Source organism: Pseudomonas sp. PME37.24/006 (genome assembly GCF_055556635.1).
On the sequence record NZ_JBVHNL010000002.1, the window covers coordinates 959,828 to 1,137,013 of the forward strand.

153 protein-coding genes, 1 tRNA gene, 5 pseudogenes and 1 riboswitch (1 of these 160 running past the window's edge) are annotated in these 177,186 nt (G+C 61.3%); of the genes and pseudogenes, 76 read left to right on the plus strand and 83 right to left on the minus strand.

What is annotated here, in order from left to right; translation table 11 throughout:
* The 3 genes from ACZ3GY_RS10025 to ACZ3GY_RS10035 all read left to right on the plus strand — a co-directional run.
* On the plus strand, positions 1 to 1,130 hold the 3' portion of the coding sequence (locus tag ACZ3GY_RS10025; RefSeq protein WP_465909887.1) for a VRR-NUC domain-containing protein. The gene continues 511 nt to the left of window position 1, outside the view; 1,130 of the gene's 1,641 nt are visible here — the last part of the coding sequence; its start codon lies off the left edge, out of view; its stop codon occupies positions 1,128 to 1,130.
* Complete coding sequence (locus ACZ3GY_RS10030) at positions 1,127 to 3,490, plus strand: ATP-dependent DNA helicase (RefSeq protein ID WP_465909888.1); 2,364 nt, start codon at positions 1,127 to 1,129, stop codon at positions 3,488 to 3,490. The genes ACZ3GY_RS10025 and ACZ3GY_RS10030 overlap by 4 nt, the downstream gene beginning before the upstream one ends.
* 163 nt (positions 3,491 to 3,653) lie before the next feature.
* On the plus strand, positions 3,654 to 4,169 hold the full coding sequence (locus tag ACZ3GY_RS10035; RefSeq protein ID WP_465909889.1) for a hypothetical protein: 516 nt from the start codon (positions 3,654 to 3,656) through the stop codon (positions 4,167 to 4,169).
* Here ACZ3GY_RS10035 and ACZ3GY_RS10040 read toward each other — a convergent pair whose 3' ends face one another.
* The gene (locus tag ACZ3GY_RS10040; protein ID WP_465909890.1) at positions 4,170 to 5,300 is read right to left on the minus strand and encodes a M14 family metallopeptidase; all 1,131 of its coding nucleotides are present in this window, start codon (positions 5,298 to 5,300) and stop codon (positions 4,170 to 4,172) included.
* A gap of 139 nt (positions 5,301 to 5,439) precedes the next feature.
* Between ACZ3GY_RS10040 and ACZ3GY_RS10045 the strand changes: the two genes are divergently transcribed.
* Complete coding sequence (locus ACZ3GY_RS10045; protein WP_465909892.1) at positions 5,440 to 5,838, plus strand: hypothetical protein; 399 nt, start codon at positions 5,440 to 5,442, stop codon at positions 5,836 to 5,838.
* 228 nt (positions 5,839 to 6,066) lie between these two features.
* Here the strand turns inward: ACZ3GY_RS10045 and ahpF are convergent, their stop codons facing one another.
* On the minus strand, positions 6,067 to 7,620 hold the full coding sequence (ahpF, locus tag ACZ3GY_RS10050; protein ID WP_465909893.1) for an alkyl hydroperoxide reductase subunit F: 1,554 nt from the start codon (positions 7,618 to 7,620) through the stop codon (positions 6,067 to 6,069).
* 128 nt (positions 7,621 to 7,748) lie between these two features.
* Positions 7,749 to 8,312: an alkyl hydroperoxide reductase subunit C gene (ahpC, locus tag ACZ3GY_RS10055; RefSeq protein ID WP_070885309.1), complete on the minus strand. Its 564-nt coding sequence runs from the start codon at positions 8,310 to 8,312 to the stop codon at positions 7,749 to 7,751.
* A gap of 182 nt (positions 8,313 to 8,494) precedes the next feature.
* On the opposite strand from ahpC, the gene ACZ3GY_RS10060 reads away from it, so the two are divergent.
* Positions 8,495 to 9,295, plus strand: coding sequence for a substrate-binding periplasmic protein (locus ACZ3GY_RS10060; protein WP_465909894.1), 801 nt, complete (start codon positions 8,495 to 8,497; stop codon positions 9,293 to 9,295).
* A gap of 89 nt (positions 9,296 to 9,384) precedes the next feature.
* Complete coding sequence (locus tag ACZ3GY_RS10065; RefSeq protein ID WP_463564372.1) at positions 9,385 to 10,581, plus strand: MFS transporter; 1,197 nt, start codon at positions 9,385 to 9,387, stop codon at positions 10,579 to 10,581.
* Here ACZ3GY_RS10065 and ACZ3GY_RS10070 read toward each other — a convergent pair.
* The 3 genes from ACZ3GY_RS10070 to ACZ3GY_RS10080 form a co-directional block, all read right to left on the minus strand.
* Positions 10,578 to 11,876, minus strand: a complete 1,299-nt coding sequence (locus ACZ3GY_RS10070) for an FAD-dependent oxidoreductase (RefSeq protein WP_465909895.1) — start codon at positions 11,874 to 11,876, stop codon at positions 10,578 to 10,580. The genes ACZ3GY_RS10065 and ACZ3GY_RS10070 overlap by 4 nt on opposite strands.
* A gap of 35 nt (positions 11,877 to 11,911) precedes the next feature.
* Complete coding sequence (locus ACZ3GY_RS10075) at positions 11,912 to 12,340, minus strand: 3-isopropylmalate dehydratase (RefSeq protein ID WP_465909896.1); 429 nt, start codon at positions 12,338 to 12,340, stop codon at positions 11,912 to 11,914.
* A gap of 106 nt (positions 12,341 to 12,446) precedes the next feature.
* Positions 12,447 to 13,247 (minus strand): AraC family ligand binding domain-containing protein, encoded by an 801-nt coding sequence (locus ACZ3GY_RS10080; RefSeq protein WP_465909897.1) that lies wholly within the window; start codon positions 13,245 to 13,247, stop codon positions 12,447 to 12,449.
* A 99-nt stretch (positions 13,248 to 13,346) separates the two neighbouring features.
* On the opposite strand from ACZ3GY_RS10080, the gene ACZ3GY_RS10085 reads away from it, so the two are divergent.
* Complete coding sequence (locus ACZ3GY_RS10085) at positions 13,347 to 14,276, plus strand: DMT family transporter (protein ID WP_465909898.1); 930 nt, start codon at positions 13,347 to 13,349, stop codon at positions 14,274 to 14,276.
* A gap of 147 nt (positions 14,277 to 14,423) precedes the next feature.
* On the opposite strand, the gene ACZ3GY_RS10090 is transcribed toward ACZ3GY_RS10085, so the two are convergent.
* Together ACZ3GY_RS10090 and ACZ3GY_RS10095 are read right to left on the minus strand one after the other, a co-directional pair.
* Complete coding sequence (locus ACZ3GY_RS10090; protein ID WP_465909900.1) at positions 14,424 to 14,864, minus strand: HIT family protein; 441 nt, start codon at positions 14,862 to 14,864, stop codon at positions 14,424 to 14,426.
* 73 nt (positions 14,865 to 14,937) lie between these two features.
* Positions 14,938 to 16,221: an MFS transporter gene (locus ACZ3GY_RS10095; RefSeq protein ID WP_465909901.1), complete on the minus strand. Its 1,284-nt coding sequence runs from the start codon at positions 16,219 to 16,221 to the stop codon at positions 14,938 to 14,940.
* Between the two features lie 243 nt (positions 16,222 to 16,464).
* Between ACZ3GY_RS10095 and ACZ3GY_RS10100 the strand changes: the two genes are divergently transcribed.
* The 11 genes and pseudogenes from ACZ3GY_RS10100 (at position 16,465) to ACZ3GY_RS10150 (ending at position 27,606) form a co-directional block, all read left to right on the plus strand.
* Entirely contained in the window at positions 16,465 to 17,262 is a 798-nt protein-coding gene (locus tag ACZ3GY_RS10100; RefSeq protein WP_463564366.1) for an undecaprenyl-diphosphate phosphatase, read from the plus strand.
* A 100-nt stretch (positions 17,263 to 17,362) separates the two neighbouring features.
* Positions 17,363 to 18,235 carry a tetratricopeptide repeat protein gene (locus ACZ3GY_RS10105; protein WP_465909902.1) on the plus strand — a complete coding sequence of 291 codons (873 nt, stop codon included), beginning with the start codon at positions 17,363 to 17,365 and terminating at the stop codon, positions 18,233 to 18,235.
* A gap of 187 nt (positions 18,236 to 18,422) precedes the next feature.
* Positions 18,423 to 19,430, plus strand: a complete 1,008-nt coding sequence (locus tag ACZ3GY_RS10110) for an AraC family transcriptional regulator (protein WP_465909903.1) — start codon at positions 18,423 to 18,425, stop codon at positions 19,428 to 19,430.
* Between the two features lie 128 nt (positions 19,431 to 19,558).
* Positions 19,559 to 20,587 (plus strand): histone deacetylase family protein, encoded by a 1,029-nt coding sequence (locus ACZ3GY_RS10115; protein WP_465909904.1) that lies wholly within the window; start codon positions 19,559 to 19,561, stop codon positions 20,585 to 20,587.
* Positions 20,588 to 20,628: 41 nt separating this feature from the next.
* The gene (locus tag ACZ3GY_RS10120; RefSeq protein ID WP_465909905.1) at positions 20,629 to 21,729 is read left to right on the plus strand and encodes a polyamine ABC transporter substrate-binding protein; all 1,101 of its coding nucleotides are present in this window, start codon (positions 20,629 to 20,631) and stop codon (positions 21,727 to 21,729) included.
* 307 nt (positions 21,730 to 22,036) lie between these two features.
* Positions 22,037 to 22,942 (plus strand): metal ABC transporter substrate-binding protein, encoded by a 906-nt coding sequence (locus ACZ3GY_RS10125; RefSeq protein WP_465909906.1) that lies wholly within the window; start codon positions 22,037 to 22,039, stop codon positions 22,940 to 22,942.
* Positions 22,942 to 23,826 carry a manganese/iron ABC transporter ATP-binding protein gene (locus ACZ3GY_RS10130; RefSeq protein ID WP_465909907.1) on the plus strand — a complete coding sequence of 295 codons (885 nt, stop codon included), beginning with the start codon at positions 22,942 to 22,944 and terminating at the stop codon, positions 23,824 to 23,826. The genes ACZ3GY_RS10125 and ACZ3GY_RS10130 overlap by 1 nt, the downstream gene beginning before the upstream one ends.
* A gap of 6 nt (positions 23,827 to 23,832) precedes the next feature.
* Positions 23,833 to 24,687 (plus strand): metal ABC transporter permease, encoded by an 855-nt coding sequence (locus ACZ3GY_RS10135; protein ID WP_463564359.1) that lies wholly within the window; start codon positions 23,833 to 23,835, stop codon positions 24,685 to 24,687.
* A 2-nt stretch (positions 24,688 to 24,689) separates the two neighbouring features.
* Positions 24,690 to 25,520 carry a metal ABC transporter permease gene (locus ACZ3GY_RS10140; protein WP_465909908.1) on the plus strand — a complete coding sequence of 277 codons (831 nt, stop codon included), beginning with the start codon at positions 24,690 to 24,692 and terminating at the stop codon, positions 25,518 to 25,520.
* A 220-nt stretch (positions 25,521 to 25,740) separates the two neighbouring features.
* A pseudogene (locus ACZ3GY_RS10145) lies at positions 25,741 to 26,748 on the plus strand (cache domain-containing protein); the annotation flags it as partial.
* A 90-nt stretch (positions 26,749 to 26,838) separates the two neighbouring features.
* Positions 26,839 to 27,606: a methyl-accepting chemotaxis protein gene (locus ACZ3GY_RS10150; RefSeq protein ID WP_442964004.1), complete on the plus strand. Its 768-nt coding sequence runs from the start codon at positions 26,839 to 26,841 to the stop codon at positions 27,604 to 27,606.
* 72 nt (positions 27,607 to 27,678) lie between these two features.
* Here ACZ3GY_RS10150 and ACZ3GY_RS10155 read toward each other — a convergent pair whose 3' ends face one another.
* Positions 27,679 to 28,077 carry a DUF1090 domain-containing protein gene (locus ACZ3GY_RS10155; protein WP_465909909.1) on the minus strand — a complete coding sequence of 133 codons (399 nt, stop codon included), beginning with the start codon at positions 28,075 to 28,077 and terminating at the stop codon, positions 27,679 to 27,681.
* A gap of 202 nt (positions 28,078 to 28,279) precedes the next feature.
* Here ACZ3GY_RS10155 and ACZ3GY_RS10160 point away from each other — a divergent pair, with 202 nt between their 5' ends.
* Positions 28,280 to 29,386, plus strand: a complete 1,107-nt coding sequence (locus ACZ3GY_RS10160; RefSeq protein WP_465909910.1) for a Gfo/Idh/MocA family protein — start codon at positions 28,280 to 28,282, stop codon at positions 29,384 to 29,386.
* 67 nt (positions 29,387 to 29,453) lie between these two features.
* Here ACZ3GY_RS10160 and fabV read toward each other — a convergent pair whose 3' ends face one another.
* Positions 29,454 to 30,662, minus strand: a complete 1,209-nt coding sequence (gene fabV / locus ACZ3GY_RS10165) for an enoyl-ACP reductase FabV (RefSeq protein ID WP_465909912.1) — start codon at positions 30,660 to 30,662, stop codon at positions 29,454 to 29,456.
* 400 nt (positions 30,663 to 31,062) lie between these two features.
* Here fabV and ACZ3GY_RS10170 point away from each other — a divergent pair, with 400 nt between their 5' ends.
* The 4 genes from ACZ3GY_RS10170 (at position 31,063) to ACZ3GY_RS10185 (ending at position 37,518) form a co-directional block, all read left to right on the plus strand.
* On the plus strand, positions 31,063 to 32,508 hold the full coding sequence (locus ACZ3GY_RS10170; protein ID WP_463564354.1) for a SulP family inorganic anion transporter: 1,446 nt from the start codon (positions 31,063 to 31,065) through the stop codon (positions 32,506 to 32,508).
* Positions 32,509 to 32,563: 55 nt separating this feature from the next.
* Positions 32,564 to 32,911, plus strand: coding sequence for a hypothetical protein (locus ACZ3GY_RS10175; protein WP_465909913.1), 348 nt, complete (start codon positions 32,564 to 32,566; stop codon positions 32,909 to 32,911).
* A gap of 313 nt (positions 32,912 to 33,224) precedes the next feature.
* Positions 33,225 to 36,425 (plus strand): putative sodium/potassium/calcium exchanger, encoded by a 3,201-nt coding sequence (locus ACZ3GY_RS10180; RefSeq protein ID WP_465909914.1) that lies wholly within the window; start codon positions 33,225 to 33,227, stop codon positions 36,423 to 36,425.
* Positions 36,426 to 36,789: 364 nt separating this feature from the next.
* Positions 36,790 to 37,518, plus strand: coding sequence for a lysozyme inhibitor LprI family protein (locus tag ACZ3GY_RS10185; RefSeq protein ID WP_465909915.1), 729 nt, complete (start codon positions 36,790 to 36,792; stop codon positions 37,516 to 37,518).
* A 93-nt stretch (positions 37,519 to 37,611) separates the two neighbouring features.
* On the opposite strand, the gene ACZ3GY_RS10190 is transcribed toward ACZ3GY_RS10185, so the two are convergent.
* Entirely contained in the window at positions 37,612 to 37,992 is a 381-nt protein-coding gene (locus tag ACZ3GY_RS10190; protein ID WP_465909916.1) for a winged helix-turn-helix transcriptional regulator, read from the minus strand.
* Positions 37,993 to 38,077: 85 nt separating this feature from the next.
* Between ACZ3GY_RS10190 and ACZ3GY_RS10195 the strand changes: the two genes are divergently transcribed.
* The 3 genes from ACZ3GY_RS10195 (at position 38,078) to ACZ3GY_RS10205 (ending at position 41,565) form a co-directional block, all read left to right on the plus strand.
* Positions 38,078 to 39,139 (plus strand): SDR family oxidoreductase, encoded by a 1,062-nt coding sequence (locus ACZ3GY_RS10195; protein ID WP_465909917.1) that lies wholly within the window; start codon positions 38,078 to 38,080, stop codon positions 39,137 to 39,139.
* 206 nt (positions 39,140 to 39,345) lie between these two features.
* Entirely contained in the window at positions 39,346 to 39,804 is a 459-nt protein-coding gene (locus ACZ3GY_RS10200; protein WP_465909918.1) for a GNAT family N-acetyltransferase, read from the plus strand.
* A 294-nt stretch (positions 39,805 to 40,098) separates the two neighbouring features.
* Entirely contained in the window at positions 40,099 to 41,565 is a 1,467-nt protein-coding gene (locus ACZ3GY_RS10205; RefSeq protein WP_465909920.1) for an alanine/glycine:cation symporter family protein, read from the plus strand.
* A gap of 130 nt (positions 41,566 to 41,695) precedes the next feature.
* On the opposite strand, the gene ACZ3GY_RS10210 is transcribed toward ACZ3GY_RS10205, so the two are convergent.
* Together ACZ3GY_RS10210 and ACZ3GY_RS10215 are read right to left on the minus strand one after the other, a co-directional pair.
* The gene (locus ACZ3GY_RS10210) at positions 41,696 to 42,328 is read right to left on the minus strand and encodes a LysE family translocator (protein WP_465909921.1); all 633 of its coding nucleotides are present in this window, start codon (positions 42,326 to 42,328) and stop codon (positions 41,696 to 41,698) included.
* Positions 42,329 to 42,417: 89 nt separating this feature from the next.
* A complete protein-coding gene (locus ACZ3GY_RS10215; protein ID WP_465909922.1) occupies positions 42,418 to 44,250 on the minus strand; it encodes a sensor domain-containing phosphodiesterase in 1,833 nt (610 codons plus the stop codon).
* A gap of 284 nt (positions 44,251 to 44,534) precedes the next feature.
* Here ACZ3GY_RS10215 and ACZ3GY_RS10220 point away from each other — a divergent pair, with 284 nt between their 5' ends.
* A complete protein-coding gene (locus ACZ3GY_RS10220) occupies positions 44,535 to 45,314 on the plus strand; it encodes a substrate-binding periplasmic protein (RefSeq protein ID WP_465909923.1) in 780 nt (259 codons plus the stop codon).
* A gap of 115 nt (positions 45,315 to 45,429) precedes the next feature.
* Here the strand turns inward: ACZ3GY_RS10220 and ACZ3GY_RS10225 are convergent, their stop codons facing one another.
* The gene (locus tag ACZ3GY_RS10225; RefSeq protein ID WP_465909924.1) at positions 45,430 to 45,699 is read right to left on the minus strand and encodes a DUF1652 domain-containing protein; all 270 of its coding nucleotides are present in this window, start codon (positions 45,697 to 45,699) and stop codon (positions 45,430 to 45,432) included.
* A 408-nt stretch (positions 45,700 to 46,107) separates the two neighbouring features.
* Here ACZ3GY_RS10225 and ACZ3GY_RS10230 point away from each other — a divergent pair.
* The 4 genes and pseudogenes from ACZ3GY_RS10230 to ACZ3GY_RS10245 all read left to right on the plus strand — a co-directional run.
* Positions 46,108 to 46,266: pseudogene (locus ACZ3GY_RS10230) on the plus strand (con-10 family general stress protein); the annotation flags it as partial.
* 211 nt (positions 46,267 to 46,477) lie between these two features.
* Positions 46,478 to 46,699, plus strand: coding sequence for a hypothetical protein (locus tag ACZ3GY_RS10235; RefSeq protein WP_465909925.1), 222 nt, complete (start codon positions 46,478 to 46,480; stop codon positions 46,697 to 46,699).
* 274 nt (positions 46,700 to 46,973) lie between these two features.
* Positions 46,974 to 47,375, plus strand: coding sequence for a DoxX family protein (locus tag ACZ3GY_RS10240; RefSeq protein ID WP_465909926.1), 402 nt, complete (start codon positions 46,974 to 46,976; stop codon positions 47,373 to 47,375).
* 422 nt (positions 47,376 to 47,797) lie between these two features.
* Positions 47,798 to 48,184, plus strand: coding sequence for an NUDIX hydrolase (locus ACZ3GY_RS10245; RefSeq protein WP_465909927.1), 387 nt, complete (start codon positions 47,798 to 47,800; stop codon positions 48,182 to 48,184).
* 66 nt (positions 48,185 to 48,250) lie between these two features.
* Here the strand turns inward: ACZ3GY_RS10245 and ACZ3GY_RS10250 are convergent, their stop codons facing one another.
* On the minus strand, positions 48,251 to 50,713 hold the full coding sequence (locus ACZ3GY_RS10250; RefSeq protein WP_465909929.1) for a PAS domain-containing protein: 2,463 nt from the start codon (positions 50,711 to 50,713) through the stop codon (positions 48,251 to 48,253).
* 128 nt (positions 50,714 to 50,841) lie between these two features.
* A complete protein-coding gene (locus tag ACZ3GY_RS10255; RefSeq protein ID WP_465909930.1) occupies positions 50,842 to 51,732 on the minus strand; it encodes a LysR family transcriptional regulator in 891 nt (296 codons plus the stop codon).
* 109 nt (positions 51,733 to 51,841) lie between these two features.
* On the opposite strand from ACZ3GY_RS10255, the gene ACZ3GY_RS10260 reads away from it, so the two are divergent.
* Positions 51,842 to 52,762 (plus strand): NAD(P)-dependent oxidoreductase, encoded by a 921-nt coding sequence (locus tag ACZ3GY_RS10260; protein ID WP_465909931.1) that lies wholly within the window; start codon positions 51,842 to 51,844, stop codon positions 52,760 to 52,762.
* A gap of 24 nt (positions 52,763 to 52,786) precedes the next feature.
* Positions 52,787 to 53,572: a 2-keto-4-pentenoate hydratase gene (locus ACZ3GY_RS10265; RefSeq protein ID WP_465909932.1), complete on the plus strand. Its 786-nt coding sequence runs from the start codon at positions 52,787 to 52,789 to the stop codon at positions 53,570 to 53,572.
* Positions 53,573 to 53,609: 37 nt separating this feature from the next.
* Here ACZ3GY_RS10265 and ACZ3GY_RS10270 read toward each other — a convergent pair whose 3' ends face one another.
* The 6 genes from ACZ3GY_RS10270 to ACZ3GY_RS10295 are packed head-to-tail and all read right to left on the minus strand — an operon-like array spanning position 53,610 to position 59,037.
* Positions 53,610 to 55,553, minus strand: a complete 1,944-nt coding sequence (locus ACZ3GY_RS10270) for a PAS domain-containing hybrid sensor histidine kinase/response regulator (protein ID WP_465909933.1) — start codon at positions 55,551 to 55,553, stop codon at positions 53,610 to 53,612.
* The gene (locus ACZ3GY_RS10275; RefSeq protein ID WP_463564332.1) at positions 55,543 to 56,418 is read right to left on the minus strand and encodes a sensor histidine kinase; all 876 of its coding nucleotides are present in this window, start codon (positions 56,416 to 56,418) and stop codon (positions 55,543 to 55,545) included. The genes ACZ3GY_RS10270 and ACZ3GY_RS10275 overlap by 11 nt, the downstream gene beginning before the upstream one ends.
* Positions 56,411 to 57,421 carry an ATP-binding protein gene (locus tag ACZ3GY_RS10280; RefSeq protein ID WP_465910029.1) on the minus strand — a complete coding sequence of 337 codons (1,011 nt, stop codon included), beginning with the start codon at positions 57,419 to 57,421 and terminating at the stop codon, positions 56,411 to 56,413. The genes ACZ3GY_RS10275 and ACZ3GY_RS10280 overlap by 8 nt, the downstream gene beginning before the upstream one ends.
* Entirely contained in the window at positions 57,418 to 57,822 is a 405-nt protein-coding gene (locus ACZ3GY_RS10285) for an anti-sigma regulatory factor (RefSeq protein WP_225831196.1), read from the minus strand. The genes ACZ3GY_RS10280 and ACZ3GY_RS10285 overlap by 4 nt, the downstream gene beginning before the upstream one ends.
* A complete protein-coding gene (locus tag ACZ3GY_RS10290) occupies positions 57,819 to 58,181 on the minus strand; it encodes an STAS domain-containing protein (protein ID WP_225831194.1) in 363 nt (120 codons plus the stop codon). Before ACZ3GY_RS10290 ends, ACZ3GY_RS10285 begins: the two co-directional genes overlap by 4 nt.
* A 4-nt stretch (positions 58,182 to 58,185) precedes the next feature.
* The gene (locus ACZ3GY_RS10295; protein ID WP_465909935.1) at positions 58,186 to 59,037 is read right to left on the minus strand and encodes an STAS domain-containing protein; all 852 of its coding nucleotides are present in this window, start codon (positions 59,035 to 59,037) and stop codon (positions 58,186 to 58,188) included.
* Positions 59,038 to 59,367: 330 nt separating this feature from the next.
* Here ACZ3GY_RS10295 and ACZ3GY_RS10300 point away from each other — a divergent pair.
* Both ACZ3GY_RS10300 and ACZ3GY_RS10305 read left to right on the plus strand, forming a co-directional pair.
* Positions 59,368 to 60,156: pseudogene (locus tag ACZ3GY_RS10300) on the plus strand (MCP four helix bundle domain-containing protein); the annotation flags it as partial.
* Between the two features lie 57 nt (positions 60,157 to 60,213).
* Positions 60,214 to 61,014, plus strand: coding sequence for a methyl-accepting chemotaxis protein (locus tag ACZ3GY_RS10305; protein ID WP_463571758.1), 801 nt, complete (start codon positions 60,214 to 60,216; stop codon positions 61,012 to 61,014).
* A gap of 233 nt (positions 61,015 to 61,247) precedes the next feature.
* Here the strand turns inward: ACZ3GY_RS10305 and ACZ3GY_RS10310 are convergent, their stop codons facing one another.
* The 5 genes and pseudogenes from ACZ3GY_RS10310 to ACZ3GY_RS10330 all read right to left on the minus strand — a co-directional run bounded on the left by ACZ3GY_RS10310 (position 61,248) and on the right by ACZ3GY_RS10330 (position 67,027).
* Positions 61,248 to 61,760, minus strand: coding sequence for a RipA family octameric membrane protein (locus ACZ3GY_RS10310; RefSeq protein WP_463566277.1), 513 nt, complete (start codon positions 61,758 to 61,760; stop codon positions 61,248 to 61,250).
* A gap of 321 nt (positions 61,761 to 62,081) precedes the next feature.
* Positions 62,082 to 63,104 carry a FecCD family ABC transporter permease gene (locus tag ACZ3GY_RS10315; protein ID WP_465909936.1) on the minus strand — a complete coding sequence of 341 codons (1,023 nt, stop codon included), beginning with the start codon at positions 63,102 to 63,104 and terminating at the stop codon, positions 62,082 to 62,084.
* The gene (locus tag ACZ3GY_RS10320; RefSeq protein WP_465909937.1) at positions 63,104 to 64,066 is read right to left on the minus strand and encodes an ABC transporter substrate-binding protein; all 963 of its coding nucleotides are present in this window, start codon (positions 64,064 to 64,066) and stop codon (positions 63,104 to 63,106) included. Before ACZ3GY_RS10320 ends, ACZ3GY_RS10315 begins: the two co-directional genes overlap by 1 nt.
* Positions 64,063 to 64,845 carry an ABC transporter ATP-binding protein gene (locus ACZ3GY_RS10325; protein WP_465909938.1) on the minus strand — a complete coding sequence of 261 codons (783 nt, stop codon included), beginning with the start codon at positions 64,843 to 64,845 and terminating at the stop codon, positions 64,063 to 64,065. Before ACZ3GY_RS10325 ends, ACZ3GY_RS10320 begins: the two co-directional genes overlap by 4 nt.
* 50 nt (positions 64,846 to 64,895) lie before the next feature.
* Positions 64,896 to 67,027, minus strand: a pseudogene (locus tag ACZ3GY_RS10330) (TonB-dependent receptor).
* Between the two features lie 120 nt (positions 67,028 to 67,147).
* A riboswitch (cobalamin riboswitch) is annotated at positions 67,148 to 67,352 on the minus strand.
* Between the two features lie 115 nt (positions 67,353 to 67,467).
* Between ACZ3GY_RS10330 and ACZ3GY_RS10335 the strand changes: the two are divergent.
* Positions 67,468 to 68,511 (plus strand): LacI family DNA-binding transcriptional regulator, encoded by a 1,044-nt coding sequence (locus tag ACZ3GY_RS10335; RefSeq protein ID WP_465909939.1) that lies wholly within the window; start codon positions 67,468 to 67,470, stop codon positions 68,509 to 68,511.
* A 37-nt stretch (positions 68,512 to 68,548) separates the two neighbouring features.
* Here ACZ3GY_RS10335 and otnI read toward each other — a convergent pair whose 3' ends face one another.
* Genes otnI through ACZ3GY_RS10360 form a run of 5 tightly spaced genes read right to left on the minus strand, consistent with a single transcriptional unit; the run spans position 68,549 to position 72,891 of the window.
* Entirely contained in the window at positions 68,549 to 69,325 is a 777-nt protein-coding gene (gene otnI / locus ACZ3GY_RS10340; protein WP_465909940.1) for a 2-oxo-tetronate isomerase, read from the minus strand.
* 5 nt (positions 69,326 to 69,330) lie between these two features.
* A complete protein-coding gene (gene otnC, locus ACZ3GY_RS10345) occupies positions 69,331 to 69,972 on the minus strand; it encodes a 3-oxo-tetronate 4-phosphate decarboxylase (RefSeq protein WP_070881757.1) in 642 nt (213 codons plus the stop codon).
* On the minus strand, positions 69,969 to 71,240 hold the full coding sequence (otnK, locus tag ACZ3GY_RS10350; RefSeq protein WP_465909941.1) for a 3-oxo-tetronate kinase: 1,272 nt from the start codon (positions 71,238 to 71,240) through the stop codon (positions 69,969 to 69,971). The genes otnC and otnK overlap by 4 nt, the downstream gene beginning before the upstream one ends.
* A gap of 2 nt (positions 71,241 to 71,242) precedes the next feature.
* A complete protein-coding gene (gene ltnD / locus ACZ3GY_RS10355; protein WP_465909942.1) occupies positions 71,243 to 72,151 on the minus strand; it encodes an L-threonate dehydrogenase in 909 nt (302 codons plus the stop codon).
* A gap of 23 nt (positions 72,152 to 72,174) precedes the next feature.
* Positions 72,175 to 72,891, minus strand: a complete 717-nt coding sequence (locus ACZ3GY_RS10360; RefSeq protein ID WP_463564322.1) for a FadR/GntR family transcriptional regulator — start codon at positions 72,889 to 72,891, stop codon at positions 72,175 to 72,177.
* A gap of 185 nt (positions 72,892 to 73,076) precedes the next feature.
* Here ACZ3GY_RS10360 and denD point away from each other — a divergent pair, with 185 nt between their 5' ends.
* The 4 genes from denD (at position 73,077) to ACZ3GY_RS10380 (ending at position 79,025) form a co-directional block, all read left to right on the plus strand.
* Positions 73,077 to 74,033: a D-erythronate dehydrogenase gene (gene denD / locus ACZ3GY_RS10365; RefSeq protein ID WP_465909943.1), complete on the plus strand. Its 957-nt coding sequence runs from the start codon at positions 73,077 to 73,079 to the stop codon at positions 74,031 to 74,033.
* A 59-nt stretch (positions 74,034 to 74,092) separates the two neighbouring features.
* Complete coding sequence (locus tag ACZ3GY_RS10370) at positions 74,093 to 75,499, plus strand: GntP family permease (RefSeq protein WP_070881622.1); 1,407 nt, start codon at positions 74,093 to 74,095, stop codon at positions 75,497 to 75,499.
* A 198-nt stretch (positions 75,500 to 75,697) separates the two neighbouring features.
* A complete protein-coding gene (locus ACZ3GY_RS10375) occupies positions 75,698 to 76,858 on the plus strand; it encodes an L-talarate/galactarate dehydratase (RefSeq protein ID WP_463564320.1) in 1,161 nt (386 codons plus the stop codon).
* Between the two features lie 367 nt (positions 76,859 to 77,225).
* A complete protein-coding gene (locus ACZ3GY_RS10380) occupies positions 77,226 to 79,025 on the plus strand; it encodes a methyl-accepting chemotaxis protein (protein ID WP_463564319.1) in 1,800 nt (599 codons plus the stop codon).
* A 353-nt stretch (positions 79,026 to 79,378) separates the two neighbouring features.
* Here ACZ3GY_RS10380 and ACZ3GY_RS10385 read toward each other — a convergent pair whose 3' ends face one another.
* A complete protein-coding gene (locus ACZ3GY_RS10385) occupies positions 79,379 to 79,948 on the minus strand; it encodes a TetR/AcrR family transcriptional regulator (RefSeq protein WP_465909944.1) in 570 nt (189 codons plus the stop codon).
* A 154-nt stretch (positions 79,949 to 80,102) separates the two neighbouring features.
* Between ACZ3GY_RS10385 and ACZ3GY_RS10390 the strand changes: the two genes are divergently transcribed.
* From ACZ3GY_RS10390 to ACZ3GY_RS10400, 3 genes are all read left to right on the plus strand, one after another.
* Positions 80,103 to 81,182: an alkene reductase gene (locus ACZ3GY_RS10390; RefSeq protein ID WP_465909945.1), complete on the plus strand. Its 1,080-nt coding sequence runs from the start codon at positions 80,103 to 80,105 to the stop codon at positions 81,180 to 81,182.
* A gap of 72 nt (positions 81,183 to 81,254) precedes the next feature.
* On the plus strand, positions 81,255 to 82,046 hold the full coding sequence (locus ACZ3GY_RS10395; protein WP_465909946.1) for an SDR family NAD(P)-dependent oxidoreductase: 792 nt from the start codon (positions 81,255 to 81,257) through the stop codon (positions 82,044 to 82,046).
* An 80-nt stretch (positions 82,047 to 82,126) separates the two neighbouring features.
* Positions 82,127 to 83,128: an NADP-dependent oxidoreductase gene (locus ACZ3GY_RS10400; RefSeq protein WP_465909947.1), complete on the plus strand. Its 1,002-nt coding sequence runs from the start codon at positions 82,127 to 82,129 to the stop codon at positions 83,126 to 83,128.
* Between the two features lie 110 nt (positions 83,129 to 83,238).
* Here ACZ3GY_RS10400 and ACZ3GY_RS10405 read toward each other — a convergent pair whose 3' ends face one another.
* A complete protein-coding gene (locus tag ACZ3GY_RS10405) occupies positions 83,239 to 84,162 on the minus strand; it encodes an SDR family oxidoreductase (protein WP_465909948.1) in 924 nt (307 codons plus the stop codon).
* A 182-nt stretch (positions 84,163 to 84,344) separates the two neighbouring features.
* Between ACZ3GY_RS10405 and ACZ3GY_RS10410 the strand changes: the two genes are divergently transcribed.
* The 3 genes from ACZ3GY_RS10410 (at position 84,345) to ACZ3GY_RS10420 (ending at position 86,819) form a co-directional block, all read left to right on the plus strand.
* Positions 84,345 to 84,494 (plus strand): hypothetical protein, encoded by a 150-nt coding sequence (locus ACZ3GY_RS10410; protein ID WP_465909949.1) that lies wholly within the window; start codon positions 84,345 to 84,347, stop codon positions 84,492 to 84,494.
* Positions 84,495 to 85,143: 649 nt separating this feature from the next.
* Positions 85,144 to 85,707, plus strand: a complete 564-nt coding sequence (locus ACZ3GY_RS10415) for a type 1 glutamine amidotransferase domain-containing protein (protein ID WP_465909950.1) — start codon at positions 85,144 to 85,146, stop codon at positions 85,705 to 85,707.
* A 341-nt stretch (positions 85,708 to 86,048) separates the two neighbouring features.
* A complete protein-coding gene (locus ACZ3GY_RS10420; RefSeq protein ID WP_465909951.1) occupies positions 86,049 to 86,819 on the plus strand; it encodes an SDR family NAD(P)-dependent oxidoreductase in 771 nt (256 codons plus the stop codon).
* Positions 86,820 to 87,242: 423 nt separating this feature from the next.
* On the opposite strand, the gene ACZ3GY_RS10425 is transcribed toward ACZ3GY_RS10420, so the two are convergent.
* Positions 87,243 to 88,136: an AraC family transcriptional regulator gene (locus ACZ3GY_RS10425; protein ID WP_465909952.1), complete on the minus strand. Its 894-nt coding sequence runs from the start codon at positions 88,134 to 88,136 to the stop codon at positions 87,243 to 87,245.
* 138 nt (positions 88,137 to 88,274) lie between these two features.
* On the opposite strand from ACZ3GY_RS10425, the gene ACZ3GY_RS10430 reads away from it, so the two are divergent.
* From ACZ3GY_RS10430 to ACZ3GY_RS10440, 3 genes are read left to right on the plus strand one after another with little or no spacing between them, the layout of a single operon-like run.
* Positions 88,275 to 89,018, plus strand: coding sequence for an SDR family NAD(P)-dependent oxidoreductase (locus tag ACZ3GY_RS10430; protein ID WP_465909953.1), 744 nt, complete (start codon positions 88,275 to 88,277; stop codon positions 89,016 to 89,018).
* A 36-nt stretch (positions 89,019 to 89,054) separates the two neighbouring features.
* Positions 89,055 to 89,456 (plus strand): VOC family protein, encoded by a 402-nt coding sequence (locus ACZ3GY_RS10435; RefSeq protein ID WP_465909954.1) that lies wholly within the window; start codon positions 89,055 to 89,057, stop codon positions 89,454 to 89,456.
* The gene (locus ACZ3GY_RS10440; protein WP_465909955.1) at positions 89,453 to 90,430 is read left to right on the plus strand and encodes a saccharopine dehydrogenase family protein; all 978 of its coding nucleotides are present in this window, start codon (positions 89,453 to 89,455) and stop codon (positions 90,428 to 90,430) included. The genes ACZ3GY_RS10435 and ACZ3GY_RS10440 overlap by 4 nt, the downstream gene beginning before the upstream one ends.
* Before the next feature lie 33 nt (positions 90,431 to 90,463).
* On the opposite strand, the gene ACZ3GY_RS10445 is transcribed toward ACZ3GY_RS10440, so the two are convergent.
* Positions 90,464 to 91,054, minus strand: coding sequence for a TetR/AcrR family transcriptional regulator (locus ACZ3GY_RS10445; protein WP_465909956.1), 591 nt, complete (start codon positions 91,052 to 91,054; stop codon positions 90,464 to 90,466).
* Between the two features lie 166 nt (positions 91,055 to 91,220).
* Between ACZ3GY_RS10445 and ACZ3GY_RS10450 the strand changes: the two genes are divergently transcribed.
* The 3 genes from ACZ3GY_RS10450 (at position 91,221) to ACZ3GY_RS10460 (ending at position 93,339) form a co-directional block, all read left to right on the plus strand.
* A complete protein-coding gene (locus ACZ3GY_RS10450; protein WP_465909957.1) occupies positions 91,221 to 91,961 on the plus strand; it encodes an SDR family NAD(P)-dependent oxidoreductase in 741 nt (246 codons plus the stop codon).
* Positions 91,962 to 92,007: 46 nt separating this feature from the next.
* Positions 92,008 to 92,484 (plus strand): nuclear transport factor 2 family protein, encoded by a 477-nt coding sequence (locus ACZ3GY_RS10455; protein WP_465909958.1) that lies wholly within the window; start codon positions 92,008 to 92,010, stop codon positions 92,482 to 92,484.
* Positions 92,485 to 92,610: 126 nt separating this feature from the next.
* Positions 92,611 to 93,339, plus strand: coding sequence for an SDR family oxidoreductase (locus ACZ3GY_RS10460; protein WP_465909959.1), 729 nt, complete (start codon positions 92,611 to 92,613; stop codon positions 93,337 to 93,339).
* Positions 93,340 to 93,530: 191 nt separating this feature from the next.
* Here the strand turns inward: ACZ3GY_RS10460 and ACZ3GY_RS10465 are convergent, their stop codons facing one another.
* The 5 genes from ACZ3GY_RS10465 to ACZ3GY_RS10485 form a co-directional block, all read right to left on the minus strand.
* Complete coding sequence (locus tag ACZ3GY_RS10465) at positions 93,531 to 94,013, minus strand: GNAT family N-acetyltransferase (RefSeq protein ID WP_465909960.1); 483 nt, start codon at positions 94,011 to 94,013, stop codon at positions 93,531 to 93,533.
* Positions 94,014 to 94,236: 223 nt separating this feature from the next.
* A complete protein-coding gene (locus ACZ3GY_RS10470; protein WP_463564313.1) occupies positions 94,237 to 95,226 on the minus strand; it encodes an aldo/keto reductase in 990 nt (329 codons plus the stop codon).
* 95 nt (positions 95,227 to 95,321) lie between these two features.
* Complete coding sequence (locus ACZ3GY_RS10475) at positions 95,322 to 96,218, minus strand: LysR substrate-binding domain-containing protein (protein ID WP_465909961.1); 897 nt, start codon at positions 96,216 to 96,218, stop codon at positions 95,322 to 95,324.
* 203 nt (positions 96,219 to 96,421) lie between these two features.
* Complete coding sequence (locus ACZ3GY_RS10480) at positions 96,422 to 96,811, minus strand: tautomerase family protein (RefSeq protein ID WP_465909963.1); 390 nt, start codon at positions 96,809 to 96,811, stop codon at positions 96,422 to 96,424.
* A 92-nt stretch (positions 96,812 to 96,903) separates the two neighbouring features.
* On the minus strand, positions 96,904 to 97,962 hold the full coding sequence (locus ACZ3GY_RS10485) for an NAD(P)H-dependent flavin oxidoreductase (RefSeq protein ID WP_465909964.1): 1,059 nt from the start codon (positions 97,960 to 97,962) through the stop codon (positions 96,904 to 96,906).
* A 98-nt stretch (positions 97,963 to 98,060) separates the two neighbouring features.
* Here ACZ3GY_RS10485 and ACZ3GY_RS10490 point away from each other — a divergent pair, with 98 nt between their 5' ends.
* The 4 genes from ACZ3GY_RS10490 to ACZ3GY_RS10505 all read left to right on the plus strand — a co-directional run bounded on the left by ACZ3GY_RS10490 (position 98,061) and on the right by ACZ3GY_RS10505 (position 102,412).
* Positions 98,061 to 98,933, plus strand: coding sequence for a LysR substrate-binding domain-containing protein (locus ACZ3GY_RS10490; RefSeq protein ID WP_465909965.1), 873 nt, complete (start codon positions 98,061 to 98,063; stop codon positions 98,931 to 98,933).
* On the plus strand, positions 98,930 to 100,069 hold the full coding sequence (locus ACZ3GY_RS10495) for a YbfB/YjiJ family MFS transporter (RefSeq protein WP_465909966.1): 1,140 nt from the start codon (positions 98,930 to 98,932) through the stop codon (positions 100,067 to 100,069). The genes ACZ3GY_RS10490 and ACZ3GY_RS10495 overlap by 4 nt, the downstream gene beginning before the upstream one ends.
* Before the next feature lie 30 nt (positions 100,070 to 100,099).
* On the plus strand, positions 100,100 to 100,576 hold the full coding sequence (locus ACZ3GY_RS10500; protein ID WP_463564307.1) for a nuclear transport factor 2 family protein: 477 nt from the start codon (positions 100,100 to 100,102) through the stop codon (positions 100,574 to 100,576).
* A gap of 363 nt (positions 100,577 to 100,939) precedes the next feature.
* Positions 100,940 to 102,412, plus strand: a complete 1,473-nt coding sequence (locus ACZ3GY_RS10505) for an inorganic phosphate transporter (RefSeq protein WP_463564303.1) — start codon at positions 100,940 to 100,942, stop codon at positions 102,410 to 102,412.
* Positions 102,413 to 102,482: 70 nt separating this feature from the next.
* Here ACZ3GY_RS10505 and ACZ3GY_RS10510 read toward each other — a convergent pair whose 3' ends face one another.
* The 5 genes from ACZ3GY_RS10510 to ACZ3GY_RS10530 all read right to left on the minus strand — a co-directional run bounded on the left by ACZ3GY_RS10510 (position 102,483) and on the right by ACZ3GY_RS10530 (position 109,915).
* A complete protein-coding gene (locus ACZ3GY_RS10510; RefSeq protein ID WP_465909967.1) occupies positions 102,483 to 103,178 on the minus strand; it encodes a tRNA (adenine(22)-N(1))-methyltransferase in 696 nt (231 codons plus the stop codon).
* Positions 103,179 to 103,402: 224 nt separating this feature from the next.
* Positions 103,403 to 106,651, minus strand: a complete 3,249-nt coding sequence (locus tag ACZ3GY_RS10515; RefSeq protein WP_465909968.1) for an efflux RND transporter permease subunit — start codon at positions 106,649 to 106,651, stop codon at positions 103,403 to 103,405.
* On the minus strand, positions 106,648 to 107,841 hold the full coding sequence (locus ACZ3GY_RS10520) for an efflux RND transporter periplasmic adaptor subunit (RefSeq protein WP_465909969.1): 1,194 nt from the start codon (positions 107,839 to 107,841) through the stop codon (positions 106,648 to 106,650). The genes ACZ3GY_RS10515 and ACZ3GY_RS10520 overlap by 4 nt, the downstream gene beginning before the upstream one ends.
* Positions 107,842 to 107,855: 14 nt before the next feature.
* Positions 107,856 to 109,310: an efflux transporter outer membrane subunit gene (locus tag ACZ3GY_RS10525; RefSeq protein ID WP_465909970.1), complete on the minus strand. Its 1,455-nt coding sequence runs from the start codon at positions 109,308 to 109,310 to the stop codon at positions 107,856 to 107,858.
* Positions 109,310 to 109,915 (minus strand): TetR family transcriptional regulator, encoded by a 606-nt coding sequence (locus tag ACZ3GY_RS10530; protein ID WP_465909971.1) that lies wholly within the window; start codon positions 109,913 to 109,915, stop codon positions 109,310 to 109,312. The genes ACZ3GY_RS10525 and ACZ3GY_RS10530 overlap by 1 nt, the downstream gene beginning before the upstream one ends.
* Positions 109,916 to 110,340: 425 nt before the next feature.
* On the opposite strand from ACZ3GY_RS10530, the gene ACZ3GY_RS10535 reads away from it, so the two are divergent.
* From ACZ3GY_RS10535 to ACZ3GY_RS10545, 3 genes are all read left to right on the plus strand, one after another.
* Positions 110,341 to 118,980 (plus strand): glycoside hydrolase family 94 protein, encoded by an 8,640-nt coding sequence (locus tag ACZ3GY_RS10535; RefSeq protein ID WP_465909972.1) that lies wholly within the window; start codon positions 110,341 to 110,343, stop codon positions 118,978 to 118,980.
* A 5-nt stretch (positions 118,981 to 118,985) separates the two neighbouring features.
* Entirely contained in the window at positions 118,986 to 119,201 is a 216-nt protein-coding gene (locus ACZ3GY_RS10540) for a CsbD family protein (RefSeq protein ID WP_463564297.1), read from the plus strand.
* Between the two features lie 201 nt (positions 119,202 to 119,402).
* Entirely contained in the window at positions 119,403 to 120,125 is a 723-nt protein-coding gene (locus ACZ3GY_RS10545; protein ID WP_225831087.1) for a Crp/Fnr family transcriptional regulator, read from the plus strand.
* Positions 120,126 to 120,130: 5 nt separating this feature from the next.
* Here ACZ3GY_RS10545 and ACZ3GY_RS10550 read toward each other — a convergent pair whose 3' ends face one another.
* Positions 120,131 to 122,218: a putative bifunctional diguanylate cyclase/phosphodiesterase gene (locus ACZ3GY_RS10550; RefSeq protein WP_465909973.1), complete on the minus strand. Its 2,088-nt coding sequence runs from the start codon at positions 122,216 to 122,218 to the stop codon at positions 120,131 to 120,133.
* A gap of 298 nt (positions 122,219 to 122,516) precedes the next feature.
* The gene (locus ACZ3GY_RS10555) at positions 122,517 to 122,780 is read right to left on the minus strand and encodes a hypothetical protein (protein ID WP_465909974.1); all 264 of its coding nucleotides are present in this window, start codon (positions 122,778 to 122,780) and stop codon (positions 122,517 to 122,519) included.
* Positions 122,781 to 122,896: 116 nt separating this feature from the next.
* Between ACZ3GY_RS10555 and ACZ3GY_RS10560 the strand changes: the two are divergent.
* Positions 122,897 to 123,137, plus strand: a pseudogene (locus ACZ3GY_RS10560) (nuclear transport factor 2 family protein); the annotation flags it as partial.
* An 80-nt stretch (positions 123,138 to 123,217) separates the two neighbouring features.
* On the opposite strand, the gene ACZ3GY_RS10565 reads toward ACZ3GY_RS10560, so the two are convergent.
* The 3 genes from ACZ3GY_RS10565 to ACZ3GY_RS10575 all read right to left on the minus strand — a co-directional run bounded on the left by ACZ3GY_RS10565 (position 123,218) and on the right by ACZ3GY_RS10575 (position 124,729).
* Positions 123,218 to 123,649 (minus strand): bleomycin resistance protein, encoded by a 432-nt coding sequence (locus tag ACZ3GY_RS10565; RefSeq protein WP_463564293.1) that lies wholly within the window; start codon positions 123,647 to 123,649, stop codon positions 123,218 to 123,220.
* A gap of 94 nt (positions 123,650 to 123,743) precedes the next feature.
* Positions 123,744 to 123,819, minus strand: a tRNA-Thr gene (locus tag ACZ3GY_RS10570).
* A gap of 70 nt (positions 123,820 to 123,889) precedes the next feature.
* Positions 123,890 to 124,729: a CvfB family protein gene (locus tag ACZ3GY_RS10575; RefSeq protein ID WP_465909975.1), complete on the minus strand. Its 840-nt coding sequence runs from the start codon at positions 124,727 to 124,729 to the stop codon at positions 123,890 to 123,892.
* A 167-nt stretch (positions 124,730 to 124,896) separates the two neighbouring features.
* Here ACZ3GY_RS10575 and ACZ3GY_RS10580 point away from each other — a divergent pair, with 167 nt between their 5' ends.
* The gene (locus tag ACZ3GY_RS10580) at positions 124,897 to 125,088 is read left to right on the plus strand and encodes a PFL_1563 family small protein (RefSeq protein ID WP_225831056.1); all 192 of its coding nucleotides are present in this window, start codon (positions 124,897 to 124,899) and stop codon (positions 125,086 to 125,088) included.
* A 272-nt stretch (positions 125,089 to 125,360) separates the two neighbouring features.
* The gene (locus tag ACZ3GY_RS10585; RefSeq protein ID WP_465909976.1) at positions 125,361 to 127,577 is read left to right on the plus strand and encodes an LTA synthase family protein; all 2,217 of its coding nucleotides are present in this window, start codon (positions 125,361 to 125,363) and stop codon (positions 127,575 to 127,577) included.
* Between the two features lie 16 nt (positions 127,578 to 127,593).
* Here the strand turns inward: ACZ3GY_RS10585 and ACZ3GY_RS10590 are convergent, their stop codons facing one another.
* Together ACZ3GY_RS10590 and ACZ3GY_RS10595 are read right to left on the minus strand one after the other, a co-directional pair.
* Entirely contained in the window at positions 127,594 to 128,319 is a 726-nt protein-coding gene (locus tag ACZ3GY_RS10590; protein WP_465909977.1) for a substrate-binding periplasmic protein, read from the minus strand.
* A 116-nt stretch (positions 128,320 to 128,435) separates the two neighbouring features.
* Positions 128,436 to 128,843, minus strand: coding sequence for a PTS sugar transporter subunit IIB (locus ACZ3GY_RS10595; protein WP_463564289.1), 408 nt, complete (start codon positions 128,841 to 128,843; stop codon positions 128,436 to 128,438).
* Between the two features lie 184 nt (positions 128,844 to 129,027).
* On the opposite strand from ACZ3GY_RS10595, the gene ACZ3GY_RS10600 reads away from it, so the two are divergent.
* A complete protein-coding gene (locus ACZ3GY_RS10600; protein WP_465909978.1) occupies positions 129,028 to 130,803 on the plus strand; it encodes a S8/S53 family peptidase in 1,776 nt (591 codons plus the stop codon).
* Positions 130,804 to 130,886: 83 nt separating this feature from the next.
* Positions 130,887 to 131,177: a hypothetical protein gene (locus tag ACZ3GY_RS10605; RefSeq protein ID WP_463564287.1), complete on the plus strand. Its 291-nt coding sequence runs from the start codon at positions 130,887 to 130,889 to the stop codon at positions 131,175 to 131,177.
* Between the two features lie 51 nt (positions 131,178 to 131,228).
* On the opposite strand, the gene ACZ3GY_RS10610 is transcribed toward ACZ3GY_RS10605, so the two are convergent.
* The 4 genes from ACZ3GY_RS10610 to ACZ3GY_RS10625 form a co-directional block, all read right to left on the minus strand.
* The gene (locus tag ACZ3GY_RS10610; protein ID WP_465909979.1) at positions 131,229 to 132,581 is read right to left on the minus strand and encodes a DEAD/DEAH box helicase; all 1,353 of its coding nucleotides are present in this window, start codon (positions 132,579 to 132,581) and stop codon (positions 131,229 to 131,231) included.
* Positions 132,582 to 132,677: 96 nt separating this feature from the next.
* Positions 132,678 to 133,580, minus strand: a complete 903-nt coding sequence (rarD, locus tag ACZ3GY_RS10615; RefSeq protein WP_465909980.1) for an EamA family transporter RarD — start codon at positions 133,578 to 133,580, stop codon at positions 132,678 to 132,680.
* Between the two features lie 239 nt (positions 133,581 to 133,819).
* The gene (locus tag ACZ3GY_RS10620) at positions 133,820 to 134,419 is read right to left on the minus strand and encodes an FMN-dependent NADH-azoreductase (protein ID WP_465909981.1); all 600 of its coding nucleotides are present in this window, start codon (positions 134,417 to 134,419) and stop codon (positions 133,820 to 133,822) included.
* Between the two features lie 147 nt (positions 134,420 to 134,566).
* Positions 134,567 to 134,881: a 3-phosphoglycerate kinase gene (locus ACZ3GY_RS10625; RefSeq protein WP_463564284.1), complete on the minus strand. Its 315-nt coding sequence runs from the start codon at positions 134,879 to 134,881 to the stop codon at positions 134,567 to 134,569.
* A 76-nt stretch (positions 134,882 to 134,957) separates the two neighbouring features.
* Here ACZ3GY_RS10625 and ACZ3GY_RS10630 point away from each other — a divergent pair, with 76 nt between their 5' ends.
* From ACZ3GY_RS10630 to ACZ3GY_RS10645, 4 genes are all read left to right on the plus strand, one after another.
* Positions 134,958 to 135,881, plus strand: coding sequence for a PA3225 family LysR-type transcriptional regulator (locus ACZ3GY_RS10630; protein WP_465909982.1), 924 nt, complete (start codon positions 134,958 to 134,960; stop codon positions 135,879 to 135,881).
* Between the two features lie 131 nt (positions 135,882 to 136,012).
* Positions 136,013 to 136,567, plus strand: a complete 555-nt coding sequence (locus ACZ3GY_RS10635; protein ID WP_463564282.1) for a peptidylprolyl isomerase — start codon at positions 136,013 to 136,015, stop codon at positions 136,565 to 136,567.
* Positions 136,568 to 136,723: 156 nt separating this feature from the next.
* The gene (locus ACZ3GY_RS10640; RefSeq protein ID WP_465909983.1) at positions 136,724 to 138,559 is read left to right on the plus strand and encodes an ABC transporter ATP-binding protein; all 1,836 of its coding nucleotides are present in this window, start codon (positions 136,724 to 136,726) and stop codon (positions 138,557 to 138,559) included.
* A 196-nt stretch (positions 138,560 to 138,755) separates the two neighbouring features.
* Entirely contained in the window at positions 138,756 to 139,019 is a 264-nt protein-coding gene (locus ACZ3GY_RS10645; protein WP_463564280.1) for a DUF2790 domain-containing protein, read from the plus strand.
* Between the two features lie 58 nt (positions 139,020 to 139,077).
* Here ACZ3GY_RS10645 and ACZ3GY_RS10650 read toward each other — a convergent pair whose 3' ends face one another.
* The 9 genes from ACZ3GY_RS10650 to ACZ3GY_RS10690 all read right to left on the minus strand — a co-directional run bounded on the left by ACZ3GY_RS10650 (position 139,078) and on the right by ACZ3GY_RS10690 (position 146,500).
* Positions 139,078 to 140,202 carry a GNAT family N-acetyltransferase gene (locus ACZ3GY_RS10650; protein WP_465909984.1) on the minus strand — a complete coding sequence of 375 codons (1,125 nt, stop codon included), beginning with the start codon at positions 140,200 to 140,202 and terminating at the stop codon, positions 139,078 to 139,080.
* A 109-nt stretch (positions 140,203 to 140,311) separates the two neighbouring features.
* Entirely contained in the window at positions 140,312 to 141,610 is a 1,299-nt protein-coding gene (locus ACZ3GY_RS10655) for an OprO/OprP family phosphate-selective porin (protein WP_225831028.1), read from the minus strand.
* A 162-nt stretch (positions 141,611 to 141,772) separates the two neighbouring features.
* Positions 141,773 to 142,369, minus strand: a complete 597-nt coding sequence (locus tag ACZ3GY_RS10660; RefSeq protein ID WP_465909985.1) for an HvfX family Cu-binding RiPP maturation protein — start codon at positions 142,367 to 142,369, stop codon at positions 141,773 to 141,775.
* Between the two features lie 53 nt (positions 142,370 to 142,422).
* Positions 142,423 to 143,121, minus strand: coding sequence for an HvfC family RiPP maturation protein (locus ACZ3GY_RS10665; RefSeq protein WP_465909986.1), 699 nt, complete (start codon positions 143,119 to 143,121; stop codon positions 142,423 to 142,425).
* A complete protein-coding gene (locus ACZ3GY_RS10670; RefSeq protein WP_465909987.1) occupies positions 143,118 to 143,960 on the minus strand; it encodes an HvfB family MNIO-type RiPP peptide maturase in 843 nt (280 codons plus the stop codon). The genes ACZ3GY_RS10665 and ACZ3GY_RS10670 overlap by 4 nt, the downstream gene beginning before the upstream one ends.
* A gap of 20 nt (positions 143,961 to 143,980) precedes the next feature.
* Complete coding sequence (locus ACZ3GY_RS10675; protein WP_465909988.1) at positions 143,981 to 144,304, minus strand: HvfA family oxazolone/thioamide-modified RiPP metallophore; 324 nt, start codon at positions 144,302 to 144,304, stop codon at positions 143,981 to 143,983.
* A 208-nt stretch (positions 144,305 to 144,512) separates the two neighbouring features.
* On the minus strand, positions 144,513 to 144,746 hold the full coding sequence (locus ACZ3GY_RS10680; RefSeq protein WP_465909989.1) for an anti-sigma factor family protein: 234 nt from the start codon (positions 144,744 to 144,746) through the stop codon (positions 144,513 to 144,515).
* Positions 144,740 to 145,348 (minus strand): RNA polymerase sigma factor, encoded by a 609-nt coding sequence (locus ACZ3GY_RS10685; protein ID WP_463564273.1) that lies wholly within the window; start codon positions 145,346 to 145,348, stop codon positions 144,740 to 144,742. Before ACZ3GY_RS10685 ends, ACZ3GY_RS10680 begins: the two co-directional genes overlap by 7 nt.
* Positions 145,349 to 145,375: 27 nt before the next feature.
* Positions 145,376 to 146,500 carry a beta-ketoacyl-ACP synthase III gene (locus tag ACZ3GY_RS10690; RefSeq protein WP_463564272.1) on the minus strand — a complete coding sequence of 375 codons (1,125 nt, stop codon included), beginning with the start codon at positions 146,498 to 146,500 and terminating at the stop codon, positions 145,376 to 145,378.
* Between the two features lie 258 nt (positions 146,501 to 146,758).
* On the opposite strand from ACZ3GY_RS10690, the gene ACZ3GY_RS10695 reads away from it, so the two are divergent.
* Complete coding sequence (locus ACZ3GY_RS10695; protein ID WP_463564271.1) at positions 146,759 to 148,366, plus strand: FMN-binding glutamate synthase family protein; 1,608 nt, start codon at positions 146,759 to 146,761, stop codon at positions 148,364 to 148,366.
* 37 nt (positions 148,367 to 148,403) lie between these two features.
* Here the strand turns inward: ACZ3GY_RS10695 and ACZ3GY_RS10700 are convergent, their stop codons facing one another.
* On the minus strand, positions 148,404 to 149,369 hold the full coding sequence (locus ACZ3GY_RS10700; RefSeq protein ID WP_465909991.1) for an NAD(P)H-quinone oxidoreductase: 966 nt from the start codon (positions 149,367 to 149,369) through the stop codon (positions 148,404 to 148,406).
* Positions 149,370 to 149,497: 128 nt separating this feature from the next.
* Between ACZ3GY_RS10700 and ACZ3GY_RS10705 the strand changes: the two genes are divergently transcribed.
* A complete protein-coding gene (locus ACZ3GY_RS10705) occupies positions 149,498 to 151,588 on the plus strand; it encodes a carboxy terminal-processing peptidase (RefSeq protein ID WP_463566218.1) in 2,091 nt (696 codons plus the stop codon).
* 237 nt (positions 151,589 to 151,825) lie between these two features.
* A complete protein-coding gene (locus tag ACZ3GY_RS10710; protein ID WP_465909992.1) occupies positions 151,826 to 153,610 on the plus strand; it encodes a bifunctional diguanylate cyclase/phosphodiesterase in 1,785 nt (594 codons plus the stop codon).
* Here ACZ3GY_RS10710 and ACZ3GY_RS10715 read toward each other — a convergent pair.
* The 3 genes from ACZ3GY_RS10715 to ACZ3GY_RS10725 all read right to left on the minus strand — a co-directional run bounded on the left by ACZ3GY_RS10715 (position 153,592) and on the right by ACZ3GY_RS10725 (position 154,972).
* On the minus strand, positions 153,592 to 153,957 hold the full coding sequence (locus ACZ3GY_RS10715) for a hypothetical protein (protein ID WP_463564268.1): 366 nt from the start codon (positions 153,955 to 153,957) through the stop codon (positions 153,592 to 153,594). The two genes, ACZ3GY_RS10710 and ACZ3GY_RS10715, sit on opposite strands and share 19 nt — an antisense overlap.
* Complete coding sequence (locus ACZ3GY_RS10720; protein ID WP_463564267.1) at positions 153,954 to 154,277, minus strand: helix-turn-helix domain-containing protein; 324 nt, start codon at positions 154,275 to 154,277, stop codon at positions 153,954 to 153,956. The genes ACZ3GY_RS10715 and ACZ3GY_RS10720 overlap by 4 nt, the downstream gene beginning before the upstream one ends.
* A gap of 134 nt (positions 154,278 to 154,411) precedes the next feature.
* On the minus strand, positions 154,412 to 154,972 hold the full coding sequence (locus ACZ3GY_RS10725) for a TetR/AcrR family transcriptional regulator (RefSeq protein WP_463564266.1): 561 nt from the start codon (positions 154,970 to 154,972) through the stop codon (positions 154,412 to 154,414).
* A 187-nt stretch (positions 154,973 to 155,159) separates the two neighbouring features.
* Between ACZ3GY_RS10725 and ACZ3GY_RS10730 the strand changes: the two genes are divergently transcribed.
* From ACZ3GY_RS10730 to ACZ3GY_RS10740, 3 genes are read left to right on the plus strand one after another with little or no spacing between them, the layout of a single operon-like run.
* Positions 155,160 to 156,326: an efflux RND transporter periplasmic adaptor subunit gene (locus tag ACZ3GY_RS10730; RefSeq protein WP_465909993.1), complete on the plus strand. Its 1,167-nt coding sequence runs from the start codon at positions 155,160 to 155,162 to the stop codon at positions 156,324 to 156,326.
* 14 nt (positions 156,327 to 156,340) lie between these two features.
* A complete protein-coding gene (locus ACZ3GY_RS10735; protein ID WP_463566217.1) occupies positions 156,341 to 159,475 on the plus strand; it encodes a multidrug efflux RND transporter permease subunit in 3,135 nt (1,044 codons plus the stop codon).
* A gap of 4 nt (positions 159,476 to 159,479) precedes the next feature.
* On the plus strand, positions 159,480 to 160,922 hold the full coding sequence (locus ACZ3GY_RS10740; protein WP_465909994.1) for an efflux transporter outer membrane subunit: 1,443 nt from the start codon (positions 159,480 to 159,482) through the stop codon (positions 160,920 to 160,922).
* A 42-nt stretch (positions 160,923 to 160,964) separates the two neighbouring features.
* Here ACZ3GY_RS10740 and ACZ3GY_RS10745 read toward each other — a convergent pair whose 3' ends face one another.
* The 7 genes from ACZ3GY_RS10745 to ACZ3GY_RS10775 all read right to left on the minus strand — a co-directional run bounded on the left by ACZ3GY_RS10745 (position 160,965) and on the right by ACZ3GY_RS10775 (position 167,463).
* On the minus strand, positions 160,965 to 162,347 hold the full coding sequence (locus ACZ3GY_RS10745; RefSeq protein WP_465909995.1) for a tripartite tricarboxylate transporter permease: 1,383 nt from the start codon (positions 162,345 to 162,347) through the stop codon (positions 160,965 to 160,967).
* Positions 162,347 to 162,883 carry a hypothetical protein gene (locus tag ACZ3GY_RS10750; RefSeq protein ID WP_465909996.1) on the minus strand — a complete coding sequence of 179 codons (537 nt, stop codon included), beginning with the start codon at positions 162,881 to 162,883 and terminating at the stop codon, positions 162,347 to 162,349. The genes ACZ3GY_RS10745 and ACZ3GY_RS10750 overlap by 1 nt, the downstream gene beginning before the upstream one ends.
* Positions 162,884 to 163,000: 117 nt before the next feature.
* Positions 163,001 to 163,411 (minus strand): hotdog family protein, encoded by a 411-nt coding sequence (locus tag ACZ3GY_RS10755; protein WP_465909997.1) that lies wholly within the window; start codon positions 163,409 to 163,411, stop codon positions 163,001 to 163,003.
* Between the two features lie 2 nt (positions 163,412 to 163,413).
* On the minus strand, positions 163,414 to 163,872 hold the full coding sequence (locus tag ACZ3GY_RS10760) for an FAS1-like dehydratase domain-containing protein (protein WP_465909998.1): 459 nt from the start codon (positions 163,870 to 163,872) through the stop codon (positions 163,414 to 163,416).
* Positions 163,872 to 165,110, minus strand: a complete 1,239-nt coding sequence (locus ACZ3GY_RS10765) for a CaiB/BaiF CoA transferase family protein (RefSeq protein ID WP_465909999.1) — start codon at positions 165,108 to 165,110, stop codon at positions 163,872 to 163,874. Before ACZ3GY_RS10765 ends, ACZ3GY_RS10760 begins: the two co-directional genes overlap by 1 nt.
* 167 nt (positions 165,111 to 165,277) lie before the next feature.
* The gene (locus ACZ3GY_RS10770) at positions 165,278 to 166,180 is read right to left on the minus strand and encodes a hydroxymethylglutaryl-CoA lyase (RefSeq protein ID WP_465910000.1); all 903 of its coding nucleotides are present in this window, start codon (positions 166,178 to 166,180) and stop codon (positions 165,278 to 165,280) included.
* A complete protein-coding gene (locus tag ACZ3GY_RS10775; RefSeq protein ID WP_463564257.1) occupies positions 166,177 to 167,463 on the minus strand; it encodes a hydroxymethylglutaryl-CoA reductase, degradative in 1,287 nt (428 codons plus the stop codon). The genes ACZ3GY_RS10770 and ACZ3GY_RS10775 overlap by 4 nt, the downstream gene beginning before the upstream one ends.
* Positions 167,464 to 167,581: 118 nt before the next feature.
* On the opposite strand from ACZ3GY_RS10775, the gene ACZ3GY_RS10780 reads away from it, so the two are divergent.
* Positions 167,582 to 168,952: an aminotransferase-like domain-containing protein gene (locus ACZ3GY_RS10780; RefSeq protein WP_465910001.1), complete on the plus strand. Its 1,371-nt coding sequence runs from the start codon at positions 167,582 to 167,584 to the stop codon at positions 168,950 to 168,952.
* A 43-nt stretch (positions 168,953 to 168,995) separates the two neighbouring features.
* Here ACZ3GY_RS10780 and ACZ3GY_RS10785 read toward each other — a convergent pair whose 3' ends face one another.
* Both ACZ3GY_RS10785 and ACZ3GY_RS10790 read right to left on the minus strand, forming a co-directional pair.
* Positions 168,996 to 170,621: a methyl-accepting chemotaxis protein gene (locus ACZ3GY_RS10785; protein WP_465910002.1), complete on the minus strand. Its 1,626-nt coding sequence runs from the start codon at positions 170,619 to 170,621 to the stop codon at positions 168,996 to 168,998.
* 96 nt (positions 170,622 to 170,717) lie between these two features.
* Positions 170,718 to 171,509 (minus strand): EAL domain-containing protein, encoded by a 792-nt coding sequence (locus ACZ3GY_RS10790; protein ID WP_465910003.1) that lies wholly within the window; start codon positions 171,507 to 171,509, stop codon positions 170,718 to 170,720.
* Between the two features lie 439 nt (positions 171,510 to 171,948).
* Between ACZ3GY_RS10790 and ACZ3GY_RS10795 the strand changes: the two genes are divergently transcribed.
* Positions 171,949 to 172,950, plus strand: coding sequence for an AraC family transcriptional regulator (locus ACZ3GY_RS10795; protein ID WP_465910004.1), 1,002 nt, complete (start codon positions 171,949 to 171,951; stop codon positions 172,948 to 172,950).
* Between the two features lie 194 nt (positions 172,951 to 173,144).
* On the opposite strand, the gene glpT is transcribed toward ACZ3GY_RS10795, so the two are convergent.
* The 4 genes from glpT to ACZ3GY_RS10815 all read right to left on the minus strand — a co-directional run bounded on the left by glpT (position 173,145) and on the right by ACZ3GY_RS10815 (position 176,800).
* A complete protein-coding gene (gene glpT, locus ACZ3GY_RS10800) occupies positions 173,145 to 174,491 on the minus strand; it encodes a glycerol-3-phosphate transporter (RefSeq protein ID WP_179538665.1) in 1,347 nt (448 codons plus the stop codon).
* Between the two features lie 274 nt (positions 174,492 to 174,765).
* Positions 174,766 to 175,167, minus strand: coding sequence for an ExbD/TolR family protein (locus tag ACZ3GY_RS10805; RefSeq protein WP_075929518.1), 402 nt, complete (start codon positions 175,165 to 175,167; stop codon positions 174,766 to 174,768).
* 1 nt (position 175,168) lies between these two features.
* Positions 175,169 to 175,894 (minus strand): MotA/TolQ/ExbB proton channel family protein, encoded by a 726-nt coding sequence (locus ACZ3GY_RS10810; RefSeq protein WP_463564252.1) that lies wholly within the window; start codon positions 175,892 to 175,894, stop codon positions 175,169 to 175,171.
* A gap of 87 nt (positions 175,895 to 175,981) precedes the next feature.
* A complete protein-coding gene (locus ACZ3GY_RS10815; protein WP_465910005.1) occupies positions 175,982 to 176,800 on the minus strand; it encodes an energy transducer TonB in 819 nt (272 codons plus the stop codon).
* Positions 176,801 to 177,186 lie beyond the last annotated feature (386 nt).

The window sequence follows — 177,186 nt, forward strand, 5'->3', positions numbered from 1 at the left end:
ATCTGCATCAGGAGTGGTCGGAGTTCGTGCTCGCTGACCTGGGTATCTTGCGCTACGAAAGCGTCGACTTCCCGCCTGACTCACGAGCGCTGCGCTGTCGCGAGGATGTCGACGATTACCTGCATCTGCAGCGCTGTCGTGAAGTATTCGAGGCCGGAAATGCGAGTACCGAGTTACTCGAACGCATCGACACTCGCCACTACGAAAATCCCTACATTGCCGAACGGCGCGCCAAGTTGCTGTTTCGCATCGGTCAGCACCTGGAGCGTTGCGCCGAGTTCGAACTGGCCTTGCAGGTATACGCCAGCAGCGGTTATGGCGCAGCACGACAGCGGCAGATTCGCGTACTGGAACGCACCTTGCGCTACACGGAGGCCTTCGAGTTGGCCAGCTTGGCCATCACCACACCGAACAGCGACGGCGAACTGCAATTGGCCGAACGGGCACTGGTGCGCCTGACCCGGCAGCTGGGTCTGCCTGCGCAGAAACGCACCAAAGCGCCCACACCTGCTCGTCTTGATCTGCAACTGCCCAAGCTGCCGTTGTTAGCAGTGGAACAACTCGTGCAGATGCACCTGCAGCGTAGCGAAGCACCCGTGCATTACGTCGAGAACACACTGATTTGCAGCCTGTTCGGCCTACTTTGCTGGCCGGCGATCTTCTCAGCACTGCCTGGTGCGTTCTTCCACCCGTTCCAGCACGGCCCGGCAGACCTGCTCAGAGCCGACTTCTACCCGCGCCGTCGTGCGCTGTTCGCGGCCTGTCTGGCGCAACTGGACGATGACAGGTACCGCCAGATCATTCGCCAGACTTACCGCGAAAAATTCGGTATCCAGTCACCCTTCGTGCATTGGGGTGTGCTCAGCGAAACGCTGCTGGAGCAGGCGCTGGACTGCCTGCCGGCGGCGCATCTGCACGCCTGGTTTCGCCGCTTGCTCGGTGATATCCAGGCCAATCGCGCCGGCATGCCCGACCTGATCCAGTTCTGGCCCGAGGAAAAACGCTACCGCATGATCGAGGTCAAAGGCCCGGGTGATCGGCTGCAGGATAACCAGCGCCGCTGGCTGGCATTTTGTGCCGAGCACGACATGCCGGTGGACGTCTGCTACGTGCAATGGGCCGAAGCATGAGCTACCGCGTGGCGGTGCGCGCGCTCTGCGAGTTCACCGCCAAATGCGGCGACCTCGACCTGCGTTTCACGCCCTCGCCCACAGCTCAGGAAGGCATGGCTGGGCATGCCACGGTGGTCAGCCGGCGTGGCGCGCACTACGAGGCGGAAGTGCCCCTGGCCGGGGAGTTCCAGTCGCTGCAGGTGCGCGGCCGCGCTGACGGTTTCGATCCACACCTCAACCTGCTGGAAGAAATAAAGACCCACCGCGGTGAGATCAGCCGTATACCGGACAACCACCGGCAACTGCACTGGGCCCAGGCACGGGTCTACGGCTGGCTGCTCTGCCAGAGTCGCGGCTTGGCCGAGGTCGAACTCGCGGTGGTGTACTTCAACGTCCTCACCCAGAAGGAAAGTGTGCTGCGCGAAACCTGTACGGCAGCGGAGCTGCAGGCGTTCTTCGAGACGCTATGCAGCCGCTTCATCACCTGGGCCGAGCAGGAACAGGCTCACCGCCTGATGCGTGACACAGCCTTGAGCGAACTGTGCTTTCCCCACGTCGAGTTTCGCCTTGGCCAGCGACAACTGGCCGAGGCCGTATACCGTGCCGCCCGCGATGGCCACTGCCTGATGGCCCAGGCCACCACGGGCATCGGCAAAACTCTCGGCACGCTGTTCCCGCAATTGAAGGCGTTTCCCGAGAAGGGCATTGATCGGCTGTTCTTTCTCACCGCCAAGACGCCGGGACGCCGATTGGCCCTGCATGCCTTGCAAACGCTGCGCGGCGAAGCGCTGCCACTGCGCGTGCTTGAACACGTTGCCAGAGACAAAGCCTGCGAGCATCCGGACAAAGCCTGTCACGGCGAATCCTGCCCACTGGCTCGCGGCTTCTACGACCGCCTGCCCGCCGCCCGCCAGGCCGCTGTCGACTGCACCTGGCTGGATCAGGCTGCGGTGCGCGATATCGCCCTCCAGCATCAGGTCTGCCCCTACTACCTGAGCCAGGAGCTGACCCGCTGGGCTGATGTAGTGGTCTGTGACTACAACTATTACTTCGACATGAGCGCCCTGCTCTACAGCCTGACCCTGATCAACGAATGGCGCGTAACAGTGCTGGTCGACGAAGCCCACAACCTGATCGAACGGGCTCGAAGCATGTACAGCGCTGAACTCGACCAGGCACGCTTCGAAGCCATGCACAGCAATGCGCCCAAGGGCTTGGGTAGCGTACTGACGCGCATCAGCCGACACTGGAAGCAGTTGCACAAGGAACAGCACGAGGACTACCAGACCTATCCGCAACCACCAGACTTGCTGCTCATGTCCCTGCAGAAAGCGGTCAGTGCCATTACCGATCACCTGACCGATCAGCCCACCGGAAACGACGGCGAACTGCTGCAGTTCTATCTCGATGCCATGGCCTTCTGCCGCCTGGCGGAAGCCTTTGGCCCGCACTCGTTGTTCGACATCAGTCGCCAACCACCTTTGCGCGGACGCAGCCATTCGACTCTGTGCCTGCGCAATATCGTACCGGCGCCCTTTCTTACCCCGCGGTTCGAGAACAGCCACAGCACTACGCTGTTTTCCGCCACCCTGAGCCCGGCTGACTACTACGCCGACCTGCTCGGTTTGCCACACGCCACGCCCTGGCTGGACGTCGAATCACCATTCCAGGCCACGCAGTTGCAGGTGCATGCGGTGAGCAATCTGTCGACCCGTTACCAACACCGCGAGCACTCGATAACACCCATCGTTGCCCTGATGGCAAAGCAGTTCGCTGAACGCCCGGGCAATTACCTGGCGTTCTTCAGCAGCTATGCCTACCTGCAACAAGTGCTGGAACGCTTCGAGCACGATCACCCGCAGATCGAGCGCTGGGTACAAGCTCGACAAATGGACGAAAGCCAGCGTCAGCAGTTTCTCGAACGTTTCGAGCCGGGTGGCAGAGGTATTGGCTTCGCGGTGCTGGGCGGGATTTTCGGCGAAGGCATCGACCTGCCGGGCGACCGCCTGATTGGCGCCTTTATCGCCACCCTGGGCCTGCCACAGATCAACCCGATCAACGAGCAGATCAAGCAGCGCATGGCGGAAATGTTCACCAACGGTTACGACTACACCTACCTGTTTCCTGGTCTGCAAAAGGTGGTGCAAGCCGCTGGCCGGGTCATCCGAACCCCGCAGGACAGTGGCGTGGTGCACTTGATGGACGACCGCTTCACCCTGCCCGAAGTACGCGCCCTGCTACCAGGCTGGTGGCAAGTACAACGCAGCCGTGTGCCCCACATACCAACCGTGCAAGTCAGCCGGCAGCCACTCGCGCGCATAGTCACGCCGATATTACCGACAGTGCAACAGCAAGGCCTGTTCGACCTGCCGAACTGAGGACATTACGACAGGCGGCAGCGACTTGCCGTGAGCGGCAAAGGTCTGCCCAAAGCGCCCCAGCATGAAAAATAAATCCTTTCATAATCAAATAATTGGCAGCAACCAATTGGCTGGCACAGGCCTTGCTAATTCTGAAGGCCTAAAGCCAAGGAGGTCTGCCATGAGCATCATCGGTTCGCTCACCCACTACGGAACGCCCAGCCCCCTGCAACGCAGCCGTGTCGAAGCGTTGGATTTCAAACAAAACAGCGAAGCGTCGCTCGCCAAGCAAGAGAAAGCGCAGGAAGCCAATGCAGCGCCCAAGGGATTCAAGAGCAATCAGGCGGACTCCAGCCAGCAGGCCTACAACGAAGCCTTCGCGCGGATGATGGTCAACCTGTACAGCACCGCTGAGGATTCGCAGCAGACGTCCGGCAGCACGCCAGGCGTCAACTCGGACACGAAGCCAGCCGCCGACAGTGCCCTTGCTCAGTTCATGGCCTACATGGACATGTCGCCTGCCGAGAAGATGCGCGACAAGATCCTCAAGGAAATCGGCATGACCGAGGAGGAGCTCGAGAGCCTGCCACCTGAGCAGCGCGCCGCGGCCGAGAAGGAGATCGCCGAAAAGATGCAGACCCTGCAGCAATTGCAGGCCGCGCAGGATGAGGAAGACACCCTGCACGAGCATGCCTGATCAGCGCAGCCGATCGACCATCTCTGCTACCACGTCGAGCATCTCGCCGGCCAGCTTCATCGAGCGCTCGCCGTCCCAGCCAGTCAGCGGGTTTGGCGTGTCGTCGTGATCCTTGAAAGGCATCTCCAGGGTAAATGACAGGCAGTCGAACTCCAGCCCTACTGAATTGCAGGCCAAAGCGGTATTGGCCTGCCCCGGTGCGCTGCGTGGGTAACCGAAGCGTGTCTGAAACTCTGCGCCACGCTCGACCAGACGGCTGCGGAACTCATCTTCCAGTGCCTCCAGCCGTGGCGAGAATCCGGGATTGCCTTCGCAGCCGGCGGTGAACACATGAGGGATTTCTTCGTCCCCGTGGATATCGAGAAACAGATCCACGCCCACCTCACGCATGGCCTGCTGCACGAAGAACACCTCCGGGCTGCGCTCGACGCTGGCCGACTGCCAGGCGCGATTGAGATCCTGGCCCGCGGCGTTGGTGCGTAGATGGCCACGGAAGGCGCCGTCCGGGTTCATGTTTGGCACCAGGTAGAGATCGGCCTGCTGCAGCAGCGCTTCGAGAATTACGTCGCTGCTGTCCTGCAGACGGCGAACGATGCCCTCCATGAACCACTCGGCCATGTGCTCACCCGGATGCTGCTGGGCGATGATCCACACCTTTCGGCTCGCTTGCGGATGGCGGTGCACACGCAGCAGCTCGATATCCCGTCCCTCGATGCTGCGCCCGCTGCCATGCAGCTCGACACCCGGCAAGGCCAGCGCCTGAGCGATCAGGTCACTGTGCCGCTCGCGGCTGTAGGGCTCGAAGTAGGCGAACCAGATCTGCGCCTGCTCGGGCTCCAGGCCGAAATGCAGGGCGCCATCCTCGAAGCGGCTTGGCACACGGAACCAGGTGCGCTGATCGTAAGAGGCCACTGCGTTGTAGCCCGTCCAGGCATGGCTATAGGCCGACTGCCCGGCGTTGGTGATGCTGAAATCGTGGCGCGCACCAGGTGTCAGGCCCTCGACCTGGAAATGAAACCACTGGAAATGGTGGCTATTGAGATCCTTGCGCATGGCCAGCAGCACGTTGTGCGGGTCGCTGGCGTCCTGTACGAGGATGTTGCCGCTGTCGAAATCCGAGCTGATCTTCATGATTGTTCTCAATGCTGCTTCACGGTCGTACCAGCATCGCAGTTTCCGGGCTCGGGGGAAATCGCACGCGGGTGATTGCAGGCCACCGTGGCGCAGCTCACACTGCACACCTAGATTTTTTCTGATAGTCGGAGCCACCGTGTCCCTAATCGATGATCAACAACGCCAGCGCGTGCTGGATGCCGCCGAGTCACAGGACTGCACGGTCTATCGCCCGGATGAAGACGATACCGACGCTGAAGAACGGGACATGGGTGATGCCAAAGTCCTGTTCACCGGCCCGTTCGAGCCGCCTCAGGAATGGGATGCTGCCGAGCGTGACGATTATTTCGATGGCAGCGATCCGGCGTTGTTCTTCACCGCACTGGTCGCCTGCGAAGCCAAGCCTGGCTCCAAGGCCTTCTTCACCCCACAGGCCGGTGATTACCTGGCGATCATGTCCAGTGCTGGCAAGGTAGAGATGTACTTCGTCTGCGAGCGCCTGGACGATGAACAGGGCCCCAGCTTCGTGCTGATTCGCGATGAAGAAACCGACTGAGTGACTCAACCCGGCGATAGCGAGATGCAGCGCCCAGCCGAATCGCCCGCAAGCGGGCTCCTACAGATGTAGCGACTGCCATTGCTCTCCCCGTAGGAGCCGGCTTGCCGGCGATCAATTGGTTCGGGGAGATATCTGTCGATCCTGGCTGGTTGCCACACTTTCTGAAAAACAGAAATGAAAAAGGCGGGCCATCAGGCCCGCCTTTCGTGCTTCTGGCTTAGCGCATCAGCTGCGGATCAGATGATCGAAGGCGCTCAGCGACGCTTTCGAGCCCTCACCCATGGCGATGACGATCTGCTTGTACGGCACGGTGGTCACGTCACCCGCGGCGAAGATGCCGGGCATCGAGGTTTCACCGCGAGCATCGACGATGATTTCGCCACGATCCGACAGCTCCACCGAGCCCTTCAGCCACTCTGAGTTCGGCAGCAAACCGATCTGCACGAAGATACCCTCCAGTGCTAGCGGGACGAACTCATCGGAGTTGCGATCCTTGTAGACCAGACCGGTGACCTTCTGGCCATCGCCTTTCACTTCGCTGGTCAGGGCGCTGGTGATCACCTTGACGTTGGGCAGGCTGTAGAGCTTCTTCTGCAGTACGGCGTCAGCGCGCAGCTTGCTGTCATATTCCAGCAGCGTAACCTCTGAAACGATACCGGCCAGGTCGATGGCCGCTTCCACACCGGAGTTGCCGCCGCCGACCACTGCCACACGCTTGCCCTTGAACAGCGGGCCGTCGCAATGCGGGCAGTAGGCAACGCCCTTGTTGCGGTATTCCTTCTCGCCCGGCACGTTCATCTCTCTCCAGCGTGCGCCGGTGGACAGAATCACGGTCTTGGCTTTCAGGCTCGCACCGCTCTCGAACTTCACTTCGTGCAGGCCGCCAGCGCTGGAAGCTGGAATCAGTGCGCTGGCACGTTGCAGGTTCATGATGTCGACGTCGTACTGCTTGACGTGCTCTTCCAGGGCGCGGGCCAGTTTCGGGCCTTCGGTTTCCTGCACCGAGATGAAGTTCTCGATGGCCATGGTGTCCAGCACCTGACCGCCGAAACGCTCGGCTGCGACGCCGGTACGGATGCCTTTACGGGCAGCGTAGATGGCTGCCGCAGCACCGGCCGGGCCACCACCGATGACCAGTACGTCGAAGGCTTCCTTGCCGTTCAGCTTGGCCGCATCACGGGCAGAAGCGCCGGTGTCGATCTTGGCGAGGATTTGCTCGGCGTCCATACGGCCCTGGCCGAACAGTTCGCCGTTCAGGTAGATGCTCGGTACCGACATGATCTGACGGGACTCGACTTCATCCTGGAACAGCGCGCCGTCGATGGCCACGTGACGGATGTTCGGGTTGAGCACGGCCATCAAGTTCAGCGCCTGGACGACGTCCGGACAATTCTGGCAGGACAGCGAGAAGTACGACTCGAAGTTGAATTCACCTTCAAGGCTGGCGATCTGCTCGATCACTTCAGCCGCCAGCTTCGAGGGGTGGCCACCGACTTGCAGCAGCGCCAGCACCAGCGAAGTAAACTCGTGGCCCATCGGCAGGCCGGCAAAACGCAGGCTGATGTTGCCGTTCGGGCGATTCAGGGCGAACGACGGCACACGGGCGTCGGTGCCATCGGTTTTCAGGGTGATCTTGTCGGTCAGGCTGACGATATCGTCGAGCAGACCTTTGAGCTCCTGAGATTTGTCGCTGTCATCGAGGGACGCGACGATCTCGAACGGCTGGATGACCTTTTCCAGGTAGGCCTTCAACTGGGTTTTAAGCGTGGCGTCCAACATAAACGTGTCCTCAATGACGAAATTCGGGCAATAAAACGCCCGGACGGGTTACGCCCGGGCGCCGAGCCGTCAGGGATGGGTTACATCCCCGCGGCTGACCATCTGGAAGCGAGGCTTCCGGGTCGTTTTTAGATCTTGCCGACCAGGTCCAGGGAAGGAGCCAGAGTCTGTGCACCTTCTTTCCACTTGGCTGGGCAGACTTCACCCGGGTGAGCGGCAGTGTACTGAGCAGCTTGCAGCTTGCGCAGGGTCTCGGCCACGTCACGAGCGATCTCGTTGGAGTGGATTTCGACGGTCTTGATCTGGCCTTCCGGGTTGATCACGAAGGTACCGCGCAGTGCCAGACCTTCTTCGGCGATGTGCACGCCGAAAGCGTTGGTCAGCTGGTGAGTCGGGTCACCGATCAGCGGGAAACGAGCCTTGCCAACGGCAGGGGAAGTTTCGTGCCATACCTTGTGGGAGAAGTGGGTGTCGGTGGTGACGATGTAAACCTCGGCACCAGCTTTCTGGAAGGCTTCGTAGTTGTTGGCGGCGTCTTCGATCTCGGTCGGGCAGTTGAAGGTGAAAGCTGCCGGCATGAAGATCAGTACCGACCACTTGCCCTTCAGGCTTTGTTCGGTGACTTCGATGAATTTGCCATTGTGAAATGCATTGACCTTGAACGGCTGAACTTGAGTGTTAATCAAAGACATCAGTAACTCCTTAGGAGGGTTGAAAAATTTACAGGAGGGATAGTAGCCCCATATGGATCAAAGAGCCCATTGATTGAAACCATCAATCCAATAAGCTCAGTCAATCGACCCATATAAAAAGCCTTTTAAAACAATAATCTGAAGTTTTCGTATACCGCAACCGATGATGGAGTCTTATCAGCATGAACCAGCAGCGTACCGGCTCCAGACGGCCTACGCTTTACGACAACGCTCAATCCTGCCTGGTTCGTGCCATGTCTCCTCGCCTGTGTGCCGCAGTGCTCGCCTTGCTCAGTTTCTGCTGCATCGCGGAGGAACGCCCGATACGCTTCTCGATCACCGAAAGCGGCGTCATGCCACTGGTCGACATCCGCGACGGCAAAGCCGTCGCGGGCATTCTCTACGACCTGCACATGCGCCTGGCAGAAAAGCTCGGCCGTCGCGCTGAAATGCTGGTGTTGCCGCGCCTACGCGTACAGCGCGCCCTCTTGCACAAAGAGGTCGACGTGCGCTGCTACGTTAATCCGGCGTGGCTGAGTGAAGCTTATCCCGAGTACGTGTGGAGCATCCCCTTTATGGTGCAGCGTGATCTGCTGATAGGTCGCAGCCCTCAGCCGGTCACCCCGGAAAAACTGCCCAAACAATCCATAGGTACGGTGTTGGGTTTCTATTACCCGACCCTGCATCCGCTATTCATGAGCGGCAAGTTGCTGCGCGACGATGGCCGCACCCAGGGCCTGGTTCTGACCAAGCTCGCTGCCGGACGTTACGATTATGCGATCAGCAACGAGCTCGCCCTACAGTGGTACAACCGCCACAACGACGAAACCCAAAAACTCTACGAGGTACACGAACTGGCCAGTGACCTGGCAGCCTGCCTGGTTCGCGACGAACCTGATGTACCCACCATGCAGTTGCTGCGCGCTATGGTGCAGATGAAACAGGACGGCGAATTCGATGCCATCCTCAAGCGCTACCGCTGAACGAAGCCGCGCAATAAAGCGGTTCTCTCGACGGCCCGTTGCGTGAATAATGCCCCGCCTGATTCGCCGCACGTTATCGAGGTAAACACATGAGTGGCCCAGCCCACGACGCCACGCGCCTGAGCGCGGGGGCGATCCTTTTGATCGAACTAGCCCTGGCACTTGGCGGTTTCGCCATCGGCACCAGTGAATTTTCGATCATGGGTTTGATGCCCAACGTCGCCGAGGATCTGGGCGTCAGCGAGCCGCAGGTCGGTCACGTGATCAGCAGTTACGCGCTTGGCGTGGTGGTCGGTGCGCCGATCCTGGCACTGCTCGGCGCACGCCTGCTGCGCAAGACGCTGCTGCTGTTGCTGATGGGTGTATTCGCCGTCGGCAACCTGGCCAGCGCCCTGGCGCCCGACTACTCCTCGCTGCTGATATTCCGCTTCTTCGCCGGCCTGCCTCACGGTGCCTATTTCGGCGTCGCCATGCTGGTTGCTGCCTCGATGGCGCCACCGCACAAGCGCGCCAAGGCGGTGAGTCGAGTACTGATGGGGCTGAGCGTGGCCATTCTGGTCGGCAACCCGCTGGCCACCTGGCTAGGCCAGAGCGTCAGTTGGCGCTACGCCTTCGCGCTGGTCAGCGTGATTGCGCTACTGACCGTGGCGATGGTTGCGATATTCCTGCCGGTCGATCGTAACGAAGTACGCAGCAGCCCGATCAACGAGCTGCGCGCCTTCAACCGCGCGCCGATCTGGCTGGCACTGGGCATCGGTTCGATCGGCTTCGCCGGGATGTTCTGCGTGTTCAGCTACATGGCTCCGACACTGCTGGAAGTCACCCAGGTCAGCCCTGGCATGATCCCGGTGGCCATGGCGATATTTGGTGTCGGCTGCATCCTCGGCAACATGGCGGGCGGCTGGCTGTTCGACCGCCTGCAGTTCAAGTCGGTGGCCTGGATTCTGCTGTGGAGCGCGCTGGTGCTGCTATTGCTACCTATGGCCACCCATTCGATCTGGACGATGCTGCCAGCGATCCTAGCCCTGGGCACCATCGCCGCCCTGTCGCCGGCCCTGCAGACCCACCTGATGGACGTGGCCACCGGCGCCCAAACCCTGGCCGCTGCCTCCAACCACGCCGCATTCAACATTGCCAACGCCCTGGGCCCCTGGCTGGGCGGCCTGGCGATCAGTGCCGGTTTTGGCTGGACATCGACGGGTTACATCGGCGCTATAACCGCGGCGGGCGGCCTGCTGATTTTCTTCTGGGCCTGGAAAGTACAGCAAGCGCAGGGCGCCGCCTAAACGGAAGGTGCCGGAGCAGCCGGCTGCGTCGTTGGTTTGCGCAACGCGTACAGCTCGGCGGCTCCCTTGCCGGACAACAACCAACCGGTGCGCGCACCAACTAGTGTGGAAACGGCATGTTGGCGACCCATCGGCAAGTGCCGCGCCATGAACAGCGCGGTATCACGGATGACCGCCAACCATGCGCTGTCCGACTGGAACAAGGGCGTCAGCAAGCGACTGGCCTGGCGGTAATAACGCAGGTGAGCGCGACGCAGATCCGCGTAGGCGGCGAAGCGGTCAGGAAAACTCGGCGCCTGACCATGGTCTGCTGACCCCAGCGCATTGGCCAACGCAACAGCATCGACCAGCGCCATGTTCGCGCCCTGCCCCAGTTGCGGGCTCATGGCGTGGGCACAATCACCAATTGCCAGCACCCGACCGTCGTGCCACTGCGACATGCGCACATCGGCATAGGTGGCGAGCATCAGGTGCTGCGCTGAGTCGATCGTCTGCAGAAAGGCTTCGGCCGGCTCGCCAGCGAGTTGCCGTACCGAATCCTTCCACGCAGGCAGGCCAGCCTGCTGCCACGCACCATGGGTCGCCACCGGCAGGCTCCAAAACAGGCTGCTCAGGCGCGTATCTCGGTCGGTATGGGTAGCGCCGGTCGGCATGATGCCGAACATCTGCGAACAGCCCCGGTACCACTGGCGCAAATCGGTGGAATCGGCCCCATCCGGAGTCGGCACGATGCTCCATAGCGCACCCCAGGGATAGGGCTTGACCCACTGACGTACCTGCATCTGCGCGCGCAACTGCGAGCGGGTGCCATCGGCCAGAATCAACGCCGCGTGGTCGCCGAGTGCGACCTCGTCACCCTGACCATCAGCGGCGAGCAGGCTCACATGGGTGGGCGACTGCTGGAAACGACTGATGGAAATCCCCGTGCAGATATTCACGCCGGCCGCGTGCGCTGCATTGAGCAGCGCCGTCATCAGCACACCACGATGGATACCAAGGCCGAAGGAGTCGGCTTGCCAGTGCTGATAACGGGTGTCGAGAATCACTCGTCCCGCGCAGGCGGAGGTTCCATACAGGCGGCTTACCGGCGCACCGAGTGCAGCGCATTCATCGAGCAAGCCGAGGCTGCGCAGAGCGGCCAGGCCGGAGGGCTGCAGGAGAATGCCCGCACCGACCGGCTGCAATTCGGCGACGCGGTCGAAAATGCTGACAGTCCAGCCCTGGCGGGCCAGCAGAATGGCACTGGCCAAACCTGCGGTACCAGCCCCGACGATGGCAATGGGTAAATCTTTCACGGGCACTTCCTGTGCAGTAGTTCGTGAGGCGGATTCTACCTCGGCTCGCTGAGTTGGATATCGAAGCCGCCACGGTTCTGACTGATGATCCGCAGATCTTCGCTACCGCCCGCCTCGACCTTCACCGCCACCTCGCGATTGAGGCGCCCCTTGCCGCACAGGGTTTCATCCTGCTTATCGGCAGTGATGCCCAGGATGCGGTTACCCGCAGGCACCTGGAAGCGCGCCTCCTCGCCCACGGCGATGCGCGCCGCGACCTTGCGGTCGACCAGCACAGCGACGTAGCAACCGCCGCCCATCAAGCCCAGATCACGGTTGACCACTACCTCACCGCCACCACTGACCGGCGTCTGATACGCCAGCAGGCGCTCGGCCGGCACGGCCGTGACCTTATCGGGGTCGGCCTGGTACGAAGAGCAACCAACCAAAGCCAGCAGCGGCAGTACGGCGAAGATCGAACGCATGGGTTCCCTCCATGGGAATCATAGTGAAGTGCCCGTTATGACCAGCACACTGCCATGACAGTGCCATAAATCCTGGCACGACTCACCGGGATATTTTCACCACCGTCTACTGCTGTCGCGGCAAGTTGCCCTTGCGGTATTCATCGGGCGACACGCCCATCAGCCGGCGGAACATGCCAATGAATGCCGACGCACTGCTGTAACCCAGATCCAGCGCAATGCTTTCCACGGTACGACCACGCTCCAGCTGCGCCAACGCCGCGACCACGCGCAGGCGCTGACGCCATTGCGCGAAGGACATGCCCAGGTCGCGCTGGCAGCGGCGCATCAGCGTACGCTCGGTGGTATTGGCCTGATTGGCCAGTTGCGCCAGCGAGCGCGTATCCGCCGGGTTGGCCGTCAATTGCCGCAACACCGGTTCCAGCAGCGGATCGCTGGAGCTCGGCAGGTAGCTGCCGACCTTGGGTGCCCGAGCCAGCTTGTCGAGCAGCAACTGCAACTGTCGCTCGTTCTCGGCCTGCCGCGAGGCATCAGGCGGCGATTCGCGCAGGTCGTCGAGCAAGGCACGCACCAAGGGGGTCAGGCTCAACGCACAAGGTTCGGCGGGCAGCTCGACACAATGCTCAGGGGCGACATACACCGAGCAGTGGCAGGCCTCGTGACGATTGAAGCCGATGTGCTCCAGATCCGGCGGCAGCCAGATGCCATATTGCGGCGGCGCCAGGTAATGACGACCGGCGACTTCGATTTCCATCACACCGCTGAAGGCATAGACGAACTCGCCCCAGGCGTGGCGATGGCGCGGATAGGTCGCATGTGCCGGCACGCTGGCGGTTCGGAAGAACAGCGGGGCCGGCAAGGCGTCGCTGAATGGAGGGATCTGCAGTCGCGGGGCGTCAGTGTTCATCGCTCTGGCGGATAACCGCTATGCGCTGTCGGGTTTGAACTATATCAGCAGAAATCGCCAGCACCATAATGGTGACCTACTTCACTGGCAGGCTCCTTCATGGACACGCGCAAGAACATCGACGGGCTGGCCGGGGCAATGATGGTCGTGCTGTGCATGATCTGGGGGCTGCAGCAGGTAGTACTCAAAGCGGCAGCAGACGACGTAACGCCGATGATGATGCTCGCCCTTCGCTCCGGGGTGGCCGCCATGCTGGTGGCGCTACTGATGCTCTGGCGCCGCGACGGTCTCTCGCTGCGCGAAGGCAACTGGCGACCAGGCCTGATGGTCGGTTTTCTGTTCGCGCTGGAGTTCATGCTAGTCGGCGAAGGCCTGCGCCATACCAGCGCCTCGCATATGGTGATCTTCCTCTACACCGCGCCGATCTTCGCCGCGCTCGGGTTGCACTGGCTGCAGCCTAGCGAACGCCTGAAACCTCTGCAGTGGCTGGGCATCGGCGTGGCCTTCATCGGTATCGTGGTGTCTTTCGCCGGGGGGGCGCCCGATCTCGAAGCGCGAGACACCAGCAAGCAGATGTTCGGCGACATCCTCGGCCTGCTCGGCGCCATGGCCTGGGGAGCGACCACGGTGGTGGTGCGCTGCTCACGGCTGTCCAGCGCACCGGTCACGCAAACACTGCTCTACCAATTGCTTGGCGGTTTCCTGCTGCTGATGGCGGCCTGTGCACTAACTGGCCAACTGTATTTCAACCCAACGCCGGTGGCATTGGGCGGCCTGGCGTTCCAGGCGCTACTGGTGTCCTTCGCGAGCTTTCTCGCCTGGTTCTGGCTGCTGCGCAACTACCTCGCCTCGCGCCTCGGCGTGCTGTCGTTCATGACGCCGATGTTCGGCATCGTGTTTGGCGTGTGGCTGCTCGACGAGCCACTGGAAGTCAACTTCATCGCCGGCGCACTGCTGGTGCTGTGCGGCATCCTGATGGTCAGCGGTTACGAATGGTTGAGCCAGTGGCTGAAGCGACGGCGTTCATAGGAAGACGTCGAGCGAAGCGATACCCATCGAGGGTTCGGAGTATGCCGCCGCCCTCCTGCCGAATCGGAGAAGTGGTGGGCTGAAGCCCACCCTACAAAGCGAGCACCATCCGTAGGGTGGGCTTCAGCCCACCAACCGCCCCATCGATCAAGTGCTCTGGAAGCGTTTCACCAGTCTGTCTTGCAGTTTCTCCAGTTCCGCCGGATCGGCCTTGCCGCTGGCGTGGTTCTGCAAGCCCTGCTCGCTGAAGCGCGGAATCACATGCACGTGGATGTGATAGACCGTCTGCCCTGCCGGCGCGCCGTTGAACTGAGTGACCTGCACACCATCGGGCTTGAGTTCGTCGGCCAGCACACGGGCGACCTTCTGCACGCCCAGAGTCAGCTTGGTCAGGTTGTCAGCGTCGATCTCAAGAATATTGCGCGCTTCGGCGCGCTTGGGGATCACCAGCGTGTGCCCGAAGGACTGCGGAAACAGGTCGAGGAACACCAGTACGTCCTCGTCTTCGTAAAGCTTGTAGCAAGGCATCTCGCCGCGAATGATCTTGGCGAAGATGTTCTGCGAATCGTAGTCGCCGTACAGGCTCATGAGCTTCTCCGTAGCGTTTTGATCGTGTGCGCACCATACCGGCTCGGCCGGGTGAAACGGAATAGTCGCGCGTTCATCGGACCTTGCGCAGCAGGCCCAGCCCTACCACTACACCGACGCCACACAGGGCGATCAGGTAATAAGCCGGGCCCAGCGGGCTCCACTTCACAAGCAGCGAAACGGCCACCGGGGTCAGACCGCCGAACACCGCATAGGACATGTTGTAGGAGAACGACAATCCGCTGAAGCGCACCCGCGGCGGGAATGCGTGAACCATCACGAACGGCACCGCGCCGATGGTGCCGACGAACAAGCCGACCAATGCATACAGCGGGAACAGCCACTGCGGGTTGGCGTGCAGGCTGGTGTAGAACAGCCAGACGAAGATCGCCAGCGCGCTGCAACCAACCACCAGAACGCGGCCAGCACCGACGCGATCGCACAGCGCACCGCTGATGATGCAACCGATGCTCAGCATGACGATGGCCAGGCTGTTGGCCTGCAGCGCAGTGACGGCATCGAAACCGTAGAAGGTCTGCAGAAAGGTCGGAGTCATCAGGATCGCCACCACGATGCCGGCGGACAGCAGCCAGGTCAGCAACATGGACACCGCCACACCGCGGCGGTGATCGCGTATCACGGTTTTCAGCGGCAGCTCTTCGGACAGCGCCTTGCGCGCCTGCATCTCGGTGAACACTGGCGTTTCGTGCAGCCACTGGCGCAGGTACACCGCGAACAGGCCGAACACGCCGCCGAGCAGGAACGGCAGGCGCCAGGCCCAGTCGAGCACTTCCTGCTCGGTGTAGACGCTGTTGATCAACGTGGCCATCAACGAGCCAAGCAGGATGCCAACGGTCAGGCCGCAGGTCAGCGTACCGCAGGCGTAACCGATATGGCGGGCCGGCACGTGCTCGGAGACGAACACCCAGGCGCCCGGTACCTCACCGCCAATCGCCGCGCCCTGGATCATGCGCATGAGCAGCAACAGCAGCGGCGCGAAGATGCCAATCTGCGCGTAGGTCGGCAGCAGGCCCATGATCAGCGTCGGCACCGCCATCATCAGGATGCTCAACGTGAACATGCGCTTGCGACCGATCAGGTCGCCGAAATGCGCCATGATGATGCCGCCCAGCGGGCGTGCCAGATAGCCAGCGGCGAAGATGCCGAAAGTCTGCAGCATGCGCAGCCAGTCGGGCATATCCGGCGGGAAGAACAGCTTGCCGACCACGGTGGCGAAGAACACGTAGATGATGAAGTCGTAAAACTCCAGCGCGCCACCTAGGGCAGACAGGGACAGGGTCTTGTAATCGCTACGAGTCAGGGGTCGGCCGGGTGCCGAAGAGGCTGCGCGGTGCATGCGGGGGAGTCTCGAGGGGTTTACGGAGAACATCGACCGACAGCGTTCGGTCGTGGGGCGCACACGATAGCAAATCCGCAGCCTACCGGCAGTGCCACAGGCAAGCCCGCGCTGGTTCGAAAAAGACCGGCATGCCTAGAATGCGGGTGAAACTCAAGGAATCGACCGGCAGCGCGGAGAAAACGAGCCCTCAGCAGGTCATACCCGCAGTCCGCGCTCGCTCACTCCCTCATAAGGAAACCCATGGACTGGCTCCACCTGCTCATCCTGTCGCTCATCCAGGGCATTACTGAATTCATTCCCGTCTCCTCCTCCGCGCACCTGATCCTGCCCTCGCAGTTGTTGGGCTGGCCCGATCAGGGCCAGGCGTTCGACGTCGCCGTGCACGTCGGCACCCTGATGGCGGTGGTGCTCGCGTTCCGCCAGCAAATCGCGGCAATCGTCAGCGGCTGGCTGGGCCATGTGCTGCACCGCCGCGCCAGCCCGGAAAGCCGCATGGGCTGGATGATCATCCTGGCGACCATCCCGGCCGCACTGGCCGGGCTGCTCTTCGAATCGGTGATCGAGCAATACACCCGCTCGATGCTGGTGATCGGTACCACCACCATCGTTTTCGGCCTGGTGCTCTGGTGGGCCGACGTGAAAGGCAGCCGCGATGCCGACATGAGCCGCATGACCTGGCGTCACGCCCTGCTGATCGGCCTGGCACAGATGCTCGCGCTGATTCCAGGCACTTCGCGCTCAGGCATCACCATGACCGCCGCACTGATGCTCGGCTTCGACCGCAAGAGCGCCGCAAGCTTTTCCTTCCTGCTGTCGATCCCGCTGATTCTCGCCGCGGGCAGCCTCAAGGCCCTGCACCTGATCGAAGAAGGCAACGGCGCACACTGGGGCGACATGGCCTGGGGCATTGGCCTGTCGTTCATCTCGGCCTTCCTGTGCATCAAGCTGTTCCTGGCTGCGCTAGATCGCATCGGCATGCTGCCCTACGTAATCTACCGCCTGATCCTCGGCACATTCCTGTTGTTCATAGCGTTGTAATCGCAGCGTCTTGCCGCTATCGGCAGCGCTGGCGTAACGTGCTGTCCAAGGACGCCCCGTTCGGGGCTCGCCGTCTCTCGGCTTATGAAAGGATCGGTTCATGCACCCGTTGGCACTGCTCGCCGCCCCGCTACTCCTCGCCTGCGCCGTTGCCGCGCAGGCAGCCTCCTCACCACCCTGCCCGGTAAACGACATAGCCGATGACCCGGAGAGTGTCGGCGTGGTGCGCGACAAAGCCGAGTCGGGTGATCTGTGCGCCCAGTTCAACCTCGGTTTCTACCACTACACCCATCAGTCATATGACGCGGCAGAGCGGATGTACGCCCTCGCGGCCGAGCAAGGCAACGCGCGCGCAGCGTTCGAGATCGCCATCCTGTACCGCGATGGTTTGCTCGAAGACAACGCCGGGCAGCGCCGACAATGGCTGGAGAAATCTGCCGCGTTAGGCGCTGATCTGGCGCAGATCGAGCTTGGTATCGATCACTGGGAACAGCGCGACGACAACGAACAGCTCTACCAGGCCATGCATTGGTTCGAGCAGGCGGCAGTTCAGGGCAATATCCAGGGCCAATATCTGCTTGGCGAGGGTTACTGGGCGGATCGCGGCATCGAGGGTTTCGCCGCTGATGATCAACTGGCGATGCGCTATGGCGGTGACGAAGAGCTGGGCGCGTACTGGGTATGCAAGGCTGCCGAGCAAGGCGATGCGGACGCCCAGTTTGCCATCTCCGAAGCCTACAGCATCGGTCGAGGCGTGCCCGCCAGCAGCATTCAGCGCTACCTGTGGCTTACTCAGGCTGGTGAAAACGGCCACGAAGAAGCGCTGAGCTGGCTGGATGAAAGTGGTACTGCCTGGTACACCCGCGTAGAAAATTGGGCGAAGCGGCAGATGAGCGACGAAGTCGCAAGCTGCCCGGCGCTGCCGTCCAGGCAGGAAAGCGATGAAGGCGGGCTGACTGGGCAAGCAGGCTGAGAGCGAGCGTTGACGTCTCTGGCGTTACCATCTCCTACAGACACCCCGACGCGCGTTGGCGAACGAGCCGCTTGTTAGCTATCGATACCTCCGGCAGGCAGCATGCCAGGCAGGGCGTGCCTTTCGGCAAGACGCAAGGCACGCTTATTGCCTGATTCTCGACTCTGTTCCGAGAAGGCGTGCCCCCATGCTGCACTCCCACCTGACCACCCTGCATGCCGTCGTTCTGGCCCTCGATACCCTTTGCCAGAATGGCGACTGCAACGCCCACGAACTCCTGGCCGGCAGCGGCATCGACGCAGCAGATCTGCAGCGTCCGGAGATGCGCATCAGCATCGCCCAGGAACGCCAGGTGTTTCGCAACGCCACCGCCAGGCGGCAGGATCTCGGCCTGCTGCTCGGCAGACGTATGCACGTATCGTCCTATGGCCTGCTGGGTTTCAGCCTGCTCTCGGCCGCGACGCTGGGCGATGCGCTGGAAGTCGCCTTCAGCTTTCCCGCCTTGCTCGGCACCCTCTTCGACCTGCGTCTGCGCCGCGACGGCTCGCAGGCCTGGATCGAGGCCAGCCACTATCGTGATACAGCGGAACTGGAGACCTTCAACACCGAGTTCTGCCTGGCCTCGCTGAAGCTGATCTGCGACGACCTGCTGGGTCGCAGCCTGCCCCTGGAGGCGGCCCGCTTCACCCATAAAGCACCGCGCTACCAGCGCCAGTACAGCCGCGACTTCGGCTGTGCGGTGCGCTTCAATGCCGCCGACAACGCCATCGTGTTCGACAGCCAGTGGCTGGATCGACGCCTGCCCCTGGCAGACCCGGTAACTCACCGCGACACTCTGGAACGCTGCCGCCATCTCAATCGCGAATTCATTTCCCACCTGGCGCTAATTTCCCGGGTGCGCCAGTTGCTCGCCAGCCAGTTGCCGACCGCGCCAGGGCTCGATGGCCTGGCGCGCCAGCTACGCTGTTCGTCGCGCACCCTGCGCAGGCAGTTGCAGGAAGTCGGCACCAGCTACCAGACGCTGCTCGATGAGTTGCGCTTCGAGCAGGCACGCCATCTGCTGGAACAGGAGCGGCTGCCCATCGCCCGGATCGCCGAGGAGCTCGGCTACAGCGAAACCGCCAGTTTCCGCCACGCCTTCCAGCGCTGGAGCGGCGTATCACCAAGCCGCTATCGGCGCCCGATCAGCGCCTAGACCTGCACCGATACGGATCGCTGCTGCGTCATTTCGTGGCCACATCTATCCCCTTTTGGCCATTGCGCTCATTTCGCCAGCGCCAGACTCGGGCCAAGAATGCAGGTGTCCAAGTCGGAGACTCAGCCATGCGTACGATCTACAGCGATGACCATCACCTGCATCATGGTCGCTGCGAAATCATCGACGGGGAGCTCAAGCCCTGTTTCGAAATGCCGTCGCGGGCCGACCATGTGCTAGCCCGTGTACGCCAGCAGCAACTGGGTGAAGTCATCACCCCAGGCGACTTCGGCCGAGCGCCGATCGAACGCATTCATCACCGCGATTACCTGAGCTTTTTCGAAGGCGCCTGGGCACGCTGGGCAGCCATGGGCCGTGACGGTGACCTGATGCCCTTCACCTGGCCCGCTCGCACCCTGCGCAGCGTGGTGCCGGACAACCTGCACGGTCAGCTCGGTTATTACAGTTTCGACGGCGGCGCACCAATCACCGCCGGTACCTGGCAGGCCGCCTGGAGTGCCGCACAGGTGGCCCTTACCGGGCAGAAGCTGATCAGCGATGGCGCCAACAGCGCCTTCGCCCTGTGTCGCCCGCCAGGCCACCACGCCGCTGCTGATCTGATGGGCGGCTACTGCTACCTGAACAATGCCGCCATCGCCGCCCAAGCCTTTCTCGATCAAGGCTGCAAACGGGTCGCCATCCTCGACGTGGACTATCACCACGGCAATGGCACGCAGTCGATCTTCTACGATCGCAGCGACGTGCTGTTCGTCTCCATCCACGGCCACCCGGCCTTCGAATTCCCGTTCTTCCTCGGCTATGCCGATGAACCTGGCGAGGGCGCCGGCGAAGGCTTCAACCTCAATCTGCCACTGGCTGCCGGCAGCGGCTGGGAGCAATGGAGCACGGCGCTGGAGAGCGCCTGTGCACGTATCGACGAGTACGCGGCGGACGTGATCGTGGTGTCCCTGGGTGTGGATACCTTCAAGGAAGACCCGATTTCCCAGTTCAAGCTCGATAGCCCCGACTACCTGCGCATGGGCGAACGTATCGCCCGCCTCGGCAAGCCCACCCTGTTCGTGATGGAGGGCGGCTATGCCGTCGAGGAGATCGGCGTCAACGCGGTGAACGTACTGGAAGGTTTCGAAGGCGCCTGAGCCTACTGCCGATAATCACGCATTCAACGGAGCACATAACGATGAAAAATCTCCACCGTCTGTTCGGCGCCACCCTCTGCGGCGCGGCCCTGTTGGCCGGCAGTGCCATGGCCGAAGCCCGGGAACTGCGGGTCTACAACTGGGCCGACTACATCCTGCCGCAGACCCTCAAGGACTTCGAGCAGAAAAGCGGCGTCAAGCTGACCTGGGACACCTTCGAAACCAACGAGGCGCTGGAGGCCAAACTGCTCACCGGCAACTCGGGCTACGACCTGGTGGTGCCGTCCAACATGTTCCTCGACACCCAGATCAAGGCTGGCGTGTTCCAGAAGCTCGACAAGAGCAAGCTGCCCAACTGGAAGAACCTCGACCCCGCGTTGCTCAAGCTGCTGGAAACCAACGATCCCGGCAACCAGTACGGCGTGCCCTACATGTACGGCACCGTGCTGATCGGCTTCAACCCGGACAAGGTCAAGGCCGCCCTCGGCGCCGACGCCCCGGTGGACAGCTGGGATCTGGTGTTCAAACCCGAGAACATGGAGAAGCTCAAGCAATGCGGCGTCGCCATGCTCGATGCGCCGAACGAGATCCTGCCGCTGGCGCTGCACTACCTGGGTTTACCGCCGAACAGCACCAACCCGGCTGACTACGACAAGGCCACCGAGCTGATGATGAGCATCCGCCCATACGTGACCTATTTCCACTCGGCCAAGTACATGACCGACATCGCCAACGGCGACATCTGCGTGGCCATCGGCTATTCGGGCAGCTTCTACCAGTTCGCCAACCGCGCCAAGGAAGCGGGCAACGGTGTGAAGGTCGAGTGGCGCTTGCCGAAGGAAGGCGCGCCAATCTGGTTCGACACCTTCGCCATTCCGGTCAGCGCCAAGAACGTCGAAGAAGCCCATGAGTTCCTCAACAATCTGCTCGACCCGAAAGTGATCGCACCGATCAGCGATTTTCTCGGTTACCCGAACCCCAACAAGCCCGGCATGCTGCTGGTGGACAAGGCGATCAGTGATAACGCCGACCTGACCCCGACCGCCGAAGCGCAGAAAACCCTCTACAGCGTCGAGCCGCTGCCACAGAAAGTCGAACGGGTGCGTACCCGTGCCTGGACGAAAATAAAGAGCGGCAGCTAACTCTTCACTCTCACCAAACCCCGCGCCAGTCGCGGGGTTTTGCATTTACAGCCGCAGCTCTTTCGGGTTGCAAGGAGCAGGTTGGCGGAACCTGACGAGCACACGACCGCTCACATGCATGCGCTCCAGCAGCTACGCTGAGCGCATTCGCCGTTCGCTGCCGCAATGCAGTAATAGGCGGCACACATAGAATAAACCTCTAATGACAATAGTTTTCATTAGCGACAAATTATCGCTAGAGTGGCAGCCCTGTCCGGGGTCATGACCATCCCGGTGATTTGACCGGTCAAGCCATATGAGGATGAAGATGTTCAATCGGATCCGCTCGCGCACCTGTGCCCCCCTGCTCGCCACCCTCCTTCTGACCCTGCTGCCGCAACTGGCCACCGCCGAAGGCAAGTTCAAGGTCGTCACCACCTTCACCGTTCTCGCCGACATGGCTCGCGAGGTAGCTGGCGACGCGGCCGTGGTCGAGTCGATCACCAAACCTGGCGCGGAAATTCACAATTACCAGCCGACGCCGGGCGACATCCTCAAGGCCCGCGACGCGCAATTGATCCTGCGTAATGGCATGAACCTGGAGCTGTGGTTCGAGCGCTTCCTGCAGCGCTTGCAGAACGTGCCGGCGGTGACCCTCAGCGACGGTATCGAACCAATGGGTATCGCCGAAGGCCCATACAGTGGCAAGCCCAACCCGCATGCCTGGATGTCTGCGGACTCGGCGATGATCTACATCGACAACATCCGCGATGCGCTGGTCAAGTACGACGCCGCCAATGCCGAGATTTACAAAGCCAACGCCGAGGCCTACAAGGCGCGCATTCAGGCCACCGTGGCACCGATCCGCGAGCGCCTGCAGGCAATCCCGGAGAGCCGCCGCTGGCTGGTTTCCAGCGAGGGCGCGTTCAGCTACCTGGCACGCGACTTCGGCCTCAAGGAGCTGTACCTGTGGCCGATCAACGCCGACCAGCAGGGCACGCCGCAGCAAGTGCGCAAGGTGATCGATGCGATGCGCGCCAACCAGATCCCGGCGATCTTCAGCGAAAGCACCATTTCCGCCTCCCCAGCCCAACAGGTTGCCCGAGAAACCGGCGCCAAATACGGCGGCGTGCTATACGTCGATTCGCTCAGCGAGCCGAATGGCCCGGTACCGACCTACCTCGACCTGCTGCGCGTCACCTCGCAGACTATCGCTGACGGACTGGCCGAATAATGCCAAACACCCTGCACGAACAGGACAGCCTCGACGGCATCCGCGTCGATAACATCAGCGTGACCTACCGCAATGGCCACACCGCCTTGCGCAATGCCAGCTTCGGCAGCCCAGGCGGCAGCATCACTGCACTGGTGGGCGTCAACGGCAGCGGCAAGTCGACCCTGTTCAAGGCCATCATGGGCTTCGTGAACGTGGCTCAGGGCAGCATCAGCGTGCTCGGCATGCCGGTGCGCGATGCCCTGAAACGCAACCTGATTGCCTACGTGCCGCAGAGTGAAGACGTCGACTGGAATTTCCCGGTACTGGTCGAAGACGTGGTGATGATGGGTCGCTACGGCCACATGGGCATGCTGCGTCGCCCCAAAGCCGCCGATCGCCAAGCGGTTGAAACAGCGCTGACGCGAGTCGGCATGAGCGATCTGCGCAAGCGGCAGATCGGCGAGCTGTCCGGCGGGCAGAAGAAGCGCGTGTTCCTCGCTCGCGCCCTGGCCCAGGATTCGCGGGTCATCCTGCTCGACGAACCCTTCACCGGGGTCGACGTGAAGACCGAGGACGCCATCGTGCGGCTGCTCGGCGAGCTGCGCGACGAAGGCCGGGTGATGCTGGTCTCCACCCACAACCTGGGCAGTGTGCCGGAGTTCTGCGACCGCACGGTGCTGCTGGCGCGTACCGTGCTCGCCTACGGCCCGACTCAATCGGTGTTCACCCGTGAGAACCTCGAGCGCACCTTTGGCGGTGTGCTACGCCACTTCGAGCTGCCGGGTGAAGGGCACAACAGTACATCCCCGCTGATCGGCATCATCACCGACGACGAGCGCCCGCTGGTGCTCTATGACGGCAAATCGACCATCCGCGGCCGCGTCGACGAAAAGGATCAGTAGGCAATCATGCACATCCTGCTCGAACCCTTTTCCTACGGCTACATGGTCAACGCCATGTGGGTCTCGACCCTGGTCGGCATGGTCTGCGCGCTGCTCTCGGTGTACCTGATGCTCAAGGGCTGGTCGCTGATCGGTGACGCCCTGGCACACTCCATAGTACCCGGCGTTGCCGGCGCCTACATGCTCGGCCTGCCCTTCGCCCTCGGTGCCTTCGGCGCCGGTACGCTGGCGGCGGGTGCCATGCTGTTCCTCAACCAGCGCAGCAAGCTCAAGGAAGACGTGATCATCGGCCTGATCTTCTCGTCGTTCTTCGGCCTCGGGCTGTTCATGGTGTCGCTGTCACCCACCTCGGTGAACATCCAGACCATCGTGCTCGGCAACATCCTCGCCATCACACCCGGTGACACGCTGCAGTTACTGCTGATCGCCGGCATCACCATGGCCGTGCTGGCAGTGCGCTGGAAAGATCTGATGGTGGTGTTCTTCGACGAAAACCACGCCCGCTCCATCGGCCTCAGCCCAACGCGCCTCAAGGCGATCTTCTTCATTCTGCTGTCCGCCTGCACCGTAGCGGCGATGCAGACCGTGGGCGCCTTTCTGGTCATCGCCATGGTCGTCACCCCTGGCGCCACCGCCTACCTGCTCAGCGACCGTTTCGACCGGCTGCTGCTGATCGCCGGCTGCATCGGCGGCCTGAGCTGCTTTATCGGCGCTTACGCCAGCTACTTTCTCGATGGCGCCACCGGGGCGGTCATTATCGTGCTGCAGACCTGCGTGTTCCTGGTGGCTTTCGTCTTCGCGCCCAAACATGGCCTGCTCGCCGCCCGCCGCCGGGCCGCCCAGGCCCGGTTGGAGATGTGACCATGGAGATGCTCCTGCAACCGCTGCAAATCGACTTCATGCAGTACGCCCTGCTGATTGCCGTACTGGTAGCAATTCCCGCCGCGCTGCTGTCGTGCTTTCTGGTGCTCAAGGGCTGGGCACTGATGGGTGACGCCACCGCCCACGCAGTGTTTCCCGGCGTGGTCATCGCCTATATCGTCGGCCTGCCCTACTCGCTCGGCGCATTCATCGCCGGCATGTTGTGCGCGGTCGCCTCGGGCTACCTCAAGGAAAACAGCCGGATCAAGCAGGACACCCTGATGGGCGTGGTGTTCTCCGGCATGTTCGGCTTCGGCCTGCTGCTTTACACGCAGATTCACAGCGACGTGCACCTGGATCACATCCTGTTTGGCGACATGCTCGGCATCGGCTGGGCCGACCTGCTGGAGAGCGGCCTGATCGCCTTGGCGGTCACTGCCTTTATCGGCCTGAAATGGCGTGACCTGCTGCTGCACGCCTTCGACCCGGTGCAGGCGCGCACTGTCGGTTTACAGGTGCGCCTGCTGCACTATGGCCTGCTGGCGGTGATGTCACTGACCATCGTCGGCGCACTCAAGGCCATCGGCATCGTGCTCACCGTGGCGCTGCTGATCGCCCCTGGCGCCATCGCCTTTCTGCTCACCCGCACCATGGGCGCCATGCTCTTCACCGCCGTGGGCATCGCCGTGGGCGCAGCGCTGAGCGGCGTGTACCTGAGCTTCTTCATCGACAGCGCACCGGGGCCGACCATCGTGGTGCTGCTCAGTGCGGTGTTCGTGGTGGTATTCATCATCGCAGGCCGCCGCGAGCGCAGACGCTCGGCACTGCAATAAACACGCGGCGCCCGCGTGACACCCCTCAAGTTCCCTTCAAGCGTGCCGATTCAATGTTCACAGGCTGGTACAAGGCCTGACGATCGTTCTCTTACTGCCTCTCGCTTCAACAACAACTTCTCTCGCTCGAGCAGGAACCACCGTGAACATCAAACAGAAACTCACCTGGGCCTTCGCGGCCATCGCCTGTGTGCCCGTCGTACTGGTCGCCGTTGTGGTGGTGGTCAATCTGCGCGCTCAGGCGCAGGACGACTTCCTCGACAGCAGCAGCCGCGAGATACGCCAGATCGAGAACGCCATGACTCAGTTCCTCGACGCCATTGCGCAGAACGTCGAGTACCTGGCCAAGCATCCTGACGTACGCAACGCTGGGGAATTGAAGGATTATTCCGGTGCAAATGCCGCACAGATACCGCTGACCGAAGAAAATCAGAGGTTCCTGCAGATGTTTGGCCAGTTCGCTGCCAGCCACCCGAGCACCGCTTACCTGTCGATCGGCAAGCCCGACGGCGGTTACGCGTCCTGGCCGGACGATACCAAGTTGAGCAATTACGATCCGCGCGTACGCCCCTGGTACAAGGCCGCCATGGCCTCGCCGGGCAAGACCGTACGCACCTCAGCCTATTACTGGGCGCCGGACGACGTGGTGCTGATGGGCACCGTGCACACCATCGAAAATCAGCAGGGCCAACCAGCCGGCGTGCTGGGCCTGGACGTTTCGCTCAAGCAGCTCACCGAGTTGGTCAAGCAGATCAAGCTCGGCGATAGCGGCTACCTGATGCTGCTGGAAAGCAACGGCAACGTGCTGGTCGACCCCCGCGACCCCGCCCATGGTTTCAAGTTGATCAGCGAGCTGGGCGACGGCTACACGCAGCTGGCCGGCGTACAGAATGGCTTGGTCGAGGTAGAACTGGGCGGCGTGCCGTACATGGCCAACGTCTGGTCGTCGAGCACTCTGGGCTGGCGCTTTATCGGCCTGATCGAGCGCAGTGAAGTCATGGCCAAGGCCACCAGCCTGACCTGGCAGATCGCAATCATCGCGGCGGTGTTGGCCGTGCTGTTCGCCATCGTCGGTGCCAGCTTCGCCGGCCTGATCGTCAAACCGATACGCAGCGTGGCCGGTGGCCTGGAAGGCATCGCCCAGGGCGAAGGCGACCTGACCCGCAACCTCGACGTGCGCGGCAATGACGAAACCGCTCTGCTGGCACGCTGGTTCAACCAGTTCCTTGGCGCCATCCGCACCCTGGTGCAACGCATCGGCAGCGCTTCGGCGGATCTGCAAACCGCCTCGGATGCCAGCACCCGCGTAGCCCGCGACATGAATGACGCCGCCGGTCGTCAGCGCGAGGCCGTGGAGCTGGTGTCCACCGCCTTCAACGAGATGGTCGCCACCGCCAACGAAGTGGCCCGTTCCTGCAGCCATGCAGCCTCCTCGGCCGATTCCGGCCAGCGTCAGGTACACGATGGGCAGTTGCAGATCGACGAAGCCACCGGCAGCGTCTCGCGGCTGAGCGAGAACCTGCAGAAGTCGGCACAGGCCATGCAGGTGCTGGAGCAGGACAGCAAGAATATCAACGCCATCCTCGACACCATCCGCTCGATCGCCGAGCAGACCAACCTGCTGGCCCTCAACGCTGCCATCGAAGCCGCACGCGCGGGTGAACAGGGTCGTGGTTTCGCCGTGGTCGCCGACGAAGTACGCGCGCTGGCGAAGCGCACGGCGGATTCAACGGGCGAGATCGACAGCCTGCTGGGCGGCTTGGCCAAACGCACCCAGGACGTGACCAAGCAGATGCAGAGCAGCCTGAGCATGTCGCAGCAGAGCGTCGAACGGATTCAGCAGGCTCGCGACAGCTTCGAGCAGATCCGCACCTCGGTGGACGAAATTCGCGATCAGAACAATCAGATCGCCACCGCAGCCGAAGAACAGCACCACGTGGCCGAAGACATCAACCGCCACATCGCGCAGATTCAGACCGACGCACAACTGGTCGAGGAACTGGCGCATTCGGCGCGCAGCGACTCACAGCGCCTGGAATCGCTGTCCGGCGAATTGAATGGTCTGGTGGGACGCTTCAGAACCTGACGGCAGGCGCCAGGCAATCCGGCGCCGCAGTTTGAGAAGGGGAGGATGGCCGTTCGGCCATCCTCCCTTTTTTCATTCCGGCTGCTGCTTGGCTGCCGGACTCAGCTCAGCCTCGGCCTGCTTCAACTCCTCGCGGGCTTCTTCCAGCTTGGCCTGACGCTTGGCGATCTTGCTGGCGTCGCCGCTCAATTCTGCCTCACGCAGATCCGCCTCACGCTCGCGCACCTCGTCCCGGGCTTCGCTTAGCTTGCCTTCCAGCTCGCGCAGCAGCTCCTTGTCGGTACAGTTGTCACGAACCTCTTCCAGCGCGGTGTTCAGCCCCTTCACTTTGCTGTCATGGCCAGCGGCCTTGGCAGCCTCGATCTGTTGCTGAATGTCCGTAGCCTTCGCCTCGCAACGTGGGTTGGACGCGGTGTCGGCCAGTGCCGGCAGTGCGGCGACGAGCAACAGGCTGGAAATCAGGGCTTTCATTGCAACTCTCCATAAACAACATAACGGGTGCGCCTTGGATGGCGCCAATACTGACCACAGAATAGCCGGATGATTTCCCGCGTCACTCAAGCATGCCGATACATCAAGACCGGCAAGCGCTTTTACTGAACTTCAAGTGCCGATACCTGCCGACTACTACAAGCCGGACAATGCTGTCCGGTGTTGCACAGGAGTCGATGAAATGCCCGATGCTCAAGGCAAGGTTCGTTATGCAGTGGTCGCAGGCGGCTGGATTTCCCAGGGGGCGTTCATGCCCGGTGTTGGCCAGACCGACAATTCGGTGATCACTGCGCTGGTGACCGGTGACCCGATAAAGGCCGACGAACTGGCTGCGCTGTACGACATCAAGAGCTACAGCTACGAAGAATTCCCCACGCTGCTCGCCTCGGGCGAGATCGATGCCATCTACCTGGCCACGCCGAACTTCCGCCACCGCGAGTTCGCCGAGCCCGCCCTGGAAGCTGGTATCCATGTGCTGCTGGAAAAGCCCATGGCAACCAGCGAAGAAGACTGCAAGGCCATCACCGCCGCGGCCGAACGCTCCGGCGCCAAATTGATGATCGCCTACCGCCTGCATTTCGAACCCGGCACAGTGGAGATGATTCACCGCATCCGTTCGGGCGATATTGGCGATCCGCGCTTGTTCACCGCGACCTTCACGCAGACCGTCGATCCGGCCAACCACCGCATGCAGAGTGGCTACTGGGCCGGCCCGGTGACAGATATGGGCCCGTACCCGATCAATGCGGTACGCAACCTGTTCGACGATGAGCCGCTGGAAGTGCGTGCCGTGGCCATCCAGACACCCGGTCGCGAGATCAACACCCCGGACACCGTGACCGTCACCCTGCGCTTCGCCGACGAGCGCCTGGCGGTGTTCACCGTCAGCTACAGCCTGCCCGGCAGCCAGCGTCTGCAGGTGATCGGCAGCGAAGGCGAGTTCGAAGCCTCGCCCTGCTTCGGTTTTGGTGAAGGCGTGGGGATCAGCTACCGCGCCATCATCGGTGATGAAACCAAGGAGCACAGCCATCCGGTGGTCGATCAGTTCGGCGGCCAGACCCAGTACTTCTCCGACTGCATCCTGCAGAACCGCGAGCCGGAGCCGGACGGTGACGAAGGCTGGCGGGACGTGCGCATCCTCGCTGCCATCGAACGCGCTCTGCAGACTGGCCAGCCACAGCGCCTGGAGTCACTACCCAAGCGCCCAGGCATCAGCGTCGAACAAGCACGCCGCCTGCCATTGGCGAAGGTGCCTCGTTACGTGAATATCGACGAGCCGGTGGGCTGACAGGCCCAGGCCGGAAAGCAAAAAGGGACGCCAAGGCGTCCCTTTTTCACAACCGCTGAAAGAGCGGTTACAGCTGAACCACGTCGAACTCGACGTCGGTGGCCACGTCAGCGTCGTAGTCCACGTCGCTGCGCTCGAAACCGAACAGGTTGAGGAACTGCTTCTTGTAACCGGCATAGTCGGTCAGTTCGAACAGGTTCTCGGTGGTCACCTGTGGCCACATGGCCTTGCAGGCGTCCTGTACGTCGTCACGCAGCTCCCAATCGTCCAGGCGCAGGCGGGATTTTTCGTCGACCTCAGCCGGGGCGCCGTCGGCGCGGAACAGACGGTCACGGAACAGGCGGTCGAGCTGGTTCTGGGTGCCTTCGTGGATGCCCTTTTCCTGCATGATCTTGAATACCATCGACAGGTAAAGCGGCATCACCGGGATGGCCGAGCTGGCCTGGGTGACTACCGACTTGAGCACGGCCACGTTGGCGCCGCCTTTGACTTCACCGGCCAGTTTCTGGTCCAGGCGCAGGGCGGTTTCGTCCAGATCCTGCTTTGCCTTGCCCAGCGCACCGTGCCAGTAGATAGGCCAGGTGATTTCGGTGCCGATGTAGCTGAAGGCCACTGTACGCGCGCCTTCGGCCAACACGTCGGCCTGCTCCAGGGCGTTGATCCACAGTTCCCAGTCCTGGCCGCCCATGACGGTGATGGTGTCAGCGATTTCCTGCTCATTGGCCGGCTCGATGGCGGCCTCGATGATCACGTCTTTGTTGGTGTCGATGGCGGTCGACTTGTACGGCTGGCCGATAGGCTTGAGCGCCGAACGGATTACTTCACCGCTTTGCGGCAGCTTGCGCACCGGCGAAGCCAGGGAGTAGATCACTAGGTCGATCTTGCCGCCCATTTCGTTCTTGATCAGCTCGATGACCTTGGCGCGCGCTTCGTCGGAGAAGGCATCGCCATTGATCGACTTGCTGTACAGGCCTTCGGCCTTGGCGAACTTGTCGAACGCAGCCGAGTTGTACCAACCAGCGGTGCCAGCCTTGGTTTCGGTGCCCGGCTTCTCGAAGAATACGCCCAGGGTGTCGGCGCCAAAGCCAAACGCGGCAGTGATGCGCGCGGCCAGACCGTAGCCGCTGGAAGCGCCGATAACCAGCACCTTCTTCGGACCGTCGTTACGCACGCCCAGTTTGCGCGTGGCCTCGATCTGCTCGGCCACGTTGCGCTCGCAACCCAGCGGGTGGGTGGTGGTACAGATGAAGCCACGAACTTTAGGGTGAATAATCAACGTGTTTACCTCGTCATCGTTTTTTGGGCAGGCGACAGTGTAATGTCGATTGGTCGCCGGAGAAAAAGGAGATTAGACCTATTGGTCGCTCCAAATGCCAGCCAGGCCACATTTCGTCGGCAGGTTGTTTTGTCGCAGAGTCTCGGCGACGTTGTGAGTTACGCCATCCAGATCCCCGGGTATCGCGCTGCTCAACCCAGGCTACGGGCGCCTGGCCTTGTTCAGTAGCCCGGCGTAGAGCGCAGCGAAACCCGGGAAAGTCTCCACCCGACGGATCCCCGGCACTGGCCTTCGCCCCGGCGATTCCTTACCATCGACAGCCTTCCAACTCCAAGGCCACACGGCCGTGCAATGCCCTGCACTCTCCACGGGGCGTTTGTCTTGTTCGATCAGGTAACCCATGAAAATCGCTCGTCTGCGCGCCGATGTCCTGGCCGGTCTCACGTCATCGTTCGCACTGGTGCCGGAGTGCATCGCCTTCGCCCTGGTGGCCCAGGTCAATCCGCTGATGGGCCTGTATGGCGCCTTCTTCATCTGCCTGATCACCGCCCTGTTCGGTGGCCGCCCCGGGATGATTTCCGGCGCTGCCGGCTCCATGGCCGTGGTCATCGTCGCCCTGGTGGTACAGCACGGCGTCGAGTATCTGCTGGCCACGGTTCTGCTTGGCGGTGTGATCATGCTGGCATTCGGCTTGTTGCGACTCGGCAAGCTGGTGCGCATGGTGCCGCACCCGGTGATGCTCGGCTTCGTCAACGGCCTGGCCATCGTCATCGCCATGGCGCAGCTGGAGCACTTTCAGCGCGACGGCCACTGGATCAAGGGTAACGAGCTGTACCTGATGCTCGGCTTGGTGGCGCTGACCATGGCCATTGTCTACATTCTGCCGAAGCTGACCCGTGCCATTCCGCCGGCCCTGGCAGCGATTCTCAGCGTCGGCCTGCTCACCTATTTCCTGCACTTGCCCACCCACACCCTTGGCGACATGGCGAAAATCGCCGGTGGTCTGCCCGTGCCGGCGCTGCCGCAGATCCCCTGGAACCTGGAAACCCTGTGGATCATCCTCCCGTACGCGGTGCTGATGGCCATGGTCGGCCTGCTGGAAACCCTGCTGACCCTCAATCTTACCGATGAAATCACCGAAAGCCGTGGCCACCCGGATCGCGAATGCGTGGCCCTCGGCGCAGCCAATATCGCCTCCGGCATGTGCGGCGGCATGGGCGGTTGCGCGATGATCGGCCAGACCATGATCAACCTCAGTTCCGGCGGCCGCGGCAGGCTTTCCGGCATCGTTGCCGGGGTGATGATCCTGCTCTACGTGCTGTTCCTCTCGCCCCTGATCGAACTGATTCCGCTGGCCGCTCTGGTCGGCGTGATGTTCGTGGTCGCCCAGCAGACCTTCGCCTGGGCGTCTCTGCGGGTGCTGGGCAAGGTACCGCTCAACGACGTGCTGGTCATCGTTGCAGTGACCATCATCACCGTGCTCACGGATCTGGCCATGGCGGTGATGTGCGGCATCGTCATCGCCGCGCTGAACTTCGCCTGGCACCACGCCCGCGAGCTCTACGCCGACAGCCGCCTGGAGGCCGACGGCAGCAAACTCTACCTGCCCCATGGCACCCTGTTCTTCGCCTCCACCGCACCGTTCCTGAACCTGTTCGACGCCGCCAACGACCCCGCCGACGTCACCCTCGACTGCCGTCACCTGAGCTTCGTCGACTACTCGGCCATCGCCGCCCTGATGACCCTGCGCGAGCGCTACAGCAAGGCCGGCAAGCACCTGCGCGTGGTGCACCTCTCAGAACGCTGCAAACAACTGCTCAAGCGCGCAGGCATGCAGCCAGCGTGAATGCCGTTGCGACAGACATGTACATGCCTACATTCACCACATGGAAGAAAGACGTATGAAGAAATTGATTGCAGGGATAATCGCCGCCAGCATTGCTGGCTGTGCCTCGTATTACCAACCGGCACAGCCTGCACGAGTGATGTGGGAGCCCACCAGACAAGCGAAAATCGATGTCGATACAGCGCTCAAGCAATGCGACTTCATCGATCAAATGAGTGCTGGTGTGCAAAAAATCCAGGAGCAGGCCAAGTGCATGCGTGACCTGGGCTTCGAACCTGATTTCTCCAGCTACAACCCGCATAACTGCTATGGCAACGCCCCTGCCGGCTGCATCGTTTACTGGCCGCAAGGTATGGCTCAGCCCCAACCCGTTAAAGGTAAAACTGCGCCCCCCAGCAACTGAAGCGAATCCAGGCGTAACCGCTTCTGGTCGCTCCCACGTTCCGCGTGGGAGCGCTGCCCCTGTGAAAAGCTGTTAAACAGGACGAACTGCCCGCTCCCCCTCGCCGCTTCACATCCCGCGCCAAACCTGGCTATCGGCCGATTCGCCTGCAACAAGGCGCGAATCCCCCGCCCCGCCTGCAATCATTTTGTCATCCGCCCTTTGCACTGTTCTGGTCACCGCGGCCATCCCCGTGGTGTCGTGCTTGTTCGGCTCTGTGATGGAGCCGTTGTTGTCAGGCATCTATCACAACTCTGGTCGAATGGAGCCCACCATGAGCAGCATTACGCGCCTGTCGAAAACACCCCCGTCTTCCTCCGAAAAAACCTTCGACGCCAACCTGGCCCTTGCCCAGGTCAAGCCGCGCAAGGATTCAGCGGACTACAAGCCCGCGGCGTCAGACACCAAAGCGCCCGCCCTCGCCGACTACAAGAGCATCGGCCCGGCCAACGAAGTCGCCAACGACACCATCCGTTTCGAAACCCAAAGCGGCGACAAGGTCATCGTGCTGCGCTCCACTTCGCCAGCGCTGTTCGAGCAAGTGAAGAAAGACTTCGAGACCCTCAAGACGCTGAACCAGGCCAGCGCCGACGGTGACCGCCGCGCCGGTAAGGACGATAAAGCGCCGGATAGCCTGCGCGACTACCAGGCCATCGAGAGCTTGTCCCCCGAGGTAATCCGCTACCGCAACAAGGACGGCGACGCAGTGGTGCTGGCCAAAGTCGATAACCCGGAGATGTTCGACAAGCTCGAAGACCTGAAAGACTCCCTCGACGGCATCACGGCAAGCGAAGAAGACGGTTACCGCCGCGCCAGCGATAACGAAACCTGGCCGCCTTACAGCGGCCTGGGCGTCGGTAAGGTCGATGAAATGGGCCCCGGCCTGATCCGTTACCACAACGGCGACGAAAAAGTGGTGCTGCACAAGGACGACAACCCGGGCCTGTTCGACTACCTGAGCAAGATGGAAAAGCTGCTCAGCAACGACGACTCACGCGGCGCCATGGATCGTGCTCAGGCAGACGGCCACAGCTTGCTCAACCGCGACGGCGAGGCGCCGGCTTACCCCGACTACAAGGCGATTCGCTGGGAAGGCACCGTAGGTGACAACGGCCTCATCACCTACGAAACCTGGGAGGGCGAAAAGGTTGCGGTATCCGCCGAGGTCAGCCCGGAGCTGTTTGCACAGCTCAAGAAAAACGCCGAGATCATGCTCAAGGCCAACGAGCAGGAGAAGGAAGGCTACGCCATGCTGCACCCCGGCGATTACCTGACCAGCGAGGAAATAGCCGGTGCCACGATCGGCCCGGAAGGCGAGGTCGGCGACGGGTTCGTGCGGGCGGAAATCTTCGATGGCGATAGCAGCCGCAAGGTCATCGTCTCCCGCGAACTCAACCCCACCATGTACGACCGCCTGGTCGCCGAAGACGAAGGCCGGCGCAACAACCTCGACAAGGTCGATGACGCTCGCGGCGACAGCAAGTTGCCGGAAACCGGCGAGCTGGATATCGGCAACCTGGAAACCAGCGAAAAAGATCCCAAGGACAGCAAGCGCTCGCTGACCGTTAGCGAACTGACCTGGCAGAAGGTCATCGACGGCTGGAAAAAAGGCATCGAAGACGGCTCGATCAAGGAGGACGACGACCGCGCCAAAATGTACCGCGCGCTACGTGCCCAGGGCACGCTCGATGGCGGGCTGGACATGGTCACCCTCGACATCAGCAAGGGCCAAAGCACTGCTGGTGCCAAGGGCGAGGACTTCGAAAGCATCATCGACGAGCGCAAGGTCGACGAACAGCTCACCACCCTGTTCTCCAGCGAAGCCGTCCAGAAGGACTACCTCGACGCGCAGAAAAGCGCCCTGGATGCCGTGCCCAACAAGGACGAGATCACCAAGAAGCTCGAAGACATGGCCTTCAGCGAGGCCTACGTCAAACATATCCGCGACCTGCAGGACGCCAACAAAGACGACCTGGCTGCCGCCGACATCCGCGAAACCTATTCGCAGCTGGCCATCGCCAACCCAGAGAGGGCCGCCGAGTTCGCCCAGAAGCTGCAGCTCGACGCGACCATCGTCGACCTCGACAAGCTCATGGCGAATCCCGAGTTGGTCAACGACGGCAACCTCGCCCTGGCCACCCAGGATGTGGTCAAGACCGTGCTCACTGCCCTGAAAAAAGCCGGTGTCGACCTGCCGCGCCGTACCGCCGAAAGCCTCGACAAATTCATCAACGAATTTCTCGGCGACAAGCAAACCGCCAAGGATTTTGGCAAGGCTCTGCAGGAACTGGGTGATCGTTTCATCAAGAACGGTGAAGTCACCCAGGGTGATATCGACGACCTGATGAAAAAGGACGTTTACAAAGCGCTCAACGAGAAGACCGGTGGCGGCATGCTGTCAGCCATCAGCGTACTCAATAGCAACGGCGCCCTAGGCTCGGCTGGCGGGCTGATATCCCTCGCGTCGGGTATCTACCAGATGGCCGGCGGCAAACTGGGTGGCACGCCTGAGGAGCGCCTGGCAATCGCCAAGGAAATGGTCGCCTTCTTTGGCGCCAGCCAGCACTTCGTCAACCTCGGCACCAACATCATCGACAAGGTCAACGGCAGCCACCTCAACGCCATGCTTGGCCTGGACAAGTCACTGCCGGAGATCTTCGGCAAGGGACTGCCCGAGAACCGGCCGTTCACCTCGGAAATCGGCGCACGCTTCCAGACCAACCTCGATGAATTGCTGGCCAGCGCGCCACTGGCCGACGACGCCAAGATGGCCGACAAGCTTGACCTCTCGCAATCCGATTACAAGGAGGTCATCAAGGGCATGAAGGAAGGTTTCAGCGGCACGCCAGTACTCGCCGACTCCAATGCCTTCAGCCGTGGCGCAGGCGCCTTCCTGCGCGTGCTAGACGCGGGTGCCAACACCTTCGTCGGCGTGGCCGATGCGGTGCTTGGCGGTTTGATGATCAAGAAGGGTGCAGATACCGGCGACAAGGCGATGATCGCCCAAGGCGCCATCACCGTGGCTGCTGGGGCCTTTGGGGTAGGCGGCGGCGCGGCTTCGGCCGGTGCCCTGGCCAAGCTCAGTTTCGCCCGCGCAGCGGTTGGCCCGATGTTCTGGATATCCGCCGCGCTGACCCTCGCCACCTTGCCCTTCACCATCATCGAAGACATCAAATACAACAACAAACTCGACGACTACCGCGACAGCCTCAAGGAACTGTTCACCGATCTGGAAGGCGATGGCCTGCTCAGCGAAGACGGCCTGATGCGCTTCGAATTCCTCGACGAATACATGCATGGCTACGGCCAGCGTGACGCGCCGGACGACCAGAGTATCTTCGACTACCGCAGCGATGAATGGGACTACTTCGTCGACAGAGGCCACACCTACTGGGACGGCCAACACGAAGACTACAAAGGCGACGGCGACAACCTCGACACCCGCATGGATCGCGGCTCGACTGTCGGTTCCTGACCGTAATCCTATGGCTCCCACAGCCGTGTGGGAGCCATAGGCTGCAGAGCTGACTCAGCAGGGATCTAACACGCCCGGTGCAGCACCGATCCGGCCGGATGTTCTGGATCATCCGTATCCAGGGCCGTGACCAATCGCCAACGGCGCTCAAGCTGAAGCAGACGGAGCCCGATGGCAAGAAGTGGCGCGCAAGCCTGGTAATCAAGCGCCAGATAGTGCAGCGTTGCGCCCCCAATTTCTTCCAGAGAATGCCATGCCAGACACGTCTGCGAGCCCGTGCCGTAAAGCGCTGAGCACTGGATCTGTCTCGCGTGGTCGGCTCGAACCACATGGCACAATCAGACGAAATACAAGGATCGTTGAAATGAGACAAGCAGCCATTCTCACGCTAATAGCCGTCAGCTCGGCTGCGAATGCGATTACACCGCTGGAAACGCGTAACCCGCAGGAAACCGTAACGCTCGACTATTTCATGGAGGCCTGCTCGGTCATTGGCGAAACGGCCAATGGCCTGATTGCCCATTTCGACTGCGAGTCATACCTCTATGGAATCATGGATACCCAGCGAGCACTGAACCCTTCGCTGAAGCCAGAGCAGCAGACCTGCCTGCCAGAGAAGCTCGCGCCCTGGCAGCTATACGAGCAAATCGGCACCGATATTCCTGACAGCGAGTGGGGCAAGCCCGCAGCGCCATCAATCACTCGCGTACTACGCCATAAATACCCGTGCGGCACTGGCAACACTTCAGAGCCATCAAACAATTCGTGCACGGCTGCCAAAGACGAAGCCGGGACGCATGCGTGCCTGAACGCCGAGTTGAAAAACGCCGACGACGAGCTGAACAGCGCATACCAGAGGCTCCTGTCGCGCTACGAGGAAAATAGCGCACCATCCACACCGAAAGCGCAAACGCAAGGTAGCCATCTTAAAGAAGCCCAAAGAGCCTGGATCAAACTGCGCGATACGAGCTGTGACTTCGAGACCTATGAATCCAGCACAGGCAGTGGCTTCGGCACTATCTACGCGGCCTGCCTGTTAGAACAGACGCAAAAACGGGTCGAGTACCTCAACGGGCTCATTGGGCATCCTTGATGGTGGCCATCACTCGCTACCGGCGCTGTGACCGATATTCGCCCCGAGGGCGGGGCTCCTACAGAACGTGAGCGGGCCAATGAGTGAGCATGATCAACGCCTGCGCGATGACTGTCGTGGTTGCAACGCATCGAGTGCCGGTGCGTTGAGGCGCGCCCAGTCGTAGATCAGCTCGATGGGCTCGACCAGCCGCTGCCCCAGCTCGGTCAGCGAATAATCGACAGACGGCGGCACGCTGTCGTACACCTGCCGGTTTACCAGCCCGCTGGCCTCCAGTTCGCGCAGCGTCTGCACCAACATTTTCTTCGAGATGCCGGGCAAGCTGCGGTGCAGCACACCCGCACGGGCGCTGCCGCCGTGGCGAGCATGCAAGGTGTGCAGGATCATGCTCGTCCACTTGGTGGAGAACAGTTCCAGCACACGGCGTGGCGCGCAGTCTTCGCGCCATTGTTCTTCGGGAGATCCGGTTTGCATCGGGGTGGTTACCTTTTGGTGCCGTCTTGGTTTGAGCTCGCAGCATCGCTATGGTGCCAATGCTCTATCCACGAAGGAATCCCTAATGACACATCACGCACTGGTCGTTGGCGCTAGCGGCATCGTTGGCAGCGCCACTTCTCGCCTGCTGGCCGATCAGGGTTGGCAGGTCACCGGCCTGGCCCGTAACCCAAAGGCCGCCGAAAACATTACTCCACTGGCCGCCGACCTGCTCGACCCGGCCTCGCTGGCGAGCGCCCTCGCGGGCCTCAAACCAAGCCACGTGTACCTGACCACCTGGGCACGCCAGGCGACCGAAGCGGAGAACATCCGCGTCAACTCAGCCATGATCCGCAACGTGCTCGACGCCCTGCGCGCCGCCGGCAGCGTCAAGCATGTCGCGCTGGTCACCGGGCTCAAGCATTACCTCGGCCCATTCGAAGCCTACGGCAAGGGCAGCCTGCCACAGACGCCGTTCCGCGAGGAACAGGGCCGCCTGGACGTGGAGAACTTCTACTACGCCCAGGAAGACGAGGTGTTCGCCGCCGCCAAGCGCGATGGCTTCACCTGGAGCGTGCACCGCCCGCACACCATCACCGGTGTGGCAGTCGGCAACGCCATGAACATGGCGACCACCCTCGCCGTCTACGCCTCGGTCTGCCGTGAAACCGGTCGCCCGTTCCGCTTCCCCGGCTCGGCCGTGCAGTGGAACAGCCTGACCGACATGACCGACGCCCGCCAGTTGGCCAAGCAACTGCACTGGGCCTCGACCACCCCGTCAGCCGCCAACCAGGCCTTCAACATCGTCAACGGTGACGTGTTCCGCTGGAGCTGGATGTGGCAACGTATCGCCGAGTGGTTCGGCATCGAAGCCGCCGCTTTCGAAGGCCAGCCTGCACCGCTGGAAGAACAGATGGCTGGCGATGCCGCGACCTGGCTGGAGCTGGTTGCCAAACACGATCTGGCCGAAGCCGACATCACCCGACTGATCTCCCCCTGGCACACCGACGCCGACCTGGGCCGCCCCATCGAAGTGGTTACCGACATGTCGAAAAGCCGCAAGCTGGGCTTCCTCGACTATCAGGCCAGCGACGAAGCGTTCTTCGCCGTATTCGAACACCTGCGCGCCGCCAAGCTGATTCCCTGAGCCTAAACATCCGGGTGGGTTGGAACCATCGCATGCACGTAACACTCGTCACGATGCCAAACCAACCGGCTGGGTGCGTAGAACGTCCATACGGCGCTATCATCCTGCCGATACCCTGACCTGGGCGAACAAGCGCAAGTGACAGCCTGTCATGCCGCGTTTCGCCCGAGGTCTCCCGTGCCACTGTCCGCAGGTTGCTCCAGAAGATGATGCGCATACAGCAAGCGACGCCAAACGACGTGCCAGCCCTGCTTCCCCTGGTGGCCAACTATTGGGACTTCGAGGGCATTACCGGCTTCGATCAGACCCGCGTCGCCACCCAGCTCACTCGCCTGCTCTCGACCCCGGAACTAGGCGCCGGCTGGATTGCAGTGGTGGACGGTGCCGCAGTGGGTTATCTACTGGCCGTTCAGGTATTCAGCCTCGAATACCTGGGGCTCACCGCAGAGATCGACGAGTTCTTCGTGCTGTCATCCCAGCGCGGCAGCGGAGTTGGCGTAGAACTGCTGGCCGCCGCCGAGGCAGAATTCGCACGCCGGGGCTACACCAATATCGCGCTGCAACTGTCACGGGGTAACGAGCCGGCACGCCGGTTCTACCGCAGCCGTGGCTACGCAGACAGATCGGGCTATGAGCTGCTCGATAAAGTGCTGATTACCCAATAAGGCTCGACACCACTCATAGGACGCTTCGCGTCACTCCGCCCGCTTTCGTAGGGTGGACAACGCGCAGCTTGTCCACCCCCCATAGTCAACAGCGCACTCGCTAGCGGCTATGGGCCCTTCTCCCGCCGCTTCGTTAACCTGAACCATCCCGCCCGTCCCTGCCCTAAGCAATACCGCTGCGGGTAAGGGAAATGGGCTTATCGGCCTGCCGTCAGCGGCGTCGGGTTTGGGGATTTGGGCGGATTGCCCTATCCTCGCGCCCCTTCGAATAAAGACGACCAAAGGAAGACGCCTGTGTCTGCGTTGCTCGATGCCTTCTCCGGCCTGCTCTGGACTTACCTCGCGATTCCCATGCTGCTGCTTAGCGGTGTCTATCTGACCTATAGGTGTCGTGGCGTGCAGCTGCGGATGATCCCCGAAATGTTTCGGGTCATCCTCGAGAGCAACCATGGCGACAAGGAGGCGATTTCCTCCTTCAAGGCCTTCACCATTTCTGCGGCGTCGCGGGTCGGCACCGGCAATATCGCCGGGGTGGCCACGGCGATTGCGTTGGGTGGACCGGGTGCGGTGTTCTGGATGTGGGTGGTGGCGCTGCTCGGCGGCGCGACGGCCTTCGTGGAATCGACACTGGGGCAGCTGTACAAGTCCGACAAACAGTACCGTTACCACGGCGGCCCGGCCTATTACATCCAGCGGGCCCTAGGCTGGCGTTGGCTGGCGGTGACCTTCGCGGTAATGATCAGCATCACCTATGGCCTGGTGTTCAACTCGGTGCAGGCCAATTCCATCGTCGATGCCATGCAGACCTCGTTCGGCGGCGAAGGGGGTAGCGAGACGCTGGCCTGGGGCATCGGCATCGTGCTGACGGTGCTGACTGGCGTGATCATCTTTGGCGGTGTGCAGACCATTTCCAAGGTATCGGTGACCGTGGTGCCGGTGATGGCGGTGCTGTATCTGGGCATTGGTGCGCTAGTCATCATCATGAATATCGGCCGGGTGCCGGCCATGTTCGGCGAGATTTTCACCCATGCCTTCGGCATTCGCGAGATAGCCGGTGGCGGCATCGGCGCGGCGATCATGATGGGCATGCGCCGCGGTCTGTTTTCCAACGAAGCGGGTATGGGCTCGGTGCCCAATGCCAGTGCCACGGCGTCGGTATCCCACCCGGTCAAGCAGGGCCTGGTGCAGACCCTGGGTGTGTACTTCGACACCATGGTGATCTGTACCATGACGGCGATCATCATTCTGCTCGCCGATCCCAGCCACGCCTATGGCGATGAAACCATGGGGGCAAGCCTCACGCAGTGGGCGCTGGCCGAACAGCTCGGCAACTGGGCCATTCACTTTCTGACCTTCGCCATTCTGATGTTCGCCTTCACCTCGGTGATCGGCAATTACTACTACGGCGAGTCGAACATCCAGTACATGTTCGGCAGCAAACTGTGCCTGAACCTGTTCCGTGTACTGGTGCTGGCATTCGTATTGATTGGCTCGGTAGCCAAGGTATCCGTGGTCTGGTCGATGGCTGACGTGTTCATGCCACTGCTCGCACTGACCAACCTGATCGCTATTCTGCCCTTGGCCGGCATCGTCATTCGGCTGCTCAAGCACTACAACGAGCAACGCCGTCAGGGTGTGGAGCCGGTGTTCCATCGCGACGATATGCCGGATCTGAAGAACATCGAATGCTGGGACGGCAGCGATCGCACCACCTGCGCAGAAACTTACAGCGACGCAGCGACGAAGACGCTGAAGAACTGAAGCGGCGCCATCGACCTGGCGAGAGGGGTTTCAGCGGTGATGCTTACGCTTGAAACACCTCTCGCGGGAAGAATGTGGCGCTGATCAGAACGACCTGCCCTGCCCCCCACAAGTACGACCAGATACCGTCTTACAACGCGCGCGTATTGAGCAGTCGCACGCCCAAACCAATGAACAGCGCACCAGTAAGACGTTTGATCGCAGCGACCCACTGCGCGGCCCTGAGGCGTTTGCTGAAGCGAAACGCGGTGTAGCAGTACACCGAGTGCACGACGATCACGATTGCCGCGATGGTCAGGTACATCACCAGAAACTGCCCGACGATGGAGCGCCCCGGTTGCAGGAACTGAGGCAGGAACGCGCAGAGAAAGATCAGGGTTTTGGGGTTGCTCGCCGACACCAGAAACGCCTCAATGCCGATCCGCCATTTCGAGACAGGCCCGCTGGGTATCACCACAGCGGTGTTAGTGGCAGTAGCGCTACGGCTTAACAACTGGCGCACGCCCAGGTAGATCAGGTAGCTGGCACCCACTACCTTCAAGGCCAGAAAAGCCGAAGGCACGGCAATGAGCAGCGCGCCCACACCAAGCGCGACGCCGGTGGTCACCAATAGCTGTGCAGCCAGATTACCGACCAGGGTCGCCCCCATGGCAGACGGCCCATGGCGCAATGCGTTGCGCACCACCAACAGCACATTCGGCCCGGGAGTCAGCGTGGTGGCCAGGTAAGCCAGGAAGAAGGTGAACCAGAGGTGCAGGGCCATGGTGAAGGCTCGTGATGGGAAGGCGCCTGCCGATGCTATCAGTTCACAGCGGCAGGTGGATTACCTGAGTAGCCCTCATACGCTCAGGGTCATACGCCTGGAAATGGGCAGGTTCCAATGCCCTGCCCACGCGCAGACGCATCGCCTGTATGGCCCTGCTGCAGCCAGTCCAGCAGCGCTGGCACTTCCAGCGGCCGAGAGATGTAGTAGCCCTGAGCCTCCTGACAGCCCCACTCACGCAGAACCTGCAGGGTTCGCTCGGTTTCGATGCCTTCAGCGACCACCCGCTGGCCCAACTCCGTGGCCAGGCTGATCAACGCGCGAACGATGTTCCAGTCCTTCTGCCCGGGGCGCAGGTCGTCCATGAACGAACGGTCGAGTTTTACCGTGTCAGCCGGGATGTCGCGCAGGTACGACCAGTTGCTGTAGCCGCTGCCGAAGTCATCGATAGCGATTTCCACGCCAATCGCCTTGAGGCGTTCGAGCTGTGAGATCACCACCGAGAAATCACCGACCAACGCGCTCTCGGTGAATTCCACTTCCAGGCAGGAGCCATCCAGCTCATGGCGAGCCAGCAAGCGGATGATTTCGTCGGCCAGGTGATCGTTGTTGAGATCCGCAGCGGAGACGTTGATTGCCACCTTGAGGTCGAGGCCGATCTGGCGCCAGGCGATGATCTGGCTAATCGCCTGGTTGATGACCCAGAAACTGACGGCGTGGATCAGCGCGGTTTTCTCGGCCAGGGGAATGAATTCGGCAGGGCCGATTTCGCCCAGCGTCGGATGCGCCCAGCGCAATAACGCTTCGACGGACAGACAAGCACCGCTGTGCAGGTCAACACGCGGCTGGAACACCAGGCGCAGCTGATCATCAGCGCGCACCGCGTCAGCCAGGTCGTTGAGCAGACGGGTGCTGCGTTGCTGCGCGGCATCCATCTGCTGATCGTAATAGGCCCAGCCGCAGCCCGAGGAGCGCGCTTCGTCGGCCGCACAGACGATCAGGCGCATCCAGTCAGCGGGCTGCTCATCGCCGCTCATGCGCAGCACGCCCACACCGATTTGCGGCAATACAGGTAGCCCCTGGCAGTGAATCGGTTTGCTGAATGCTTCGACCAGTTGCGCAAACACGTCTTCGGCCTGCTCGTGCTGGCTAGCAGGTACGCTGCAGGCGAAACGCAGCGCGCTGATCTTGTAGAGCTCCCAGCCGGGCGGCAGCAATGTACGCAGGGTGTCTCTCACCGCCAGGGTGAAGTCGGTGAGAAAACGAAAGCCGAGGGATTTGAGCATGTCATTGAGCTGTACCGGCGAAACCAGCTCGATGGCCACGGCGAGCGGGCTGTCGCCCCTGCTCAGGGCATCGGTGATGTCTTCGTCCAGTTTGGCGTGGTTGAACAAACCGGTAGCACCGTCGGTATAGGCTGCTGCCCGCATCTCATTGAGGCGGCTCATCGCCAGGCGGCCCATCTGCTGCAGCATGGCCATGTCGTCCGCCGACATCGGCGGCCGTGGCTGGGTATCGATCACACACAGGTTGCCGAGGATAAGGCCATTATCGAGCGCCAGAGGCACACCCGCGTAATAGCGAATACCTGGATCGCCGGTGACCAGCGGGTTGTAGCGAAACCGCTCATCCTGCGTGGCATCACACACTTCCACGCTTTCGCCGATCGCCACGCTGTAGGCGCAGAACGAATCGCTGCGTGGTGTTTCCTGCAGCTCGGTGCCCACCCGGGCACGGAACCACTGGCGCTTGCGGTCGAGGATGGTGATCAGCGAGATGGGTGCCTTGAAGTACATCGCGGCCATCTTCACCACTTCGTCGAGAAAGGGATCGGTGCTCTGTTCGAGGAGGCACGGATGCTTATCGAGCAGTGCCTGCCGGCTCAACTCATTCAAGGGAAGGGGTGGATTGGGTGCCAGCATGGTTCTTTTCTCGCTTGCTGCTTAAAACGTGATCGTGGTTCGTTTACACAAACAGCACGATAGATGATAACGAAATGACATCACAACGCGTATAGAGTTGCGACTAAGTAAGCGACCGTTGGGCGGCTAGGAACGATACGCATCAATAACGTGCGGTTTACCCGGCTCGCACATGCCGGGCGACGCGCGGCCATTGATGAATATCGGATACCAGTCGACAGCAATCCACCCTGGCGCGGTTTTAAACTCGCGCTCTTTTCAACACGGATGTTCATGAGGTTCCTATGAAGCGTTGCAGCGTGCTGTATGGCTGCGCTCTGCTGATGGTGCTGTGGTGCAACGCAGGCTTGGGGCAGCCGCTGCTAGGCGGCGGCGCGCAGTGGCATCCCTACAGTTATCAGGATGATGACGGGCAGGCCAAGGGCATCGCCGTCGACATCGTGCGCAAGGTCATGGCGCAGAACGGCCACGAGGTGAATTTCGTCTTCTACCCGGCCAACCGCCTCAACCGGCTCCTTGACGAAGGCCGCCTGGATCTCAATTACGCCGACTCACCGCTCTGGAACACGGCGGATGCCGACAAGCGCTTCGTGTATTCGCAGCCGTATTTGCAGATTCGTGAGTACCTGTACTTTTTGAGCGACCACCCGGCGCGCCTGTTGCCACTTGAAAAGCTGCAAGGGCTGCGCATTGGCATTGTGCGCGGGTATGCCTACCAGAGCCTGGAAACCGCCTTTAAAGATAAGCGGCTGGTGAAGGTTGAAACCTCGCGAGAACCTGCACTGCTGGACTTGCTGATGCTTGGCCGGGTCGACGCCATCGCAGTGGTGGACGACGTGTTCGCCGAACTGCTCACCGCTCGCCACCTCGATCAGGGACGCTTCCCCCGAGGGGTAGAACTGAGCAATGCGCCCCTGGTCATCAAGCTGCAACGCCAACACGCGAACCAACTGCCTGGGTTGAACGCCGCTTTGCAGAGGCTGATCCGCAGCGGGGAGGTCGAGCGTATCCGGCGCAGTTATCTGCTCAACCTGAACGAGCAACGCGGCAAGGCAGCGGATTGAGAGGGATAACGCAGGTCTTCAGTGGCTGACACCCGGCCTGAAGGCCACTCAGCCGAGTTTCTCAATCACCCCTGAATCGACCTCTTCGAGGGTGATGACGCATGCCCGCGTTTGTTTAAAGGAGGCTGTCGTTTCCAACCTTAGGCGTGTCAGCGACCGCGCTGGCGTGCTCGAGCGCCAGCCTCAGGCGCAACACCAGCTGCGAAATGCTTCGCGAACTGGAGAGCTCCGAGCGATTGATACCCGTCGCATTCAGGAGCACCCGTTCATCATCAGACGCACGAATCTGGATCGTTACCGTGTCGTCAGCCTCGATACTGCATCGGCAGCCCAGCGGTAAAAAAGCAGCCTCAACGATCTGCCGTTGTTCCAAAATGGACATCATCACCGTTCACCTCTCGATTAAATGGCTTTCGTTCCGCGCAAATAAGCTGGCGCTGTTTTTTTGTCGGCTTGATAACGAAGCTGCAAAAAATACTTAGGACACTTGGTATATTTCAGGCAACTAGGTTAGTGCATCAGCAATGCCAGGAACTTTTCTAATGAAAACAACATGCATCGAAAAATAACTCATGCACTTTGCAAGGAGAACAGTACCTACTCCGGCTTTTTTGCACGATCACTTGCAACGCTTTAGTTACCTGCGAAGTGTCGCTATTTCCTCGTGCACCGACCGCCTGTCTTATAGTGAAATATTTCGCTAGAACGAAGCGCTTGAAAGTTGCTTAGTACCCATGAGGGCAGTCCTCTTAACCCCATGCATGAGGAGATAACAATGACCAATAGCAACCCAGGCAACTTCGCGAATGATCGTGCAAAAGCATCGGAAGCCGGTCGCAAAGGTGGCCAGCACAGTGGCGGAAACTTTGCCAATGATCGCGTAAAGGCGGCAGAAGCAGGCCGTAAGGGCGGGCAGAACAGCCATGGCGGTGGCGGTAAGCGTTCGTCCTAGTTGAGGGCGGCAAAGGCCCACCACATGCGGGCCTAGCCTTTGGCGCCTGCTCGACCCAAGCCGACATACAGCCTGCTAGACAGGCTTGGCTAACCAGGGTATCAGCGACCGTATCGCCAACCCCATTAGCGCGTTACCAGCGTACATTTATAGCCAGGTCATTTTTAACCTGAACGCCCCCTACAGCTACCGCACTCGAAGAATAAACAAAATGATCAAGACACTCTGCTTGGACGCAATTTACGCACTCTACAACTTCATCAATCCGATCGTTGAACAGAAAACAATTGAAACGCCCTACCTGATGACAATCGAGCTCACCCATCCACTAACAATGGAATCGCTCACCATCACCGGCACCCCTTGTTTCGAAAACAAAGACGTCCTGGAAATCCTGGAAGCTCTTGTGCCCCTCGAAACGCGAGCCATGTAAGCCGCCGCTACTTATTTTTGCTTCATGGTCTCATTCAAACCATGAAGCGCTGAACGCCTGCCGTTTTCCATAAACAACATATCCTGTTGGGTATTGTTGTTTATGGAAAACAATGCATACGCAGCCGTAAAAAGCAGCTCATCAAAAAGCATCGACACCTCCCCCGGCGACTTTCCAATCAAAACAAAGCAAGCGGGTAAAGAAGCGCACATCCATACAAGACGCCGGCGCCGGCCCGGCTCAAAGTGGCGCCTCTTTTGACTGGAGGTTTGCCATGCACCCTACCCCGGTACATGAACGCAGCGACTGGGCGCTGCTCTTTCTTCGTGTCGCCGGCAGCCTGCTTCTGCTGGCGGTACATGGTTTGCCGAAGCTGCTGAACGTGCAGGCAGAGCTCGGCCTGATCGAAGACCCGCTGGGTCTTGGCCCGATCGTTACCCTCAGCCTGGCGCTGTTCGCCGAGGTGGTGTGCCCGCTGCTGATAATTCTCGGGCCGTTCACGCGTCTCGCCAGCTTGCCGATCCTGGCAGTACTGCTGGTTTCTCTGGCGCTGGTGCACCCCGAATGGAGCCTGGCCGAGGGGCAGTTCGCTTGGCTGCTGGCAATTATCTTCACCACATTGGCGATCAGTGGCCCTGGTCGTTTTGCGCTGGGCAGGCGTCTGCCCTTCCAGTAACGCCCCACGGCTCTGGCTGCCGCGCCGGTCGTGGCCAGCCGGAGCGCATGAGCACGCTCCTGCGATGCCCCTTCAAGAAAGTCAGCCTGTCGATCTGCTTGTTAGCCCGCAATGGCATTCAAACCGCCACCACGCACCTCGCGAAATCGCCACGAAGCCCAGTCTTGAGAATTCGAATCGCATTTCCGGGTGTAAGCCCGACGCCCCTACCGGTGCTTGCTGTGCACGAAATCCGGCCGCCGGCAGGCAACAAGCGTGATGCGCTCCACGTGCCTGTGACGATATTTCTGCAATCATCGTCGCAAGCGTCTGCCATGCGGTTATCACACGAGCGCAATTAAAGAGTAGGCTGCAGAAACAGTCCGAACTTTTTAGCGTTTCGGCGCCCTGTATGAACACCGCACACGAAGTCTGGAATACCCATGATCAAATCCGCCAAACATCGCGCTACCGTCATCTGCCACCAGCACGGCAAGGTTCTGCTGGTGCGCAAGGCAGAAGCGAAATGGACACTGCCGGGCGGCAAGATCGAAGCCAACGAATACCCGGCGCAAGCAGCGCTTCGCGAACTGTTCGAAGAAACCGGACTGGACAGCCAGGCGCTGGAGTTCCTCGCCCTGCACGAGTTCGACAGCCGCCCGCACCATGTTTTCCGCGTGACGGTGCCAGAAGCCCTGGACGCCAGGCCGCAGAACGAAATCGCCGACTGCCGCTGGTTCTCCTCGGTCGACCTGGACAAAGACGTCAAGAAGCCCTCGCGCAAGCTGCTCGAACTGTATTTTGCCGAGAGTTGCCTACAGCCGGCGTGACAGCCCCTTTCCCCTGAGCAGTAAAACCCCTGTCCTGGGCAGAAAACCAATCAAGGTAAGACCGGCTCAGCCCAACCTGTCGCCCGCGATCATCTCGTGGATGCGGTTGGCCACCGCTTCCATGGTGAAGGGCTTGGTCAGCAGGCGCATGCCGGGGGCCAGGTGGCCGTTGCCGATCACCGAGTTCTCCGCATAGCCGGTAATGAACAGCACCTTGAGCGCCGGCCGCTCGACGCGTGCCAGGTCAGCCAGTTGCCGACCGTTCATGCCACCGGGCAGGCCGACGTCCGTCACCAACAGGTCGATGCGTACATCCGATTGCAGGATCTTCAGCCCCGCTGCCCCGTCCCCGGCTTCCAGCGTTGTGTACCCCAACTCTTCTAGCACCTCGACGACCAGCATACGGATGGCCGGCTCGTCATCGACCACCATGATGGTTTCCCGCGAATCGGTACGCGCGTTGCTCGACTGGCTGGTCGGCTCGCTCTCTTCTTCGTCGCTGTCGTAGTAACGCGGCAAGTACAGGCACATGGTGGTGCCCTGGCCGACTTCGGAATAGATGCACACCTGCCCGCCGGACTGGCGCACGAAACCGTACACCATCGACAGCCCGAGGCCAGTGCCCTCGCCCATCGGCTTGGTGGTGAAGAACGGCTCGAAGGCGCGTTCGATCACGTCGTCGCTCATGCCGGTACCGGTGTCGGTGACGCACAGCGACAGGTACTGGCCAGGCGGCACGTTGCGCCCGCGGGAGGCGTACTCGTCGATCCACTTGTTGCCGGTTTCGATGGTCAAGCGACCGCCGTTGGGCATGGCATCACGGGCATTCAGGCACAGATTGAGCAGCGCGTTTTCCAGCTGAGGGCCGTCGATAAAGCTCGACCACAGGCCGGCAGCCAGCGCCACTTCGGTGGTGATGTGCGGCCCCACACTGCGCCGTATCAGCTCCTCCATGCCGACTACCAGACGATTGACGTTGGTCGGTTTGGGGTCGAGGGTCTGCCGGCGCGAGAAGGCCAGTAGTCGATGGGTCAGCGCCGAGGCGCGCCGTGCAGCACTCTGCGCAGCGCTGACGTAGCGATCGACATCGCTCAGGCGGCCCTGGCTGAGGCGCATCTGCAGCAGCTCCAGGGAGCCACTGATACTGGTCAGCAGATTGTTGAAGTCGTGGGCAATGCCGCCGGTCAATTGGCCGACCGCCTCCATCTTCTGCGACTGACGCAATGCATCTTCCACCACACTCAGGCGCTCTTGCTCGCGCAGGCGCTCGGTGATGTCGTAGACGAACTGGTAGGCGCCGATCTGGCGGCCGTCGGTGTCGTTCAGGCGGCTGAAATGCATTTCGTAATGGCGGGTACCCTCTGCGGCCTCGAAAGGCACCACCACATCGAATTCTTCACCGGCCAGTGCACGCTCCCATGGCGCGAGCACGGCAGCCAGGTTCTCGGGTTGACCGACGAGGTTGTCCTTCATGCTGTCGCCGATCTGCGGGCACACGCCGAAGACCTGCTCGAACTCACGCATGCCCGAGCCGTTGATGGCGATCCAGCGGTAGTCGAAGCCCATGATGAAGATCAGTGCATCGGAGCTATCCACCACCCCGGCCAGCACCCGGCGCGCCTCGTTAGCATCGCGCACGCGCAGTTCCAGGGTTTCGTTGAGCTGGCGCAGCGAGGCCTCGGCGTTCTTACGCTGGGTGATGTCCTGAAACAGCACCGCGACCTGCTTGCGACTGGCAGGCCCGACACGAAAGGCGCTGATTTCCAGATGTCGCCCCGTTGCGACCAGCTCCTGTTCGAAGCGGATCGATTCGCCGGTGTGCAGCACATGGCCGTAGCGTGCAACCCAGCTGTCCGCCTCCTCACCGACCATCTCGCGCAACTTTTGACCGACCACGTTGCGGATACCCGCGTGTTCGGCATAGGCCGGATTGGCTTCGATGTGGATGTAGTCGCTGAGCGGGCCATGGGGGCCATCGAAGAACTCGATGACGCAAAAGCCTTCGTCCATGGTGTTGAACAGAAACTCGTAACGCTCGCGCTCCTGAGCGAACGCGTTCTCGACCCGGCGCTGCTCGGCGATGTCGATTTCCTGGACGAAGATGCCGTCGACCTGCCCGTGGGCATCGAACTGCGGCAGGTAGAGGAAGTCCAGTTGATAGCCGTCTTTACCAGGCATCTGGAAATTACGTGCGCGCACCGGGCGACCGCGCCGGTAGGCTTCTTCCATCAGGTCGATAAAGCGTCGTTCAATGCGCCCGGCAAGCACTTCACGTGCCGATTTTCCCGTCACATCGCCCAGACCCAGCACGCGCTGATAAGCCGGATTGATGTGTTCGAAGGACAGTTGCTCGCCGCGCAGCACGGCCATCGCAGCAGGCGCCTGCTCGAAGATCTTCTGAAACCGGATCTCGCGATCCACAGCCCAGCTCTGGCCTTCGGATGCAGCCAGCCTGGCTTTCAGTTGGGCGTTTTCGTCTTCGAGTGCTTGCAGCCGCTGCCGAAGCGCTTCGGCGTCATCAGATATCACGATAGGAACCGAGCAGGCAGGGAATGGGAGCCAAGCGAAGCGCCATTGAATCCTGTCTCGCTACTTTTTGCCACTCCTGCAAGCGGTTTCCCGGGCAGGCGCAACGGCGCGACCTGTCGGCAATCCGCTCAGCCTGCCGCATGCTCGAAGAAGCCTGCGTGCTGGGCAAACTCGACGAAGCGTCGATTGGCAAGCGACAGATACTCGTTGGCCCGCCAGCACAATCTGAAGCTCATCACTTGGGCCGGCTCGAAGGGCACGCCGACGATACCGGGTTCGCCCTGCTGTACCGAGCGCAACAGGGTGGAAATGCCCAGCCCATCGAAGGTCGCCCGGGTCACCAGGGACACGAAGTTGCTTTGCAGGGCGATGCGGTAGGTCACTCCACCCTCAGCGCAAAATGCATCGAGCAGGTGGCGCTGCAGAAAGCTCTGGTCGAACACCACCATATCCACATCCTGCAGACGTCCTGCCGGCAGTCGTGCCTCACCGGCCAGGGGGTGCTGTTCGTTCATGCACAGCACCATTTCGTCAGTGCCGAGCAGCACCGATTCCCAGGCGCTGCTCACCCGCCGTGATTCGAGCAGGGCGAGATCGATCTGCCGCTCCTCGAGCAGTCGGCCGATCTCGTCGGCACTGCCTTCGAGCACGCTCATGACGATGCCCGGATACGCCTGACGAAAGGCGCTGAGCAGCTCCGGCATGTAATGGATGCCGAACATCGGTGGCACGCCGAGGCGTATCTCGCCGCGTTGCAGATCGGCCATGTCACCCAGTTCCTGGCGCGCCATATCCAGTTCCAGCAGCGCCTTGGCGACACGTTCCAGAAACACCTGACCTTCGGCGGTCACGGTGATCTGCCGCGCGGCGCGGTTGAAGAGCACCACACCCAGCTCGTCTTCGAGGCGGGTCACGGCCATGCTCAGTGCTGGCTGGGCGATATGCATCGCCTCGGCCGCTCTGGTGAAGCTGCCCAGCCGGGCAATTTCCACACAGCACTTCAACGCTCTCAGGTTCACGGCACAGCCCCATAACAATTTGTGATGCAAAGCATCATAACAATATATTTATCATGATGAGCCGACCCTCCTAGCATGGCCGCCAGTCCATCGGTCAGGAGCTTCCGCCATGCCTATCGCCTTTATCGGTCTCGGACAGATGGGTCGGCCGATGGCCATCAATCTGCTCCACGATCACCCCGCCCTGCTGGTCAGCTCAGCCAGTGGCCGCGCCTACCCCGAGTTGACCGGGCTGGGCGCACAAGCCACCGATGATCGGCGGCGCCTGGCGCAATGCGATCTGGTCTTTCTGTCCCTACCCAATGCAACAGTGATCAGGGAACTGCTGTTCGCGGCAGACGGCCTTGCACAGTGGATGCGCCCGGGAAGCATCGTCGTCGACACCAGCACCGTCGATTACCAGCAAACCCTGGCGATCGAAAGCGAGCTGGCGACGCGTGGCATCCACTTCATGGATGCTCCAGTATCCGGCATGCCGTCACGGGCGGCCGACGGTACCCTGACCATCATGTGCGGCGGCAGCGAGGCTTTGTTCGCGGATGTGCAGCCGTACTTGCAGAGCATGGCCACGACCATCATGCACATGGGCGCAGCGGGTAGCGGCCAACTGACCAAGCTGATCAACCAGTTGCTCTACGACATCAATTGCGCGGCGCTGGCGGAAATTCTGCCAATGGCGGTCAAGCTCGGCCTGGATGCCGAGAAGGTCAGCGCCGTGGTCAACAACGGCACCGGGCGCAGCCATGCGTCCAGCTATTTTCTGCCACACATACTCGCCGGCCGCTTCGACAGCGCCTACCCGCTCGATCACGCCTACAAGGACCTCTCCAGCGCAGCACACCTCAGCGCCGACCTGGGCATTCCCCTGCCGCTGCTCTCGGCCGCCACGGCGATCTACCAGAGCGCCTTGCTGCAAGGCCATGGCCGCGACGACAAGGGCGCCATGATCAAGGTCTACGAACGGCTGCTGGGCGTGGAGTTTCGCGCCGCGTCGCGAACCAGCAATACGGCGCCCATTCAGTCTCACTGAGACGACTACCCATCAGGAACCACCATGCAAAACGATGCGTTCGACCCCGTTGCTACCGCTACGCTGCTGCTGAAAACCTGGCGCGCCGCAACGCTGCTCGACAGCCTGCCCAGCGAGCTGCGCCCTAATACCCTGCAACAGGGTTACGACGCGCAGGACTGCCTGTTCAAGGCAGCGGGCGGCACTCGAGCCGGCTGGAAGCTGGGCGTCGGCAGCCCCGCCGCCATGCGCACTGCACAACTGTCGCGGCCGCTGGTGGGTCAACTGGAAGCAGCGCGCTGTCACCCCAGCGGAGCACGGCTGCAGCTCCCCGTGAACGGGCCACTGACCATCGAATGCGAGATCGCCTTCGTGCTCGCCCGGGATATCGAGCCGCTGCCGGGCCGTAGCGTGCAGCCCGATGACATCAGCCATACCTGCCTGACCTTCGAGGTGGTGCGCTCACGCTTCATCGACCGCAAAAGCGTCGGCTGGCCAAGCTTCACGGCGGACAACGTCGGCTTCGAAGCGCTGATCATCGGCACGCCCGCCTGCAGAGGTCTCGACCTGCAGGTGCTGCGCGAACTCGCGCAAACGACCGTGGTGCACCTGAACGGCGAGCCCAAAGCGCGCACGCTGCACGGCGATGCCGCCACCGATCCGCTGAACTCACTGGCCGCCCTCTACGCCCACGCCGCCGAACGCGGCGAGACGCTGCGCGCCGGCGATATCGTTTCCACCGGCGCACTGTGCGAGCCCTTCGATATCAGCGGTAGCGGCCATGAACTGGCGGTGCGTTATCTGGGCGAGGAGCTTCGCTTTTGCTGTTGACGAGGACAGACGAGGCGAACGCCGCACTGGCTGAAAATCAGACCTCAGGAAGCGAGCGACGCACCTTGTCGAGCAGCTCGCTCATCTTGAACGGCTTGGTCAGCAGCTCCATGCCGCTGTCGAGGAACACCTGGCGGTTGATGGCGTTCTCGGCATAGCCGGTCATGAACAGAATCGACAATGCAGGGCGCAGCTTGCGCGCCGCTTCGGCCAATTCGCGACCGTTCATGCGCGGCAGGCCGACGTCGGTCAGCAGCAGGTCGATGACCGTATCGCTCTGCAAATGGGCCAACGCAGTCTCCACGTCTTCGGCTTGAGTGCAGCGGTAACCGGCCTCCTCCAGCACTTCGCAGACGAAGGCTCGCACCGTGGCTACGTCTTCGACGATCAGTACATGCTCGCCAGCGCCGCGCTGCTCAACCTGCTCAGCATCGTTCTCGATGACGACCGGCTCGCTACTGGCTGGCAGCATGATGGTGACTTCCGTACCACGCCGGGTCGCGCTGCGAATGCTTGCGTTGCCGCCGGACTGGCGAGCGAAACCGTAGATGGTCGACAGCCCAAGGCCAGTGCCCTGCCCCACCGGTTTGGTGGTGAAGAAGGGATCGAAGACCTTGTCGATCAGCGCGTGATCGATACCACTGCCGTCGTCGCGTACCGATAGCGCGATGTAGATGCCGTCAGCCAGGTTTGGATCGCCGCTGGAGTGGGCGGTGTAAGTGCTGACCCAGATATTGCCGCCATGAGGCAGCGCATCCCGGGCGTTGATCACCAGGTTGAGCACGGCGTTTTCCAGCTGGCTGGGGTCGACCAGGGCGATGGCCGGCTTGCCGGTCAGTTCCAGGGTCAGGGTGATCTGTTCGCCGATGGTGCGCACCAGCAGCTCTTCCAGCGAGCGCACACGTTCGTTTACGTCTACGGCGCGGTTGTCGAGGGGCTGCTTGCGGGCGAACGCGAGCAACCGATGAGTCAGCGCAGCCGCACTCATCGCCGAGCTGAGCGCAGCGTCGGTATACAGCTGCACACGGTCGAGACGCTGTTCGGCAACCCGTTTCTGAATCAGCTCCAGGCTGGTGATGATGCCAGTGAGCATGTTGTTGAAGTCGTGGGCGATCCCACCGGTGAGGTTGCCCAGCGCTTCCATTTTCTGCACCTGCAGCAACTGTGCTTCGGTGCGGGCGCGTTCGGCAACTTCGCGGGCCAGCCTGCTGGTGGCGTCGTCCAGCTGCGCCAAGTGCAGGCGCTCGCGGCGACGGTGCTCGGTGACGTCTTCGACGAACACCAAACTCAGTTCCGGGGTGCGGTACGGTGACACCTGCCACTCGGTTTCCCGGGTTTCGCCCTTTACTTGCATGTTCAGCGAGCCTTTCCAGCGCTCACCGGCTTTCAAGCGCAGGCGCAACTCATCGAGCAGCTCACTCTGGTCAGCGGTAAAGCACTCGCTCAACGCCTCGGTATCGTGGTTGTCCTGGGTCAGTTGGGCAAAGGCATGGTTGCACTCGTGGATCTTGAAGCTCGAATCGAGCACGGCAATCGGCGCCGAGACGTTGGCGAAAATCTCTCGAAAACGCGCTTCGCTTTCCCGCAGCGCATGTTCGGTATCACGCACCCGCAACAGCGTGCGCAGAGTTGCCAGCAATACGTCAGGGTCTACAGGGTGAACGAGGTAGGCGTCGGCACCGGCCTCGAGGCCGGTGATGATATCGCCGGTCTGGATCGACGCCGCCGACACGTGGATCACCGGCAACAGCGCCGTAGCTGGTTCGGCGCGCAGAATGCGGACTATATCGAAGCCACTCATGTCCGGCAGGTTGACGTCGAGAATCAGCGCGTCCGGCGACTCGTTGCGGATCAGCTCCAGCCCGTCTGTGCCTGTGCCGGCCTCCAGCACCCGATAACCATGCCGCTCAAGGCGCCTGCGCAAGGCATAGCGGGTAGCAACATTGTCATCAACGATCAACAAGCGCAGATCAGGCTTCATCGGCGGCTTCCTGGGCAATTGCCAACGGGATGATCACGAAGAACACCGACCCGACGCCCGGCTCGCTTTGCACACCGACCTCACCACCGAGCAACGCCGCAAAACGTTTGCACAGGGAAAGCCCCAGGCCGGTGCCGCGCAGGCGTTTCTGCAACGGTGAGTCAACCTGGGAGAAGTCCTCGAACAAGGTGCCGTGCAGCTCGGGGGCGATGCCAATACCGGTGTCGCTGACCGCGAAGCGCACCCGGTCGGTGCCCTCCAGGCGAGCGGACACCCGCACTTCGCCGCGGGTAGTGAACTTCAGGGAGTTGGCGATGAAATTACGCAGGATCTGCGCCAGCTTCTTGTCGTCGGTGAACAGCCGCGGCAAGCCCACTGGCTCCTCGAAAATCAGATCCACGGCGCTGGCGTCGACGATTGGCCGGAACATGCCACGCAGCGCCGAGAACAGGTCGAACATATCGAACCAGGCTGGCGAAATGCTGATGCGTCCGGCCTCGATCTTGGCCAGGTCGAGCAGGTCGTCGACCATGTCGCTGAGCTCGCGCGCCGCCGTGCTGACGAATGCCACCTGGCGGTGCTGCTCAGCGCTCAACGGACCGTCCAGCTCGTCGGTGAGTAAGCTGGTGATGCTCAGGATCGAGCCCAGCGGCGTACGGAATTCGTGGCTCATGTAAGACAGAAAGCGGCTCTTCAAGTCCGATGCCTGGCGCAACTCGTCGGCCTGGTTGTCGAGTTCGGCATACAGAGCGAGCACGCCCTGGTTGGTTTCATCGAGCTCTTCGCGCAGCGCAGCGCTTTCGCCTTGCAAGCGGGCGATCAGCGCCGCCTGCTCGGCGTGGGTAAGGTCAGTGGGCTCAACCATGAGCAGCCTCCAGGGCAATGACCACGACGGTGACATCGTCACGGCCGCGGCAGAAATCTCGGTGCAGCACAGCGGCGATCACGGCAGGATGGCAATGCACCAGGCCGGGATAGTCTTTCAGGTTCCAGCGCGACTGCAGGCCGTCGCTGTGCAGAATCAATAGCTGGCCGTTGATCTCGTCAAAGTCGAAAGGCCGGGCCTTGCGGTATTGGCCACCGACGATGCCTGGGTGCGATGCCAGCCCACGGGACTTCTCGGTGCTGATCAGCGTGGCGCTGATATTGCCGACACCGACAAAGCGCAAGGTGCCGCTGTCGAGCCGTGCCTGGGCGATGGCCACCGCACCGCCACGTGTGCCGTTCATGGCGTAGTGGAGCTCTTCGAGCAGCATGACCGAATCGCTGAACGGCGCCAGCGCGAAGGCTCGCTCTCCAGCCAGCGCGGCGCGCTCGGCTTCTTCACCGTGGCCAAGCCCGTCGATTACCAGGGCGCTGATGGCGCCGTCCTGGGCAGCCAGGTGCCAGACGTCACCACAGGCCGGGTCGTCGTGCAGCGAATGCTGGCTGACGCCGAAGCGCCAGTCCGGCCGTTTGTCCGTGCGTGAATAGAAGCGTGCCAGCAGCACCGCACCGCGCGCATCGGCGTACACGTCGAACACCTCTGCCTGCCGTGAGACCGCGCCAAGCCCGATGCCTTGGGTGCCGCCGGTGGAATAGCCGTCAGCCAGACAGGCGTTCAGGTCGAAGCCCTGGCCACGATCCACGGCGAGCACCTCAATGCCAGCGCCGCTCGGGCGTGGTACCACCCGCAAATGCAGCTCACCGTGTCCGGCATGCTTGAGCAGGTTGCTCGCCAGCTCGGTGGTCACCAGGGCCACACGGCCGGCATCGGTTTCATCGAAACCCTGCTGCTCGGCCAGTTTCTGTGCGGTACGCCTGGCGTGACCAACTTGGCTGTTGTCGTCGATGGGCAGAACCTGGGTCAGGCTGCCGCTGATAGTCATGTCCATCGGGTGATCGTGATTCGCGTGCCTTCACCGGGTGCGGTGTCCAGTTCGAATTCGTCGACCAGACGCTTGGCGCCGGTCAGGCCGAGACCAAGGCCGTTACCGGACGTCCAGCCATCGGTCATCGCGAGCTTCAGGTCGGGAATGCCTGGGCCTTCGTCGCGAAAGGTCAGGCGCAGGCCAACCCGGGCGCTGTCTTCGAGCACCTGCCAGTCCATGTCACCGCCGCCGCCATAGACCATGGTGTTACGCGCCAGCTCGCTGACCGCCGTGACCAGCTTGGTCAGGTCGATCAAGCGCATGCCGCACTCGGTGGCCAGCTTGCGTGCGGTCTGGCGCGCCAATACCACGTCCTGCTCGATGTTGATCGGTTGGGTACCGCTGCTGCGTACGATCATTGTTGAGCTACTCGTTCCCGCAGCAACTTCATCCCACGATCAACGTTCAGCGCGGTGCTCACGCCCGGCAAGGTCATGCCCAGTTCCACCAGGGTGATCGCCACCGCAGGCTGCATGCCGACCAGCATGGTTTCGGCATCCATGATCTTCGACAGCCCCGAGATGGTGCCGATCATTCGGCCGATGAACGAATCGACCATGTCCAGCGCGGAGATGTCGATCAGCACGCCACGGGCCGATGTCTTGCTGATCAGCTCGGACAAATCGTCCTGCAGGGTCAGAGCAAGCTGGTCATGCATGTCGACCTGAATGGTCACCAGCAGGAACTCGCCCATCCGCAAAATCGGAATGCGTTCCATGGGTTCAGACCGCTTTGCTGAGGGTGACGCCAAGGCGGCTCAGGGCCAACTTCAAGGCATCGGCCAGGTTGGCTTTGGTCACCACGCCTTGCAGGTCGAGGCCCAGGTGCACGATGGTCTGCGCGATCTGCGGACGTACGCCGCTGATGATGCAGTCGGCGCCCATCAGACGAATCGCAGTCACGGTCTTGAGCAGATGCTGAGCGACCAGGGTGTCGACGGTCGGCACGCCGGTGATGTCGATGATGGCGATTTCCGAGCCGGTATCGACGATACGCTGCAGCAGGGACTCCATCACCACCTGAGTGCGTTGCGAATCCAGGGTGCCGATCATCGGCAGCGCCAAAACACCATCCCACAGTTTGACCACTGGCGTGGACAGCTCCAGCAGCTCTTCCTGCTGACGCTTGATCACCGACTCGCGGGATTTCTGGAACGTGCGGATGGTATGCAAGCCGAGGTTGTCGAACAGCTCGGAGACTTCCCACTGCTGCTGAGCGAGCTCTTCGGGCTGGTCACGGTAATGGCGTTGCAGCAGTGCGAACAGCGGGCCCTTGAGGGCGAAGATGAAGCTAGCAGCCTGATGGGAGTCATGACCAAGCAATGCGCGGCTGGACGACAGGCGCTCCAGAAATTGGCGCACGTCTTCCCAGCTGGCAGCGGCGATGTTGGTACCAGCACCGTTTTCGAGCCCGGCGACGGTCAGTTGCAGAAACTCCGCGGTCTGCTGCTGCAGATCCTGCTCCTTGAGGTTGCGAGTCGAACCGCTCGCCTCCAGGCCCCTGGTCCACTCATTGAGCAGTTGTGCCTGATTGTTCTTGATAGCCTCGATGGTGCCGATCTGCAGTGCTGCCATGTGCCATTAACTCCTGAACGAATACGGATCTTTACCGAACTTACCGCTGTTAGACAGTGACAGGACGGCTTCGGGATAGTTGGAGATAGTTTTTCGCCACGCATAGTACGAGCAAATCATCCCCATAAAGAAGTGCTGAACAGAGCAAAATGACATCATTTTCGGCGAACTGAAACGCAACGCTCATCTCGCGGCGAACCAGCGGCTCGACAGGCTTTGCCACATGCGCGGCTCTGCTCGGCGGCCCGCCGAACGGTAGGCGTGTCATGGCAGCATGAAATCATTAGTGCCCGTATACTGGCGTCACTCCAATGACATGGAACAACACCCATGCGCCTCGACACGCTGACACTCAAAGCCCGCCTGATCATCGCAGTAGCCATCCCCTGCACCGCTCTGATTCTGGTCGCGGTGACCAGTCTCAACAGCATGTCCAATATGCAGAAAGAGGCGAGCGCGCTCTACCTCAACACCTCAGCGCCCATGCGCGCCATGGCCGAAGCCGCCTCGCGGATTCCGCGCATGCGCGTTGGCATCGACATGATGCTGCTGCAGGACACCGCACTGCGTGACGAGCGCGGCGTCAAAACCCGTGTGCAGGAAGCCCTCAACGAGGACATCCCCGGCATGCGCGAAGCCATGAGCAACGCGGTCAAGGCGCAGGTCAATCCGGAGCGCCGGGCACAGGCGCAGCGGCTGCTCGATCAGTTCGAGACAATGCTCAACAACGAGCTCACGCCCATGCTGCAGGCACTCGATGGCGGCGACATGGCCAGAGCCCAGCAGATTTATCGTGACCAATACGCAAAGAGCTACGGCGCCATGCGCCTGGGCGCCAACGAACTGCTCGATGCCCTGCTGCAGCAGGCCGAACAGCAGAACCAGCGCAGCACCGACAACTACAACGACGGCCGTACTCGTCAGTTGACGATCATCGTGCTGGGCCTCCTGGTGTCGTTCATCGCGTCCTGGCTGATCGTCGCCAACCTGCGGCGTCGCGTGTCCATCCTGCAAAGCAGCCTGGGCAATGCCGCCGACAACCTGGCACTGAATGCGCGCATCGAACTGAGCGGCAGCGATGAATTGAGCGATATCGCCCAGAGCTTCAACCGCTTTCTGGAGAAGATCCACGGCATCATGCAGCAACTGGCCGGCAATTCGCGGCAACTGTCCAACATGGCCCGCGAAGTGGCCGAGCGCGCGCAGTTGACGCAAAGCAATTGCACCGCCCAGAGCGACCGCACCGTGCAGGTGGCTACCGCCATTCACGAATTGGGTTCGACGGTCAACGAAATTGCCGGCAATGCCGAGAATGCCGCCCGTATGGCGCGCGAAGCCACCGAGCACGCCACCACGGGTGGCGAAGTGGTCACCCAGGCCAACCGTCAGATCGGCGCACTGAGTGGCGAACTGGATCAGGCTTCACAGGTGATCGGCGCACTGGCCGGACAGATCGACGCGATCAGCGCCACTCTGGGCACCATTCGCAGCATCTCCGAGCAAACCAACTTGCTGGCCCTCAACGCCGCTATCGAGGCGGCACGTGCAGGCGAACAGGGCCGCGGCTTTGCCGTGGTGGCCGATGAGGTGCGCACCCTGGCGAGCCGTTCCGGGGCCTCGACCAATGAAATCCAGAAGGTCATCGACCGCCTGCAAGCCGAATCCCGCTCAGCGGTAGAAGCCATGGCCAAAGGGCGTCAGCAGAGCGAGTTGGTGGTCGAATACGCCAGCAAGGCCTCCGAAGCACTGGTACAGATCAACGGTCAGATCAGCCAGATCAGCGACCAGAATATCCAGGTCGCCACCGCCACCGAAGAGCAGTCCTGCGTAGTCGAAGAGATCAACCGCAACGTCGAGCAGATCAACCAGCTCACCCAGGAAACCACGGCAATCGCCGATCAGTTGAACGATGCCAGCAGCAACCTGCAGAGCCTGTCCCGAGACCTGGATGGCCTGGTGGGCAACTTCAAACTGTAATCGCACCGTTGCAGGCCACCGCCAGCAAGTTGCTGGCGGTAACCATCCCGCAAGCCCTCAGCACTCCTCCACCGCGCAGTGGAAACCCCACATGTCACTGCAGGGCGCCCCCCGGCCTCGCCTGAACATTGTGAGCAGAGAAGATCGGCCAACTGAGCATCCGCCCCATCACATACATTCAGCCGACTGGCTGCAAAGAACCAGTGATGATTGTTATGACAAACGGTGGGCGGTCAGATTTTTGCCGACGTCGACAGTTGCAGCCACAACGAGAACAAGCCCAGAACCATCCAGAAAATGGTGAACAGCCACGGTGAGCGCAGCGAGAATCTCAGGGACTTGTAGTAGCGCTCATTACTGGACTCATGCTCGCTGAACAACGGTGACTCGTCGTAAGCATGGCCAAACTTGGGCTCACTGTGCAGCAGTTGTTCCTGCTTGAAGTGCCAATGGCCGACTATCGCCGACGATGCTCTTATCCCAGGCCAGGCATTCAGCGAACTGACGATCCCTAGCAGCGCCAGCATGGCGGGCACCACCAAGGTGAACAGGTCCCCCCACTGCGGATTCGAGTTCGCCATGGACGAGGCGTAGGCGATGACCAGAAATGACTGAGCGGACAAATAAGCGTTGGTTCGATCGGCGAGCAGCCTGGTTTCGTACTGGATCTCCCGACGGTAGAAATCCAGGCGTGCTTTCGGCGTACCGAACATCAGTGAATCGGAAACATCCTGGGGCTCAACCATGGAAATTGAGGAGGGAGTGATGCCGGGCACGTCAGTTACCTCCATCCATACGCCTAGACAACCCACCAAGAGAACATCGGCATGCATGAGAAGCCGGGCCATGATCGTGCAGAGCCATGATAGGCGGCGAAAAATTGCCAACAGCTAAGGCGTAACTGCCGTGATGGATAGGTGAGTGCATGGAATCTCCGGGGACACGAGTGCGTGATGCAGATTCCGAGAGGGCCGCTGACGTTAAGTTCAGGCCTGTGGATGAGTGGCCAGCAGTCGTTCCGCCCCAAGAACCCGCGAACACCATGCCGGCCGACGCTGCTCAAGCCGCTATTGGCGCCGCTTGAGCAGCGCGATAAAGAACAGCCCGCCCAACGCCGCCGTGGCGATGCCGATGGGCAGGTCTTCCGGCGCGATCAGCGTGCGTGCGGCAACGTCCACCCAGACCAGGAATAACGCGCCCAGCAAGCCGCTGACCGGAATCAGCCGACGATGCTCAGCGCCGACCAACGCGCGGGCCACGTGCGGCACCATGAGGCCGACGAAACCGATGGCGCCGGACAGCGACACCAGCACGCCGGTCAGCAGCGAGGTGCAGACGAACACCTGCAGGCGCAGCCGCTTGCCACTGAAGCCCAGGCTCACCGCGGTCTGCTCGCCGCTCATCAATGCATTCAGCCCGCGCGACAGCACCAGCAACGCCACGAAACCGGTGGCCACGCAGACCGCCGGCAACCAGATCACGTCCCAGCGCGCTGCGCCCAGACCGCCGAGCATCCAGAACACCACCGAAGCCGCCGCGTGGTGATCGCCGGTGTACAGCAGCAGGTTGACCAGCGCCATCAGCACGAACGACACCGCCACGCCGGCCAGCAGCAGCCGGTCGCTTTCCAGCCGACCACTGCGCCGTGCCACCGCCAAGACCAGCAGCATGCTCCCAGCAGCGCCGATAAAGGCAGCCAGCGGCAGGCTGAACACCCCGAGGAACTCGCCCAGATACAGCACCACCAGCACCGCGCCGAGCGCTGCGCCAGAACTGACACCGAGCAGATGCGGGTCGGCCAGCGGGTTGCGGGTCACCGCCTGCAGCGCGGTGCCAACGAGGGCCAGCCCGGCGCCGACCAGCGCGCCGAGCAATACCCGCGGCGCCCGAATCAGCCAGACGATGGGCTCCTGGCTGCGGCTCCATTCGGCGCCCAGCTCCAGGCCCAGCTGCTTGCCGAGGATCCCCCAGACAGTGGCCAACGGCACCGCTGCCGGGCCGAAGCCCAGCGCCATCACACAAGAGAATGCGAGGACGACGCACAGGCCGATGATCAGCGCCCGATAGGCCGCTGCGCTGCGGATCGGCATCAGCGGCTCCCCGACTGCGGATGCAGGCCGGCGGCGAGCTTCTCGATGGCCGTGGCGTTCTCTACCGACGGCGTGACCTCCAGGTAGGACAGCACCACGAAACGCTGCTCGCGGATCGCCGTCACCGCCTGCAGTGCCGGATTGCCGAGCAGAAAATCACGCTTCTGCTGCCAGGAACGCGGGCCGTAGTCGACAATCACGATCACCTCGGGGTCGCGCTCCACCACGCTCTCCCAGTTCACTTGGATCCAGCTGGCCGTGACATCGTCCATCACGTTGTGCCCGCCTGCCGTTTCGATCAATGCCTGGGGCATGCCCATGCGCCCCGAGGTGGTCGGACGGTCTTCGCCGCTGTCGTAGAGAAACACCCGCGGCGCGCTGCCGGTTTGTTTGACAGTGTTGCGCACGGCCTCGATGCGCTCGCGCAGTTGCCCGACCAGTGCCTCGGCCCGTGGCTGCACCGCGAAGATCCGCCCAAGGTTGAGCAGGTCGCGGTACAGGTCATCGAGGCTGGCGCCCTGCTGTTTCATCACCCAGGAACAGGACTCACTGAGTTCATAGACGGCGATTCCGAAGGGCTGCAGGGTCGTCGGGGTGACCGCGCCACCGACCCGCATGCCGTAGTTCCAGCCGGCGAAGAACAGATCCGCGTCGGCCTCCAGCAAGGTTTCCACGGAGGGATAGCGGCTGGCCAGTTCGGGTACATCGCCGAGTGAGTCCTTGAAGGCCGGATCCAGGGTTTTCCAGCCGCTGATGCCGGTATAGCCGACCATGCGATCGCGCAGGCCGAGGGTGACCAGCATGCTGGTCATGTTGATGTCGTGGCTGACCACGCGCTGCGGCGCCTGCTCGAAAGTCACGTCACGGTCACAGCTACGTACCGTGAGTGGATAGTCGCTGGCAACTGCCGGCAGCGCGAGCAGCGCCAGCGACAGACTGCAAAAGTATCTAAAGGTCTTCATTGGGTAATCCAGGTGATCCGTGGGTAGGCATGCAGCGGATGGCTGTCGACCAGCGCCTGCACACCGAATACGCGCTGCAACAGCTCGGCGCTCAGCACCTCGGTGGGTGTGCCGCTGGCGACCAGGCGGCCGGCAGCCATGACATAGAGGCGGTCGCAGAAAGCCGCCGCCAGGTTCAGGTCGTGAAAGCTGGCCAGGGTACTCAGGCCGAGGCTGCGCAGGTGCCGCAACAACTCCAGCTGGTAGCGCGGGTCGAGGTGGTTGGTCGGCTCGTCTAGAATCAGCAGACCGGGTTGCTGCACCAGCGCCCGGGCCAGCAACACCCGTTGTTTCTCGCCGCCGGAAAGGTTGGCGAACGCCTGACCCGCCTGCGCAGTCAGGCCGACATGCTGCAGAGCCTGGGCCACCAGTTCGGCGTCCTCGGCGCTGTCGCCGGCGAACAACCCCTGGTGCGGCGTGCGCCCCATGGCGACCACATCGGCGACGCTGAGGCCGAACTCCTGGGGAAACTCCTGCAGCACCACGGCGATGCGCTGCGCACTCCAGCGCGGGGTCTGCCGCCAGAGGTTCTCGCCGTCGAGATGCAAGCTGCCGCTCGCCGGCTCGCTGGAACGATAGGCGCAGCGCAACAGGCTGGTCTTGCCGCTGCCGTTGGGGCCGATAAGGCCGACAAACTCGCCTTCACCGATATGCAGATCGATGTCCTGCAACAACCAGCGTGGCGCAGTGCGCCGACTTTCAACGGCCCATGACAGCTTTTCGATGCTTAGCCTCGACATGCCCGACTCCTACTTGTGGCGCACCGGCAAACTACCCGGTGCGCCGGCGTTTAGAAGCTGTAGTCAGCGCTGACGAAGAACGAGCGTGGCTCGCCCAGGTACCACTGCTGGCCATTGTTGCTCGTGGTGGTGGCGTACTGACGGTCGAACAGGTTGTTCAACTGCAGGCCGAGGGTCAGATCCTTCTGCAGATGCCAGTCGAAGTTGGCGTCCACCACGGTGTAACTCGGTACCCTGACGCTGTTGGCGTTGTCGGCGTAGCGGCTGTCCACGTAACGGGCGCCGGCACCGACGCTGAAACGCTCGGCAAAGTCCTTGCTCAACCACAGGTTGGCGGAGCGACGCGGCACGTTGGTGGGGCGATTGCCCTGGAAATCGTCGCCACCGCTGACGAACTCGTCGTACTCGGCGCGCACCAGTGCCGCGTTGGCAGACAGCTGCGCGGCATAGGGCAGGCGCAGCTCGAGGGTCGCCTCGATACCATCCGAGGATTGCTGACCAACCTGCTGCTGGACGGTCGGGTTGGCCGGGTCGGTACTGAGCAGCTTGTTCTTGACGATGTGATAGGCGGCCAGCGTCCACTCGCCACGGTTATCGAAAAACTGCTGTTTGATGCCCACTTCGGTTTGCTTGGCGGTGCTCAGATCCCACTGCTGCTGGCCCGCACTGAGAGTCAGCAGGTTGCCGACGCCTTCGGTGCTGGTGGCGTACTGACCGTACAGCGACAAGTCATCGGTCAGCGCGAACACCAGGCCGGCGCGCCAGTTGTTGCCGGTCAGGCTACGGTCGCTGCGGGTGCCGGCCAGCAGATCATCACGATTCAGGTGTACCTGGTCACGGCGCACACCGGTGACCAGTGCCAGTTGCTCGGTGAGCTGCGTGCGGTTCTCGGCGAACAACGAGAACTGACGCGCCTGATTGGCTTCGCGAGCGCGATACGGGTCATTGCTGATGTAGCTACCACCACCGGACTGGCCAAGTGGCACGCTGTCGCTGAGGGTATTGCCGAAATCATGCTTGCGCACGAAACGGATGGAGTTGTAGTCCACGCCAACCACGGTGCGGCTGTCGAGGCCGAACAGCGAATGCTGCAGGGTGAACGTCTGGCGGTCGCCGATCTGTTCCTGGGTGTGCTTGATGCTGATGAAATCGCTACGCTCGACTAAATCACCCGGCTGCCAGGTGTAGGTTTCAGCGTTGCGCCAGCGCCGCTGGGTCTTGAGGTAGTACAGCTGGTTGCTGGCACTCAGGTTGTCGCTGATCGTCCAGTCGGTCACCAAGCGGGTCGACTGGTCGTTGTACTGCAGCGTGGCGTTCTCGACGTTGTAGTTACGCTCGCGCAGGCTTTCGCGGTAGTGACCATCCACCAACGGCGTGCCGAAATACTGCTGCGGCTCCTGATTACCGTAATCGTGGCTGAGGGTGAAGCTCAGGTCGTCGGTCGCCTCCCAGCGCAATGCAGCACTGATGGCCAGGCTCTCGGAATCACCACGGTCGACCCAGCCATTGCTGGCCTGCTGATTGAGATTGAAACGGTAGCTCAGGCGGTCGTTCAGGGAGCCGCCGCTATCGAGTGCCATCTGTTGACGATCATCGGAGCCGTAACCCAGACGCACGCGATTGCGGATCTCGCCCTCGAAAGGCTTCTTCGGCACCACGTTGATCACCGCGCCCGTCGCCCCTTCGCCGTACAGCACCGACGCCGGGCCACGGAGGATGTCGATACGCTCCACCGACCAGGTATCGACCGGAAAGGTCACGGTGCCGGCGCCGACATAAAGACGGGTGCCGTCATACAGCTGCATGGTCGAGCTGTGCCCGGTAAAACCCCGGGCGGACAACGCGGTGCCGCCATTGCCGGGCGTGCCCATGAAGGTGATGCCAGGTGAGCGGGTGACGGCCTCCTGGACGGTGGTGTTGTTGCGCTTCAGGATCTGCTCGGCGCCAATGCTGCTGACGCTGGCGGGCGTTTCCAGTGGCGTCAGATTCAGGCGCGAGCCGGTCGTTGCCAGCGTATGCAGATCAGGCGGCGACGACTCATCGGCCGTGCCGGTGATCGCCGTCGAGGGCAAGGCTATGGAAGCGTTCGACTCGGCGGCCTGAGCCGGCAAGGCGAACAGCAGCGCACAGGGCAACAGCCCAACACGCAGGGATTTGCCCGACAGGGCATCGAACAGGGAATATCGGGACATGTCGTTCCACTCGAAACAGGAATGAATGAATCCCGGAGGGAACAACGCATAGGGAATCGCAGGCGCACGAAGCCCACGGAAACCGGCCTGCGCCCGCCCACCGCGGGTTTGCCAAACAGAAGTTTCGGGCCGGTCTCCGGGCTCACGAGGGTCATGAAGCATTCACCTTCCCATGCCATGGCACAGTGGTTAATCGAATGCTTCGCTCGCATACCGTTGCGGGGGCAGCGCCGGACTGATCATGTTCATGACGAACCGGCTTCCCGTTTCACCCCATGCACGGCGGCATGGGACACCTGAAACTGGCGCGCATCTGACCATCGAAGCGTCGAGCCGTCAATCATCGCCATGCAGCGGCCTCGATCCATGCACCATGGCATCGCCGGCTGGGATAACATCGCCCGACCTCGGATTGGCCAGGAAACACAGGATGCAGCGAGACGATGAACGAGCGACCGGCAGGCGCTCCTCTACCGCCCCAGGCAAGCCGCCGACGCTGGCGGATGTGGCCAAGGTCGCAGGCGTTTCGCCGATCACCGTGTCGCGCACGCTCAACCAGCCGGAGATCGTCCGCCCGGAACTGCGCGAAAAGGTCTTTCGTGCCGTGCACAAGACCGGCTACGTGCCGGCCATGCTCACCGGCGTGGCCGAGCAGCGCAGCCGGCTGATTTCCCTGCTGGTGCCGACGATTGCCAATTCGATCTTCTCGGACACGGTGCAGGCGCTGATCGACACCCTCACCGAAGCCGGCCACGAGACGCTGATCGGCCTGACCAACTACAGCGCCGAACGCGAAGAGCAGCTACTCGACGCCATCTTGCGGCGGCGCCCCGATGGCATCGTACTGACCGGCACCCTACACACCAAAGCCAGCCGCACGCGCCTGTCGCGCTCGGGCATTCCGATCGTCGAGTCCTGGGATCTCGCGCCGCGGCCGCTGGACATGTTGGTGGGCTTTTCCCACGAAGCGGTCGGCGTGGCCACCGCGCGCTACCTGATGGGCAAGGGCTATCGGCGCTTCGCCGTGGTGACCCTGGATGACCCACGCGGCCACCGACGCTGCGAAAGCCTGATCAGCGAACTGGCGAGCCAGGGGATTACCGAGGTGCCGCGCGTGGTGTTGCCGCCACCGGCAACGGTGAACCTCGGCCGTGAGGGCCTGCAGCGTCTGTTAGCAGGTCGCGAGCGCCCGAATGTACTGGTGTGCAGTTCCGACACCCTGGCCCACGGCGTGCTGGAAGAAGCCACCGAACTGGGCATTCGCGTGCCGCAGGATCTGGCGGTGATGGGCTTTGGCGACCTGAGCAGCGCCGCGCACCTGCACCCGGCCCTGTCCACCGTGTGCATCAACGGCGCGGACATCGGCATACAAGCGGCGCGCGCGCTGGTGCAACGCCTCGATCATCCCCACGAAGAGCCAGTGAAAGTGCGCATCGATACCGGTTTCAGGATCATCGAACGGCAGAGCGCATAGCCTGTTTTGCACTTAACAGCGAAAACCCACGCACGCTTCAACGCCAGGGAGCAAACCAACCTAGTCCATCTTCAGTGAGGCCTCTCGGGTTGTATTCACAACCAATCCAGCCGTCATAGCCAAGTTCGTCGAGCAGGGCGAATAGCTGCGGATAGTTCACCTCGCCGGTGTCCGGCTCGTGGCGATCCGGTACGCCGGCAATCTGTATATGCCCGACCCCAGCCTGAAAGCGTTTGAAGCACGCCGTAAGATCGCCCTCCATGATCTGCGCATGAAAAAAATCCATCTGCACCTTCAGATTTGGCTCGCCCAGCTCGGCGAGAATGGCGTGGCCCTCTGCCTGATAATTGATGAAATAACCGGGTATCGAGCGGCTATTGATCGGCTCGATCAGCAGTGTCAGTCGGTGCTCGGCCAGGCGGCGAGCGGCATAGCGCAGGTTTTCCAGGTAGACCTCGCGCATCCGCGGGCGCATGCCCTCCTCGCTCACCAACCCGGCCATCGCATGCAGCTTCGGGCAGCCCAGCGCATGGGCATATTCGATGGCGCGATCGACCCCCTCGCGGAACTCCGCCTCGCGCCCCGGCAAGGCGGCAATGCCGCGCTCTCCCGCCGCGAAGTCACCCGGCGGCAGGTTGAACAACACCTGGCTCAAACCATGCTCGGCCAGCCGTTCGGCCAGCTCGGCCGGGGTGAAATCATAGGGGAACAGGTATTCAACGCCCTTGAACCCGGCAGCCGCGGCGCGGCCGAATCGCTGAAGAAAGGGAGCATCGCTGAACATCATGCTGAGGTTGGCAGCAAATCGTGGCATGGCAGTCACCATTGAGCGCCGAAGGTCTGGCGCAGTTCGTCAATTTGTTCATCGTCGAGCGGGCGTACCGGCTGCTGGCGCAGCAGCAAGTAGAGCTTGGCGGTTTCTTCCAACTCTTCGATGGCGTAGGTGGCCGCCTCCAGACTCTTGCCCGAGACGACAGGCCCATGGTTGGCGAGCAACACGGAGCTGTGTTGCCCCACCAGGCCACGAATCGCCTCACCCAGTTGTGGGTCACCGGGGCGGTGGTAAGGGATCAGTGGCAAGCGGCCAACGCGCATCACGAAATAGGGCGTCAGCGGGGGCAGGCAAGAGGTTGTGTCCAGGCAGTCCAGGCAGGAGACAGCCGCCGAATGGGTGCAGTGCAGGTGCACGATGGCGCCGGAGTCCTCCCGACCCTCGTACACCGCACGGTGCAGAAAGGCCTCCTTGGAGGCCGGCTTGCCCGCCAGATGGTTTCCCTGCCAGTCGAGTTTAGCGATATCGGCTGGGTCCAGCCGCCCCAGGCAGGCATTGGTCGGGGTCAAGAGCCAACCATCATCAAGGCGAACGCTGATGTTGCCTGATGAGCCGGGGCTCAGTCCGCGCAGGTACAGCGAGCGGCCGATCTCGACGATTTCCTCGCGCAATGCACTTTCGTTGCTCATGCCAGCCTCTCCCATGCCTTGATCATGAAATCGGCACTGCCGAAGTTACCGGACTTGAGCGCTAACGCCAGTGGCTTGCCGGATTGGCCGAGCGTTTGAGTCCAGGGCACACCCGGGTCGATGCTCGCGCCGATGCGCAATCCTTCGATGCCCAGCGCCCCGACTACCGCGCCAGAGGTTTCACCGCCAGCCACCAATAACTGGCCGATGCCCTGCTGCTCGACCAACCCTCGCGCAACCGCCGCAAGGGCCGCTTCGATACGCTCGCCAACCTGCTGGGTACCGAACTGCTGCTGAACGCGGCGCACCTCCTCGGGCGGGCTGCTGGCGTAAATCAGCACCGGCCCCTTTTGTTGCTCGGCCCAAGCCAGCGCCTCGGCGACCAACGCATCACCACGGGCCATCAGCTCACCCGCCTCGATGCGAAACGCCGGATACAGCGCTGCGGCCTGCTCGATCTGCGCGAGGGTCGCCCTCGAGCAACTGCCACTGAGAATCGCCTGGCGCCCCCAACCCGGCTCCAGCTGGCTCGCTTCGCCACTGGCCTTAAGCAACCCTCTGGCTTGCCAATCCTGCGCCATCCCCAACGCCAGGCCTGAGCCCGCGGTTACCAGCGGCAGCTCGGCACAAGCGGCGCCCAACACAGTCAAGTCATGGTTATCGGTGGCATCACAGATGGCGATGCCGACGCCTTCGGCACGCAACGCGGCGATCCGCTGGCGTGTCGCGTCGACGCCGGCCCGCAGGGTGCGGTAGTCGATCAAACCAACCAGGTGAGACGTCTGCGGCTGCAGCACGCGCAACAGGTTGGCATCGTGCATGGGCGTGAGCGGATGGTCTTGCATGCCGCTCTCATTGAGCAGCACGTCGTTGGCGAACAAGTAACCGTTGAATACGCTGCGGCGATTCTCCGGAAAGGCCGGGCAGGCGACGGTGAAGTCACTGCCCAGGGCCTGTAGCAGCGCATCACTGACCGGGCCAATGTTGCCTTCGGCGGTGGAATCGAACGTCGAACAGTATTTGAAGTAGAACTGCTGGCAACCCTGCTCACGCAGCCACTCGAGCGCCGCTAGCGATTGGCGCACGGCCTCGGCGGGCGCCAGGTTGCGCGATTTGAGCGCCACAACCAGGGCGTCAGCATCGGCTAATTCCAGCGGCCGAGCCGGTATGCCGATGGTCTGTATGGTACGAGCGCCGCCACGCACCAGCATGCTGGCAAGGTCGGTCGCGCCCGTGAAGTCATCGGCGATGCATCCGATCAAGGGCATGTTCACATCTCCTCGTTGGCGGCAGCGGGCAGGCGGATACCGGGAAAGATCTTCGCCACGGCAATATCATCTTCGCGGCCCAACCCGGCAGCCGAGGCCTGCTTGAACATCTGGTGCGCGCTGGCGGTCATGGGCAGCGGGAATACGGCCTCCTGCGCGCTGTCGAGCACCAAACCGAGATCCTTGACGAAGATGTCCACCGCCGAACGCGGCTGGTAGTCACCCGCCAGCAGGTGCGGCACGCGGTTTTCGAACATCCAGGAATTACCTGCGCTGTGGCTGATCACCTCATACAAGGCCTGCGGATCGCAGCCCTGGCGAATGCCGTAGGCCATGGCCTCGGCCGCGGCGGCGATGTGTACGCCCGCCAGAAGCTGGTTGACCAGTTTGATCTGCGAGCCCTGGCCGGCTTCGTCGCCCAGTCGGTAGACCTTGGCAGCAACAGCCGCCAACGCTGATTCACAGCGTTCGAAGGCAGCCGCAGGCCCAGAGGCCATGATGGTCAACTCCCCCGCCGCAGCGCGCACCGAGCCACCGGAGATGGGTGCATCGAGCATCAGGATCTGCTGCTCGGCCAAGCGCTTGGCGATGCGCCTCGCCGCTGCCGCAGAAATCGTCGCGCAGGCGATCACCACAGTGCCCGGGCGCAATCGCGAAGCGACGCCCTGTTCGCCGAACAACAGCTCTTCGGTTTGTTTAGCGTTGACCACCACGATAAACAGCAAGTCACTGGCCGCAGCACTCTCAATCAACGCCTCAACGGGTTTGCCACCTTCTGCTGCGAAGGCCTGGCTGACCTCTGCGCGGGTGTCGTAACCCCATACCGGCAAGCCGGCGCGCAACAGGGAGCGCGCCATACCCAGGCCCATGGAACCTAGGCCGATCACGCCAATGTTGGATATCGCTGTCATCTGAATGAGTCCTCTTGTGATTTTTATAAGACGGCGTCTGCCTCGCTTTGCGCTTCGCGCAGGCGAGTTTCGGCATTGCGTAGATGCATCGAGGCCGCGTGCCGGGCTGCCTCGCTGTCACCGCTGACAATCGCATCGAGCAACGCATGGTGCTCATGGTCGACCTGGCGCATGTACTGCGCATTTTTCGCCTCGTTGCGGCGGGTCACGCTGATGGCCTGCTGCAATAACTGGTGGAGAAAGTCGATGGTTTCGAGAAAGTGCTGGTTGCCGGTGGCGGCGACCACGGAGCGGTGAAAGGCGAGGTCTTCGCGAACACCGTCCTCGCCCCGTTCGACCGCTTCATCGAGCTCGGCCAGTGCGTTGCGCATCGCCCGCAACTGGGCGCTGCTACGGCGTGTAGCCGCTAGCTCGGCAGCTTTGATTTCCAGCGCACTACGCAGCTCGATGATTTCCACCACCGCCGCAAAATTGCCTTGTGGTTGCGGCATGCGTAGCGCCACCGAGGGGTTAGCCACGACGAAGGTACCGCTGCCCTGGCGCGAGACGAGCATGCCTTCGCGCTTGAGCATCGAGGTGGCCTCGCGCACCACCGTGCGGCTTACCCCGTACTGCTCGCACAAGGCCTGCTCGGTGGGCAGCCGCGCACCTGCGGCGAGCTGACCTTCGTGAACCGCCGTACTCAGGCGCTTGGCCAGCCGTTCGGCGAGCTTGGGGGTGGTTTCGTTGAGCCTATCCACTTGCATCTCCTGGCAACCGCCACGCCTGTTTTCCATCACTGATGACGAAGAAGAACGGCGCGAACGGTTGCATCGACATTAAATTCATCATACAACATGACAACTACCTGTCACCTGATTCATCAATAACAAGAATACGGGGCGCACTTATCACCCCGAATATTCTCCCAAGCGGAGCCTCATGCATGAATATTTTGGTAACTGGTGGCGCCGGATTTCTCGGCGCCCGCCTGATCGAGGCGTTGCTCGCCCCCACCGCAAGCGACCTTTTAGGAGCCAATGACCATATCGTCTCGGCCGACCTGGCGCCCTGCCCGGTTGAGGATCCACGTGTCACCTCACACATCGGCGATATTTGCGACCCGACCTTCATCGCCTCGCTGGTCGGCTCCGATACACGTGTGGTCTATCACCTGGCCGCAGTCGTCAGCGGTCAGGCAGAAGCGGACTTCGACCTAGGTCTGCGTATCAACTTCGATGCAACCCGAGCGTTGCTCGAAGCTTGCCGGCAACAGGAGCAGGTGCCGCGCTTCGTGTTCGCCAGTTCACTGGCGGTATTCGGCGGCCCTATCCCTGAGCAGGTTCCTGAATCCCTTGCGCCATTGCCACAGTCCTCCTACGGGGCGCAGAAGGCCATGGCAGAACTGCTGATCACCGACTACTCGCGCAAGGGCTTCGTCGACGGCCGTGTGTGCCGGCTGCCGACCATCTCCGTACGCCCCGGCAAGCCCAACGCCGCCGCCTCGTCGTTCGCCAGCGGCATGCTGCGCGAACCGCTGGCGGGCGAGCCAAGCAACTGCCCGGTTCCGCTCGATACCCGCCTGTGGCTGTCCTCGCCCGGCACCGTGATCGACAACCTGCTCCACGCAGCGCGGCTCGACGGCGAGCTGCTCGGGCAGCGTCGCACCCTGAATCTGCCGGGCATCTGCGTGCGGGTCAGCGAGATGCTCGACAGCCTGGCGCGTGTCGGCGGCGACGCGGCTCGCCAACGAGTCAGCTTCGAGCCCGATGAACGCGTGCAGCGCATCGTGTGCAGTTGGCCGGGCGACTTCGATATCAAACGGCCATTGCAACTGGGTTTCACGGCCGACGCGGACTTCGACAGCGTCGTCAACGCTCATCAGCACGACATGCATCGCTAACCAGTACGGCGCCCCAGCAGCGCCGTTGTTCCAGCTAATAAAAACAAGAGGAATCAACAATGGAAGCAACATCAGTGGCCGGCCCACAATTGATGGTCGGCCTGGTTCTGGCCATCGTCGTATTGATCGTGCTGGTCTTGAAAACGCGTATCCACGCACTCCTGGCGCTGATCATAGCCGCCTCGATCTCCGGCCTGATCGGCGGTATGGCACCCGATGCGCTGGTCAAATCCATCACCACCGGTTTCGGTACAACGTTGTCCACCATTGGTCTGGTCATCGGCTTCGGCGTGATGATGGGGCGCCTGCTGGAAGTCTCGGGCGCTGCCGAGCGCATGGCCTACAGCTTCGTCCGCTGGCTCGGCAACAAACGCGAAGAGTGGGCGATGATGGTCACTGGCTACATCGTCTCGGTGCCGATTTTCTGCGACTCGGCGTTCGTCATTCTCAACCCGCTGGTACGCGCACTGTCGCGTAACACCGGTAAATCGATGCTGACCCTGGGTATCGCGCTGGCGGGCGGCTTGATGCTGACCCACCACGCAGTGCCGCCGACTCCCGGGCCACTGGGAATCGCCGGGATCTTCAATATCGACGTCGGGTTGATGATGTTCTGGGGGGTCGTGTTCACCCTTCCCGCGACATTCGTGTTGGTTGCCTACGCCCGCTTCATGGGGCCGCGCATCGAAGCGATGATCGCCCAGAGCGGCCAGGCGCCCATCGAACCGGCCGCTGCCTACCGCGAAGTACTCGAGCGCGCCGACGCCCGTGAGGCCGAGCTGCCGCCGCTGTGGCTGTCGATGTTGCCGATTCTGCTGCCGATCCTGCTGATCTTCGCCAACACGCTGGTCGGCGTGATTGCCAAACTTGATGCTGCCAGCACCCTCAAGATGAGCATGTTCGGCCAGTGCGTCGCATTCCTGGGCAACCCGGTGATTGCCGTGGGCCTTGGGGTGATTGTCGCGCTGTACGGCTTGGTACCGCGTCGCCCGCGCGATGAGGTGATCGCCGAGATGGAAAAAGGCGTGGAAAGCGCCGGTATCATCCTCCTGGTGACCGGGGCAGGCGGTGCGCTTGGCGCCGTGCTGCGCGACAGCGGTGCAGGCCAGTACATGGGCGAATGGGTGGCGACGCTACCGCTGCCTGCCGTGCTGATTCCCTTCGTGATCGCTTCGCTGGTGCGACTTATCCAGGGCAGCGGCACTGTCGCGATGATCACCGGGGCCTCCATTTCAGCACCGATCCTGGCGACCATTCCCGACGTCAACATGGTGTTCGCCGCCCAGGCCGCCGCGATCGGTTCTATGGTCTTTGGCTACTTCAATGACAGCTATTTCTGGGTGGTCAACCGCATGCTCGGGGTCAAGAATGCCAAGCATCAACTGTTGACCTGGTCGGTGCCCACCACGCTCGGCTGGCTCACCTCGCTGCTCACCCTGCTGTTCTTCAACGCCATTCTCGGCTAACCGCCGCAGGCACCTGCCTACCGCTAGCCTGCCTGCACGGGCGTTAGCGGTAGCGCAGTTACCGACCCTTTTCCTGACATGCCGTCGCGCATGTCTCAGCGCTTGAATGATTACGTAATCAGCTTAACGTCATAGATCACCGCAGATCGCTCCAGGCATCTGCTGGCTCGAACAAGAACGTCAAGCGAGGTAATCAGTGTGAGCGAACAACCCCTTTCCCAAGGCTGTGCAGACCAGGATCAAATCGCCTGGATTCGTATCGCCTCCGTCTTCCTGCCCCTGGCCAACCCGATCAGCGATGCCAAGGTGCTGACTGGCCGGCAGAAGCCGATGACCGAGATCGCCATGCTGTTCGTGGAGATCGAAAGCAAGGATGGCCATCGCGGCCTTGGCTTCAGTTACTCGAAGCGCGCGGGCGGCCCAGGCCAGTTCGCCCATGCCAAAGAGATCGCGCCGGCACTGATCGGTGAAAACCCTAGCGATATCCAGAAGCTGTGGACCAAGCTGTGCTGGGCCGGCGCATCCGTGGGCCGCAGCGGACTGTCGACCCAGGCCATCGGCGCCTTCGACGTCGCCCTGTGGGACATGAAAGCCAAGCGTGCTGGCCTGTCCCTGGCGCGCCTGCTCGGCGCCCAGCGCGACTCGGTACGCTGCTACAACACCTCGGGCGGCTTCCTGCACACGCCACTCGATCAGTTGATGAAGAACACGGATCTGTCCCGTGAAAAAGGTATCGGCGGCATCAAGCTCAAGGTCGGCCAACCCAACTCGGCTATCGACATCGAACGCGTCAGCACCGTGCGTCGCCACCTGGGCGACGACTTCCCGCTGATGGTCGACGCCAACCAGCAATGGGATCGCCCGACCGCCCAGCGCATGTGCCGCAAGTTCGAAGAATACAACCTGGTGTGGATCGAAGAACCGCTGGACTGCTATGACGCCGAAGGTCACGCAGCCCTGGCGGCAGCCTTCGATACGCCGATCGCCACCGGGGAAATGCTCACCAGCGTTGCCGAGCACGCCGAGTTCATCAAGACCCGTGGCGCCGACTACCTGATGCCGGACGCGCCTCGGGTTGGCGGTATCAGCCCGTTCCTGAAAATCGCCTCGATGGCCGAACAGGCGGGCCTGATGCTCGCTCCGCACTTCGCCATGGAGCTGCACGTGCACCTCGCAGCGACTTACCCCACCGAGCCGTGGGTTGAGCACTTCGAGTGGCTGGAGCCGCTATTCAACGAGCGCCTGGAAACCCGTGACGGGCGCATGCTGGTGCCGACGCGACCGGGTCTTGGTCTGTCGCTCAGCGACCGGGTCGCCGGCTGGACAGCGCAGGAAGTGGAGATCGGCCAGCGCGGCTAACCCACCCGGCGACGTCACAGCCATGTAGGGTGGATCGGGCCGCGTAGGCAAGCGTCCTCCACCCTACTCGATGCAATCGGCAATGCCGCCAGCAGATCGGTGACGCGACACTGGCACCAAGGCAGCGAATGCAACTCACGACGATACCGGCCCTGGCGCCGGTATCGGCCGTGGACAGGCTATATTTTCCCGATGATGGCACTTTATCCCCGTGAGTCGACGCACTAAACTGCGCGTCGTTCGCGCGGACAACTACCTTGGATAAAGCGCGTAACGTCGCCGAAAGCTGCACTGGCCATTAAAGCTTCTGCACTGCTGGTCGAATAAATAGAAACCCACGGATGTTTTCTTTGCCAGGAGCTGCGGCATGCAGTCGTTGAAGTCGCTTTACGATTCAATCGAGATGCACTTTTTCGATACCCTGACCAAGAAGTTATCCAGCCTTTTCCTGCTGGTGCTGGTCAGTGGCCTGCTGTTCTGGGTCGCTACCAGCCTGCGTGCCGACATCCTCCAGCAACTGCAAGCCGCGCAGATCGATGCCGCTCTGCTGAGCCGCATCGAGGCCAAGCTCGACACCCTCGGCAATGCGCTGCTGCTCAGTGCGCTGTTCACCCTGGGCATGGTCAGCTTCATGGTCTGGTACTTCCGCCACCTGATCGTGCGGCCGGTCGACAACATGACCCGCGCCCTGGAAGAAATCGCCAACGGCGAAGGCGACCTGTCCCGCGATCTGCCGCTGCTGACCCACGATGAAATCCGCACCCTGGCCAGCACCTGCAACCGCTTCCTGGCCAAGCAACGCGAGATCATCAGCAATGTGCAGGCACTCACCGTGCAGATCGCCGTGGAGTCCGCCCGCTCGCTGAAAAACATCAGCGACTCCAGCGAAAGTGCCACCCACCAGGCACGCTTCGCCAATGAAGTGATGAGCGAGAGCAACAGCGCCGTTGGCCGCATCGCAGAAGTGTCGCAGCAGACTCAGGCGATCTCGGGCACCACCGCACAGAACCTCAGCATGGCCCGCGACTCCTACGCCGAACTGCTGGAAGTAACCGGCAACATCGGCGCTATCTCCAACAGCCTCAACGAATTCGGCGTGCTGGTTTCCGCCCTCAACGAGCGCTCCTCGAACATCAAGTCGGTGGTCGGGCTGATCCAGCAGATTTCCTCGCAGACCAACCTGCTGGCGCTCAACGCGGCCATCGAAGCCGCGCGCGCGGGGGAAAGCGGCCGTGGTTTCGCCGTGGTCGCCGACGAAGTACGCACCCTGGCGCAAAACGTCAGCCGCGCCACCGGCGACATCTCACAGAACATCGACGCCATGCTCAAGGAAGTGGGCTCAACTCACGAGCAGACCGCACTGATCAGCACCAGCGCCCGGGAAACCCAAGTGGTGGTCGAACGCGCCACCGGCCATTTCGAAAGCATGATCGTCGACTTCGAATCCACCAATGGCAAGCTCGCAGAAATCGCCGAGCACATCCAGCAGGTGGCCGATGCCAACACCGGCATCAACGAGCGGGTCACGCAGATCCACGCCGACAGCCAGGCCATCGACGAGCGCATGCAGCGCTCTGCCACCGCCACCCGCGATCTCTCTGGCGTAGCCGAAAAAGTGCAGACGCTGCTCGGCCGCTTCGTGCTCGGCCAAGGCGAACTGGATGCGGCCATCACCCGCGCCAGCCAGTGCCGCGACATCCTGCAGGTTCGCCTGGCCGCGCTGCAGCGCGAGGGCGTGAACCTGTTCGACCAGAACTACCGGTTGATACCCAACACCGATCCCAAGCAGTACATGACCGGCTACACCGAGCGCTTCGCGCAGATCTGCCAGGAAGAGATCGACAAGCTGACCAAGGGCACGTCGGGTGGCATCGTCACCTTTATCGTCGACAACAAAGGCTACTGCCCGGTGAACAACAGCTGGGTGTCGAAAGCACCCACCGGCAATCGCGCCGTCGACCTGCCGGTGTGCCGCAACAAGCGCATGTTCTCCGACCCTGTGGGCCTGCGCGCAGCAACCAACACCCAACGCTTCCTGCTGCAGACCTACCTGCGCGACACCGGCGAGATCATGACCGAGATCGACGTACCGTTCATTTTCGACGGTCGCCACTGGGGCAACATGCGCATGGGCTTCGACGCCTCACGGCTGCTAGCCAAACACTGAGGGTTTTAGCGGCTAGCTGAGGCCTGCTCATGGATTTTCCACAGAGACATGCGCGCGTCGTCAAACAGTCCGCGCACATGCGTCGGCTACTGCATCAAGCGGCCCAGACCTTTTCAGCAGAGATGGAAACAGCCGCTTCCCCTGGCCCTGAGCATGCCTTCGAGGATCAAAAGGCCTGACGAACAGGCAACAGCTGTCCGGCAGGTAGCGTCATGGGGAACCCACGGTGGGTGAAACACTCCAGCCAGGCGCCTGCCCACAAAGGTCGTGAAAGGCTCCGCAAGCGACAGGCCTGCTCAAGCCGCTCCATGCCGAGTGCCTCTGATTCGAACCCTGTTCAAGCACAGGTTTGATTACTCACTCGTCGCCGGCGGTGCCAATGTGGCGAGTATCCGGGCGCGGCACACATCCAGAATTTCCTGGGCCAGCGGGCTGTCGTCTGGGCAGGCTCGCGACAACACAATAGCGCCAACCGCATGAGCAATCGTGTTGATACTTTTGGCTCGTGCTTCGGCTGCCGAGCCTCCATCAAGCTCGGTCGCGGCCAGCTGACGCTCGATACCGGCAGCAAATGTCTCGCGGACAAAGTCCGGCTGACGAGACGCATCGCCACAGAGCGCGGCCATGGTGCAGCCCTCGCCCGGCTCATCGCGATGGCTGCGAGACAGGTATTGCCCCACGAACTCGGATAAATCGGCACCAGCCGTTTGTGCTGCCGATTGCTTAAGCCCATAAACCGCCGCTTCAGCCATCAGATCCGCTTTCGAACCGAAGTGCTTGTAGAAGCCGCCATGGGTAAACCCCGCCGCCGCCATCAGATCGGCGATGCCGATGCCATCGTAACCGCGCTCGCGAAACAGCCTGGATGCCGTCTCGACGATGTGCGCACGGTTTGCTTGCACCTGGGCTTTGCTGACTTTCACGTATTTGGCCTCGCTTGTATGGCGGCAATCTAGAGCGCGATCTTACATTGATGTCGATCTAAATCAAAATTCTTGACACTTATGATTACAAACATAATCATTAAGCCACTTCACTGAAGCCCACACGGCTCCCCACATCACCTAGAGGCATGGCATGACCGACAAGACGATCTTCGACCCCTTCACCCTTGGTGCACTGACGCTCAACAATCGCATTGTCATGGCCCCATTGACCCGCAACCGTGCCGGCGATGGCCTGGCGCCCACTGACCTGACTGCCACCTACTATGCCCAGCGCGCCTCGGCGGGCCTGATCATCACGGAAGCCACTCAGGTCTCCCCGCAAGCTCAGGGTTATCAAAACACCCCCGGTCTCTATACCCCTGAACAGATCGATGCCTGGAGCAAGGTGACCGATGCGGTGCATGCCAAAGGCGGCCGCATCTTCGTCCAGTTGTGGCACGTGGGCCGGGTATCGCACGTTGACCTTCAGCCAGGCGGCAAAGCGCCGGTCGCGCCTTCGGCAATCCGCGCTGAAACCAAAACCTTCGTTAACAACGGCTTTCACGACGTATCCGAACCGCGCGCGCTGGAGCTGGACGAGCTGCCAGGCATCATCGAGGACTTCCGCCAAGCCGCCGCCAATGCGATCGCCGCCGGTTTCGACGGCGTCGAAGTGCACGGTGCCAACGGCTACCTGCTCGAGCAGTTCATCAAGGATGGCGCCAACCAGCGCACTGACCGTTACGGCGGCTCCATCGAAAACAGGGCACGCCTGCTGCTGGAAGTGACGGCGGCAGTGGTCAAGGAAATCGGCGCACAGCGCACGGGCGTGCGCATCTCGCCTGTTTCACCGGCCTCGGGCATCAGCTGCAGCCAGCCGCAACCCCAATACGATTACATCGCGGAACAACTCAGCGCCCTCGGCGTGGCGTATCTGCACGTGGTCGAAGGCGCCACAGGCGGCCCACGCGATAACGCGCCGTTCGACTATGACTCGCTGCGTAGCCGCTTCAAGCAGGTTTATCTGGCCAACAACGGCTACGACCTGGATTTGGCCACGACCCGACTCGCGCAGAGCAAGGCCGATCTGATCGCTTTCGGTCGCCCCTTCATCAGTAATCCGGATCTGGTCGAGCGCCTCAGCACCAATGCACCGCTCGCCCAGCTGGATCCGACCACGCTCTACGGCGGTGGCGCCAAGGGCTACACCGATTACCCAACGCTGGGCTGAACCGAGTCTCTTCAAACACAGGAGCCGCCCTCTTTCTGGGCGGCCGATTCATACCTTATCCAGGCACCCCACATGACCACTCTCTCTACTGTTCTTATCACCGGCGCCTCCTCCGGCATCGGCGCCGTTTATGCCGAACGCTTCGCACGTCGCGGCCACAATCTCGTCCTGGTTGCACGTGACCAGGCTCGTCTTGAAGCACTGGCTGCGCGCCTGCATGAGGAAACCAAGGTTGCCATCGACGTGCTGCGCGCCGACCTCACCCAACCCAGCGATCTGGCTGTGGTCGAGGCCCGCCTGCGCGAAGACGCCAGCATCGGCATTCTGATCAACAATGCCGGCCTGGCTCAGTCCGGTGGTTTCGTGGCGCAGGACGCACAGTCCATCGACCGCCTGATCGCCCTGAACATTATCGCCCTGACGCGGCTGGCCAACGCCATTGCACCGCGCCTGGCGCAGGCCGGCGAGGGTTCGATCGTCAACCTGGGTTCGGTAGTCGGGCTGTCGCCAGAATTCGGTATGACCATCTACGGAGCGACCAAGGCCTACGTACTGTTCCTGTCCCAGGGGCTAAGCCTGGAACTAGCGCCCAAGGGCGTCTACGTACAAGCGGTTTTACCGGCGGGCACCCACACTGAAATCTGGGAACGCGCTGGCATCGACATCAACACGCTCCCTGAATTGATGAAGGTAGATGAACTGGTCGACGCGGCACTGGCCGGTTTCGACAGCCGCGAACTGGTCACTATCCCGCCGCTGCATGTGGCCGAACGCTGGGATGCCCTGGACGCATCACGCCAGCTGCTGCTATCCGATATCCGCATGGCCAACGCGGCAGAGCGCTACCGGACTAAGGGCTTGTAGGCTCAAGGTCATAAGATTTTTACGTTTTTTGGTAAATGACACACCCGACTGTGCCCATCTGAATACAAGGATTCCACCCAGTGAAAGCGTTCATCATTGATCGTTACGGGAAGAAAGAAATCGGACGAATCGCAGATGTACCTGAACCCGAATTGCAGGACGAGGATGTCCTGATCCAGGTACATGCCGCGGGGGTAAATTTACTGGACGCGAAAATCAGGGCAGGTGAATTCAAGCTTGTCCTCCCTTATCGCCTGCCCTTGATCCTCGGTAATGATGTGGCTGGCAAGGTACTGAAGGTCGGCTGCAACGTCACTCGCTTCAAACCAGGCGACGAGGTGTACGCTCGGCCTGAGCAGAATCGTATCGGCACGTTTGCCGAGCGAATCGCGGTCGGCGAAGCGTCGTTGGCACACAAGCCAACGAACCTCAGCATGGAAGAAGCGGCCAGCATTCCCCTGGTTGCGTTGACAGCATGGCAAGTGCTCGTCGAAACGGCCAGGTTAAAGAAGGGCCAGAAGGTACTGATTCATGCCGGCTCCGGCGGCGTCGGCACCATTGCCATACAACTCGCCAAGCATTTGGGTGCTTTCGTCGCCACCACGACCAGCACGGCAAATGTCGATTGGGTAAAGGCGCTCGGCGCAGATGCGGTCATCGATTACAGCAAGCACGCCTTCGAAACGGAGTTACGAGACTACGATGTGGTAATCAATAGCCTCGGCAGCGATGTGCTGGAAAAGTCGCTGCAGGTGCTCAAGCCCGGCGGGCATTTGATCTCCATTTCCGGTCCACCCACAGCCGATTTCGCGGCCCAGCAAGGCCTATCCTGGCCCCTGAAACAGGTGCTGCGTTTGCTTAGCCGCAGCATTCGCCGGAAAGCCAAGCAGCGAGGCATCGGCTACAGCTTTGTTTTCATGCGCGCCGAAGGCCGCCAGTTGACCGAAATAACCTCACTTATCGAATCCGGCGCCATCCGCCCAGTGATTGAACGGGTGTTACCGTTCAAAGAGACGGCCGAGGCACTTGCCCACGTCGTCGACGGACATGCCAAAGGCAAGATTGTCGTCAAGATTCGCTGATGCGAGCACATTGATCGAATGCCCATCGTCAGGCCAGTGGTAGCTGTTGCCCAGCATCACCACTGGCCACCCGCTCAACACAGTCACACCATAACTCGGCGTACCCTGGCTTACTTATCGAACTGGACGCGGACAGCATCAAGCTCCTGAACGACCTTGTCCGGCTCCTGGCTCAGCGGTAGGTTGTCCTGATCCCGTATGGCGTCATAGCCCTCTGTGGGATCTGCCGGCAGCGCCGAGAACAGTGGTTCGAGATCCGTTTGAGCAGCGCTACGTTCCGCGACCAGTTCGAAGGTTTTGCGGTTCGCGCTGGGTGAAGTCAGGGACGCGACCAGCACCTCGGCGATCTGCGCACGAGCCACCACACCGTCGGACGGCGAACTCGCCCAGTGCGTGTCGCCCTGGCGCATTACCAGGCGCTGTTGGTCGGCGGCGTTGTAGTCGAACCAGCCGGGCCGCACGATGGTGTAAGGCAGCCCGCTGGCACGCACGAGGCGTTCTCCGCGACGTTTCCAGTCATGCCCGACGGTGGGTTTGGTGACGCCGACAGTGGTCATCAGAGCGATCCGTGCCGGCGCCTGCAACACGCTAAGAACATTGCGCACCGCCCCATAGTTCACCGCCTCCGCGCCACTGGGATCGTTGCCACTGATGCCGTGGGTGAAGATGACTGCGCTGACGCCTGCCACAGCCTCTGGCAGGGTCTCGGCGCGAGTCAGATCACCAACCACCACCTTCACTCCAGCAGGAAACAGCGATGCCTGGGCGGGGTCACGCACCAAAGCGCGCGTCTCGTAGCCACGCCTGAATGCCTCCGCCACCGCCAATCGGCCGATGCTTCCGCTGGCACCCACGACCAGCACCACAGGCTTTTCCACCCCAGTGGCAAGCCCCTCTTCGGATTCCCGCTCAGTGGCGGCACGGCTTTCACTGTCCTTCGAGATGGCCTGTGGCGGTGTCGCTCCGGCCATGACGATTTCGGCGAACATCGCCAGCAAAAGCGTCATGCCGTACTGGATGGTGAGTCGATTCATCATGCGTACCCGTATGAGCGAAAGGCAGGATGCACGGCACTCAGCGGCGGGCCAGTGACTGCAATGCGGATGAGGGACGTTAAGCGAAGGAGTTAGCCCGGACTAGCCAGGCAAACCGGCAAGGGCCTATGAGCAGAACTAATCAATGGGCCATAGCGCCGCCTGCTGGGAGGTTGGAGCGCATGAAGAAACGAGCCATCCAGTACATCGTTGCCGGCAATCAGGCACTGCAAACAGCCAACGATGCGCATATTCAGCGCCTGGCTTGCATGGATCGCCAATACAACGCCTGCGCGGTCATCCCCTGCTGGGACAAGCCTGCCGATAAGTAACTGGCGCTGCAGCCAGCGGCCCCACCTGGGCTGCCGGTTGCGTACTTAACGAGGCAGCCCTGCGCAGCGACAGCTTCGCACCATGAGCGTATGCGCACCAAGCCCCCCAACTGGCGAAAAAATCGTCAGCCACCAATCGTGCAACTCCAACACTTATTCGCCCTCCGACAGCCGTAGGCGAAGAGTTTGCGTAATGGCATTGACCTGACCGGTTGATTGCTTGGGCTGTGACCACCGCGTGCATTCGACTTGAACAGCACTGCGAGAAATGATCGGCAGTTTCCGGCTAAAAGCGGCCAGAGCTCAACTGCCGCCCGCCTCACACTGCCCGCTCAGTTGCCAAGTCAGTCACGGGCATCTGCTCGCACAATTTCGACACTCCGATAGTGGTGTTCTGTACGAGGATCAGGGCTCAGAAAGCCCTAGTCTGCGTGGCTCCAGGTTCACGCGGGCAATGTGTTTTACCTGCTCAATTCTTGCAGGCGCGAATTTGAAATCCCCGAATTTCCTAGCTTCATCCATCGCATTCTGCTCAGGACGAATCCGGATGAACTTTCAAAACCGCTCTGACCTCCCATCTTCAACGCGTCGGAAGAATCATCAGCCGCACGCTTCCTTTTTACCTTGATGAGAGGACTGAGTGACCACCATGAGTAATCAACTGGCAGGCAAAAAAGTACTGTTCATCACCTCGAATACGGGGATCGAGCGGGATGAGCTGATCAAACCGCTTGAAGCGCTCAAGGCACAGGGTGCTTCGGTCACCCATGGCTCAAGTGACGGCGGAACGACCCAGACGTTCGTTCAGGACACTGAGAAAGATCGCACGGTCGAATCTCAGGTTGCGCTGGCCGGCCTCAAGGCGTCGGATTTTGATGCGCTTGTAATCCCAGGCGGGACGGTCAATGCCGACACGCTGCGATTGGATGAAAACGCCCAGCGCCTGGTGAAGGAGTTCGCCGATGCGGGCAAAGTAATCGCTGCGATTTGCCATGGGCCGTGGCTGTTAATCAACGCTGGCATTATCAATGGTAAGACCCTCACCTCTTATCACAGTGTAAGGCTCGATCTGGAAAATGCCGGTGCTGCGGGTTGGGTAGATGTTGAGGTCAAGCAATGCCAAGCCAATGGATGGACATTGATTACTTCGCGTACCCCCAAGGACATCCCGGCGTTCAACGAAGCTATCGTTACAGCGCTTGAGGTGGCGTGAGGCGCAGATGAGTCAAAGGCCCTATCCGACTGGCCACTGGATCAGTGACTGAGGCCTCCAAAGAAGTTTGGGCTTCAGGCCAACAGCAGTCCTTGGTCACGTCCAGTGGCTGGGCTGATCTTGGGGCACTAACCAGGGTAAACGGCAGCCCGACTGGGCTGCCATTTACCGCTAAATAACCCGCTTGATCGATATGTAGTCGCCGTTGTTGCGCAGGGCACTGTCACAGGCTTCGATGTCCGGTTACGGCCTTCTGAAGCCATTTAAGATAAAAGCGAATCTGCCCTTTTCCTGGTTCCAAGTCATAAATAACACTTCAGCCATGCCCCTCGAGGTGCCTTATGAGTTTGATCCCCGAACTGAACAGCGAAGCTGATGTGCTCATATGTGGAGCCAGCCGAGGTATTGGCTTGGCACTGTGCGCAGCTTTGCTTGCGCGCGATGATGTGGCCCGGGTATGGGCAGTAGCGCGAAAAGCCACCACCTCCCCAGAGCTGGCAAAGCTTGCAGAACAGCATGGCCAACGCCTGAAACGAGTCGACTGCGACGCGCGCGATGAGCAACCCCTCGAAACGCTTGCGAGCGAGACGCGTGAAGAATGTGATCATCTACACCTCGTTATCAGCACGCTAGGCATTCTTCATCAAGACGGTGCAAAAGCAGAAAAGGGTCTGGCACAACTGACGCTTGCGAGCATGCAAGCGAGCTTCGCGACCAACACCTTTGCGCCGATCCTATTGCTTAAACACCTACTCCCGTTATTGCGCAAGCAGCCCTCTACCTTCGCGGCGCTCTCCGCGAGAGTTGGCTCTATTGGCGATAACCGATTGGGTGGCTGGTACAGCTACCGATCCAGTAAAGCGGCACTCAACCAGTTGCTACACACTGCCAGTATCGAACTGAAACGCCTGAACCCTGCCTCTACTGTCCTGGCAGTACATCCAGGCACGACCGACACGGCTCTGTCTCAGCCATTTCAAGCGAACGTGCCAGATGGACAACTGTTCGAACCGTCGTTCTCAGCGGATCGCATTATCGAATTGGTAGGAGCACATGGACCGGCCGACAGCGGAACCTTCTGGGCTTGGGACGACAAACCCATTGTCTGGTGACTTATTACTGGCGAAAACTAGATAGCTATTAGCCCGCCCCGTCCCATCTGACTGGCTATTTCCGGCCGATTGTGTTGAAAAACTCGGGCCTTCCAAGCTGCGCAAGTACTGACTGCTGAACATGCCTTTTTTGCGCGCAGCTACGCGACATCTGAGCCCGTAACCCTCTGCTCAAAGTAAAGATTTCAATCTCAAGCGCGTACTTTTCTGCCGTGGAAACCATGGGCGAATTTTTCAACAGAATCGGCCAAAAGCGGACGGTCATATAGGCTGCATATCTTAGTGACGCTGCTTATCTAGCGACTTGGATTGGCGAACCCAAGATGCCTCTTCAAGCCGCTGATACTGTCGCATTCACGCTGTCTGGATCGCCGGCATCCGTAGACGCTTAAACATCGCGGCGTCTCGACTGGCAGCAAGCAGCTAAACAGCCAAAGCCCGTGTGTCCGCCAAAATTCGTGCGGCATCCCGCGCCGGCGGCAAGCCAAAAACTCGGGCGTAGTCACGGCTGAACTGGGTGGGGCTTTCATAGCCCACTTCAAAGGCCGCTGTGGTGACGCTCTTGGCGCTGGCAACCAACAGCGTGCGGGCCTGGAGCAGCCGAACGCGCTTCTGATACTGCAATGGGCTCAAGTTGGTCACTGCTTTGAAATGGCGGTGGAAGGCCGACACACTCATCGCTGCTTTCTCAGCCAAGTCGTCGACACGAATGGGCTCGGCGAAGTCGCGGCGGATCCACTGGATGGCCAGGCTTACTCGGGCCATCGCGGTATCCGGGGCTGCGATTTCACGCAGCATCCAGCCTTGAGGCCCCAGCAAGACGCGGTAGAGAATTTCCCGCTCATACGCCGGCGCCAGTGCGGTGATGTCTTGCGGGCGCTCCATCAGTCGCAACATACGCACCCACGCATCCATGAGTTCGGGCGTGACAGCTGCTACGGAAAAGCCGTTTACCTGTGCAACCCGCTCGGCAGGTTTGGGCAGATCCGCCAGCAGCGTGGCGAGAATCGTCGGGGCCAACGTCAGGCTCACGGCCAGGTAAGGCTCGCCTGTGGTGGCGGGGTGCACCTTGCCCACGGCCGGCAACTCGATGGACATCACAAAGTAAGTCGCCGGGTCGTAGCGCAAAGTGCGGTCACCCACAGTCATCGACTTACTGCCCTGCAAAATCAGGTTGATCATCGGGTCATACACAGCGGCCAACAGATGTTCCGGTACCTCGCCTTGCACCATGGCGACACGGGGAATGCCGGTTTCCGTACGCCGGTTCTCGGCGTGGGCGGCCAGCGCCCGGAGTTCGTTCAGTTGATTGTTCATGCTGAGCATCTGACGCCAGAGCGGGTAGGCAGTGCAAGCAAAAAGCAGAAACAGGCAGGTTTCGAGTAGGAATGGCTGCGTGGCTGCGCAGGGTGGTCGCTACTGTGGCACCTCATCTAATCGACATCGGAGCACACCATGAGCGTCATTCTGATCACCGGCGGCAGCCGTGGCATCGGCGCCAGTACCGCCACCCTCTGCGCCGAACGAGGTATGGGCGTTGTCCTGACCTATAACAACAACCCGAAAGCGGCGCAGGCAGTGGTCGAGCAGATTCGGGCAGGTGGCGGCAAAGCCGTTGCGCTGAAACTGGATGTGGCCGACGTGAGCAGCTTTGGCGCTTTTGCCGAAACGGTTCAGCAGGTCTTGGAGCAGGTATGGGATGTGGCGCACCTCGACGGTGTCGTCAATAACGCCGGCTACGGACTGTTCAATCCAATCGCGACGTTCAGCGAAGCGCAATTCGATGGGTTGTTTAACGTCCACCTCAAGGGCCCGTTTTTTCTGACCCAAACACTGCTGCCGTTGCTGGCCGATGGCGCCAGCATCGTCAACCTCACTAGCGCCACGACCCGCGTGGCCATGGCGGGTGTTGCGCCGTACGCCGCGTTCAAAGGCGGGCTGGAAGTGCTGACCCGTTACATGGCCAAGGAGTTTGGCGAACGCCGGATTCGCGCCAACGCCGTCTCGCCAGGGGCCATTCGTACCGAGTTGGGTGGCGGCCTGAACGATGAGTTCGAAGCGTTGCTCGCCGGGCAAACCGCGTTGGGCCGGGTAGGCGAGCCAGAAGATGTGGGCCGTGTGATCGCCACGTTGCTGGCGGCGGAGAGTGCCTGGATCAATGCCCAGACCATTGAGGTTGCTGGCGGTTACATGGTTTAGAACCCTCCACACGCCACCTTTAAGCGAGGAAACACCATGCTCGACCATGTCTTTATTTCTGTCGTGGACCTGGAACGCTCCATCGCGTTCTACAGCGCCGCGCTGCCACCGCTGGGCATCACCAGCCGTCTTGACTACGACGGCAAGGATGGCCCGCCCGGCCATCCCGACCTCAAGGGGTTTGGGGCAAACGGGCGCGTATTTTTCTGGCTGCGCGAAGGCGTTGTTGAAGGGCGCGCGGCGCACATCGGCTTTGTCGCCAATAGCCGCGCGCAGGTAAATGCCGCCTACGCCGCCGCTATTCAGGCCGGCGGCACAGACAACGGTCCGCCTGGCGCCCGTTTGCACTACGACCCCGAGTACTACGCCGCCAATGTGCTGGATCCGGACGGCTATAGCCTCGAATTCGTCTACAAAAAATGGCAGCACAGCGCATGAAAAAACTACTGATATACGGCGCTGCGGGTTACACCGGCGCCATGGTTGCAGAACACGCCAATGCCGCTGGGCTGAACGTCGAAATTGCCGGCCGCGATGCCGCCAAACTGCAAAAGTTGGCCGAGCGCCTGAGCGTTCCCTATCGGGTCTTTTCGCTCGATGAGCCGCTAGGTAGCGTCTTGGAAGGAGTGGACGTACTCCTGAACTGCGCGGGACCCTTTGCACTCACTGCGCAACCATTGATGCACGCCTGCATCGAGGCCGGCGTCAGCTACCTGGACATCACCGCCGAAATCAACGTTTACCGATTGGCAGAGCGGCTCAGCGTGCAGGCTGCCAAAGCGGGGGTGATGCTGCTGCCCGGTGTTGGCTGGGACGTGGTGCCAACCGACTGCCTGGCCATGCATGTAGCGGAGCGTGTGCCTAGCCCTCAATCACTGTGTGTTGCACTTCAGGTGGCGGGGTCCATGTCGAGAGGTTCGGCAATCAGCGCCAGCGAAATTATCGGCGCAGGCTTGATGGCGCGGATTGATGGGCGATTGGTTGCCACGCCCGACGCCCAGCCACGGTTGTTCGACTTTGGTGACGGTCCGGTTCTCTGCGCACCGCTGTCCTTTGGTGACCTGATCACCGCTTGGCACTCGACTGCCATCCCCAATATCGCCATGTACGTTCACGTCACCGGTGATGCGTTTCCCACCGGGGATATGTCACAACTCCCTGATGGACCTAGCGCCGAGCAGCGACTAGCGCAACCCGCTCGCGCGGTCGCTGAAGTAACCGATGCTGACGGAACCGTGGCGCGCTCGGTGATCGGGACGGTGAACGGTTATTCCTATACGCCTCTGGCCGCAGTAGAGGCAGCGCGCAGGGTATTGGGCGGTGAAGTCAGGCAGGGCTTTGCAACGCCGGCACAGGTGTTTGGCGTCAGCTTTGCTGAAAGCATTCCTGGTACGTGGGTGACTGACCGGTAGATGGGCCACTGGTCATTCTTATGCGAATTGCGCTCAATCCTGCGGGCCTGCTAGTTCATGGCAGATGAGCCTGCCTGCGGTCTGCGCTACGTCGATCAGCCGTTTGCGCGACATGCCATTGCACGCGGAGGCTGAAAGCCCGCGCAACGTAACCGTAATGTAATCCGCGAGGGTTTGCGCGTTACCCGGCTGCACGTTGTCCAGGTACGCCCGTATGACCTTGAGGCCGGCGTCAGCAAGCGTTTCAGCCATCGTGCGTGCCACTTCGTCATCGGCACGCAGGCCCTCGGTAATCATGCAGCCACGCAATGTGTTGTCTTTTCCATATTGCTTTGCAGCGGCGACCAACAGCGAGCAAAGCGCCTCCCCCGGCGGGCGCTCCGGCGCGAGGATCTTGTCCAGCGGGAGGGCGTTTTCGCTAGCGTAGAGCTGCATCGCCCGCTCAAACAACTCGGCTTTGCTGCCGTATGCCGCGTAGAAGCTTGGCGGCTTGATATCCATGGCGTCGACCAGGTCGGTAAGGCTCACCGCGTCGAAACCGTGTTCATGGAACATGGCCTGAGCGATGGCGACTCCCGCTTCTCTGTCGAAGGCCGGGCGACGTTGGCGAGTTTTCTCGTTCATGGTGACCTCGTGGATGAGCGCGCAGTGTAGCGATCACTAAATTCAACATCAATTGTTCAGTGCTGCTCGCTCAGCTTATGTAGCGATTACTAAATGTGTTGCGTGGTCGATTGCGCGCATGTAGTGTTCGCTACATAAATTCAAATCGCCTGTAGAGGACATCGCAATGCAATTTCAAGACAAAGTCGTTCTGGTCACCGGTGGGTCGTCTGGCCTTGGACTCGCCATTGCCCAAGAGCTGGTGAAGCAGGGGGCTCATGTAGTCATCACCGGTCGCCGGGAGACGCAGCTCAACGATGCCGTGGCTATCCTGGGTGATCATGCCACCGCGATCGTGGCGGATGTTTCAGTCGCGGCAGATTTGGCGGTGTTGTTCGGCAAGATCAAGTCGCATCACGGCCGCATCGACGTACTCGTGGCGAACGCCGGGATGGGCGAAGTAGAGCCCTTGGGCAGCATTACCGAAGCGTATTTCGACCGGGTGTTCAACACCAATGTGAAAGGCGTGACCTTCACCGTTCAGGGTGCGCTCGCCCTTATGGGCAAAGGCAGCAGCATCGTCATTATTGGCTCAACGGCCTCTATCGATCCGGGTCCAGGCCTGAGCGTCTATGGCGCGACCAAGGCTGCACTGCGGGCGCTGGTAAGAAGCTGGGTGCTCGACATCCGAGGCAGTGGAGTGCGGATCAATCTGGTCAGTCCGGGCCCCGTCGACACCGATTCGTTGCGCAAGATGCTGGCCGAGCAGGCCGATGAAGTGATCAAGGCATTGAGTGAAAAAAGCACCATCGGCCGTATCGGCCAGGCCCACGAAATCGGTAAGGCCGTGGCCTTTCTGGCCAGTGATGCCGCGAGCTACATCAATGGCGTGGAGCTGTTCGCCGACGGCGGCGCCTCTCAGGTGTGACCCCATCGCTGTCACCCCGGCTCGCCCTTAATCCCTGGAGAAAAACATGAGTGATATCCCACAACTGCTTGCACGTCTCGCCGCCGAGAGCGCCATCCACCGCCTTCACTCTACCTACATTCATCGCCTGGACAGTGGCGATTTTGCTGGCGTGGCAGACGTGCTTCAGCATGCCGTGCTTCACGTTCTTGGCACCGAAGCGTCCACTCGGGAGGGCTTGCTGGCATTCTTCGAAGCTGGCCTGCAAGTGCATGAAGACGGCACGCCACGCACCTGGCACTCAATCACCAACGTGCTGATTGATATCGCGCCCTCGAACGACAAGGCGAGTTCGGCCAGCTATTACACCGTGCATCAACAGCTTGATGGGTTTCCCTTGCAGCCTATCTGCACCGGCAAGTACCTCGACGAATTTGAATTGCACGATGGCGAATGGAGATTCAGTCGTCGCGAGGTGACGTTGCGCTTCGCCGGTGACCTTCAGCACCACGTGCAAGGCGCGCAGCGCCATCTAGTTGTTTAGAGCGCCTGATGGGAAGCGCACGTCCCGCGCCGTTCCCGAATGGTGGGGGGCGGCTTGGCTTCTCGCTCATTTCGCATAAATGCCTGTTTCTCCAAGGCGTTTTTTTGACTCCCGAGGAATTCAAATTTGAATAACAAACGACAGGCGCTGGTCACCGGTGCCAACAAAGGTATTGGGCTCGCCATTGCCAAAGGTCTTGCCGACGCCGGTTTTTTTGTCTGGATCGGCGCACGCGACGTTGCACGTGGCGAGCACGCCGTTGCTGAGCTGCGTAAAGCAGGGCTAAATGCCGGCTTTCTTGAACTGGATGTTGCAGACGACGCCAGCGTGCAGGACGCTGCCACGTCGTTGGCTGCGCACATTGAGGCGCTTGATGTACTGGTCAACAATGCGGGCATTGCAGTCGACATGACGCGGGCGCCTAGCCAGGTGCGCATGCAGGACATGAAAGCTGTTTATGAGGTCAATCTGTTTGGCCCTGTGCGTGTCACCCAAGCGTTTTTGCCATTGCTCAGGGCCGCCGATCAGGCACGGGTTGTCATGATGGGCAGCGGCGTAGGCTCGCTGACCTTGATCACCGACCCTACCTCGCTCTATTCGACCGTCAACCTGCTTGACTACACCTCGTCAAAAGTCGCGCTCAATGCAGTCACCGTCTCCTTTGCCAAGGAGCTGGCGCCGTTGGGCATCAAGGTGAACGCGGTCGAGCCTGGTCATGTGAGAACCGACCTTAATGGCAACTCGGGTGTGCTAACCCCTGAAGAGGGTGCGGCTATCGCGATCAAGATGGCATTGCTCGAGTCTGACGGTCCTACTGGTGGCTTCTTTGGAAGCCATGGTCGGCAACCGTGGTAATTCCTAAATACTTAACTTAATGACCCCGCAGCAGACCTAACCGCAGTTAGGTCAGCACTGCTTCCCGTGGCGCGTTGCCAGGAGGGTAGAGATGATTGTTGTTGATCGATAACGCTCCTTCGCGACCGGCAGCAATTGGTCGGTATCGGCCAGTTTCTAGAGTCCGCTTCCGGCCAAGCCGTGCCCCTGCCTCATCCTTCAGCAGTCCAAACCATTGTTTGTACTCGGATATGCGGATGGCTCTCCAGGCTCTCCCACTCATCCAGAAATGAGAACCCTTGCCTTAAATAGAACCGTGCCGCACGCGCATTTTCCGGGGAGACATCTAGGTATACGCGCTCATGGCCTTGTTCCTGGGCGAGGGCTTTGACCGAATCAACCAGGCGTGGTGCCACTCCGAGGCCTCGTGCAGCCGGTTCGACCCACATGCCGATCAGGTTGAAGCGCCCCGCTTCGCTGACCGCAGCTCCGATCATTCCCAGCACCTGGTCATCGGCGATTGCCAACCAGAAAACCGTACCCGTCGATGAGGCTCGTTGTTTCCACTGTTCGTCGGAGTAATCGGCGGCCGCCTGATAGCTCACACCAAAGGCTGTGGGTGAATCCAAAAGTGCAGCAAGCCGTACCTGCTTCAAGCGCAACCAGTCTTCTGTTGTGGTCAGCCGAATTTCCATACTCCGTCCGTATTCGTGCCGATGGGGAGGTCAGCATAGCAAGTCGTCTCCGTGTATAGACCTGTTGCTCAGAGCGTTATCGCCATGGGCCGTAAACTTCCTTTGACCAAGGCCGGCTAATAGCCAGAAGTAGCCGGTCATTGTCATCAGGGGTACTGGCCAATTTCTCGCCTAGCAAGCCTCCAGCGAGAGGCTTGCTAGGCGATAACCCCATTAATGACATTTACTGGAAGATCTTATCCATCTGGTCAAGCAATGCTTCTTCAAGGCGCGGTAAAACCTCAAGCGCCCCTAGGTTTTCCTGCAACTGCATAACGTTTGAAGAACCAATCAAAACTGACGTTACAGCCTGGTTCTTTAACACCCAGGCAAGCGCCAACTGAGCGCGTGTTGCTCCGAGTTCACGGGCTATTGTCTTAAGCTGTTTAGCCGCCTCGATTCGCTCGTCGCGCTTGTTCTCGAAAACAAAATCCTCGAGCCAAGAGAACCCCTCGGTCGCCAGCCGAGTGTCCACCGCAATTCCCTCGTCGTAACGCCCCGCCAGAACGCCGGATGCCAGCGGAGACCAGGTAGTCAAACCGAGCCCATGCTCATGAATGAGTGGCTGGTACTCGCTCTCGACACGTTCGCGATGGAACAGGTTGTATTGCGGCTGCTCCAGTTGTGGTGGGATGAGGCGGTTGTGCTGACAAAACTCTATAAGCTTCAAAATGTCCTCTGCAGGCCATTCCGATGTCCCCCAATACAACACCTTGCCTTGCTGGATTAGCGCGTTCATCGTCCAGGCAATTTCCGCGATGGACATACCAGGCTCTGGACGGTGGCACAGGTAGAAATCGAGATAGTCGACACCAAAACGTTGCAATGCTTGGTGACAGGCTTCCGTGATGTGCTTGCGGCTCAGGCCCTGCTGGGTAGGCCGTGATGGATTCGTGGCAGAGTGATTGTCACCGGTGCCGAACAGTACTTTGCTGGAAACGCAGTAACTGTCTCGCGACCAGCCAAGCGTCTTGATCCCGCGTCCGAGCATACGCTCTGCCTCACCGCCAAGGTACACCTCGGCGCTATCGAAGAAATTGATGCCATGGTCGAAGGCGCAAGCGAGACATTCATTGGCACCACGTTGGTCGAGGCGCGTACCGAAGGTAATCCAGCTCCCAAATGATAGAACTGAAAGCTGCAGGGATGAACTGCCTAATGAGCGATATTGCATGACCGATCTCCGGTTGGAAAAGACAGGTGCATGCTGTGGTTTGCAAGGCGCGCCGTGAAATACTGTTTATGTCGGTTAGTAAGACGACTCAAGTATCAGACGTGGCGCTTGACCGTCTCGATAAAAAAATCTCGCAGCGGCGAGTCGACCGTATTGTTGTTGGCAACATTCAGCGCCACCGAGCCCAGCTCCTGAGAGGCACTGTGCAGCAATGGCCGGAATACGACATCCTGCAGCCCTAAGCGCTCGAAAGAGGCCGGCACCAGCGCCGCCCCGTATCCTGCCGCCACCAGCCCCAACACAGTCTGGATTTGCCTGGCATGCTGAACGATCCTTGGCGAGAAACCTGCACCTTTGCATAGTGTGAGTAACTGGTCATGAAAGCCCTGCCCCAAGGCGCGCGCCGACATGACGAACGATTCGCTGGAAATATCCTCAAGCCTTACCGCAATGCTCGCCGCCAGCGGGTGGCCAGAAGGTAAAGCAACCTGAATGGGGTCCAGCAGTAGCCGTTCGATGTTCAGCGCAGGTGTTGTCGTTCCGGGGCAACGCATCACGCCAACATCGGCTTCGCCGCTCTCCAAAAGCTCGACCTGCTCTTTGGTAGTGGCCTCGATGAAACTCAGCTCGACAGTAGGCATCTGCTTTCTGAATGCGCTCAGGGCTCGCCAGAAACCTGGATAGTGATTGAGGCTGATCATGGCAACCACTAGATGTCCCTCCATGCCTTGGGCGACTCGCCGCGTATACGCGACGCTTTCGTCTAGCGCCCCTAGCAGTTCGTGGGCTTTGCCCATGAGAGCCATCCCTGCGCTGGTGAGCTCCACGGTTCGCTTGTCGCGAACGAACAAGGGATAGCCGATTTGCTCCTCCAGCCTCCTGATCGCCTGACTGAGAGGAGGCTGTGCCATATGCAGCCGCTCTGCGGCGCGGCTGAAATGCAGTTCTTCAGCAACGACGACGAACTGACGTAAAAGTCGGGTTTCGATCATTTATCCACCTTGGATTGCCGATAGCTTTGGCACGCGGTCGGGTTATTTTGGCATGTAGGTTCGAGCTTTCCTGCATTGGCAGGCGGCAGCATCAGGTAGCACTTCTCCAACGCTGTGAGCGCTCTGAAGTGGACTGTCGCTGTCGGCCAAGAGTGGACATTTACTGGGCAAAGGTTCGCTCGCCCAGAGCAATCTCAACCACCTCAGAGCTCGCCAGTTAGAAACTGCGCTCGACCCAACCCGAAGCTCCAGTCGTCATCACGATTGGTAACCACTGAAACCATTACATCAGTTGCAGCAATACCGCATTTCTCTTCAAGCGCAGCTACCAGCAGTGCATAAAAGCGCTGTTTCATTTCAACGCTGCGCGGCCTGCTGATAGCCGTTATCACGACGACGCGGTCAGTTCGCTCGAAACCAAGCCCGGTGTCCTGAATGATCATATGGCTCGGTTCGTGCTCATTGAAAATCTGATATCGATCACGCTCAGGCACCTCAAATGCTTCCACCATTGCCTGATGAGTCGCGTCTAGGAGACGTTGGATTTGCGCACTGGTGCGGCCTTTGATTGCATCAATTTTCAGCAATGGCATGAGGGCTACTCACTTTAAGGTTAAATGCGCTTAGACCCCGCAGGTGAGCGAGGCAAGATTGCTTGATTGGCCGCTTGGCATCCGATGAGGTGTCAACGGCGCCATTCCTCGATCAGCTTATTCATCAGATCTTCGGCGGGTAATTCGCGCGCCATGGGGGCTCCTTGCCCGGCCCAATGTGCAGCGAATTTATGATTGCCCTTCTTGGCGGCCGCTGCAGACAGCCTCTTTGCAGCGTCGTATGCAAGCGGATAGGCCGCCACCTGGGTTTCCGAGCCCCTATCCAGGTGCTGAATAAACTGATTCACGATCCCGCGTGCTGGGCGGCCAGAGAAGACCGAAGTCAACCGGGTATTGGAAGCATGCTCACTTCGTAATGCGGCTCGATAACCCTCATTCGCCGCAGACTCCGGGCATAGGATAAATGCAGTACCAAGCTGCGCCGCTGCAGCTCCTAGCCCCAGCGCTGCATGAATCCCCTGCCCGTCCATAATTCCACCTGCGGCGATGATAGGAAGGTCTGTGTTCTTGACCAAGAGTCGAACGAGCACCGGCATCGTCAATTGCTCGTCGACAGCGCCCAGGTCAAACACCCCCCGATGCCCACCTGCCTCGATGCCTTGAGCCACAATCGCATCAATGCCAAGCCTTTGGATCTGCCTTGCTTCATCAAGGTTAGTCGCGGTAGCCAACGTGCAGATGCCTTCATTCTTCAGCATGCTGACCTGCTGCGCCGTAGGCAGGCCGAAATGGAAGCTCACCACAGCCGGGCGCTCTTCGAGAAGCATCTGAAAAACCTCTTCGTCCGCGATAAAGCTCTTATAAATTTCGTTCAGCGAGGTCGGCACATCCATCTCGCACTCCTGAAACAAAGGCTCCATGCATTGCAGCCACGCGCTCTCCAGAGGCTCATTGCGCAGGGCGGGTGCATGACAAAAGACATTCACGTTGAATGGCTTTGAGGTGAGCGCTTTAGTTCGCGCAATCATCTCTTTCGCCTGTGAAACACTGCTAGCTCCGATCCCAATGGAACCCAATCCCCCTGAATTCGATACCGCGGCAGCCAACTCTGGCGTCGCTACACCGGCCATCGGAGCCTGGATGATGGGGTAGATGCGCAAACGAGCAGCAAAAGAACTAAAAACACTCATTACCCTGAACTCCCGCTAGACGAGTATGAAATCGATGGAGATTGATTATTCTCAAAATAAGAATATGTTAACAACATAGATACCAAAAGGAGAATAAGGTGGATCTTGAGTCGTTACGAATTTTTAGCAGCGTCGCCAGCGAGCTAAGCGTTACGCGCGCCGCAAGCAGGTTGGGACGCGCGCCCTCGAACGTGACTACTCGCATTCAACAGCTTGAAGCGGAATTGGGGGTGGAGCTCTTCGTTCGTGCCGGCAAACGCATGGCCCTATCGACCTCTGGAGAGCAATTTGTAGGCTATGCGCAGCGGATCCTCTCGCTGGAAGACGAGGCTCGCCATGTCATCACTGGTGGAGCTACGGGGGGCACGCTACGTGTCGGCAGTATGGAGAGCACTGCAGCTAGCCGGCTACCTGTGCCCTTGGCGGCATTCAATCGTGAGAGCCCTTCGACACAGCTCGAAGTCAGTACCGGGCCTTCAGGAATGTTGATTGAGCAGGTTCGTAGCGGCCAACTCGACTGCGCATTTGTGGCACTGCCCACAGCACACAGCGATGAAGCGCATCTCACCGAAATGGGGCTGGAAGGCAGCGCAATTTGGCAAGAAGAGCTCTTGCTATTGCTGCCTCCCACAGATGCCACTGCCACTAGCCCTGCACAGGTAAAAACGCGCGCACTCGCAGCTTTTCGAATTGGTTGTACGTATCGGTACATCGCGGAGGAGCAACTCGGCATCCACGTAGGTTCCGGCTGGAAAATTCAGGAATTAGGCTCTTATCACGCAATGGTCGCGACTGTAGCAGCAGGCTCCTGCGTCGCGATCCTGCCGGAAAGTGTGCTGCAACTGACCAGCGCCCGCGACCAGCTGTCCACGATCAGGGTTTGCTCGATCAGCACATACCTGGTTTGGCGCAGGGACTATAAGACGCCCGCATTTGACAAGTTCGCCCTGCTGTTCAAGGGAGCTGCATGACACTCAAGTCGATGTCTCGCGGGATGCAACTGCGTTCAGCGCTGGAGGCTGCGATTGTCATCGCGATTGGAATGGGCTTTGGCCGCTTTGCTTACACAGCTCTATACCCACACATGGTTCAGGAAAATATCCTCAGCCTGAGCCAGGGCAGCATGGCTGCTTCTGCCAACTACGCGGGCTATCTGGTTGGCGCCCTGCTGGCAATTCAGACAAAACCGAAAAATGCCCATCGCTTCTGCCTGTGGGCCACGGGCGGTACTGCAGCATGTCTGATTAGCCTCGCCTTTCTTGAGTCAGCTTGGCTAATCGTTATGGTTCGCGGTGTAGCTGGAGCCCTAAGCGCCGTTGCAATGGTTGCCGCTTCCCTTTGGCTGCTTCAGCACCGCCGACATATCCATGGGGCCCCTCTGCTTTATGCAGGTGTAGGGCTGGGCATCGCGGTATCTGCTGAGCTTGTCGTTCTCGGCTTCTGGTTGGATCTGACAAGCCAACAAGTGTGGCTTTTGCTGGGGTTGGTGAGCTTCGCCCTGATGCTCCTTGCAGTACCTGGCCTGAGCGACACCAAGTACGACGCACAGGCTGACAACAAAGATGCGCCGCAGAGCCCGGTAAAACAGTGGCCGCTAGTGCTCGTCTATGGCCTCGCTGGTTTCGGGTACATCATCACCGCAACCTATCTTCCACTGCTGGTCAGGACGGCTCTTCCAGAGCTGGATCCTGGACATGTGTGGGCTGTATTTGGCCTCGGCGCTGCCCCCTCGTGCTTTTTATGGCATCGACTACACCGGCACCTCGGAACTCAAAACTCTCTGGCCTTGAACCTGGCAATACAGGTACTAGGTGTCATCTTGCCCATATTGCTGCCAAACGGCACCGGCTATCTAGGTAGCGCGCTACTTGTCGGCGGGACTTTCATGGGCGCAGTGACCATTGCCATGTCGGCCGCTCAGCGCATCACCAATAAAGCGAGCATCAATCTCTTAGCGGTCATGACAATCATCTACAGCGTAGGCCAAATTGCTGGCCCCTTTGTAGCGGACGCTTTCTACACGATGAATCAGAATTTCAACGGATCACTGTGGGCCGCCGGCATAGCTCTCACAGCAGCCGCTTGTATCAGTTTGAAAATGCTCTAGCACATACAGCTCGTGGTATCAGGAGAAGCTATGAAAGCAGTCAGCCCAAACGATTTTTTAGCGATTAACGACGTCCTTTGTCGATTTTTCCTGTCCTTCGACCGTCGAGACTGGGCATCGATGAGCAATTGCCTATCCTCGCGCGTGTTCATTGATTACTCATCGTCGGGTAGAGAAAAACCATCGACTATGAGCGGCATGGACTTTGTTAAGCGCCGAGAGAATGCTGTCGACAAATTGGCTAAACACCATAGCTTTTCGAATCTTCTTGCAGCGTATGAACAGGATGAGGATGCAGTGAGCGCTCGTTGCAACTATCTGATCCTGCGATTCGCAGATTGCCAATCCGCAGATATCGCCGGTGACAATTTCTTTCACTCCTGCGGTGATTACGAGTTCTTGCTCAACCGGGCAGACGATCACTGGAAAATCACAAGCATCACGCAGCATGCACTACAAAGCTGGGGCAACAGGAGCCTACATGGTGGCTCCCAACCAGGGGCATGACTTTTAGATCATTTATACGCTGCTCTTTGAAGGGCAGCTTCCGACGACGTAATCAACCGACGATGGGACTGATTGCAGAGCCTCATCACCCGGTGCTGGGAGATGGGGCAACTGATAAAAATACGGATTCTTTACGCGCCGGGGTTGCTTCTCAGTCGATTTTCTACGTAAATCCCGCCGATAATTCTTATCTAACTGAAATGGCTCTGCATCTGCAGGGCGCAGATGATGTTCTCGACGGTTTATCGCAACCACGGTTTGTGGGCCTCTCCGTCCATCCGAGTTTCTCAGCGTTAACGCCAGCAGATCTAAGCTTGCCCTTGGACTAACCCAGCCCTCTCATTGAGCCAGACCTAAACCCTCATGTTCGAATTATTCAGCGGGCTCGATGCCTGGTTGGCGCTGAGCCTGGCACTTGCCCTGCTCTTCGTCCTTACCTTCGAATTCATCAACGGTTTCCACGACACAGCCAACGCCGTTGCAACGGTCATCTACACCAAGGCCATGCCGCCAAACCTGGCCGTCGTCATGTCGGGCATCTTCAACTTCCTCGGCGTGTTGCTCGGCGGCGTCGGCGTGGCCTATGCCATCGTCCACCTGCTGCCGGTCGAGCTGCTGATCAACGTGAATACCAGCCATGGTTTGATCATGGTGTTCTCGCTGCTGGCTGCGGCGATCACCTGGAACCTTGGCACCTGGTACTTCGGCATTCCGGCTTCCAGCTCGCACACGCTGATCGGTTCGATTCTTGGCGTAGGCCTGGCCAATGCGCTGCTTACCGACATACCCCTCGCTGACGGCGTGAACTGGCAGAAAGCCAGTGATATCGGCCTGTCGCTGATCTTCTCGCCAATCGCCGGTTTCGTTGTCGCCGCCCTGCTGTTTCTCGCCCTCAAGCACTGGATGCCAACCCCGAAGGTGCACAGCACGCCCGTTTCCCGCAAGGAAACCAAAGGCAAGAACAAGCCGCCGTTCTGGAACCGCCTGGTGCTGATCGTATCGGCCATGGCCGTGAGTTTCGTGCACGGCTCCAACGATGGGCAAAAGGGTATCGGCCTGATCATGCTGGTGCTGATCGGCATCGTGCCGGCCAAGTTCGTACTCGACCTGAACAGCACGACGTACCAGATAGAGCGCACCCGCGATGCAGCCATCCATCTGGGCGAGTTCTACCAGCGCAATGCGCCGACCCTCAATGAGTTCCTGGCACTGGGCAAATCCGGCAACAGCGAACTGCCCAAGCAATTCCGCTGCGATCCAAAGCTCACCGAGCTGACCATCTCCACGCTGCTCAAGACGCTGGACGGCGTGAAGGATTATCACAGCCTGAGCGAAGAGAAACGCATCGATATTCGCCGCTACCTCCTGTGCCTGGATGACTCGGCCAAGAAAGTCGGCAAGCTGGAAAACCTGCCGGCGCGCGACAAGGCCGATCTGGAAAAGCTGCGTAAAGACCTGACTGCTACCACCGAATACGCACCCTTCTGGGTGATCATCGCCGTAGCACTGGCTCTGGGGATTGGCACCATGGTCGGTTGGAAGCGCGTGGTGAAAACCGTCGGCGAGAAGATCGGCAAGCAGGGCATGACCTATGCCCAAGGCATGAGCGCGCAGATCACCGCCGCATGCGCCATTGGCTTGGCCAACGTCTACAGCCTGCCGGTGTCCACCACCCATGTGCTGTCATCGGGGGTGGCGGGCACCATGGTCGCCAACCGTAGCGGCCTGCAAGGCAGCACCATCAGCAACATCCTTCTGGCCTGGGTACTCACCCTGCCCACCTCCATGGCACTGGCAGCAGGCTTGTTCTATGGCGCGACGCTGATCTTCAATTGATAGGCGCTCCCCCTGAAAACCAGGTGCCTGCCCGGGCACCTCGTTTTTAGGCCTCCCCTGTAAAGCAGACTCAAGCCAGCAGTTCGGTAATCCAGCGAATCTGTTGAGCGAGCGCTTGCATCTTCTCCCCAGGCACGGCCTGCCGTGCTTGGGCGAGATTGGCCAGGGTCTGCTGCTTCAGATGCAGCAGACGTTGCCACTTGGCCAGGAACACGGGGCTACGTTCGCGCAGGTGCAGGGGTCCGAAGTACAGTTCATCGGCGGTGTACAGCACCGGGCCGGTACGCTCGGCGACGATGATTTCGTAGTAGAAACGGTTTTCCCGCAGGACTGCCTCGTCGAGGATGCGGTAGTGATTGTCCATTAGCCACTGACGCAGCGGCTGCTCGCCGCCGTTGGGCTGCAAGATCAGGCGCTCCTCGCCGCTCAGCCGGTTTTTGCCACTGTCGAGGATGTCGCGGATGGTCTCACCGCCCATGCCGCAGAGGCTGAGCGCAGTGATGCCATCTGCCGGCTCGATTGCCGCCAGCCCGCTGGCCAGGCGCACGGTGATTCGATCGCTCAGGCCATTCTCGCGCACGCTGCGCGCGGCAGCCTGGAACGGCGTCAATGCCACCTCGCCGGCCAGTGCCCACTCGATGGCACCGCGCCTCATCAATGCCACAGGCAGGTAAGCGTGATCCGAGCCGATATCCGCCAACCGTGCACCTGCTGGCACATGTGCTGCCACGCGCTCCAGGCGCATGGACAAGGTTTGTTCGTTCAACTGCAGCCTCTTTTCACCATGGGCGATCCGGCACATGGCGCCAGGTCGGCGCGCGATTCTGTCCGGCAACGGCGCACATGGCAAATCCCGGCGACGCGCATCGTGGTGGATTGCCTGAGCGCCGTAGCTCGGGTTGAGCGAAGCGATACTCGGGAATCGCAATCCTGGGTATCGCTTTGCTCAACGCCAGGCTACGTTGCGGCGTATCCGCGTCCTCGCGGGGATTAGTCCAATGACACCGGCTGCCCTGCATTCTTGGGCGTGAGCAGCAGGTACAAGGCTGGCACCACGATCAGCGCAAGCATCGAGACGGAAACCAGGCCGAAGATGATCACCAGCGTCAGCGGCCGGTAGAACGCACTACTGACGGCCAGAGGCACAAGGCCGACGATGGTGGTCACGGCGGTGGTCAGCAAGGGGCGCAAACGTCGAGCGGAGCCGGCTGCGGCAGCCTCGGCGATGGACATGCCCTCCTTCAGGTAACCGTTCATGGTGTCGACCATGATGATGCCGTTGTTGATGGCAATACCGATCAGCGACACCAGGCCGATCATCGCGAAGAACGAGAAAGTGATATCGAACGCCCAGAAGCCCAGCGCCGAGCCGATGATCGCCAGCGGCATGGTGGCGAAAATGATGAATGCCTGGCGGAAGCTGCTGAACACGATGACCAGCACACCGACGATCAGTACCACCGCGATGAGCATGGCGATCAGCGCCGAGGTGAACGTCTCGGCGGTATCGGCGGACTCACCACCCACCACGGCGCGGTAGCCATCCGGCCAGGACGCCTGCAGGTCGGCCAGGCGAGGCCCCGCCTCGGCCATGATCTCGCCAACCGTGCGCCCTTCGTTCTTGGCCATGACGGTGAGCGCGCGCTCGCCATTGCTGTGGGAAATCGCGATTGCCGCCTCCGATTGCACCGGTGTGAGCAACTGGTTGAGGGCGATGGAAGAACCCTCTTCGGTGAAAGCGCGAACCCGTGACAGCTCCTCGGTGTTGTGCGGACCTCCGGCCTCGCCTGGGCGGCTGGGCCATTCGGTGCCAAGGCGGATATCGATGTTGTCGGTATCACTGGCCGTGACGAAGGTGCCGACGATATCGGAGCTGAAGGCGATGCGGATCTGCGATGCCAGGTCATCATGACCAATGCCGAAGAAGTTGGCGGCTTCGCGATCTGGCCGCAGCGCCAACTGCGGTTTTAGCATGCCGATGTTATCCCTCACGTCGACGACGCCGGCGATTTCAGCGAGCAAGGCCTGCACTTCGCGCGAGTGAACGAGCAGCTCGTCCATGTCGGCACCGAGCAGTTGAATCTCGATCGGGTCGCCGGCACCAGGGCCACTGGCTTCGGGCACCACCAGCAGCTGCGCGGCAGCGACGTTGTCCTGCAGGTAGGCCGTCAGCTCGCGGCGCAACTCTTCGGCCAGCACGTAGGAGTCGGTCTCACGTTCTTCACGGGGAAGAAAGATCGCCGAGAAACCGAGGAAATTCTCCGCCTCGCTCGGCTGCAGGTTGGAGGCCATGGAGCCGCCAGCGAAGGGGCTCTTCAGGCCGACCAGCTTCACCACGCTCTGGAAATAGGGTTTGCTCCTGAGAATCTCGCCCACCTCGTCGGCCACCTGCTGAGAGGTCGCCAGTTGGGCGGTAGGCGGCAGCTCGATGTTGATCCCCAGACGCTCGCCATCGGACTGCGGGAACAGCTCGATACGCGCCTGGGTAAACGCCACTATCGACACCATGAACAGTGCGATGGCAGCCAATACCCAAAGCCATGACTGCTTGCGGCTGCGCACCACCCAGCGCACATTCCAGCTTTCCAGACCATTCACAGCCCTGCTCGTTACCCGGTCGGACAGGCCCTGTTTCTGCGCGCTGTCAGGCTTGCGCTGCTTGCCCAGCAGCGCCCGTGACAGCGGCAACGAACAGAGCATGGCGACGATGAAGGAAATCACTAGGCAGACAACCGCCGTGGCAGGCAGCACGCGGATGAATTCACCCACCGTGCCACCGATGGACATCAGCGGCGCCAGGGCCAGAATAGTCGTCAGCTGCGCGGCGAATGCCGGCATCGCGTAGCGTTTTACCGTAGCCAGCACGCCCTGGCCGAAGGTTTTGCCCTGCACGTAGATCTCATCGTGGAGCCCTTCCATGAGGATGATGAACACGTCGATGATCATCACCAGCGCGATGACCATGCCGATCACCACCAGCTCGTTGAGCGAGTAGCCCATGACCAGGATGGCCAGCAGCACACCGGCGAAAGTGATCGGCACCGACAACCCGGCCACCACGGCCTCGCGCCAGGCGATGGTCAGCAGCAGGATGACGAACACGATGGCCATGGTCTGCAAGGCGCTGACGAACACCTCGGAGAGCGCCTTCCAGATCTGCTTGGCTTCGTCCTGGGTGACGGTATATTCCAGGCCCACCGGCCAGGCGCCGTCCTGCTCCATCCGCGCCAGGGTATCGTGCAGCGTTTCGACCAGATTGACCGTGTCGGCACCCGGCGACTTGCGCACCGAGATTTCCAGCGACGGCTCGAAATCGCCGCCTTGATCGGCGAAGAAGGCGCTGCTGGTTTCGGTTTCCTGCATGCGATTGACCGAGGCGATCTCGTCGAGCCGCACGGCACGCCCGGCACCAGCCCCACCGAGGCGGGCGACAGGCAGCGCACGCAAGTCGGTCACATCCCGGAAGCGCCCTTCCAGACGCACTACCGCGCCGATGCTGTCGCTGCGAATTTCGCCGAAGGGCTGTTCGATATTGGCTTGTTGAACCGCGTTGCGCACCGTGGCCGGGGACAGGCCGAGGGCGAGCAATCGCTCGGGCCGCAGCAGGATCTGCACGATCTCTTCGCGCTCACCGCCGATGTCCACTTCATTGACGCCGGGCACCCGCTCGAGCGTGTCCTGAATACGCCGCGCCTGCTCGTTCATGGTCGCCGAGCCGGCGGCTCCATGCAGGGTGAAGGTAAAGATGGGCCGGTCGTCTACCGACGCCTGGCTGATCGTTGGGCGCTCGACGTCATCGGGCAGCTCCGCTTCAGCGTCGGCGACCGCGGCACGCAGACGCGTCATCGCGTCGAGCGGATCGGCAGACGCTTCGAACTCCACCGAGATGATCGAAAAGGAATCGAACGAAGCGCTGTCGACGCGCCGCACACCCTGCAGCGTGGTCACTTCATCTTCGATGATATCGGTGACCTGCTCCTCCATGGTCAGCGGGTCAGCACCCGGCCAGGTGGTGGTGATGGTCGCCTGGGGAATGTTCAGATCCGGCAGGGACTCCTTGACCAGTTGCGAGTACGCCATCAGGCCACCCAGCAGCAGGGTCGCAACCAGCAGAATCCCGAAGATCGGTTGCAGGAAGAAGAAACGCGCCAGCGGATGCGCGTTGCGTACGTCGTCGCTCTCGAGCGGCGCGCTGTCAGTGGCCAAACGCGGCTCGTCGCCCGTGCTCCCGGTACTCATGGCGCAGGCTCGCCCGCGCCGATGACGCGAACCTGCTGCCCGTCATTCAAGGCCGCACGGCCATCGGTCACCACCAGCTCGCCGATCTCCAGCCCAGCCGTTACCGCCCGATAATCACCGGACTGCTGAGCCAGCTCAACGCGGCGCTCGCTGACTGTTCCCTTGTCCTCGTCCGCGACGAACACGAACGCCTGGTCATTGCGGAAACGCAGCGCCTCCAGAGGTACGACCAGCGCATCGTCGACGCTCGGCTCGGCGATCCACACGGCGACGAACTCACCGTCCTGCAGGCCGGTTTCATTGCCCTGGGTGTGCACGATCACCTCGAAGGTGCGCGTCTCCGGATCGAGCGAGGGGCTGATGGCATAGACCTGGCCGTCGACCCGATTCTTGGCCTTGGTGGGGTCGGCATCCTGCCCGGCAACCGAGGCGTTCTCGCCGATCACTGCCCGAGCACCGGTAGTGATCTGCCGGAAGTTGTAGGAAGGCAGATCGACCCGCACTTCGAAACGGTCCGGGTCGATGACCATGGCAGGCACCGTGCGCAAGGCATTCTGCTCGGTGTCGGCCTGTACGGTATTGGGCATGAAGTAGCGGCCCTTCTCGATATTGAGCCGCGCCAGCACGCCATCGATGGGCGACACCAGACGCGATTCATCGATGCTCAGCTGCGCCTGGGCGAGTTCGGCGCGAGCGTTGTCACGCACGGCCTTGGCCTGCTGCACCTGCACCCTGGCTTCATCGAGTTCCTGCTGGGATGCGGAGCGCTGATCGATAAGGGTTTCGTAGCGCTTCTGGGTGACCTCGGCAAGCTTGAGGCTCGCCTGCGCCTCGGCAAGGGAAGCCTTGGCTGCCTGCAGATCGGCCTCTACCCGTTCGGGGGCTTGATGGGCGATCAACTGACCGGCCTTCACCGGCATCCCCACGCGCAGCTTCGCATCGACATGGGAGACGACACCCTGTTGGGTGAAGGTCAGGAATTCGCGCTGCCTCGACCGCGCCGTGCCCTGGCTGTAGACCCAGGCCTGCAACTGGCGGCGCTCCACAGCCACCACATTGACGCTGGTAGCGCGCGTGTCACTCGCCTGCTGCTGATCGGCTGGCGGCTCGTTGGGTTCGGATTTGTCACCACAAGCCGCGAGGCTCAGCAGGGCAAGGGCACCGAGGGTGCTACGGCAATATCGGTTCATGGCTGTGCTTATCGTCATGGTGCGGTCGGCGAAATGGGCGGCGTGGTGGCGGCAGCTGGCGATGCATCCTCGAAACCACCGCCCAGGGCGAGATGAAGGGCGATGCGATTTTCCAGGCGAGCATGTCGCGCGGTGATCTGCGCGCTGCGGCCATCGAGGGCGCGTTGCTGACTTTCCAGCACATTCAGGAATGGATCGATGCCCTGCAGGTAACGGTTGAGCGAGACCGTTACCGCGTCCTCTGCCGAACTTGCCGAGGCTTCCAGTGCGCGTTCCCGGCTTGTCAGCAGCGAGTCGACGGCCAACGCAGTCTCGACTTCGGAGAACGCGACAAGGGCCGTTTCGGCGTAGGCATTCAACACCTCATCGCGCTGCCCCTCGGCGATATCAACCTGGGCGACCAGGCGGCCACCTTGAAACACTGGCTGCAAGGCTCTGCCGGCAATCGACCAGATCAGGTTGCCGCTGTTGAACAGTTGGGCGAACTCGCTGCCGTTGTAGCCGGCGGAACCGGTCAGCGACAGGGATGGAAGAAAGGAACGCTCCGCTGCGCCCAGTTGATAGCCGGCGCTCAACAGATTCAGTTCGGCGGCGCGCACATCGGGGCGGCGCGCCAACAGTTCGGCCGGCAAACCACTGGCCGGGGCGGCGGGAACCGGCGGTAGCGCCAGCGCGGTCTCGACATCGCCCGACGGGTATTCCCCCATAAGAATCTGTAGTTGTCTCAGGCTACGTGCCAGCGACTCTCTGCGCTGTTCCAGCCCCGCACGCGCCGACTCCAGATTGGCGTCGGCGAGCATGCCGTCAGCCGGCGATGTAATGCCGATGCTGACGCGGTTATTGATCTGTCGGGCCATTTCACCCAGCGCCTCGACGGTTCGCTCGGAAAGGTCGACCTGCGCGTGAGCATGCACGATCTCGAAATACAGCTGCACCGCCTGCGCCGCCACAGACTGACGCACGCCGCGTAACTGCTCGGCGCTGGCCAGGTAGTCCGCGCGGGCCGAGGCGGTGAGCGCCGACAGACGCCCCCAGAGATCCAGCTCCCAGCTCACGTCCAGTGCAACGTCGTAGTTGTTGCCGATGGCCGCCGCATTCTCGCCGGTAATATCCGGCAGGTTCTGACGCTGCCGCGCAGCTCCCGCAGCGAGGCCGACCTGCGGCAATTGGTCGGCCCGATTCAGGCGCGCCTGGGCCTCGGCCATGCGTGAGCGCGCCAGCGCCTGGGCCAGCCCCGGATTTTTCTCCAGCGCGGTGCTCACGAAGGCATCGAGTCGCGCATCAGCGAAGTCGCGCCACCAGAAATCCTCCGTTGAATAGCCGGCCTGATCGGCAGCGACGAAACCCGCTGGCAGGCTGAAAGGCACCTGCGCCGGCTCGGGTTGCACGCTGGCACAGGCGCCAAGCAGGATGAGCGAAGCCAACAACAGCGGGCGGGAGGCAACCAGAAGAGGGTGAGCAGATCCCATCAGTTGCCTCGCCGGGCGAACAGGATCAGCAGCATTTCTCTATGCGCACTTCGGATCTTGGCAACTTCCTGCTCGGCCAGTTTTTCACCGAACAGCAGTTGGGTGAGCAAGGCGATGACCACAGGCGAGGTCGCCATGGCGAAGTTTCTCGATACGGCGTTATCCGGGATCACGCCCTTGGCGACGCACTCATCGAGCTCGGCCTGTCGGCGCGTAGCGTGGGGCAGCAGGATGTGCTCATGCCAATTGCGCAGCCGCTCGGGCGATCTGCCGCTCTCGGTGATAAGCAGTCGAAAGATCGCGCGCGCCTGGGGATCGCCAATAGCCGAGTAGGCCATATCGAGAAACCGGTCGACGGTCTCCTCCAGCGAAGCGCCCTCTACCCACTGCCAATGGCTCTGGATCGACGGAGAGAAAATCGTAGTGACGAACAGTGCTTCCAGAATCGCATCCTTGCTGGCGAAGTGCGCGTAAAGCCCTGCCTTGGTCAAGCCAACGCGTTGTGCGATGCGCTCCACCGTGGCGCCCTCGAAGCCCACGCTACTGAACTCCACCAGCGCGGCATCAAGTATCTGCTGGCGCCTTTGCTCCGCGGACAAGCGCACGCGCTTGTTCCCACCAACAGGCTTGTTAGCTGATTCTTCTGGGGCTGAATCCTGGGTCATATGAGGCGCTGACTACCGCTGAATGCTTCGGAAAATACAATTGAAAACAACGCTAACATACAAACGGTAGTTAGCAGCGGAGTGCTCTGTTACGAGTTTTTACCTGCGTACGCAGCCCTGGGCTTTTCGCGCAGAACAGGCGAGGGGCCTTACGTTGCAGGTGACTCAAGCTCGGCAATCCATCGGCCGGCAGGAGCCAAGCGGATCGTCAGGCACCGCCGCTATGTGCGCCAGCAGACAGACGCCCCGCCGGGAGAATTTCACACTGAAGGTCTGCACCCTTCTCATTCGTCACGCCCGGCAATCTTGCGTGACACGCATCACTGCAACGTTGCCCGCGTTTCACGTTGCACGCCAAGGAAAACATGGACAGGCAATGGCTTCGAGCAATCCAACGGTTGTGGCAGCCCGCGCCACGCACCTTCGAGTACGAGCCGGCCCTTCGCGCAGAACTGTTCAGCGCCGAACAGATGGCCACCCACGGCGCCCACCTGGCCCGGCAGCATCACCTCAGCCCTGACACGACGTCCGACGCCCTGCTCCACCGGCTCGCCGAAAACGCTGACGTACTGGCCAGCAGTTGCCAGGCCATGACCGTCGCAGCGCTCTCCAACCAACGTGCGACACCGGCGGCCGAATGGCTGCTGGACAACTTCTATCTGGTCGAAGAGCAAATCCGCACGGCACAAAAGCATCTACCCAAAGGTTACTGTCGCGAACTGCCTGGCTTGGCCAACGGGCCGTCACGCACCCTGCCGCGGGTTTACGACATTGCTCTGGAAACCATCGCCCACGGTGACGGCCGGGTCAACAGCGAGAGTCTGAGCCGTTTTGTGACGGCCTATCAGACTGTCATGCCGTTGACCCTGGGCGAGCTATGGGGCATTCCCATCATGTTGCGCCTGGCATTGATCGAAAACCTGCGCCGGGTCGCCTCTCGGGTGATGAGCAACTGGAACGACCGCAACCTAGCCAACGACTGGGCTGATCGCCTGACCGCGACCGCAGAACGCGACGCCAAAAGCGTGGTGCTGCTGGTCGCCGACCTGGCACGTTCGGCACCACCGATGAGCAGTGCCTTCGTGGCCGAACTGGCGCGGCGCCTGCAAGGTCAGAGCACCGCACTGATTCTGCCGATGACCTGGGTCGAGCAGGCCCTGGCCGAGTCGGGCCAGAGCGTCGAACGTCTGGTACACCTGGATGCTCAGTTGCAAGCCGCTGAGCAGGTGTCGATCAGCAACAGCATCAACAGCCTGCGCCTGCTCTCGGCGACCGACTGGCGCGAGTTCGTCGAGCACATGAGCGGGGTCGAACAGGCGCTCGGTGAAGACCCGGCTGCCGTCTACACCCGCATGGATTTCGCCACCCGCGACCATTACCGCCACGCGGTCGAGCGCCTCGCGCGTACCTGCCCCCATGCCGAGATCGACATCGCCCGCGAGGCCATTGCCCTGTGCCAGGCGGCACCGGCCGATGATCCGCTGATGACCCATGTCGGGTTTTACCTCATGGGGGCTGGGCTGCCCGTACTGGAGCGGCAACTCAACGTACAGCCCTCCCTGGCCGAGCGCTGCCGGCGGCGGCTGCGCCAATGGCCGCTGGGCTTCTTTCTGGCGCCGGTGGTGATGCTTAGTGGCCTGCTCGCCTGGCCCTTCCTCGCCATGCTGCGGGCCGACAGCTGGGGGCCATGGGTGGTGATGCTGCTCAGTGTGCCAACCCTGCTGATGACCAGCCACTTGGCCATTGGCTTGGTCAATCGGCTGGTGACCCTCAGCCTGCCGCCGGATATTCTCCCGCGCCTGGATTACAGCGCGGGCATTCCCTCCCAGGCGCGCACGCTGGTCGTGGTGCCGACGCTGATCGGCAGCGCCCAGGATGTGGAGGAGCTGATGGAAGGTATCGAGGTGCGCTTTCTTGCCAACCGCGATGCCAACCTGCACTTTGCCCTGCTCACCGACTTCATGGATGCACCGAGTGAGGTACTCGATGGCGATGCGGCGCTATTGCTGCAAGCGAGTCAGGCAATCGAAGCGCTCAACCTGAAGTACCCGGACGCCGGTGCGCCGCGTTTCTTGCTGCTGCATCGCCCACGGCGCTGGAACCCCACTGAACAAAGCTGGATGGGCCATGAGCGCAAACGCGGCAAGATCGCCGAGCTCAATGCCCTGCTGCGCGGCCATGGCCATGAGCGGTTTTCGCTGATCGTCGGCGATATTGCCGCGCTGCCGAACATCAGCTACGTGATCGCCCTGGACACCGACACCCAACTGCCGCGTGATGTGGCGCGGCAATTCATCGGGGCCATCTGCCATCCGCTCAACCAGGCGCGCTTTGATCCTTTACAACGGCGCATCGTCAGCGGCTATGCAATCCTGCAGCCGCGCGTTGGCATCAGCCTGCCGAGTATCGCCCGCTCCGCCTATGCCCAACTGTTCGGCAGCGATGCGGGTATCGACCCTTACACTCGGGCGGTATCCGACGTGTACCAGGATCTGTTCGCCAATGGCTCGTTCATCGGCAAGGGTGTCTACGCCGTGGATGCCTTCGAGCAAGCTCTGCAAGGCTGCTTTCCCGACAACCGGATTCTCAGCCATGACCTGATCGAGGGCTGCTATGCCCGTTCCGGCCTGATCAGCGACGTGCAGCTTTATGAGGAACACCCGGCGCGCTACAGCGCCGATGCCAAACGCCGGCATCGCTGGATCCGTGGTGACTGGCAATTGCTGCCGTGGCTGCTGCCATGGACACCGAAACCCGGCGGCGGCCTGGAGCGCAACCGCCTGACAAATCTGGCCTGCTGGAAGATTGTCGATAACCTGCGCCGCAGCCTGGAGCCGGCTGCCTTTCTCTGCATGTTGCTCTGGGGTTGGTTCGCCAGCTCCCAAGTAGTGCTCTGGAGCCTGGGCGTGTTCCTGCTGATCATCGCCCAACCACTGCTCAGTACCTTGCTGGAACTGCTGCGAAAAGCCCACGACATTACCCTCGGCCAGCACCTGAAAGTCACCTTTCGCGATGCAGCGCAGCACTTCAGTCGTGCATTACTAAACCTGGCGTGGCTGCCTTTCGAGGCCTTCAGTAGCCTGGATGCGATCGCCCGCACCCTATGGCGGATGACTATCAGCCAGTGCCGCCTGCTGCAATGGAACCCCTCGCGAGAAGTGGAACGCAGCAGCCGCAATGATCTGCCAAGCCTATACCGGCTGATGTGGGTGGCTCCGTTGCTGGCGATCGCCGTAGCGTTACTGCTGCTCGATAAGCCCGTGGTGCTGGTGATCGCCGCGCCCTTCCTGCTGGCCTGGCTGCTGGCACCGGCCATCGCCTGCTGGCTGAGCCTGCCCAACGCCGATATGGCCTTCGCCCCGTCACGTGAAGAACAGCAGTTTTTGCGCCGCCTGGCCCGCAAGACCTGGGCCTTCTTCGATGATCACCTGGGCCCGGCGGACAACTGGCTACCACCGGACAACATTCAAGAACGCCCAACGGCGGTGACCGCCCACCGAACCTCGCCGACCAACATGGGCATGGCATTACTGTCGCATCTGGCCGCTTACGATTTCGCTTATCTGAGTGCAGGTCGCCTGCTTACGCGGCTAGACAACGCGCTGACCAGCATGTCGCGATTGGAACGCCATCGCCGGCACTTCTACAACTGGTACGACACCCAGACGCTGCAACCACTGCCGCCGCATTACGTCTCCACCGTCGACAGTGGCAACCTGGCAGGCCTGCTGCTGACCTTGCGCCCAGGCCTGTACGAGCTACCGAGCGCGGCGCTGATCAGCCCCAACTGGCTCAGCGGTCTGGCCGATAGTCTCGGAGTCCTGCACGAGACAATGCTGGCAAGCGAGCTGGACGAACACCTGCTCGACGAAGCGCTCAACGAGCTGGCCGCGGCGCACACGCTCGAGACTGAGAATGTGGCGCAGATCAGCGCGACTCTGCAGCGCCTGATCATTCTCACCCAGAACCTGGAAATCGCTGTGTCAGTGGTCCCAGAGGCGGATTACTGGCGTCAGGCCCTGCTCGCCCATTGCCAGGATCTGCACAGCGAACTGGCCTGCCTGACCCTACCCGGTACCCCCCTGGCATCGGCCAGTTGGCAAGACCTGGCGCGGCTCGACGCCAGCCAATGGCCTGTCGCCGAGCAGACGCAGGTACAAGCAGTCATCCGCCATGCCAGTGAACGCATCGCCACCACGCTGCGCCTGGCGGATCTGGCCGGCGAGCTGGCGGACATGGACTTTACCTTCCTCTACAACCCGCAACGGGAGTTGCTGGCCATCGGTTACAACGCCGATGAGCAGCGCCTCGATAGTGCCTACTATGACTTGCTGGCCTCAGAAGCGCGGCTGACCAATTTCGTGGTTATCGCCCAGGGGCAACTGCCCCAGGAAAGCTGGTTCACCCTTGGCCGGCTGCTCACCAGCAATGGCGGTGTTCCCGTGCTGCTGTCCTGGACTGGCTCGATGTTCGAGTACCTGATGCCGATGCTGGTCATGCCCAGTTATGCAGGCACTTTGCTCGACCAGACCTGCCGCGCAGCGGTATCCAGGCAAATCGAATACGGCCAGCAACTGGGCCTGCCATGGGGCGTATCCGAGTCCGGTTACAGTACTCTGGATGCGCAACTGAACTATCAATACCGGGCCTTCGGCGTGCCCGGCCTGGGCCTCAAACGCGGCCTTGGCGAGGACATAGTGATGGCGCCCTATGCCTCGGTGCTGGCCTTGATGGTCGCGCCGGAAGCTGCCTGCAAGAACCTCCAGCGTCTGGCCGACATGGGCATGGCCGGCCGTTACGGTCTGTATGAAGCCATCGACTTCACCAGTGCCCGCCTGCCGCCGGGACAGAGCACAGCCCTGATCCAGTCCTTCATGGCGCACCACCAGGGCATGAGCCTGCTGGCCCTGACCTATGTGCTACTGGGCCGCCCGATGCAGCGGCGCTTCGAGGCCGACCCGCAGTTCCAGGCCACCGCCCTGCTGTTGCAGGAACGGGTACCGAAAAGTGCCGCGCAGTACCTGCACACCGCCAATGCTTCGCTGGAAGGCAAGATCGCACGGGTCAACGAGAACAAGCTGCGGGTCTACACCGATCCAGGGCGCCGCCACCCGGCCGTGCAACTGCTTTCCAACGGCCGCTACCACGTGATGATCAGCAATGCCGGCGGCGGTTACAGCCGCCGCGACGATATGGCGGTGACCCGTTGGCACGAGGACATAACCTGCGACAACACCGGTACCTTCTGCTACCTGCGCGATGTCGACAGCGGTGCTTTCTGGTCTTCCGCGCACCAGCCCACTCTGCATGTCACCGAGAGCTTCGAAGCGATCTTCACCGATGCCCGCGCCGAGTTCCGCGTGCGCGAACGGGGCTTCGACGCCCATACCGAGATCGTCGTCTCACCGGAAGACGATATCGAACTGCGCCGCCTGCACATCAGCAACCGCGGTGCGCAGCGCCGTACGTTGGAGCTGACCAGCTACGCCGAAGTGGTACTCGCTCCGGCCCTCAGTGACGCCTTGCACCCGGCCTTCAGCAAGCTGTTCGTAGAAAGCGAACTGCTGACCCCGCTGCAGGCGATTCTGTGTAGCCGGCGACCACGCTCCAGCGAAGAAAACGTACCTTGGCTGTGCCACCTGCTGGCGGCGCACGAGGTGGATATCACCGCGATCTCCTACGAAACCGACCGTGCCCGTTTCATCGGACGCGGACGCAACCTGACGCATCCCGCAGCAATGGATAGCGAGGTGCTTTCCGGCACGTGCGGCGCCGTGCTCGATCCCATCGTGGCGATCCGTTGTCGGATCAGCCTGGAACCTGGCCAGACTGCGACCATAGACCTGGTGACCGGCGTCAGCGACAGCCGTGAGGGGTGCCTGCAACTGATCAACAAGTACCGCGACCGGCACCTGGCCGACCGCGTGTTCGACCTGGCCTGGACCCACAGCCAGGTGCTGCTGCGCCAGCTCAACACGTCCCACGCCGAGGCCCGTCTGTTCGAGCAGATGGCCGCATCGATCATCTACACCAACCCCTCGCTGCGCGCCGCACCGAGCGTGCTGGCGGCCAACCAGCGCAACCAGAGCGGCCTGTGGGGCCAGGCGATTTCCGGCGACCGCCCCATTGTGCTGTTGCAGATATGCACGGTTGCCCATATCGATCTGGTGCGGCAACTGGTGCAAGCCCATGCCTATTGGCGGCACAAGGGCCTCATCGTCGATCTGGTGATCTGGAACGAAGACCAGGCCGGTTACCGCCAGGATCTGCAGGACGTGATCATGGGGCTGGTCACGTCGGGCAGCGAGGCGCACCTGCTGGACAAACCTGGCGGTATTTTCGTCCGCCCTGCACAACAGCTCTCCAGCGAAGACCGCGTGCTGATGTTGGCCGTGGCTCATCTGGTACTCAGCGACGAGCGTGGCAGCCTCGCCGAGCAGATTCACCGGCGCCGAGCCGAACCGGCACTGCCCACCTTCGATGCCACGCTGCTGCCCAAACCGACATCAGCCAAGGTCGTTGCGCTGCCTGATTCATCGCTGATACTGAGCAACCCCCATGGTGGTTTCAGCGCCGACGGCAAGGAATACGTGATTCAACTCAACCCCGGTCAGCCCACGCCAGCGCCCTGGGTCAACGTGCTGGCAAACCCGAACTTCGGCAGCGTGATCTCGGAGAGTGGCAGCGCCTACACCTGGCATGAAAATGCCCACGAGTTTCGCCTTACCCCCTGGCGCAACGATCCTGTCAGCGACCCTGGCGAAGAAGCCATTTACCTGCGCGATGAAGACAACGGCCACTACTGGTCGCCGACGCCACTGCCGCGCCCTGGCAAGGGCCGCTACGTGACTCGTCATGGCTTCGGCTACAGCGTCTTCGAGCACGAGGAAGACGGTATCCGCAGCGAATTGTGGGTGTACGTTTCGCTGCAGGCACCCGTCAAGTTCTCGCACCTGACGATCCACAACACCTCTGGCAGACCGCGGCGCCTGTCGGTGACTGGCTACGTGACGTGGGTGCTGGGCGACCTGCGGGAAAAATCGTCGATGCACGTGGTCAGCGAAGCCGACCCGAACAGCGGCGCCCTGTTCGCACGCAATGCCTACTCCATCGAATTCCCGGGCCGGGTGGCGTTCTTCGATGTGGACGCACCGCTCGCCAGCAGTACCGCCGAGCGCAGTGAATTCATCGGTCGTAATGGCCACCTCAGCGCCCCCGCCGCCATGGCCCAGCCGCACTTATCAGGGCGCAGCGGCCCGGGTCTCGACCCTTGCGCGGCATTACGGGTCGATCTGCACCTGGCAGCCGGCGAAACCCGCAACGTGATCTTCCGCCTGGGCGCCGAGCAGGACAGCAAATCGGCGTCGCGCCTAGTGCAGCGTATGCGCGGCAGCAGCATCGCCAAGCTCGAACTGGAGCGGGTACGCAGCCATTGGCGCCAGACGCTGGACACGATACAGATCGAAACCCCGGAGCCGGCCGTGGATGTGCTGGTCAATGGCTGGCTGATGTACCAAGTGATCGCCTGCCGATTCTGGGCCCGCAGCGGTTACTACCAGTCCGGTGGCGCCTTCGGCTTTCGCGATCAGTTGCAAGACAGCATGGCCATGCTACATGCCGACCCGGCAGCTGCTCGCCAGCATCTGCTGCTGTGCGCTGCGCACCAGTTCACCGAAGGGGACGTGCAGCACTGGTGGCACCCACCACTGGATCGTGGCGTGCGTACCGGCTGCTCCGACGATTACCTGTGGCTGGCCCTGGCGACCAGCCGCTACGTGGAAGTTAGCGGTGATCACAGTGTGCTCGCGGAAACCGTGGGCTATCTGGAAGGCCGTGCGCTCAATAGCGGCGAGGAGTCCTATTACGATCTACCGAACCATTCCACACTGCAGGAAACCCTCTACCAACATTGCGTACGCGCCATCGAGCACAGCTTGGCGCGCGGCGCTCACGGCTTGCCGTTGATGGGCCACGGCGACTGGAATGACGGCATGAATCGCGTCGGTGAGCACGGCCAGGGCGAGAGCGTCTGGCTCGGTTTCTTCGGCTACGACGTGCTGCGCCGCTTCGCCACCACTGCCCTGCTCTACGGTGACGGCGATTTCGCCCGGCGTTGCGATGAACAGGCCGACGCCTTGAACCTCAGCCTGGAAGCGCATGCATGGGACGGCGCCTGGTATCGCCGCGCTTATTTCGATGACGGCACGCCATTGGGCTCGGCCAGCAACGACGAATGCCGCATCGACTCCATCGCGCAGAGCTGGTCGGTGCTGTCCGGCGCAGCTCCCGACAGCCGCCGACGCACCGCCATGGACTCGCTGGAGCGGCATCTGCTGCGCCGCGACATCGGCCTGGTGCAACTGCTTTCTCCCCCGTTCGACCGCGGCGTGCTCGACCCCGGTTACATCAAGGGCTACGTGCCCGGTGTGCGCGAGAATGGTGGTCAGTACACCCACGCGGCCGTGTGGGCGAGTATGGCCTTCGCCGAACTGGGCGACAGTGCACGCGCCTGGGAACTGCTGCGCCTGATCAACCCGGTCAATCACGGCGACAGTGCCGACGCCATTGCCACCTACAAGGTCGAGCCCTATGTGATGGCCGCGGATGTCTATGGCATGCCGCCCCATGAAGGGCGTGGCGGCTGGAGTTGGTACACCGGTTCAGCCGGCTGGATGTATCGGTTGATTGTCGAGTCGCTGCTCGGTGCACAGCGCAGCGGTGCACAACTGCGCATACAGCCGGTGCTGCCGGCAGATTGGCCAGGCTTCACCCTGCATTACCGGTTCGGTGACACGCCCTACCGCATCAGTGTGAGCCGCACGGATACCGACGATTCGAGCCTCCACCTAGACGGCATCGCCGTGCAAGGAAGCACCCTCCACCTGCTCGACGATGGCCAGGCTCATCAGGTCGATATCCAGTGGCCGCATAAGGGGCCTAGCACACCGACGATGGTTGCAAGCCCTGTCCGGGTGATCCCTCAGCCGCAACACATACGAGAGTAGAAACCATGAACAGACCACTGACCGAAATCATCAAGGGTAAATGGCGGCTCCTCGCAGGCCTGGCCCAGATTGTCTGGGACGACCTAACCCTGGAGGAGCTGATCAAATCCGGGGGTGATCTGGACAAACTCACCCACTTGGTACAAAAACGCTATGACATGACCCACGAGCAAGCGCATAAACAGATCGTCAGCTTCTTCGAACGGCACCGCACCACCTGACAAGCAAACCCGCCAACGCCTCTACAGAGCGCCGATGCCCGACGTGGGGAAGCTCGAAGATGGCCAGAGTTCGATAAACCTTGGCAACCTGAGCAGTGATGAGACCGAGTAGCCAGCGCGCTATGTACGCTAGCGAACGGAGCCATGTGTATTCCAGGCGTATAGTCAGAAGGTTAATCGCGTCGATACCGAAGGGACTCCATGCCTGAAGACTGCATGCCTCAGCAGAACCACTTATTGGCTGCTCTGCCTGGCGAAGTCCAGGAGAGGCTTTTTTCGCACCTAGAACTTGTCACCCTGCCGCTCGGCCAGGTGCTCTATGAGTCAGGCGAATCGGTACGCCATGTGTACTTTCCGACCGACTCCATCATTTCCTTGCTCAATGTCATGGAAAGTGGCGCCTCTGCGGAGATCTCCGTGGTCGGCAACGAAGGGCTGGTGGGTATATCCCTGTTCATGGGTGGCGAAAGCACGCCCAGCCGTGCCGTGGTGCAAAGTGCTGGCTACGCCTACCGCCTGCAAGGGCAGCGCCTGAAAGACGAATTCAACCGCCATGGCGAGATGCTGGTGCTGATGCTGCGCTACACACAGGCACTGATCACCCAGATGTCGCAAACCGCCGTGTGCAACCGCCATCACTCAATCGACCAGCAGTTGTGCCGCTGGCTGTTGCTGTCACTCGATCGCCTGCCCAGCAACCAACTGACCATGACCCAGGAGCTGATCGCCAACATGCTCGGCGTACGCCGCGAGGGTGTCACCGAGGCTGCAGGCAAGCTGCAGCGCCAAGGCGTGATCGAATACAGCCGTGGGCATATCACGGTACTCAACCGTAAGCGGCTCGAACAAATGAGCTGTGAGTGCTACTGCGTGGTGAAAAAGGAAACCGACCGCCTGCTGTCTTACATGCCGCTGCGCCACTGAAGCATTCAAGGCAGCAGGTAAAAAGGCTGCGGTAACTGCATCAGCGCGGTGAAGCACTGTTCGTTGAGTGCGGCACTGAACAGATGGCCCTGCCCCTCATCACAGTGAGCGGCATCGAGAAAGGCCAGCTGCGCAGGACTTTCGATGCCCTCGGCCACCACCTTGAGTTTTAGGCTGGTAGCGATGGCGATCAGCGCACGCACGATCGGGTCATCACTGTCCGACTCGCTGATTTCGGCGATAAACCGTTGGTCGATTTTCAGCGAATCCATGGGCAACAGCAGCAACAGGCTCAGGCACGAATACCCTGTGCCGAAGTCGTCGATGCTCAGCCGCACGCCAAGTGCCTTTAGCTGCGCCAGCACCTGCTGGCTGGCTTGAGCATCGTGCATCAGCACGCCCTCGGTGAATTCCAAGTGCAGGCGATCTGGCCGCAGGGCAGACTCGGCGAGCTCTTCGCGCACCCTGGCAACGAATCCCGGGTGGCGAAACTCGACGGCCGATATATTCACCGAAATCGCCTCCAGCACGATGCCCTGGGCATCCCAGCGGCCAACCTGCAGGCAAGCCTCGTGCAGAACCCAGCGGCCCAGGCGAACCATCACACCACTGGCCTCGGCAATCGGCAAAAAACGCTCTGGCAAGGTCAGCCCCCACTGCGGATGCAGCCAGCGCAATAACACCTCGGCACCGGTAATTCGGCCACTGCGCAGATCTACCTTGGGCTGGAAATAAAGCCGCAGTTGCTGGTGCTCGATGGCATGGTTCAAGCCCTGCTCCACCGCCATGCGCTCGCTGGCGCGCAGCCTCATATCGTGCTGGAAGAACAGGTAGTGGTTACGCCCGCTCTCCTTGGCGTAGTACATGGCCTGGTCGGCATTCCTCAGCAGCGCCTCGGCGGCGTCTGCATCCCGGGGATACAAGCTGATGCCGATGCTGCAGGTGATCTGTAGACGCTGCTGCTCAATGAGGTAAGGCACCTGTAACGCATCGAGAATCTTCCGCGCGGTAAGCCCTGCGCTATGCCCGTCGCTGTCGCCAGCCAGTAGCACCACGAACTCATCGCCGCCGGTACGGCTGACTGTGTCGGAACTGCGTACACAGGCCGTCAACCGCTGACTCACCGCTAGCAGCAGCTTGTCGCCAAGGTGATGGCCGAGCGAATCGTTAACCGCCTTGAAGTGATCCAGGTCGAGAAACATCACGGCCACCACGTTGCCGGTACGCTGAGCCAGGCTAATCGCCTGATAAATGCGGTCATTGAGCAAAGCACGGTTGGGCAGTTGGGTCAGGCCATCATGCTGCGCCAGATGAGACATTTTGAGCGCCGCAGCGTGGGACACGCTGACATCGCGGAACACCGTGACCGCACCGCTAATAGGGCCCTTGCCATCGCGGATGGGCGTGGCGGACTGTTCAATGGCAAGGGTGCTGCCATCACTCTGCACCAGCAGGGTACTGCCTGCCTCGGGCGCCCGCCGACCTCGCCGCAGCAATCGTTCGACAGGGCTGTGGCAGATGGTACGAGTAACGCTGTCAATCAGCGTCATCACCTCGGCGATGGGCCGGCCCAAGGCCTCCGAACGCCGGCACCCGGTCAGGCGTTCGGCGGCCAGGTTGAGGTAGTCCACCTGGCCGTGCACATCCGTGCCGATCACCGCATCAGCGAGACAGTCCAAGGTGATTTGGGCGCGCGTGCGTATGCGCCTCTCGCCCAGCTTGGCGTGGATAGCCGCGATTACCGAACGGGCCAGCAGGCCGCCGGCAACCTGGCCCTTGATCAGATAGCCATGCGCCCCCCAGCTTAGTGCCTGTCGCGCGAACCCTTCGCTCTTCGGTTCGCAGAGCGTCATGACAGGCACATCCGCCGCCGACGCGAACAGGCGCGAACAGAGCGCGCTGCTGGTACCATGAAGCAGGTTCAGATCCAGCAGTACCGCATCAATGCCGCTGCGCCTGAGACGAACCTCAGCCGTCGACAGGCTGGCAACACACTCGCAGTCAAACGAGCCATCGCCCACCTCGCTCAACGCCATCTGCAACCCGTTGCACAACTCTATGTCGGCGGCGACCAGCAAAACCCGGTAGCTCATAACGCCTCGCTCTTCTGCAAACTCCATTGCGGCGCAACTGCAGAGCCGGACGAACGCATCGCTGCGATGGAATCCGGCCTGCTCCATATGTTGCCCAAACACTTACGCTCGGCTGGCGGACAGAGAATGTTGGCCAATTATCCATCACCTGAAACATTACAGATTCGCGGCAAATCGTCCGTACGCTAGCGCACTTAAGCTGCAGCCAGCAGCCCGGCGGTTCGAGGGGACGAGCGACATGAAAACGCCCGGCTTATGACCGGGCGCTTGTATGTACTTGCCGTGGCTGGCGTGCCAGTCAGATTTCGCTCTGCCCGTTACCCGGATTTTTCGGCAACTCTTCGGGCTGCTCTTGCGGTAACTCTTCAGGTTGCTCTTGTGGCAACTCGCCAGGCTGCTCTTGCGGCAACTCGTCGGGCTGGATGTCCGTATTCCAACCCGGCTCCTCTGACGGCTCACCCTCCGTGGGCCGCTGAGCACTGAGCGAGCCGGCCCAATTGAGGGCGTCCTGATAGGTGGAATAAGCCGAGTTACGAGCACTGTCGATAGCATTGACACTCATGGTGCGCACCTCTGATGAAGTCAAAGATTGGGACTTATAACGTCCGAGAGGCATACGCCGGGAGAGGTTCAGGAGATCAAGGCACCGGCTGGCGGAAATCGTGTCGGCGGCCCGGCGCATCCGCAGCCAGATACGCTGAAGGTTTGCGCGGGGGGCGGAGCAGGCTTTGCGCCCGGATGCGGTGATGTACACGCTCAATTGCTCGGCGGCCCGATCAGCAATCTGTATCGATTCGTCGAAACCATTGGCGACGCACCGGGCATCACCACCCGCCTGGACGTGCTGGCGGTTACCCCGACGACTACCGTCGTCCGCGTCAACATGGGAAAAGATGCCATCAGCGCCAATTACAACGATCCGAACATCAACGTATTTAACCCTCGCACGTGACACTCTTAGCCAACGAAAAGGGCCGTACACGTCCAATCGGATCGATCTCAACTTGAATGGTATGGCCGCTCACCCAAGCGTTCCACCAGCCTGACGAGGTAGCCATCGGGATCCTGGACAATGAACTCGCGCTGGCCCACCTCCACGGAATCAACCCTGTACCAGGTATCCGTACAGTCTCGAAACAGGCTGAAACCCGCCAGGTCAAGGCGCTGGATGATGAGCCCAACCGCAGGAACGTCCACCTGCAGATTGATACCTCTTCCAAATGGCCGGGCCAATGGCGCGGCGAGCCATTGGCTTGCCGAGGCATCAACCTGTTCGAGCATGACCTGAGCGCCATCCAGATCCAGGTAAGCGAAGCCATCTTCCGGGCGCTGATACGCCACCTTGAAACCCAGGCAGGACACCCAGAACGCAAGGCTGCTCTGCAGGTCGGTGACCATCAGTTCCGGCACCAGCTTGTTGCGATGAAACATGAGCTGCCTCCATGCATCAGGATCGCTCGCCACAATCGGGACACTCCAGAAACAGAAAACCCGCTGCATGCGGGTTTCAATGGAGTGCATTGTCTGGTGCCGGAGATAGGAATCGAACCTACGACCTTCGCGTTACGAGTGCGCTGCTCTACCGACTGAGCTACACCGGCGGGAAATGCATTATTCAGCAGGCGAAGCGCGCCACTCAAACGTTTTCTAGACGCTTAAAAGGCACACCTCTTATTTGGCCAGTTCGATGCGGTCTTCATGGATGTGAATCAGCCCCTGCTTGTACAGACCGCCAATGGCTTTCTTGAAGTTACCCTTACTGACCCGGAACATCTCGCTAATACGTTCTGGCGAACTTTTGTCGCTTACCTCCAGCGTGCCGCCACTGTCACGCAGGCGGCTGAGAATCTGCTCGCTGAGACCACCCGCCGCTTGCTGGCCGATCGGCTGCAGGCTGAGGCTGATCTTGCCGTCGCTGCGCATGTCCTTGATGAAGCCCGGCTGGCGGATGCCTGCACGCATGAAGCCGATCACTTCATTCTTGTGGATCAGCCCCCAGTGCTTGCCATTGATGATGGCTTTGAAGCCCATATCGGTAGGCTCGACCACCAGCAGATCGACTTCTTCGCCGGCCTTGTAGGTCGCTGGCACCTTGTCCAGGTAACGATCCAGCCGCGCGGTCGCGGTGATGCGGCGGCTGCGTTTGTCGACGAACACGTGCACCACGCAGTAATCACCGATCTGCAAGGGCCGCTTCTCTTCGGAGTGCGGCAGTAGCAGATCCTTGGGCAGGCCCCAGTCGAGAAACAGGCCAACGCGATTGATGTCGGCCACTTTCAGGCTGGCGAACTCGCCGACTTGCACCTTGGGTTTCTCGGTGGTGGCGATCAACTTGTCTTCACTGTCCAGATAGAGGAACACGTTGAGCCAGTCTTCCACCTCGCTCGGCGTCTCCTTGGGGATGTAACGCTTGGGCAGCAGGATCTCGCCATCCGCCCCGCCATCCAGGTACAGACCGAAGTCGGTGTGCTTGACGACCTGCAAGGAATTCATACGTCCGATAACAGCCATGGTGCCTACCCTCATTTTCAGGCCGGCAGTTTACCCGAGTCGCCTGCGGGATTCTCGGCTGTGCGCGCCAGGTTGAGCGCATTTTCTGCCCACTGGTCATTGAGTGAACAGCGAGGCGCCCAGCGGTGGTACAATACGCGGCCATCTTGATTTCTCGAGTAGGTTAAATGGCCGTCATGCGCGTCAAAGCATCCCAGAGCAAAGCTAAACCAGCCCCAGCTGTCGAAACCAGCGAATCGATCGACGCCCAGATAGCGGCGTTTATCAAGTCCGGCGGCAAGATCCAAGAGATCGCCAAAGGTGTGAGCGGCCAGACCAACGGTCCAGCCAGCCGTCACATTACTATCGCCAAGAAGTAATACCCGTCTGTATCGACCTGCAGCGCCTGCAATGCCGGGCGCCAGGTCGGCAGCCTCCCTAGCCCGTCCGGGCAATGATTTGAACGACTTATTTCTCGTCTTTGCAGCTTGTCGCTAGCGATGAGCACGCGCATGTTTCAGAATGATGTCAGTCCGCTTTCAACGCAGTCGGTTCTCCGGCTCAGCGTCTTGTCTATTTGCCACGTCGTTTAACCGATCTGATAAAGCTCGAGCGGGCACGTCGTTCACTGGCAATTGCTTAAGGAATACAAGTGCGTTTTTTCAGCCCCTGGCTGCAGCGACCCGTCAGTGCTCTGGCAGCGCTGGTTGTCTTGTTCATTTTGCTTCCTTTGATCAGCCGCTACACATTGGGCTGGTCGCATCCCTTCGGTTATCTCTCGGATCTGGCCATCGGCAGCCTGTTGCTGTGGCTGGTACAACGCCGCAGTCTGTTGCTCGGCATTCCGCTGATTCTGGGCTGGGTAACGCTGAACCTCGGTACCGCCGAGTTGGTCAGCGCCGTAGGGCGAATGCCGGAGCCGGCAGATCTGCATTACCTCACCGATGCACAATTTATCAGCCACTCGACCCAGGGCGGCGGCCTCACACATCCCTGGTTGGCTGCCGGGCTGATCTCGGCTGCGCTGGCGTTCTTCGCCCTGCTTGCCGTCAGCCGCAAACAACGCACCAGCAAACCATCGACGGCCTGGCTGCTGCTACCGTTCGGCCTGTTCAGCGCACACAGCATCTCCCAGTACCACAGCCCCAGCGAAGCGGATCAGTGGTTGCAGTTCAACCTGCCGCACAAGTGGCTGGCGGAAGGTATCAGCACCGCTCAAATCGGCGTCGAAGACTGGATCGCCCGGGGCCAGCCAAGCAGCCCACCGGACGTAACCGGACTGACCCGGCTGGACATGGACGGTACCTCGCTATTGAGCGAGCCCGGCCGCGCGCGCAATGTTCTGATCATCACCCTGGAAGGTATTCCCGGCGCCTATATCGCCGCCAGCCGCCAGGCCATCGGCAGCAGCTACCAGGCTGACCCGATGCCACGCCTGAGCCAATGGGCCGAACGCGGCATGCTGACCAATGATTACGTACTGCACGGCCACCAGACCATCCGTGGCCTCTACGCGATGCTCTGTGGCGACTACGACAAGCTCGCCTCGGGCACGCCGAAAGGCATCGAGCTACTGGCCAATGCCGAGCGCAGCGCCCAGTGCCTGCCCGCACAACTGCGCGAACAAGGCTTCAGCACGCACTTCCTGCAGGGCGCCGGGCTGCGTTTCATGGCCAAGGATCAGATCATGCCGCGCATGGGGTTCGAAAAGACCTTGGGCCGCGACTGGTTCCGCAACACGCCCTACCTCGACTTCGCTTGGGGCATGGACGACAAATCCTACTTCGAAGGCGCGCTGACCTACGTTGATGGCCTGCGCAAGCAGAAAGCGCCTTGGATGCTGACTCTGCTGACCGTCGGCACCCATCAGCCCTACTCCGCCCCGGCCGACTACCTCGACCGCCACCCCAACGCCAAACAGGCGGCCATCGCTTACCTCGACGATGCTGTTGGCGAGTTCCTCGAGGCTCTGGACAAGCGCGGCATACTCGACGACACCCTGGTGATAGTCACCTCCGACGAGTCCCACGGTATCGAGAACGTGCGCCTGGCATCAGCCTGGGGCTTCAACCTTATGCTGGCGCCAGAGCAGGCTCAGTTGCCGTCGATCAAGACAGGCGTTTATGGGCACGTCGATCTCACCGCCTCGGTTCTCGATTACTTCGCCCTGCCCTTGCCGGCGGATATCGCTGGTCGCTCGATGCTGCGTGACTACGCCCAAGGCCGCGAGATCATCTCCTACACCAACGGCTTGCTGCGCGAGCACGACGGCCACGGCACACTCACCGAATGTAATTTCCAGCAGGTCTGCCGCCGCTATGCCAGCCCAGGCTTCATTGCCGATCACGCACACTACCTCGGCCGCGTCAGCGGCAAGCCGGCGCGTCTGGTGAGCCAGCGTGCAGAGTTGCTGGATCGTTCACTCAGCGATGGCCAGGGCAACCAGCTGCTGCAGTTCGCCAGCAACGAACGTATTCGCTTGCGCACTACGCCAGGCGACGACTGGGCCGACAACCTGATCGGTGCCCAGTACCTGGAGCTGCCGAAAGGCACACAGACGACGGTGACGCTGAAGATCAATGCACTGAAGATGGCCAAATCAGGCGCTACGCTGCGCCTGAAAACCAAGGAATTCGACCGTGATGTGCTGATCAACATCCCGGAGATTCCGCTGTTGAAGGAAGGCCAACCCTTGGAGCTGAGCTTTGCCTTCGACAACCTCGATACGCGCAAGGCGTTTTCCTTCCACCTCGTGGGCGAAGGCAAAGGCTCCATCGAAATCACCGATTTCAGCGTCGCTACGCGGCCGATCGAAGCCGAACTGCTGGCAGCTCAGGCAGAGGAAGAAAGTGCAGAATTGACCCAGTGAGCCACGCTCACTGGGCTCAATAAATCGCGTAACGCCGTTCGATCTCAGCGTACTCGCCGCTGGCACGGATAGCTGCCAAGCCCTTATCGAAGCGATCACGCAGCGCCTCGTCGTGTAACCCCAGATGGTATGGGGTGGCGGGAAAGAGCGGGTATTCGATGACCGGCTGGCCGACATCGACCTGGGCATACACCTCGCGGTTGAAGTAATGCAGGATGCGCCGGTCACCAATTACTACATCCACACGCCCGCTATAAAGCAGTCGATTGCGGGCGACCTGCTGGGCTTCCTCATGATAACGGGGGTTGTCTTCGGCCATTTGCCGGAACTCGTCGCCGAGCAGGAAACGGGCGCGCTGGAAAGCGCGAACCGAGTAGTGCCGCAAATCACTGATGCGCTCTATGCGATAGCCGCGAGATGCCAATGACATGGCAACGTTCTGGTAGTAGATGTAAGGCTGCGAATAGAAAGGCGCTGCCCCATCCTTGGAGCTTGTGGTGGTCATCGCCTCAATCTCACCAAGCTTGAAGGAACGATGCAGGCGCTCCATGGGCGAGTAATAAGGCTTCACCGTAAAGCCGGCGGCACGCGCAGCGGCGACCACTACGTCATACTCGAGCCCTCTGTTTTGCCTCTCGAAGACATAGGGTGGCTTGTGGGTGCCAAAGCCGATTCTCAACTCCTCGGCCACGCAATCCAGCGCGAGGAGCAACAATCCGACTACCCACCACTTCATGCGCATAACTGCCACTCATCGGCTCCGTAGCCAGTTGGTATAGCGGGGGCGAATCACGCTGTCCAGCACAGTACTCATCGCCCATACCAAAGCTTACCAGCCACTGCGCCCATCACCGGTATTCAAACTAGCGTGGCCTTGGGCCCCAGCCCATCGAACACCTCTGGCGTGAGCGCCGCCAGCCCGTGTTGGTCGAGCACCTCACGCGGATGCTCTTCCCCGGGGAAGGTGCTGTCGATCATGCTCAGCAACTGGGAGCCGCGCGGGGTGAGCACAAAGTTTTCCCCATTGCCGCCCTCACTTTCCGGGCGTGGTTCGATAAAGCCGCCAGCGAGCAGCGTGGCTTCATAGCGATCGGCCTGGGCCTTGAGCCCGTCGATATCCTGTACATCCTGACCAGCCTGCTGCAGCGCCTCGGCCAGTTCCTCGGCACAGCGGCGCGGCACGAACGCCTGGCCGGCGCTGTTCTGGACTTCGTGCAGTATGCGCTCGATGAGATCCCAATTATGGGTTTGGGTCTGAGTCGTCATATCATCATCTCCCACCATTTAGGGCACCCGATGGGACTATCGGATGCGGCGCCCGTTGGCACCTGTAAACGTGTGACGCTGCTGCATTGGGCAAGGTTCGCCCTATCTGCCCAAACGCAGCCTGAACCAAGGCAAACGCCGCCAGTCTGAGGCGCATCTTCCCCTTCGCACAAAGGACTCACCCATGCTCCGCCGGCTACCGCTGCGCCCCGTTCTCAGCGCCCTGCTTCTGGCGACCATCGCGCCATCGGTACTGGCGGCCGAGCCGCTGCGGCTCAAGCATCTGTACCGCTGTGAAGACGTGCTCGATAGCCAGCGCCAGACCTTCTGCCTCGACGCCCGCGGCATGGCAAGCGGCGACCTGCAGGTGTTGCTCGACGGTAAACCGCTGCCCGCCAGTGCAGTAAGCCGTCGCGATGGTCTGCGTATCACCCTGAACAGCGACAGCTACCGCAGTGGCCCGCTGTGGCTGCAGCAGGGCGACGCAGTCAGCAATCCGGTGTGGCTGTCCATGGCGGGCAGCCATGTACTGGCAGCCAAGCCGAGTGAAGTGGCCAAGAACATGGATGGCCTGAACACCTACGTCGACCTGGTCAGCGTGGTCATCGAAGAAGACGCGAAAGGCCTCGAGACGGCCAAGGCACTGGCGAAGAAATACGGTGCTGAAGTGGTCGGCGCGATTCCGCCGCTCAATACCTTCCAGCTGCGTCTGCCAGCCAAGGATCTGATCCAGCGCGATGCCATGGTGCTACGCCTGGGCAGCGAGCTGAGTGTGGATGCCGTAGTGATCGAAGAATCCTCGGCAGAGGAGCAGGAAGCGCCAGCTGGTGAATACGCAGATGCTCACCTCGACGAAGAGGAATGGGCAGCGAACCGCTTTATCGATGCGGTGAACTACTACCAGCGGCGTATCCCGTCCAAGCGCTCGCCCATCGAAACCAAGCCCGTGCGCATAGGCCTGATCGAGCGCAATGTCGACTTCGACGCCCCGGACTTCAAGGATTACCTCGGCGCCGCCGAGCGCGATGGCCATACCCCTCACACTCGCCTGTACAGCCGCGACGCCGACAAGCCGAATGGCCATGGCTCCACCGTTGCCGGCATCCTCGCCGCGCGCTGGGACAATGGCGGCAACACTGGTTTCCTGCGTGGCCTGGACGGCGCCGGCCCTGGCTTCGAAGTGATTGTCGACCGTAACTCGGATGCCGGCATCACCGCCAACATCGCAGCCTCGGTCAATCTGGTCGAAGATGGCGTTCGCGTGCTGAACTGGAGTTGGGGCATTCACCGCGTCGGCGCCAAGAACATCCATGGCGACGAGATCGATTCGCTGGTGCGCTCGGGCATTGCCATGAGCGGCTACGAGGAACTGCTCGAAGAATTCTTCCTGTGGCTGCGTCGCGAACACCCGGATGTGGTGGTCATCAACTCCGCCGGCAACGGTGCGTCATTCTCCGGCGCCGACGATTACCGCTTGCCCTCCTCCTTCGTCACCGAGCAACTGTTCGTGGTGGGCGGCCACCAGCGCAGCGAGCGCAAGGACGTCGCGGTAGACGACCCGGCTTACGTTACCCGGCGCAGCTCCTCGAACGTCGATACCCGCGTCGACATCACCGCTGCCGCCTGCGTGCGCGCTTCAACCGCAGAAGAAGGCAAACAGGGCAGCGTGCATTGCGGCACCTCCTACGCCACGCCACTGGTGGCGGGCGTGGTCGCGGCGCTGATGTCGATCAACCCCGAGCTGCATCCTGATCAGTTGCGCATGCTGCTGCGCCGCAGCGCCATGACCATCGGTGAGGAATTCGACTTCGAGCCAACGGATGCAGACGACCTGACGGCACCAATTCTGCCCTCCGAGCGCGGCTTCGACCTGAACGACAAGGACATCGGCCGTTCGGCCAGGCTGGACATGCAGAAAGCCCTGGATCTGACGGTGCGCAGCCTGGACAGCGTGAAATAGCACGCCGGCCGATAGCCTGAACCTTCACGCCAAGCAGGCACTCAATCCCAGGACATGACCCTGCCAAGCGTGAGGAACTGAGCATGATCAAGCATATCGCGCCACTCTGCGGCCTGGCCCTGGCGCTCTACGGCACCGGTCACGCACAGGCCTGCACGGCCGACGAAGCCGCCGCCAAAGCCCAGGAGCTGGCTGCAAAGATCGAGGAAATAACCCAGCGCGATCCCGAACGGGCCGCCCTGTTGCGCCAGGAACTCAAGGAAGCGGAGCCGCAAACCGAAGCCGACAAGCTGGGCACCGATTGCGACGCCTACGACCAGCGCCTGCGCGAGCTGGAAGAGATCGGCGGCGAGGTCGAGGAACAGGTGGAGTGAGGCTGAGCTGACAGGCGCGGCATGAGCGCGCCTGTCAGCAGCCCTGACGCATCAAGCGTCGGCGGAAGGCGCCTTGCGCTTGAGCGGCGCCAGCCCATCCTGGCTGACCAAGGTCGGGGCATCACTCTTCGGCTTGTTCACCGTGTTGCGTTTGGCTGGAGTTTTCGCCGCTGGCTTCTTGGCGATCTTCTTGCCGGTTTTCGGATCAATCTTTTTCTTCTTCGGGCCAACGGCCTTGCCAGATGCCTTGAGGTTCTTCGGCCCCTGGTAGATGCCTTTGTGCTCCTTGATGCTGCGACGCTCGAAACGCTGCTTGAGGTAGCGCTCGATGCTCGACATCAGATTCCAGTCGCCGTGAGTGATCAGCGAGATCGCAGTGCCTTCGCTACCAGCACGGCCGGTGCGGCCGACGCGGTGTACATAGTCGTCGCCGGAGCGCGGCATGTCGAAGTTGATCACCAGATCCAGTCCATCGACGTCCAGACCGCGGGCGGCCACGTCGGTGGCGACCAGCACTTTCACGGCGCCCTGACGCAGGCGGTCGATGGCCAGCTTGCGGTCCTTCTGATCCTTCTCGCCGTGCAGCACGAAGGTCTTGAATTCCTTGGCCACCAGCTTGCCGTACAGACGATCGGCCTGGGCACGGGTGTTGGTGAAGATGATCGCCTTGTCGTAGGTCTCGTTACTCAGCAACCACTCGACTAATTGCTCTTTGTGATGGTTGTGGTCGGCGGTAATGATCTGCTGGCGAGTGCCCTCGGCCAGCTCGCTGACGCGGTTGAGCTGCAGGTGCTCGGGGTCACGCAACACCTTGCCAATCACCTCACGCAGGCCGGCGCCGCCACTGGTGGCGGAGAACAGCAGGGTCTGGTGCGCGTTGCCGCACAGCTCAGCCAGGCGCAGCACATCTTCGGCGAAGCCCATGTCGAGCATGCGGTCGGCTTCGTCCAGCACCAGCATTTCCACGTCTTCGAACAGCAGGTTGCCGGCGTTGGCATGCTCGATCAGACGGCCCGGGGTACCGATCAGGATGTCGATCTTGCGCAGCATGGCGGCCTGCACCTTGAAGTCTTCACCGCCAGTGACGAGACCGGCCTTGAGGAAGGTGTACTGGGCGAAGCGCTCGACTTCCTTGAGGGTCTGCTGGGCCAGCTCGCGGGTCGGCAGCAGAATCAGTGCACGCACGCTCAGGCGCTGCTTGGAATTACCGTCGCCGAGCAGGCGGTGGAGCATCGGCAATACGAAGGCAGCGGTCTTGCCGCTACCGGTCTGGGCGGTTACGCGCAGATCCTTGCCCTGCAGCGCAGGCGGAATCGCCGCCACCTGTACCGGAGTCGGCTCGACGAAATTAAGCTCGGCCACGGCTTTGAGCAGGCGTTCATGCAGGGCAAATTGGGCAAACACGGGGCAACCTCGATGCAAATGCTAAATCAGCCGCATAGGTTACCGCGTTCGCGCTCCGGGGCCGAATGCTTTCTCCGAACGGATGGCTGAAAACTGTCAGATGGCCGGCCGCATGCGCCATTGTTTGATCAGTAGACGTCCACTGTCCCAGCCCACCAGTACCACTGCCAGCCAGATGGGCAGGTAGGTGAGGAATTGGCCGGAGTCGAACTGCTCGCCCAGAAACAGCAGAGAAACCATGAACAGCAGCACCGGCTCCACATAGCTGAGGATGCCGAACAGCCCCAGCGGCAGCAGCCGCGACGACGCCATCATCGCGGCCAGGGCGATGGTGCCCAGCAATGCCATGCCCGGCACCAGCCACCACAATCGAGGGAATTCGCCGAATACGTTGTCCGGCGCCCACTGCAGGATCAGCCAGATGGCCAGTGGCGTCAGCATCAGCATTTCCAGAATCAGCCCGGACAGGGCATCCAGACGCATCCAGCGACGCAGCATGAAATACGGTGGATAGCCCAGCGCAGTGACTAGCGTCACCCAGGAAAATGCCTGGGAACGCCACAGCTCATGCAGGACGCCAGCAAAGGCGCAGGCCACGGCAATCTTCTGCAAGGGGCGCAGTCGCTCGCCATAGAACACCCGGCCAACCAGCACCATGGCCAGCGGCAAGAGGAAATAACCCAGCGAAACATCCAGCATGTGCCCAGTAAGCGGCGCCCACACGAACAGGAACCACTGCACGCCGATCAGTACCGCCGAAAGCGGCAAGGCGGCCAACAGCAAAGGCTCGCTGCGCAGGCGCTGCAGGACAGCGAGCAGCACCGGCCACTGACGCAGCACGGTAACCAGCAACAACACCGCCGGAATCGACCAGAGCACGCGCTGGGCGAACACTTGGAAACCGTCCAGCGGCGTGAGCATCTGCACGTAGCCAGGGATCAGGGCGAACAGGATCGAGGCGCTGACAGAGAACACCACACCACGTCCGGAAAGCGTCATTGCGCACCTCGAAGAGAGAGAAATCACCCACGCTGTTCAGGCTATCAGGCGGCCGCAATAGCGGCACCAAAACGGCGCAGACAGACATGCCAGCGACGCTGTCGCGAACGGCGGCGCACCATAACGGTTCAGCGCAAGGCAAACAATCATCTGCGCCACGAAACTCCAGGCAAAAAAAGGAACCGCCGAAGCGATCCCTTGGAAAGTCGCACCCAGGAGCACCGGGTGCGAGTGGAGATTCATATCACTTGAGTCAGGCGCAGCTCGGCGGCTTCCAAACCCTTGGCCATGAACTCGGCACCGAGGTTGAGGCCCTCGGCATGGATGAAGGTGACGTCGTGGATACCCATGAAGGCCAGCACCTGACGCAGATAAGGCTCCTGATGATCCTGACAGCCGCCCGCATAAATGCCGCCACGGGCGGTGAGCACGAAAGCGCGCTTGCCATGCAGCATGCCTTGCGGACCGTTTTCGCTGTAACGGAAGGTCACCCCGGCACGCAGCACGTGGTCGAACCAGGCCTTGAGTGTGCTGGGAATGGCAAAGTTGTACATCGGCGCGGCCAGCACCAGCACATCGGCAACCAATAGTTCATCGATCAACTGATTGGCGCGCTGCAACGCCGCGCATTCGGCTGCGCCATGCTTTTCAGGAGGTTGCGTCCAGGCGTTAAGCAGGCTGGTATCGAGATGGGGTAACGGCTCGACGCCCAGATCACGACGGCAGACGGCGTCGTTGGGGCGCTTCTCGCGCCAGTGCGCCAGAAGGCGCTCGGTCAGTTGTCGTGAAACCGAGCCGTGCTGCCGCGCACTGCTTTCAATCACTAACAACTGAGCCATGGGGTCACTCCATCGATAGGCGGGTATCAAACGATGGGCGCGAGACTAGATAAACGAGGTTCGATAATAAAGCGTAAATATCCACCACTAAATATCGATGAAGTTGATTTGTTCGGGATCAGACCCTAGGCTGCTCGAAGTTTCAGGTCACTGTGGTTCGCAGGTCAGCTGGACACGCAGACGGATGATGCTGCGGGCGAATTTCACCGTCAGGTTGCCGCTCTCCCCCGCTGCCAGATTGGCGCTACGGGTACGTGGCGCTTCCGGGCCGTTGCGAAACACCGCTTTGCAGGAAGCCGCCGTTTCGCCGTAGTTCTGTACCCGCACCGCCGCCATGTTGTGGTCGATTTCCTGGGAGCTGGCCGATACCTCGGCGCCATTGAGCTGCTTCTCCAGTTCGATGGGATAAGCCTGAGCTGCCAGCGGTAGCAAGGCGATCAGCGCACAACAGAGTTTTTTCATGGCCAGCCTCCAACGGTGGGCCGTCAGTTTAGGGCCAGTACCCTGCCCGTGCACAGGGGCTGGTAGAGGAGATGAAATGAAGGCCCCACGCGTAACCCTTGATCAATGGCGCACTTTGCAAGCCGTGGTCGACCATGGAGGCTTCGCCCAGGCCGCCGAGGTACTGCACCGCTCGCAATCATCGGTCAGCTATACGGTGGCGCGCATGCAGGAGCAGTTGGGTGTGCCGCTGTTGCGTATCGATGGGCGCAAAGCTGTGCTTACCGAAGCGGGTGACGTGCTGTTGCGCCGTTCCCGGCAACTGGTCAAGCAGGCCAGCCAGCTCGAAGACCTTGCGCACCACATGGAACAGGGCTGGGAAGCCGAGGTTCGTCTGGTGGTCGACGCCGCCTACCCGAGCGCGCGGCTGGTGCGCGCACTCACCGCATTCATGCCGCAAAGCCGTGGCTGCCGTGTACGCCTTCGTGAGGAAGTGCTGTCGGGTGTCGAGGAAGTGCTCAAGGAAGGCGTCGCCGACCTGGCGATCAGCGGCTATAACATTCCCGGCTTTCTCGGCTCGGAAATGAGCCCGGTGGAATTCATCGCCGTGGCCCATCCCGATCACGCCCTGCACCGCCTACAACGACAGTTGAATTTCCAGGATCTGGAAACCCAGATGCAAGTGGTGATCCGCGACTCTGGTCGCCACCAGCCCCGCGATGTCGGCTGGCTCGGCGCCGAACAGCGCTGGACGGTGGGCAGCCTGGCCACTGCCGCCACCTTCGTCGGCAACGGCCTGGGCTTCGCCTGGTTGCCGCGCCATATGATTGAGCGTGAACTGAGCGACGGTCTGCTCAAGCCCCTGCTGTTGGAAAAGGGCGGCAGCCGCAGCCCGGTATTCTTTCTCTACGCCAGCAAGGACAAAGCCCTGGGGCCGGCCACGCAGATCCTCACCGATCTGATTCAACGCTTCGATGCGGCTCCGCTTAATGCGGCCTTCGCCTCGCCGCCACCGGCCTGATCAGCGTTCGATGACCTGTTTCGATAGGCCATCGCTGCAGGCTTACAACGCAGCGTTTGAACTCCCAGCCTGCTTGCCTTTCTGCATGAAGTCGAAAACACTGCTGCCACCTCACCTCAGGACTAGACACGATGTTGAAGAAACTCGCCCTTACCGCCTGCTCTCTGTTGTTCACCGCCCAGCTTATGGCCGCCGAAAACCCAGTGGTGCTGCTGACCACCAGCCTGGGCGAAATCGAAATTCAGCTCGATGAGCAAAAAGCGCCGATCAGTACCAAGAACTTCCTGGCTTACGTGGACAGCGGCTTCTACAAAGGCACCCAGTTCCACCGCGTGATTCCAGGATTCATGGTGCAGGGCGGCGGTTTCGACGAGAGCATGCGCCAGAAGAACACAAATGCGTCGATCAAGAACGAAGCCGACAACGGCCTGCACAACGTGCGCGGCACGCTGGCCATGGCTCGTACCCAGGCGCGTGATTCGGCGACCAGCCAGTTCTTCATCAACCATGCTGACAACGCCTTCCTCGACCATGGCTCGCGGGACTTCGGTTACGCCGTTTTCGGCAAGGTGACCCGTGGCATGGAAGTGGTCGACCGCATCGCCCAGGTGCGCACCGCCAACCGCTCTGGCCAACAGAACGTGCCAGTGGATCCGATAGTGATTCTCGACGCCAAGCGCCTCTGATACTGCTACCCTCCTGCAAGTAACCCGCGTGCCAGAGCACGCGGGTTCGCCTCTGAGCCCATGTGCTCATATCCCTCAGCATTCCAGCCGGCAGGCCTGCCCTGTCGGTAGCAACAAGCAAAACGCCCGCCCATTTGCCAGAGCAGACTGTGCCCCATGTTGTTCCGCCGCTTCGAAAACCTGATCGATGTCTTCAAACCCAGCCCTGACGTAGCACCGCCTGAAGGCATGCTGCGGTTCTACGCCCATTACCTCAAACAGGTCTGGCCGTTGATGATCGCCGTGCTGGTGATCGGCTTCTTCGCAGCGTTGATCGAAGTGGCGTTGTTCAGTTTTCTCGGCCAGTTGATCGACATGGCCCAGGCGACCACCGACGCACGTACGTTCTTCGCCGAACACCGCAACGAACTGCTGTGGATGGCGCTGGTTGCGTTGATCATCAGGCCCTTCGTGTTCGGCCTGCACAACCTGCTCACCCACCAGGCGATCAACCCGGGGCTGACCAACCTGATCCGCTGGCAGAACCACCGCTACGTGCTCAAGCAGAGCCTGAACTTCTTCCAGAACGACTTCGCCGGGCGCATCGCCCAGCGCGTCATGCAGACCGGTCCGTCGCTGCGCGATTCGGCCATGCAGGTAATTGATGCACTGTGGCACGTGCTGGTCTACGCCGGCAGTGCGCTATACCTGTTCGCGGCCGCGGATCTGCGCCTGGTGGTGCCACTGTCGCTGTGGATCATCAGCTACAGCGCGGCCCTCTGGTACTTCGTGCCACGCATCAAGGAGCGCTCGGCAGCCGCTTCGGCAGCGCGCTCCAAGGTCATGGGCCGGGTGGTCGACGGCTACAGCAACGTCGCCACGCTGAAGCTGTTCGCCCACTCCCGCGAGGAAGAAACCTACGCTCGCGAGGCCATGCAGGAGCTGCTCGATAAATTCCGCCTGCAGTCGCGCACCATCACCAGCCTGGACTTTCTGATCACCTGCATGAACGGCCTGCTGATCGTCGGCACCGGCGCCCTGGCCCTGTGGCTATGGAGCGAGTCGATGATCAGCACTGGCGCCATCGCCCTGGCGCTGGGCCTGGTGATCCGCATCAACAACATGGCCGAATGGATCATGTGGGTGGTCAACGGCATCTTCGAGAACGTCGGCACCGTGCAGGACGGCATGCAGACCATCGTCCAGCCGCGCGAGGTGCTCGACCGCGAAGACGCCAAACCGCTGAAGGTGCAGCAAGGCGGCGTGCGCTTCGACGACGTGAACTTCCACTATGGCAAGAAAGGCGGCGTGATCAGCGGCCTGACCATCGACATTCGCCCTGGCGAGAAGATCGGCCTGGTGGGCCCGTCGGGCGCCGGCAAGTCGACCCTGGTCAATCTGCTGCTGCGCCTCTATGACCTGGAAAGCGGGCGCATCCTCATCGATGGCCAGAACATCGCCGATGTCAGCCAGGAAACCCTGCGCGCCAACATCGGCGTGGTCACTCAGGACACCTCCCTGCTGCACCGCTCGATCCGCGACAACCTGCGCTACGGCAGGCCCGATGCCAGCGATGAAGAACTCTGGGCCGCTGCCCGCAAGGCCCGCGCGGACGGCTTCATCAACACGCTGGACGATAGCCAGGGCGGCGTCGGCTTCGAAGCCCAGGTCGGTGAACGCGGGGTCAAGCTATCAGGCGGCCAGCGTCAGCGCATCGCCATTGCCCGGGTACTGCTCAAGGACGCGCCAATCCTGGTGATGGACGAAGCCACCTCGGCCCTGGACTCGGAAGTCGAATCGGCCATTCAGGAAAGTCTGGACAGCCTCATGGACGGCAAGACGGTAATCGCCATCGCCCACCGGCTATCCACCATCGCGCGCATGGATCGCCTGGTAGTGATCGACAAGGGCCAGGTGATCGAGACCGGTACCCACGCCGAACTGATCGAGCGCGGCGGCCTGTATGCCCGCCTGTGGCAACACCAGACAGGCGGCTTCGTCGGCGTCGATTGATGCTGGCGGGGCAGTGCCGGCCTGAGTACGCCAAGCAAATCGTTAGCTTGCTAACATCATCATTTTTCATGATGTCCACTAGCAAAGGCATCAATTTCCGCGATGCCGGCATTACTGGTCATATAAGTCCCACGAGGCAACGAAACCGATTGGATCGGTCAGGCTGCCTCACATCGAAATGATCGAGGACTTCATCATGAAAATTGCAACTGCCGTTACCGCCCTGCTTTCCAGTCTCGCTCCTGCCGTGTTCGCCGCCGACATCCATCCCAAACCCGGTGCTGGCCTGCCGACCGAGGACTATCACTACGGCATGAAAGTCGATGTGCAGAAAATCCTGTACCGCACCGACGTCTCCGACAAGAGGGGTGTCGTGCCGGTGATCATGGTGTTCACCGACAGCCAGGGCGAAACCCACAAGATGCGTTTCCTCGAGTGGGGCGGCCGCTACGACGGCTGAATTGATCGCGTGCTGCGCTGGCGCGCTGTGGGCAACCGCAGCGCGCTACTGCTTCAGGTCAGGCCTGCCTATACGGCAACATCTCCCGCGCCTGCTCTGCGTAGGCCAGTACGCCCTCTCGCTCCTCCTGCAGAAACCCCGCCACCGCATCACGTAGCCCGCCATGCACCAGGTAGTGCCAGGAATGGGTGATGACCGGTTCGAAGCCGCGAATCAGCTTGTGCTCACCCTGTGCGCCCGCGTCGAAGCGCTGCAGACCCAGCTCGATCGCCTGCTCCATGCCTTGGTAGAAACAGGTCTCGAAGTGCAGCCGATCAAACTCGGCCAGGCAACCCCAGTAACGCCCATACACGCTGTCGCCACCTAGCAGGCTGAACGCCATGGCCACCGGCTGTGCGCCGCGACAGGCCAGCACCACGCGAATGGCCTCGGGCATGCGCTCGGCCAACAGGCTGAAAAAGGCCCGGCTCAGGTAAGGTGCCTGACCGCGTATATGGTAGGTATTGGCATAGCAGTGATAGACGAAGTCCCACTCCGCCTCGCTCAACTGCTGCCCTTCGCGCCAGTCGAAATGGATGCCCTGCCCCGCCACCTGCTCGCGCTCCTTGCGCATCTGCTTGCGTTTGCGTGAGCTGAGGGTGTCGAGAAAATCCTGAAAATCCCGGTAGCCGCGGTTATGCCAGTGAAACTGACAGCCCAGGCGCTGCAGCCAACCCTCGCGTCCCTGCAGCACCTCATTGTCAGCGGCATCGGTGAAGTTCACGTGCAAGCTGGACAGCCCCTGTTCCTGCAGAGACGCAGTAACTCCGTCGAGCAACTGCCCCGCCGCATCGGCCGTACCCAGAAGACGCTGGCCGGTCACCGGCGAAAACGGAATGGCACCCAACAGCTTGGGGTAATAGGCGATACCAGCGCGACGACAGGCGTCGGCCCAGCCATGATCGAACACGTACTCGCCGGAAGAATGGTATTTGACGTAGGCCGGCAGCGCCGCCAGCGGCTTGCCATCGGCACCGAGCAGCACCTGGTGCGCCGCCTGCCAACCGCTTCGTCCGCCAACGCTGCCGCTGTCTTCGAGGGCGCTGAGAAAAGCGTGGCGCAGAAACGGCTGGGGGCTGCTGAGTAGGCCGTCCCAGGTGGCGGCGTCGAATTCGTTGAGGGCGTGCAGGCTGTAAACAGGCATCGGCAATATCCGCGAGCAATCAGCGCACACTATATAGCCAAGTGCCCGGTCAATAAAAAACCCCGCACTAGGCGGGGTTCAAAGGAGCACCACGTTTGAAACTTTTTGCTTAGAACGCGTATTGGGCGCGGAAGACCATGCCATCACCGTCGTCATCGCCATTGGCGTTGGTAGCGTTGTCAGCCTTGGCCTTGACGTACATGCCGCTTACTTTGATCACATCGTTGACGTACCAGTTGACGCCCAGGTTATGAACTTTGGCTTCGACATCGCCAACGTTTGCGAAAGCGCCATTGTCATCATCGACCGACAGGTTGTCGTAGCGGTAAAACAGTTCCCAGGCACCGATCTGCTTGTTCTCAGGCTTGATGCTGTCGAACTTGCCGAGCTTGTAGCCACGGGCTTCGCCGGTCAGCGTGTAGGCAACCTGGCCGTAATAACCCGTGGCCTTGATGTCCTGGAACGCGGCGTCATCGGCCTCCAGCTTACGCTTGATGTATTCGCCCTGGATCGAGAACGGGCCTGCCGCAAAGGCAGCTTCCAGACCCATGGCGGCATCGTCGCCATAAGAGCCGGCTACCAGGTTGTTGGCACCACCCAGTACCAGGCGGTTGCCATTGGTACCGGCGTCATTGCCACCACCGGTGCTCACACCACGCATACCCATGCGGCTGCGGATGCGGCCATCGAAGGCAGTGTCGGATAGATCGCGGTAGGCATAGTTGAAACCGACGTGCAGTACGTTACCGGCCTCGTGCATCGGTGCAAAAACGCCGCGCAGGTTGAACTGCTTGGTGCTCTCGCCATCGACGTCGTTCTGATCCTTGGCGCTAACACCAACCGAGCCGTAGAGGGAGTCAGCCGCAGTACCAGAAACTTGGACGCCGAGGCCATTCTGGTGGGCGTTGGCCCAGTCGACCAATTCGTAAGCAGCGTTACGCTCAGTAGCTGTCACCCACTTCGAGCTGGTGGCTTTTTCCAGGCCGAACTCCGGGTCGAAACGGCCAACTTTGATAGAGATCGGAGCGAAGCCGTTGTAGGCGATGGAAGCCTCATCGAAATAACCATCTTCCTGGCTACCCGAGTTGTGCGAGAAGTCGTAGCTCAGAACGTAGGCCCAGTCTTTGTAGACATAGCCGGAGAGTTCAAGAAACGCGCGGCGCAGGTAGGCAGCATCAGCGTTGTCACCGTTTACGGTGTAGATACCATCGAAAGTGCTGTAGTCAGCTTGTACACGGCCACCGAGCTTGAAACCGAACTGCTTGTCAGTGGTGGCAACCTCAAGGCCGCCTTTGGTTTTAACTACGATGTCAGCGCCGTCGGTGGTGACGGTGCCGGCGAAAGCCTGGGCGGAAACGGCCAGAGCCAGGGCGCTGGCTGCGAAACCGGCGAAGTGCTTACGGATCATCGAGAATTCCCCTAATTGAACTTAAGTGCTGAAAAACACCCGAGCTTGGCGCTCGTTCGTGCTGGGGGAATCTTGGCGAGGGCATATTTCAGCGCGGTTGCCGTTATATAAAGATTTGGTTACAGGGGAACTTTTTATTTCTTTTACGTCTATGCACGGAAATCAGCGCTGACGCAACCACTGCGCCAGCCAATGATCCGCACTCAGCCATCGCCCACCGCCACTGAAGAACAACACGACCAGCATCAGCAGATACGTTGCGGCAAACTCGATGCCGTTGTTGAGCACCACCAACTTGCCACTGCTGGTTAACCACTGGTAATTGCCGTGTTCCTTGAGCAACTCACGGGCCCGTGCAAGTTTCTCCACAGAGTCCGCGACGCGATCATTGGCGAATGGTGCACTGGCATCGGCAATCGCCTGCCAACCAAACGGCAGGTGTACAGCAAAGATCGCCACCAGCATGGTGACAATCAGCGGGATGCTCACCCAACGCACCGCCAGGCCAAATAACAACAGCAGCGCCCCTCCCGTCTCGGTCAACGCAGCAGCCCACGCCAGCAGTTGCGGGTATGGCAGGCCCAACCCCCAGTCCGGGTTACCGAACCAGGCAGCGGTCGCCTCTATATCCGCCAGCTTGTGCGTGCCAGCCATCCAGAACACCGGCGCCAGGTACAGGCGCAGCAGCAGTGGACCGATAAAATCCAGACGACGAGTAGCGTCCAGGGCATTCTGGAGACGATTGAAAGCAATCAGCATGATAAAACTCCACAAGCCGGCGCTGAGCGCCGTGGTTCGGATACAACGAGCAATCAGCAGTGCCAGATGTCCTGACGCTGCCAGTCATCCAGCAGGCGCTGGGCGCTGTCAAAGTACTGCGTGTCAGTTGTCAGTCCGTGCTGTTGCGCCAGGTCCAAGAGGGCTGATTGGGGACGAGCGCCACCCTGCAGGCGCACCGCCAGTTGGTAGGCGAACAGACTGAGCTGCATAAAGCGCACCTTGTCCTGAGTATCGCGCCAGACCAGTAGACAGGTCGGATCGCCGCACGGCCTGACCGGCTGAAAATCCACGCCAATGCGCTGCACCGGCCATTGATAAGCCAGCGGCCAGGCCAGTGAAGACCACCCCTGAGCAGGGATCTCGGCATCGCTGACATCCAAAGCGAGCTCCACCCATTCGTAATGCGCCAGTTCGAGGATAAATGGCGGATCGTCCGGCTCGGCGAGATAACCTTGCTGCAACCAGGCGAGAAACTCCTGGCTGATCTGCAGAAAATATGGCGCATCCGCTTGATGATCGGCGATAAAGCTGCGTACCAGACGCTGCCAGCGTGCGGCGTCCAGGACACGGTGCAGCACCGGGAACGCACCACTGATAAAGCCTTCGATATTGTTGAAAAACAACGCTTCATACACCGCCATGCGCTCAGCAGTAATGCCATCGAGCAGCGCTTGCTGCTCCGGCCGACGAATGCGTGCAGCGAACTGGCGTTGCAGCGCTACGCCACTCATGTGCCGTAACTGCGCAGCGGCGTCGCAGCAGTCTGCAACTGACGAATATGGGCCACCTCGGCATATAGCTCGGCAACCGGCGGAAAGTTGAAATCACGCTCCAGCAAGGTCGGCCGCACGCCATGTATGGCATAGGCCTGGGCAAGTAATGCCCAAACCGGGTCGATCACCGGGGCGCCATGGGTGTCGATTTTCAGGTCGCTGGCCTGGTCGTAATGCCCGGCCACATGCAGATAGGCAATCCGCGCACTGGGCATGGCGGCGATATAAGCCGATGCATCAACATTGAAATTGATGCTGTTGACGAAGACGTTATTGACGTCCAGCAACAGCTGACAGTCAGCCTCTTCCAGCACAGCCGCCACGAACGTCGCCTCATCTAGCTCGCCCGGCAACTGCGCGTAGGCCGATATGTTCTCGATGATTAGCGGACGCTCCAGTACGTCCTGAACGATGCGTATGCGCTTGGCGATACGCATAACCGACTCCTCGCAAAAGGGCAGCGGCATCAGGTCATATAACTGGCCATGATCGGCGCAGGCAGACAGATGCTCGCTGTAACCACTAACCCCGTGCAACGCGAGAAAGCCCTTGATGGCCTTGAGTAGCTCGATATCCAGCGGGGCAAAACCACCGAGGTTAAGGGACAGACCATGGCAGAGCAGCGGTAGGCGCTCGCTCAGGGCTCGCAACTGCTTACCCAGACGCCCGCCCACACCGATCCAGTTCTCCGGTGCTACTTCGAGGAAGTCCAGCTCGCGCCGGCTGCATGACTGCAACGTGCCAAGCAGGCCGCGGCGCAAGCCCAACCCAGCTCCCGTAACGAAATCCGTCTGCATGATCTGCACCCTACGCCCAGTTACTCGGCTTTCTTCATCTCACCACCGCATTTACCTTCGGCGTCCATCTTCGCTTCACCACCGCACTTACCCTCGGCGTCCATCTTCGTTTCACCACCGCACTTACCCTCAGCAGCCTTGCCTTCACCTTCGGTTTTCTTCATCTCGCCACCGCATTTGCCTTCGCCGCAGCTGCCCTCAGCCGATTTCTCACCAGCCGCCACGCTGTAACCGCTGCTCAACTCCTGAGCGGCGAAGGGGCTCTGGGTCGCCTGGGCGGAGAAAGTAGTCGCACTCAGCAGTGCAGCACCCAGGGAAGCGACAACGCTATTGAACTGTTTCATGGCCTATCTCCAGATGGTTGGAACGATGCCAACTGGCACCTTCACATCACTAGACGGCCACCTTGGTGGTACGTTACAGCGCGCTGAAAATTTTCTACAACACGGATCAGAGCACGCGCAGCAACCGGCACAGCGCTGCCGTCGAGCCGCTAGGCGAGGGGATGTAAAACACGAAAAAGGCCGTTGTGCACGGCCCTGCGGCGGCGGTTTAGCGCAACTCGCGGCGAGTTTTGGCGAGGCGATTGGCGAGCGCTTCGAGCTCGGCGCTGGCAGGATCGCTCATCTGCCGCAGCACCGCCTGGCTCAAGCGCATCTGCCGGATAAACCGCCGGCAATGCCCACACAGCGCCAAGTGGGTACGCACCGCCAGGCGGGAATGCAGGTTGAGTTGGCCATCGAGATAATCACTGGAATGCGCGACCAGCTCTTTGCATGTCAACATTGTCCGGTCTCCTCGAAGTGCTCCAGCGTGGCAAATACCTTCAAACGTGCACGGTGCAGCAGTACACGAGCATTGGAGAGCGAGATGTCCAAAAGATTACAGATGTCCTGAAGTTCCAGCCCTTGTTGTTCGCGCAACTGCAAGACGCTGCCCTGCAGCTCAGACAAGCTTGCGAGGGTTCGCGCCAAACAGTCACGCAACTCGGCCTCGGTCAACAGCGCCTCGGGGGTGTCCTGGTGCCAGGCATGAGGCGCGAGCAGCCAGTGCCCATCCTCGGCAAAGCGTGTGTCGTCGATGCTGCCGTGGGGAGACGGTAGATCATCCATCAAGACCTCGCGGCGGTTCTGGCGCAAGCGGGTCTTGGCGGTATTGGCGGTAATGGTCAGTAACCAGGTCTTGAGGCTTGAGCGCCCTTCAAATCCATCGAGGCTACGCACCACCGCCAGCCAGGCATCCTGCACGACTTCGTCGGCGTTACGGCTACCCACTATGGCATAGGCCACTGCACGCATAGCGCTTTGATAGCCGACTACCAGCTCGCGAAAAGCGCCTTGGTCACCGCCTCGTAAACGAGCCAGAAAAGCGGCTTCATCAGTCGACATAGGCACCGTCCTTTGTACCAGGCGTGATCAACGCTTGCGCAGGATCACGCTACCAATCGAGTAGCCCGCACCAAAGGAGCTGAGCACACCGAGCGAGCCGCTGGGCAGATCTTCGTGGTGCTTGTGCAGGGCGATCACCGAACCCGCCGAACTGGTATTGGCATAGCTATCGAGGATCACCGGCGCCTCGTGGGGTTCGGCATCACGGCCGAGCAGTTTGCGGGCAATCAAGTGGTTCATGTTGAGGTTGGCCTGGTGCAGCCAGAAGCGCTTCACATCCACCACGTCCAACTGGTTTTCCTGCAGGTGCGCCGCAATCAGTTCGGCCACCATAGGGCAGACTTCCTTGAACACCTTGCGACCTTCCTGCACGAACAGCTTGTCGCTGGCAGCCAGGCTAGCGGTTTCAGCAGCGCGGTTAAGGAAACCAAAGTTGTTGCGGATGTTGTTGGAGAACTGTGTCAGCAACTTGGTGCCAACCACCTCGAACTGGTGCGCTGAAGTCGCCAGATCGGCGCGCTCGATGATCACCGCCGTCGCGGCATCGCCGAAAATGAAATGGCTATCACGGTCACGGAAATTCAGGTGACTGGTGCAGATCTCCGGATTGACCATGAGAATCGCCCGCGCCTGGCCAAGCTGCACGCTGTTAACCGCCGCCTGAATGCCGAAAGTGGCCGAAGAGCAGGCCACGTTCATGTCATAACCAAAACCCTGGATGCCCAGTGCCGCTTGTACTTCAATAGCCACCGCCGGGTAGGCGCGCTGCAGGTTGGAACAGGCGACGATGACACCGTCGATATCGGCAGCAGTCTTGCCGGCACGGGCCAGCGCCTGCTCGGCAGCGGCCACCGCCATTTCGCAGAGAATCCCCCACTGCTCGTTATCGCGCTCGGGGATGGACGGCACCATGCGTTGCGGGTCGAGAATGCCCTGCTTGTCGATCACGAAACGGCTTTTAATGCCTGACGCTTTCTCGATGAAAGCGCTGTTCGATTCGCTCAATGCCTCGACCTCACCGCGGCCAATGGCTTCGGCATTATCGGCGTTGAACTGCTGGACGAAGGCATTGAAAGACGCCACCAACTCGTCGTTGGAAATGCTGTTGGCCGGGGTATACAGGCCCGTACCGCTGATGACGACGTTATGCACGTGTATTCCTCTTGTTCTTCGCCGTTCGCGGCGATAGTCAGGCAAAACCGCAGGGCGGCCAAGGGTGCCAATCGCGTGGCCGACAACAGCGTGCCGCCAGCGCAAACACCTTCATTACAGGCGTTCAAGTGTGCCACAGGCGCCCTGTTTTCGCCTGCCCCCGGATTAACAACGGCGCATGCGATACACGCCAGCCATCGACGAACGGGGCGCAGGGCGTCTACATTGCGGGCGCCACCCATGCGCCAAGGAGCCTGCATGAACCTGTCCCTGCTCAGTCGCTACGCCTTTTTCGCCTTCTGCGTGCTGTTCACCCTCACCAGCCTGGCTTTCTGGAGGCATGAATGGGTCTGGCCGCTGACCCTGGTCGGCGCCCTGCTGAGCCTGATTGGCGTGGGTGATCTGCTGCAGAAACGCCATGCCGTGCGCCGTAACTATCCAATTCTGGGCAACATCCGCTACCTGGTCGAGGGCATCCGCCCGGAGATCCGCCAATACCTGCTTGAAGGCGACAGCGAGCAGTTGCCTTTTTCCCGTGCCCAGCGCTCGCTGGTGTACGCACGGGCCAAGAACGAGGGTGGCGACAAACCCTTTGGTACGCTCATCGATGTTTACCAGAATGGCTTTCAGTTCATCAGCCACTCGATGCGCCCCGCACCGCTAAGCGACCCGGACAGTTTCCGGGTAATCATCGGCGGGCCGCAATGCAGCCAGCCCTACTCGGCCTCGCTGTTCAACATTTCCGCGATGAGTTTCGGCTCGCTCAGCGCCAACGCCATACGCGCCCTGAACCAGGGGGCCAAACTTGGCAATTTTGCTCACGACACCGGAGAGGGCAGCATCAGCAGCTATCACCGCGAGCACGACGGCGACCTGATCTGGGAGCTGGGCAGCGGCTACTTCGGCTGCCGCACGGCCTCGGGCACCTTCGACGCCGAACGCTTCGCCGAACAGGCACAAAGGCCTCAAGTAAGAATGATCGAGATCAAGCTGTCGCAGGGCGCCAAACCCGGCCACGGCGGGATACTGCCCAAGCACAAGATCACCCCGGAAATTGCCGAAACCCGTGGCGTGCCGATGGGTGAAGATTGCGTGTCGCCATCGCGCCACAGCGCCTTCTCGACCCCGATCGAACTGCTCCAGTTCATCGCCCGCCTGCGTGAGCTGTCGGGCGGCAAACCCGTTGGGTTCAAATTTTGCCTCGGCCATCCGTGGGAGTTCATGGGGATTGCCAAGGCCATGCTGGAAACCGGCATCCTGCCCGACTTCATCGTTATCGATGGCAAGGAAGGCGGCACAGGAGCGGCGCCCGTGGAGTTCACCGATCACCTTGGCGTACCGATGCGCGAGGGTTTGCTATTCGTGCACAACACGCTGGTCGGCCTGAATCTGCGTGACAAGATCAAGCTCGGCGCCAGTGGCAAGATCGTCAGCGCATTCGACATAGCCCGTGTACTGGCCATCGGCGCCGACTGGGCCAACTCGGCGCGCGGCTTCATGTTCGCCATTGGCTGCATTCAAAGCCAGAGTTGCCACACCAACAAATGCCCGACTGGAGTGGCGACCCAGGATCCGCTACGCCAGCGTGCACTGGTGGTCGACGACAAGGCCCAGCGGGTTTACAACTTCCATCGCAACACGCTCAAGGCGCTGGCGGAAATGCTCGCCGCTGCCGGCCTCGATCACCCAGCGCAGATGGACGCACGGCATTTGGTACAGCGCATGTCCGCGACGGAAATTCAGCTGTTTTCCCAGCAGCACGTATTCCTCAAGCCGGGTGAGTTGCTCAGCGGCAAGATAGAGGGAGAGTTCTACGCAAGGATGTGGAAAATGGCCCGCGCCGATAGCTTCGACGCGGCAGCCTGACGCGACGCCACTAAGGGCGTCGCGCCAGACCTGCGGATCAGCTCAGGCTGTCGTCGATCACCAGCACCAGCTTGCCGTTGACCTGATTGCCCTCCAGCGTAGCGAATGCCACTTGGGCCTCGGCAATCGGGAAGGTCTGCGCCAGTTGCGGCTTGAGCCGCCCCTCGCTGAACAGCGGCCATACGTATTGGCGCAGATCACGCAGCAGTTCAGCCTTGAACAGATCATCGCGGCTGCGTAGCGTCGAGCCGATCAACTGGATGCGCTTACCGAGCAGCAAGGCCATATCCAGCTCAGCCTTGCGACCGCCCATCAGGCCGATGTTCACCCAACGACCATCGAGCGCCAGCAGCTTGAGGTTCAGCGCGGCATAACTGGCACCCACTGGGTCGAGAATCACCTCGAAGGGCCCTACCTCGTGCAGCGCCTCAAGGCCTTCGCCGCCGCGAATCGCACCACCTGCGGCCCCGAGGCTCTCGCAGTACGCGAGCCGCTCGGCCGAGCCGACGCTGACCCAGCAGGCACTACCGAAAGCCTTGCACAGCTGGATCGCCGCCGAGCCAACGCCACTGGCGCCCGCATGCAGCAACACCTTCTCACCGGGTTTCAGGCCGGCCAGCTGGAACAGATTGAGCCAGGCCGTCGCGTAGACCTCCGGCAAGCCTGCCGCTTCGTGCAACGACACGCCTTCCGGCACGGGCAGTACATGGCGGGCGTCGACCACCACTTCTTCGGCCAAGCCGCCACCGGCCAGCAGGGCACAAACCCGGTCACCCACCTGCCAGTCGCAGCCGGCACCGACTTCACTGACGATACCGGCGCACTCCAGGCCGAGGATATCGCTGGCGCCCGGTGGCGGCGGATACAGCCCGGCACGCTGCAACAGATCGGCACGGTTCAGCCCCGCAGCCGCCACGCGAATGCGCACTTCACCCACATCACAGGCAGGAGTGGGACGTTGCACCCATTCCACCTGCCCTTCCACGCCTTGCAATGCTTTCACGCTGCCTCCATAGTGCATTTGAACCTAGCCCAGCGCTTCGCGCTGGGCTTTTGCATTGCGCCGATGGAACCTGGCGCCCTCAAAGACGGCCTAATATGCGTTATCAACTGTCCTCACGTCGAATCAGCATGAAGCGATCTCTTATCAGCGCCACCCTGGCCCTCGTTCTCGGGCTGGGCGCATTGCCCCTCGCAGCTAAAACCAGCCAAGCCGATCCGTGGGAATACCTGCAGCCTGATCGCGATCAGGTTATCGCCAGCCTGAACGTCGTCGAACTGCTGCAGCGTCATCACTACAGCAAGCCGCCGCTCGACAATGCACGCTCGGAGAAAATCTATCAGGGCTACCTGAAGATGCTCGATCCGTCGCGCAGCTATTTCACGGCCGCCGATATCGCCGAGTTCGACCGCTGGAAGGACAAGTTCGACGACCTGCTCAAGAAGGGCGATCTCGAACCAGGCTTCCACATTTATAAGCGTCAGCTCGAGCGCCAGCAGGGCCGCCTGACCTACGTCCAGGGGCTGCTGGCCAAGGGTGTCGACAAAATCGACTTCACGGTCAACGAAGACCTGCTGGTCGATCGTGAAAAAGCCCCTTGGGCCAAAGACGTTGCCGAACTGGACGAGCTGTGGCGCAAGCGCCTGAAAGACGAAGTGCTGCGCCTGAAAATCGCTGGTAAGGAGCCCAAGGCGATTCAGGAGCTGCTCACCAAACGCTACAAAGCCCAGCAGGCACGCCTGCAGCAGACCCGAGGCGAGGACGTGTTCCAGGCGTACATCAACGCCTTCGCCATGACCTACGACCCACACACCAACTACCTGTCACCGGACAGTGCAGAAAACTTCGACATCAATATGAGCCTCTCCCTCGAGGGCATTGGTGCCGTGCTGCAGAGCGATAACGAGCACGTCAAGGTGGTGCGCCTGGTGCCGGCCGGCCCGGCCGAGAAAACCAAGCAAATCTCCCCCGCAGACAAGATCGTTGGTGTCGCCCAGGGTGACGACGAGATGGTCGACGTGATCGGCTGGCGCCTCGATGAAGTGGTCAAGCTGATCCGCGGCCCCAAAGGCTCACGCGTACGCCTGGAGGTGATTCCGGCGAGCAATGCGCCGAATGACCAGACCAGCAAGGTGGTGAGCATCACCCGTGAGGCGGTCAAACTGGAAGAACAGGCGGCGAAGAAGTCCGTCCTCAAGATCGAGCAGGATGGTAAGCCCTATAGCCTGGGTGTGATCGAGATTCCGGCTTTCTATCTGGACTTCAAGGCGTTCCGCGCTGGCGATCCGGATTACAAGAGCACCACACGCGACGTCAAAAAACTGATCACCGAACTGCAGGCCGAGAAGGTCGACGGTATCGTCATTGATCTGCGCAACAACGGCGGAGGCTCGCTGCAGGAAGCCACCGAACTGACCGGCCTGTTCATCGACAAAGGCCCGACCGTACTGGTGCGCAACAGCGATGGCCGCGTCGACGTACTGGCTGATGAGCAAGAAGGTGCGTTCTACAAAGGCCCACTGGCACTGCTGGTCAACCGTCTGTCTGCCTCGGCTTCGGAAATTTTCGCCGGCGCCATGCAGGACTACCATCGCGCGCTGATCCTCGGTGGCCAGACCTTCGGCAAAGGCACCGTGCAGACCATACAGCCCTTGAACCATGGCGAGCTGAAGCTGACCCTGGCCAAGTTCTATCGCGTATCCGGGCAGAGTACCCAGCACCGCGGCGTGGTGCCGGACATCTCCTATCCCGACGTGATGGACAACAAGGAAATCGGCGAAAGCGCCCTGCCCGAAGCCATGCCGTGGGACAGCATCCGTCCAGCAATCAAACCCGAACTGGATCCGATCAAGCCGTTCTTGACCGAGTTGAAAAACCGTTACGACAGCCGTACGGCCGACAACCCGGACTTCAACTTCGCACGTGAGCGCCTGGCCCTGTCTCGCGAGCTGATGGCCGAGAAAACCGTCAGCCTCAACGAAACCAAGCGCCGCACCCAGCAGGCCGATATCGAGAAACGCCAACTGGTGATCGAGAATGCCCGCCGCAGCGCCAAGGGCGAAGAGCCGTTGACCGAGCTGAAGAAGGAAGACGAGGACGACACCCTGGCGCAGAGCGAGGAAGAGAAAAAGACCAAACCGGAAGACGACGCCTACCTGTCGGAAACCGGCCACATTCTGATCGACTACCTCAAGCTCAACACACGCCTGGCGAAGCAATAACCGGCAAGCGCTACTCAACAAGGGCGTCGTGAATACGACGCCCTTTTTTGTGCCCCATCGTTTCTCCCTACCTCGCCGTATCGGCCGCCGTCAAAAACTACTCCTTTATTTTTTGACGGCGTTCACCATTCATCAAACAGTCATCAATCTGTAGTGAAATCTCGAGCATCACGCGGTACTTACCCGCGCACGGTGCCCCTGCCGTGTGCTCGCTCCCGATTCGTACAGAGACCTGCCATGACCGTCACCGAGCAGTTGAGCGCACTGGGTCAAATCCTCGCGCACGGCGACCTGCATAGCCTGTTTCAGCCCATCGTGTCGCTCTCCGAGCGGCGCATTCTTGGCTATGAGGCGCTCACTCGCGGCCCGTCGAATAGCCCGCTGCACTCGCCCATCACGCTGTTCGCCGCGGCACGCCAAGCAGGTCTGCTCAACGAACTGGAACTGGCCTGCCGCAAGAGCGCATGCCGCCGCTTCAGCGAATTGAAACTGGATGGTCTGCTGTTTCTCAATGTATCGCCGGACTCGCTGCTCGACGCCGGTCACCAACCGGGCCGTACCCTGCAACTGCTGCAGACCTATGGTATTGCACCGAACAGAGTGGTTATCGAATTGACGGAGCAGTCGCCCACCGACGATTTCAACCTGCTCGACACCGCCCTGCATCACTACCGAGACATGGGGTTTTCCATCGCTTTGGACGACCTTGGTGCAGGCTATTCAAGCCTGCGTCTGTGGTCGGAGCTGCGTCCCGATTATGTGAAGATCGATCGACACTTCATCGATGGTATCCATCAGGATGCGGTCAAGCGTGAGTTCGTCGGTTCGATCCTGCAGATGGCCAAGGCTTCGCGCGCCAAGGTGATCGCCGAAGGGATCGAGCTCGAAGAAGAGCTCGCCGTCCTCTGCGAAATGGGTGTGGATCTGCTTCAAGGCTACCTGCTCTGTCGCCCTCAGGAACATCCACCCACTGACGCACGCACGTTGCTACCCGTTTTAGGTAGCTCACCGATCTCGCTCAGCGAAGAAGGCAGCGATCTAACCGCCCTGCTTAACGAGCACCCGGCCGTGTCCATCGCCACCCCCACCGCCGACGTGCTAGAAGCGTTCCGTGCCCAGGCTAACCTCAACTCGCTGGCGGTGCTGGACGAAGATCAGCGACCGGTGGGCATCGTGCATCGCCATTCGCTGTCGGAGGTACTGCTCAAACCCTTCGCCACCGAACTGTTCGCCCGCAAGCCGATCAGCCGGCTGATGAGCGACGACTTCCTCGCAGTGGAAATCAGCCAGTCGCTGCAGAAGGTCAGCCGCCTGCTAACCAGCCGTGCGCGCCAGCGTATAGAAGAGGATTTCGTGATTACCGTGGACGGTCGCTACCTGGGCCTCGGCCGGGTCATCGACGTGCTCAAACTGATCACCGAACTGAAGATCCAGCAGGCCCGTTACGCCAACCCGCTGACCCTGCTTCCCGGCAACGTCCCGATCCAGCAGTGCCTGACCCGGCTGTTGCAGCAGAGCCGTGAAGCGGTGATCTGCTACGTCGACATCGACAGTTTCAAACCTTTCAATGACCTGTACGGTTACGCCAAGGGCGACGAAGTGCTGCTATGCCTGGCGCATTGCCTGAACGAACGGATCGACCCGACACGCGACTTCGTCGGCCATATCGGCGGTGATGATTTCCTGCTGGTATTCGGCTCGAAGGACTGGCGCGCGCGCCTCAACCGGCTGCTGGAAGACTTTCAGGGACAGTGCCGGCGCTTCTATCTGGATGAGCATCTGGATGCCGGCTGCTTCGTCAGTCACAACCGCCAGGGGCTGCGCGAGGAGTTTCCACTGCTGTCTCTGTCACTCGGCGTCGTTCATCTGCATCCGCAACACTGCTCGCTGCTGGACGCCAGCGAGTTGGCCGGCCTGGCCTCGGAGGCCAAGCGCCATGCCAAAGCGGTGCCGGGTTACAGCCTGCACGTGATCGATACGCACACCCTGCAAGGCGCGATCACTCAGGGCTCTGCGGGATAATCGAACTCGAACACGCGGGTCACTTCAGCCGCATGCCAGGAGGCTGCAGCCACACCGTCGGAGGCACCGTCGAAGCGGCCCAGCCGGGTTACGCACTCGAAGAAACCGGTACGTGGCAGACGGCTGGCACTCTGGCTGATCACCAGAGCACTGCGTAGCGGGCGCTCGCTGCGGGCATCCAGCGCAGCCAAGTGCTCCAGGGCAGCGGTCAGGGTCTGCATGGCTGGTGCTGGTAGCGACAGGCGCTCGATCAGTGCGCGATAGGTCAGCAAGTGACGCTGCCGCCGGGCATCGTCCAGTGCGGCCAGCAGCGCGTCCCAGTGCACGCGGCTGATGCGCACGCTCATGCACCCGCCTCCCAGCCGGAGATGCCGAGTACCCAGGCCAGGGCCCGCAGAATCGCGGCATCGGGCTGCCGTTCGCCACTTTCGATCATGGCCAGGTAATGGGGGCTGATGCCCACGGCGCGGGCCAGCTCATCGCGGCTCAGGCCCTTGCCCTCGCGTAACTGGGCCAGTTGCGTCAGCGGCTTCGGCGCTTCGGTGACAGGCTGGGTCGACGGAGCGGCGACACTCTTGCCGGCGGCCTGCAGCAGCGCCTGATACTCGGCCCAAGGCAGCACGGCGTATTCCGGTTCTCCGTCACGCTCGATCACTTGTACATTCATGCATCGTTTCTCCGCGAGGCGCAGCATCCCTGTGCGTAATCCGGCCTGGGGCAAATCTGCCTGCCACGTTGTTTGCGCCATCTTATCAGCCATCTCGCCCGCAGCGCTCGTCGGGGATCACCGCCTGGGCGCACTTACTGTTGTACGGCGGCGGCACCCTGCATGAAGAACTGCATCAGCGAGGTGCCCATGCCCGCACGTGCCACACGCCCGCGACGCTCGCCATCGACCAGACCGAACAACAAGGAGGCGAAGAGCTCGGTCAGCACCGGCGCGCCGATGTCGATGCGAAACACGTTCTCACGCTGCCCGCGCAGAAAAAATTGATCCAGCGCATTGGTATAGGGCAGCCAGCGCGCATCTTCGCCGCACTCGTCCAGCGAGTCGGGGCGCCATTGGAAGATCAGGAACACCAGCAACTCACGATGCACAAGGTGCCCGTCGACCAGACGCTGCAGAGCGTCCTGCGGTGGTGCGTTCTGCAGATCGGCATCGGCGATGAGCTGATTCATGACCACCGAGCCATAATCGAAGAGCATTTCGATCAGGTTGTCGCGAGTTCCGCAGAAACGGTTGAGCGTCGCCTTGCTCACCCCGGCAGCCTGGGCTATTTCCTTGAAGGTGCCACGCGGGTGCTCGACGATGGCGACCGCGAGGGCCTTGAGCAATTTTTCTTCAGCAGCAGGTCTAACCATCAAATCCAGTCTTCATTCGGGCGTCGGCAACGGCGCGTCATTGTGCAGGAAAAACCTTTTTCCTCAAGGGGACTATCTACTTTGTCCACAAAAACTGCAAATGAGCCAATATTGACTCATTTGCAGTTATACACGATCATCCGCGCCTTTCGAGTACTAACTAAATGGGCTGCGCCCCAGGTGAAGCATGAGCACGATTCGCGAGCGTTGCGTTTTTTCGGCGATAACCCTTTTGGTGGCGATCAGCCTCGCCGGCTGTGACAAGGGCGAGCAAGGCTGGGGGGAGGCGCCGCCCCGCGAAGTCGACGTGCTTACCGTCAAGACCGAGCCCTTCACCGTCGTCGCCGAGCTGCCGGGCCGTATCGAGCCCGTACGCGTTGCCGAAGTGCGCGCTCGGGTCGCCGGTATCGTGCTCAAGCGTACCTTCGAGGAAGGCGCCGACGTTAAGGCGGGCGACCTGCTGTTCCAGATCGATCCCGCGCCGTTCAAGGCTGCGCTGTCTCGTGCTCAGGGCGAACTGGCCCGCGCCGAAGCGCAGCTGTTCCAGGCTCAAGCCACCGTCAAACGCTACGAGCCGCTGGTCAAGATAGACGCCGTCAGCCAACAGGACTTCGACGTCGCCCGCGCCGCGCTGCAAAGCGCTCAGGCCGACAAGCGCTCGGCCCAGGCCAACGTGGAAACCGCGCAGTTGGACGTAGGTTATGCACAAGTGCGCGCCCCCATCGCCGGGCGTATCGGCCGTGCGCAAGTTACCGAAGGCGCACTGGTCGGCCAGGGCGAAACCACCCTGCTCGCACGTATCCAGCAACTCGACCCGGTTTACGCCGACTTCACTCAGCCAGCTGCAGATGCCTTGCGCCTGCGCGCCGCCATTGCCGACGGCAAGGTGTCCGGTGACGGCGACAAGACACTGTCGCTGAGCGTCGACGGCACCGATATCGAGAGCAAAGGCACCCTGCTGTTCACCGATATCTCCGTAGACCGCAGCACCGGCCAGATCGCCCTGCGCGGGCGCTTCGACAATCCGAATGGCGTGTTGCTGCCGGGCATGTACGTGCGCGTGCGCACCCCGCAGGGCCTCGATCAGGACGCCATTCTGGTGCCGCAACGCGCCGTACAGCGTTCCGCGGACGGCAAGGCCAGCGTAATGCTGCTGGGCGCCGAGAACACCGTGGAAGCGCGTCCGGTGACCACCGGCAGCATGCAGGGCGCGCGCTGGCAGATCACCGAAGGCCTGAAGGCCGGCGACCAGATCATCACCAGCTCCCTGGCGGCAATCCGACCGGGCGCCAAAGTCGTGCCGCGCCAGCCAGGCGCTGAAACGCAGAACGACACCACTCCCCAGGCGCAATAAGTCGGAGCAACGACATGTCCTTGTTTTTTATCCGGCGCCCCAACTTTGCCTGGGTAGTCGCTCTGTTCATCACGATGGGCGGCTTGCTGGCCATTCCGTTTCTGCCGGTGGCGCAATACCCCAACGTGGCTCCGCCGCAGATCACCGTTACCGCCACCTACCCAGGCGCTTCGGCGCAGGTGCTGACCGACTCGGTCACCAGCGTGATCGAGGAAGAGCTCAACGGCGCGAAGAATCTGCTGTACTTCGAGTCCACCAGCAACGCCAACGGTATCGCTGAAATCACCGTGACCTTCCAGCCGGGCACCGATCCCGAGCTGGCCCAGGTCGACGTGCAGAACCGACTGAAACGTGCCGAGGCACGCATGCCTCAGGCCGTGCTCACCCTTGGTATCCAGACCGAGCAGGCCACTGCCGGCTTTCTGCTGATCTACGCACTGAGCTACAAGGATGGTAGCGCCGACGCCGACACCACCGCCCTGGCCGACTATGCAGCGCGCAATATCAACAACGAGATCCGCCGGGTGCCGGGTGTCGGCAAGCTGCAGTTCTTCGCCTCCGAAGCCGCCATGCGCGTATGGATCGACCCGCAGAAGCTGGTCGGTTATGGCCTGTCGATCGACGACGTCAACAACGCCATCCGCGGCCAGAACGTCCAAGTCCCGGCCGGCGCCTTCGGTAGCACGCCGGGTACGGCGGAACAGGAGCTGACCGCGACCCTGGCGGTCAAGGGCACCCTGGATAACCCGGAAGAGTTCGCCGCCATCGTGCTGCGCGCCAACCAGGACGGCTCACGCCTGACCCTGGGCGATGTCGCACGCATCGAAATCGGCAGCCAGGACTACAACTTCGGCTCACGCCAGGACGGTAAACCGGCCGTGGCCGCCGCCGTGCAACTGGCACCGGGCGCCAATGCCATCCAGACCGCCGAAGCGGTCAAGCAGCGCCTTACCGAGCTGTCGGCCAACTTCCCGGACAACGTGCAGTTCTCCATGCCGTACGACACCTCGCGGTTCGTAGACGTGGCCATCGACAAGGTCATCATGACCCTGGCCGAAGCCATGGTGCTGGTGTTCCTGGTGATGTTCCTGTTCCTGCAGAACGTGCGTTACACGCTTATTCCGTCCATCGTGGTGCCGGTGTGCCTGCTCGGTACGTTGACCTTCATGTACCTGCTCGGTTTCTCGGTGAACATGATGACCATGTTCGGCATGGTGCTGGCCATCGGTATTCTGGTGGACGATGCCATCGTGGTAGTGGAGAACGTCGAACGGATCATGGCCGAAGAAGGCCTGGAGCCCGTACCGGCGACCATCAAGGCGATGGGCCAGGTCTCCGGGGCGATCCTCGGCATCACCCTGGTGCTGTCGGCGGTGTTCCTGCCACTGGCGTTCATGTCCGGCTCGGTGGGTGTGATCTACCAGCAGTTCTCGCTGTCACTGGCAGTATCGATCCTGTTCTCGGGCTTCCTGGCGCTGACCTTCACGCCCGCGCTGTGCGCCACCCTGCTCAAGCCAATCCCCCAGGGGCACCACGAAAAGACCGGTTTCTTTGGCTGGTTCAACCGTAAGTTCACCGGCCTGACCGGGCGTTACACGAAACTCAACAGCAAACTGGTGCCGCGCGCCGGGCGCTTCATGTTCGTCTACCTGGGCATCGTGATTCTGATGGGCTTCTTCTACCTGCGCTTGCCGGAATCCTTCGTGCCGGTCGAAGACCAGGGCTACATGATCGTCGATATCCAGCTGCCTCCGGGCGCCACCCGCGAGCGCACCTCGTCGACCGCCAAGGAGCTGGAGCAATTCCTCGCCACTCGTGAAGCCGTAGCGACTTCGTTCGTGGTGCTGGGCTTCAGCTTCTCGGGCATGGGTGAAAACGCCGCCATCGCTTTCCCGCTACTCAAGGACTGGTCCGAGCGTAACGACGAACAATCGGTGCAAGCCGAAACCGCGGCGGTCAACGGGCGCTTCGCCAACCTGGACGACGGCGCCATGATGGCTGTTCCACCGCCGCCTATCGAAGGGTTGGGCAACTCGGGTGGTTTCTCCTTGCGCCTGCAAGACCGGGGTGGTCTGGGCCGTGAAGCGCTGCTCGCGGCGCGTGACGAAGTGCTGGGCAAGGTCAACGGTAATCCGTTGTTCCTGTACGGCATGATGGAGGGCCTGGCCGAAGCGCCACAGTTGCGCCTGATCATCGACCGCGATCAGGCACGCGCTCAGGGCGTCAGCTTCGAGTCGATCAGCAGTGCGCTGTCTACCGCGTTCGGCTCCTCAGTGATCAACGATTTCGCCAACGCCGGTCGCCAGCAGCGCGTCGTCGTGCAAGCCGAGCAAGCTGCGCGGATGACGCCAGACAGCGTACTCAAGCTGCACGTGCCCAACGACAGCGGCAGCCTGGTACCGCTGAGCGCCTTCGTGACCACGCAGTGGGAAGAAGGCCCGACACAGGTTGCCCGCTACAACGGTTATCCGTCGATCCGCATTTCCGGCGACGCCGCCCCTGGCGTCAGCACCGGCGAGGCCATGGCCGAACTGGAACGCATCGCTGGCGACCTGCCGGAAGGCATCGGCTACGAGTGGACGGGCCTGTCCTATCAGGAGAAGGTCGCCAGCGGCCAGGCGGTGATTCTCTTCGCCCTGGCCATCGTGGTGGTCTTCCTGCTGCTGGTCGCCCTTTACGAGAGCTGGGCGATTCCGCTGACGGTGATGCTCATCGTACCGGTCGGCGCACTCGGCGCGGTGCTTGCGGTGACGGCCATCGGCCTGCCCAACGATGTGTACTTCAAGGTCGGCCTGATCACCGTGATCGGCCTGGCGGCGAAGAACGCCATCCTTATCGTCGAGTTCGCCAAGGATCTGTGGGAGGAAGGTTACTCCCTGCGCGATGCCGCCATCGAAGCAGCACGCCTGCGCTTCCGGCCAATCATCATGACCTCCATGGCCTTCATGCTCGGCGTGGTCCCCCTGGTGATCGCGAGCGGCGCCGGTGCTGCCAGCCAGCGCGCCATCGGTACCGGGGTGCTGGGCGGCATGTTCAGCGCGACCTTGCTCGGGGTGATCTTCGTGCCGATCTTCTTCGTCTGGGTGCTCTCGCTGCTGCGTACCAAGGCCAAGCAAACCGACAATCACCCACTGCACAAAGCGGAGTAATGCCATGACCTCCCAAATCATGCTGCGCCCCGCCCTACTGGCAATGGCCATCGCCCTCGGAGGTTGTTCCCTGGCCCCTCATTACGAGCGGCCGGATGCGCCGGTCGCCGAGCAATGGACGGCCGCGAGCACAGCCGGCACTCGCGCGGATGCGTTGGACTGGCAGACCTTTATCGTCGATGCCGACCTGCGCCGTGCGGTGGACACCGCTCTGAGCAATAACCGTAGCCTGCGCCAGGCGCTGCTGGATATCGAAGCGGCGCGCGCCCAGTACCGTATCCAGCGCGCCGACCGCCTGCCGTCGATCAACGCCAACGCCGCCGGCAACCGCCAGCGCTTGCCCGCCGATCAGTCGCAGACCGGGCGCTCCGAGGTGACCAGCGTCTATCAGGTCGGCGTGGGCCTGGCCGAGTACGAGGTCGACCTGTTCGGTCGCGTGCGCAACCTCTCCGAGGCGGCGCTGGAAACCTACCTGGCCACCGAGGAAGCGACCCGTGCCACGCAGATCAGCCTGATCGCCGAAGTGATCCAGGCCTACCTGACCCGCGACGGCGCATTGCGCCGCAGGGCACTGATCGAACAGACCCTGGACAGCCGCCTGGCCTCGCTGGATCTGGTCAGCAGACGCCGCGAAGCCGGTACCGCTACGGCGCTGGATTATCAGGAAGCCGTCGGCCTGGCCGAGCAGGCCAAGGCCGAACGCGAAAGTACCGAGCGTCAGCTGCGCCAGGCGGACAACGCCCTGGTGCTGCTGCTCGGCACGCCGGACGTGGAGCGATTGCTGCCCGCCAAACCGCGCGACAACCTGATGGTGCTGCAAGACATCGCTCCAGGCACCACCTCGGCATTGATCGAGCGGCGTCCGGACATTCTGGCCAGCGAACACCGCCTCAAGGCAAGTAATGCCGATATCGGTGCCGCCCGTGCAGCGTTCTTCCCACGCATCACCCTGGCCGGCTCGGTAGGCAGTTCCAGCACCGAGCTGTCGGGGCTGTTCGATGGCGGCTCGCGGGCCTGGAGCTTCGCGCCGAGCCTGTCGCTGCCGATCTTCGCCGGCGGCCGTAACCGCGCCAACCTGAACCTCGCCGAAGTCCGCCAGGACGCGGCGGTGGCAGACTACGAAGGCACCATCCAGACCGCCTTCCGGGAAGTCGCCGACGCCCTCGCCGCCACCGACACGCTGCGTCGCGAGGAGGCCGCGCGGCGTGCGCTGGCGGACTCCAGCCGGGCTGCGGAAACCCTAGCCGAAGCACGCTACCGAGGCGGCGTGGACGACCACCTGCGTTACCTCGACGCGCAGCGCAGCAGCTTCACCGACCAGACCACCCTGATCCAGATCAGCACCGAGCGGCAACTCGCCCTGGCCGATCTGTTCAGGACCCTGGGCGGTGGCTGGGCGGGCGATGGCGTGGCCAGGGCGGATACGTCTTCACCCGTGCAACGCTGATGAAAAAGGGCGTGTTGGCGAAAGCCGCACGCCCTTTCTCCTTCAGTTCAACAGTGCAATCAACGCGGGAACGCTGAGCACCGCCGTGTAGTAGCCCATGAACTGCACGCCGATGTTGAAGCCCAGGAAGCGCCCCAGAAAACCGCCGAGCAGGCCGATGGTGACGATCACCAGTAGCCCGAGCAGGCCGCCCTCCCAGATACCGACGACCAGCACCAGGCCGATGAAGGTGGCAATCACCGCTTCGTGGCTGATCCTGCGCGATACGAATGAAGCCGCCTGGTGAGCGAAGTTCATGGTGAAGGGATAGGCGATCAGAATGGCCACCAGTACCGCCATCATGCCGTAGCCGAAGAACTCCCAGTTGTTGAGCAGGTTATGCAGGTTATTGACCTCACCGGTGACGCTGTCCACGGTGAAACGTGGCGGTGCGTTGAACAGCGGTGCGGCTGGCCCGGCAGCCACCGGGCTGAGCGGCAGGCCGAAGGCGATCAGCGGAATCAGCGCCTCGGCGATGTAGGTCGATTCGGTCACCCCGTTACGGGCAGTGATCACTGTGGTCAGCCGCTCGTAGGCCTGCTTGATACGTGCACCGATCAGCTCGCCCATGATCACCGTCATGGCCACCGGGCTGAACACGAAGGTGGCACTGGTCACGCTCGCCGCCATGGCGGTCATGCGCGCCTGTCGCTTGTTGATCACCCGGAACGGGTTGGGAAAGTAACCACGCCAGCCCTTCATGTCCGGCGCCAGGGAGAACACGCGATACTCATCGCGACGCATACGCTCACGCTCGGCTGGCGCCAGCATCGAGAACAGCGAAGTGATCAGCGGTGCCACGGCGATACCAAGGAAGTAACTGACCGCCAGTTTGACGCCGTACTGGGCCGTCAACGTCTGCAGGGCGACAATCACCAGCACGAACGGCAGCAAGGCCAGCACAGAGGCCCAGCGCCCGGCCGAAAAGTAAGCGATGGTGAAGGCGGCGCAGAGGAACACCCAGGGAGCGAACTGCTTGATGACGTCGCCGAACGGCGCCAGCAGCACGGCGAACAGCACCGCCAGCGGCACCGCGATGACTGCCGCTACGGCGCCACCGGAAATCATCTTGCGCAGGGCCACGTGGGGCACGCCAAGGCGGCGCAGGTGGTTGGCGTCACCAATCAGCGCGGTCGCCGAGGTATCACCAGGAATGCCCAGCAGCGCAGTGGGCACCGCGTGGGTCATGTGCTTGGCCACAGCACCGGCCAGGAAGAAGGTGAGAATGCCAGCCGGCGGCGCGCCGAGCAGTACCACGAGCATGGTCAGCGGCGCCAGGGTGGTGGTTTCGTCGGTTCCCGATACCAGGCCGATGGCGGAGAACAGCACGGCGCCGAACAAGCCCAGCGCCAGGGCCATGAGTATTTCGTAGAGTAGGCCCTCCATCACGAACGCCCTCCGCTCAGCGCCAGGGACGCGCGCGTATCTACTTCGGCTTCGGCGCCGCCATTCTCGCGCGCCTGTTCTTCACGGGTCTGGGCATCACGGAACAACTCGTAGAGGCCGAGCTCGTGCAGCTCGGCAACCACCTCGGGCGAGGTGTCCTCGAGACGGCCAAGGCTGCCGTATTCCTTGAGCAGGTCATTGACCACCTGCTCGCGAAATGCCGGATCCGCCACGTGCTCGACCACATCGCGCTTGGGCTTGAACAGCATGGCGCTGATCGCACCACCGCCCAGGCAACCGAGAATGCCGAAAAGCATGGCGTAGGCCTTGGCCATTTGCGCGGACTCGACGAGGCCACCGAGTATCAACAGCGCCAGCCCATAGGCGCCCAGGCTGACGATGGCGCTGACGATGATGGCCAGCACCAGATGCCTGGCATCGACGGTGTCGCCCCACACCTCGTAAAGGTTGTCGGTGTTGCGCGCCGCGTCCCCACTGGGCGGTGTCGCGGCAGGTCTGGCAAGCTCTTGGCTCATGGTGTCCCCCGCCCTTTCGGGCTCTTGTTGTTATTGAGGAAGCAACTGGTTGGCGACCGCAAGGTCGGGTTCGTATGCGCTACAAGCGCCGGCCATGGCGCCCGTCGTCTCTCCTGTTCATGCAGCGCCAGCAAGGCGTACGCTGGCGCTTCCCTGAGTGATCAGCTGGCCTGCCTGGTTGGTCAGGCGCAGTGTCAGGGTCACTCGCCCTGCCTCTACCGCGGTGACTTCCCCGGCAGCGGTCAACACATCGCCGAGATAAGCGGCGCGCCGATTGCTGTACTGGAAGCTCAGCAGTTCGTCACCCTCCTCCATCCAGTCGTAAACCAGCTGGGTCAGCCAATCACCCTGCAACGGGCCGTCCACCAGCAGCGCGGGATGCCCCTCGCTCTGCTGGGCATAGGGCAGGTCATAGTGGATGCGGTGGGCATTCCAGATGGCCGCGTTGTACAGGAACAGCTGTACGGTGCTGGGCCGGTACTCGCGCTCGGTCAACCGCTGGCCCGCTTCGATCGTCTGCCTGGCCATGCTCACCTCGCGATCCGGGTAAGGCGTTCGGTCACCACCGGCTCGCCCGCTTCGGTTTCAAAACGGTTCTCGAACACCAGAAAGATCAGCGGCCCTTCGGCGCCCTGTTTCTGGTAGATGTCCAGCAAAGTCTGCCGACACAGCAGCACGTCGCCGGCGAAAATCTTGCGGTGCACCTGGTATTCGCTGCCGCCAGCCATGATGCGTTTGAGCGGCAACTCGGGAATCAGCGGGTCGTCGGGCTTGTGTCCGTCTTCCAGCAGTTGCTCCAACGGCAGCACCGGCATCATGGCGCTGAACAGGAACAGCAACGGTGCCTCGTCGCCATCGAGATAACGGCGCTGACGCTGCCCGGTGGCCACTGCGTATTTCCTGATGTCGTTGCGGTTCACTTCGAAGCGCGACAGCGGCAGCGAGGTGCCGATGCTGCGCCGGGCCTCATCGCTGATCAGATCCGCCATCAGATCACCCCCAGCCGGACCAGCTCGGCGTATTCGGCTTCATCCAGGCCCAGCCACTCGCGATAGATGGATGCGTTGTGCTGGCCGACCGAGGGGGCACTGGCGCCGCGCTCCAGGGTGCCGCCAGAGAGTTTGATCGGGTTGCCGAAGACCTCGAAGCGCGCGCCCTGGCAGTCGACGGGCACCACCATGTCGCGCTCGCGCAGGTGGGGATCGGCCACCACTTCATTGATGCTCTTGATTGGCGACAGCGGAAAACGATCACCGGTCATGGCTTCCAGTTCGGCCTTGGTGTGGGCGCCGAGCCAGCGTTCCACGGCAGGCTTGACCTTGCGCAGGTAAACGTCGGTCTCGAAGCGCTTGGCCATGCTGTCGACCTCGGGGTCGGTGGCCATCGCCTCGTCGCCAAAGGTCAGGCAGGCCTCACGCCAGAACTTGTCGGTGTAGGCGCCGAAGAACACGTAGCCATCCTTGCAGGCGTAGCGCCCATAGGGACGCACGAACGGATGGCCATTGCCCTCGGGCACCGTGACCTTGCCGGTTTCGGTGTAGGTCACCAGCGCGTTTTCGGTCAGCGAGACGATGGAGTCCTGCTGCGACACGTCCACCAGTTGCCCCTGGCAAGTGCGTTCCGCTTCACGCAGCGCACCGAGGGTACCGATGGCCGCATACAGCGCAGCGGACAGGTCACCCAGCACCGTGCCCACGCGCATCGGCTCCTCCACCGTGCCGTTCATGGACCAGAGCCCGCCGCTGGCCTGGGCGCTGCTGTCGAATGCCGGCCGCAGCGAGTTCGGGCCGTACTGACCGAAGCCACTGATGGCGGTGAACACGATGGCTGGGTTGACCTCCCGGAGCACCTCGTAGCCGAGCCCCAGCTTGACCATGGTGCCGGGCCGGAAGTTCTCGATGACGATATCGGCCTTGCGCACCATATCCAGGAAAGTGGCCTTTCCCTCGGCCTTCTTCAGGTCGAGACCAACCGCCATCTTGTTGCGGTTGAACTGGGCGAAGAAACCACTCACTGGCTCGCTGCTGCTACGGCTGAGCGGCGGAAATTCGCGGGTAAGGTCGGGGTCGGCGGGGTTCTCGATCTTGATCACCGTGGCGCCCATGTCGGCCAGCAGCATGGCGCAGTACGGGCCGGCGACGACGCGGGTGAGGTCGAGAATGGTCACGCCCTTCAGAGGGCCGGCAGTTCTGGCGAAACTCGCCAGTGCATCGGTAAGCGAATTCATGGGTTCTCCTGTGTCGGTACGTCGCCGCTGGGCGCGCGAGGGGCCCTGTGAAAAGGCCAACGTACGCTCAGACAGTGAGTTGACGGAGTGATCCGGGCAGTGCGACGTAATGGCTGTCGCCTTCTGACCCGCACCCTTTCCGGGTTGTTGTTCTGTCTTGCAATGGGTCAATGCACCCTGTTGCGCATGGCGGTGGCCACTCTCGAAGCCGACGATTTGCCCAGCGCCGCGTCGATGAAAGCACCGGCCTCGAGCAGTGCCGACAGATCCACGCCGGTTGCCAGGCCCTGGCCCTCGAGCAGATAAACCAGCTCCTCGGTCGCCACATTACCGGTGGCCCCGGGCGAATACGGGCAGCCACCCAGGCCGGAAACCGAGCTGTCGAATACTCGCACGCCGGCCTCCAGGGCAGCCTGAACGTTGGCCACCGCCATGCCGTAAGTGTCGTGAAAATGCCCGCCCAGTGCCGCGATCGGCACCTCGCTGGCGCAGGCCTGGATCAGCGCTCTGGTCTTGCCTGGCGTGCCTCTGCCGATGGTGTCACCGAGACTGATCTCATAGCAGCCCATGGCGTGCAGCTCGCGGGCGACCCGTACCACCTCCGCCACCGGCACCTCACCACTGAACGGGCAACCGAGCACACAGGAGACATAGCCGCGTACCGCCACGCCCTGTTCCAGCGCCTTGCCCAGTACCGGCTCAAAGCGCTGCAGGCTTTCGGCGATGGAGCAGTTGATGTTCTTCTGCGAAAACGCCTCGGAGGCGGCAGCGAAAACCGCAACCTCCCTGCAACCCGCCTGTAGCGCAGCATCCAGCCCCTGAAGATTGGGCACCAGCGCCGTATAGGTCACTCCCGGACGTTGCCCGAGGCGGCGCAGCACCTGGTCGGAGTCGGCCATCTGCGGCACCCAACGGGGCGACACGAACGCGCCGGCTTCCAGGGTTCGTAGCCCGGCCGCGACCAGCCGCTCGATCAGCGCCACGCGCACGTCGACCGGCAAGGTCAGGGCTTCGTTCTGCAGGCCGTCGCGCGCGCCGACCTCCACCAGCCGTACGGCACTCATGCTCATTGCCCGCGCTTTTCGCGCAACAACGCCTCGGCGCGGTCGGCGCGCACGTCCCGGGTTTCGACCATGCGCTTGACCAGCCAGTCCAGCTCATCGCCACGGGCACCGGCCGAAAGCGCGATATTGCGCGCATGCAAGGCCATGTGGCCGCGCTGGATGCCTTCGGTAGCCAGGGCGCGCAAGGCCCCGAGATTTTGCGCCAGGCCGACGGCGACGGCGATCTCGCCCAGCTCCTGGGCACTCTTCACTCCCAGAATGCGCAACGACAGCTGCGCCAGCGGATGAGTCTTGGTGGCGCCACCGACCAAGCCAAGTGGCATGGGCATTTCGATGGTGCCGACCAGGTGGCCTTCGCGATCCTTCTCCCAGGTGGTCAGGGAGCCGTAGTGACCATTGCGGCAGGCATAGGCATGGGCGCCCGCCTCCACGGCCCGCCAGTCGTTGCCGGTGGCCACCACCAGCGGGTCGATGCCGTTCATGATGCCCTTGTTGTGGGTCGCGGCGCGGTACGGGTCGATGGCCGCGAAGGTATAGGCGTCGATCACCCCTTCGATGACCTCCGTGCCTTTGTACTCGGCGGTATCCAGATGTTCCGGGGCGATCCGCAACTGGGCACGTGCCAGGCGCAGATCGGCGAGATTGGAGAGGATGCGCAGGCGCACCTTGCCGCCCGTGAGCTGCTCCATCAGCGGCGCCACCGCCTCGGCCATGGTGTTCACCGTATTCGCGCCCATGGCGTCGCGCACATCGACGATCAGGTGCGCGACCAGCATCGGCCCGCGTGGGCTGTCGATGAAGGTATGCACCTCGATATCACGGCAACCGCCGCCCAGGCTGTTCAGCAGCTGATCCTTGCTGTTGGCCAGGGTGATGATCTCATCCTTGTTGCGCAGCAGGCTGAGGCGCGCGTTGTAGGGATCGCTGACACCGATGATCTGTACTTGGGCACGCATCAGCGGCGCACTGCTGGAGGTCTGGAAACCACCTGCCGGACGGGTCAGCTTGGCCATGAACGAGGCCGCAGCGACTACCGAAGGCTCCTCCACTACCAGTGGGATCAGCATCTCACGGCCGTTGATGCGGAAGTTGCTGGCAAGCGCATAAGGCAGCTCGAACTTGCCGATCACGTTCTCGATCATGCCGTCGGCGATCTCCAGTGGCAGCGCACCGGCGTCACGCAAAAGCGCGGTTTCCTCAGCGGACAGGCCAAGCAGCTGCTGCACGTGCTCGAGGCGTTGTGCGGGGGACAGATTACGGAAATCGGGCAGGCGGGAATCGATCGTCATTGGGCGCTCCTCGGGGAGTCGTTTGTTCTTGGTTGGGACGAACGTTATCCTCACTGTATCCCTGAAAGAAGGTACAGTTTGCCCGGACACTTCATTCCTGTACCCAGGGATTTGCGCCATGCCCAGACAGACCCTCGCCCAGAAAGTCGCCGATGCCATCGCCAGGCAGATTGCCGATGGCGCACTGCAGGCGGGCAGCAAACTGCCTTCGTTGCGCGAGTACATGCGCCTGCACGGGCACTCCAAGAACACGGTGATCACCGCCTACGAGCACCTGGCCTCCCAAGGGCTGGTGGAGGCCCGACACGGCAAGGGGTTCTTCGTCTGCCGGACAGTCAGTGCCAGCGTCGAGGATGACGAGTCGCAGCCCTATACCCGGGCGCTGGACACCATCTGGATGATGCGCCAGCAGTTCGTCCGCGACCCCGGCCATTCGCACCTCGGCGAGGGCTTTCCGCCAGTGGAATGGCTGATGGACATGCGCCTGGACAAATTTCACCGCCAGGTGGTGCGCGGTGGCGTGACCACCCTGTTTCGCTACGGCACGCGGCTGGGCAACCCCGGCCTGCGCCAGCGCCTGGCACAGAAACTAGCGGACTACCGCATCGCTGTCTCGCCCCGGCAATTGGTCACCACGCTGGGCGCCAACCACGGCATGGATCTGATCATCCGCCGCTACGTCATTCCCGGCGACGCGGTGCTGGTCGAAGACCCGGGTTATTACCCGCTGTTCGGCAAATTGCAGTTGCAGGGCGCACGCATGCTCGGCGTACCGCGGGAAGCCGACGGGCCGGATCTGGATGCACTGGAGCGGGTGCTGAAAAGAGAAAAGCCCAGGCTGTTCTTCCTCCAGTCGGTGGGCCATAACCCCACCGGTTCGGACATCTCCCCCGCCAAGGCCCACCGCCTGCTGCAGATTGCCGAAGCGCACGATCTGCTGCTGGTGGAAAACGACGCCATGGCCGACTTCAAACCCAGCTCGGCGATGAAACTCACGGCGCTGGATCAGTGCGAGCGCACCCTGTACCTGGGCAGCTTTTCCAAATCGATTTCCGCCGCCTTGCGCGTCGGCTTCATCGCCGGCAGCAAACAGCGCATCGAAGAACTGGCAGACCTGAAGATGCTGCTGCACAACAGCGGCGCCGAATACAGCGAGCGCACCATCGAGGTGATCCTCGGCGAGGGGCATTTCCTGCGTCACCTGTCACGCCTGCAGGATCGCCTGCGCGCTGCCACGCAACGCGGGCTCGAGGTACTCGATGAACTGGGTGCCGAGGTGTTCTGCCGGCCGGAGCAGAGCCTCTATCTGTGGGCCCGTTTTCCCGGCATCGATGACGCCAACGCCCTGACCCGGCATTGCCTGACCCAGGGAGTGATGCTCGCGCCAGGCTCGATCTTCGCCGTCAACCGACAGACACCGGTGCCCTGGACGCGGCTAAACGTGGCCTACCTGGATGACCCAGCGTTCCGTCGCAGCCTGATGCGTTGAGAGCACCAGGCTGCCTGCAACCAGAAATGCGCAGCTGTATCCGTCAGAGCCGGAAACCTGCCACCAGGCTGTTGAGGCTGACCGCCAATCGCGACAGTTCCTGACTGGCAGAGCTGGTCTGGTTAGCCCCGGCAGACGTCTGCAGAGACAGATCACGGATGTTCACCAAGTTACGGTCGACCTCGCGAGCCACCTGTGCCTGCTGCTCCGAGGCGCTGGCAATCACCAGGTTGCGCTCGTTGATCGAGCCGATGGCCCGTACGATCACCTCCAGCGCCTGACCAGCCGCTTGCGCCAGAGACAGAGTCGAATCGGTGCGCACACTGCTGCTTTCCATCGCCTTCACCGCATGCTCGGTGCCCTGCTGGACGGTCTCGATCATCTGCTCGATTTCCCGAGTCGATTGTTGAGTTCGGTGGGCCAGTGCACGCACCTCATCGGCCACCACCGCGAAACCACGGCCTTGCTCACCCGCCCTGGCCGCCTCGATAGCCGCGTTCAGCGCCAGCAGATTGGTCTGCTCGGCAATCGAGCGGATCACGTTGACCACCTGGCTGATGTTGCGCACGTTGCCAGCCAGCTTGCCGACCTCGGCGGACGTCGAGGTGACGTCCTGGGCCAGCAGGTGAATCGAGTCGACCGTCTGGCGTACCTGATCCTGCCCCTGACGCGCATTGCTGTCCGACTCCTGCGAAGCCTCGGAGGTGCTGACCGCGTTCTGCGCCACCTCTTCCACCGCAGCAGTCATCTGGTTGACCGCAGTGGCGGCCTGTTCGATTTCATTGTTCTGCTGGTGCAGCCCACGGGTCGAATCTTCGGTGACCGCATGCAGCTCTTCGGAAGCGGATGCCAGCTGGCTCGAGGAATCGGCAATCTGCTGGAGAGTGCCGCGCAGGCTGCGCTGCATAACGGCAAGGGCCTGCAGCAGCTGAGCCGGTTCGTCGCGCCCTTCATCACTGAACTCGCGGGTCAGATCACCGGCAGCAATGGTCTGCGCCACGCCAACGGCCTTGCTCAGCGGCTTGACGATGCTGCGGGTGAGGAACACGGCCAGGAAGATGGTCAGCAACGTGGCGATCAGCACCACCGACACCACGATGGTGTTACCACTGCCGTACACGCTCTCGCTCTCTGCCGACGCCTGGGCAGCACCCTGGCGATTGAATTCGGTCAGCTCCCGCAACTCACGGACAACGGTATCGCCCTCTTCGGCCATTACCCCGGTAATGATTTTCCTTGCCTCGTCGCGCTGCCCATGGCGCATCAGGTCAATCACTTCAGCCTGGTGCGCCATATAGCGCTCCTTGACGCTGAGCAAACGCTGGTAGAGCGCCCGTTCTGAGTCGCTATAAACCAACGCCGAATAACGTTCTTGCGCGAGTTGCAGATCAGCTTTGGCGCCATCAATAAGCGCTAAGGTGCCCTGCGCTGCCTGCTCACTATCGAGGATGTAAAGGCGCAACGTCAGCGCTCTGATGCGGAAAATAGCCGTACTCAACTCATTCAACGTCAGCGTGGATGGAAACCACTTCGACTCGATGGCATCGGACATGCTGTCCATGCGCTTCATCTGCCCCAGGGTCGTAACCCCCAAGACCACCACGAGAACCGCCAACGCCGCGAAGGAAATACCCGCACGCAAACCGATTTTCACATTCCTGAACGACATCTCATCTGCTCCTGGATCACTAAGTGTTCTGCTCAGGCGCGCGTTCTCGGGCCTGTGGTCATGCCAATTTCGTGGGGTGAGGCAGTACTCGCGTCGTCACCTGGAAGCGATGACGCACGGCTCCTCGAGGCCATCGATCAACGCCTGTGGACGGGCAAAAAGAAACCCTTGAACCCACTGCGCATCACACTCCTGAGCGATCTCCAGATCCTCGGTGGTCTCGATGCCCTCGACCACGACGTGGGCGGCAAGGGTGCTGCACAGCCCGATCAGATGCTTCAGGGTCTTGCCGTGCAGGGATGACTGCCGAGCACGGCGGATGTAGCCCTGATCGATCTTGATCAGATCGGGCTGCCCTTGCTGAATGAAGGTGAGGGTCGCGAACCCCGACCCGAAGTCATCGATTGCCACGTGACAACCGGTGCTTCTCAGTTGATGAACGAACTCGATAGCCTGCTCATGGCTGGGCTGCGCTGAACTTTCGGTTATCTCGATGACCAACCGCCGCGCCAAGTTGGCATCGTCCGCGAGCTGCTGCAGCACTCGCTCCCAGTGAGAGTCGAGCATGGCGCTCTGCGCCGATATATTGCAGCCCAGTGTCAGACTTGGGTGGCTCTGCAGCAGGGCGATCACGCTGTTGGCGACACAGCAATCCAATTGCCTGATCGACTGCAGACGCTCCAGAACCGCAAAGGGATTGAAATCCAGCGCTTCGCCACTGCTGCGCAACAGCCCCTCGTGATAGAGGGTGCGCTGCGCATTAGCAGGGGCAACCACCGGTTGAAAAGCCAGGTGAAACCGGCCCTGCTGCAACTGCCCGTAAAAATACCGGGCCTGAGCCTCGTCGCTCGAAGCCACGGCGGCAGACATCTGCGCCAGGCGGATCATAGAGTTACCTGAAAATATTTTTGCATCGCACGACATTCCCCTAGGCTGTCCCTGCCAACCTCGTCAGTCGCTCGATGCCGCCCCTGGGTCAGCAGCCCCGTTAAACCGGGCCTGGACTAGACCAGAAAAATCAGGGTCGCGATAACGCGCCACAACCCCAGCACTGCGCTTTTGCCAGTTCGGGTCTGCAACGTTTCACGAAGCGTATTCTTGGTTTTATGGGGTTCGAGGATCGACATCAAAACCGACAGATAACCGGGAAGCGGCATATCGGCTAGTCGACAAAACTGCGAGGCTTGGTGGGATATTTATAAGCGTGCTTATGTTTACACCGCCGCACCTACTCGAATAGTGTTCTCACGCACCTGTTTCTTGTCCGCACGCCCATCCGTCAGTCTTTATTCGATCAATCAGCACCACCCGAGAATCAGGAAAGCCGATGTACACGATGACGAGCGCCTGCTTTCAGGTGATGGCCAAGACCCTGCTCCAACAAGGCATCGATCCGGGCAAGCTGAACCACGAACTGGTCGCTGCGCTGAGCCGCGGAGCCCAAATCAGGCTGGCTCAGGTCTATGACCTGTTTTCCCAGGCGACCGAGCAGGCGAACAACGCGGATATTGGCCTGGCCACATACGCCCATGCCCACCCGAGTATTCTTGGCGCGCAGTGCTACTCGATCATGTCCAGCCCGACACTGGGTAGTGCGCTCAAACTGCTGGCGGACTTCCACCCGCTGACCAGCAATGGCTCGCACATCCTTCTCGAGCAACGACACGACACGCTGAAACTGATTGGCCTGGAAGTCGGCACTTCGCCAACACCGGCACCTCGCGCCTTCATCGATGCTGGCGCCGCCTTGACCCTCGGCCTGATCCACTGGCTGACGCCCCACGAAAAGCCCATGCCACTGGCGGTGGAGTTCACCTACCCGCAGCCCGACAACATCACACGTTTGCAGCAGCTGTTCGGCGACAATCTGCGCTTCTCGGCGCCGCACAACAGCCTGACGTTCCGTGGCGAAATCAGCGCCTTCACCCTGCCGACAGCAGATGAAGCCCTACATGTCATGCATCAGGAATATGCCCAGGCGCGTCTCGACGACGTGGTCAATGGCTCTGTCGCAGCGCGCGTGGTGAGGCTGCTGGTGGAGCAACTCACTCAGGGGCTCAACCCCAGCCTGAGCGAGATCGCCGACGCACTGAGCCTGAGCAAACGCAGCCTGCAGCATGCTCTGGAACGTGAAATGGTGAGCTTTACCCAACTGCAGGAGGAGTCGCGCCTGAAGCTGGCACACAACTTCCTGCGCAACTCCAGCCGCAGCCTCAAGTACATCTCGACCACCCTGGGCTTTCGCGACCAGAGCAGCTTCCACAAGGCGAGCATGCGCTGGTTCGGCATGCCGCCGAGCCAGTACCGCAACCGTCAGGACGAGTGCTGAGCAACAGCGCTGCTCAGCGTCGTCATCAAAAGAAAGGTGTCTGCCGGCATCACCAAACTACCTGCAACACGCTATGGACGCGAGAAAGACTGGGGTGGGCTGAAACGAACCATCGTCGGCCCCACCTGCCAACTTAACGATCACTACGGCCACCTGGCCCTCTGGGCTCAGATGACCGAAGTTCTCGATCTAGATCAGGACGCGCGCTCTTCGCTCGGCGCCTGTTTGTGCCACAGGGTCGGGATCAGGAAGACGATCGCCAACAGGCACGCGCCGATCAGCAGCACGAAGCCGCCGTCCCAGCCGAAGTGGTCAACGGTATAACCCATTGCCGCACTCGCCGCGACCGAACCGCCCAGGTAACCGAACAGACCGGTGAAACCAGCCGCAGTGCCTGCCGCCTTCTTCGGCGCCAGCTCCAGCGCATGCAGACCGATCAGCATGACCGGACCGTAGATCAGGAAGCCGATGGAGAACAGAGCAGCCATGTCGACGATCGGGTTGCCCGGCGGATTGAGCCAGTACACCACGGTCGCGACCGTCACCAGCGCCATGAACACCACGCCGGTCAGGCCACGGTTGCCACGGAACACCTTGTCCGACATCCAGCCGCACAGCAGCGTGCCGGGAATGCCCGCCCACTCGTAGAAGAAATACGCCCAGGACGTCTTGTCGACCGAGAAGTGCTTGACCTCCTTCAGGTAGGTCGGCGCCCAGTCCAGCACACCGTAACGCAGCAAGTAGACGAACACGTTGGCCAGGGCGATGAACCACAGCATCTTGTTGCGCAGGATGTACTTGACGAAGATTTCGCGAGTGCTGAATTCCTTCTCGTGGCTGGCATCATAGCCCTCGGGATAGTCGTTCTTGTACTGCTCGATGGGCGGCAGGCCGACCGATTGCGGCGTATCGCGCATGGTCATGAAGGCGAATACCGCCACCAGCAACGCCACTGCAGCAGGAACGTAGAACGCCGCGTGCCAGTCGTTGAACAGGCCCATGCCGACCAGGAACAACGGCCCGATCAGACCACCGCCGACGTTGTGGGCGACGTTCCAGACCGACACCACGCCACCGCGCTCTTTCTGCGACCACCAGTGCACCATGGTTCGGCCACTGGGCGGCCAACCCATGCCCTGCGCCCAGCCGTTGATGAATAGCAGGATGAACATCATGGTCACGCTGGAGGTAGCCCAGGGCGCGAAACCGAAAACGAACATCACGCCTGCTGACACCAGCAAACCGAAAGGCAGGAAGTAGCGAGGGTTGGAGCGGTCGGAAATCAGCCCCATCAAGAACTTCGAAAGCCCGTAGGAGATGGCGATGGCGGACATCGCCAAGCCAAGCTGCCCGCGCGAATACCCCTCTTCCTCAATCAGGTAGGGCATGGCCAGCGAGAAGTTCTTGCGCAGCAGGTAGTAACCGGCATAGCCGATGAATATCCCGGCGAAGATCTGCCAACGCAGGCGGCGGTAGGTGCTATCAATCTGTTCTTCGGGCAGGGTTTCCCGATGAGGGGCGGGACGGAAGAAGGCGAACATCCTGAGACTCCAGTTCTTGTTTTAGCTGCGCACTTTGAATGTGACAGTTATGTGACATTTTCATTAACGAAAATAGCACTCACAACTGAAGCGGTAAAGGCAAGAAACTGTTGGAATCTGAACTAATCCGCGCTATTCGGACGGGAGGATGCTCTGGCTTCATCCATTGAGCGATACAAGAACAGTAGAAAAATGTCGTCGCCACAGAAGCGGAACGAAAAAAGCGCGATCCGCCGGCTGGCAAATCGCGCTTTTCAGAACCCCGGACGCGCAGTCAGCGAGCGGTGATCACCGCCAGCTTGGTGATGCCGGCCCGCTCGATAGCGGCCATGGCCTTGGCCACCGAGCCGTAGTCCACCTGGTCGTCGGCCTGCAGCTGCACCTTCAGTTCGGCGTCGTCGGCCTTGGCCTGAATCAGGCTGCTTTCCAGCAGCTCCGGCTGGATCTCATCCTTGTTGATGAACAGCTTGCCGTCACCATCGATGCTGATCACCAGCGGGTCTTTCTGGTCGGCTGGGGCCACGGCTTCGGTCTTCGGCAGGTTGATCGGAATCGAGTTGGTCAGCAGCGGTGCGGTGACGATGAATACCACCAGCAGCACCAACATCACGTCTACCAGCGGCGTGACGTTGATTTCGCTGAGTACTTCGTCGTTGTCCTGGGTTGAGAACGCCATGTCACACCGCCTCTTTTACGGGTTGGCCGGTGGCGATTCCACCGCGCTTTGCACCTGGGTGAACGATGACCTTGAAAGCACTCTTTTGCGCCAGGCTGTAGAAGTCATGGGCAAAATCGTCGAGATCCGCCGCGGTCAGCTTGAGGCGACGCAAGAAGTAGTTGTAAACCAGCACCGCTGGAACCGCGACGGCGATGCCCACACCGGTGGCAACCAGCGCGGCACCGATCGGCCCGGCAACGGTTTCCAGGCTGGCGTTACCCGCTGCGCTGATGCCCTTGAGTGCTTCCATGATGCCCCACACAGTGCCGAACAGGCCGATGAAGGGTGAGGTAGAACCGATGGAGGCGACCACGGCCAGACCGGATTCCAGCGAGCGACGCTCACGCTGGATCTGCTGACGCAGGGCGCGCTCAAGGCGATCCTGGTGGTTGATCGCCTGGCTCAGGTCGCCCGGCTGCTGGCCGTCCGGTACCTGGATAGCGGCGAAACCGGCCTGGGCAACATGAGCCACGGCGCCAGACTGGCTCTGACCCAGCTCTGAGGCCGAGTTGAGACTGGTGGCCGACCAGAACAGCTTCTGGAACTTGCGATCCTGATGGCGCTGGCGGGCAAACTGGATGCCTTTGATCAGGGCCAGGCCCCAAGTGACGACGGAGAAGCCGATCAGCAGCCAGATGACGGCGTGTTCGACCGATTGCAGGGGGGAATCGACTAGCAGGTTCATGGTGCGGTCCTCGGAAAACGGTATGTCGATGACAGGTTTCGGGCCCGGACTGTCCGGGCTCGTGAAAAAAGGGTGTTGCCGTGTGCGTCAGTTCAGGCGGAAGTCCAGCGGTACCGTGACCCAGCCTTCCTGGGCAACATCACCACGCTTGGCGGGCACGAAGCTCCAGCGCTGTACCGCTTTAACTGCAGCCTGGTCGAGGACGTCACGACCACTGCTGGTCTGGATCTGAATATCGCCGGGCTTGCCGTTGGCCAGCACGCGGATGCGCAGCAGCACGGTGCCTTCCCAACCGCGGCGCTGGGCCAGGGAGGGATATTCCGGCGCCGGGTTGCGCAGGTAAGCGGCGTTGGCGGATGGCGGCGTCTCGGTCACCGGCTTGGGTGCCGCAGGCGCAGGCGGTGCCGGTGGCGCTTCGACCTTGGGCGGCGCAGGCGCAGGCTCAACCGGCTTCGGCACGGGCTTGGGCTCCGGTTTGGGTTTCGGCGGCTGCGGCTTGGGCTTAGGAGGTTCCGGCTTGGGCGGTGGCTTGACCGCCAGCTCATCGACCACCGGTGGTGGTGGCTCGACGACAGGCTCAGGGAGTGGCGGCTCGATCACCGGCTCCGGTGGCGGAGTCGGGGCAGCGAATTCGATGGTCATCGGCGGGATTTCCACCGGCACTTCCGGCAGCACCGGCTCGGGCCGCTGGCTCAACCAAAACAGCACACCAGCGTGCAACACCAACGCGAAAGTACCTAGCAGAATCGCTTCACGGCGCCCCAGAACGGGACGCGAGGCATGGGGGGCGTGACGCAGCGTACCCAGCGCCTGGCGCAGTGGTACACCGAGGTCAAAGACCTCTCCGGGCACGCGCGCCTGCTGCCAGGCTGCATTGGAACGCACGGAGGATTGAAGATTACCCATTACCAACAGACTCCTGGAAGTACCGACTTAGAGCCGGTCTAAGCAAAAACGGAATTCCAGTTGTCTGGTGCGGCTAAGAATGAGGGTTACCGATTATTTCGTAAAATCACTTTTTCCCAGATGGTTATTCGATTGGAGAATATAGAGCGTGCCTATCCCCAATTAAGATGACTTGCCTCGGGGAATAGCGTGACAGCCAGCCTTATCAGCACCCTGAACCAGAGCGCATCAGCCAACAGAAAAGAGAGGAATGAAAACAAGAAAAGCGGCCAATGGCCGCTTTTCAGGAAACCTGCTCAAGGCAGGTGGATATGGCGCAGCGGACGGGACTCGAACCCGCGACCCCCGGCGTGACAGGCCGGTATTCTAACCGACTGAACTACCGC

Excerpts from the sequence above, each read along its gene's own strand:
- ACZ3GY_RS10485 (WP_465909964.1), bottom strand. The coding sequence starts at position 97,962 with ATGAGTGTTTTTAGTTCTTTTGCTGCTCGTTTGCGCATCTACCCCATC.
- ACZ3GY_RS10075 (WP_465909896.1), bottom strand. The coding sequence starts at position 12,340 with ATGCGTTCGATCTTCGCCGTACTGCCGCTGCTGGCTTTGGTTGGTTGC.
- ACZ3GY_RS10795 (WP_465910004.1), top strand. The coding sequence starts at position 171,949 with ATGTACACGATGACGAGCGCCTGCTTTCAGGTGATGGCCAAGACCCTG.
- ACZ3GY_RS10630 (WP_465909982.1), top strand. The coding sequence starts at position 134,958 with ATGAAGGCCCCACGCGTAACCCTTGATCAATGGCGCACTTTGCAAGCC.
- ACZ3GY_RS10335 (WP_465909939.1), top strand. The coding sequence starts at position 67,468 with ATGCAGCGAGACGATGAACGAGCGACCGGCAGGCGCTCCTCTACCGCC.
- ACZ3GY_RS10080 (WP_465909897.1), bottom strand. The coding sequence starts at position 13,247 with ATGAACACTGACGCCCCGCGACTGCAGATCCCTCCATTCAGCGACGCC.
- ACZ3GY_RS10580 (WP_225831056.1), top strand. The coding sequence starts at position 124,897 with ATGGCCGTCATGCGCGTCAAAGCATCCCAGAGCAAAGCTAAACCAGCC.
- ACZ3GY_RS10380 (WP_463564319.1), top strand. The coding sequence starts at position 77,226 with ATGCAGTCGTTGAAGTCGCTTTACGATTCAATCGAGATGCACTTTTTC.
- ACZ3GY_RS10320 (WP_465909937.1), bottom strand. The coding sequence starts at position 64,066 with ATGAAGACCTTTAGATACTTTTGCAGTCTGTCGCTGGCGCTGCTCGCG.
- ACZ3GY_RS10060 (WP_465909894.1), top strand. The coding sequence starts at position 8,495 with ATGAACCAGCAGCGTACCGGCTCCAGACGGCCTACGCTTTACGACAAC.
- ACZ3GY_RS10765 (WP_465909999.1), bottom strand. The coding sequence starts at position 165,110 with ATGAATTCGCTTACCGATGCACTGGCGAGTTTCGCCAGAACTGCCGGC.
- ACZ3GY_RS10440 (WP_465909955.1), top strand. The coding sequence starts at position 89,453 with ATGAAAAAACTACTGATATACGGCGCTGCGGGTTACACCGGCGCCATG.
- ACZ3GY_RS10735 (WP_463566217.1), top strand. The coding sequence starts at position 156,341 with ATGTCCTTGTTTTTTATCCGGCGCCCCAACTTTGCCTGGGTAGTCGCT.
- ACZ3GY_RS10430 (WP_465909953.1), top strand. The coding sequence starts at position 88,275 with ATGAGCGTCATTCTGATCACCGGCGGCAGCCGTGGCATCGGCGCCAGT.
- ACZ3GY_RS10805 (WP_075929518.1), bottom strand. The coding sequence starts at position 175,167 with ATGGCGTTCTCAACCCAGGACAACGACGAAGTACTCAGCGAAATCAAC.
- ACZ3GY_RS10220 (WP_465909923.1), top strand. The coding sequence starts at position 44,535 with ATGAAGCGTTGCAGCGTGCTGTATGGCTGCGCTCTGCTGATGGTGCTG.
- ACZ3GY_RS10040 (WP_465909890.1), bottom strand. The coding sequence starts at position 5,300 with ATGAAGATCAGCTCGGATTTCGACAGCGGCAACATCCTCGTACAGGAC.
- ACZ3GY_RS10235 (WP_465909925.1), top strand. The coding sequence starts at position 46,478 with ATGATCAAGACACTCTGCTTGGACGCAATTTACGCACTCTACAACTTC.
- ACZ3GY_RS10650 (WP_465909984.1), bottom strand. The coding sequence starts at position 140,202 with ATGCCTGTTTACAGCCTGCACGCCCTCAACGAATTCGACGCCGCCACC.
- ACZ3GY_RS10415 (WP_465909950.1), top strand. The coding sequence starts at position 85,144 with ATGAGTAATCAACTGGCAGGCAAAAAAGTACTGTTCATCACCTCGAAT.
- otnK (WP_465909941.1), bottom strand. The coding sequence starts at position 71,240 with ATGCCCTTGATCGGATGCATCGCCGATGACTTCACGGGCGCGACCGAC.
- ACZ3GY_RS10635 (WP_463564282.1), top strand. The coding sequence starts at position 136,013 with ATGTTGAAGAAACTCGCCCTTACCGCCTGCTCTCTGTTGTTCACCGCC.
- ACZ3GY_RS10420 (WP_465909951.1), top strand. The coding sequence starts at position 86,049 with ATGAGTTTGATCCCCGAACTGAACAGCGAAGCTGATGTGCTCATATGT.
- ACZ3GY_RS10125 (WP_465909906.1), top strand. The coding sequence starts at position 22,037 with ATGTTCAATCGGATCCGCTCGCGCACCTGTGCCCCCCTGCTCGCCACC.
- ACZ3GY_RS10705 (WP_463566218.1), top strand. The coding sequence starts at position 149,498 with ATGAAGCGATCTCTTATCAGCGCCACCCTGGCCCTCGTTCTCGGGCTG.
- ACZ3GY_RS10450 (WP_465909957.1), top strand. The coding sequence starts at position 91,221 with ATGCAATTTCAAGACAAAGTCGTTCTGGTCACCGGTGGGTCGTCTGGC.
- ACZ3GY_RS10775 (WP_463564257.1), bottom strand. The coding sequence starts at position 167,463 with ATGACGATCGATTCCCGCCTGCCCGATTTCCGTAATCTGTCCCCCGCA.
- ACZ3GY_RS10155 (WP_465909909.1), bottom strand. The coding sequence starts at position 28,077 with ATGAAAGCCCTGATTTCCAGCCTGTTGCTCGTCGCCGCACTGCCGGCA.
- ACZ3GY_RS10520 (WP_465909969.1), bottom strand. The coding sequence starts at position 107,841 with ATGAACCGATATTGCCGTAGCACCCTCGGTGCCCTTGCCCTGCTGAGC.
- ACZ3GY_RS10535 (WP_465909972.1), top strand. The coding sequence starts at position 110,341 with ATGGACAGGCAATGGCTTCGAGCAATCCAACGGTTGTGGCAGCCCGCG.
- ACZ3GY_RS10435 (WP_465909954.1), top strand. The coding sequence starts at position 89,055 with ATGCTCGACCATGTCTTTATTTCTGTCGTGGACCTGGAACGCTCCATC.
- ACZ3GY_RS10310 (WP_463566277.1), bottom strand. The coding sequence starts at position 61,760 with ATGGTTGAGCCCCAGGATGTTTCCGATTCACTGATGTTCGGTACGCCG.
- ACZ3GY_RS10035 (WP_465909889.1), top strand. The coding sequence starts at position 3,654 with ATGAGCATCATCGGTTCGCTCACCCACTACGGAACGCCCAGCCCCCTG.
- ACZ3GY_RS10730 (WP_465909993.1), top strand. The coding sequence starts at position 155,160 with ATGAGCACGATTCGCGAGCGTTGCGTTTTTTCGGCGATAACCCTTTTG.
- ACZ3GY_RS10695 (WP_463564271.1), top strand. The coding sequence starts at position 146,759 with ATGAACCTGTCCCTGCTCAGTCGCTACGCCTTTTTCGCCTTCTGCGTG.
- ACZ3GY_RS10645 (WP_463564280.1), top strand. The coding sequence starts at position 138,756 with ATGAAAATTGCAACTGCCGTTACCGCCCTGCTTTCCAGTCTCGCTCCT.
- ACZ3GY_RS10395 (WP_465909946.1), top strand. The coding sequence starts at position 81,255 with ATGACCACTCTCTCTACTGTTCTTATCACCGGCGCCTCCTCCGGCATC.
- ACZ3GY_RS10285 (WP_225831196.1), bottom strand. The coding sequence starts at position 57,822 with ATGATCGTACGCAGCAGCGGTACCCAACCGATCAACATCGAGCAGGAC.
- ACZ3GY_RS10030 (WP_465909888.1), top strand. The coding sequence starts at position 1,127 with ATGAGCTACCGCGTGGCGGTGCGCGCGCTCTGCGAGTTCACCGCCAAA.
- ACZ3GY_RS10475 (WP_465909961.1), bottom strand. The coding sequence starts at position 96,218 with ATGATCGAAACCCGACTTTTACGTCAGTTCGTCGTCGTTGCTGAAGAA.
- ACZ3GY_RS10495 (WP_465909966.1), top strand. The coding sequence starts at position 98,930 with ATGACACTCAAGTCGATGTCTCGCGGGATGCAACTGCGTTCAGCGCTG.
- ACZ3GY_RS10815 (WP_465910005.1), bottom strand. The coding sequence starts at position 176,800 with ATGGGTAATCTTCAATCCTCCGTGCGTTCCAATGCAGCCTGGCAGCAG.
- ACZ3GY_RS10245 (WP_465909927.1), top strand. The coding sequence starts at position 47,798 with ATGATCAAATCCGCCAAACATCGCGCTACCGTCATCTGCCACCAGCAC.
- ACZ3GY_RS10525 (WP_465909970.1), bottom strand. The coding sequence starts at position 109,310 with ATGGGATCTGCTCACCCTCTTCTGGTTGCCTCCCGCCCGCTGTTGTTG.
- ACZ3GY_RS10270 (WP_465909933.1), bottom strand. The coding sequence starts at position 55,553 with ATGAAGCCTGATCTGCGCTTGTTGATCGTTGATGACAATGTTGCTACC.
- ACZ3GY_RS10410 (WP_465909949.1), top strand. The coding sequence starts at position 84,345 with ATGAAGAAACGAGCCATCCAGTACATCGTTGCCGGCAATCAGGCACTG.
- otnI (WP_465909940.1), bottom strand. The coding sequence starts at position 69,325 with ATGCCACGATTTGCTGCCAACCTCAGCATGATGTTCAGCGATGCTCCC.
- ahpF (WP_465909893.1), bottom strand. The coding sequence starts at position 7,620 with ATGTTGGACGCCACGCTTAAAACCCAGTTGAAGGCCTACCTGGAAAAG.
- ACZ3GY_RS10275 (WP_463564332.1), bottom strand. The coding sequence starts at position 56,418 with ATGGTTGAGCCCACTGACCTTACCCACGCCGAGCAGGCGGCGCTGATC.
- ACZ3GY_RS10140 (WP_465909908.1), top strand. The coding sequence starts at position 24,690 with ATGGAGATGCTCCTGCAACCGCTGCAAATCGACTTCATGCAGTACGCC.
- ACZ3GY_RS10175 (WP_465909913.1), top strand. The coding sequence starts at position 32,564 with ATGAAGAAATTGATTGCAGGGATAATCGCCGCCAGCATTGCTGGCTGT.
- ACZ3GY_RS10770 (WP_465910000.1), bottom strand. The coding sequence starts at position 166,180 with ATGAGCATGAGTGCCGTACGGCTGGTGGAGGTCGGCGCGCGCGACGGC.
- ACZ3GY_RS10740 (WP_465909994.1), top strand. The coding sequence starts at position 159,480 with ATGACCTCCCAAATCATGCTGCGCCCCGCCCTACTGGCAATGGCCATC.
- ACZ3GY_RS10565 (WP_463564293.1), bottom strand. The coding sequence starts at position 123,649 with ATGTTTCATCGCAACAAGCTGGTGCCGGAACTGATGGTCACCGACCTG.
- ACZ3GY_RS10150 (WP_442964004.1), top strand. The coding sequence starts at position 26,839 with ATGAATGACGCCGCCGGTCGTCAGCGCGAGGCCGTGGAGCTGGTGTCC.
- ACZ3GY_RS10505 (WP_463564303.1), top strand. The coding sequence starts at position 100,940 with ATGTTCGAATTATTCAGCGGGCTCGATGCCTGGTTGGCGCTGAGCCTG.
- ACZ3GY_RS10160 (WP_465909910.1), top strand. The coding sequence starts at position 28,280 with ATGCCCGATGCTCAAGGCAAGGTTCGTTATGCAGTGGTCGCAGGCGGC.
- ACZ3GY_RS10210 (WP_465909921.1), bottom strand. The coding sequence starts at position 42,328 with ATGGCCCTGCACCTCTGGTTCACCTTCTTCCTGGCTTACCTGGCCACC.
- ACZ3GY_RS10290 (WP_225831194.1), bottom strand. The coding sequence starts at position 58,181 with ATGGAACGCATTCCGATTTTGCGGATGGGCGAGTTCCTGCTGGTGACC.
- ACZ3GY_RS10200 (WP_465909918.1), top strand. The coding sequence starts at position 39,346 with ATGATGCGCATACAGCAAGCGACGCCAAACGACGTGCCAGCCCTGCTT.
- ACZ3GY_RS10595 (WP_463564289.1), bottom strand. The coding sequence starts at position 128,843 with ATGACGACTCAGACCCAAACCCATAATTGGGATCTCATCGAGCGCATA.
- ACZ3GY_RS10545 (WP_225831087.1), top strand. The coding sequence starts at position 119,403 with ATGCCTGAAGACTGCATGCCTCAGCAGAACCACTTATTGGCTGCTCTG.
- ACZ3GY_RS10655 (WP_225831028.1), bottom strand. The coding sequence starts at position 141,610 with ATGATCCGTAAGCACTTCGCCGGTTTCGCAGCCAGCGCCCTGGCTCTG.
- denD (WP_465909943.1), top strand. The coding sequence starts at position 73,077 with ATGAATATTTTGGTAACTGGTGGCGCCGGATTTCTCGGCGCCCGCCTG.
- ACZ3GY_RS10370 (WP_070881622.1), top strand. The coding sequence starts at position 74,093 with ATGGAAGCAACATCAGTGGCCGGCCCACAATTGATGGTCGGCCTGGTT.
- ACZ3GY_RS10295 (WP_465909935.1), bottom strand. The coding sequence starts at position 59,037 with ATGGCAGCACTGCAGATCGGCACCATCGAGGCTATCAAGAACAATCAG.
- ACZ3GY_RS10590 (WP_465909977.1), bottom strand. The coding sequence starts at position 128,319 with ATGCGCATGAAGTGGTGGGTAGTCGGATTGTTGCTCCTCGCGCTGGAT.
- ACZ3GY_RS10550 (WP_465909973.1), bottom strand. The coding sequence starts at position 122,218 with ATGAGCTACCGGGTTTTGCTGGTCGCCGCCGACATAGAGTTGTGCAAC.
- ACZ3GY_RS10120 (WP_465909905.1), top strand. The coding sequence starts at position 20,629 with ATGAAAAATCTCCACCGTCTGTTCGGCGCCACCCTCTGCGGCGCGGCC.
- ACZ3GY_RS10725 (WP_463564266.1), bottom strand. The coding sequence starts at position 154,972 with ATGGTTAGACCTGCTGCTGAAGAAAAATTGCTCAAGGCCCTCGCGGTC.
- ACZ3GY_RS10755 (WP_465909997.1), bottom strand. The coding sequence starts at position 163,411 with ATGGCCAGGCAGACGATCGAAGCGGGCCAGCGGTTGACCGAGCGCGAG.
- ACZ3GY_RS10280 (WP_465910029.1), bottom strand. The coding sequence starts at position 57,421 with ATGACTATCAGCGGCAGCCTGACCCAGGTTCTGCCCATCGACGACAAC.
- ACZ3GY_RS10090 (WP_465909900.1), bottom strand. The coding sequence starts at position 14,864 with ATGAGCCTGTACGGCGACTACGATTCGCAGAACATCTTCGCCAAGATC.
- otnC (WP_070881757.1), bottom strand. The coding sequence starts at position 69,972 with ATGAGCAACGAAAGTGCATTGCGCGAGGAAATCGTCGAGATCGGCCGC.
- ACZ3GY_RS10085 (WP_465909898.1), top strand. The coding sequence starts at position 13,347 with ATGGACACGCGCAAGAACATCGACGGGCTGGCCGGGGCAATGATGGTC.
- ACZ3GY_RS10095 (WP_465909901.1), bottom strand. The coding sequence starts at position 16,221 with ATGCACCGCGCAGCCTCTTCGGCACCCGGCCGACCCCTGACTCGTAGC.
- ACZ3GY_RS10110 (WP_465909903.1), top strand. The coding sequence starts at position 18,423 with ATGCTGCACTCCCACCTGACCACCCTGCATGCCGTCGTTCTGGCCCTC.
- ACZ3GY_RS10195 (WP_465909917.1), top strand. The coding sequence starts at position 38,078 with ATGACACATCACGCACTGGTCGTTGGCGCTAGCGGCATCGTTGGCAGC.
- ACZ3GY_RS10710 (WP_465909992.1), top strand. The coding sequence starts at position 151,826 with ATGACCGTCACCGAGCAGTTGAGCGCACTGGGTCAAATCCTCGCGCAC.
- glpT (WP_179538665.1), bottom strand. The coding sequence starts at position 174,491 with ATGTTCGCCTTCTTCCGTCCCGCCCCTCATCGGGAAACCCTGCCCGAA.
- ACZ3GY_RS10390 (WP_465909945.1), top strand. The coding sequence starts at position 80,103 with ATGACCGACAAGACGATCTTCGACCCCTTCACCCTTGGTGCACTGACG.
- ACZ3GY_RS10215 (WP_465909922.1), bottom strand. The coding sequence starts at position 44,250 with ATGCTGGCACCCAATCCACCCCTTCCCTTGAATGAGTTGAGCCGGCAG.
- ACZ3GY_RS10780 (WP_465910001.1), top strand. The coding sequence starts at position 167,582 with ATGCCCAGACAGACCCTCGCCCAGAAAGTCGCCGATGCCATCGCCAGG.
- ACZ3GY_RS10745 (WP_465909995.1), bottom strand. The coding sequence starts at position 162,347 with ATGGAGGGCCTACTCTACGAAATACTCATGGCCCTGGCGCTGGGCTTG.
- ACZ3GY_RS10315 (WP_465909936.1), bottom strand. The coding sequence starts at position 63,104 with ATGCCGATCCGCAGCGCAGCGGCCTATCGGGCGCTGATCATCGGCCTG.
- ACZ3GY_RS10480 (WP_465909963.1), bottom strand. The coding sequence starts at position 96,811 with ATGCCATTGCTGAAAATTGATGCAATCAAAGGCCGCACCAGTGCGCAA.
- ACZ3GY_RS10665 (WP_465909986.1), bottom strand. The coding sequence starts at position 143,121 with ATGAGTGGCGTAGCGCTGCAACGCCAGTTCGCTGCACGCATTCGTCGG.
- ACZ3GY_RS10500 (WP_463564307.1), top strand. The coding sequence starts at position 100,100 with ATGAAAGCAGTCAGCCCAAACGATTTTTTAGCGATTAACGACGTCCTT.
- ACZ3GY_RS10455 (WP_465909958.1), top strand. The coding sequence starts at position 92,008 with ATGAGTGATATCCCACAACTGCTTGCACGTCTCGCCGCCGAGAGCGCC.
- ACZ3GY_RS10620 (WP_465909981.1), bottom strand. The coding sequence starts at position 134,419 with ATGGCTCAGTTGTTAGTGATTGAAAGCAGTGCGCGGCAGCACGGCTCG.
- ACZ3GY_RS10130 (WP_465909907.1), top strand. The coding sequence starts at position 22,942 with ATGCCAAACACCCTGCACGAACAGGACAGCCTCGACGGCATCCGCGTC.
- ACZ3GY_RS10405 (WP_465909948.1), bottom strand. The coding sequence starts at position 84,162 with ATGAATCGACTCACCATCCAGTACGGCATGACGCTTTTGCTGGCGATG.
- ACZ3GY_RS10260 (WP_465909931.1), top strand. The coding sequence starts at position 51,842 with ATGCCTATCGCCTTTATCGGTCTCGGACAGATGGGTCGGCCGATGGCC.
- ACZ3GY_RS10265 (WP_465909932.1), top strand. The coding sequence starts at position 52,787 with ATGCAAAACGATGCGTTCGACCCCGTTGCTACCGCTACGCTGCTGCTG.
- ACZ3GY_RS10790 (WP_465910003.1), bottom strand. The coding sequence starts at position 171,509 with ATGATCCGCCTGGCGCAGATGTCTGCCGCCGTGGCTTCGAGCGACGAG.
- ACZ3GY_RS10720 (WP_463564267.1), bottom strand. The coding sequence starts at position 154,277 with ATGAATGTACAAGTGATCGAGCGTGACGGAGAACCGGAATACGCCGTG.
- ACZ3GY_RS10100 (WP_463564366.1), top strand. The coding sequence starts at position 16,465 with ATGGACTGGCTCCACCTGCTCATCCTGTCGCTCATCCAGGGCATTACT.
- ACZ3GY_RS10680 (WP_465909989.1), bottom strand. The coding sequence starts at position 144,746 with ATGTTGACATGCAAAGAGCTGGTCGCGCATTCCAGTGATTATCTCGAT.
- ACZ3GY_RS10225 (WP_465909924.1), bottom strand. The coding sequence starts at position 45,699 with ATGATGTCCATTTTGGAACAACGGCAGATCGTTGAGGCTGCTTTTTTA.
- ACZ3GY_RS10190 (WP_465909916.1), bottom strand. The coding sequence starts at position 37,992 with ATGCAAACCGGATCTCCCGAAGAACAATGGCGCGAAGACTGCGCGCCA.
- ACZ3GY_RS10785 (WP_465910002.1), bottom strand. The coding sequence starts at position 170,621 with ATGTCGTTCAGGAATGTGAAAATCGGTTTGCGTGCGGGTATTTCCTTC.
- ACZ3GY_RS10135 (WP_463564359.1), top strand. The coding sequence starts at position 23,833 with ATGCACATCCTGCTCGAACCCTTTTCCTACGGCTACATGGTCAACGCC.
- ACZ3GY_RS10540 (WP_463564297.1), top strand. The coding sequence starts at position 118,986 with ATGAACAGACCACTGACCGAAATCATCAAGGGTAAATGGCGGCTCCTC.
- ACZ3GY_RS10810 (WP_463564252.1), bottom strand. The coding sequence starts at position 175,894 with ATGAACCTGCTAGTCGATTCCCCCCTGCAATCGGTCGAACACGCCGTC.
- ACZ3GY_RS10640 (WP_465909983.1), top strand. The coding sequence starts at position 136,724 with ATGTTGTTCCGCCGCTTCGAAAACCTGATCGATGTCTTCAAACCCAGC.
- ahpC (WP_070885309.1), bottom strand. The coding sequence starts at position 8,312 with ATGTCTTTGATTAACACTCAAGTTCAGCCGTTCAAGGTCAATGCATTT.
- ACZ3GY_RS10180 (WP_465909914.1), top strand. The coding sequence starts at position 33,225 with ATGAGCAGCATTACGCGCCTGTCGAAAACACCCCCGTCTTCCTCCGAA.
- ACZ3GY_RS10115 (WP_465909904.1), top strand. The coding sequence starts at position 19,559 with ATGCGTACGATCTACAGCGATGACCATCACCTGCATCATGGTCGCTGC.
- ACZ3GY_RS10685 (WP_463564273.1), bottom strand. The coding sequence starts at position 145,348 with ATGTCGACTGATGAAGCCGCTTTTCTGGCTCGTTTACGAGGCGGTGAC.
- ACZ3GY_RS10750 (WP_465909996.1), bottom strand. The coding sequence starts at position 162,883 with ATGAGCCAAGAGCTTGCCAGACCTGCCGCGACACCGCCCAGTGGGGAC.
- ACZ3GY_RS10670 (WP_465909987.1), bottom strand. The coding sequence starts at position 143,960 with ATGCAGACGGATTTCGTTACGGGAGCTGGGTTGGGCTTGCGCCGCGGC.
- ACZ3GY_RS10605 (WP_463564287.1), top strand. The coding sequence starts at position 130,887 with ATGATCAAGCATATCGCGCCACTCTGCGGCCTGGCCCTGGCGCTCTAC.
- ACZ3GY_RS10325 (WP_465909938.1), bottom strand. The coding sequence starts at position 64,845 with ATGTCGAGGCTAAGCATCGAAAAGCTGTCATGGGCCGTTGAAAGTCGG.
- ACZ3GY_RS10105 (WP_465909902.1), top strand. The coding sequence starts at position 17,363 with ATGCACCCGTTGGCACTGCTCGCCGCCCCGCTACTCCTCGCCTGCGCC.
- ACZ3GY_RS10600 (WP_465909978.1), top strand. The coding sequence starts at position 129,028 with ATGCTCCGCCGGCTACCGCTGCGCCCCGTTCTCAGCGCCCTGCTTCTG.
- ACZ3GY_RS10470 (WP_463564313.1), bottom strand. The coding sequence starts at position 95,226 with ATGCAATATCGCTCATTAGGCAGTTCATCCCTGCAGCTTTCAGTTCTA.
- ACZ3GY_RS10715 (WP_463564268.1), bottom strand. The coding sequence starts at position 153,957 with ATGAGCGTGCGCATCAGCCGCGTGCACTGGGACGCGCTGCTGGCCGCA.
- ACZ3GY_RS10065 (WP_463564372.1), top strand. The coding sequence starts at position 9,385 with ATGAGTGGCCCAGCCCACGACGCCACGCGCCTGAGCGCGGGGGCGATC.
- ltnD (WP_465909942.1), bottom strand. The coding sequence starts at position 72,151 with ATGACAGCGATATCCAACATTGGCGTGATCGGCCTAGGTTCCATGGGC.
- ACZ3GY_RS10425 (WP_465909952.1), bottom strand. The coding sequence starts at position 88,136 with ATGAACAATCAACTGAACGAACTCCGGGCGCTGGCCGCCCACGCCGAG.
- ACZ3GY_RS10575 (WP_465909975.1), bottom strand. The coding sequence starts at position 124,729 with ATGGCTGTTATCGGACGTATGAATTCCTTGCAGGTCGTCAAGCACACC.
- ACZ3GY_RS10445 (WP_465909956.1), bottom strand. The coding sequence starts at position 91,054 with ATGAACGAGAAAACTCGCCAACGTCGCCCGGCCTTCGACAGAGAAGCG.
- ACZ3GY_RS10170 (WP_463564354.1), top strand. The coding sequence starts at position 31,063 with ATGAAAATCGCTCGTCTGCGCGCCGATGTCCTGGCCGGTCTCACGTCA.
- ACZ3GY_RS10515 (WP_465909968.1), bottom strand. The coding sequence starts at position 106,651 with ATGAGTACCGGGAGCACGGGCGACGAGCCGCGTTTGGCCACTGACAGC.
- ACZ3GY_RS10185 (WP_465909915.1), top strand. The coding sequence starts at position 36,790 with ATGAGACAAGCAGCCATTCTCACGCTAATAGCCGTCAGCTCGGCTGCG.
- ACZ3GY_RS10660 (WP_465909985.1), bottom strand. The coding sequence starts at position 142,369 with ATGCTGATTGCTTTCAATCGTCTCCAGAATGCCCTGGACGCTACTCGT.
- ACZ3GY_RS10625 (WP_463564284.1), bottom strand. The coding sequence starts at position 134,881 with ATGAAAAAACTCTGTTGTGCGCTGATCGCCTTGCTACCGCTGGCAGCT.
- ACZ3GY_RS10465 (WP_465909960.1), bottom strand. The coding sequence starts at position 94,013 with ATGGAAATTCGGCTGACCACAACAGAAGACTGGTTGCGCTTGAAGCAG.
- rarD (WP_465909980.1), bottom strand. The coding sequence starts at position 133,580 with ATGACGCTTTCCGGACGTGGTGTGGTGTTCTCTGTCAGCGCCTCGATC.
- ACZ3GY_RS10240 (WP_465909926.1), top strand. The coding sequence starts at position 46,974 with ATGCACCCTACCCCGGTACATGAACGCAGCGACTGGGCGCTGCTCTTT.
- ACZ3GY_RS10555 (WP_465909974.1), bottom strand. The coding sequence starts at position 122,780 with ATGAGTGTCAATGCTATCGACAGTGCTCGTAACTCGGCTTATTCCACC.
- ACZ3GY_RS10305 (WP_463571758.1), top strand. The coding sequence starts at position 60,214 with ATGGCCCGCGAAGTGGCCGAGCGCGCGCAGTTGACGCAAAGCAATTGC.
- ACZ3GY_RS10760 (WP_465909998.1), bottom strand. The coding sequence starts at position 163,872 with ATGGCGGATCTGATCAGCGATGAGGCCCGGCGCAGCATCGGCACCTCG.
- ACZ3GY_RS10675 (WP_465909988.1), bottom strand. The coding sequence starts at position 144,304 with ATGAAACAGTTCAATAGCGTTGTCGCTTCCCTGGGTGCTGCACTGCTG.